Below are 223,646 nucleotides of genomic sequence, written 5' to 3'. Positions count from 1 at the left end.
CTCGGTCAGGATCATCTGGTGGAGAGCATGCTGATCGGGCTGCTCGCCAACGGCAATCTTCTGATCGAGAGCCTGCCGGGCCTTGCCAAGACCCGCGCGGTCAAGACGCTCGCCAAGCATCTCGCGGCGGATCTGTCGCGCGTGCAATTCACGCCCGACCTGCTGCCGTCGGACGTGACCGGCGCGGAGATCTATGTCCAGACCGACAAGGGCGGGCAATTCGAGTTTCAGAAGGGACCGATCTTCGCCAACCTCTTGCTCGCCGACGAAATCAACCGCGCGCCGGCAAAGGTGCAATCCGCGCTGCTCGAAGCGATGGAAGAGCGTCAGGTTACCGTCGCCGGCAAGACCTACAAGATGCCCGACCTGTTCATGGTGCTTGCGACCGAGAACCCGATCGAACAGGAGGGCACGTATTCGCTGCCGGAGGCCCAGCTCGACCGCTTCCTGATGCATGTCGTCATCACGTATCCGGACGAGGCCGTCGAAGGCGAGATCATCAAGCTCAATCGCGCGGAGAACGCGCAGAAGCCGAAGGACCGCGCCGCGGAGCTGCCGCCGATCCCGCAACAAGCAATCCTGGACGCGCGCGGCGAAATCGATGGGATATTCGTCTCCGATCTTGCCCAGAAGTATGTGGTGGATGTGATCTACGCGACGCGGTTTCCGGACCGCTACGGCGATCCGCTCGCCAAATGGATCCAGGTCGGCGCCAGTCCGCGTGGCAGCCTCGCGCTCGATCGCTGTGCCCGTGCACGGGCCTGGCTCGATGAATACGAGTTCGTGACACCCGACCACGTACGCGCGGTGGTCCATGACTGCCTGCGGCATCGCTTGATCCTCAGCTACGAGGCAGTGTCGCAGGGCGTGACGCCCGACCAGGTGATCGACAAGATCACCGAACTTGTCGCTGCAGCGTGAGGCCGTCATGACATCAGCCAACTCGCCCGGTGTCTATGTCAGTCTCGACGACCTGATCGCGCTCGAATATCGCGGACGCAAGGTCTCGTTCCTGCCGCGCCAACCGGTGCACAGCCTGTTGTCCGGTCGCTTCGCGTCGCGCATGCGCGGACGCGGGCTCAATTTTGAGGAGATCCGGGACTATCGCGCCGGCGACGACGTCCGTTCGATCGACTGGAAGGTGACGGCACGGCTCCAGAAGCCACACATCAGGGTTTTCAACGAGGAGCGCGATCGGCAGACGATCCTCGTGGTCGACCAGCGCCTGTCGATGTTCTTCGGCAGCCGGCTCGCGATGAAATCGGTGACCGCGGCACAGGCTGCGGCGATCGGCGCGTGGCGGGTGCTTGGTGTCGGGGACCGGATCGGAGCAATCATCTTCGGTGACCGCGATCTCGTGGAGGTGAACCCACGGCGCAGCCGGGCCAACGTGCTCCAGATCTTCTCAGCCATCGTTGCGCAAAACCAGGCGTTGGGCGTCGGTCGCGGTCTCGTCTCCGCGCCGGCCATGCTCAACACGGCGCTGGAGCACGCTCTGCGCCGCGCGCTGCACGATACGGTCGTGGTCATCATCAGCGATTTCGACGGCGCCGACGATGCGACGCGCAAGAAGATCGGCGCGATGGCCCTTCACAACGACGTCGTCGCCCTGCTGGTTCACGATCCCCTGCAAAGCGACCTTCCGCCCTCGGCCAGCATGACGGTGACTGACGGCGAGTTGCAGATCAGGCTCGATGTCGGACGCGACAGCGTGCGCAAGAACATCTCGCAGGCGACCGAGGAGCGCCTGAAGCGTGTCTTCGCCTGGACGCACGAGCTCGGCATTCCCGTGCTGCCGCTGAACGCCGCGGAGGATACCGCCATGCAGCTCCGTCGCCTCCTTGGCGCGATGCCGGCCAGGCACGGTCGCGGCGGTAGCCACAGGACGGAGGCGACCCTTGGCTGAACACCTGGCTGAATCCTTGGCAAAAGTTCAACCCGCCATGCCCGATCCGGTCGCCGGCCTCATCGACATCCCGTTGCCGCGCGAGGTGAGCCTGTGGCCGCAGACCTGGGAAGCGCGGATCGCAATCATCCTGGTCCTGGCGGTCGTGACCGCTGCGGCGTGGCGCCTCGTGCACCATCGGCGCGGCAATCGTTATCGGCGCGAGGCGATCGCCGAGTTGACCGCGATCAGGCGCGCGAGCCCCTCGGCACGAGGAGAACTGCTGACACGGCTGGCCCTGCTGGTCCGGCGCACGGCGCTCGCGGCCTTTCCTCGGGAGCAGGTCGCGCCACTGATCGGCCCGGCCTGGCTCTCTTTCCTCGACCGGAGCTATGGCGGAGACGAGTTCTCGCAAGGAATCGGTCGTTTGCTTGTCAGCGGCCCCTATCGCCAAATCTCGCCGGATGATGCCGACCTGAAATCGCTCGTCGAGCTCGTCCGCAGCTGGATCAGGAGGCACCATGCTTGAATTCGCCTGGCCCTGGCTGTTCCTGCTGCTGCCGCTGCCGATCCTCGTATGGTGGCTGTTGCCGCCATATCGGGCGCGGCAGGCTTCGGTCCAGGTGCCGTTCTTCGAACGGCTGGCGGCCGCGACCGGACAGACCCCGCAGCGGGGCGCCGTGGTGCTGGAGCGTCGCGCCTTGCAGATGATCGTGGCGGCGGCGATCTGGATCCTGCTGGTCATAGCGCTCGCAAGGCCGCAATGGGTCGGTGATCCCGTGACGCGAGAGGTGTCCGCGCGCGATCTGATCCTGGCGATCGACATATCGGGATCGATGGACCAGCGCGACTTCAAGACGCCGGACGGTACGACGCTGACGCGGCTCGATGGCGTCAAGCGCGTCATCAAGGATTTCATCGCCCGCCGCAAGGGCGACCGCGTTGCGCTGATCCTGTTCGGCACCAGGGCCTACGTGCAGGTGCCGTTCACCCAGGACCTCCAGACCGCGCAGCAATTGCTCGACCAGACCGCAGTCGGAATGGCCGGCCAGCAGACCGCGATCGGCGACACCATCGGGCTTGCCATCAAGACCTTTGCGACCAGCACGGCGAAACAGAAGCTCCTGATCCTGCTGACCGACGGCAACGATACGGCCAGCCGGGTGCCGCCCGAACACGCTGCCGATATCGCGCACCAGAACGATGTCGCCGTCTACACGATCGGCGTCGGCGATCCCGCAGCTTCGGGCGAAAATCGCGTCGATCTCGGCGTCCTGCAATCCGTTGCAAGCACGACCGGCGGTCACTTCTTCCGCGCCGAGGACGGTGCGCAGTTGCAGGCAATCTATGCCGACATCGACCAGCTCGCCCCGGCAAAGCTCGATACGCTGTCATGGCGCCCGAAATTGCCGCTGTTTCAATGGCCGCTCGGCGCCGCCGTCGTCCTCGGCCTGTTGCTGTGGCTCACGCTTCTGCTCGGAAGCGAATGGCATCGCATGAAGATCGTCAGCCATGCATGATGCCGCCACCATATCCTTCCATCTGCTGCGCCCGCTGTGGCTTGTCGCGCTGATCCCGGTTGCGGCCGTGTTCGCGCTGTTGCTGTGGCGGCAGAACGCGCGGGCGCAATGGGGCGGCGTCATTGCGCCGCACCTGCTTGACCATCTGATCGTGCAGCCCGGCCGGGGACGCAGCGTCAACGCGCTTTATCTCGTGGCCGCCGCAATGGTGCTCGGCACGATCGCGCTGTCCGGCCCCACCTGGCGGCGCGAATTGCCGCCCTTTGTCGAAGACAAGGCGCCGCTGATGATCGCGCTCGCGGCCGGGTCGTCGATGAGCGAGAGCGACGTCGCGCCTTCGCGCCTCGAACGCGCCAAGCAGAAGATCGGCGATCTCCTTGCGGCGCGCGCCGGCGCCAGGACCGGGCTCATCGCCTATGCCGGAACCGCGCATCTGGTCATGCCGCTGACCGACGACCGCTCCGTGATCGCGCCGTTTCTCGCCGCGCTGACGCCGGGATTGATGCCGTCGGACGGCAAGAACGTGACGAGTGCGGTTGCCCTGGCTGCACAATCCCTCGCAACGGAGCCAGTCGCCGGCACGATCCTGGTGGTCGCCGACGACCTCGGCGCTGCCGACGCCGCGCCGATCCGGCAGGCGGCCGGGCGAAACAATCTGGTGATGCTCGCCGTGACCGCGAGCGCAACGTCCGAGCCATTGGGAAGCGACGTCGTTCGGGTCAGTGTCGACGGTGAGGACATTCTGCGGCTTGAGCGCCGGATCGAGACGCGTTTCCAGGCTGCCGAGGGCGATGCGTTCGGTACGCGATGGCAGGACGAGGGCTTCTGGCTGCTGCTGCCGCTCGCGCTGCTGAGCCTGCTCTGGTTTCGGCGCGGCACGACGGTCGCGTGGGTTGTTGCCCTCCTCATCGTGGCACACGCGGGACCATCGAGGGCCGAGGAGACGTCGCGCCTTGCTAATCTCTGGCTGACTCCGGATCAGCAGGGCCGGCTCGCGTTCGACCGGGGCGACTATCGTGCCGCGGCAAATCTGTTCGCCGACCCGATGTGGCGGGGCATCTCAGCATACCGCGCCTACGACTTCATCGTGGCCGCGCAGGAATTTTCGCGGGTCGAGACGCTGGAGGGCACCTTCGCGCTCGGCAACGCGCAGGCCCAGAACCATGCCTTCGAGAAGGCGATCAAGGCCTATGACGATGTGCTGAAGGTCCAGCCGGGCCATCTCGCCGCCAAGACCAATCGCGCAATCGTGCAGGCCGCGCTGGACGCCCAGGAAGCGAAGCGTCGCAAGCAGGAGCAGGACGATAGCGCGGCGCCCGACCAAAAAGCCGACGAGATGCGCGTCGACCCCAAGCAGAAAGGCGGCAAGACGATCAAGGTCACACCGCAGGACGTCACCACCGCAGGCGCGGCCGAAGCCTGGATGCGCCAGGTCCAGACCTCGCCCGCAGACTTCCTCAAGCTGAAATTCGCGATCCAGGCGGTCGCGCCGGCCCAAGGGGGAGCGTCGCGATGAGACATTGGCTCGCTGCCATCGCGTTGCTGCCCGCGGTCGCGCTGCCGCCGCAATCCGGGCGGCCGCAACAGCCCGTCACGCCCGCGCCGAGGGTGCAGGTGACCATCGATCCGCCGCGCGTGGTGGTCGGGCAGCAAGCGACGCTTCACGTCATTGTGCTGGCGCCGAACTACATGACGTCGCCGCCCGAATTGCCCGGCTTCCAGCTGCGCAACGCCGTGACCCGGCAGCTGCAGAGCGTCAACACCAACGAGCAGCGCGACGGTGCGTTCTATGCCGGCGTGCGCTTTGAATATGCCATCTACCCGCAGGAGCCGGGCTCCTATGCTGTTTCGGACCAGAAGGTCCACGTCAAGTATGCTGCCGAGCCTCCGGCGACGCGCGAAGTCGACATCGTGCTGGCGCGCGTTTCGTTTGAGGCCTTTATTCCGGATGCCGCGGCCGAGCTTCGGCCTTTTCTGTCGGCGACCCGGCTGAACGCCGAGCAAACGATCAAGCGCTCGTCGGATCAGCTCAAGCCAGGCGATGCCGTCACGCGGACTGTGACGATCGCGGCCGAAGGGACGCCCGCGATGCTGCTGCCCCCGCAGCCGTTCGCCGACGTCGATGGTCTCAAGCTCTATCCCGCGCAACCCGCCCTCGCGGACAAGACGGAGGGTCGCACCGACGTCATGAGCTCGACCCGCGTTGATTCCGCGACCTACATGCTGGAACGCCCCGGCGACTATTCCCTGCCCGCGATCGATATCGGCTGGTGGAACACCGGCGACGGCAAGGTCCAGCAGGTTCATCTCGATGCCGTGCCGCTGAAGGTCATTGCCGATCCGGCAGGAGGTACGGTGCCCATCGACGGGTCCGACGTGGGCCGGACGTGGAGCGGCCTTGTCGGCCTCATTGCGGATCACTGGCCATCTGTGCTGGTCGCGACCCTCATTGCTGTCGCACTTGGCTGGTTCGCACCCGGCATGGCGCGGCGAGCTGCGGATTATCATCGTCGCCGGCGGGAGGCCTATCGGCAATCCGAAGCGTTTGCGTTCGACCGGCTTCGCCGCGCCGTTCGTCATCGAGACGCAAGCACCGCGTACTTCGCATTGCTTGACTGGCTGCCACGTCTTGAGGCCACCTCCTCCCGGAATACGATCAGCGCCTTCAAGTCCGTCGCATGCGATCCTGCCCTGGACGGTCAGATCGGCGCCATCGAGCACGAACTGTTCGCAAGACAGCACGATTCGCACCGCTGGTCGCCACGCCAGCTGCTGCGCCACGTCACCGTTGCCCGCCGCAGGCTGCGACTGCGAACCCACCGCCGCAAAAGCGCGCGTCTACCGCAAACCCTCAATCCAGTCGGGGCCTCGAAGGCTCCGGCCCATGGCGGCAGAAGGCCTGCCAGATGACTGAAGCCTACGGAGACTGATCAAGCAGAACGCAAGACTCGGAAGCCAGAGCGAACAACACTTGCAGACCAAAGGAGCGTCGAATGCGCAACGAGACAAATAAAGACGGCGTCGCCGGATCCCCTTGCAGCGATAACTCAGCCATGAACCGTCGGGCCATACTGCTCGGCTCGTCATCAATTGTCGCGGCGGCGACATTGACCTCGCAGGCATTCGCGCAAGCTCAGAAGGCCGCTCCCTCTGCGGCTCCGGCCGCGTCGCCTGCCCCGGGCCGCAAACCGAATATTCTCGTCATCTTCGGCGACGACATCGGCATCCCCCAGATCAGCGCCTACACGATGGGCATGATGGGATATCGCACACCCAACATCGACCGCATCGCACGCGAAGGCGCCATCTTCACCGACGCCTACGGCCAGCAAAGCTGCACCGCCGGCCGTGCCTCCTTCATTCTCGGTCAGGAGCCGTTCCGGACCGGCCTTCTCACCATCGGCATGCCCGGCGATCCCCACGGCATCCAGGACTGGATGCCGACGATCGCCGACGCCATGAAGACCCAGGGCTATGCCACCGGACAGTTCGGCAAGAACCATCTCGGCGACCGCGACGAGCATCTGCCGACCAAGCACGGCTTCGATGAGTTCTTCGGAAATCTCTACCACCTCAATGCCGAGGAGGAGCCGGAAGGCTACTTCTATCCGAAGGATCCGAACTTCCGGAAGCAGTACGGTCCGCGCGGCGTCATCAAGGCATCCGCGGACGGGAAGATCGAGGACACCGGTCCGCTGAACACGGCGCGGATGCCCACGGTCGACGAGGAATTTCTGGGAGCCGCCAAGGACTTCATTGGGCGACAAGCCAGAGCGGACAAGCCATTTTTCGTCTGGTTCAATTCCACCCGCATGCACATCTTCACGCATCTGAAGAAGGAGTCGCTCGGCAAGACCGGCAAGGGCATCCACGCCGACGGCATGCTGGAGCACGACGGCATGGTGGGAGAGTTGCTCAAGCAGCTCGACGATCTCGGCATCGCCGACAATACCATCGTCCTCTACACCACCGACAACGGCGCCGAGATCGCGCTGTGGCCCGACGGAGCCATGACACCCTTCCACGGAGAGAAGGGCACCACATGGGAAGGCGGCATGCGCATTCCGATGATGGTCCGCTGGCCGGGCGTGGTGAAGCCGGGCACCCAGTACAACGAGATCATCTCGCTGATCGACTGGTTCCCGACCCTGTGCGCAGCAGCCGGAATACCTGACGTCAAGGAGAAGATGAAGACCGGCTTTGCCGGTGCCGGCGGAAAGAATTTCAAGGTTCATCTCGACGGCTACAACTTCATGCCGTTCTTCAAGGGCGATGCCGCGCAGCCGCCGCGCGACGCGATCTACTACTTCGATCAGGGCGGCAACCTCAATGCCATCAGGTGGAACGACTGGAAGCTGAGCTTCGCATCGTCGAAGGGAAACATCGCGACCGGCACACGGGAGGTCACCGCCTGGTCGCTGATCACCAACCTTCGCATGGATCCGTACGAGAGAGGTCTGGAAGAGGGAGGAGGAGCCATGGAATTCCTTGGCCGGAATATATGGCTGCTCGTGCCGGTACAGGGAAAAATCAAGGAGTTCTTCTCCGATTTCGACCAGTTTCCGTATCAGGAAGGCGGTTCGCTGAACGCGGGCGGCATCAACTACGGACTGCTCCGGCAGCAGGCGGCGCTGAAGCGGCTCAACGAGCTTGAGTCGCTCAAACCGCAATAGCTAGGGAACAGGAGGACAAGTGCCCGTGATGGTCCGGTTCTACGCCGTGCTGCTTGCATGTCTCGCCACCGTCTCGATTGCGGTGGCGCAGCCGGCCGACCCCTTGCCGTCCTGGAACGGCGGTGCGACGAAGACGGCGATCGCCGATTTCGTCGCACGCGTCACATCGCAGGGCGGCGCGGACTTCGTGCCGTCCGCCGAGCGCATCGCCGTGTTCGACAATGACGGCACATTGTGGTGCGAGCAGCCGGTCTATTTCCAGCTCGCCTTTGCCCTCGACCAGGTCAAGGCGATGGCGCCGCAACATCCCGAATGGAAGCAGCAGCAGCCGTTCAAAGCGTTCCTGTCGCACGACAAGGAGACGCTGGCGGCGCAAGGCGAGAAAGGAATGCTGTTGCTGGCCGCCGCCGCCCATAGCGGCATGACGACGGACGTCTACGCGCAGTCGGTCGCCGATTGGCTCGCCCGCGCCCGGCACCCCAGATTCAACCGTCCCTACAACGAGCTCGTCTACCAGCCGATGGTGGAGCTGCTCGCCTATCTGCGCGCGAATGGATTCAAGACCTTCATCGTCTCCGGCGGCGGCGTTGAATTCATGCGGGTGTGGGCGGACAAAGCCTACGGCATCCCGCCGGAACAGGTGGTCGGCTCCTCCGGCGTCACGCAGTTCAGGATTGGCGCCGACGGCAAACCTGTCCTGATGAAATTGCCGAAGGTCGAGTTCATCGACGATGGCCCCGGCAAGCCGTCCGGCATCAACCGCTTCATCGGCCGCCGCCCGATCCTCGCCTTCGGCAATTCGGACGGCGACCACCAGATGCTGCAGTGGGTGGCGGCCGGCCCCGGCGCGCGCTTCCTCGGGATCGTCCATCACACCGACGCGGCCCGCGAATATGCCTACGACCGGCAGTCCAGGATCGGAAAGCTCGACAAGGCCTGGGACGACGCCGTGCAGCACGGCTGGACCGTGGTCGATATGGCGAAGGACTGGAAGACGGTGTTCGCGTTCGAGCGCGGCGGCACGGGAGCGTCGCAATGACCGGGACAATTGCGGCGGGACATTTCATCAACGAAGCAAAAACTATGGAGGCACGAACATGTCTAGACACATCCGCACTTTTCGGCTGACGGGCTGCTTGCTGGCATTGGCAACCAGCGTTTCTCTCCCGATAGGGCCGGTATCGGCGGCGCCGCTTCAGCCGGCGGCGATCCAGCAGGGCGCAACTGGACCATCCGACCTCGTCGAGGTGCGCGCTGCCGGCCGACGTGGCGGCGCGGCCGTGGGGCCGCGCGGCGGAGCCGTGGTCCATCGCGGCGGCGCGGCGGTCGGCCCGCGCGGCGCCGCCTATCGCGGCGGCACCGTCGTGCGAGGACCACGCGGCAACGTCGCGGTTCATCGCACCACGGCAGTGGCCGGACGCGGTGGATGGGCGCGGCCCGGCCGCTATTACTGGCCGCGAGGCGGTGCGATCGCCGCCAGTGCGGCGATCGGTTTCGTCTCAGCGGCCACGGCTGCTGCCTGGGCCGGCGCGGCACCCGCGCCGGGGATGTGCTGGTACTACACCGATCCGTCCCGGACCCAAGGGTTCTGGGATTACTGCCAGTGATTGCAAGCAGGACCGTGATGGTGACGAAGCATATCGCTGCCGCAGCCGTTGGCTCAGTGTTACTCCTGACGCCCGGCGCACCGGCTCAGGCCCAGACGGTCGCTCCGAGTGAGGCGCGTGCAATCGCCAGGGAGGCCACGATCTACGGCTTCCCGCTCGTGGACAATTACCGCGTCCAGTACGCCTATTTCGTCGACCGCGGCAGCCCTGAATTCAAGGCGCCGTGGAATCATATCTTCAATAACGCGCGTGTCTACACGCCAGAAGACAAGGCTATCCAGACCCCCAATTCCGATACGCCGTATTCCTATGTCGGGGTCGATCTGCGCGCGGAGCCTGTCGTCCTCACAGTGCCGGAAGTTGAGAAAGGGCGTTACTACTCTTTGCAGTTCATCGACATGTACACGTTCAATTTTGCCTACGTGGGAAGCCGAGCCACAGGCAACGGTGCCGGCAGCTATCTGCTCGCCGGACCCAAATGGAAAGGTGAGAAGCCGAAAGGCATCAAGGCGGTGATCCCGTCCGAAACGGAATTCGCGTTCGTGCTCTACCGTACACAGCTTTTCAATCCCGGCGACATCGACAACGTCAAGAACATTCAAGCCGGCTACAAGATCGAACCGCTCTCGGCGTTCCTTGGCAAGCCTGCGCCGCCGGCCGCGCCGGCGATCGATTTCTTCAAGCCGATCGGGACCGACCAGGAGCGAACCTCGCTCCAATTCTTCTCGGAACTGAACTTCATTCTCCAGTTCTGCCCAACGCATCCGTCCGAGAAGGCTCTGATGGCGCGCTTTGCCCGGATCGGCGTCGGCGCGGGTAAACTCTTCGATTCCGACGCGTTGTCTCCGGACATGCAGAAGGCGTTGCAGGACGGCATGGCCGATGCCTGGGCCGCGTTCAAGGTCCACAAGGAAACGGAGGTGGACACGGGCAAGGTTTCAAGTGCGGACAGCTTTGGAACGCGTGCCTTTCTGAAGAACAATTACATGAGCCGCATGTCCGCCGCCGTGCTCGGCATCTACGGCAATTCGAAGCAGGAGGCCTACTATCCGGCCTATTTTGTCGATGCTGACAAGCAGAAGCTGGACGGCAGCCACAGCTATACGCTGCGCTTCGCGCCAAACCAGCTGCCGCCGGTCAATGCGTTCTGGTCGCTGACGATGTACGAACTGCCGGCGAGCCTGCTGTTTGCCAATCCGCTCAACCGCTACCTGATCAATTCGTCGATGCTGCCGTCGCTCAAGCGCGACGCCGACGGCGGCATCACGCTGTACGTCCAGAACGAGTCGCCGGGCGCGGACAAGGAATCAAACTGGCTGCCCGCGCCGAAGGGACCTTTCCTCGCGGTCATGCGGCTGTATTGGCCCAAACCGGCGGCACTCGACGGGAAATGGAAGGCGCCGCCGCTGCAGCGGGTGAATTGAGGGAACGTCACATCATGAAAATGAAATCAACCCTGCCCCTGTCATTCGTCTCGTTCGCCGTGACCGGTACGGTCGCGTTCGCAGCGACGCCCACGCCGGAAACGATCCCCATCACCGTCGACAATTTTGTCCGCGCCGAAAGCGATTTGTATTTCCGCGGGATATTGAAGGACAGCGGCGGAATCGGGAAGGTTCTGCACCGCCGCGAGCCGGCGGCGATCGACAAGCAGACTGTGATCCGGCTCAACCGCGATACTCTCTATTCGTCGGCCGTTTTCGATCTCGATGCAGGGCCTGTGACGATCACGCTGCCTGACACGGGCAAACGCTTCATGTCGATGCAGGTCATCAATGAGGATCACTATGTGCCGGAGGTCGTCTACGGCAAGGGCAGCCATACGCTCTCGAAAGACAAGGTCGGCACGCGCTATGTCGCCGTCGCGATCCGGACGCTGGTCGACCCGGCCGACCCGAAAGATATCGAAACGGTTCACCGACTCCAGGACGCCATCACGGTCACCCAGAAGGCTGCCGGCGCGTTCGAGGCGCCGGACTGGGACCAGGCCAGCCAGAAGAAAGTGCGCGACGCACTCCTGGTGCTCGGCTCGACCATTCCGGACTTCAAGAAAGCGTTCGGCACCAAGGCCGAAGTCGATCCCATCCGGCACCTGATCGGATCAGCGGCGGCCTGGGGTGGCAATCCCGACAAGGATGCAATCTATCTCAACGTCACGCCGGCGAAGAACGACGGCACGACGGTCTACAAGCTCGACGTGAAGAATGTTCCGGTCGACGGGTTCTGGTCCGTCAGCCTCTACAATGCCGAGGGGTACTACGAGAAGAATTCGTACGACGCCTACTCGATCAACAGCATCACCGGCAAGAAAAGCGCCGATGGCTCGATCGCCGTTCAGTTCGGCGGCTGCGACGGCAAGGTTCAGAACTGTCTGCCTATCATGAAGGGCTGGAACTACACCGTGCGGCTCTATCGTCCGCGGACCGAAATCCTGAACGGCAAATGGAAATTCCCGGAGCCGCAGCCGGCCAGCTAGAGGATCAACCATGAGCGGCTATGATATCTTCGCCTGGATCGTGCTCGTGATCTTGCTCGTGAGCGCGATCGGCGTGGTCTGCATCGCCGGCTGGCTGCCCGGGCATATCGCGAAATCGCGCGGCCATCCCCATGCGCAGGCCGTGACGGTCGCCGGCTGGATCACGCTGTTCTTCGGCTTCGCGCTGTGGCCCCTCGCCTTCATCTGGGCCTATGTCGACGTGCCCTCGCGCAAGAGCGGAGACGCGTGATGGCCGTCGCGATCCTCAACATCTATCTCTTGCTGCTGTTCCTGCTGGTTCATTTCAAGGTGGTGCCTTTCAATCTGTTCTGGAAAGTTTCGCCGTTCATCGTTCTGGTGCTGGTGATGTTCGGGCTGCTGGTCCCGATGGGATGGGGCGCGCCGCAAGGCAGCGCACTGGTCGTGCGCAACGCGGTCTCGATCGTGCCAGACGTCGCGGGTGAAGTGACGGATGTTCCTGTGGTCGCCAACGCGCCGCTGAAGTCCGGCGACGTGTTGTTCAAGATCGACCCGACGCCCTATGCGGCGCAAGTCAAGGCAATCGACGCGCAGTTCAAGCTCGCCAAAACGCGCCTCGGCCAGATGACACAGCTTTACGAACGTGACGCTGGCCGCGGCTTCGACGTCGAGCAGCGCCAGTCGGAGGCGGACCAACTCTCGGGCCAGCTCGAGGCCGCGCAATGGAATCTCGACAAGACAATCGTGCGCGCGCCTGCCGACGGTTACGTCACCAACCTCGCGCTGCGCAAGGGCGCGCGCGTCGGCACCTTGCCGTTGTCGCCGGTGATGGCCTTCATCGATACCTCCTCGACCATCATCGGCGTCGAGATCAACCAGATCGACGCGCGCTACGTCGCGCCCGGCCAGCAGGTCGAGGCGACGTTCAAGTTCGCGCCCGGCCAGATTTTTGCCGGCAAGGTCGAGAGCGTGCTCCAGGCGATCGCGCCCGGGCAAACGCAGACCTCGGGCTCCGCCGTGATGCCGAAGGCAATCGAGGCCGCGCCCTTCGTCGTCCGCGTCAGGCTCGACGACGCCGAATTCGCCCGGCGCCTGCCGGCCGGCAGCGCCGGGACAGCGGCGATCTACACCGATCACGTCAAGCCGACTCACGTCGTCCGCCGCGTGATCCTGCGGCAGCTTGCGATCCTGAACTACGTCAATCCGTTCTGAAGGCACAACGATGAAGACGATGGGGACATGCGACATGATGAAGAATTTTCGGAAAGGCGCGCTTGCGGTCGTGCTGGCGGTAACGGTTTTCGCGGCGCAGCCCGCGCTCGCCGATGAAGGCGGCATCAGCTTCTGGCTGCCGGGTAATTTCGGCAGCCTCGCCGCCGCGCCCGGCACGCCGGGATGGTCGTGGGCGACAGTCTACTATCATACCGACGTCAGCTCCGGCGCGGGCCAGCAGTTTCCGCGTGGCGGCCGCGTCGACGTCGGCATCAGCGGCAAGGGCGATATCGCCCTTTTCGGGCCGACCTACGTGTTCGCCACACCCGTCCTGGGCGCGCAGCTCTCCGTCAGCGTGCTGGGTGTCGGTGGCAGGAATGAAGCCTCGGCGGCGCTGTCGCTGACGGGACCGCTCGGCAACACCATCGGGATCAATCGCACCCAGGATCTCGTCGCCTTCGGCGATGTCATCCCGGAGGTCGCGCTGAAGTGGAACATGGGCGTCAACAATCTCATGGTCTACGGCATGGGCGACATTCCCATCGGCGCCTACAATTCGTCCCGGCTTGCCAATCTCGGCATCGGCCACGGCGCGATCGATTTCGGCGGCGGCTACACCTACTTCAATCCCCAGACCGGCAACGAATTCTCCTGGGTCGCGGGCCTCACCTACAATTTCAAGAACACCGACACGCAATACCAGAACGGAATGGACTTCCATCTCGACTGGGGCGCTTCGCATTTCGTCACCAAGCAAGTTCAGCTCGGGCTGGTCGGTTACTACTTCCAGCAGGTGACCGACGATTTTGGGGCACCGCCGGCGCTTGGCGGTTTCCGTTCGCGTGTCGCCGGCGTCGGGCCGCAGGCCGGCTTCCTGTTTCCGGTCGGCGACATGCAGGGCTACCTCAACCTGAAGGGCTATTGGGAGTTCGCTGCGGAGAACCGCCCATCGGGCTGGAACACCTGGGTGACGTTCGCGATCTCGCCCGCGGCGCCGGAGCCGGCCTCCGCAAAGCCGATCGTGCGCAAATACTAGAGGAGGCGTTCAGGACGCTCTGATGGAAGGAGATTGGATCAGAGGCACACTTCGCATCGGCTTCCGGACATCGATCATCACGGTGTTCGTTGGCGTCGTGCTGCTCGTGGGCCTGACGCTGGTCTATCTCAGCTTCGAGCGCGTGACCTCGATCACGCGGACGGCGGCGAGCGGCTTCATCGAGAAGGTGGCACAGTTGGGTGCCGATCACGTCGACGAGCAGTTCAAGCATGTCCGCGACAATCTCGACATTCTCTCCGCCCTGCCGTCGATCCAGGAAGCCGATATCGCGGAGAATTCGCGGTTGTACAGCCTGATGGCGGCGATGCTGCGCAACAACCCGCAGCTCTTCAATCTCTATGTCGGCTACGAGGACGGCTCGTTCATCGAGATGGACGTGATCGATCGCGCCAGGCCGGAGTTCCGGACGGGCCTGAAGGTCGATCAGGATGCGGCGTTCCGGCTGGTCGTGATCTCGCGCACGACCGGCAGCGCACCGGTCACGCAATATCTGTCGGAAAACATCATCCAGGTCGCGGAGGTCGCCGGGCCCACCGGCTACGACCCGCGGCAACGGCCCTGGTATGTCGAAGCGTTCAAGAACGACAAGACGCTGCTGACGGGGCCTTACGTCTTCTACGCCACGGGCGAGCCCGGCTACACGCTGCGGACGCCGCTGAAGGAGGGCCGCCGTGGCGTCGTCGCCGGCGACATCCTGCTGAACCGGTTCGAGGACATGCTGGCGCAGCAGAAGCTCGGCCGATCCGGGCTCGCCTTCCTGTTCAACGCTGCCGAGCGCATCGTCGGCCATCCCGAGATGAGCCGCCTGATGGCGGAGATCCCGGAGCGGCAGGATGGCCTGCCGCAAATCGGTGCGCTCAAGCTGCCCGCGCTGCTCCCGATCATGCGCTCCTGGCGCGATGGCGGGCCGGCGCAACAATTCTTCGACGACGACGCCGGCCGGACCTATATCGCGGCGGTCCACCGGCTCGATACCGCCGGCTCGGCCAATGTCCGGCTCGCGATGATCGCGCCGCTCGACGAATTCTACGCCCGGATCATCAACGAGCGCCGCACGCTGTTCGCGCTGGCGCTGGCCTTCGTCGGCGCCACGCTGCCGTTCGCATTCTGGCTGGGGTCGCTGATGGCGCGGCCGCTGCGCAAGCTGGCCGAGGAAACCGACGCGATCCAGCGCTTCGATATCGCGGAACGGCCGCGCATTCATTCCGCCATCGCCGAGATCGAGGAGCTCGGCCGCTCGGTCTTCACCATGCGCAGCGTGGTCAGCAGCTTTGCAAGCTTCATTCCGCGCCCGATCGTGCGGCAGCTGATCGAGACCGGCTCGTCGCTCCGCCTCGGCGGTAGCAGGCGTGAGGTCACCGTGCTGTTCACTGACGTCGCCGACTTCACCGCCAAGACGGAGCGGGCTGACCCGTCGCAGGTGATGATTTTCACCTCGCGCTATTTCGCCGCGCTCTCGGACGAGATCATGCGGCACCAGGGCACGGTCGACAAATATATCGGCGACGCCGTGATGGCGCTCTGGAATGCGCCGGCGGACGATCCCGATCATACGGTCGACGCCTGCCGCGCCGTTCTCGCCTGCCTTGCGGCGAACGAGGCCCTCAACAAGGAGTTTCGACGGGAGGGCTGGCCGCCTTATGAGACGCGGTACGGCCTGCATGTCGGCGACGCCGTGGTTGGCAATGTCGGCTCCAGCGATCGGATGAACTACACCGCGCTCGGCGCCACCGTCAACCTGGCCTCCCGGCTGGAAGGCCTAAACAAGAACTACGGCACGCGCGTGCTGGTCAGCGCAGTGGTGCGTGCGCGAGCGGGCCATGCGTTCCTGTTCCGCAGCGTCGACAGCATCACGCCGAAGGGATTTGCCGAGCCGATCGCGGTCAGCGAGCTGCGCGGCGAATTGGCGCAGGCCAATGAGGCCGAGATCATCATGTGCCAGCGCTGGGACGAGGTTTTTGCAGCGATTGCGCAAGACGGTGCGGCCGACACCACGCTGGTCCGCCTCTCCGGCTTCCTGCTCGACTATCCCAAGGATGGCATCGCGCAGTTTCACGCCCAGCGTCTTCGCGCGGCGGCCGGGAATAAGGGAGCTGCGGCATGAGCGCTCGCCTAGTCAGCCGTCGGCAACTGCTGCGCCATGGCGCTGCGCTGACGGTGGCTGCGGCGCTCCGCGCGCCCGCCATCGCGCAGGCCCGCGCAAAAGTCCGGCTCGGTTATGTCCATGTCGTCGCCGTGGACGGGCACATCTGGACCGGCATCGATCGCGGCTCGTTCGCCAGGGAGGGCATCGATTTCGAGCTGCACGAATTCAACACCGGCCCCGAAGTGTTCGAGGCGATGATGCGGGACGAGCTCGACGTCGCCTCGGCTGGCGGCGTCATCTCCAACTACTTGGCGCTCGGCCGCGGCCGAGGCTTTCTCATCAATGACATCGAGGTCGCCACCGCGCAGCTCTGGGTCCGGCCGTCGCTGGGGGTGAACAAGCTGGCCGATCTCAGGGGCAAGCGGATCGCGACGACCATGAAGACCACGGCGCACATCTTTCTCGACCGCGCGCTGCGCGCCAACAACATCGCCCCGTCCGAGGTGAAGATCGTCAACGCCAGCATGCCGGATGCCGTCAAGGCGTTCATTGCCGGCGAGGTGCCGGCCATCGCACTGTGGGTGCCATTCAATGTCGCCGTCCGCGAGGCGCTGCCCGACGCCGTGAAGCTGGTCGATGCCTCCGCCTTTTATCCGCAATCCGCCGTGCTCGGCGGCTGGGCGGCGCGGACGGACTATTATGCCGGGAACAGGGACGTGCTGAGCCGGATCATCCGCGGCTGGATCGGTGCGAACGACCACATGGTGCGGAACCCTGCGGCGGCCGCGGAGGCGCTCCAGGCTCACTACAAGCCCTCGCGCCCTGCCGACATCGCAGAAGCCCTCAAGGCGCAAAAACTCTACTCCGCGCGCGAATGGCGGCGGCTCTATGCTGACGGCACCGTGGTAAAATGGTTGCAGGAGGTCAGCGATTTTTTCATGACGGACGCCGGCGTCACTGGCGCGCTGCACGCGTCCGATTACTTCGACACACAGCTTTACCTGGCGGCCGCCGGATAGAGGCGCGCTCAAGACAAGCCCGGCCACCACCGCCTCGACGTCGATCCATCCCTGTTGAAGCCGTCATGCTGATGCGCGGCAACGCGAATAGCGATATTCGGGCGCGGCGTACCATCATTCGTTCGAGCCAAACGGAATATTTTTCTCGGCATGCACGTTTCCTGAGCATTTTCCGGCGAGTTTGGGCCGCTACAGGGGGGAGCGTGCCCGACAACTCTGTTAGGATGCATCCCGCATCACATTCAGCAACGTGAGAGCGTGAGCATCGGCTGGATCGGTCAACTCGCGTTCCGAAATATCGAGGAGACACGTCATGAAGATTGTCGTGATCGGCGGAACCGGGCTGATCGGGTCCAAGCTCGTTGCGAAGCTCAAGCAGCAGGGCCACGAGACAGTAGCCGCCTCGCCAAGATCGGGTGTGAACGCCGTGACCGGCGAAGGCCTCGCGGCGGCGACGGCCGGCGCGGATGTTGTCGTCGACGTCGCCAATTCACCATCCTGGGAGCCTGCCGCCGTGCTCGAATTCTTCGAGCGCTCGAGCAAGAACCTCCTCGCTGCCGAGGCCAAAGCTGGCGTCAAGCATCATGTCGCGCTGTCGATCGTGGGGACCGACCGCTCGCCCGACATCGCCTATTTTCGTGCCAAGCTCGCACAGGAGACCATCGTCAAGGCCTCTTCGGTGCCCTACTCGATCGTTCGCGCCACCCAGTTCTTCGAATTCCTCGGCGCCATCGGCGAAGCGGGCGTGACTGGAGGCAAGATCGTCGTTCCATCGGCGCTGTTTCAGCCGATCGCATCCGACGATGTGGTCGATAGCCTTGCCGAGGTCGCAACGGGACGGCCGCTGAACGGCACGATCGATATCGCAGGCCCCGAGAAGGCCCCCTTCAATGAATTCGTCGCGCGACGTCTGAAGGCGTCCGGCGACAATCGTCCAGTGGTCGGAGACCCCAGCGCGCAGTATTACGGCGCCCCGATCGACGACACCTCGCTGAACCCGCTCGGCGAGGCGCGGCTCGGGAAGACGCCGCTCGCAACGTGGCTCGCAAAGCCGTGAGGACCCACAACGGAGAGTAACGCCGGATCAGCCGGCACCGCACCGGGTCGATGATCGGCTTCCACGCGACGCCGGGCTACGAGACCTATCGCGGGCTCGGCTGGTGCGGCGTAATCGTCTGCGCCGTATGACGAGCCGGCCGTCCGGCGCGCTGGGACCGGTGGGCCAGCCGGCCCCCGGTGGTTGCAGGCACAAGGTTTTTAGCCACGGTCGTTTGACACGTCGGGCAAAGCGAAGGCATCGACGATCGTCGCGCCGTTTGCGGGCGCAGTGCTCTTTGCGAGGCCGGGAAGGCCTGCTGCGCCGGACAACGGGCCGCGCGGGGCACGCGACGGCCCAGTATTGAAACCAAGCCTGCGGGCCCAGGTTATTCCCGATGGTCCGGCCGATGCCGGCGTCCGCTTTCGCCCCGTTCACCCGTCATACCGAGCTTTCGCATGACGACGAAGACCCGCTTCAATATCGCCTATGCCATTGCCGCCATCCTTGCGGTCTTTGTCCTTCAGCACCTGATTGCGACGGTCGGCCAGATCGCCGTTATCCCCTACAGCGAGTACCAGCAGCTCTTGCGCGACAACAAGGTCGAGAGCGTCGGAATCTCGGACCGCACCTTGCAGGGCACGCTCAAGGAGCCGCTGCCGGGCGGCCAGAAGCAATTCATCACGACGCGCGTCGATCAGGACATCGCCCAGGAGCTCGAGAAGCACAATGTCCGCTTCACGGGCCAGATCGAAAGCACCTTCTTCCGCGATCTGCTGTCGTGGGTCATGCCGGTGCTGCTGTTTTTCGGCCTGTGGTGGTACGTCGGCCGCCGCATCGCCGAAAGCGGCGGCCTTGGCGGCGGCTTGATGCAGATCGGCAAGAGCAAGGCGAAAATCTACGTCGAGTCCAACACTGGCGTCACCTTTGCCGACGCTGCAGGCGTCGACGAAGCCAAGGACGAGCTTCGCGAGGTCGTCGATTTTCTGAAATCTCCCGCCGACTATGGCCGGCTGGGCGGACGCATGCCGAAAGGCGTGCTGCTGGTCGGACCACCGGGGACAGGCAAGACCCTGCTGGCGAAGGCGGTAGCGGGCGAAGCGAAAGTGCCGTTCTTCTCGATTTCGGGATCCGAGTTCGTCGAGATGTTCGTTGGGGTCGGCGCCGCCCGTGTTCGTGATCTATTCCAGCAGGCACACGAGAAGGCGCCTGCCATCATCTTCATCGACGAGCTCGACGCGCTCGGACGCGCTCGCGGTATCGGCCCGTTCGCGGGCGGTCACGATGAGAAGGAGCAGACCCTGAACCAGCTCCTGGTCGAGCTTGATGGATTCGACTCGCGATCGGGCCTCGTCATCCTCGCTGCAACCAATCGGCCCGAAATCCTCGATCCCGCCCTGCTCCGAGCCGGTCGCTTCGATCGCCAGGTCCTCGTCGATCGCCCGGACAAGAAAGGCCGAGTCGACATTCTGAAGGTGCACATGACCAAGGTGCGGCTCGCCCCCGACGTTGAGGCGGAGGCGGTGGCCGCACTGACGCCGGGATTCACCGGAGCCGATCTCGCCAATCTCGTCAACGAGGCGGCGCTGCTGGCGACGCGCCGCGGGGCCAAAGCAGTCGGCATGAGCGACTTCAACAACGCAGTCGAGCGGATGGTCGCAGGACTTGAGAAGCGGAACCGCCTGCTCAACCCTCGCGAGCGCGACATCGTGGCCTACCATGAGATGGGTCACGCACTGGTCGCTCTGTCGCTAGCCGGGGTTGACCCGGTGCATAAGGTGTCGATCATCCCGCGCGGCGTTGGCGCGCTCGGCTACACCATTCAGCGGCCGATCGAGGACCGCTTCCTGATGACGAAGGAAGAGCTGGAAAACAAGATGGCGGTTCTGCTCGGCGGCCGCGCTGCCGAGTTGATTGTGTTCGGCCATCTGTCGACCGGAGCCGCCGACGATCTGCGCCGCGTTACCGATATCGCCCGCAGCATGGTGACGCGCTACGGCATGTCGGAGAAGCTCGGAAGCATCGCCTACGAGCGCGATCCCGGCAATTTCCTGGCGAGCACGGATCGTCCCTACCCGGTGCGCGAGCGCGAATATGCCGAGGAGACGGCAGCGGCCGTCGACCGGGAGGTCAGGGTGATCGTCGACAATGTGTTCCAGCGGACGCAGGGCCTGCTCACGATGCGCCGATCCATTCTCGACCGCGCCGCAAAGCAGCTGCTGGAGAAGGAGACGCTGGAGCAGAGCGATATCGACAAGCTGATCCGAGAGGTGCCCAAGGAAGGCTTGCGGGCGGTCTGAAGTCGGATGAGGTTTGGTCGAACCGATGCGAGCCGAACGGCCGAGCGAAGCATCCGTCACCGCTGCGCTCGACGCGTCAGGTCGGCCGCTTCCTGCCGGGATCCCGAACAGTATTACGGCGCTCCCATGACGACACTTCGCTGATCCCGCTCGGCGAGGCGCGGCTTGGAAGAACGCCGCTCGCAACCTGGCTTACGAGCGTCTGAGGATCCGCCCTACGGCCGTCGCGGCGGGCGCTGGCATCAACCACCGCCCTCCACGAACGCGACCGGCGTGCCTTTCGCGACGCTGGTTGCGACGCGTTCGGCGTCCCAATTGGTGAGGCGCACACAACCATGCGATTGCGCCTTGGAGATATTTTGCGGCGACGGCGTGCCATGGATGCCATAGCCGTCGGCGGACAGGTTGATCCACATCGTGCCGACCGGATTGTTCGGACCGGGCCTGATCTTGAAGGGCTTTCGGGAATGAACACCCTTGAAGTGATAGGCGGGATTGTAGCGATAGGTTGGATTGGGATCGATCTCGGTGACCTTCAGCGTGCCCGAAGGTGACGGCTTCTCCTCGCTGCCGACAGTCGCCGGATAAAAACCGATCAGCGCGTTCGACTTGTCGAACAGTTTTACGGTTTGCCGCTTCTTGTCGATCTCGACCCTGCCTGCCTTCACGGGCGCAGCGCTTCCACCGTCGCTCGTGTCGACCACAGTGATGGTCTCACCGGCGCGGTCGAAATGGCGCCCAGGGTTGAGCGCCGCCAGCAGCTGCTCGCTCATGTGAAACTTCTCGGCCAGCGCTTCGCGCGGACTGGTGTAGCCGAGCCTCGGAATGTCCTTCATGTCCTCCATCTTCGACGGAAGCTTGCGCAGGAACGGGCCGGCGACGTCCTTATCGATGATGGTGTAGGTCGCCGTCGGCGGCCGGTCGTCCGCCTGCAGCGCCTTCCAGACCTCGTCCGTCAGCTCGTCCGTACCAGGCAATTGCCGCGCTTCCGCATAGGCGCGCAGCGCCTTCCTGGCGTTCTCGCCAAATTTGCCGTCGATCTCGCCCGGCGAGAAATGGGCCCTGTCCAGCAGCACCTGCAGACGCACGCCCGCCGGGGTCGGCTTCTCCTTCGACAGGGTTTTCTTCGAGGGCTCGGCGGCACCGATCGCGGCCGCGTCCATCCCGGCGGCGAACGCCGGTGCGGCCGCCAAGACCAAGACAAAGACCAAGAGCGCGAGGGCGAAAGCAATCTTCGCTGCCGCGCGTAGTGGCGCCTCCTCGATCATGTTCCAGCTCCGAGGCGGAGACATCCGTCGGATTGGCAACTCGACTCGATCGCGGAAGTTTCCAGTTTTTCCCGAAAAGCGCGCCGGCTCGGATCAACCGACCCGTCGCCCGGCTATCTCCGCCGCAAGCAGCACTGCGGCCCGGCTGGCACCGGTCGATGCGACGCCCTGGCCGGCGATGTCGTAGGCGGTGCCGTGCGCGGGGGTGCAGATCGGAAACGGGAAGCCGCCGAGCAAGGTGACGCCGCGATCGAACCCCATCAGCTTCATCGCGATCTGGCCCTGGTCGTGATACATCGTCAGCACAGCATCGAAGGCGCCGGCCTTGGCGCGCAGGAACACGGTGTCGGCCGGAAACGGCCCCTCCACGGCAATGCCCTCGCGCTGGCCGGCTTCCACCACCGGCGCGATGATGTCGATCTCCTCGCGGCCGAAATTGCCGCCGTCGCCGGCGTGCGGGTTGAGGCCCGCGACCGCAATACGCGGGCGCGCAAAGCCGGCGTTGCGCATGCAGGCATCGGTCAGCGTGAGCGCACGCTGGATGCGTTCGGCGGAGAGCTTCGCAGCGACATCCCTGAGCGGAATGTGCGAGGTGACCCGCGCGTTCCAGAGCTCGCCCAGCACGTTGAATTCGCTGGCCGGCGTCTTGAGGCCGGCGACCTCCGCCGAGAACGCGATCTCGTCGTCATAGTCGGCGCGGGCATACCGCATCGCCTGCTTGTTGAAGGGCGTGAAGCAGACGGCATCGACGCGATTGTCGCGGGCGAGCTCGAGCGCGTAGCGGTAGTTCGCGAGGGCGAATTTTCCACCGGCCGGGGTCGCAGTCTTGGGCTCGACGTCCCTGGGATCGAGATGGCCGAGATCGACGAACAGCGCATCGCCCTTCGTGGCGCGAAAATCGCGCCCCTGCTCCACCGATGTCAGCTCCGGCGCAACGCTGCCGACGCGTGCACCTTCGTCGAAGATGCGGCGGTCGCCGATGACGACGAGGCGGGCGCAGGCCCGGATCTCGTCCAGCGCCGCGAGCTTTGCCGTCAGCTCCGGGCTGATGCCGGCGGGGTCTCCCATCGCGAGAGCAATGAGCGGCTTTGCGGTCATATGATCACCTTTTCCTGGGCTGGCGTATCGGCGTCCGGAGACGCCGTCTTGCGAAACGGCCGCGCAAGCTGCAGCACGAGCGGAAGCAGCAACAGCGCGATGCCGGCCACCACGAGGCACGTCACCAGCTTGTTGGCAAAGAAGATTCCGAGCGATCCCTTGGACATCAGCATCGACTGCCGGAACGCATCCTCGGCCTTGTCGCCGATGACGATCGCGAGCACCAGCGGCGCCAGCGGATAAAACAGCTTCTTGAAGAGATAGCCGACAATGCCGAAGCCGAGCATCATGACGACGTCGAGATAGGAGTTCGACACCGAATAGGCGCCGACGACGCAGATGATCACGATCAGCGGCGCGATGATCACGAACGGAATCCGCATCAAGGCGGCGAACACCGGCACGGTCAGCAGCACCAGCGCGACCGCGACGATGTTGCCGACATACATCGAGGCGATCAGGCCCCAGACGAAGTCTTTCTGGTCGACGAACAGCATCGGCCCGGGATTGAGGCCCCAGATCATCAGCCCGCCCATCATGACGGCCGCGGTGGCCGAACCGGGAATGCCGAGCGAGAGCATCGGCAACAACGCGCTGGTGCCGGCGGCATGGTCGGCGGTCTCGGGCGAGATGATGCCTTCGACCTCGCCCGTGCCGAAATAGCGGCCGCGCCGCGAGAAGCGCCGCGCGATGCCGTAGCTCATGAAGGACGCTGCGGTCGGGCCGCCCGGCGTGATCCCCATCCAGCAGCCGATGGCAGCACTCCGCAGCAGCGCAACGCCGTGCCGCGGCAGGCGGCCGACGGCGCGGAACACCTCGCGCCAGTCGATCCTGGAGGAGACGGCGCGGGCATGAAACTCCTCCTCGACCGCAACCAGCAGCTCGCCGATGCCAAACAAGCCCATCACCGCGACGACGAAGTTCACGCCCTTGACCAGCTCGTCGATGCCCATGGTGAGGCGGACGCTGCCGGAGACCGTGTCGATGCCGATCGCGGCGATGGCAAAGCCGATCGCGAGCGCCACCACCGTCTTGATCGGCGCCGCGCCGCCCATGCCGACGAAGCTCGCGAAGGCCAGGAAATAGACCGCAAAGTATTCCGGCGGGCCGAAGGCGAGCGCGACCTGCGCCACCCATGACGCCAGGAAGGTGATCAGGATGACACCGATCAGCGCGCCGAACGCTGCCGAGCCGAAGGCGGTGGCGAGCGCCGTGGTCGGCCGGCCGTCGCGCGCCATCGGATAGCCGTCGAAGGTGGTCGCGACCGAGGACGGCTCGCCGGGGATGTTGAACAGGATCGAGGTCACAGAGCCCCCGAACAGCGCGCCCCAATACATGCTGGAGAGCAGGATGATCGCCGAGACCGGCTGCATGCCGAAGGTCAGTGGCAGCAGCAGCGACACCCCGTTCGGCGCGCCTAGCCCCGGCAGCACGCCGACGAGGATGCCGAGCAGCACGCCGACGACCATCAGCGCCAGATGCGGCACGGTGACTGCGATGGTGAAGCCGTGAAAAAGCTCTGAGAGATTATCCATCACCCGCCCCTCAGAACCCGAACGCGGCGGCGAGCGCGCCGTGCGGCAGGCTGACCTGGAACATGCGCTCGAACACGACGTAGAGGGCGAGCGCCGTCGCTGCCGCCGCAATCGCCGAACGCAGCACGGATTGATGACGGGGGATCGCGAGCACCGCGAAGACGTAAATTGCCGACGCCAGATACATCCCGAGCAGCGGGATGGCGGCGACGAAGATCGCGGCCGGCACGAACAGGCCCGCCAGCCGCCGCAGCTCGATGGACGTGATCGCGATGGGCACGCTGGCCAGCGTCGCGCCGGGCACTACGCCGCGCGCCAGATTGTACAGGCTGCCGGCGACAATGATGACGCCGGTCAGGAACGGGAATGTGCCGGAATCCACACCCGCACTCGACCAGCCGATGCCGTTGTCCAGACTCTGGACCACCACCGCAACACCAAAACCGCCGGTGAGGATGGCCGTCGCAAGTTCGAGCGCGCGTCGTGAGATCATCGAGGGCTCCAGTCGAGCAATGGACAAGGGCATTTCACTTGCGCAAGCGCGCCCGGTCTTACTTGACCAGCCAGCCCTGCTCGCTTGCGACCTGCCTGAGGTGTTCGAGATCCTCCTTGATGAACTTGTCGAACTCGGCACCGGTGAGGAAGGTGTCGATCTGTGAGGATTTCTCGATGTAGTCCTTCCACTCCGGTGTCGCCTGCACCTTCTTCATGAGGTCGACATAGTATGCCGCCTGGTCCGGCGTGACCTTGCCGGGCAGCCAGACCGTCCGCGGCTGCTCATATTGCTTGATATCGAGGCCCTGCTCGACGCAGGTCGGCACGTCGCTCCAACCCTCGGTCGCAGTGACCTTGGCGCCCTGCGGCAGCCGCTTCGGGCTGAAGGCGCAGAGCGGACGCTGGGTGCCGCCGCGCCATTGCCCGAGGCTCTCGCTGGGATTGTTGACGTGGGAATCGATATGGCCGCCGGCGAGCTGCACGGCCGCCTCGGCACCGCTCTTGAAGGGGATGTAGGTCAGCTTCACATGACCGGCCTTCTCGATCATGCGCGTCAACACCTCGTCGGTGTCCTTGGACTGCGCGCCGCCCATCTTGAAGTCACCCGACGCTGCGGCCTTCAGATAGTCGCCCGCAGTCTTGTAGGGCGAGTCCTGCTTGACCCAGAGCAGGAACTCGTCCTGCGCCATCGCCGCGATCGGGGTCAGGTCGGTATAGTTGAATGCGACCTTAGAGACGAGCGGCTGCTGCCAGGCGTTCGAGGTGCCGAAGATCACCTTGTAGGGATCGCCAGCCGAGGCCTTGCCGTAGACATAGCCTTCGGCGCCGCTGCCGCCGGCCTTGTTGACGACGACGATCGGCTGGTCCGTCAGCTTGTACTTGGTGATGATGTTCTGCACCGCGCGGGCGATGTTGTCGGTCCCGCCGCCGGGGCCGGCGGTCGCCACGAACTCGATCGGCTTCTGCGGCTGCCAGGCAGCACACGCCGGCGCGTTGCCTGCAAGCACGGCCGCACTGACGGACAACAAAAAGAGAGACGTCCCACGCATGATTTCCTCCAACTGATTTTTTCTGTTTTGTTTGACCAGTCGTCTCGACGTCCGTTCAGGCGACGCGTTCCCTGCGCTCCCTGGATGCCGAGACGATCGCGCCTTCTTGCTCGAGCGCTTCGATCTGCTTCTCGTCGAACCCGTGCTCGGCCAGCACCTCGCGCGTATGTTCGCCATAGATGGGCGCGCCGGACAGGACCTTGCCCGGGGTTTCCGAGAACTTGACCGGCAGCCCGATCGTCTTGACCGGGCCGAGTGTGGAATGCTCGACCTCGACGACCATCTCGCGCGCCAGCGTCTGCGGATCGCTCAGCGCCTCCAGCATGTCGTGCACGGGGCCGCAGGGCACGCCCTTCTCGTCGAGTGCCGCGAGCCAATGCGCGCGCGTTTGGGTGCGGAAGCGTTCGCTCAAGACGGCCTCGAGCTCCTTCAGATTCGCCATGCGGTCGGCGCCGTTGACGAAGCGCGGATCGGAGGCGAGCTCGCTCGCGCCGAGCGCTTCCAGCATCAGCAGCCAGTGCTTCTTGTTGGCACCGCCGACCACGAGCCAGCCGTCCGAGGCCTCAAACGCCTGGTACGGCGCGTTGAGCGGATGGGCCGAGCCCATCGCGCGCGGCGCCGTGCCGGCGGCGAGCGCGATGGTCGATTGCCAATAGGTCTGCACCAGCGCCGCCTCGTAAAGCGAGGTCTCGACCCACTGCCCCTCGCCGGTCTTGAGGCGGTGCGTGTAGGCGGCGAGGATCCCCATGCTCGCGAGCAGGCCGGCGGTGATGTCCGATAGCGGCGGGCCGCATTTCACCGGCGGGCCATCGGGGCGTTCGCCGGTGAAGCTCATGATGCCGCTCATGGCCTGCGCGACCAGGTCGAAGCCGCGGCGGTGCTTGTAGGGACCGGTGCGGCCAAATCCCGACAGCGAGCAATAGATCAACGCCGGGAATTTTCCGTGCAGCTCTTCATAGCCGAACCCAAGGCGCTCCATCGCGCCCGGCGCAAAGTTCTCGACCAGCACGTCGGCGTCCGCGATCAGCCGCCGCAGCACCGCCTTGCCGCCGTCGGTCTTCAGATCCAGCACGATGCCGCGCTTGTTGCGGTTCATCATCAGGAACGAGGCGGCCTCGTCTCCGATCCTGGGCGGGACCGAATGACGGGTGTCATCGCCGTTCGGCCATTTCTCGATCTTGATGACGTCGGCCCCCATGTCGGCGAGCATCAGGGTGCAGGTCGGCCCTGCCATGACATGAGTGAGATCGATGACCTTGAGGCCGGCGAGCGGGCCGACACGGCGTGAAGTGGATTGCGATCGATCGCTTTGCATCACGGGTGCGTCCTATTGACCGCGCCACTGCGGGGCGCGCTTGTTGAGGAAAGCATCGAGCCCTTCGCGAAAATCCTGGCTCGTGTAGCACATCAGGATGAGGTCTTCGCCCTCGTCCCGCGTCAGCCGCCGTTGCAGGCGAGCCACCGCCTGCTTGGTCGCGTTGAGCGTCAGCGGTGCATGGCTGGCAACAAGGCGCGCGAGCTCGTCGGCACGCTCGTCGAGCGCTGCGAGATCGTCGACGACCTCGCCGAGCAGCCCGACGTGGGCTGCCTCCACCGCATCGACCAGGCGTGCGGTGAAGATCAAATCCTTGACCCGCGCAGCACCGATCAGCGCGGTGAGACGGCTGACATTGGACATCGACAGGCAATTGCCGAGCGTGCGGGCGATGGGAAAGCCGATCTTCGTGCTTCTCGTCCCGATGCGCAGGTCGCAGGCGGCGGCTATCCCCGCCCCGCCGCCGGTGCAGAAGCCGTTGATCGCAGCGATCGTCGGCACCCGGCATTGCTCGAGGGTGGAGAGCACCCGGTCGATCCGGTTCTCGTAGTCGATGGAGTCCTGCGGCGTCTTGAATTCGCGGAACTGGTTGATGTCGGTGCCCGAGGCAAAGGCCTTGTCGCCGGCGCCGCGCAGCACCAGCACCTTGATGGACCGATCGTCGTTGGCCTGCCCGCAAATGGCGGCGAGCCGTTCGTACATGGCGAAGGTGAAGGCGTTGCGCGCCTGCGGGCGGTTGAAGGTGATCCGCCCGATGCCGTCGTTGCATTCAAAAACGAGGTCGTCCGCCTCTACGGTCTGGTCCATTTCCGCGATCCCCGCTGTTTTTTGTCTTTTTGAATGCAAAATATCAGATTTACAAGATATAATTACCTGACTTTCGTCTATGAGATCATTTTTGCATTCAAAAATAGAGATATCCCATGCTGCATGAGGAGGTCGTCGGCCGCATCCGCGACATTCTGCTCGACGGCGAGATTCCGCCGGGCGCGCGGATCCCCGAGCGCGAGCTGTGCGAACGGCTCGAGATTTCGCGCACGCCGCTCCGCGAGGCGCTCAAGGTGCTCGCTGCCGAGGGCCTCGTGCAGCTCCTGCCCCATCGCGGCTCGCGCGCGGCAAAACTGACCGACAAGGACATGCGCGACCTCTTCGAGGTCTGCCAAGGCCTCGAAGCGCTGGCCGGCGAGCTCGCCTGCGAGCGCATCAGTGATCACGAGATCGCGGAGATCGCGGCTGCGCATGTAGCGATGGTGCAGCATTATCGTGAGGGCGATCTGATCCAGTACTATCGCGGCAACCGCGCCATCCACGAGGGAATCGTCAATGCGGCCGGCAATCCCGTGCTCACGGGGCTCTATGCGTCAGTGACCGCGCGCATCCGCCGCGCCCGCTACGTCACGCCGATGACGCCGCAGCGCTGGGCGTTTGCGGTCAGCGAGCACGAAGCCATCCTGAACGCGCTCCAGCGCCGCGACGGCGCCGGCCTCTCCCACATCTTGCGCGCCCATCTGCGCCACAAGCGGGAAGAGGTTTTGCAGGCGGGGTTTGCGGAGACGGAGGCGAATGAGCCCACGCTGAAGATCGCGTGAGACTTGTCGCTGGACCGCCCGTGCGCCCGGAATTCCTCTTCCTGGCAGCTCTTGCGCGCCCCTCCACGACAAGCAGGACGCTTGCCTCGCGCAAGCACCGGGAGCATGATCAGGCCAGTCGCGCCGGAGATCGAGACCCCTCGAGGTAAACTGTGAATCTTCCGCAGGGACCAGACCTTCTGATCGAACTCGATGCGCACCGGAACGTCCGGGAGCTGCGCCATTTGCAGACACCTGCGAACGGCGAGTCCGGCCAATCCGCCAAGCAGGCCGCCCTCGCCTATCTGCAGGATGCTGGTGTGCATCGCCATCTGTTGCCTATCAGCGATGACGACTGGCAGCACCTGAACGACACCATCAACGACGACGGACCGACGAGAGCCGGTGGTTTCAGATTTCGATGGGTGGCCCCTCGCGAACTGAAACGGAATTCGACCATCGAGACCTCGATCGTCTGGGTCCAGCAGACGGCTCCACTGGCAGCCTCCGATTTTGTCCCCGATGTCCTGGGCGGCAGCATACGGCTGGTGGTCCATCACCGCGGCGCGATCCCACTGATCACCAGCGCGCGATCGACGACGATCGAGAACGCACAATTGTCGATCGCGCCTGAGTTCGTCGAGCGAACATTTCCTGGCCGGGTCCTGGAACCGGCATGGGCAGACTTCCTACCTCGCGATCTGACCGAGAGCCTTCTGGCTCCCTTGCTTGGCCTTTCCGACGACAAGACCGGCATCGGAGACGCGCTGCTTGTCGCCTATCGCCTGCGCAAGCGCAGTGCCGTCTATGGCGGCGCGCTGGGCATCGCGGTCAGTGCAACTGCATTCCTGTCCGTGGCAGGCGAGGAGATCGCGCATCGGGTTCTGCTCGATCCTTTCGAGAACGAACTCTTGCGCAAGGCGCCAATCGCGTCGGCATGCGCCGGATACGCCTTTCTCAGCGATCCCGACAGCAAGTCCGGAACTTTCGAGCTGCGTCCCGATACCGGAGCCGACTTGCTCGATCCCGAGCGCGATCCGGTCGCACTGCTCGACCTTGATCACGCCCCGGGCGGCCGCCGCAAGCTCTCCGGTCCGCGCGTTCAAGTGCTGACGCCGGCGGCGCTGGGTGCCGACTACGATCCACCTGTGCAGCGACCGCCTTTCGCGTTCTCGGCGCGGACCAACGCGTTCGCTGCGGTCAGCGCCTATTGTCATTGCGATTCCATGATGCTGCTGGTCGAGCAGTTCGGGTTCACGAACGCCGACTATTTCGCCAAGATCAGGCGGCCTTTGGTCGTCGAGCACAGGGCCAAGATGCTGGCGGGCTCCGGCGCGCGCGACGGCCGCGGCATCAATGCCTATGTGACACCGTTCCGCGCCGATCCGGTCGGGCCGCCCTGGGACGCCCGGATGCTGTTCGGGCTCGCCGATTTCGCCGACACCTGGAGAAATCCGCTCGGACTCGTCGCCGATGTGCGCTTCGTCTGGCACGAATTCTGCCACGTGATGATCCTTGCCGCGACCGGATCGACGGAATTCGATTTCGCCCATAGCGCCGGCGATGCGCTTGCGGCGATCATGGACGATCCTTCCTCCAGGCTGGTCAAGCTCGACGACGATGCATGTCGCGGCGTGACCTTCCCCTTCATTCAACTGCCGCTCCGGCGTCATGATCGCAAGGTCGAGGACGGCTGGGGATGGAACGGAACGCTCTATGAGCGCCCCAATCCCACCTACGGATTGCGCGATCCGGCCGGATACAATGCGGAGCAGATACTCTCGAGCACCCTGTTCCGTCTCTATTGCGCGCTGGGCGGGGATGCTCGCCGCACCAACGCGGCGGGTGTTGTCGAGCCGGACGTCGAACGCCGCCGGGCAGCGGCCTATTATTGCGCGTACCTCATCGTGAGCGCGATCGGCTCGCTCGGCTGTGTCCAGACAGAACCGACCAGCGAAGCAAGCCAATTCGCCACGGCGCTCATGGAGGCCGACGTCGGCACCTCAGAAGTCGACGACGACGGAACGCCCCGGCTCGGTGGAATGGTGCACAAGGTCGTGCGCTGGGCGTTCGAACAGCAGGGCCTGTACCAGATCGCATCGAACAGCCCACGCAACGAACCGGGACGCCCGCCGGCGGTCGATATCTTTATCGACGACGGCCGCGCCGGGGGCTACGGCTACAGCAACAGCGGCTGGCACGCTCTGCCGGGGGCGGTGTGGGTCCTCCCCAATCCCGATGCCGACACCGCGGGCACACAGCCGACGCCGGGACAGCCCAACTACGTCTACGTCAGTCTGCGCAATCGAGGCGACGATGCGGCGATAGCGGCATCGGTGGATGTTTTTGCGGCCACCGGCCCTGCCGCCGATACCTGGGAGCCTGCAGCGAACTATTGGCAGAAGCTGCAGTGGAACAACGCGCCACACAACGTCCCAAGCGGGCAATCCTACACGTTCGGCCCGTTCGAGTGGACTCCACAAGTCGGCAGGAATGCGCTGCTGGTCCGCACCACCGTTGCCGGCGACCGCAGCAACATCGACGACGACTCCCCGCTGCGCTGCGCCACCGGCCCGACGCCGGTGAAAGATCTCGTCCGCAGCGACAACAACCTCGGTTATCGCGAATGGCAGCTTCCGTAGGCGTGGCTACGGCGGGGGGAAGTTCGGGAACGGCTCATTCGTAAGTTGCGCGACCGTATTTGGCGTGACCGATGCGGCCCACTCCGCCACCACAGCATCGAATAGATGACCGGTCTCTGGACATCGGGTCCGGTCCTTAATCAGGTCCACGCAAGCACGAGCAATGACTTTGCCGGCGGCGCTGTCGCTCGGATAGTGCACGCCCGCGCGCTCGCGGTTGAATGCGACCCGGCTGGCGAGCCATTCGAGCTGATCCGTCCAATGCGGCAGCACCTCGGCAAGCAGGTACGACATCAGCCAGCTCTGGAGCGAATGGCCGCTCGGGAACGAGGCATGGGCTGGCGGGCCGAACGCCGGCAGGAGACCGGGACATATGAACGAGGGCCGCGGCCGCTTGTACTTCTTCTTATAGTAGACCGCGACGACCTGACCGATGCGAACGGCAAGGTTCATGAGCACCAGCGTGTAATAGTGAGCGCGGTTGTTGACCGCCAGCATGCTCACCCAGTAGCCGGGCGCATTGTCGTGCTGAAAGACGATCTCGCCCATATACCGCTCGCGGTCGATCTGCATGAGCTGCTGGAGGTGATGAAGCTCGGCATTGATGAATGCGGTCGGGTTTGCACTTCCCTGCTGCCAGCCCAGCAAATCGGGGGTATGCCCGGCGAGATTGACCTGTTTCCAGCCGGGCCCGCAGTTCTCCATGAACTCGGTGAGGAAGAGCAAGCAGAGCACGTCGGGATCCCAGGGTCCGATCCTGCCCTGCCAGTCCCCCGATGGCAGTGTCTGCTGCGGGAAGCTTGGCGCGCAGTTCGGGCCGAGGTCGAATTGCAGGGTCAAGGGCCGGAAGCTGAGCTCGGCCGGGGTGGCTCCGAAGCCCATACCCATTCCCATTCCCATACCCATTCCCATTCCCATCCCCATACCCATTCCCATACCCATTCCCATGCCCATTCCCATGCCCATTCCCATGTCATCCTCCGGAGCTTGTTCAGCGGGAACCTGTTTGTTGACGGCTAGCAGACGTCGCGGCGCAATTCGTCTCGCTGTTAGCGAGGCAGCCCAGCTTCAATCAATCGTTCGGCAAGCAGAGCGAGACGCGCCGGCTGCTTGATCGGGTACCAGCTGCAATATTTTTCGACCGAGAATGAGGGATCAATCCGCATATGCGCGGCGCCCACCTCGCGCGCCCGCTCGAGCGAACCGGCGGCGACAAGGCTTGCCGCAAGAAGTCGCAAATTGGCGACAAACTGAGGAGCCCCCGCCATGACCTTCGTGCCCCAATGCACGGCCTCGTCGAAGGTCTCGTTGGTGTAGTGCGCGTTAGTGAGCGCCGATTGATAGAAGTAGGCATACGGATCGAGCGGCGACAACGATATCCCGTACGATGCGCGCGCCACCGCACGCGGCCCGTCACCGATATAGCAGTAGGTCGACGCACTCAACGACCAGGCGATTGCGGAATTCGGCGTTCCTCCGATCGCACGGTCAAAGGCATCGATGGCGCGGTCATACGCGGCGAAGAGAAAGGAATTGATATGGCCGAAGATGGCCAGCGCCATGGGATCCGACGGCTCGAATTCGAGCGCACGCGATGCAAGCCTGAGAGCTTCGTGGGAGTCGGCCTTGAAGTCGGTCGTATGCCCTTCGCCGATGTGCAGGATGTACCACTTTGCCATCAGCGCGTAGGCCGCCGCATAGTGGGGATCATGGTCGAGCGCTCGCTCGAACAGGGTTCGTGCCACCTGCATGTCGTCATGACCAAGACGATAGAGGCGGTACATGCCCTGCAAGACCAGGTCGTAGGCGTTCATGCTCTGCGGAATCTTGCGCTCGGCATGCTTCAGTTCGGATATGTGGATGTGCGGCAGGAGCGCATATGCGATGTTTGTCGCGATTTTCTCCTGCACGTCGAATAACTGGCTGATCGATGAATCATATTGGTTGGTCCACAGCATGGACTTCGTATCGACATCGATCAGCTGAACCCGCATCCGCAACAACTCGCCGCTGCGGGTGAGCGTCCCCGTGACAAGATATCGCACGCCCAGGTGATGGCAGACGCTGGCAGCGTCGATGGTCGGGTCGGTGAAACCCAGCGTCGACGTGCTGGATACGACGAACAGATCGCGGATTCCCGCCAGTGATGCCACGATATCGTGGACGATACCCTGCGCCAGATAGGCGTCCGCCGCTTCGAGACCGAGCATCTGCAACGGCAGGACCGCCACGGACGGCTTGAGCGCATGAGCCACCGAGATCGTCGGAGGCCGCAGCTCGTGATGCGCGATCTTGAATGCCCGGATACGCCGCTCGATATTCTTGAGCGTCAGGAAGCCCAGCTCTGCGGCCTGATAGCGCAGATGATCCTTCACCTGATCGTGGATGGCCCCCGAAATCACGATCCCGCCGGGGCCAGCGAATTCCTGAAGTCGGGCCGCAATATTGATGCCGTCCCCGTAGATATCGTCGTGCTCGGCGATGATGTCGCCGACATTGGCGGACATCCGTATCTGCAGCGGGTTGCCCCCGTCCGATGACGATTTCTCCAAATGGAGCTGGGTGCCGAGCGCGAAGCTGATCGCGTCAAGCGGGCTCTTGAATTCCAGAAGCAGCCCATCGCCGGTGCTTTTGATGACCTCGCCGCCGCTCGAAGCGACGCGTGGCTCGATCACGTCCGTGCGCATCGACATCCATCGCCGATGCGTGCCTTCCTCGTCGCCTCCCATCAAGCGGGAATATCCGACGACATCGATGAAGACAGCGGCGGCAGTACGCCTTTTCGGCCGGCTCTGATCCGAGCCGTCGTCCGGGGACCTGTTGTCGACACTGATCATCATGACAGGCACAACAACTGCTGGGCGGCCACAGTCATTGTGGCGCCGAAAGATTGTAGCAGACAGGGGCTGCCGGGCAAATGTAAGGCCTGCACACCGACTGGGCAGAAATTGCGGTCACGCCAATTGACTTGCACAATCAAAGCGTGCGTTTCTATAAATCCTCGTTCAAAAAAGCGAATAGAGGCACTGAGCGCTCTCCAGAACGCGAAGGTGTGCCCATCGAAATATCGAGAGCCGTCGCAGACTGGTACCCCGCGACCTCAGAGGGCACCGCCGGTGGAGCCCTTGATCGCGCTAGGCGCGATTGCCGAACAGATCGAGCGTGATCGACCGCAGCCAGCGGTGAGCGGGATCGCGGTGGTAACGCTCGTGCCAATATTGCGCGATCTCGATCCGCGGTAGCGCCACCGGCGTCTTGAACACGGTCATGCCGAGCGGCTCGGCGACGATCGTGGCCAGATTGGCGGGCAAGGTCGCGACACCATCGGTCTGCGAGGCCACGATCGCGCCCGCGATGAAGCTCGGCACCTGCAACAGGATGTTCGTGCGCGCGATCGCGCGCGTCAGCACGCGCTGCGTCTCGAGGTGGGCCGCATGGCCGGTCTCGGACGCCGTGATCAGGATGTGCTTCTCCTCGAGAAATCCCCGACGCGTGCGCGCCGCCGCCGGCCTTGGATGGCCTCGTCTCACGACGCTTGCGTAGCCGTCCGAGTAGAGCCGCTGGGAGCGAAGATGCCCCGCCGCACGCGGCAAGGCGCCGAGCGCAAGATCAGCCTCACCCGACTCGAGCTTGAGGGCGAAGTGCCGGGAGTCCAGCGGGATTGCGCGCACCTGAACGCGCGGTGCGAGTTCGGAAAGGCGCGCGACCAGAGGCGGCAGGAACCGCACCATGCCGACATCGGTCAACAGCAGGCTGAAGGTCTTCTCGGATTTGCGGGGATCGAACGGCAGCCGCTCCTGCCACAACCGGTCGGCCATTTCGAGCAAGGCGCGGATCTGCGCCGCCATCTCGACGGCGCGCGCCGTCGGTTGCACGCCGCTGCCACGCCGCACGAACAGGGGATCGTCGAAGCGCAGCCGCAAGCGCGCCAGGAGCTTGCTGATCGCCGGCTGCGTGGTCTCGAGGCTCACGGCCGCGCGCGTGATGCTGCCCTCGCGGATCAGCCCGTCGAGCACGCGCAGATCGCGAAAGTCGATCCCGGAAGATTCCATTTTTGACATATGAAACATTCCCTCGCGGCCATGGCCCGAGCTTCCCCCTTTGTTATCCTGCAGTCAATCGAACGGCCGAAACGGCCACGCGGACACGGAGGACGCCATGACCAAATTCGTGATCGAGTCGCATTTCCGCCTGCAGGAATGGGTGGCCGAGGAGAAGGGCTACTTCCGCGACGAAGGGCTCGACTACGAATTCCGCGAGCTGATCCGCTCGACCGAGGGCCAGCACCACAACAAGGTCAATGAAGGCGCCTTCCAGAGCATCGAGCAGGGCCGCAAGGCCGACGTCAGCTGCGCCTGCCACTGGACCGTCAACGTCGCCGCCTCGAACGGCCACGCCAAGCTCTACGCCGACGTCTATTCGGTCGCGCCTTCGGGCATTTTCGTCCCGGCGGATTCGAAGATCCGCACACCTGCCGATCTCGCCGGCGTGCCGATCTCGGTCGGATTCCAGTCAGGCAGCCATTATTCGACGATCCAGGCACTCGAGCCGTATCTGGCGCCCGGCCAGATCAACCTCACCTTCGAGGACGGCATGCTGTTCCGCCGGATGGAGCTGCTGTTCGAAGGCAAGAGCGAGGCGGCCTCGCTGTTCAACGGCCCCTATTATTTCGCCGAGCAGCTCGGCTATCGCAAGATCATCGACACCACGTTCATGATCGCGTCCATGATCAATGGCGATCCGGCGCCCGAGGACATCAAGCGCTACTTCCGGGCGCTGAAGAAGGCCCAGCGCGACATCGACCTGCGTCCGGAGCTATTCACCCGCTACTACAAGAACGAATTCCCGGACCGATTCCATGCCGCGATGGATACCAGGCGCTGGGGGCCCGGCGAGCGGATCGTGTTCGAACCCTATTCGCGCGAGATCTACGAGCAGTCGTTCGACTGGATCGAGAAGCACGGCATCTTCGAAGCCGGCACGATGGGCGACGGCGCCTACGACAAGGCCACGGTCGCGTTCGGAAGGATTTGAGGGTCGGCGAGGCCGTGCGCTAGCAGCCGAGCTGGTCGGCGACGCCGCCAAAATCCTTGGCGACGATGTCCCAGTTGCCGGTCGCCTCGAAATCGACCTTCTGCAACGGGCCGTACTCGGTCGGCCGCGCGACGAACGCGGTCTTCAGACCGTACTTCTGCGCGGCGGCGAGATCACCATTGTGGGCTGCGACCATCATCACCTGGTCCGGCTTGAGGCACAGCAGCTTTGCTGCGCCGAGATAGGTTTCGGGATCGGGCTTGTAGTGCTCGAACAGCTCGGCCGACATGATGAGGTCCCACGGCAGCTTTGCAAACTTCGCCATGTTGGTCAGCAGCGCGACGTTGCCGTTCGACAGCGGCGAGATCACGAATTTTGTCTTGAGCCGCGTCAGGCCGGCGACGCTGTCGGGCCAGGGGTGCAGGCGATGCCAGCCCTTGGTGAGATGATCGAGATCGGCTTCGGTGAGGCCTTCGATCGCGAACTGCTCGACCAGCTTCTCCAGCGAGCGGCGATGCAGATCATCGAGCATGACATAGCCGCGCTCGGGGTGCTTGCGCACGTCGTCCATCGAGGCCGAGTACACGGCGCGCCAGCCGTCGACCAAAGCGGTCCAGTCGGTGCTGACGCCGCGGCCCTTCCCCCACCAGATGAAGTCGGTGATCAGGCTGGTGCGCCAGTCCACGACAGTGCCGAACACGTCGAAGACGAGGGCTTTGACGGCGGAGAGGTCGGACATGTGCGCTTCCCTTGTTCTTATTGTTGTCGTTCCGGGGCGCGCGGAGCGCGCGCGAACCCGGATTCTGGCGCCATCATCTCTGGATTCCGGGCTCGACGCTTTCGCGTCGCCCCGGAATGACGGAGAGCATCAATCCAGGTGGAACTTCGCGAGCTCGCGGTGCTCGGCCTTGATGTAGCGCACGGTGCCGGTGACCGAGCGCATCACCACCGTCTCGGTCTCGATCACGCCGTCCTTGCGGAACTTGACGCCCGAGAGCAGCGAGCCCGTGGTGACGCCGGTCGCTGCGAACAAGCAGTCGCCGCGCGCCATGTCCTCGATGCCGTAGATCATCTTGGGATCGTTGACGCCCATCTTGGCGGCGCGTTCGCGCTTCTCGTCGGAATCGAGGATCAGGCGGCACTGCATCTGGCCGCCGATGCAACGCAGCGCCACCGCCGCGAGCACGCCTTCCGGCGCGCCGCCGGTGCCGAGATACATGTCGACGCCGGTGTTATCGGGGTCGGCGCAGTGGATCACGCCGGCGACGTCACCGTCGGTGATCAGGCGCACGGCAGCCCCGGTCGAGCGCACGCTCTCGATGATGCTGGCATGGCGCGGACGGTCGAGCACCAGAACGGTGATGCCCTCAGGCTTGACGCCCTTGGCCTTGGCGAGACGGCGGACGTTTTCGGCCGGCGTCGCGTCGAGCTCGACGACACCCTTGTCGTAACCGGGGCCGATCGCGAGCTTCTGCATGTAGACGTCGGGAGCGTGCAGCAACGTGCCGCCGTCGGCCATCGCCATGGTGGCGATCGAGCCCGGCATGTTCTTGGCGCAGAGCGTGGTGCCTTCGAGCGGGTCGACCGCGATATCGACTTCCGGCCCGGCGTTCATGCCAACTTTCTCGCCGATGAAGAGCATCGGCGCCTCGTCGCGCTCGCCCTCGCCGATCACGATGGTGCCCTGGATCGGCAGCTTGTTGAGCTCGCGGCGCATGGCGTCGACGGCGGCCTGGTCGGCGGGCTTCTCCTGCCCGTGCCCGCGCAACCGCGCCGACGACACCGCCGCCCGCTCCGTCACGCGCACGATCTCCAGCGTGAGAATGCGCTCGAGCAATGCGTGCGGCGGCACTGAAATATGGGTCGACATCGGCTAACTCCTTCGAAACAGTTTTGGACAGGACTCCCTGCCCGCATCAACTCGCAACGCCCACAGTTCGTTCGAACGAACCGCCTCAATGTTTGAGCATGACCTGCTCGGAAAACCGCTTCACACCTTTCCGGGTCATGCTCTAGTTCTTCTCGATCCGGATCACCTGCGGCCGTCCGCTGATCACCTTGTCGTGCTGCACAGCGGCGAGCGCGCGGCGCACCGCGTCCTCATGCGTGGCGTAGGTGATCAGGATGACGGGCACGGGGACCGCCTTGCCGTCGCTAGGCGCAGCGCCGCCATTGGGATGGCGCTGCACGATCGACTCGATCGAAATCTTCTGTTCTGCAAGCCGGGTCGCGATCGCAGCCGCGGTGCCCGGGAAATCGCGTGCCAAGAGGCGGATGTAATAGCCGCCCTCGTGCCGCTCCATCGGAGCCTTCTTGGTGTCGCGCAGTTGCGCAATGGGACGGCCGAACGGATTGGCTCGGATGCCCCGCGCAACGTCGGCGATATCGGCCACGACGGCGGACGCGGTCGCGGCACCGCCGGCGCCGGGACCGACCAGCGTGATCGGCGGAATGCCCTCGCCATCGATCGTGACCGCATTGGTGACACCCATCACCTGCGCGATCGAAGAGATTTTTGGAACCATGGTCGGATGCACGCGCTGCTCGATGCCCTTGGCCGTGCGAACGGCAACACCGAGCAGCTTGACGCGGTAGCCAAGATCAGCGGCAGCGCGCAGATCTTCCGGCGCGATGGAGGAGATGCCTTCGACATACACCGCGCTTTGAGCAACTTTCGTGCCGAAAGCGAGGCTGGCGAGAATGGCGAGCTTTTGCGCGGTGTCGTGGCCGTCGACATCGAAGGACGGATTGGCCTCGGCATAGCCGAGCCGCTGCGCATCCTTGAGGCACTCGGCAAACGACAGGCCTTCCTGCTCCATCCGCGTCAGGATGTAATTGCAGGTGCCGTTGAGGATGCCGTAGACCCGGTTGATGCCGGTTCCCGCAAGACCTTCGCGTAACGTCTTGATGACGGGGATAGCGGCGCCAACGGCTGCCTCGAAATTCAGCGCACCGCCGTGCTTTTCAGCGGCCTTGGCGAGCTTCAGGCCGTGCTTGGCGAGCAGCGCCTTGTTGGCGGTGACGACCGACTTGCCGGTCGTCAGCGCCGCCTCGACTGCCGACAGCGCGGGATCTCCGGCGCCGCCCATCAGCTCGACGAAGCAATCGATGCCGGGATGCGTGGCAAGCGCCACCGGATCCTTCACCCATTCGACGCCGCGCAGATCGATGCTGCGCTTCTTGGCCTTCGAGCGCGCAGTGACGGCGACGACGCGGATGCCGCGGCCGCTGCGGCCCGCTAGCACGCGGGCCTGGGTTTCAATCAAACGGATAACTTCGGCGCCCACGGTGCCGAGCCCCGCTATGCCCACTTTCAGGGGTGCAACCATGATGCTTTAGTGAACCTGCAGAAGAGAATTAGCGCCGATTGGCGAGCGGAACGACGTTGTGCAACGTTTCGATGCCGCTTTCAAGGAAGCGGCGCACGCCGCGCGCGGCCTGCCTGATCCGTTGCTCGTTTTCCACCATGGCGATACGGACATATCCTTCACCATGCTCGCCGAAGCCGACACCGGGCGAGACCGCGACGCCGGATTTCTCCACCATCAGGGTCGCAAACTGCATGCTGCCGACGCTGCGGAACGCTTCCGGCAACGGCACCCAGGCGAACATCGAGGCCTCCGGCGGCGGAATCTCCCAGCCGGCGCGGCCGAACGATTCCACCAGCGCGTCGCGGCGCTTGCGATAAGTGTCGCGCATCTCCTTGATGCAATCGTCCGGGCCGTTCAGCGCGGCGGTCGCCGCGACCTGCACCGGCGTGAACGCGCCGTAATCGAGATAGGATTTGACGCGGGCGAGCGCCGCAATCACGCGCTCATTGCCGACCGCAAAGCCCATGCGCCAGCCGGCCATCGAATAGGTCTTCGACATCGAGGTGAACTCGACGGTGACGTCGATGGCGCCGGGCACCTGGAGCACGGAAGGCGGCGGGTTGCTCTCGTCGAAATAGACCTCGGCATAGGCGAGATCGGACAGGATCAGGATCTCGTGCTTCTTCGCGAAGGCGACGAGGTCCTTGTAGAAATCGAGGCTCGCGACATAGGCGGTCGGGTTCGAGGGATAGCAGACCACGAGCGCGAGCGGCTTGGGGATCGAATGCACGATCGCCCGCTCCACCGCCTCGAAGAATTGCGGCGTCGGCTCCGACGGCACCGAGCGGATCACGCCGCCCGCCATCAAGAAGCCGAAGGCATGAATCGGGTAGCTCGGGTTCGGGCAGAGGATGACGTCGCCCGGCGCGGTGATCGCCTGAGCCACGTTGGCAAAGCCCTCCTTCGAGCCCAGCGTCGCCACCACCTGGGTATCAGGATCGAGCTTCACGCCGAAGCGGCGGGCGTAGTAGCCGGCCTGGGCCCGGCGCAGGCCCGGGATGCCGCGGGAAGCCGAATAGCGGTCGGTGCGCGGCTTGCCCAGGGTCTCCTTGAGCTTCTCCAGCACGTGTGGCGGGGCCGGCAGATCCGGGTTGCCCATGCCGAGATCGATGATGTCGGCGCCGGCATTCCGCGCGGCCGCCTTGGCCCGGTTGACCTGTTCGAACACGTAAGGCGGAAGGCGGCGGATGCGGTAAAACTCGTCCATGGCTCTCTGGGCTCCGGGCAACCGCTCAGGATAGAATCGATGGGCGATGACCACCCCTCGAGGAGATCTCGCCCTGCACACAAAAATCGCTTAAAATCAAATGCTTGGAGCGATTTTCGGTGACGAGGACTGAACTCCTTCGCCCTGACTCTCGGCTGAATTGAAGTCTTTTTAGCACGGAGTGGCAGGGGCGCCAGCGATTACCTTGTGCCCGCGATGGCGTCCCGTGCCTGATTGGGGCGGTCCTTACTTGGCGGTCTTACTTGGCGTCCTTGGCGGCGACGGCCTGGCGGTCGCGGGCGGCCGCAAGCTCGGCCTCGATCTTGGCGCGCTGGTCGGGCGGGATGATCGCCTGATCACGATCCGGCGGCAGATCGTGCACCGGCAGATAGGCACCGGGCTCCCTCGGATGAGCCGGCGTGTCGGCGGCCGACATGTCCGCGAGCTGGCTCGAACAGCCGCCCAGCGCAATCGCCGTCGTCAGCAGCGCGCAGCATGCAAGCCGCGACTTTTGCAGGTCCCAAAACGCAAACACCTGGGAATTCCCCTACTCGTCCCATGCGAGGCTGCGGGAGCTTAACCCAACAACCTGCCCAAGCCCAAACCATTGCTGCCCACAAATGGTACGAGCGAGAAATCATCCAAGGCCCACACCGCGAGAGGTGCACTGCGATTGTGACAAAAGCAAGAAGCCTTGTCGCAGTGCAGCACATCTTCGCGCGTGTTTGACGCGAAACCAGCGAGCTTCGCGGTGACGAATACGGAATGAATCGTTACTGTTGCCTTCATGAATAGTGCCACGACCGATACGCCCAAAGCTGGGACAAAATCTGAAACGAAGTTCGATGCGGAAGCCTTCGCGATGAATGTCGCGCGGGCCATGGAAAGCGGCGGCAAGGCGCTCGCCGCGTATCTCAAGCCGCGCGAAACCGGCGAGGTGCAGGACCGTCCGCCGGCCGAGATCGCCGAGGTCGTCAAGACGTTCACGTCGGTCGCGGAATACTGGCTGTCGGACCAGTCGCGTGCGTCCGACCTCCAGACCAAGCTCGCCAAGGACTATCTCGATCTCTGGGGTTCGGCGGCACGGCGGATGGCCGGCCAGGAGGCCCAACCCGCGATTGCGCCCTCGCCGCGCGACAAGCGCTTTGCCGATCCGGAATGGAAGTCGAACCAGTTCTTCGATTTCATGATGCAGCTCTATCTGCTCACGACCAAATGGGCGCAGGAGCTCGTGCGCGATGCCGAGGGGCTCGATCCGCAGACCCGGCGCAAGGCCGAGTTCTACATGCAGCAGCTCACCAACGCGATCTCGCCGTCGAACTTCGTGCTGACCAATCCGGAGGTGCTGCGCCAAACGGTTGCCAGCAGCGGCGAGAACCTCGCGCGCGGCCTGACGATGCTGGCGGAGGACATCGCCGCCGGCAAGGGCATGCTGAAGATCCGCCAGTCCGATCCCGACAACCTCGTCGTCGGCGTCAACATGGCGACGACACCGGGCAAAGTGATCTACCAGAACGAGATGATGCAGCTGATCCAGTATTCTCCGACCACGGAGAAGGTGCTGCGTACGCCGCTGCTGATCATCCCGCCCTGGATCAACAAGTTCTACATTCTCGATCTCAAGCCCGAGAAATCCTACATCAAGTGGTGCGTCGATCAGGGCATCACCGTGTTCGTGATCTCATGGGTCAATCCCGACAAGCGGCTCGGTGCCAAGAGCTGGGAAGACTACATGAAGGAAGGCCCGCTCACGGCGATGGACGTGATCGAGCGGGTCACCGGCGAGTTGAAGGTCCACACCGCCGGCTATTGCGTGGGCGGCACCATGCTCGCGACCACGCTGGCCTGGCTCGCCGAGAAGCGGCGCCAGCGCGTGACCTCGGCGACGTTCTTTGCCGCCCAGGTCGACTTCACCCATGCCGGCGATCTCCTCGTGTTTGTCGACGAGGACCAGATCGCGGCGCTCGAGCAGGACATGAAGGCCTCCGGCGTGCTCGAAGGCTCCAAGATGGCGATGGCCTTCAACATGCTGCGCTCCAACGACCTGATCTGGTCCTATGTGGTCAGCAACTATCTCAAAGGCCAGCAACCGAGCGCGTTCGACCTGCTGCACTGGAATTCCGACGCGACGCGGATGACCCAGGCGAACCATTCCTATTACTTGCGCAACTGCTATCTGGAGAACCGGCTGTCGACCGGCACCATGGTGCTCGACAACACGCTGCTCGACCTCTCCACGGTCAAGGTGCCCGTCTACAACCTCGCCACGCGCGAGGACCACATCGCGCCGGCGGAATCGGTGCTGTACGGCTCGCAGTTCTTCGGCGGCCCCGTGAAATACGTACTGTCCGGCTCCGGCCACATCGCAGGCGTCGTCAATCCGCCGGCCTCGAACAAGTATCAGTACTGGACCAACGACAACATCAAGGACGTCAACGTCGCCCAGTGGATGAAGGGGGCGGTGGAGCACAAGGGCTCGTGGTGGCCGGACTGGCGCGAATGGCTGGGCGGGCTCGATCCGGAGGAAGTGCCTGCGCGCGGCGTCGGAAGCGAAGCGCTGCCGCCGATCGAGGACGCCCCGGGCAGCTATGTCAGGGTTCGCGCATAGCGCAACGGCGCGCACTTTCGTATAAGCTCACGACATCGATTTTGAAGGGGACCGGGTTATGACGCGTGAATTGTTCTGGCTGACCTGCACGGTGATCCTGACCGGGATCCTCTGGATTCCCTATACCATCAACCGCTGCCAGATTCGCGGGCTCAGCGGCGCGATGGCCAACCCCTCGCGCGGCGACAAGCCGCAGTCGGAGTGGGCGAACCGCCTGATGTTCGCGCACGACAACGCGGTCGAGAACCTCGTGCTGTTCGCCCCGCTGGTGCTGATCCTGAACGCGGTCGACTATTCCTCGAAATGGACGGTGCTCGCCTGCGTCGTCTATTTCTGGTCGCGCGTCGCGCATCTGATCGTCTATGCGCTCGGCATTCCGGTGTTCCGCACCCTCGCCTTCACCGTCGGCTTCCTCGCGCAGGCCGTGCTGGTGCTGGCGGTCTTCAAGCTGGTTTGACACCAGCGTCCCGATCACGCGGCAACGCCAGCCGGGATTTTCTCCAAAATTTGCAATGTAGCTTCGTCCACGGCGACACTCGTGTCGGCAGGCTGCCGACAAACTGCCTACTCCCAAGGCAGCCACGTGGGAACCGCAGGTGTTGCCGAGAGACGACACTTCCAGAGAATCAGCATCGCTCCGGTTTGCACATACAAGTTGTCGCCCATCCCCATGTATATTTGCGCATCGCAATTGATAGATTCGGGGAAGACATGAATTTGAAGGTTGTATCCGCGCTCGGCGCGCTCGCGCTCGCCGCCGTCGCGACCCAGGCCAACGCCGCCGATCTCGCCGCTCGCCCCTACACCAAGGCACCGCCGATGATCGCCGCGGTCTATGATTGGAGCGGCTTCTACATCGGCGCCAACGGCGGCTATGGCACGTCGCGGAATTGCTGGGACGGGACTGCCGGTTTCCCGGCCGGCATCGCCGAAGGCTGCCATGATGCGACCGGCGCCGTCGCCGGTGGCCAGATCGGCTATCGCTGGCAGAGCAGCGCCTTGGTGTTCGGTCTTGAGGCTCAGGGCGACTGGGCCGACCTCTCGGGCCGGAATGCCAGCACGGTGTTCGGCGTCGCGAACCGCACCCATATCGACGCCTTCGGACTGTTCACCGGCCAGGTCGGCTACGCCTGGAATAATGCGCTGCTTTATGTGAAGGGCGGCGCCGCGGTCACCAGCAATCAATACCGCGGGATCGGTACGGGCGGACTGGCCGGCGCCGAGTTCGATCGCGCGAACGACACCCGCTGGGGCGGTACGGTCGGCGTCGGCTTCGAATATGGCTTTGCCCAGAACTGGTCGGTCGGCCTCGAATACGACCACCTGTTCATGGGCCGGCACGACGTCACCCTCACGGCCAATGGCGTGCTGGCGCCGGCGGTGCCTGCCGGTGCGTTCTCGCGCACTGATAGCATCCGTCAGGATGTCGACCTGATCACCGCGCGCATCAACTACCGGTTCGGTGGCCCGGTCGTCGCGAAGTACTGAGGCTTGGTGTCTCGGACGCGCGAAGCGCGAGCCGGGACGCAGAAAGCAGACCAAGCAAGAAGATGGCCCCGGCTCGGCAGCGCATCACTGAAGAAGTGCTGCGCTGCGTCCGGGGCACGGCCGTGCCTTACACGTCCGCCATGCCGAGCATCAGCCGCATGTTCTGCACGGCCGCGCCTGACGCACCCTTGCCGAGATTGTCCAGCCGCGCGACCAGCACCGCCTGATGGTACTTGTCGCTGGCGAAGACGTAGAGCTCGAGCATGTTGGTCTCGTTGAGCGCTTCCGGCTCGAGCCGGCCGCCCTTCGACGCCTCATTCTGGAGCGGCATCGCCGAGACGTGTCTTGAGCCCGCGTAGCGTTTGGCGAGCGTGGCCTGAAGGTCGGCGCCGCTCGGCTTGCCCGGCAGCGCGTCGAGCTGGAGCGGGATCGAGACCAGCATGCCCTGCCGGTAATTGCCGACCGAGGGAATGAAGATCGGCCGCCGCGTCAGGTTCGAATAGAGCTGCAGCTCCGGCAGATGCTTGTGCTCGAAGCCGAGGCCATAGAGCTCGAACGACGGCGCGCTGCCGTCTTCGAAGCTCGCGATCATCGACTTGCCGCCGCCGGAATAGCCACTCACCGCGTTGACGCTGATGGGATAATCGGGCGGCAACAGGCCGGCATCGACGATCGGCCGCAGCAGCGCAATGCCGCCGGTCGGATAGCAGCCGGGATTGGAGACCTTCTTCGCGGCCTTGATCTTGCCGGCCTGGTCCGGTGCCAGTTCCGGAAAACCGTAGGCCCAGTCCGGCGCGACGCGGTAGGCGGTCGAGGCGTCCAGCACCTTCGGCCCCGCATCGCCCATGCTGTCGATCAGCGCCACCGTCTCCTTGGCGGCATCATCAGGCAGGCAGAGGATGACGAGATCCACCTCCTCCATCAGCGCCTTCTTGGCCGCCGGATCCTTGCGCTTGTCGTCGGCGATGGTCTTCACCACGACATCGTTCTGAAGCTTGAGCCGCTCGTTGATGCCGAGGCCGGTGGTGCCGGAGCCGCCATCGACGAAGACGGTGGCGGGCCTGCTGGCGGCAGCTGACTTCGGGGCGTCCTTGGTGTCAACGAGGCTGGTTTCAGAAAGGCTCATGGCACGCTCCTTTCGAGCTTGTTCGTGTCGTCTGCAAAAGCTTGCGGCCTTGCCTGCCGCATCAACTGTGAAATCTGCTTCGCGTCGGTATCGCCCTCGCCGAGCGCAGTCGCGATCGCCGTATAATCGGCGTCGGACTTGTGCTGATTGAGCTTGAAGCTGCCTTCGACCTCTTCAACCGTCATGACCAGACCCACGATCGCCTTCTTCATCGCTTCGAACCGGGCCGCAGTCATCTTCGCCGAATTCCACGGCGTCTTCGGCAACAGCCAGCTCTCGAACTTGTCGCTCAGCGTATCGATCTGCACCACCAGCTCATCGTCCGACAACAGCCGCACCGAGCCGCTCAGATGCACCGACTGGTAGAGCCAGGTCGGCACCTGATCCGGCGAGACGTACCAGTCGGGCGATACATAGGCATCGGGGCCATTGATCGCGAGCAGCCAGGACGTTGCGCCGTCCGCAAGCTTTACCAGCGGATTGTGACGTGCAGCATGAAAGGCGGCCTGCGGCGTGCCGTCGGCGGCGTAGGTCAAATAGAACGGCAGCGGCGAGGCGACCGGCTTGTGGCCGTCGAAGGCGCACATGGTACCGAAGCCGCGGTCGCCTGCGAATTTCAGGCTTGCGGCGCGATCCGGCTTGAAAAAGGGTGGCGTGTACATCGTGGTCTCCTGCTGGGCCTCCTTGGGGGCCGCCGGATCAGATCGCGCTGACAGGAGAGAGAATGCCGCGGATCGGGTCCAGCGGCAAAGACGATGATCTCAAACGCGATCGACCGCCCAAACCGCTAAAGAGCGGCGGCGGCGACGGGCGAACAGGATGGTCGCGGCGTTGATCATGGCGCGGGGCTATAAGGCCAAACCGGCCTGGCGTCAAGGATTTGGAGCTGTCATTCCGCCCCGCCGCAGCCTTTGGGTCGCTACCACCTAGCCAGGCCGAGATGACTGAAGAGTGTCCCCCAGAAGGAACCACCGCGTGTCAGCTCATATAGATGAGCGCCTGCTTGCTCGTTTCCACGAGCCGACGCCTTGCTGTACCAATTGATTGCCTGCTGGGTGTCCTTCGGCACACCCGTGCCACTCTCATAGGCCCACCCCAAATTGTATTGGGCCCAGCCGTCGTTCTGATCGGCGGCCTTGCGCAGCAGGGAAATGCCTCTGGCAAGGTCCTGCGGCACGCTCTCACCCTTGATGTGCAACAGGCCGAGGCCCGTCTGCGCGTACGTCGAGCCCTGCTCAGCCGCCTTCGAAAACAGATCGAAAGCGAGGGCAAAGTCCTGGGGAACGCCTCGTCCGTCCCTGTACATGGCGGCAAGGCGGGTCTGGCTGTAGGCATTGCCCTGATCCGCGGCCTTGCCGTACCACTCGGCCGCCTGCTTTTCGTCGCGAGCCGTCCCTGTGGCCGTCTCGTAGAGGTAGGCAAGTTGCTCCTGACTGTAGGTATCGCCCTGTTCGGCGGAGAGACGAAACCACTTGATCGCCTCCGCGCGATTACGCTTCGTTCCATTTCCGTCCCGGTACATCGCGCCCAAATAGGACTGCGCGCGTGCATTGCCGATTTCGGCCAGCGGCCTCAACCGCTCGATCGCGCGTTGGAAATCGTGAGCAAGATATGCGTTCGCACCGTCGGTGAAATCTGCGCTGACCTCGACAACCGAGGCTGCTCCCTTCGGGGTCAGGCCGATCAGCCCGTACTTGAACTCGTCGAGCTTATCGAACCCCTTCTCGATAGCCGGACCAAACTCCGCCGGGCAGACCGGTGCGTCGAGCGTCAGGCGAAGAAGCGCATTGGAGCGGATAGTTCGGCCATCGACAGCGATGGTGCCATTCACCTCGATCCGGCCGTGGATTTCAGCGTTGCCCGTTCTGCCTTCGAACGTCGCCGAATAGGCGATCGGTGCCGGTTTCTCGTAGAAGAATGTGTTTTCGGGGACCGTGAGTGAAGCGACCTCGCGGTATTCCATCGGTCGGCAAACAAAAGGCCGTCCATTCGTCTGGCGCGCAACCAACCGCAGGAGCGATTGTCTTGGATCGGTCAGAGGCAACATCCTGATGCGCGCGGGCCGGTCGAGATCGACAGGTTTGCTGATCTGGAACGTTGATGTGATCGCGTAGTCGTCTGTCAGTTCGCGCGGATTTGGATAGGTGTAATCGCCGGTGCCGGTCAGACCGGCCTGCTCGATCAGCTTTCTGGCGGCCATACGCCGGTCTTCATCATCCAATCCCTGCGCGAGCGTGCGTCCTATTTGCGCGCCAACGCCAGTGCCAGACAGGATCGAGCGGACTTCGCGTTTCCCATCATTGCCGAGGACGTAGTCCGTTTCCGCAGCCATCCGGAAGCGCTCCGGACCAGCCATGGGAATGCGGCTCAAAGTGCCCTTGTCGATGTTGAGAACCGGCTTGCCCGCGAGGTTCGGCGGCAGGGAGCCGAAAGCGAACAGCGGCGCGGTCGGATCGAGATATTGGTCGATCTCCGGGACATAAGCGATCGCGTGGTCGAAATTCGGCGTGGCAATTTCGGTGAGCGTGTATCTTGCGTCGGCGTTCACCGCGACCAGATTGGCTTCGATGCCCTGGGCGGCAAGCAGCGCCTTGAACAACGTCGCGTGCGCCTTGCAATCGCCGTAGCGCGAGGCCAGCACAGCCGAGGCAGGCTGCGACGTCCAGCCGCCGTCCTCGAGTCCAATCCCGACGTAGCGGATGTTTCGAGCCACCCAATTGTAGAGGCGCTCGACCTTCGCGCGCGTGCCGACGGCGTCGCCGGCAATCTCCCGCGACAGTCGCGTCACCCTGTCGTCCGGTCGCGCCATCGGTGCGTTGCGTGCGTTCAGCATCGCCGCGAAAGCGGAATAGTCGGCAAACGTGCTGACCTCGAAACGCTCGGCAAATGCGAGCGTCTCGTCGTCGATCTGGCGGGGTCTGGGCGCGTCTTGCTGGAAGCGCACGTGATGGACGATCCGATCGTTCACCCTCTCTTCACGGTGCTCGACATTGCGCAACGCGACCCGCAAAGGCCTGGATGCCGGTCCATCAACGGTCACCTCGAGCAATTCGGGAGGCTGGCTCGCCGGCTCGCTCCAGGAGCGCGCAAACTCACCCGGAAATCTCGGCTGCTTCGCCTTGTAGACCAGACGCCCGCGGATGCTGTCGCCGGGAGCAACATGGGGATAGGCGATGATTCTGTTCCGAACCTCGTCGAAATAGGGCGACGAGGAATCTGTCGACGCCGGTTGATCGCGGATGGCGCGCTCGTCGACCTCGACCACGGTGCCATCGGCCTTGAGAGTGGCAAGCGCCATCGAGGACAAATCGTCAAAATAGCTGTTGTACTGAAAACTCTGCTGCGCGATCGCCTCGGCGCCCTTCTCGTCGAGCGCCTTGATTTCGAACTCAAAGACCTCCGTGCTCAGCCCCTTCTCGTCGAATGTCACGGCGTAGCGCGCCACCGTTCGCCGCCAGCCCGGATCGACCCAGCCGGGCCGATCAGCGGCGGATGATTCAGCGGCATACGATTTCATGCATGGCGACGCGAGGAGCAACGCCACCAGGAAAGCTGAACAAACGCGTACGATCATATGCTGAGCGCTCGGCCGTTAAGTCGGCAACTCAACTAGCAGGCGAAAATTACCAGCCGCACTCTCGAAAAGAACGACTTTTAAATTTCTTCCGCCCTGCGGGCGTCAACCTGTCCCGGTCTCGCTCAGATCACGCGCCAGAGCCATTCCATGATCGTCGCGATCACATCGCCGAACAGCAGGAGCGCCGCCGACCAGACCAGCGCGGAGGCGAAATTGGCGGCCTGAAAGCTCCAGTAAGGCATCTCGAAAATGCCGGCCGCGAGCGGCACGGAGGCGCGCAAAGGTCCGAAGAAGCGGCCGATGAAGATGCTGGGCACGCCCCAGCTCCGCACGAACGCCTCGCCCCTGGGCAGGATTTCCGGATAGCGCGAGAGCGGCCACATCTGCGCGACCTGCTCCTTGTAGCGGTAGCCGAACCAGTAGGAGACCCAGTCGCCGAGGGCAGCACCGATCGCGCCGGCAATCCAGATTGGATAGAAGCTGATGCCGCTCGCCCCGATCAGCGCGCCGATGGCGACCAGCGCCCCCCAGGCCGGGATCAACAGCGAGATGAAGGCCAGCGATTCCCCGAACGCCAGCAGGAACACGATCGGCGCAGCCCAAGCCTGATGGAGGCGCACGAAATCGGCCAGTGCGTGCGCGTACTGCTCCATTCCAGAATAGCCTTCCCGCCCCGCCTTGAGGTGCTGCTGGTGAAAAGCACTGGTAAGCCAGGGACTTGTGTGACATCAAGTCACAAAGCCGGCTCCGGCCGGACCGAAGCCTCAAATTGCCGGGATTTGGTTAGCTTGCGGCGTAAATTCGCCGGCATTAGCTCCCACCCACAGCGCCCGGCCGGCGCTGCGATAACCTTTCGAAGCCAGAAGTGGCATAGTCGGGCCAACCGATTCGCCGCCTTCGCGGCCATCAAAACGCATCAAGATATATGTCCAAGCAGTTGAAAACAAAAGCCAAAGACGACCTATTCGACGGCAATGAGCCGAAGGGGCGCACAGCCGCCGCGAAGGCAGCGCCGCGCGGAACCGGCGGCGAGGCCGATTACACGGCCGCCGACATCGAGGTGCTCGAAGGCCTGGAGCCGGTGCGGCGCCGGCCCGGCATGTATATCGGCGGCACCGACGAGAAGGCACTGCATCACCTCTTCGCCGAAGTCATCGACAACTCGATGGACGAGGCACTGGCCGGACACGCGACCTTCATCGGCGTCGAGCTCTCCGCGGACGGCTTCCTCACCGTCACCGACAACGGCCGCGGCATCCCGATCGATCCGCATCCGAAGTTTCCGAAGAAGTCGGCGCTTGAAGTCATCATGTGCACGCTGCATTCGGGCGGCAAGTTCGACAGCAAGGTCTACGAGACCTCCGGCGGTCTGCACGGCGTCGGCATCTCCGTGGTGAACGCCCTCTCCTCGCTGCTCGAGGTCGAGGTCGCGCGCGGCCAGAAGCTGCATCGCATGACGTTCGAGCGCGGCCATCCCAAGGGCAAGCTCGAGGATCTCGGCAAGGTCAACAACCGCCGCGGCACGCGCGTGCGGTTCAAGCCCGACGCCGACATCTTCGGCGCCAAGGCCGCGTTCAAGCCGCAGCGCCTGTTCAAGATGACGCGCTCGAAGGCCTATCTGTTCGGCGGAGTCGAGATCCGCTGGAACTGCGCGCCCGAGCTGCTCAAGGGCGTCGAGGATGTTCCGCCGGAAGCGACCTTCCACTTCCCCGGCGGCCTGAAGGACTATCTGGCGGCGGCGATCCACGCCGACACGCTGGTGCATCCCGACATCTTCTCTGGCAAGTCGGGCCGCAACGGCGCGCATGGCGCCTGCGAATGGGCCGTGGCCTGGACCGCGGATGCCGACGGCTTCCTCTCCTCCTACACCAACACCGTACCGACGCCCGATGGCGGCACGCACGAATCCGGCCTGCGCAGCGCGCTGTTGCGCGGCCTGAAGGATCACGCCGAACGCGTCGGTCAGGGCAAGCGCGCCTCGTCCATCACCTCGGAAGACGTGATGGTGGGCGCCGCCGTGATGCTGTCCGTGTTCGTGCGCGAGCCTGAATTCCAGGGCCAGACCAAGGATCGTCTCGCCACCGCCGAAGCGCAGCGCATCGTCGAGCAGGCGATGAAGGATCCGTTCGACCATTGGCTGTCGGGCAATCCGAACATGGCCAACCGGCTGCTCGATTTCGTGATCGACCGCGCCGAGGAGCGGCTGCGTCGGCGGCAAGAGAAAGAGACCGCGCGGAAAACCGCAGGCAAGAAGCTGCGCCTGCCCGGCAAGCTCGCCGACTGCAGCGATGCGGGCTTGGACGGCTCGGAACTCTTCATCGTCGAGGGCGACTCGGCCGGCGGCAGTGCCAAGCAGGCGCGCGACCGCAAGACCCAGGCCGTGCTGCCGCTGCGCGGCAAGATCCTCAACGTCGCCTCCGCCGGCAAGGACAAGCTGACGGCGAACACCCAACTCGCCGACCTGGTGCAGGCGATCGGCTGCGGCATGCTCGCGCAGTATCGTGAAGAGGATTTGCGCTATCAGCGCATCATCATCATGACCGACGCCGACGTCGACGGCGCCCACATCGCATCGCTGCTGATCACGTTCTTCTACCGGCAGATGCCGCGGCTGATCGACGAGGGGCATCTCTTCCTCGCAGTGCCGCCGCTCTACAAGCTGACGCATGGATCGAAGTCGGTCTACGCACGCGACGACGCGCACAAGGAAGCGCTGATCAAAAGCGAATTCAATGCCAACGCCAAGGTCGAGGTGAACCGCTTCAAAGGCCTCGGCGAGATGATGCCGGCGCAGCTCAAGGAGACCACCATGGATCCTGCCAAGCGGACCATGCTGAAAGTCGTCTTGCTCGCCGACGATCGCGACACCACGGCGGATTCCGTCGAACGCCTGATGGGCACCAAGGCCGAAGCGCGCTTCGCCTTCATCTCCGACAAGGCCGAGTTCGCGAGCGAAGAGCTGCTCGACGTCTGATGCGGCGATTCCCGCTGAAAAGCCCCGGCCCGAGGCCGGGGTTTTTCAATTGGGATGGCGAAAGCGCGACTCGGCCAACGACTCACAGCGGCCGGTCGGCAAGCCAAGGCTGAGGCAGGATCGCCTCCGTTTCGGACAAAGGCGAATTCCTAACAGAACCCTACCCGGGCAGGCGATGCGGAGACCGGCGTAATACATTGAAATTACGTCGCTTTTTGGGGACTTATTGACGGCACCTCAAAACCCGGATGGCGGGCGTTTTCCGGCGACTGTGCCTGCCCTGCAACAGCATTTCGGCGAGAACCGTCTATAGTCCGGGCATCAGATCACACGGACTTCAGAGCGCTCGCGCCTGCTACGGACCTAAGGTTGGGGATTTAATCATGAAGAAGATTGTACTCGCGCTGACCGCGGTTGCGGCGATGACCGGTTCGGCTTCGGCGGCTGACCTTGCGGCCCGTCCCTACGTGAAGGCTCCGATGGCGGCTCCGGTTGCCAACTGGACCGGCTTCTACATCTTCGGCGGTGGCGGCGGCGGTCTCTCGAACTCCGACCAGTCCGTCCAGTCGACCGTCGGCGCGGTTCCGCTGACCATCACCCAGCGTCAGGGTGGTTCGGGCTGGTTCGGCACCGTCGGTCTCGGCTACGACTGGCAGTTCAGCGGCACCTGGGTCGCCGGCGTGTTCGCTGACGGTCAATTCGGCAGCATCCGCTCCACCGTGCAGGATCCGATCCTCGGCTACACCGGCAACCAGAAGCTGGAAGACTCCTGGGCCGCCGGCGTCCGCCTCGGCTGGCTGGTCGCTCCGAACGTTCTCTCCTATGTCAACGGCGGTTATTCGGGCGCTCACTTCGGCAGCACGAGCTTCACCAATCTGGGTGGCGTTCCCGCCGGTGTCCATCTCGCCGGCTACAACCGCAACGGCTTCTTCGTCGGCGGCGGCGTCGAGAACAGCCTGAACATCTTCGGCATCTCCTCGCCCGGCTGGTTCATGAAGACGGAGTACCGTTCGGCCTTCTACAACGCCAAGACCCGGGATGAGCTCTCCGACGTCACCAACCTGCCGACCGGCGTCAACAGCATCCGCGCCAACAGCTGGAACCAGACGATCTCGACCTCGCTGGTCTACCGCTTCAACTGGACCGGCCCGGTCGTCGCCAAGTACTGAGCTGAAAAGTACTGATCTGATCCGAATTCAACTTCAGACGCTAAAGCCCCGGCATTGCCGGGGCTTTTTCGTGTTCGGAGGCCTGAGCGATTGATGCTCGCCTTCAACGAGCTGCTCGCGCCGGCGATGCCCGAGGTGGTCTCGGCGAACATGCGTTCTCGCGCGGCCTTGCATCCCTGCCCATTGTATCCGAACAGAAGCTACGGCTAGTCTGGCCGCAAGCTCTCGCGAAGTGCGGCCGTCCTTTTGTTCCGCAGGCCACGACAGAATCAGACCGACAGGGAGGAATGCATGCGCAGATTTCTGCTGATCGCAGGCCTGTTTGCCCTCGCTGTCGGGCTGCTCTGGATCGGACAAGGCACGGGCACCGTCGCCTGGCCGCGATCGAGCTTCATGGTCAACCAGCTGCAATGGGCCGGCTATGGCGCCGCCATGGCAGGCTTCGGGCTGGTGCTGATCTGGCAAAGCAACCAATAGAAGAAACCAGGAAGTGAAAGCATGACATCCAACCGGTTCGATCTCCGCGGCAAGGTCGCGATCGTCACAGGAGGCAATGGCGGCATCGGACTCGGCCTCGCCCATGGGCTTGCGGACGCCGGCGCCGATATTGCCGTGGTCGGACGCAACGAAACCAAGTCGGCGGCTGCCGTTGCCGATCTCAAGGCGCGCGGCGTGAAGGCGATTTCCGTCACCACCGACGTCACCGACAAGGACGCGGTCGCGGCGATGATCGACCGCGTCGTTGGGGATCTCGGCCGCATCGACATCCTGATCAACAACGCCGGCATGAGCATCCGCAAGCCGCCGCACGAGCTCGAGCTCGACGAGTGGAACAAGGTGATCGACACCAACCTCACCAGCGCCTTCCTGTGCTCGAAGCTCGCCTATCCGGCGCTGAAGGCATCGGGCAACGGCAAGGTGATCAACATCGGCTCAATGATGTCGATCTTCGGCGCGAGCTTCGCGACCGCCTATGCGGCCAGCAAGGGCGGCATCGTGCAGTACACGCGCGCCTGCGCGAATGCCTGGGCGCCCGACAACATCCAGGTCAATGCGATCCTGCCGGGCTGGATCGACACCGATCTCACCCGCGGCGCGCGGCAGCAGGTGTCGGGTCTGCACGAGCGCGTGCTGGCGCGCACGCCTGCGGGGCGTTGGGGCGACATCGACGACTTCGCCGGCATCGCGGTCTTCTTGGCCTCGCCCGCCTCGAACTTCGTCACGGGCACAGCGATCCCCGTCGACGGCGGGTTTTCAGTAATGGCGTGAGGCGCCTTTCGCGTAAAAAAAGAAGCCCCGGCGATGCCGGGGCTCTAAATTTTTGGCAGTGATCTTTTTTGCTGATTGGTCGTTTGTTGCTCAGTAGCGGCCGACGACCGGCGCATCGAACTTGTAGCTCGCGCGCACGACGGCCCACTGGATGTCGCGCGGCTTGGCATCGAACGTGTAATTGCCCGAGGTGCCGCCGAGCTGATAGGTCTGGCTGCCGAAGGCCGCGTAATTGTACTCGAGGCCGACGATCCAGTTGCGGGTGATGCCGTATTCCCAGCCGGCGCCCACGGTCCAGCCGTTGGCCCAGTGGGTCTGACCGCCGTTGCCCGTCGCCGGGCCGACCGTGTCGGTTACCGACAGGCGGTTGTTGACGCCGGCATAGCCGCCCTTGATGTAGAACAGGTTGTTCTGCACGGCAAAGCCAGCGCGACCGACGACGGTGGCAAGAACGTTCGCACGCCAGGAGAATACGTCGTCGCCCGCGCCGAACGCGCTGTTCACGACGGTACCTTTGTTGTTGAGGCCGGAGATCGTGCCTTCCATGCCGAACACGTAGTTGTTGGCCTGCCAGTTGTAGCCGATCTGGGCGCCGCCCATGATGCCGCTACCACGCTGACGATAGCCTTGGCCGGGCGTCAGATCACCGAACGGCGCCCCGATTCCATTGTTGATGAACTGCTCGTTGGTCCATGCGCCACCGATGTGGCCGCCGACATAGAAGCCGGTCCAGTTGAACAGAGGCTCGATATAGGCCGGCGCCTTGGTGTAGGGCCGCGCGCCGAGATCGGCAGCGGAAGCAGCGCCGGTCGAAACCAGAGCGGTCGTGCAGGCGAAGGCGGCAATCAATTTGTTACGCATGATACTGGTACACCCCGTGTCCTTTGATGGGTGCACGCTCACAGACAGTTCTTACTCAAATTTGAATCAAGAGAGTTAAGGCGCCGGATTGACGCATTGCGGTCTATAAATCCGCGTGCGCTGTTGCGCGAACGCAACGCAAAGCGCGCGATTTAACGCGACATTATCCCTACTGAATCCCTGACGCCGGCGCGGCCTTTGAACGCACGTGCTCGGGCCGCACACCGAGCGCAACGAAGCGCGCCGCAATCCCCTGAAGCCATGGCGATGCGGAGATCAATCGCAGGAGCAGCGGCACCTTGAGCGGGTGATCGCCGCCCTGCAGCGCGCCCCTGATGATGTTGTTCTGCACGATCACCTGCATCGCCTGGGTCATCTTCACCGGGAACTCGCGGCGGCGCCGCACGGTATCGAGCTCGTCCTCGGATGGACAGCCGCGCTGAAGCTTCTCCGCGAGCAGGTTTGCAGTCGCGACCGCGTCCTGTACGGCGAGATTGACGCCGACGCCGCCGACCGGCGACATCGCGTGTGCGGCGTCGCCGATGCAGAGCAGGCCCGGCCGTGTCCAGCGTGGCAGGCGGTTGATCGCGACCGTCAGAAGCTTGATGTCGTCAAAACTCTTCACGTCGGCAACTCCGGATCGCAGGACCGGCGCCATCCGCACGACGTCGTCGAGCAGTGCCTGCAACCCCCTCGCCTTCACCGCATCGTATTGCCCTTTGGCGATGACATAGGCGCACTGCCAGTAATCGCCACGGTCGAACGTGACCATCATCCTGCCGGGCTCGATCCGTGCAAACAGATTCTCGGTCTCGTCCGGCTTGCGGCCGGCACGGAACCAGAGCACGTCCATCGGCGCGCCGATCTCCTTGACCTCAAGGCCGGCGCGCTCGCGCACGGTCGAATGCCGGCCGTCGCAGGCGACGGTGAGATCGGCCTCGATGTCCACAGTGCCGTCTGGCGTTTCCGCGCGCACGCCGGCGATGGTCTCGCCGCGGCGGATCAGGTCGACCGCCTCCGTGCTCATCATCACCTTGAGCGAGGCGAAGCGCCCGCCTGCCTTGCGCAGGAAATTCAGGAAATCCCACTGCGGCATAAAGGCGATGAAGGGGTATTTCGTGTTGAGCCGGCTGAGATCGGCGATCCGCACCTTGGTGCCGCCGAACAGGCCATCCATCGTCTGCAAGCGCTGATGCGGCAGCTTGAGGAAGCCGTCGATCAGGCCGAGCTCGTCTATCAGCTGGAGCGTCGAGGGATGCACGGTATCACCGCGAAAATCGCGGAAGAAATCGGCGTGCTTCTCCAGCACCACGACATCGATGCCGGCGCGCCCGAGGAGATAGCCGAGCATCATTCCCGCGGGCCCACCGCCGACAATGCAACACCGGACTCTCACGGAGTGACCTACGGTGTGCTGAGGCGTATCTGTTTCAGCCATCAGATCCTCGCTTGCGACTTTAGTCCGCTGTGCGGTGCAACAAGTCCGAATTGGTTTGCCGTGAGAGCGAATGGTCCGTAGCGTTGCTGACGAGTTCGATTGATTTCAGGATGATCTTGCTGTGCGCACCCTCCTCATAGTGCTTAGCATCTGGTTGTTGATCAACGTGCTTTTTGTCGTGATCATGCTTCCGGCGCGCAAACCGCGAAGACTGGATCCGCGGGCGACGGGTGCGCTTGCACCTGTGCGGATCGATCAGCATGGCTATCCGTTTGAGGAGCAGGAGAAGCTCCTGCTCAGCCATGTCATCATCTCGATCGCCATGGGAACTTTCTTCTCGCTGGCGCCACCCCTGATCGAGGCCATCGACTCTGCCAAGCGCCTCTTCAGGAAGCGCCGGCCTTAGCGGACCAGTCCCCGCCCGCTTCGGAGCCCCCGAGACAGCTCAATTGTTGCTGCGGTTGGCCGTACGAAAACTCTTGACCTCGGAAACGCTGCCGTCGCGATAGGTCAATTCGACCGACATGAACTGCGTGGCCGGAGGCAGCTTCTCGTAGAGCAGCATGCCGGCCGTGATCGCCGAGGGATCGCGGAGGTCGCAAGGCGGCAGCTTCAGCACCTTGTCCGGCACCGCCGTGTCGATGCCGATCCGCGCCTCGCGGATCGCGCAGCGATATGACACCAGATGGGAATAATACACCAGCAGCCCGTTAAACTGACGGAACGACAGCCAGCTCGTGGCGGTCATGTCGAGGATCTTGCGCTGGTCCCGGATCAGCGCCGCTTCGGGATCGAACTTGATCGGGAACGGGCCCTGCATGTCACCGGACGCGTCGACGTAGCGGACCTCGATGGTGCCGGCCTGCGCGTCCGGGGGCAGCTCGATCGACGGGTTCGGCATCCGCTTGCGCGTGCGCGGATCGAGCGCGTCGATGAAGCCGGTCTCGCGGAAATCACCATTGCCTGCCATGCGCCAGGACACCCCGAGGGTGGGATCAGCGAAGGAGAACGTCACGCTCCAGCCGCCATTGTGGCGCGAGAAGCTCGCGATCGGCGCGTTGGTGGTCTCTTCCTTCGGCACGCGCGGCACCGAGACCGGCGGCAGCGCCGCGAGCTTCTGCGGCGGCGGGTCGGCCGGACGCGCGGCCGCGGCATCCTTCGCGGCTCCGCTGAGGAAGACGTCGTCGACCATCTGGTCGAAATAGACCGGCACCTGCTTGTGCTTGACGGTATCGGCCATCTCGCTGACCAGGCGGCGCGTGTGCTGCGCGACCTGCACGAGGTTCTCGCCGGGCTGCAGCAGCTCCTTGGCGAAGGTGCGCGTGAACACCGAATTGGGATTGGCATCATCGTTGGAGAGGCGATCGAGCGCGGTCTGGCGCGGACCTGCCGAGAACACCGAGAACACGCCTTCGGGCAGCTGCGTCATCGGCGCAAGCCCACCACCGCCGGCGACTGCGCGCGTGCCGCTGCGCTCGAACGGATTGTTGCGGCAGGCGTCGAACACCAGGATCGAGGTGCGCGCCTTCTTGTTCTGGAGGCGCTCGACGACACGATCTGCGAGAATCGAAGCGTCGCGCACCAGCTCTTCCTGGCCTTCGGCCGCCGCCGGCACGTCGGTCGGCAGCAGATAGTTCTGGCCCGCAATCTCGAACCCGTGGCCGGCATAGAAGAAGAACGCGGTGTCGCCGGGCTCGATCGCCCGGTCGAAGGCGAGCAGCGTCTCGGAGAATTGCTGACGGTTCTGGTTTTCGGCGACCATCACGGTGAAGCCGAGTTGCTTCAGCGTATCGCCCATAGTGCGGGCGTCGTTGACGGCCTTCAGGAGCTTCGGAACGTTCCTATAGTCATTGTTGCCGACGACGAGCGCGACACGCTTTTCGGCATGTGCGGCACTCGCGAAACCGCTGAGGCCCGCCGCCAGGCCAAGCGCCGCCAAAATTCTGAAAAACCGACGCGTCATCGTGATATTCCCGCTGCAGAACGGCTCCCCGTTGGCTCCATGCGGAACCTTACGCCGTTGATGTGATAGTCGGTCCAGCCGTAACGGCGGTTCAACCGGTCCGTCCCCGCGGCGCCATGATTTGGCCTATAGAAGATTCTCGTGGAATCTGCTTCTTCTTGGGCGGAATTCCGTTCGAGATGAGGGCTGCCGTGTATCGCTGGTGCACCGACGAGGTCGAGCCGCACGATCGCTTCGATTTCTGGCGCGAGGTCCGCGCCAAGGGGCTGTTCGGGGTCACCGCCGAGCTCGAGCGCGAACGGCGCGGCGACTTCTACGGCGAATTCTCGCTGAGCCAGGTCGGCAATGGCGCCCTCGTGGAGCTGAAGGCGTCTTCCTATGCGGTCGAGCGCAGCCAGGCCGACATCGGCTACGCGCCGGGTGACAGCATCTGCGTCTACCAGCAGCTCGGCGGCGGCGGTTGGTTCGGCGGCATGCGCTCGAGCGATTTCGCGATCGCCAATGGCGGCTTTGCCACCAGCCATACCGACCTGCCCTACCACACGAGGCCGTTGGGCGATTCCGGTTTCCATCTGCGGATCCTGAAGATCCCCGTCAGCGGCCTCGCGACACAGGACAAGCGCACGCGCGAGCTTGCGCCCAAGGTTTTCAACGATCCCGCTCTCGCACCTCTGCTCGACGCCTGCTTTGCCGACCTCGGCGACGCCGCCGCGAATGATGGTTCGTCCGGCGCGGTCCCGCTTGTACAGGCCTTGCTTGTACAGGCCTTGGGGCAGCTGGCGCTGATAGAGCGCGGCATCGTCAGGCCGGGCAGCCGGCGCGGACAGGCCGCGCTCCGGACCGGCCGCCTCTCGCTGGCGCGGCGTCTGATCGCGCGCCATCTGCAAGACCCCGATCTGGCGCCGACGCGTGTCGCCGACCTGCTCGGCGTCTCCGTGCGCCATTTGCACATGCTGTTCGAGGTCGCCGACCGCAGCTTCTCGCAGACCGTGACGGAAGAGCGGTTGAAGCAGAGCCGCCGCTTGATGTGCGAAGCGCCGGAGCGGCTGATCGCCGACATCGCCAGCGCCTGCGGCTTCGAGAGCCTGGCGACCTATTACCGGGTCTTCAACGCCGCCTATGGCATGGCGCCCGGCGATTTCCGGGCCCGGGCCGCAGGCGCGCGTTAACCACCGAGCTGGCTGCTGCGGCGAAAAGCCCAGCCGCGCCCGGTATTTGGGCAAAAACCTGAGGGTTTTTAGGGTCTTCCCGCGCCTGCTCCATTGACTTTGGCCGATTCCGCCCTATGTTCCGGGTCGACGCGGCTCGGTATCGAAGAGCGATTCCTGAGCTGGCGCTTTGTTCGCGTGAGTCAGCACCCCCAGCTTCTTTGAGAGCGCGCCGTTTCGGGGTGGAACGCGACAGCCTTATTACCCTCGATTCCGAACGGCGGTTTCGACCAGAGGCTCAATGTCCTTTTCCAATCTCGGACTATCCGAAAAAGTCCTCGCCGCAGTGGCGGCCACCGGTTACACCACCCCCACCCCCATTCAGGAACAGGCGATCCCCCACGTCCTCGCACGCAAGGATGTGCTCGGCATCGCCCAGACCGGCACCGGCAAGACCGCAGCCTTCGTGCTGCCGATGCTCACCATCCTCGAAAAGGGTCGCGCCCGCGCACGCATGCCGCGCACACTGATCCTGGAGCCGACCCGCGAGCTCGCAGCGCAAGTGAAGGAAAACTTCGACCGCTACGGCGCCGGCCAGAAACTCAACGTCGCCCTGCTGATAGGCGGCGTCTCCTTCGGCGACCAGGATGCCAAGCTGACCCGCGGCGTCGACGTGCTGATCGCCACCCCGGGCCGGCTGCTCGACCATACCGAGCGCGGCGGTCTGCTGCTCACCGGCGTCGAGCTGCTCGTCATCGACGAAGCCGACCGCATGCTGGACATGGGCTTCATTCCCGACATCGAGCGCGTCTGCAAGCTCGTCCCCTTCACGCGGCAGACCCTGTTCTTCACCGCGACCATGCCGCCGGAGATCCGGCGCATCACCGAAACTTTCCTGCACAATCCGCAGAAGGTCGAGGTTTCCAAGCCCGCCACTACCGCAGTCACCGTCACGCAGTGTCAGGTCCCGGCCGGGCGCGAGGCGCATGAAAAGCGCGAATTGCTTCGCCGCCTGCTGCGCGAGGCCAAGGATCTCCAGAACGCGATCATCTTCTGCAATCGCAAGCGCGAGGTCGCGGTCGTTCACAAATCGCTTCAGAAGCACGGCTTCAGCGTCGGCGCCCTGCACGGCGACATGGACCAGTCGGCCCGCACGGCGGCACTCGAACAGTTCCGCAAGGGTGAGTTGCCGCTGCTGGTCGCCTCAGACGTCGCCGCCCGCGGCCTCGACATTCCCGAGGTCAGCCACGTCTTCAATTTCGACGTCCCCCACCATCCCGACGACTACGTCCATCGTGTCGGCCGCACCGGCCGCGCAGGCCGGTCCGGCATGGCGATCTCGCTCGTTACGCCGCTCGACCAGAAGTCGATGGTCGCGATCGAGAAGCTGATCGGCCAGAGCATTCCCCGCGCGGAAGGCGATTACGAAGTACATGCGGGTTCGGGTGAGCAGGGCGACCGACCGCGCGAATCGCGCGGACGCGATCGCGAACGTTCCCGCGGCGGACGCGGCAAGCCGCAGCGCGGTCGTGACCGTGAGCGCAGCCACGAGCCGCGCGAGGCGCGACTCTCCTCGGAGGCAGCGCCTTCGACGGATGCAACGCCTGCCGCTGAAGCACGGTCTCCTCGCGAAGCGAGGCCTGTTCGCGAAGCAAGGCCTCCGCGCGAGGCAAGGCAGCCGTCCGAGCCGCGCGGAGGATCGCGCCAGCCGGCCAATCCGTCGCATGTCCCGTCGATCGGCCGTCCCGAGCCGCGCCGCCAGCGCGAAGCCGATACCGAGCCCGGCGATCACTCGCACCTCCCGGCCTTCCTGCTCCGACCGGTCCGCTCCCCCGCCGGGGCCTGAAACCACGATACACGCGTGAGTTGAGCGATCGACCGTTTACCGACCGTTCATCATCGTCCGTTAGCCTACGAACATAATTTAAGCATTGCTGCGGTCGCGAGCGCATCGACCGTTGTGGGGTATGTTCTGTGGTCAAGGTTCTCGATGAACATGAACGCACGATGGCGTTTGCCGAGGTGGCGCTCGGTCAGATCCGGTCGCTGAAGCAAACCGCAATTCCCCGCAATTACGAGATCTGGTACGTCTACGCGACCGGCTACAATGCCCCGCTCAACAAGATCATCAACGAGACGCTGGCACGTAGCGGCAAGCTGACCGAAGCCGATCTCGAGCAGATCTACGACACCTATCTCTCCCACATCAAAACGACCGACCGCATCGACAAGGTCGGTGCGCGCGTCATCGGCGAGATCGACGACGTGATGACGGTCTTGAGCGACGCGCTCGGGATGACCGGCGCCTACGACACCAGCCTGTCGCGCGCGACCGAGCAACTGTCCTCGGCCAAGAGCCGCGAGCAGATCAAGGCGATCGTCGAGACGCTGCTGCGTTCGACCGACGAGATGCGCGAGACCAACAAGGCGCTGGAAGGCCGGCTGACACTGTCGAAGAACGAGATCAGCAATCTCCAGCACAGCCTGGAAGCGATCCGCGCCGAGAGCCTGACCGATCCGTTGACCGGGCTCGGCAACCGCAAATATTTTGACCGCATGATCGGCATGGCCGTGCAGAACGCACTCGCCTCGGGCGAGCCGCTGTCACTGCTGCTGTTCGACATCGACCATTTCAAGTCGTTCAACGATTCCTACGGCCATCTCACCGGCGACCAGGTGCTGCGCCTGGTCGGCCTGTCCATGAAACAGACCATCAAGGGCCAGGACATCACTGCGCGCTATGGCGGCGAGGAGTTCGCCGTGCTGCTGCCCAACACCGCGCTGCGCCAGGCTCTCACCGTCGCCGACCATATTCGCCGCGCCGTGATGGCGAAGGAGCTGAAGAAGAAATCGACCGGCGAGATCCTCGGCCGCGTCACCATCTCGGTCGGCGTCTCCATGCTGAAGCAGGGTGACGACACCGATGCCCTGATCGAGCGTGCGGATGCCTGTCTCTACGCCGCCAAGCGCAACGGCCGCAACCGCGTGATCTGCGAAGTCGACCCGGAATACGCGGTCGAGACACACAACCGGGTGGCGTGAGGTGGGACACTGCGGGCCGAGAGACGCGGGCCGCGCTTGACATTCCAACCTGACGGACGACATCTTCCTCGCCACCTGCAACGTCTGATCGCGCGTATCGAGGACTTGTTGTCGTGCCCAATCCTCATGATTTTCACAGGCCACAACCGTCTTACACCAGGGACGAGCTGCTGAGATCGAGCGAAGGCGGCTATTTCGGTCCGGGCAATGCGCAATTGCCGGCGCCGCCGATGCTCATGATGGACCGCATCACCGAACTCAGCCTGAACGGCGGCGAGTTCGGCAAGGGCCATATCGTCGGCGAGCTCGACATTGTGCCGGACCACTGGTTCTTCGATTGTCACTATCGCGGTGACGCGATGATGCCCGGAAGTCTCGGCCTGGATGCGATGTGGCAGATGGTCGGCTACTGGCTCGGCTGGTCGGGCTCACCGGGCAAGGGCCGCGCCATCGGCGTCGGCGAGGTCGAGGTCACGGGCGCCATCACGCCGGAGACGCGATCCGTGCGCTACGAGGTCACCATGCGCATGGTCCGCCGCGGCAAGCTGGTGCTCGGGATAGCCGACGGCCGCGTGCTTGCTGACGGCACCTGTGTGTTCGTGGCGAAGGATATGCGGGTTGGTTTGACCAAGGCCGCGGAGTGACGTGCCGTAGGGTCGGCAAAGGCGCGCTTGCGCCGTGCCCACCATCTCTCCACACCGGGACTTCAACGGTGGGCACGCTTCACTTTGCCAACCCTACGAACCGACTTCTTGGCTGGCCGTTTTTTCGCAACGGGCTTCTTCGGCTCCGCCTTCTTCGCGACCTTCTTCCCCTTCGGGCGCTTCTTCACCTTGGCGCGCTGGGCGGCGGCGAGCGCCGCCCTCGCCCATTGCGCCAGCTCCTCGGAATCGTCGAACAGGCGCGCCGGCAGCTCCCAATAGGAGTTCACCAGCACGGTCTTGGCGCGGGTCGAATACTGGAAGGGCTTTGAGCCTTCCGCTTCAAAATCGGGAATGGTCACCTCGTCGGCGCGGAAGAACAGGCCGGCGCGAAGGGCGAGTGCGAAGTTGATGCCGTCGGCGGAGATGCCGTAGCCGGAGAACATCTTTCGGACGGCGACGGGGCCGAAATCGGCGAACAGGTCGATCAGGAATTCGCGGTCCATAGGCATGCTCTCTCGTGCCCCGGATGCAGCGCAGCGTGAAACGGTGCGCTGCTGAGCCGGGGCCCAGCCGTCTTTGTACTGGTGACTATAGCGTGGGTCCCGGCTCTGCGCAGCAGCACAAGCGCGCTGCAGCGCGTCCGGGACACGAGAGCAACGCGAGAAATCTACCCGTCGATCTGCGCCGGGCGCAGCTCGACCGATTCGCCGCAGCCGCAGGCGGAGATCTGGTTGGGATTGTTGAAGACGAACTGGGCCTGCATCTTGTCGGCCTTGTAGTCCATCTCGGTGCCGAGCAGGAACAGCACGGCCTTGGGGTCGACCAGGATCTTGACGCCCTTGTCCTCGACGACCTCGTCGGTCGGGCGGATATCATGGGCGTATTCGACCGTGTAGGACTGCCCGGCGCAGCCACCATTCTTCACGCCGACGCGCAGGCCAACGATCTCGGAATCGGCGCGCTGGGTCAGCTCGCTGATGCGCTGGGCAGCGGCATCGGTCAGCCGCATCACCTGCGGGCGCGGGCGCCGCGGCTTCGGGGTGGATGCTGGTGTCGAGCCGGACGATATCTGGGTCATGATATTTATGTGGTCCGTTGCGGAGCGAATTCAATATCGAGGTTACGCGTCACCACATGTTGAGGACGAGGCGCGCCTCGTCGCTCATGCGTTCCGGCGACCAGGCCGGCTCCCAGACGACCTTGACGTCGACCACGCCGATGCCGGGAACGCTGGCGACCGCGTTCTCGACCATGGTCGGCAGCTCGCCGGCGGCCGGACAGTTCGGCGTCGTCAGCGTCATCTGCACGTCGACGGAGCGATCGTCCTTGATCTCGACCTTGTAGATCAGACCCAGCTCGTAGATGTCGGCCGGGATCTCCGGATCGAACACGGTCTTGAGGCCGGCGATGATCTCGGTCGTGAGACGCTCGGTCTCCTCCGGCGGCAGCGCCGAATGGGTCTCCATCGGATTGGCTTTGATTTCGGCCGTGTCACTCATGCGAACAAATCCCGCGCCTTCAGTAGCGCCTGTGCCAGATGATCGACTTCTTCCCGCGTATTATACATGCCGAACGAGGCCCGGCATGTGGCCGTCACGTTGAACCGCTCTAAAAGCGGCATCACGCAATGGGTGCCCGCGCGCACCGCGATGCCCTGGCGGTCGATCACAGTGGCGACGTCATGGGCGTGCGCACCCCTAAGCTCAAAGGAGATCACCGGGCCCTTGCCTCGTGCGGTGCCGATCAGCCGCAGCGAGTTGATCTCGCGCAAGCGATCGTGGGCGTAGGTGACGAGATCGTGCTCGTGGGCAGCGATGCGCTCCTTGCCGATCGAATTGACGTAGTCGATGGCCGCGCCAAGGCCGACGGCCTCGACGATCGCGGGCGTGCCCGCCTCGAACTTGTGCGGGGGATCGCCATAGGTGACGACATCGCGCGAGACCTCGCGGATCATTTCGCCGCCGCCATTATACGGGCGCATCGCGACGAGGTGGTCATACCTGGCCCAGAGCACGCCGATGCCGGTAGGACCGTACACCTTGTGGCCGGTGAAGACGTAGAAGTCGCAGCCGATGTCCTGGACGTCGACGGGCAGATGCACGGCGCCCTGGCTGCCGTCGACCAGTACGGGAATGCCGCGGGCATGGGCGATCTTCACGACGTCCTTGACCGGCACGATGGTGCCGAGCGCGTTCGACATCTGCGTGATCGCGACCAGCTTGGTCTTCGACGTCAACAGCTTCTCGAACTCGTCGATGAGGAAATTGCCCTCGTCGTCGACCGGCGCCCACTTGATCACGGCACCCTGGCGCTCCCTCAGGAAATGCCAGGGCACGATGTTGGAGTGGTGCTCCATGATCGAGATGACGATTTCGTCACCCTCTTTGATGTTCGGCCCGCCCCAGGACGAAGCGACCAGATTGATCGCTTCGGTCGCGTTGCGCGTGAAAATCACTTCCTCGGTCCGCGCAGCATTGATGAACTGCGCGGCCTTGGTGCGGCCGCCCTCATAGGCTTCGGTCGCGGCGTTGGCGAGATAATGCAGGCCGCGATGGACGTTGGCGTATTCGGATGTATAGGCCTGCGTCATGCGCTCGAGCACGGCGCTGGGCTTCTGGGCGGATGCCGCATTGTCGAGATAGACCAGCGGCTTGCCGTAGACCTGCATGGCGAGCGCCGGAAAGTCCTGGCGCACGCGCGCAACGTCATAAGACCCGTTCATGACTGCGGGATGCGTGCTCATGACCGACGCTCCAGCCAGCGCTCGGCAATGCTGATCACATGCTCGCGCAAGCCGTCGTCAGCGATCTGCTCGATCGCTTCGCCCACAAAAGCCTGGATCAGCAGCGCCTGGGCCTGCTTCTCCGGCAAGCCGCGCGCCTTCAGATAGAACAGCAGGTTCTCGTCCAGCGCGCCGGCGGTGGCGCCGTGGCCGCAGGAGACGTCGTCGGCAAAGATTTCCAGCTCCGGCTTGTTGTCAGCCTCGGCTTCGTCAGAGAGCAGCAGCGCACGGGTCATCATCTTGCCGTCGGTCTTCTGCGCATCGGGGCGAACGATGATGCGGCCCTGGAACACCGAATGGGCGCGATCGTCGATCACAGCGCGAAAAACCTCGCGGCTGACGCAGTTGGGTACCGCATGATCGACGACCAGCGTGGTGTCGCCATGCTCGGTCTTCTGCAACAGGTTGACGCCGTTGATCGAGAGCTCGCTGCCCTCACCCGCCAGCGTGATGAAGCCTTGCAGGCGGCTGACGGCAGCTCCGGTGGTCATGTTGAAGAAATTCAACTTGACGTTGGCGCCGACCGTCACGAAATGCGAGGTTACGTTCAGCGCGTCGGGCGCGTCGTCCATCAGGCGGATATGCGCGACATCGGCATCGTCACCGACCGTGACGAGCACGGCGTCGTTGATCTGGTAGGCCTTGGCGCCAGCCGCCACGAAACTTTCGACGATGGTGGCGCGAGCGCCCTTCCCGATCGCGACCTGCGAACGGGTGAAGGCCGACGCGGAAGCTGCGGTCGCGATGTGGATGATCTGGATCGGTGCGGACAGCTGGGCGCCGTCGGCAATCGACAGCACCACGCCATCGGTCGCCATCGCCGCGTTGAGCGCGATCACGGCGTCGGTGGCAGCGGTCTTCAGGAGACCCGCATCCTTCTCCAGCGTCTCCCGCAACGTCTTGAAACTCGCCTCGGTGGCGAGCGCCTTGACGTCTGACAGATCGGCGGCGAACACGCCGTCGACCAGCACCAGCTTGCGGGCACCCTCGATCGCATGCGCCTTGATGGCATCCGCGGCGCGTTTCAGTGCGGCCGCATCGGGCGCGGCCGCAAGCGGCAGCACCTCGCCGACCAGCGCGCGCAGGTCGGTGTATTTCCATTCCTCGATCCGGCGGTGCGGCAAGCCGAGACGCTCATAGGTCTCGAACGCCTCGCGGCGCGCCGCGATCACGGATGGCGAACCCGGCAGCCGGCCTTCGGCGCTGGTGAAGAGATCGCTCACCGCGCGGCTCTTTCCGGTCTTTGCCACAGCAACGTTCATTGCAAGATTCCTTACGCGGCATCCTCGAACTGGGTGTAGCCGGACGCTTCCAGCTCCAGCGCCAGTTCCTTGCCGCCGCTCTTCACGACGCGGCCCTTCGACATCACGTGCACCACGTCGGGCACGATGTAGTTCAGCAGCCGCTGATAGTGGGTGATGACGACCATCGCGCGCTTGGGCGAGTGCAGCGCGTTGACGCCGTCGGCTGCGATACGCAGCGCATCGATATCCAGGCCGGAATCCATCTCGTCGAGGATGCACAGGCTCGGCTCGAACAGCGCCATCTGGAGCACCTCGTTGCGCTTCTTCTCGCCGCCGGAGAAGCCAACATTGACGCCGCGCTTGAGCATGTCCTGGGGGATGTTCAGCGACTTCGAGACCTCGCGGACCTTCTTCAGAAAGTCCGGCACCATCAATTCGCTCTCGCCGCGGGCCTTGCGCTGGGCATTCAGTGCGGTTCGCAGGAAATTCATGGTGGTAACACCGGGAATCTCGACCGGATATTGGAACGCGAGGAATACGCCCTTGGCAGCCCGCTCCTCCGGAGCCATCTCCAGGAGGTCCTCGCCTTTGAACAGGATCTGGCCGCCAGTGACCTCATAGCCGGGCTTGCCGGCAATGACATGGGACAACGTCGACTTGCCGGAGCCGTTCGGCCCCATGATCGCATGGATCTGCCCCTCGTTCACAGTCAGAGTGAGCCCATGGAGGATCTCACGCTCCTCGACACGAACCTGCAGGTCTTTCACTTCAAGCAAAGCCATCTTGGCATCCAGTTCATTCAATTGATGTTGGAGCGCCTGAGCGCACCGCGAGGGTCGGCAATTAGCCAACCGACCCTTCAAGCGAGATCGAGATCAGCTTCTGCGCTTCCACCGCGAACTCCATCGGGAGCTGCTGGAGCACGTCCTTGACGAAGCCGTTGACGACCAAGCCAACTGCTTCTTCCTGAGAGAGCCCGCGCTGGACGCAGTAGAACAGCACGTCTTCGGAGATCTTCGAGGTCGTCGCCTCGTGCTCGAACGTCGCCGAGGAGTTCTTGGCCTCGATGTAGGGCACGGTGTGCGCGCCGCATTTGTCGCCGATCAACAGCGAATCGCAGGCCGTGAAGTTACGCGCGCCGGTGGCTTTCCGGTGCGCGGTGACGAGGCCGCGATAGGTGTTCTGCGACTTGCCGGCGGCGATGCCCTTGGAGATGATGCGGCTCGACGTATTCTTGCCGAGGTGGATCATCTTGGTGCCCGAATCGACCTGCTGGTAACCGTTCGAGATCGCGATCGAGTAGAACTCGCCACGGGAATTATCACCGCGCAAGATGCAGCTCGGATACTTCCAGGTGATCGCCGAACCGGTCTCGACCTGGGTCCAGGAGATCTTGGAATGGTTGCCGCGACAGTCGCCACGCTTGGTGACGAAATTGTAGATGCCGCCCTTACCTTCCGAATTGCCCGGGTACCAGTTCTGCACCGTCGAATATTTGATCTCGGCGTCGTCATGCGCGACGAGCTCGACCACGGCGGCATGCAGCTGGTTCTCGTCGCGCTGCGGCGCGGTGCAGCCTTCGAGATAGGAGACGTACGAGCCCTTGTCCGCGATGATCAGCGTGCGCTCGAACTGGCCGGTGTTGCGCTCGTTGATGCGGAAATAGGTCGACAGCTCCATCGGGCAGCGCACGCCTGGCGGCACGTAGACGAACGAGCCGTCGGAGAACACCGCCGAGTTCAGCGTCGCGTAGAAATTGTCCGAGGTCGGAACCACCGAGCCGAGATATTTCTGCACCAGCTCGGGGTGCTCGCGGATCGCCTCCGAGATCGGCATGAAGATCACGCCGGCCTTCTTCAGCTCGGCCTTGAACGTGGTCGCCACCGAAACCGAATCGAACACGGCATCGACCGCGATCTTGCGGCGGGCCGGATCTTCCTCGCCCACCTTGGGCTCGACGCCCTCGAGCATGGCCACTTCCCGCAAGGGGATGCCGAGCTTCTCGTAGGTCTTCAGGATCTCCGGATCGATCTCGTCGAGCGAGGTGATCGTCTTCTTCGGCTTCGGCGCCGAATAGTAATAGAGGTCCTGGAAGTCGATCTTGGGATAGTCGACGCGTGCCCAGGTCGGCTCGGTCATGGTCAGCCAGCGCCGATAGGCCTCAAGCCGCCACTGGAGCATCCAGGCGGGTTCGTTCTTCTTCTCGGAGATGAACTTGACGGTCTCTTCCGACAGCCCCTTGGGGGCCTTGTCGGACTCGATCAGGGTCTCAAACCCATAACGATACTGGTCGACGTCGATGCGCTTGACGCGCTCGACCGTCTCTTGGACGGCTGGCATTCTATCCTCCGCTCGCGGTTTCAAGGACCGCGGTGGATCAAACTCGGACGAGTATTACGATGTTTCTCTGCGGAAAGCACGGGCTTAGAACCGTTCAAGCCGTGTTTCGTCGCTTAGCCTCTAAGTAGGGTATTACCGAGCTTTCGCCAAGCCTCCAGGCACCGATTGATGTCCCCCGGCTGCGTGGACCAGCCCAGACTGAGGCGCACCGCTCCCTGGGCCACGCTGGCGTCGTACCCCATCGCCGAGAGCACGTGGGACGGCTGGACCTTGCCGGAGGAACAGGCCGAACCGGAGGAGACGGCGATGCCTTCGAGGTCGAAGCCGATCACGGCAGTCTCGGCCTTGAGCCCCGACGCGGTGAACAGGACGGTATTTGGCAACCTCTTCACGTTTTCCGCGAAGATGCTCGCCCCGGCAATGCCCCGAATACCATTTTCCAAGCTATCTCTTAGACTTGTCATGCGCTCCGCATCTTCCGGCAGAGCCTCAAGGGCGGCTCTCACCGCTGCCCCAAAGCCAGCGATACCGGCGACATTCTCGGTTCCCGCCCGCCGGCCGAGCTCCTGTCCGCCGCCACGCAGCACCGGCTCCAACCCGGCAAGCCCCTCGGCAACGACCAGCGCGCCGACGCCTTTGGGGCCGCCGATCTTGTGCCCAGAAAAGCTCGCAAGATCCGCGCCTACCGCGTTAATATTGAAACCAATTTTGCCGAGCGCCTGGATCGCGTCGACATGCAGGAGGCCGCCCGCCTCGTGGACGATCCGCGCTGCTTCAGCCACCGGCTGGAGCGCGCCGGTCTCGTTGTTGGCGGCCATGATCGAGACCAGCGCCGGCGGGCCGGCGGCGACGAGCGCGCGGAGGTCATCGAGATCGACCGCACCGGAGCTTGTGACCCGGATCTGGCCGATGTCGTTGGCCGGGAATCGGCCGCCCGCCAGCACCGAGGCGTGCTCGACCGCGGAAACCAGGAGCCGCCGCACCGGCTCACCCGATCGGCTGCGCAAGCCGGGCGACAGCGCCAAGGCATTGGCCTCGGTTCCGGCGGAGGTGAACACCACGTTCCGCGGCAGCGCGCCGATGGCTGCCGCAAGCGAGCTACGTGCGTCCTCGACCAGCCGCCGCGCCTCCCGTCCCTCGGCGTGGACCGAGGACGGATTGCCGATCAGCTCGTAAGCGGCCAGCACCGCTGCACGCGCCTCGGCGCGCAGCGGCGTGGTCGCATTCCAGTCGAGATAGACGCGGCTTGGCATGCGTCCTCTTAGCACCTTTTCTCCTTGCGCCAATCAGCCGCCGCCGCACATCAGGCCGGCTGTTGCTGCGCAATTCCGCCAACGCCCCCAGGATACGCAGAGCATGCCGACGTGGTAGAAGATCAAGAGCCCGAAGGCTAAAATCCGCACCCAATCCAGATCGATGCGTCGTTCCGAAATCGAAACTTGCTGCGGTGTTGACATGGTTCTCTGCTCCTTGACGGGACGGCAAACGCGGTTTTCGGGCCATGACTGACAGCCAAGATGCCCCCGAAACGGAGCGCGTCGAAACGGTTTGGGATCAGGACCGGGCGCTAGGGGACGAGGCGCCGGCGTCCGGGACGAGCGGTTGGCGCGGCGGGATCAGTGGCGAATGGACGATGTTTGCTGCGATCGCAGCCGTCGCGCTCGCCATCGGTGTCGTCAATGCGCTCTCGGGCGCGCAGGACGCCGCCTGGCGCGGCGACAGCTATGACATTGGCCGGCGGCTGTTCTGGGAGCTGTCGAGCATCATCGTCATCCTGCTGCTGGTGCCGATCCTGACGCTGGCCGTGCGGCGCATGCGCCAGGCACATGGGCTGGCGATACGGATCGGAATCGCTGCGGTCGCCCTGCTCGGCTTCTCGGCCTTCCACATCACCGGCATGGTGGGCTTGCGGAAACTCCTGCTTTGGCTGGCGGGGGGCGGCTACGACTTCCACTTCTCGCCGGCGACGGTCCTGTACGAGTTCCGCAAGGATGCCGTGACCGCCTTGCTGCTGGGAGCAACGCTCTGGCTGATCGAAAGCCGGCGTGAGCTGAGGAAGGCCGCCCGCGTGGCCGCGTCCATGCCGGCCGCTGCGCAGGAGCAACCATCATCCGATCTGATCTGGCTCCGGGATGGCACCAACCGCGTCCGCGTCGCGCCGCGTGACATCCTCTGGGTCGCCTCCGCCGGCAACTACATCGAATACATCCTCGCCAACGGCACCCAGCACCTGATCCGCGGCACGTTGGCCGCAACCGAAAGCGAGCTCGCCCGCTTCGCCATCGTGCGCGTGCACCGGACCAGGCTCGCCAATCTCGACCGCGTGAGCGGCGTCGACTTCAAGCCCTCAGGGGACTTCGAGCTCACGTTCGACAACGGGCAGACGCTCGGGGGCAGTCGCCGCTACCGGCCCGCGGTCGCCTCGCTTGGAGGGCGTACCGCGCCTGTGTGAATCGCCACCGTCGGTCGCCCGACGGTCGATAAACGATCGTGATTCCAATTAGTTGCCGCCACAGATGCGAACCGGGCCATGCCCCCGCTCCACCCCGGCTGCCATTGGCATGACACCGCGATGATGAGCCTAAGTTCTTGAGCACATTGGCAGATGTCGAAGATGCTTGCTTTTAGCCCCGCAGCCTATGTTAGAACGCGGCCGTCAAGTCACCGCGCGCCATTTGCGCATCACCGCGAGGCGCACGCCTTCTCGTCCTTCCATTCGCGCTCTCGCCGGCGTCGCTGCCGATGAGGCCACAATCGGTTGATTGCGGAGAACCGCCTCTCCAGGACATCAATCAAGAGATCACCCATGCCTGAAGTTATTTTCACTGGCCCCGCCGGCCGCCTCGAAGGCCGCTATCACCCGGCCAAGCAGAAGAACGCGCCGATTGCGATGGTCCTGCATCCGCATCCGCAGTTTCACGGCACGATGAATCATCAGATCATCTACCAGTGCTACTACGCCTTCGCGCATCGCGGCTTCTCGGTGCTGCGCTTCAATTTCCGCGGCGTCGGCCGCAGCCAGGGCTCGTTCGACCACGGCACCGGCGAATTGTCGGATGCCGCAGCAGCCCTCGACTGGGCGCAGACGATCAATCCCGAGGCGCGCGCCTGCTGGGTCGCCGGATTCTCGTTCGGCGCCTGGATCGGCATGCAGCTTTTGATGCGCCGTCCCGAGGTCGAAGGCTTCATCTCCATCGCGCCGCCGGCCAACCTCTACGACTTCTCGTTCCTCGCGCCCTGCCCGTCGTCGGGCCTGATCGTGCACGGCGAGAAGGATGCGGTGGTGCCGCCGAAGGACGTCAACACGCTGGTCGAGAAGCTGAAGACCCAGAAGGGCATCGTGATCGACCAGCAGGTCATCCCCGGCGCCAACCACTTCTTCGACGCCAAGCTCGAGCCGCTGATGGAAACCATCACAGCCTACCTCGACATGCGCCTCGCCAACGTGCGCTGAAGCTTTCCGTGGGCGCGTTCGTGGCATTGCTGCGGGCCGTCAATGTCGGCGGCACCGGCAAGCTGCCGATGACCGAGCTCAAGGCGATGTGCGAGGAGCTCGGTTTCACCACCGTGCGCACCTACATTGCCAGCGGCAACGTCGTCTTCGCCAGCCGCAAGTCGGAAGCCGCGATCAAGACCGCACTCGAAAAGCGCCTGCATGCCTATGCCGGCGCACCGGTGGGCGCGCTCGTGCGCAGCGCAACCGAAATGGCACAAGTCCTGGCCGATAATCCTTTTCCAAAGGCTGCGCCCAACCGCACCGTTGCAATCTTCCTCGACGGTGCGCCGCCTGCAGACGCGCTCGCCGGCATCCGCGGCCAGAACAACGAGGAGGTTCGCCTCGGCCGCCGCGAGATCTACGTGCACTACGGCGACGGCATGGGGACGTCGAAACTGGTGATTCCCGCCGCCAAGGCCGGCACCGCGCGAAACATGAATACGATCGCGACGCTTGCGAAGATGGCCGCTGAGCTCTAGGCCAGCTTCAGCGCGACGATCCCCATCAGCACCAGCGCGATGCCCGCAAGCTTCATCGCGCTCAAGGCCTCGCCGAACAGCACGACGCCCATGGCGAAGGTTCCGGCGGCGCCTATTCCGGTCCATACCGAATAGGCGACGCCGACCTCGAGCACCTTCAACGCACGCCCGAGCAGGAAGACAAAGGCGGCGAGCAGCACCAGCGAAACGATGCTCCAGCCGATGCGCGTGTAGCCTTCGGCATATTTCATCGAGATTGCCCAGCCGACATCGAGTGCGCCGGCGATCACCAGCATCAGCCAGGCCAGAGACTGCGACATAGCTCAGGCCGCAAGCTTCAAGAGATGCGCGTCGTGGCGCACCAGGAAGGCGCGCAGCAATTGCGGATAGTCGGCGTCGACCGCAGTGCGCACGCTCGGACGTTTTGCGAGCTCGCTCCGCCACGCGCGCACCTTGGGGACATCGCTGAAGATGCCATGCTCGGTCAGTTCATCGAACAGGTCGAAATAGCGGAAGACCGGCGCGAACACCGCATCGACCATGCTGAACGCTTCGCCGGCGAAGAACGGGCCTGCGCCCAGCGCCGTCTCGACGCGCGCGAACTTCGTCACCAGCGCCTGACGCTTGCTTTCGAACGTCGCGGGATCGGTCGTGGTCTCCAGGCCCCAGAGATCGCCGAGGATCGCCGAGCCGAACTCCATCCAGGCGCGGTGCTCGGCACGCTTGAGGGCATCGGCCGGATGCAGCTTTGCGCCGGCTTGCGTCTCCTCGATGTACTCGCAGATCACGTTGCTCTCGAACAGCGCGACCTCGCCCTTGTCGGTCGTCACCACCAGCACCGGCACCTTGCCGAGCGGCGACAATTTCAGAAACCAGTCAGGCTTGTTGGCGAGATCGATATCGATCCGCTCGAACGGAACGCCCTTCTCCTTCAGCGCGATCACGGCGCGTTGAACGTAAGGGCAAAGCTTGTGGCTGATCAGTTTGAGCGAAGCGGTCATGACTAATCCCGACAGTTGGATGCAGTTGCATCAATATAGATGCATCTGCATTCATCCGTCAAGGTCGACCACCTCACTCAGGGCCGCGCGATCACCCCGCCCGTCATCGGCATCGGCACGCCTGTCGTGCTCGGATAGGACAGAGGCAGGCCCTTCAGGCCGCGCGCTGCGAGGAAGCCGAAGGCCTGCGCCTCGATCGCGTCGGAGGCCCAGCCGAGCGTCTCAGCTGCCTCGACGGTCGCCGTGCCGACCCGCTCCCGCAGCCTGCGCAGCATGGTCAGATTACGTGCGCCGCCACCGCAGACGATCCAGCTTCGCGGCCGCCGCGGCAGCAACGGAATGACGCGCGCGATCGCAGCCGCAGTGAAAGCGGTGAGCGTCGCGGCGCCATCGGCCGGCTGGACATCGCCGAGCTTCAGCGCGGCGAAGTCGTTGCGGTCGAGCGATTTCGGCGGCGGGCTTGCGAAGAACGGCAATTCCAGCGCGCGGGCGATCCAGGCCTCGTCGGCCTTGCCGAGCGCCGCAAACTTTCCTTCCGTATCGAACGCCTGGTTCATGGTGCGGTACATGAAATCGTCGAGCAGCGCGTTGCCGGGCCCGGTGTCGCAGGCGATCAGCGTGTCGATGCCGTCGATATAGGTGATGTTGGAGACGCCGCCGATATTGACCACGACGATCGGCCCTTCGCGCGCCAGCGAATTGGCGAGCGCCCGGTGGTAGACCGGCACGAACGGCGCGCCCTGCCCGCCGGCCTCGACGTCCGCGGCGCGGAAGTCGTGCATCACGGGGATATGGATGGCTTTGGCCAGCGCCAGCGCATCGCCGATCTGCACCGTCAGCCGCCGCTCGGGCCGGTGCAGCACGGTCTGGCCGTGGAAGCCGACGATGTCGATGTCTTCGGGCTTCATCCGGTTCTGGGCGACGAAGGCGGCCACCGCCTCGGCATGCGCCAGCGTCACCGCGCGCTCGGCCTCGGCCAGGATTCCCGGCCGGGCATCGCGTTGCAGCAGGTGCACAGCTTCTGAGAGGGCCTGGCGCAGCAGATTGCGCTCGGCTGGGTTATAGGGCCGGTAGCCGGACGGCCCGAACGCTTTCACCTGTTTTCCATCGGTTTCGATCAGCGCGACGTCCACCCCGTCCAGCGAGGTGCCGCTCATCAAACCGAGTGCCGTCAACATCATGGATCAGCGTCCTCAAAACCCTTCCTCCGGCATGCCGATCTTGTGCCAGAGGGACACATCTTATAATGCCACAGCGCCAAGTGGCGGGCAGCAATCCAGTTCCGGCGGAGGACCCTTAAATTGCTCCCAAAACAGTAAACCAAGAATTGTCAGGCATGCCGACAGATGACTGCATTTAAATCGGATTTCCTCAACACCCTGCAGGAACGTGGTTTCATCCACCAGTGCTCCGATTTCGAGGGGCTGGACGCGCTCGCCGCCAAGGGCGAGGCGATCGCCTATGTCGGCTACGATTGCACCGCTCCATCGCTGCACATCGGCAACTATCTGACCATGATGCTGCTGCACTGGTTTCAGCAGTCCGGCAACAAGCCGATCACGCTGATGGGCGGCGGCACCACCATGGTCGGCGACCCCTCCGGAAAGGACGAGACGCGCGCGATCCGCACCGTCGCCGAGATCGAGGCCAACAAGGCTTCGATCCGGGGCGTGTTCGCAAAAGTGCTGCGCTACGGCGACGGCAAGAGCGACGCCATCATGCTCGACAATGCCGAGTGGCTGACCAAGCTCAACTACATCGACATGCTGCGCGACGTCGGCCGGCATTTCTCGGTCAACCGCATGCTGACGATGGATTCGGTGCGCCTGCGCCTCGAGCGCGAGCAGGAGATGAGCTTCATCGAGTTCAACTACATGATCTGCCAGGCCTACGACTTCGTCGAACTGGCCAAGCGGACCGGTTGCCATTTGCAGATGGGCGGCTCCGACCAATGGGGCAACATCATTATGGGCGTCGATCTCGGCCGCCGCATGGGTACGCATCAGCTGTACGCGCTGACCACGCCGCTGCTGACGACCGCATCGGGCGCCAAGATGGGCAAGACCGCGCAAGGCGCGGTGTGGCTCAACGCCGACCAGTTTTCGCCGTATGATTTCTGGCAGTACTGGCGCAACACCGAGGACGCCGACGTCGCCAAGTTCCTGAAGCTGTTCACGACGCTGCCGATGAGCGAGATCAAGAAGCTCGAAGCGCTCGGCGGCTCGGAGATCAACGAGGCCAAGAAGGTGCTCGCCACGGAAGCGACCGCGCTGCTGCATGGCCGCGACGCAGCGAACGAAGCGGCCGAGACCGCACGCCGCACCTTTGAGGAAGGCGCACTCGCCGAGAGCCTGCCGACGGTGGAAATTCCGCGCGGCGAGCTGGAGGCCGGACTCGGCGTGCTCAACGCCTTCGTCAAGGCGGGCCTCGTCGCCTCCAATGGCGAGGCACGGCGCCAGATCAAAGGCGGCGGCCTGCGCGTCAACGACGGCCCCGTCACCGACGAGAAGATGGCGCTGTCGGCTGCCAATCTGACACCGGAAGGCGTGATCAAGTTGTCCTTCGGCAAGAAGAAGCACATCCTGCTCAAGCCTGCATAGGCGTATGAGCTTTTGATGCTTGTCAGGGCGCGTCGATGCGCGCTCCCTGACGGCAATGGATCAGAACACGCCCCGGGAAACGTCGACGGAACAAGGAAGCACGCAGCAGGACGCGGTGCGCACCGCGCTTGTCGTGCTCGCGCTGTGCTTCACGCTGGCCGTGCTCGGGCGGGGCTTAAGCGAAAGCTTCACCGTCTTCCTCAAGCCGATCTCCGAAAATTTCGGCTGGGATCGCGCGCAGGTGGTTTCGATCTACTCGCTGACCTGGCTCATCAGCGGACTGACTGCGCCGCTGGTTGGCCGCCTGTTCGATCATTCCGGACCGCGCATCGTCTACGCGCTCGGCCTGCTGCTGCTCGGCTCGGCCTTCCTGATCGCAGGCCATGCGCAGGCGCTCTGGCAATTTCAGCTCTCGATCGGATTGTGCGTCGGCATTGGCGTCGCCTTTATCGGCAACGTGCCGAACTCGATCCTGCTCGGCCGCTGGTTCGGGCCAAAGCTGCCGACCGCGATGGCGGTGGTGTACTCGGCGATGGGCGGCGGCGTGCTGGCGCTGCTGCCGGCCTCGCAGCTGCTGATCGATCATCTCGGTTGGCGCGAGACCTATCAGGTCTACGGCTTCGCCGCGCTTGGTCTGCTGGTGCCGCTCATGCTGCTGCCGTGGCGCCTGTTCGCGTTGGGCTCGCCTCATGTCGTCAAGAAGACCGATCCGGATTTCATCGACGACGGCTGGACGCTTCTGAGCGCGATGCGTCACCATGCCTTCTGGGCGCTGTTCTCGACCTTCTTCTTCACCGCCGTCGGCATGTATGCGATCGCGGCCCAGATCGTGGCCTATCTGATCGATGCGGGCTTTCCCCCGCTCCAGGCCGCAACCGCCTGGGGTTTTTCCGGCGTGGTGCTGGTGTTCGGCATGATCGGGGTGTCCGCGCTCGACGGGCTGATCGGGCGCCGGCCGTCCGTGCTGCTGAGCTACGCGATCTCGATCCTCGGCATCGCCCTGCTCTGGCTGTTGCAATATTCGCCGAACCTCATCCTGCTGACCGGCTTCGTCGTCTGCTTCGGCAGCATGATGGGCTCGCGCGGACCGCTGATCACCGCAACTGCGATGAAGATTTTTCGGGGCAAGCGGGTCGGCACCATCTACGGCACGATCTCGATCGGCAGCGGTTCGGGCTCGGCCTTCGGCTCCTGGAGCGGCGGCCTGATCCATGACGCCACCCACGGCTATAACGCGCTGCTCGTGTTCGCACTTGCGAGCGTGGTGCTCGGAATGATCCCATTCCTGATCGTGCCCGCCTTGCGGCGCTAGGTTTCCCGGAGGTAACCTGAACTCATTCGCGTCACCGGGGAACTACGGGCGGGCACGACGCGTAGATGCTCAGAAAATGCGGATGGCGCGCGGCTAAAATCACAGCCTGCGGTGTTTTGACCGATATGACAAAAATGTCAGCGCAAATTGACCTGGCGCAGCTTGCAGGGCGGAACCGAATGCGGTCCTAGTCGCAGCATTGGATGGAGGGCACAAACCAATGAACTTTCCTTATCTCACTCGCTTTCAGCCGGTTCTCTTGAGCCTGTTTCGCTTCATCACTGGACTGCTGCTGTTCCAGTACGGCGTTGCCAAGCTGTTCAAGTTTCCTGCGCTGCCCTACTTCGCCGACATCCCGCCGCTGATCTATGCGGCCGGCACGCTCGAGCTGGTGCTCGGTGCGGCCCTGATGCTCGGCCTGTTCACCCGGCTATCAGCTTTCATCCTGTCGGGCGAAATGGCGTTCGCTTACTTCATGGGCCACATGCTCAAGACAGGCACGCCGGTGCTCCTGCCGCTGCTCAACGGCGGCACCGCCGCGATCCTGTTCTGCTTCGCCTGCCTCTACGTCTCGGGAGCGGGCGGTGGTCCGGTCAGCGTCGATGCGCTGATCGGCAAGGAGAGTGACGCACCGGGCGGCGCCTTCGCGCGGCGCTGAGGCGCGCGCAACCGATCCGCAGACCCGGCACTGGCATTTCGCCGGTGCCGGTTCAGCGCGAGCCCAGCACGTTCCAAATGAGAACGAGGGCCGCCACAAGAAGCACGGACATGACGATGCGGTGAACGAATCGGTTCATTGCCCGTCCAGCCAGGCTCGATCACAATCAAAGTCTGAAATCTTTCTGTTCCCGCAAAAATACCGGCGCACGGCATCGCGTCGCGATTTGCCTGCACGATTGCGCATAGGGCTGCGAAGGATCACCCGCGCGGCGGCCGCGCGCACGCCTGTCTTCATGATTGGTAAGAACTTCATGTTAGCCATGAGAGCAATAACAAACATGTCGTAGGGGCTGTGATGAAGCTGCTGAGCCATCTGAAGATCCGCACCAAGCTTGCCAGCATGGTGTGCCTCGCAGCCCTCACAGTCACGGCCATCATCGCGGGATCGACCGTGCTCAGCAAGAGCCGCATGATGGACGACCGGGTCCAGCAGATGAAGGCCGCGGTCGACCTGCTCCACGGCCTCGCGCAGAGTTTCCAGGATGACGCCGCCGCCGGCAAGATGACGGCGGACGAGGCCAAGCTGCAGTTTCGCCAGCGTGCCCGCAACATGAAGTTCGGCGGCGGCCAGGGCTATCCTGTCGTCTACAATCCCGACACGTCGATCCTGGTCAACGGCGCCAATCCGCAGCTCGAAGGCAAGATCACAGGCGCCAAGGATTCCAATGGCGTCCTGATTGCCGATGCTCAGCTCAACGCCGCCAGGCAGGCGCCGCAGGGCGGCGTCACATCCTATCTCTACCCGCGTCCCGGCCAGACCGAGCCCGTCCGCAAGACCGTGTTCGTCCGCCAGTTCACGCCCTGGAACGCCACGATCAGTTACGGCCTCTATGTCGACGATATCGACGCCGACGTGCGCGCGCTCACGCTCGAGCTCGCCGCGATCGGCGGCGGCCTGATGCTGCTGATGGCAGCGCTGTCCTGGCTGATCGCCCGCGACGTGCTCAGCGCACTCGACCGCCAGAAGACCCGCATGCAGGACATCGCCGACGGCGCCATCGACAAGCCGGTCGAGGAGACCGATCGCGGCGACGAGATCGGCCGCATGGCCGAGACGCTCGAAGTGCTCAGGCAGACCGCCTTGACGGCGCGCACGCTGGAAGCCGAACAGGTCGCGGCCAAGGCCCGCGGCGAGCAGGAAAAGCGCGACGCTTTGATTTCCCTCGCCGACCGCTTCGATGCGTCGGTCGGTCAGCTCGTCGGCCTGATGGCCTCGGGCTCCGGCGAGCTGGAGACCACGGCCAAGTCGATGTCGTCGACCGCCGAGGGCACCAACCGCCGCGCCGCCGTGGTCGGCTCGGCCGCGACCGAAGCCAGCCAGCGCGTCCAGACGGTGGCGGCCGCCGCCGAAGAGCTCTCCTCCTCCATCACTGAAATCAGCCGTCAGGTCGCGCAATCGGCCGAAGTCACCGGCCGCGCGGTCGAGAGCGCACGCCACACCGACACCATCGTGCGCGCGCTGTCCGACGGCGCCCAACAGATCGAGCACGTCGCCGAGCTGATCTCTAGCATCGCCGCGCAGACCAATCTGCTCGCGCTCAATGCCACCATCGAGGCCGCGCGCGCCGGAGAGGCCGGCCGCGGCTTCGCCGTCGTCGCCTCCGAAGTGAAATCGCTGGCGAGCCAGACCGCGGAAGCCACCCGCGAGATCGGCGACAAGATCGCCCAGATCCAGGGAGCGACCAAGGAGGCCGTGGACGCCATCGGCGGCATCACCGCGACCATCGAGGAGGTCAGCCGCATCGCCACCTCGATCGGCGCCGCGATCGAGGAGCAAGGCGCGGCCACCGCCGAGATCGCCCGCAGCGTCTCGCAGACCGCCGAGGCGACCAAGGAAGTCACTACCAACATCACTGGCGTCAGCACGGCAGCCAACGAGACGGGCAATGCCGCGGGCATGGTCCTCACTGCCGCGTCAAACCTCTCCAAGCAGGCCGAGCAGCTCTCGGGCGAAGTTGGCACGTTCCTGGCGGGCGTGCGCGCGGCGTAAACGGCGCGGTCTCGATTGGTCCGGACCGTACCGTGCGACCGCATTCGTGGCCTATCCTTCGAGACGATCGCTTCGCGATCTCCTCAGGATGAGGTCGTGCTTATGGTGGGATTCGATATCTGGCAGCAAGACCTGACCTCATCCTGAGGGCTCGCCGGAGGCGGGCGTCTCGAAGGATGGCCACAGATGATTTGAGCCGCGACGAAGCGGCCTTCTGCGCTTAACGCTGCGAGAGCTTGCAACCGCTCGACAGCGGCCTTGCCGTGGTCGTCGGGCTGTCGCCAGACTGCGACGACGGCAGCTCGTCGAACGGCGTGTTCTGTTTGCCGGTGTTGAACTCGAAGATCTTGCGGAACACGCCGGGCACCATCGCGGAGATCGGATTGACGCGCATCACGGGAGCCGCAGGCGTGCCGACGACCTCGTAGGTGACGCCGATCAGCCCCTCCTTGTCGCCGCCGCCGAGGAAGAGGCCAAATAACGGGATCTGGCCGAAGATGTTGTTCACGCCATACATCGGCACGAAGGTGCCGCTCATGCACACCTGGTTGCCGGGATAATCGATCGACCCCTCGATGGTGGCGCCGATCATCGGCCCCTTGACCAGGCCATCGCGGACCGTGAGCGCGCCGTTCTGCCGGGTGAACTCGGCGCGCAAGGCGCTGAAGGAAACGCCGCTGCCCCCCGGAGTGCCGTTCGGCGCGCCCGCGGCGACGCGCTCCAGCTGCGCCTCGCCCTTCACCGTGAAGTCGCGCACGTTGATGAGACCTTCGCGCGCCGTGGTCGGCTCGGATGTCGGCGGCTCCATCGCCACCACCATCTGGCCGCCGATCGCCTTGGTATAGGTGTCGGTGAACTTCAGCAGCGATCCGGCATCATTGGTCTGGAGATAGATTACCTCGCGGCTGCCCTGCGCACGCCCGCCGCGCAAGTCCGCCGCTACCGGCGTGTTCTGGCCGATCCGGCCGCTCAGCGAGAACGCCTTGATCGCCCCGCTGCGTTTCGACACCTTGGCATCGACGCTGCGCATCGCCTCGCCGTTGAAGCCCGCGACCGTACCGAGTTTCACGTCGATGTCGAAATCGACGTTCTTCAGCTTGCTCTTGCCGTCGTCCTTGGAATTGCCTGAGATCGCCGACTTCAGGAAGCCGCGGCCGTCGAAGACGTCGCCGCGCATCGTGCCACGGACCACGCCGTCCTGACCGCGCTCCACCTTCAGCGACGTCTTGTCGCCATCGGACGGCGCGTAGATCGGGAAGTTCGCATTCATGAGGTCGCCGTTCGGGTCGACTTCCAGCGAGCCCTTGATCGAGGCGCCGCCGCCTTCGATGACGATGTCATCGAGCCGGGTCGACTGTGCCGTCGGCACCACCTTGAACGTCGCCTTGCTCGACTTGCCCGGCAGCTTGACCCAGCCGGGCAGGATGTTGTCGAGCTTGACCGAGGTGAGGTCAGCCTCGATGCCGAGCTTCGTGGTCTGGTCAGGGCCACCGGCAATCCTGCCCGACACCTTGACCGGCACCGACCCGCTGACGGCAGGACTGAGGTCGAAGCCAAGGCGCGCACGGCCGGCGTCGTCCAGCGTCGTCTGCAGCTTGACGTCCGCATCGCCATCGGTCGCCTTGCGGTAGTCGAGCGAGGCCGCCTGCCCGTTGATCTTGACGTCGCCCTTGACCTGGTAGCCCTGGTTGTTGGCGACGATCTTGAGATTGTTGGCCTCGAGCTTCTGGTTCATCACCAGCTTGTCGGCAGCAAAGCCGTTGAGATCGGCAGTGACGGCGTAGACGGTGTCCGCCCTGGTCAGCTCGCCCTTGACCGGCAGGCCGAGCTGGATATTGGCCGTGAAGGTGCCCTTGGCCGTGTTGGGATCGACGACGGTCGACGACAGATCGCTCAGGCGATCGTTGGACAACATTTCGGCCGCCGCCGGCACCGGACCATCGACACGGAATCGGGTCCGCGACGGCGAGGGTTTCGGCGCCATGTCCGGCACCTCGAAGGTGAAGTCGGAGATGGTGATCTTGCGGCCCGCGGGCGTGTCGGCAATGCCCTGAGCGATATTCACGGTGGCGGTGCGTCCGGTCACGTGGGCCTTCAGATCGGCGTCGTGCACAATCGGCATGCCGTCAACGGGACGAACCGCGACGCCGCTTGCCACGATGTTGACCGACAGGCCGTCATCGGGAATGGGCGGTCCCTTGCGCGGAAGGTTCCGCGTCGGCGAGTTGATGCCGACCTCGATGCGTTGAAGCGTGCCGCGCTCGATCCGCTCGATCACCCATTGGCGCAACTCGGGCACCACCAGTGTCGGCCACATCCGCTTCAGCGCGGAGGCCGACATCGGCGTTCCCGCAAAGCCGAGCGTCAGGCGCGGCTCGCCGGAATAATCGATCGCGCCGGTGCCGGCGACGCCGATCTCGCCGTTGGAGATATCAGCCTGCGTCAGCAGCATGCGCTTGTGATCGGTGTCGAAGCGGAAGCCGATCGCGATACGGTTGAAGACGAGCGGCGGCTCGTTGTCGATGCCACCGAGCAGGATCGAACCGCCGCTGAAGCCGAGCTGCCAGTCGTTGGTGGTGCCGTTGGGCGGCTCGAGGTGGGCGAGCAGAGTCATGCGATTGGCGCCGGAGATGATCTTGAACGGTGCGACCAGCACCCGCCGTCCCGCATCCCACTCGACGTTGATCTCGGCCGAGTCGATCGCCATCGGATAATCGGGCGTGTCGGTGTCGATGATATTGCCCGCGCCGATCATGACCTTGCCGCGGAAGAACGTCGGCACGCCGTCGCGGCCGAGCTCACCCTTGAGCTCGCCGGTCAGAGGCAGGTCGGCCGTATAGGTGAGGTCCTTGACGCGCAGCGCGAGCAGGATGTTGGCGGTCGAGACCTTGTCGGCGCGGATATCGATCGAGCGTACGCCATTCTCGCTCGGTCCGATCGTGGCGCGCAGCGACCACGGGCGCGCGCCCTCTTCGCCGAAGCTGAGCGCGACGCCGCCATGGGTCGGTCGGCGCAGGCTGAGCGTGATGTTCTCAAACGTCCATTTGCTGCCGCGCTGCTGATCGTCGACGATCAGATTGCCGTTCTTGAGACCGATCTCGTTGAGGTTCTGGCCGTCGAGGCCGGTCAAGCTCAGGCTGTCGAGCCAGTCGAGGCCCTGAAGAATTCCACTCTGCGCGACCGGCTGAGGTGCGGCCAGGGACGCGTCGGGGGTCGCAGGCGCCATCCCGAAGGGCGGCGGCGGAACGCCATTGCGCGGGAATGTCGGCGGCAGGCCCGCTTCCTTCTTGGACGCGACGCCGGTTGCGAGCGGCTTCGCCGTGTCGCCGGCTGACACCGTGACGGTCCCGTCAGGTGCGATCCGGATCGCAAGCTCGGCATCGACGAGGTTGAGGCTTTCGGCGCGCAGATGTCCGGTGAGAAGTGCTGCCCCCGACAGCCGCACCTCGGCCTTCGGTGCGCTGGCGACGATGGCATGGTCGTGATCGCGGACGATGATGTCGCGGATACGCACAGCAATCCGGACCCGCCCGGCGCGCTCGATCTGGGTGCCGCCGACCTCCACGGTGTTACCGTGGCCAATATTGTCCTCGATGGCAGCGGCGAGCCAGGGCGTCGCCAGGTCGAGATTGATCGGACCGGCACCAAGGCGCCACCACAGCGCTCCAAAGCAGCCGACGAAGATGACGATCAGGGCGCCGAGGACGAGAGCCATCCAGCGCAGCCAGCGTCCGCTCGGCAGCACCCGCCGAAACGCTGAGAAACCGTCACCGACGGGGATGCGCGAACTGGAACGCGACAACAGGCGGCGTGCGCGATGACCCGCCTCCTCTTCCTGGTCTTGATCCCAGTCGGCCTCGTCCCATTCCGGCAGCGTGTGATGACCGCCGCGCCGATCGACGTCCCGATTGTGATCCTGGGGCGACGTATTCCTAGCCATTGCCTCTCGATACAGGCGCCCGTCATAGGATCGAGCGCCGCCGGGACCGCAGCCGTCGACGGGAATCGACGCTTCCCGCCCCGGCATTGGCGCCATACCTCGAATGTTCCTGCTGTTCGTCATTTCGCCCCGGGAGCGCGTTCAACGAGCAGTGGGGTGGTGCGTGGAATTCCTTGTAACCATACTCCGTCGCCGCCAAAATTGCCCAGCCGAGGGCGCGAATCCGGCATACCGGACGAGAGCTGCAATACCGCTTTGGTTGACCCGTCGAAAGCGACGAAAGGAAGGCGTATGTCCAAGAAATCCCGAAAGAAATCGCCCAAAACGCCCTCCGGCAGTCCGACCGCTAAAAAGAAGACCCAGAAAACACGGGCGTCGACGCAAACACGTGGCGCGAAAACACATCCGACATCGGCAAGCAAATCAAGCAAAGCAGGCGCCAAGGCAGCATCGCATAAGGCCGCATCGAAACGGTTAAAATCTTCTGAAAAAACCTCTAAGCTCGCCGCGTCGGCGTCGGCCGCTTCAGCAAAGTCGTTGTCAGCAAGGTCCCTGTCAGCAAAGTCCTTGTCAGCAAAGTCCTTGGCCGAGGGCCAGAAAGCGCCGGCCTTCCGCCTGCCCCGCGACGGCGGCAACGTCGTCACCCTGTCGGACTATGCCGGCCAGAAGCTCGTCCTGTTCTTCTACCCTCGCGCCGACACACCGGGCTGCACCCGCGAGGCGATCGACTTCACCCGGCTCAAGGATGCCTTTACCGCTGCCGGCACCGCCGTTCTCGGCATTTCGGCCGATCCGTTAAAGGCCCAGGAGAAGTTCCGCGACAAGCACAGCCTCGGCATCCCCCTGATCTCGGACGAGCAGCATGAGATGCTGGAGGCGTATGGCGCGTGGGGCGAAAAATCCATGTACGGCAAGAGCTTCCTCGGGATTCTTCGCACCACGGTGCTGATTGGATCCGACGGCAAGGTGGCCAGGATCTGGCGCAATGTCCGGGTCGACGGACATGCGGACGAGGTGCTGCTAGCTGCAAGAAGTCTTTAACCAGCCCGTTAAAATCGAGCGTTCCCGTTTCCGAAAAATTAACCATGACTGGCCCAGATTGCTGCGGCAATTGAGCCGCAAGGAACCGTTCCGATCGGCGCGGGAGTGCCGATGTCGAAAAGTTCTGCCCAATATTCGCAGTACCCTCATCATCACCCCCACGACCACGGACGCGCCTTCCATCGCCGTGCTGCCCCGGCGGCCGCTGCGATTCCCCTGCCCGATGCCGACGACGCCTACACGATCCTGCATCACGGCAAGCAGGTTCGCCTCGGACCTGTCGTGTTCTGGATCGTGGTCGGCACCGTCGTGCTGCTGGGGCTGTGGTCAGCGGCGACCGCCACCTATTTCGCCTTCCGCGACGACGTCCTGACCCGGCTGATCGCCCGTCAGGCCGAGATGCAATACGCCTATGAGGACCGCATCGCCGAGCTGCGCGCCAAGGTCGACCGTACCACCAGTCGGCAATTGCTCGACCAGGAGCAGTTCGACCAGAAGCTCGACCAGATCATGAAGCGCCAGACGGCGCTGGAGTCCAGGGCCACGGCGCTGGGCGCCATGCCTGATGTCACCGGGTCAATCCCGCGCGCGGCGTCGCAGCGTGGCGACGCGAACCAGACGACGACGCAAGGCACACCCAAACCGTCGCCAATCAGCGACACCGTGATCTTCGTAGCGCCGCCTGACCGCGAAGCCCGGCTCGAATCGCGTGCGCCGGCCGTGATCGCCCCGCCGATCAATCAATTCGCCAAGAATCAGGGCTTCGACAATGTCCTGGTCCGGCTGACGAACTCGCTCGATCAGGTCGAGCGCCGCCAGGTTGCGGCGCTCAGCGCCGTCGAGGAAGGCATGGATTCGCGGATGCGGCGGATGCGCGGCGTGGTCAGCGACCTCGGCCTGAACCTCGCCAATCTCGAGGCCGCCGTGCCGCGCGCCGCGATGGGCGGTCCGTTCGTGCCGGTGAAGCTCACCGCGAACGCAGGTCCCTTCGAGAAGCAGCTCTATCGCATCAACGTCACCCGCGCCGACATGGACCGGCTCAATCGCACCCTGGCGCAGGTGCCCTATCGCAAGCCGGTCGTCGGCGAGGTCGAATTCACCTCCGGCTTCGGCGTGCGCAGCGATCCCTTCCTCGGCCGGCCCGCAATGCATACCGGCCTCGATTTCCGTGCCGCGACCGGCGATCCGGCGCGCGTCACGGCCAACGGCAAGGTGGTCTCGGCCGGCTGGTCCGGCGGTTATGGCCGCATGGTCGAGGTCGATCACGGCAACGGGCTGTCGACCCGCTACGGCCATCTCTCCGAGATCAACGTCAAGGTCGGTGAGATCGTGAAGATCGGCCAGGTCATCGGCCTCGTCGGCTCGACGGGACGTTCCACCGGCCCGCATCTACACTACGAAACCCGCATCGATGGCGAAGCTGTCGATCCGCAGAAGTTTTTGCGCGCCGGCGTGCGTCTCAGCGCGGGCTAGGCCCCTCGGACACGCCGCGCCGACAAGCCTCGAAGCGAGAAGTCGCAGCATTCACGCGCAATCCGCGCGATCTGCCCGGCCAGCGGATCGACGGCGTCCGCACGCGTCACGGCAAAATATCTGATCTGCGGGATGGCCGGCGACGTCCTGATCGTGCGCAAGAGACCGATCTCGATCTCATGCCGGAAATACTGCTCGGTGAGAAAGGTGATGCCGAGCCCGGCCACGGCAAGCGCCGAGAGGACACTCAGGCTGTTGCACTTGACGACGCGATTGAGCTTGATGCCGCTCACGCCCAGCCAATCCAGAACGAGCTTCTGCAAGCCTGATCCTTCCCCCTGGGTGAGGATCGGGTAGCGGGCGATCTCCTCCAGCGCCGCCTCATCGGCCTTGGGGCCGACGCCGGGCGCCGACATCCATTGCAGCGTAACGCTGTCGAGCGGCAGTGCGTTGAAGTCGGCACTGGCCGGCGGATCAAGACCAATCACGAGATCCAGGCGACGATCGGCGAGCTTGTCGAGCAGCACAACGCTGGACTCCACTTCGGGCTCTGGAATGACCGCCGGATAGGCTTCCTTCATGGCCACAATCAGCTTGGGGAGCCAGGTCAGCGCCACGAGTTCGGTGACGCCGAATCGGAAAGCACCACTGAAAGCCAGCGGGCCTGCCGCGACCTGGCGCATTCGCGCCTCGAGCTCCAACAGCTCAGCGGCGAGCTCGATCAGATTTTCGCCGCTGCGCGTCAGGCTGATCTTTCGACTGTTGCGATCGAACAGCGCGCTCCCGACCGTTGCTTCCAATTCGGCGATGCGCTTGGAGATAGTCGATTGCGCCAGGTTCAGCCGCTCCGCGGCGCCAACCACCCCGCCCAATTCGGCGATCCAGTAGAACGCTTCGACCTGCTTCAGCGTCAGACCCACCATGGCATCAATGCCCATCAATCGAAAAAAGCGATCCCAGACATAGAAAAATATTCACTTTTCTTCAAGCCCACCACAGGGCAGGCTTCAAGCGAAATCTGCGCTCCAGCGCACAGCCCATCGGTTTTGCCCATATGCTCCTGCCCGGTCATCGACTGCTTCCCTCACCGCCCTCGGTCCCGCCTGCAATCATCGCCGACTTTGCGGCGGCGCAGGTCGCGATCGTATCTGACAACATGAACCGGCTGCACGGCACCCGAACGCTCCGCCCGTTCCATGGCAACGGCCACCTGATCGGCACCGCGATCACCGTCAAGACTCGTGCCGGCGACAATTTCATGCTGCACAAGGCTTATGAGCTGCTCCGGCCAGGCGACGTGCTCGTGGTCGATGGCGGCGGCGATCTCAACCAGGCCCTGGTCGGTGAGATCATGATGACACGCGCGAAGGCGATGGGAGTCGCCGGCTTCGTCATCGACGGCGCCGTTCGCGATGTCGCCGCGTTCGCCGAAGCTGGCTTTCCCTGCTTCGCGCGCGGTGTCACACATCGCGGTCCCTACAAATCAGGCCCCGGAGAGATCAACGTGCCGGTCTCGATCGACGGCATGGTGGTGATGCCGGGCGATGTCATTCTCGGCGACGAGGATGGTGTCGTGGCCTTCGACCGATCCGTTGCCCCGGAGCTACTCGACCGAGTCAGACAGCAGGAAGTGCGCGAGGCCGGCGCACTGGCGGCCATCAGAGAAGGCCGCGTCGACAATTCCTATATCGGCACCGGCAACGCTCCTGCCCAAGGGGCAACGTCATGAGCCGTGCTGGTGCCATCGCCCTTGCCCCGAGGGTTCAACGGATCAAACCATCGCCAAGCATGGTCGCGCGGGATCGGGTCCGCCAGCTCCAGGCCGAGGGACGCGACGTCATCGATCTCACGGCCGGCGAGCCTGATCTCGATACGCCGAAGCATATCCGCGAAGCGGCTGCGGCCGCGCTCGAAGCGGGAGAGACGCGCTACACGCCAGTCAACGGAACGCCGACACTGCGCAAGGCGATCATCGAAAAGCTCGCCCGCGAGAACGGCGTTCGCTATGCCATGAACGAGATCTCCGTCGGCGGCGGCGCCAAGCAAGTCATCTACAACGCACTCGCCGCCACCCTCGGAGCTGGAGATGAGGTGATCATCCCCGCACCCTATTGGGTCTCGTACCCCGACATGGTCGAGGCCTGCGACGGCACGCCGGTGACCGTGAGCTGCGGCGAGAACGCGGGCTTCAAGCTATCGGCCGAGGCTCTGGAAACAGCGATCACGCCCAAAACGCGCTGGCTCATTCTGAACTCTCCGTGCAATCCCACGGGCGCGTTCTATTCCGCCGCCGAGATCGGCGCGCTCGCCGATGTGCTGCTGCGGCATCCCCATGTCGCGGTCATGACCGACGACATTTACGAGCACATCCGCTTCGACGGCGGGGCAACTCCATGCATCGTTGCCGCCGAGCCTCGGCTGAGGGTACGGACTCTGCTGGTCAACGGCGTCTCCAAGACCTATGCCATGACTGGCTTCCGGCTTGGCTACGGCGCGGGGCCCGCAGAGCTCATCGCCGCCATGAACACGATCCAGTCGCAGTCGACGTCCTGCACGTCCGCGATCAGCCAGGCGGCGGCGACCGCAGCGCTCGAAGGCGATCAGGGTTTTGTCACTGAGGCCCGCGAGATGTATCGCCTTCGCCGCGATCGTGCGGTCGCCTTGCTGAACGGCATTCCCGGCCTTTCTTGCCTTCCGCCCGACGGCGCCTTTTATGTGTTTCCGTCTTGCGCCGGCCTGATCGGGAAGACCACGCCCGAAGGCAAGACCCTGAAGACCGATCTGGACGTCGTCATGCACTTCCTCGATGCCGCCGGCGTCGCAGTGATCGATGGCACGGCTTATGGCATGTCATCCTATCTGCGCATGTCCATCGCGACCTCATTGCCGAAGATCGAGGAAGCCTGCACACGGCTGGCGCGAACCTGTGCGGCCTTGCGCTAGTTGCAGAAGGATGAAGGAAACAGCCATGAGATTGTTCCAGATCGCCGCCGCCGGACTCCTGTTGATCACCGGGGTCGTCGGCGTGGCAAAGGCCGACGAGCTTGCCGATGTGAAGGCCCGCAGCAAGCTGGTCTGTGGAACGCTCGGCACGGCCGAGCCGTTCAGCTTCCAGGATCCGAAGACGCGTGAAATCGTCGGTTACGACATCGACATCTGCCGCAAGGTCGCGGAGTCGCTCGGTGTCGCGCTCGAGATCAAGCCGATGGCCGTTGAGGCACGTATCCCCGAGCTGATACAGGGCCGGGTCGACATCCTCGCGGCCAATCTCGGCTGGTCGAAGGAACGCGCGCAACAGATCGACTACAGCTATTCGTACTTTGTCAGCGAGCAGAAGGTGCTGGTGTCTGCCGATTCCGGCATCGCGACGCTCGATCAGCTCTCCGGCAAGCGGGTTAGCGCCCTCAAGGGATCGTCCTCGGAACAGGGCGTCAGGCGTGTCATACCAACGGCAGAAACTGTGACTTTTCAGGATTCATCCTCGGCCTTTCTTGCGGTCGTTCAGGGAAAGGTCGATGGCTTTTGCGCCTCGGAGCTGATCCTGGTGAAGCTCCGCAAACAGGCGCAGGCGTCCTCGCCGATGTCGATCGTCGAGAAATCGGTCTTCCTCGAACCTTGGGGGCTCGGCGTCCGCAAGGGCGAAGCGGCTTTCAAGGATCAGGTCAACAAGGTGCTGGCCGATCTGGATGCATCGGGAGAAGCCGGCAAGATTTTTGCTAAGTGGTTCGGGCCGGGAACCGTCTATGACATGAAGCGGGATTTCAAAATCGAGGAGATCAAGGGCTGATCCCCTCACATCGAGCGCGAAACTGAACATCCGGAGTGCATGACTTACGATGGGCTATGTCTTCGACCCGGCCGCAGTCCTGACCGGCCAATATCTGGACTGGTTCATCTGGGGACTGGCGACGACGATCGCGCTGACCGTGGCGGCCTGGCTGCTCGGAATGACGATCGGGATCATCCTGACGCTGGTCCGCATGCTTCCGTTCAGGCCGCTCGAATGGCTGGTCGCGGGTTACGTCGAATATCATCGCAACGTTCCGCTGCTGGTTCAGATCCTGGTCTGGTATTTCGGCGTCCCGCAACTGTTGCCTCGCGCCATCCGCATGTGGGTCAACAGCCACCACAGCGAGTTTCTTCTCGCGATGGTGGCGCTGGGCCTCGCCAGCGCGGCCTATATCACCGAGGATTTGCGCAGTGGAATTCGCTCGATCCCGAAGACGCAATACGAGGCCGCGCGCTCGATCGGGTTCAACTACCTCCAGGCGATGAGCTACGTGATCCTGCCGCAGGCGCTGCGCATCGTGATCCCGCCGCTGATCAACCAGACCCTGCTTCTGTTCAAGAACACCAGCCTCGCCATGGCGATCGGCGTCGGCGAGCTGACCTATCGCACGCGTGAGGTCGACAGCTACACGTTCAAGACGTTCGAGGCGTTTGCCGTCGCAACCATCCTTTATCTAGCGATCTCCTTCGCGATCATGGCGCTCGGCAGCTTCGCTGACCGGCGGCTGAAACTCGAGATCCGCTGATGCTGGAGATCCTCGAGGACAACTGGCTTCTGTTTCTGATCGGGCAATATCCGCACGGCCCCGTCGGTGGCCTCGCCATGACGCTGCTCCTCGCCGTGGCTGGTTTATCTCTCAGCTTTCCCGTCGCGATTGCGCTCGCGCTGGCGCGTCTCAGTGCGCGTCGCTGGCTTCGCGGACCGGCCACCGCCGTGGTTTACATCGTGCGCGGCCTGCCGCTGATCATGTTCATCTTCTGGACCTATTTCGCGCTGCCGCTGTTGATTGGACACACGGTCGGAGGCGTCGAGACGCTGCTCTTTGCACTTATCGTCTACGAGGCGAGCTATCTGTCGGAAATTATCCGGGCCGGGATCGAAGGCCTGCCGAAAGGCCAGGCTGAGGCGGCAAGGGCCCTGGGCCTCGGCTACTTTCCGACCACCTTCAAGATCATTCTGCCGCAAGTCCTGCACAACATGATGCCAAGCTTGGTCAGCCAGTTCGTCTCCACGATCAAGGAGACCTCGCTTGGCTACGTCATCAGCGCCAACGAGGTGACCTTTGCGGCAAGCCAGGTCAACAACCAGCTCATGACGCAACCGTTCGAGGTGTATGGCTTGCTTGCGCTGACCTATTTCACGCTTTGCTTCACCCTGACATCGGCGGCGCGCTGGCTGGAACGACGGCTGACCGCCGAACGCGGTGGGCTCGGCGCCCAGCCGGCATGAGGGCAGCCATGATCCGCTTCGAGTCCGTCGAAAAATGGTTTGGCCAGCACCAGGTCCTGGCCGGCGTGACGGGCGAGGTGAAACGCGGCGAGGTCGTCACACTGCTCGGTTCATCGGGCTCGGGCAAATCGACGCTCATTCGTGCGGTGACGCGCCTGGAAGCCATTCAAGGCGGACAAGTGCTGTTCGAGGGAGCGGACGTCGCCGGGCGTGGTGTCGATATCAACCGTTTGCGTCAGCGCGTCGGCTTCGTATTCCAGGCGTTCAACCTGTTTCCGCATCTCACTGTCCTCGGCAACATCACGCTGGGGCTGGAACGTCTCCGAAAGATGGGCAAGGCTGCGGCCAGAGACCGCGCCATGAGCGAGCTCGACCGCGTCGGCCTGGCAGACAAGGCCGACGCCTTGCCGTCGCGCCTGTCCGGCGGACAGCGGCAACGCGTCGCGATCGCGCGCGCGCTCGCGATGGATCCGGACGTCATGCTTTTCGACGAGCCGACCAGCGCGCTCGACCCGGAAATGGTCAACGAGGTGCTGCGGGTGATGAGGACGCTGGCGCAGGATGGCATGACGATGGTTGTCGTCACGCACGAGATCGGTTTTGCGCGCGAAGTCGCGGACACAGTCTGGTTTCTGGACAAGGGCCGGATCGTCGAAAGCGGTGCACCGGCCGAGGTCCTTGATGATCCGCGTCACGACCGTCTGCGCTCCTTTCTATCGAGGGCGCGTTAGGGCCCTCTTATTTTCATCCCTAGCGCCGGCCGCCGCCCATCCCGCCGCCGGGACCGCCTAAGCCGCCACCACCCATTCCGCCACCGGGGCCCATCGGCCCACCGGGCGCGCCCATACCGCCGGGGCCTGACGGGCCGCTCGGTCCTGTTGGCGCGGGGCCTGGGTTTGCACCAGGATTAGATCCGGGCGCAGCCGGTCCGCCCGGCCGGCTGTTACCCGGGTTCGGCGTGCCGCGGTCCGGATGCATGATCGAGCCGCCGGGTGACCGGCCGGGACTGCCGCCGCCAGGCTGAGGCGTGCCCGGTCCCGGGCCGATCGCTTGCGTCGATTCGACCTGCAAGCCGCGCGAGCGATCGAACACGCCATTGACGACCATGCGCGCTTCACCGGCGGCCGGCCCGAAGCGTGAGCTGTCGCGGGCCACCAAGCCGGAGCCGAGCTGCAGGCTGGAGCCCGCACGCTGCACATAGGCCTCGATCGAGAGCCGGCTTGCGCCGACGAGATCCGAGAAATCGTCGATGCGCATGCGCGCAGCCTGCATCGCGCCCTGGCTCGCGCTGCCCTCGATCTGGACGCGCTGGCCGACCAGCAAGGGATCGACGCCGCTCAGCTTCAACCCGCCAATATGCAGCCCGTCGGGCCCGCGCTCGACCAGGCCCGTGACGCGTTCGGCTGCGTCCTTCCGAGGCTCGACCAGGCTTGCAACGATCACGCCGTCGGTCCGGCGCAGGCCGTAGACGGCGACCTGCGTGCCGGCGCGGAGCTTGCTCTCCTTGCTGCCCGCGACGACCTTCTGGCCCAACACCGTCAGCTCATTGCCCTTGACCTGCTCGATCGGCCCGGAGACCTCGCTTGCGATCGCGATGTTGCGCGTGACGAGGGTGCCGTCGGCCTGCCGCGTCGCCACCACGCGGGCGAGCTGGCCGATGCGCAGCGCCTTCGGGCTCGCCGCCTCGCCGTCGATGCGCACCGGCACGTCGCTCGCATAGGTGACCCGCTCGCCATTGACGTAGATGCTGCCGAAACGCTGGATCACGCCGACGATGCCGGTGCCGCCGATGCCATGATCGTCACCGCGCGTGAATCCGGTGCCGCCGATGCCTTGATCCGTGCCGCGCTTGACCTGCGCACGCGCGATCGCCGTTCCGGCGAGCCAGAATCCGGTCAGCAGCAGTCGGCGCGAGATCAGCGGCGGCCGGCTCATCAGGAGCTGCCCTCTTTGCCATCATCCTTGCCGTTTTCCTTGCTGACGTCCTTGGCCTCGCCCTCATCGGCGTCTTCGCTGTAGATGTAGATTCCGAAATTCCAGCGCGCGTCGCCGCCCTTGTCCTTGGCAAGCGCGCGATTGGCCTCGCGGTTGGCGGTTTTCAGCGCATCCATCGCGAGCTCGCGCGAGCGTGCCTCGAGGCGCCTCGCAAGCTTCGGCGAGATGTTGTTGTAATGCACCGCGCGTTCGAGGAAGCGCGGCGCCGGCCCCGATACGTTTTCGGCGGCGGCCGCAATATGGTCGTGCAGATTGCGGCCGAGATAGTGCCACTTGCTGTCGTCCGCGCCACTCGGGACGAAAGCCGCCTCCACAAGCTCGATCTCGTCGGCCGCATTGATGGTGACGAGCTGGCGGTCGACCCATTCGTCGAGCACTGCGCGCGGGCGCACGTCCTTGGTGACGGAGGCGACGAGCTGCTCGAATGACGGCGCATCGCCCTCGGCCGTGCGCGGCAAGGCCAGCGGCTCGCCTCTCGCATCGGTGAACTCAGGCGCGGCGAGCCAGCGCGCGATCACCGCGCTCGTCAACGACAGCGCCGCCGGCGTCTCGTGCACCGGTGCGCCGGCGCCGCGCAGCCGCGCCACCTCCTTGCGGTGGACGCCGGTGAGCAGGCTGACGCGGCTGTCGGTCTGCTCCTTGCCCTCGAGCGCGAAATCATGCTCGGCGACGTTGACGAAGAGCTCGCGGAGCAGCTGCGCCAGTGCCGGAAAGGTCATGCCAGTGCGGATACAGAGCCGCACGAGCGGGCGCAGCAGCCGCGCCAGCGGCGCGTGCAGCTTTGCTGCGGCATTCGGCTCTGGAGCCGCCGCTTTGGGCCCGGACCTGGCATTCATGTCTGAATTGTACCCGCGCCATACGTGGGACACAATCCCACATTTTCCAGTTTTGCAATTGACGTGGTAAATTTTCCCACATATACGGAGCCTCACTGAGGGCGCGACGTAAAGGGACAACACCATGGCTGACCGCTTGGTCCGCAATTCCAGTTCACTGCGTGCTGTGCCGTTTCCCGACCGGAGCCCGGCCGGCGCAATCGAGCCGATGCTGCCGGCGCTGCTGCGCGGCGTGATCTTCATCTCGGTGCTGGCCGCACCGTTCGTCGCAGCACTGCTCGCGGGCTGACGCCATCATGCATCACACAAGCGACACCCCGCGCCGTCCGTCGGTGCTGCACATCTTCAAGATCTACTATCCCGACCTGTTCGGCGGCACGCTCACGGTGATCCGTGACATCTGCGCCAGCCTGAAGGACACCTTCGCCTCCGCCGTGCTGACCTGCTCGAAATCGGCCGACCGGCGCGAGATCATCGTCAATGACGTGCCGGTCGAGCGCGTCCGCTCGTACGGCAACGTGATGTCGCTGCCGGCCGCGCCCGCCTATCCCTGGCGGCTGTGGCAGAAGATCGCCGAGCACGATCTGCTGGCGCTGCATGCGCCCTTTCCGCTCGCCGACCTCGTCTTCGCCCTCGGCTTCGGGCGCAACCGGCCGCTGGTCGTGCACTGGCATGCCGACATCGTCACCCATTCGGGTCTGCGCTGGCTCATCGAGCCCCTGATGCGGCGGACGCTGCGCCGCGCCAAGGCGATCATCGTCTCCGACCGCGTCCTGGTCGACGAGACGCCGCTGCTGCGGGAATTCGAAGACAAATGCCATGTCGTGCCGTTCGGCATCGACACCAGTGTTTATGACTGGCCGAAGATCGAGCCACACCACGTCAACGATCGCGGCCGCCTCGTGCTCGCCTGTGGCCGGCTCGTGCCCTACAAGGGCTATGACGTGCTGATCCGCGCAGCCGTCGACCGTAAGTTCGAGGCCTGGATCATCGGCGAAGGTGCCGAGCGGCCCCGGCTCGAGCAGCTGATCGCCGAGCTTGGCCTCGGCGACCGCGTTCGCCTGCTCGGCTCCGTCAGTGACTGCGAGCGCATCAAGCTGATGTGCCTGGCCGACGTCTTCGTGATGCCGTCCGTCACCAATGCCGAGACCTTCGGACTCTCCCAGCTCGAAGCCATGGCCGCCGGCCGCCCCGTTGTGAACACCGCGCTCGAGACGGCGGTGCCGCGTGTTGCCCGTCACGGCATGGAGGCGATCACCGTGCCGCCGGGCGACACCGAGAAACTCGGTGAAGCCATCGACGCACTGATCAGCGATCCCGAGCGCCGCCGCCGCATGGGGCTTTCGGCCCGGACCCGCGCCGTGAGCCGCTATTCCGCCACCGCCTTCAGGGAAGGCATGGAATCCGTCTACCGCGCGGCCGTCACCGCCCCCTGCGGCGATGCCGCGCCCGTCGCCGAGGCGCCGCAGCCAACGGGCTGGCTCGACAGCTTGCGGATCGCTGCAGCGCTGGCCTGGTCCGACATGCGCCACCGCTATGTGCGCTCGCTGCTCGGTCCGTTCTGGATGTCGCTGCAGATGGCGATCGTGGTCGCGGTGCTCGGCTCGGTGATCGGCCAGATGTCGAACGCCGACATGCTGGCGCGGCTGCCGATGCTGGCCCTGTCGATGACGGCCTGGACCTTTCTCAACAGCGTCGTGCTCGATGCGACCACGGCGCTGCAGAACTCCGCGAGCCTGATCCGCGACCGGGCGCTGCCGCCGGTGATCTTCCTTCTGCAATGCACGTTCCGCCAGGGGCTGTTCGCCCTGCACAATGCCTGCGTCCCGCTCCTGCTGTGGCTGCTGCTGACGCCGCACGATCTCTCCGGCGCGCTCGCAGCGCTCCCGGGCCTGTCGCTGTTCGTGATCTGCACCTTCGGCCTGAGCCTCGTCCTCGGCGCGCTGGCGACGCGGTATCGCGACCTCAAGCCGATCATCGAATCGACGTTGATGCTCGCCTTCCTCGCCTCGCCCGTGATCTGGTCCGCCGACATGATCAATCACCGCTCCACCGTGATGCGGCTCAATCCGCTGACCCATCTGTTCGCGGTGTGGCGCGAGCCGCTGGCCGGCGGCCATGTCGATGCGACCAGCATCATCTATGTCCTGGTGGCGCTGGCGCTGCTGCTCGGTGCGAGCGTGCTGACGCTGGTCCATCTGCGCAAAGCCGCGTTCTGGATCTGACCGATGGCCTCGATCAACCTGCACAATGTCTGTCTCGATTATCCCCTCTACGGTGCCTACGACTTCTCGCTGAAGCGGCGCCTGCTCGGCCACCTCATCCGCGAGAAGGGCGAGACGCGGATCATCCGCGCGGTCGACAATGTCACGATCGAAGCCGAGGCCGGCACGCGCATCGGGCTTGCCGGCCCCAACGGCTCCGGCAAGTCGACGCTGCTGCGGCTGATCGCCGGGGTTTATCCGCCGAGCAGCGGCCGCGTCGCGGTCAGTGGCAATGTCGTGCCCCTGCTCGGCCTCAATGCCGGCGTGAACCTAGACTTCATCGCCGAGGACAACATCGCCCTGTTGCTGCGGATCAGCGGCCGCAAGCCGACACGCGCCGTGCTCGATGAGATCTGGGCCTTCACCGAGCTCGAAGAGCGCATGCAGCGGCTGCCGTTGCGGATGTTCTCCTCGGGCATGCTGATGCGCGTGCTGTTCGCGACCGCGACCGCCTTTCCGGCCGACATCCTCCTGCTCGACGAATGGCTGAGCGTGGTCGACGAGCATTTTGCCGGGAAGGCCGAGCGGCGGCTGCAGAACCTGGTCTCGCAGGCCGCGATCGTGATCATCGCCTCGCACGACCAGCCGCTGCTGCGCCGCACCTGCACCAGCATCATCAATCTCGACCACGGCCGCATCGCCTCGACCGTCGCGGTCGAGCCACCGTCGCCCTTTTCCTTCGAGCTCCGCGAGCAACGCGCATGAAACAGAACATCCTTGTCGTGTCCGAGGCGCTCGGCGAGCCCAACCACAAGCGCGGCATCTTCCATTTCACCCGCGAATTGATGCGCTCGCTCGCAGCCGAAGGCCATGAGCTTACGCTGCTGGTCGAGACCACGCGGCGGTACCGCAAGCTGCGCCGGCGCGAGCGGCGCACAAAGCTGTTCCCGACGCAGTCGCGCAATATCGAGCTCCTGGCGCTCTATCGATTCCTCGACGAGATCAACATGAGCGAGCCGGCGACGCGCAGCGGCTTGCGGCGCACGCTCGACTGGGTCCGCCACAAGGCCACCATGTCGGTGTCGTTGGACTATATCGCCTGCTTCCTGCGTGCGATCGGCCTGCGCGGCCTGCACGCGCGGCTGATCGAGAACAGCACCGCGGCACTCGAATACATCCCGCCGGATCTGCGCCACCTCGAGCTGTTCCGCGACTTCCAGCTCGAGCCCGGATTCTACAGCTATCAGGACTCCTCGGCCTTCTTCCTGCTGCCGCCGCCACGGATCGACGCGCGCGACTATGACGTCATCGTTATCGACACGCCGACACGGGTGTCGGTGAAACGCAGACCGGATGCCAAGGTGATCTGCGTCGTGCACGATCTGCTGCCGCTCACCGATCTCAAGCTCAGCGACGTCGCAACGCGGCTGTTCCTGTCACGGCTGCTCACCAGCCTGCGTCAGGCCGACGAGCTCGCCTTCGTTTCAAACTATAGCATGATGCGGTTCAGGAATCTGTTACCGCAATTTGCGCACCTGCCGGCGCGGGTCGTGTATCCCCGCACCCGGTTCGACGCCCCGGATGTCCTGCACCTCCCAGCCCCGTCGGGGCGTCCGGGGCGGCCGAGCTTTGTCGTCATCGTCTCGAACGAGCCGCGCAAGAACGTCGCCACCGTCATTCGCGCGTTCCGCAACATCCCCCAGGCCGATCTGGTGGTGATCGGCCTGGCCGGCCAGATCAGCCGGATGCGCAACCTTCCGCCAAACATTCGTTTCGCCGGCTATGTCGACGAGCACGAGAAGGCCGCTTTGATCGCGGACGCGCATGGCCTGATCATGCCGAGTTTCGCCGAAGGTTTTGGCGTGCCGATCATCGAGGCGCTGGCTGCAAACACGCCGGTGCTCTGCTCCGACATCGCCGTGTTCCGCGAGGTCGCGGGCGAGCTCGCCGATTATTTCGATCCGTTCGCGACCGAGTCGATCGTGGCCTCCGTCACCCGCGTGCTGGCGCGGCAGGAGGAATGTCGTGGCCGAATCCGCGCGCGCCGCTCCGAGCTTGCCGAGCGTTTCGGCTACCAGACCCAGGCCCGCGATTTCCTCGGGCAACATTTGGCCCCGGAACGCCTCGTCGCGGCGCAATCGGCATGACCGTCGCCACGCTTCGACCGCGCAACGCCCGACCCTGACTACTGGCTGCGTTCGTGACCGACCTCGCCGGTGATGACGTCGCCGAACAGCTCCCAGGCTTGCCCATTGAAGCGCATCAGCTGCATCTGCTCGATCGGGAAATAATCGTCCGGCGAGGTATTCACCATGATGCCGGGCAGCATCAGGTCGGTGTGGAAGTTCTTCAGGTTGGCCGCCTGCTTCATGACGTTGTCGCGCGTGAGCGTGTCGCCGCACTGTTTCAGGACCTGCGCCATCGCCTCGGCCTGCACGTATCCGTAGATGTTGTTGGAATTGGCCTTGTCGCCGTCAGGGTAATATTTGTCCATGAATTCGCGCCATTTGATCACGGCCGGATCCTTGTCCCAGGTCGGATCGGTCGGATCCTTCAGATAGACGGTCGAGATGATGTCCTTGGCATAGTCGAGGCCGGCAGGCTTCAGGACCGAGGCGACCGAGGTCGCGGTGTTGGCCAGGAAGAACTTTGGCTTCCAGCCGAGCTCGCCGACCTTCCGGATCGCCTGCGCCGAGCCCTTTGGCGCTGCCCATGAGAAGAAGATGTCGGCACCGGAATCATGCAAGGCGACGATCTGCGAGTCGATCGAGGGATCGCTGACCTCATAGGACTTGTCGGCGATGATCATGCTGGCCTTGTCGCCGAGCCCGTCCTTCAGGCCCTTGAACTGGTCCTTGCCGGCGTCGTCGTTCTGCCAGAACACCGCGATCTTACCGTTCGGGAAATTGTCGCGAATGTACTTTGCGTAAATCCGCCCCTCGCTCTGGTAGTTCGGCTGAAAGCCCATGGTCCACGGAAAGTTCTTCGGGTCCCCGAACTTGGTGCCGCCGGAGGCGACGAAGAGCTGCGGCACCTTCTTGGCGTTCATGTATTTCATGATCGCGGAATTCGAGGGCGTGCCGAGTGCCTGGAAGATCAGCAGCACCTCGTCGCTCTCGACCAGCTTGCGCGCCTGCTCGATCGCCTTCGGCGGCGAGTAGGCATCGTCATAGCTGACGAAGTTGATCTTGCGGCCGTTGATGCCACCCTGATCGTTGATCATCCGAAAGAACGCGGCCTCGGTCTTGCCGATCACGCCATAGGACGACGCCGGTCCGCTATAGGGCATGATGTTGCCGATCTTGATTTCGGTGTCGCTGGCGCCGGGATCGTATGTCTTCTCTGCCACGGCCGGTGTCGTGACGAGCACTCCGGCAGTAAGCATGGCAAGGGCAGCAAGGCTTTTGCGACGACCCGGCATCGTTCTCTCCCCTATGTAGTCTTGTTTTGAGGGGAGTGTCGCAAGGCGGCCGGCGACTGGCAAGCGGCAGGATTTTCCGCGGAGTGAAACGCTGGCTCAGGAACTTAACCCACGCGCTGCAGCATTCTCACAGCCCGTCCGTCGATCACGATCAACGCGCTGCCGATGACGACCGCACCAGCGATCTCTCGCATGGAGATCGGCTCGCCCAGCACCAGCCATCCCAGAAGAATGGCGGTCACGGGAATGAGCAGCGTCACTAGCATCACATTGCTCGCGCCTGAGCGTCGTATGATCTGAAAGAAGACGATGTAGGCGAGCGCCGTCGAGAGCGCCGCGAGGCCCAGCACGGCAAGCCAGGTCGCCAGACCCGGAACAGGAAGACGCCACGGCTGCTCCACTGCACCGGCGACGATCGCCATCATCACAGTCGACGCCATCAGCTGAAACGTGGCCGTTCCCAGTGGCGGTGAGTCCTTCAGCAGCCTCCGCGCGGCGAGCGCCGCAAAACCATAACTGAGCGCGCCGCCAAGGCAGAGTAGGATGCCGAACCCCTGCCCGGCGCGCGACTCGACACCCCACCCACGCAGGATGACCACGCCGGCGAGGCCCAGCGCCACGCCGGCCACCCGCCGCGCCTGCAACGCCTCTTCACCCGCCGCCGCCATCACCAGCACAGTGAACAGCGGCGTGGTCGCGTTCAGGATCGACGCCAGTCCGCTCGGAATGAAAGTCTGGCCGGCCACGATCAGCGAGAACGGAATGACGTTGTTGAGCAGCCCGATCACGACAAAGGCTCGCCAGCCCCTCGCGCCCTTGGGAAAGCTGATCCCCTGCACACGCAGCAACGGCAGCAGGATGACCGCGCCAAGCGCAACGCGCAAAAACACCAAGGTTAGCGGCGGCAGCTCCCGCAGCGCCGCGCCATTGAAGAAGAACGACCCGCCCCAGAGGATCGAGAGCACAGCAAGCAGCGACCAGTCTCGCGCGTCGATCCGATTGTCGTTCGGCGGCATCCATTTCACCTCGGCGGACGGACTAGTTCAGGCTGACGGATGGCGCCACCCGATTTCCGACCAGATGTGGACTCGGAACCAAGGCTCGGCTCAATCGGTGCACAATTTGCGGATCAGAGCATTGTCCGGTGCAGGTTCGAAGGCCCATTCGGCGGCGATGCACTCAAATGTCTCATCGCGAAAATAGAAGAGGAAGTGACGGGACGAAGTTGAAGCTCCACCCGTCATCCTCCAATCCGTCGGGTCCATCGAATGCGGATCAGGACCTACGATCTCGTAGAATTCGCCCCAGCTTGGCGCCAACTTACTGTAGCGGCACCGCCCGCGAGACCACCCCTCATCGTTCGTTGCTCCCAAGCGATAACGGGCGCAATTCACGAAACGAAGGACGCCTTCATCTCCCTCCGCAAAGGAGGTGAACTGAAACGGATTCAGCACGAAGCGTAGAAGCACATCATGACCTGATACGGCCACGTGAGGATACGGGGCGTTTGGCTCCGCATTCCACCCTTCGTTCAGTTTTCGAAATGACAACCGCATCAACATGCCGCCTCAGACGGTGGCGAGTGAGACATCATTCATCGGGTCTGTAATCAAGCCGAAGACGGGCTAAAACGGCTTCTTCGGCCGCGACACCAGCTCGATCATCCTGCCTTCGTCGTCGTCGGGCATCGCGGCCTTGGCCTGCGCGTAGGACTCGACGGCGGCGCGCGAGACCAGCGGCTTGTCGGCCAGCAGGCTCTCGGCGAGCTTGACGGCGTAGGCGGCATCCTTGTGCCGGAGCGCGGCCGTGAACGTGGCACCGCTGAAGTCGCGGGCGACCATGCGCTTGGAATGGCGCTGCACCTGCGGGCTGGCGGCGACGCCCGCCTGGATCGACTCCAGCACCAGCTTCATGTCGAGCCCGGCCTGCTCGGCGATCGCGAGGCCCTCGGCGAGGCCCGCGATCTGGATCGCGCCCAGGAGATTGTTGATGAGCTTGTAGACCGTGCCGGATCCGACCGCGCCGAAATGGCGGATGGTCGAGCCGATCGGTTCGAGGAACGGGCGCGCCCGCTCGAGGTCGGCCGCGTCAGCGCCGGCAAGCAACGTCAGCTTTCCGGCCGCGGCCGCATCCGGCAATCCCGTCACGGGGCAGTCGATGTAGATCAGCCCGCGCGCATTGAGCTCGCGGCCCATCTCGCGCGCATGATCATAGGAAACGGTGGAGCACTCGATCGCAATGGTGCCGGCCTTGGCCGTCTTGGCCGCGCCGTTGAGCCCGAGCCAGACGGCGCGCGAGGCCTCGTCATCGGCGACCATGGTCACGACCGCGTCGGCATCGATCGCGGCATCCTCGGGCGAAGTCGCCCAATGCGCGCCGCGCGCGATCAGGTCTTCTGCTTTTGCCCTGCTGCGATTCCACAGCGTCACCGTAAAACCGGCATCGAGATAGCGGCCGGCCATGCCATGGCCCATCCGCCCCAATCCGATGAAGGCAACGCGGGGCATGATCAGTCCACGTCCTCGATGTCGGCGCCGGTGGTGCCGAAGGCGCGCTGCGCCAGGGTCGCGGCCATGAAGTCGTCGAGCTCGCCGTTGAGCACGCCCGAGGTGTCGGAGGTCTGCACGCCGGTGCGCAGGTCCTTCACCATCTGATAGGGCTGCAGCACGTAGGAGCGGATCTGGTGGCCCCAGCCGATTTCGGTCCTGGCGGCCTGGTCGGCGGCGGCCTTCTCCTCGCGCTTCTTCAGCTCGATCTCGTAAAGCCGCGCGCGCAGCATATCCCAGGCCTGCGCCCGGTTCTTGTGCTGGGAGCGGCCGGCCTGGCAGACCACCGCGACGCCGGTCGGGATATGCGTCAGGCGCACCGCGGATTCGGTCTTGTTGACGTGCTGACCGCCGGCGCCGCCCGACCGCATGGTGTCGACGCGGACGTCGGCTTCCTTGATGTCGATCTTGATGCTGTCGTCAATGACGGGGAATACCTGCACGCTGGAGAAAGACGTATGCCGCCGCGCGTTGGAATCGAACGGCGAGATGCGCACCAACCGGTGCACGCCGGCCTCGGTCTTCAGCCAGCCATAGGCATTGTGGCCGGAGACCTGGATGGTCGCGGACTTGATGCCGGCTTCTTCGCCCTCGGACTCTTCGAGGAATTCGACCTTGAAGCCGTGCGTCTCGGCCCAGCGCGTGTACATGCGCAACAGCATCTGCGCCCAGTCCTGGCTCTCGGTGCCGCCGGCGCCGGCATGGACTTCGAGATAGGAGTCGAAGCGATCGGCCTCGCCCGACAGCAGCGCCTCAAGCTCGCGCCGGGCGACTTCCTTCTTGAGGCTCTTGAGTGCGGCTTCAGCTTCGGCCACGACACCGGCGTCGCCCTCGGCCTCGCCGAGCTCGATCATCCCGATATCGTCCTCGAGCTCCTGCTCGACCTTGCCGATGCCCGAGAGCGAATCCTCCAGCGAGGTTCGCTCCTGCATCAGCTTTTGGGCTTTCTGGGGATCGTTCCAGAGATTGGGATCTTCTGCGAGCTTGTTCAGCTCAGCGAGGCGCGCCGTCGATTTCTCGACGTCAAAGATGCCTCCTCAGCAGCCCGACCGACTGCTTGATCTCTTCTACCAACCGTTCGATTTCGGCGCGCATGTCGTTCTCTGGTCTCGCGGAATCCCGCGTGCAATTGAAAAGGGGATGTAACGGCGGCGGCTGCAAAGCGCAACCGCCGGCCTCGTCTGTCTGCCCCGTTATCCGCTAGTACAGCCCGCCGGTGCCCGGCCGCATGAAGAAGCCGGAATCCGGCTGCTGCTGCGGCGCCCCCGGCGCGCCGCGGCCGTCAGCATCAGCGACGCCAATGACGGAGTAGTTATCCGGCGGCGCCGTACCCGGCTTGAAGGCTTCCAGAATGGTTCCGCCGGTCTCGCCGGGGCCGGCGCGCATGCCGGTCTTGGAGACGACGCGAACCAGCTTAATGCCGGCCGGCACCTTGAACGGGACCGCGGGCTTGTCGGCAAGCGCAAGCTTGAGGAAATCGCGCGCGATCGGGGCAGAGAGATGGCCGCCGGTTGCGGCATTGCCTCTGCCGAGCGAGCGCGGCTTGTCGTAGCCCATGTAGATGGCAACTGCGATGTCCGGCGAGAAGCCGACGAACCACGCGTCCTTGGCCTCGTTGGTGGTGCCGGTCTTGCCGGCGATCGGCTTGCCGACTTCCTTCACGACGGTCGCGGTACCGGCCTGGACCACGCCCTCCAGCAGCTCGGTGATCTGATAGGCGGTCATCGAGTCCAGCACCTGCTCGCGACGATCGATCAGCTGCGGCTCGGCCTGGTTCTTCCAGCCGCCGGGCGCGTCGCAGCCGCGGCATTCGCGCTGGTCATGCTTGAAGATGGTGCGGCCGTAGCGATCCTGGATACGGTCGATCAAGGTCGGCTTCACGCGGCGGCCGCCATTGGCGAGCATCGAATAGGCCGTGACCATGCGCATTGCCGTGGTTTCGCCGGCGCCGAGTGCATAGGAGAGATAGTTCGGCAGCTCATCGTAGACACCGAAGCGGCGCGCATATTCGCCGATCAGGGGCATGCCGATGTCTTGCGCAAGCCGCACCGTCACCGTGTTGCGCGACAGCCGCAGCGCATTGCGCAAGGTCATCGGACCCATATACTTGCCGGCATCAAAGTTTTCCGGCCGCCACACACCGGCGCCCTGGCCCTGATCGATTTCGATCGGCGCGTCGAGCACGACGGTCGAGGGCGTGTAGCCGTTGTCGAGTGCGGCCGAATAGACGATCGGCTTGAACGACGATCCCGGCTGCCGGTAGGCCTGGGTGGCGCGATTGAATTGGCTCTGGTCGAACGAGAAGCCGCCGACCATTGCGAGCACGCGACCGGTCCAGGGGTCCATCACTACCATCGCGCCCGATACTTCGGGTATCTGGCGCAGGCGGTATTGGCCTTCGACCGGTTGTCCTTCCTTGGTGTAGAGCGGATCGGCATAGATCACGTCGCCGGGTTGGAGCACCTGCGACACACCCGTGGCAGCCCTGCCCTTCCCGGCTCCCGAAGCCGCCTTCGCCCATTTGACGCCGTCAAGCGTGATCAGGCCGGTCTCGCGCTGCTTGCTGACGGCGCCGCCTAGCTCGCGGTTCGGCTGGAAGCCGATCCGCGCCGACTGGTCGCTGGTTTCCAGCACCACCGCCATGCGCCACGGCGAGATGTCGGAGAGCGACTTGATCTCGGCGAGCTTCACGCCCCAGTCGCCCGAAATATCGAGCTTGCTCATGGCGCCGCGATAACCCTGCTGCTCATCATAGTTGACGAGGCCGGCAACCATGGTCTTGCGCGCCATGACCTGGATCTTCGGATCGAGCGTGGTGCGCACCGAGAGGCCACCCTCATACAGCTTCTTCTCGCCATAGCGCTCGAAGATGTCGCGGCGGACCTCTTCGGCGAAATATTCGCCGGCGAATGTGTGGGCACCGTTGGAGCGGTTGGTGACGGCCAGCGGCTCCTTGCGCGCCTTGTCGGCGTCGGCCTGCTTGATCCAGCCGTTCTCCTGGAGGCGGTCGATCACGTAATTGCGGCGCTCGATGGCGCGGTCGCGGTTACGCACCGGATGCAGCGTCGCCGGCATCTTCGGCAGCGCCGCGAGGTATGAGGCTTCCGCCACGGTGAGCTCGTTCACCGACTTGTCGAAATAGACCAGCGAGGCGGCTGCGATGCCGTAGGCGCCGAGGCCGAGATAAATTTCGTTGAGATACAGCTCGAGAATCTTGTCCTTCGAATAGGTCTTCTCGATCCGCATCGCGAGCAAGGCTTCCTTGATCTTGCGCGCGAACGAGACCTCGTTGGTCAGAAGGAAGTTCTTGGCGACCTGCTGGGTGATCGTGGAAGCGCCCTGCGGACGGCGGTTTGAGCCGTAGTTCTGCAGATAGACCAGGCCGGCGCGGGCCATGCCGGTGTAGTCGATGCCGCCATGCTCGTAGAAATTCTTGTCTTCGGCGGCGAGGAACGCGTTGATCACGAGTTTCGGCACCGCCTGGATCGGGAGGTACAGCCGCCGCTCCTTGGCGTATTCGCCGAGCAGCGAGCCGTCGACCGCGTGCACGCGGGTCATCACCGGCGGCTCGTAATCCTGAAGCTGAGAGTAGTCGGGCAAATCCTTGGAGAAATGCCAGATCAGGCCTGCCACGGCACCGACACCGACAAGGAACACCACCGTTCCCGCGGCGAACAGGAAGCCCATGAACCGCACAAGCAAGCGCATTATGTGTTTATCCGTTTAATCCCTGGATCGGCCCAAGAGCAGACCAAGATCAGCCTCAAGGCGCCCCAAACGGACGCCATCCTCACGTCGCGAACTCCCCGGCCTACTCAATACCATCGATGCCGGACCGAAAGACGCTTGCCGAAACGGGATTCTCGTCGATTCCGGAACCCCCTGCGCCGGTTTTATAAAGCGTCCGCTGTGGCCAAACTAGGGCTTAACATCGGAACCGGCGTTTCCTGTTTAATTGCTGGCCCCCGCCGTCGCCATCCGCTTGGCCAGGAACGTGTCGATCGCCTGGGCCATCGAACCCACCGCGCGCGACCGCCAGCCCTCGGACACGAGGTGCTCGAGGTCGCCCTTGTTGGAGACGTAGCCGATCTCGACCAGCACCGAGGGCACGTCGGGGGCTTTCAGCACCCGGAAACCGGCCGACTTCAGTGGATGCTTGTGCATCCGCACGGTCGACTTCATTTCGCCCATCAGCAAATGCGCAAAACGGTTTGAAAAGGTGCGGGTTTCCCGCTGCGTTAGATCGATCAGGATGTCGGCGACGTCGGTCGGCTCTTCCGCGAGATTGAAGCCGGCAATCGCGTCCGCGCGATTTTCGGCATCGGCCAGGCGCTGGGCCTCGGCGTCGGAGGCCTTGTCCGAGAGCGTGTAGATGGTGGCGCCCTGCGCGTCGCCCTCGGCTTTCGGCAGCGCATCGGCGTGGATCGAGACGAACAGCGCGGCGTTCAGATTGCGGGCGACTTTGGACCGGTCATTGAGCGGAATGAAGGTGTCGTCGTCCCGCGTCATCACCACCCGGTATTTGCCGGCCTTTTCCAGCCGGTCGCGCAGCGCCAGGCCAAAGGCGAGCACCAGATTCTTCTCGCTCTCGCCGTTCGACTGGGTGCCGTTGTCGATGCCGCCATGGCCGGGGTCAATCACAACGACCGGACGGCCGTCGGACGGTGCCCCTGGCTTTTGCGGCGCCGATTCGGGCGCGACAGCAATCGTTGCCGGAGGCGCGGCGGCAATCGCTGGCCGCAGTTCGGGTCGATTCTCCGGGGCGGGCGTCTGCACGAAAGCCGCGCGGTCGACCTCCTCCAGCTCGAGCACGAGCCGGGCCGGCTGGCCGTTGGCCGCCTCGAGCACATAGGAATTGGCGATCTTGGCGGGCCCGGTCAGGTCGAACACGATTCGGGAGCCACCGGGCATCACGAGCCCGTAGCGGAAGGCCTTGACCAGCCCTCGCCCGGACCCAGTGCCCGGGCCCAGCTGAAAATTGACCTGGGGAACGTCGACCACGACCCGGTAGGGATCGGCGAGCGTCGTGGCGCGGAAGCTGACGGTCTGGTCGAGGTCGAGAATGAAGCGGGTCTGCTTGCCGTCACCGGCCAGGCGCGCGGCGGTGGCAATCGGAAAATTCGTCGTCGCAACAGAGGGTTGCGATGGGGTTTCGGCCGCGTTCAGACGCGAGGAATCGGCGCACGGCGACGCCGCGGCACACAGCAGCGCAACCCCCAGCAAAACCCTTTGATTTGTGCGGCTCGCCACCGAATCCGTGCCTCCGAGCGGCCCTCTTTAACGCAATAGAACCACAGGGTTAAACGATCCTTAATGACGGAAACACGAAACTGTCCGACTGTGACCGGCGTGCGACGCTCCCTTGCACGGATGGCCCATTCCTCGTATGTACGGATTGCTGACGGCCAATAATTTCCGGTTGTGTCGCATTCAGCCTCCCGGTGCAGCGCCGGAACTCCCAAGGTTTGGGAATTCCAGCGTTTTTCTGTTCCCCTCTAAGACCAGCGCGGTGCGCGGCAGCGAGGTGGAGCGGGGCAAGCCCCGGCGGCGGACGGTTTCCGGTTACCAACTGTTTCCGGAGCAGTTTTGACAGCGACGCGGCCAGTTACCCGATCCCTTAATCCCAAGGGGGCGGTTCTTGATCCAAGGCGAGCGCGCACGCGCCATGCCCGGCCAGCAGCAACTGATTAGGGGCGGCCCCGCCGCCCGATGTTTCATACGGGCCGACGCTTGATGCGCCAGACTGTGCCGACGAATTCTGAAGGACCTTTCGCGACGCTGCGGAGTGACGCTCCCGCGCGCCGTTTCGGTCCTGAAGCTTCCGGTTCGGCAAGGCGCGAGAGACGGCGTTTCGGCCTTCCCCTCACCCCCGAATCAGGTGGACCGTCGCGTCACCCGGCAGCGCTCTTCGCGCCCACGGTCGATCGCGCCCGCCGCCGCCAAGAGTTAAGACATGCCCAACAAGATGTTGATCGATGCCACCCACCCGGAAGAGACCCGGGTCGTCGTGGTCCGCGGCAATCGCGTCGAGGAGTTTGACTTCGAGACCGCGCAACGCAAGCAACTGCGCGGGAATATCTACCTCGCCAAGGTCACAAGGGTCGAACCCTCGCTCCAGGCCGCTTTCGTTGAATATGGCGGCAACCGCCACGGCTTCCTCGCCTTCAGCGAAATCCATCCCGACTACTACCAGATCCCGGTCGCCGACCGGCAGGCGCTGATCGAGGCCGAAGAGCAGGCCCATCGCGAAGCCGAGGAAGAGAGCGAGAACCGCTCCCACGGCCGCCGCCGCTCGCGCCACCGCAACGCCCGCCGCCGCGGTCAAGGCGAACGTGTCCGCAGCGAGATCGTCGAGGGTCTCGCCGATCCGGCCGGCCAGCCGGTCGAGGGCCAGGCCCTGCCGGAGCTCGCCGAGGGCGCTCTGCATGGGGGCGAGCATCTGCACGCCGATGCCGAGCATCACGGCGAGCATGAAGGTCACGACCACGATCATCATGACCATGATCACGACGATCACGAGCATGACGATCATGAGCACGATGATCACCATCACGCTCACGATCATGACGACCATGGCCATGACGACGCGCACGATCATCACGACCATGATCATGCCGACGAGACGCCCGCGCCTGTCGCGGCGATCGGCGCCGAGCCCGCCGTCGTTGCCGAGCCTCAGGAAGCTCCCGCCTTCGAAACGCATGACGAGGAAACGCATGGCGAGGCTTTTGCCGAAGCCGTGACCTCCGTCACCGAGCCGGCCGATGCCGTCTACGCCGCCGGCGAGAGCACTGAAGCGCCGCATCAGGACGCCGAAGCGAGGGCCGACGAAGACGACGAGGACGATGACGACGGTGAGGAAGCCGAGGAGGAGCACGTCGAATCCGTCGGCGGTGACGACGTGCTCGAGGAAGTGCCGGAGCGCACGTTCCGCCCGCGCCGCCAGTACAAGATCCAGGAAGTCATCAAGCGCCGCCAGGTGATGCTGGTGCAGGTGGTCAAGGAAGAGCGCGGCAACAAGGGCGCGGCGCTGACGACCTACCTCTCGCTCGCCGGCCGCTATGCCGTTCTGATGCCGAACACCGCCCGTGGCGGCGGCATCAGCCGCAAGATCACCTCGGCCCAGGACCGTTCGCGCCTGAAGGAAGTGGTGCAGGATCTCGACGTGCCCGAGGGCATGGGCATCATCCTGCGCACCGCGGGTGCCGCCCGCACCAAGCCCGAGATCAAGCGCGACTTCGAGTACCTGATCCGGATGTGGGAGACGGTACGCGACCTGACGCTGAAGTCGCAGGCCCCGACGCTGGTCTACGAGGAAGGCTCGCTGATCAAGCGCTCGCTGCGCGACCTCTACAACAAGGAGATCGACGAGATCTCGGTGGCCGGTGAATCCGGCTACCGCGAAGCCCGCGACTTCATGAAGATGCTGATGCCCGCCAATGTCAGCGCGGTGAAGCAGTATCGCGACGGCCAGCCGCTGTTCTCGCGCATGGGCGTCGAGAGCCAGCTCGATGCGATGTTCTCGCCGACCGTACAGTTGCGCTCTGGCGGTTACATCGTCATCAACCAGACCGAGGCGCTGGTCTCGATCGACGTCAACTCCGGACGATCGACGCGCGAGCACCATATCGAGGACACCGCGCTCAAGACCAATCTGGAGGCGTCCGAAGAGGTCGCCCGCCAGCTCCGCCTGCGCGATCTCGCCGGCCTGATCGTCATCGACTTCATCGATATGGACGAGAAGCGCAACAACCGTGCGGTCGAGCGCAAGCTGTCCGACTGCCTGCGGCAGGATCGTGCACGCATCCAGGTCGGGCGCATCTCGCATTTCGGCCTGCTCGAGATGTCGCGCCAGCGCATCCGCGCCAGCGTGCTGGAATCCTCGACCGATCCCTGCCCGCATTGCGGCGGCACCGGCCATGTCCGCTCGGTGTCCTCGGTGGCGCTGCAGCTGCTGCGCGGCCTCGAAGAGATCCTGATGAAGGGCGCGACCCACAACCTCGTGGTCCGCACCCGCACCGACGTCGCGCTCTATGTGCTGAACCACAAGCGTGGTCATCTGCGCGATCTCGAAAACGGCTTCAAGGTCTCGCTGTCTGTCATCGCCGACCCCAGCGTCAGCGGACCGCAGGCCTATGTCATCGACCGCGGCGAGCAGGTGCATACGCTCGAAGCCGCCAAGGCGCTGCTGGCGGCACAGGCGGCCGCAAGCCCGCCGCCGCTGGCCGAAGAGGCCTATGACGACGAGGAGCTCGATACGGAGCTGGAATCCGAGGTCGAGACCGAGGAAACCGAAGGTCTCTCCGAAGAGCAGGCCGCAGGCGATGCTTCGCCCGAGCAGGACGGCCAGCGCCGCAAGCGCCGCCGCCGCCGGCGTGGCCGCGGCGGTCAGCGCGACGGCGAGGCGCGCGAGGATGGTGCTCCCGCTTCTCCTGAAGGGGCCGTAGCGGTCGCAGGCGAAGGTGAAGAGGACGCCGAGGCCGAACAGGACGGCGAGGAAGGCGAAGAACAGGCCGCCCGTGGCGAGCAGCAGGGTAGCGGCGACCGCCGTCGCCGGCGTGGTCGCAGGGGTGGACGTCGTCGGCGCGGTACCGGCGAGGAGGGTCTCGCCGGCTCCATCGGCGACGAGCTCACGGGCAATCCGCCGTCGGAAGCAACCGAAGCGGTCGCTGATTTCGATAGCTCCGGCAGCGAGACAGCTCCCTCGATTGCGCATTCGGAGCATATCGCGCCGGTCGAAACGTCCCAGCCCGAGTTTCGGTTGCAGGCGCCGGTTGAAACGCCGGTGCAGCCCGCGCCCTCTGAGGAAGAGCCCGCATCCGACGACAAGGCGGCACGACGCCGCTCCACCGTCCGGGAGAAGGTGAGCTTCCTGTCGAGCAACTCGAGCGAGCCGGCAACCCCGGTTGCAGCAGCGCCGGAGCCGGTTGCTCCGCCCGCGCCTGAGCCTGCGCCGGAAGCGGCAAGCGAGACGCCGGCCGCGCCGCGTCGCGCCGGCTGGTGGTCGCGCCGTTTCGGCGGCGGCGAATAGAGCCCGCGTCCGAATAAAAAACGCCCGGCCTGGCCGGGCGTTTTTCATTTCACGCCTCGCCTGAAGGTTACGGCGGCGGCAGTTCGTCGTCACCGAGCGGCGCCACCTCGCGCGAAGCGATCTGGCGAAGCTGGTCGTAGAGATCAGGCGCCTCGCTGGTGCAGAGACAGACGCCCTTGGCGGACGGTGCCTCGCCGGCGTTGAGATAGGCGTGGCCCATGGTGCTATCGAGATAGATGCCGTCGCCCTCGCCAAGGATCTCCGGCGCGTAGAACTCGGTGTGAACCGCGACGCGTCCGCTCGTCACCAGAAAATACTCTTCGCCGGCATGGCGCAGCAGCGGACCGAATTCGTCCAGCGAGCGCGCGCGGACCTCGGCCACGATCGGCACCATGCGCTTGCCGATCAGGTCGGTGCATTGATAGGTGTAGGTGTAGAATTTCGTGGCGATCAGCTGCCCCTGCCCGGCCCGGCTGATGCTCCGCCGCGCGGTGACCGGCCTGCCTTGCGTAGGCGCTGCGACCGCCGGATTGAACAGCTCCGCGATCTCCATCTTCAAGCCGGAGGTAAGCTGGAGCAGCTTGTCGTAGGTCAGCGACATCAGGCCATTCTCGACCTTCGACAGGGTCGACAGCGCCATGCCCGTTCGCTCCGCCACCTGCTTGAGCGTCAGGCCGCGCGCCTGGCGCGCCGCCTTGAGGCATTGGCCGAGCTGGGAGTTGGCACCTTCGGGCGTCGTGATCTCGCTCATGCGGTATGTCTATCACGCTGCGGGGAAAAAATATTGGCCGATCGGCCTAATCTTTTCGGCGTGATCCGCCGCACAATACCTCTCCAGGGTGCCTCCCGGGCACACACGCCAAGATTTGTGCATGAATTGCCCCGATTTGGCGAATATTGGTGCGCTGAACGCGGTTTCCGATATGCTAAATCGTTTTCACAATTTGAAAGGGCCTGGCGTTGTCCGAACTTTGCGACACGAGTGCCGTCGAGCTGCGCCGTCTGCTGACCGCACGGGCGATCTCGCCCGTCGAGCTGCTCGACGCCTGCCTGTCCCGCATCGGCGCCATCAATGCCGCCGTCAATGCGGTCGTGACGCTCGACGAGCCGGGTGCACGTGCCGCCGCGAAGAAGGCTGAGGCCGCGATCCTGCGCGGCGAGGATCATGGCGCGCTGCACGGGCTCCCCGTCCTGATCAAGGATACGCAAGACACCGCCGGAATGCGCTCGACCTACGGCAGTCCCCTGTTGCGCGACAATGTCCCTGCCGCCGACCAGGGCTCGATCGCGCGGCTGCGTGCGGCGGGCGCCATCATCTTCGGCAAGACCAATACGCCGGAATGGGCGGCGGGCGGCAACACCCGCAATCCCGTCTTCGGTGCGACCGGCAATCCCTTCGATCCCATGCGCTCGGCGGCCGGCTCCTCCGGCGGATCGGCGGTCGCGCTCGCCTGCGGCATGGCACCGCTTGCCTCGGGCTCCGACACCGGCGGATCCCTGCGCAATCCCGCGGGCTATGCCGGTATCGTCGGCATGCGTCCCTCCTACGGCCTGGTGGCGAGCGAAAAGCGCGCCTTCGGCTGGTCCAATCTGTCGACCGACGGACCGATGGCCCGCAGCGTCGCCGATACCGCGCTGATGCTATCGGCGATGGCGAGCGACGATGCCCGCGATCCACTCGCCTACACGCTTCCCGGCGAGCCCCTGCGCGGGCGCGCCGAGCGCTGGTCCGCGCCGCGCCCGGCCGAGCTTGGCAAGCTGCGCCTTGCCTTCACCGAAGACTTCGGATTCGCACCGACCGAGCAAGCCATCCGCCGCGTGTTCCGCGATCGCGTGAAGAGGCTTGCGCCGCTGTTCGCCGAAAGCCGAGAGGCGACGCCGGACTGCACCGGCGCAGACGACGCCTTCGCCGTGCTGCGCGCCGGCCTGTTCCTGGCGATGCACGGCAAGAACTACAAAGAGCGGCCCGAGATGCTCGGCCCCAATGTCCGCGCCAATGTCGAGGAAGGCCTGAGCTACACGCTCGAAGATCACGGTCGTGCCGCGACGACGCAAACTCGGATCTATCGTGCCTATCAAAGCTTCTTCGAGACCTGCGACGTACTGATCAGCCCGACGATCACACTCAGTCCGCGGCCGTGGTCGGAGCTTTATCCCGCCGAGATCGACGGGGCGCCTACGAAATCCTACTTCCACTGGCTCGCGCTCGCCTATGCCGTCACGCTTCCCGGCCATCCCGCGATCAGCATTCCGCTCGGCGTCGATGAAGCCGGCTTGCCCTTCGGCCTGCAGATCGTTGGCCCGCGCGGTGGCGATGCCATCGTGCTCGCCATTGCCGCAAGCCTGGAGGCCGCGTTCGCGGGCGATGCGCAATTGTGCCGGCCGGTGCCTGACCTGGCGCGACTTGCGACGGCGCCGCCGCTGGCGTCCGCGCCCGGCTTCCTCACCTGGGAATAGACCAAGCAAACAGGCAAGCCCGCCGGGTCGCCGGCAAAGCGGAGATCAGCATGGCCGAATTGTCGAACCGAAAGACCGGCATCATCGCCTTCGTCCTGCTCTATATCGCCTACTGCATCTCCTACATCGACCGCGCCGCGATCTCGCTGGCGCTGGCGCAGATCGGCAAGGACTTCAATCTCCAGGCTGCCGATCTCGGCATCGTCATCAGCGCGTTCTTCTTAGGGTACGCCGCGATGCAGGTGCCGGGCGGATGGCTCTCCGACCGCTTCGGCTCGAAATATGTGGTGATCGTCACCATCGTGATGTGGTCGCTGTTCACGGCCTTCACCAGTCTCGCCTGGTCGCTGACCTCGCTGATCGCGATCCGCTTCGTCTTCGGCATCGCCGAGGGCGGCTTTCCGCCGGCAAGCATTCGCGCCATCGCCGAGGTATTCAAGAGGGACAGCCGGCCCAAAATGTCGGCGCTGCTGCTGTCGTCGAACTATGCCGGCAGCATGGTCGCACCGCTGATCATGGCGCCGTTGATCGTCTGGCTCGGCTGGCGCCACGCCTTCAACGCGATCGGCATCGCCGGCATCGTCTTCGCGGTGATCTATTTCGTCTTCGTCCCGTATCTCGGACGCCCGGACAAGGCGCCTGCGGGCCCATCGGCAAAGGCCGTAGAGCGCGCGCCGATGCGCGAGCTCATGAAGAATCCGCTGCTGTGGCAGCTGATGGTGGTGTGGTTTGGTCTTAGCTGCGTCAACAAGGGCCTGGATTCCTGGATGCCGCTCTATCTGCTGCAGCAACGCGGACTCGACCTCAAGACCGTCGGCGTGGTGGCTCCGATCCCGTTCGTGATGGCGACGTTCGCGACGGCGATCGGCGGCTGGGTCATGACCACGTTCTTCGCCGAGCGGGAAAAATATCTGCTGATCGGCAGCTCCGCGTTGACCGGCATCTTCCTCTACGCCATGTACAAGGCGGAGACGATCACGGTGCTGATCGCCTATCAGTCGCTGGTCTACTTCTTCAAATCCTTCGTGCTGGCCGCTGTGATTGCGCTCCCGACCAAATTGCTGCGCGACGACCAGATCGGATCGGGCGTCGGCATGGTCAATCTCGGCGGCCAGAGTGCAGGCTTCGTCGCACCGGCGGCGATAGGCTTCATCGTGACCGGAACCGGATCGTTCGATGCCGCCTTCGGCTTCCTGGTGGCGATGACGGCGCTGTCGGTCGTCGTCGCCACGACCATCAACACGGCGCAGCCCAAGCTTGCGCCGAAGCCGGCCTGACAGGAGAGTTCTGCCGATGCAAAGCGCAATCATTCTCGGCGGCGGCATGGTGGGCGTCGGCGCCGCCTTGCATCTGAGGCAACGCGGTTGGACCGTCACGCTGGTCGACCGCAGGGAGCCCGGCCGCGAGACCAGCTACGGCAATGCCGGGATGATCCAGGCGGAAGCGGTACGGCCCTATCCGATGCCGCGCGATCTCGCCTCGCTCGTGAAGATCGCGACCGGCCGCACCAACGACGTGCGCTACAGCTTGTCCTCGCTGCATCGCCACGTCGAGCCCCTGCTCCGCTATTGGTGGCATTCGGCTCCGAAGCGGCATCGCGAAGCGATCGCGGCCTGGGCGCAGCTGATCGCCTATGCGACGCCCGAGCACGACATCCTCATCCGCGAGGCCCATGCCGACAATCTGATCCGCCGCGCCGGTTATCGCGCGCTGTTTCGCGACGCCGCCGAGCTCGACCATTCAATCAAGGCCGCGGAAGAAGACCGCCGCGAGTTCGGCGTCAATTTTCATGTGCTCTCGGGCAGCGAATTGACCAAGGCCGAGCCGATCTTGCGCGACGATCTCCCCGGCGCGATCCATTGGCTCGACACCTGGACCGTGTCCGACCCCGGCGCCCTGGTCACCGCCTATGCCGATCTGTTCGAGCGCCTCGGTGGCACCATCGTGCTCGGCAATGCGCAGTCGCTGCAGCAGACCGCGATCGGATGGTCGGTCGACACCGACAATGGCCGCATCGATGCCGCCAACGCCGTCGTGACGCTGGGGCCGTGGTCGCCGGATCTCCTGCACAAGTTCGGCTACCGGATTCCGCTGGTGCGCAAGCGCGGCTACCACATGCATTACAGCGGCGGCGCCTCGCTCGATCTGCCGCTGGTCGACAAGGGCAGCGGCTATGCCATGGGGCCGATGGCCAAGGGCATCCGCATCACCACCGGTGCTGAGTTGACCGGCCCGGATGCACTGGCAACGCCGGTGCAGCTCGCCAGCGCCGAAGCCTCGGCGCGCGAGCTGATCGATCTCGGCAAGCGCGCCGAACCGGAGCCGTGGTTCGGCACCCGCCCCTGCACACCGGACATGGTGCCGGTGCTCGGTCGCGCCCCGCGCCACCCCGGCCTCTGGATGAATTTCGGCCACGGCCACCAGGGCTTTACGCTCGGCCCCGCCACCGGACGCCTGCTCGCGGAGATGATGAACGGCGAGACGCCCTCGATCGATCCGACGCCGTATCGGCCGGAGCGGTTCTAGCTCTCGGCTTTCGCGGCGAGGACTGAGAGCGCGGCCGTCAGACGCATTAGCGGACCACCCCATTCGCGCGGCTTGCGCTGACGGAACAGCCGCATGGTTGGATACCACGGGCTGTCCTCGCGATCGCGCAGCCAACGCCAGTCGAGCGCGTATGGCGTGAGCATCCAGACCGGGCGGCCGAGCGCGCCGGCCAGATGCGCAACCGAGGTGTCGACGGCGATGACGAGATCGAGCGCTGCCACGGCCGCCGCCGTGTCGGCGAAATCCCCGAGCGCAGGCGCGAGATCGATCACGTCGTCGCCGAGCGCCGCCAGCACCGCACCGTCTTCCGCGCGCGGCTCCTTTTGCAGGCTGTAGAGCTGCACGCCCGGCATCACGAGCCGCGGCAACACCGCCGCGGCCGACAGCGAGCGCTGCCCGTCGCCCTTGTGCCTGGGATTGCCGGCCCAGACCACGCCGACCTTCAGACGCGTCTCGCGATCAAGCACGGCTCGCCAGCGCGAGAGCTTGCCGGGGTCGGGGTGCAGATACGGAACGTCCGCAGGCAGATTGTCGAGCGTGGTGCCGAACAGGCGCGGCAGGTTCATCAGCGGCAATTGCAGATCGAATGGCGGCAGCGCCTCGCCGCGCGGAATCACGGTGACATCAGGCAACTGCCGCAACAGCGAAGCGAGCGCGGGCTGCACCTGCAGGATGATCTTGCCGCCCTTCCCCGCCACCATCGGCAGATAGCGTACGAAATGCAGGGCATCGCCGAGGCCGTATTCGGCGAATACCAGCAAGGTGCAGCCTGCGAGCGGCTCGCCCCGCCATTCCGGCTCATTGAAAGTCGGATCGCCGTCCGACAGCGTCTTGCATTTGCGGCGCCACCGATAGGCCTCGAACCCCTCGGCAAAATGGCCGTTCATCAGCAGGAAATGCGCGTGGTTGTATTGCGCGAGCGGCTGCTCCGGATCGAGCGCGACCGCGCGGGCCGACGCCGTGAGCGCCTCGTCGATCTCGCCGGCGTTGCGCAGCGCGACCGCGAGGTTGGCGTGGCCCTTGGCATAGGACGGATCGGCCGCAACCGCGCAACGATGCGCGGCGACCGCATCGGTGACGCGCTGCTGCTTCTCGAAGATGATGCCGAGATTGGTATGGGCCGGCGCATGATCGAACTTGAGCAGCAGCGCGTGCTCGCAGGCCGCAACGGCGTCGTCGAGCGCACCGAGATCGGAGAGGCAGGCGCCGAGATTGGTGGCGATGGTGTGATCGGCGGGATCGCGCGCGAATGTTTGCCGGTAGATCTCGGCGGCCTCCTGCAAATGGCGGGCTTCATGCAGGATAAGGCCAAGCAGGCGCAGCGCCGCGACATTGTCGGGCGCGAGCGCGATGGCACGGCGATACTGGACGATGGCCTCTTCGCGCAATCCTTGCCGATAGAGCGCCGCGCCGATATTACAGATCAAGCCGACATCGTTGGGATCAAGCTGGAGCGCGCGGCGATAGGCGGCCACGGCATCGCCCGACCTGTTCTGGTCCGCAAGGACGTTGCCGAGATTGAGCCAGACGCCGCGAAAAGCAGGCTCGCGCGCGATCACGGCGCGATAGGCGTCCTCCGCCTCGATCAATCGCCCCTGCTCGGCGAGCGCGACGGCGAGATTGAAGCACGCGCGCGTCAGATGCGCATCGAGCGCGATTGCGCGGCGATAGGAGGTCTCGGCTTCGCCGAAGCGCGAGAGTTCGCCAAGCGCCACGCCGAGCTTGTTGTGGAGACCGGCATCGTCCGGCTTCCGGCGCAGCGCGCGCTGGAACGCGGCCACGGCGCCGGCGTGCTCGCCTTTCACCGCGAGCGCATCGCCGAGCGTGGCCAGCGCCGGCGCATGGTCGGGATCGATATTGAAGACCCGGTTGAGCAGCGCGGCGCCGTCGGCGGCGCGGTCGGTGACGAAGGCGGCAACGGCGGCCAGGTGCAGCGCCGGCACATGATCCGGCTCAACCTTGAGCACCTCCGCGCAGAGCACGTCCGCCTGATCCGGCCGCCCGGCCGCAAAATGCTCTGCCGCCTCCAGCATAATCCGATTCACAGCCACGTTGCCCACGATACCGCCCACCCCTTCGGCGTCAGAGATGCCAGTTAAACGGGCGAGATCGCGAAATCCGTCAGTCGGATTGCTTGGCGAGGACAGCCTTGATGCGCGCGGCATCGTCCGGCGTTGCCGGATTGTAGACGACCATGCCGAGATCGGGCCGGCCGTCGACGGCGAAGGCCGAATATTCGAACGAGATCGGGCCGAGCACGGGATGGCGCAGATGCTTGACGCCCTCGCCATAGCTGCGGACGTCGTTGTCGCGCCACAGCCTCGCGAAGTCGGGGCTGAGACCGCACATTTCGTCGACGAAGTCGGCGACATGCGAGACCGCGCCGGCGCGCGCCGCGTCCGCCCGGAACGCTGCGACCACGAAACGGGCCACGCTCTCCCAGTCGTACTGCGCGGCGCGCACGCGAGGCACGGAGAAGATCAGCCGCAGGATGTTGCGTTGCTCCGGCGGAAGCTTGGCGTAATCGGTCAGCACCAATGTTGCCGCGCGATTCCAGGCAACGACATCCCAGATCAAGGTCCTGATAATCGCCGGGCTGGTCTCGAGCGCATCGAGCACCCGTTGAAGCCGCGGCGAGACGCCTTCAGATGCCTGGTAGCGGATCTCGGGCGGGCGGCCGAGCCCGATCAGGAACAGATGCTCGCGCTCGACGTCGGTGAGCATCAGGGCCCGGGCGATCCGGTCGAGCACATCGGCCGACGGCGCGCCGCCGCGGCCCTGCTCCAGCCAGGTGTACCAGGTCGGGCTGATATTGGCCCGCTGCGCCACTTCCTCGCGCCGCAGCCCCGGCGTGCGCCTGCGGCCGCCGCCAAACCCGAAGGCGGTCGCGTCGAGCCGGGTGCGACGGTCCTTCAAATAGGTCCCGAGCAGGTTCTCGCTGGAGGTCTCGCTCATCCTGTTAGCTATTATACCCTGATAATGTCCCTACTTTACCCGGATAATCCTAGCGCAGATGCTGCCTCCTACCAACCTTTTTGCCGATCTTTGGAGAACTGCTCATGCGTGTATTCGTCACTGGCGCCACCGGCTTCGTCGGCTCCGCCGTCGTTGCCGACCTGATCGCTGCCGGCCATAGCGTCACCGGCCTCGCCCGCTCCGATGCGGGGGCCGCATCGCTCGCCGCGATGGGAGCAAAGGTCCACCGCGGCTCGCTGGAGGACCATGCCTCCCTGCGCAGCGGCGCGGCCGCGTCAGACGGCGTGCTGCACCTCGGCTTCAATCATGACTTCTCGAAATTTTTGGACAATTGCGAGCTCGACCGCCGCGCCATCCTCGCGCTCGGCGAGGAGCTCAAGGGCTCTGACCGTCCGCTCATCGTCACTTCCGGCGTGGCGCTGCTGGCGCCCGGACGGCTTGCGACCGAGGACGATGAGACGGCACACCGCTTTCCACGCGTGTCGGAATCAACGGCGCTGTCGCTGGCCGGCGTCCGCACCGCCGTGGTCCGGCTGCCGCCGACCACCCATGGCGCAGGCGACCACGGTTTCGTGCCGATCCTGATCAACCTCGCACGCCAGAATGGCGTGGCGGCCTATATCGGCGACGGGATGAATCGCTGGCCGGCCGGCCATCGCTTCGACGCCGCGCGCGTCTATCGGCTTGCACTCGAGCAAGGCGCAACCGCACCACGCTATCACGCTATCGCCGAGGAAGGCATCCCGTTCAAGGCGATTGCGGACGTGATCGGCAAAAGGCTTGGCGTGCCCGTGGTCTCGAAATCGCCGGACGAAGCGGCCGAGCATTTCGGATGGTTCGCGCAATTCGCAGGCGTCGACGTGCCGACATCGAGCGCGAAGACCCGCGCGTTGCTCGGCTGGGCACCAAAAGAAATAGGGCTGATCGAGGATCTCGACCAGCCCTACTACTTCAAGGTCTGACGGCGCGCCGCCGCCGGATGCAGCTTGCAGATCAGTCCGTCGTGACGGCGGTTTCCATGTCCGTCGGATCGATCTGCTGGTTCAGCCGCGCGTTGAGCTTGTCGCGATCGAGCTCGCCCTCCCACCAGGCGACGATCACGCAGGCGACGCCGTTGCCGCAGAGATTGGTCAGCGCGCGGCACTCGCTCATGAACTTGTCGATGCCGAGCACGATCGCCATGCCCGGCACGAGCCGCGGATCGACCACCGCGAGCGTCGCGGCCAGCGTGATGAAGCCCGCACCGGTGATGCCGGAGGCGCCCTTCGAGGTCAGCATCGCCACCACCAGGATCGTGAGCTGCTGGCCGAAGGTGAGATCGAAGCCGAGCGCCTGCGCGATGAACAGGGTCGCCAGCGTCATGTAGATGTTGGTGCCGTCGAGGTTGAACGAATAACCGGTGGGCACCACGAGGCCAACCACCGACTTCGAGCAGCCGAGCCGTTCCAGCTTCTCCATCAAGGACGGCAGCGCGCTTTCCGACGACGAGGTGCCGAGCACGATCAGCAGCTCGTCCTTGATGTAGGCCAGGAACTTGAAGATCGAGAAGCCCGCAAAGCGCGCGATGGTGCCGAGCACCACGATCACGAACAGTGCCGCGGTCAAATAGAACGTCGCGATCAGGCCCATCAGATTGAGGATCGCGCCGGTGCCGAACTTGCCGATGGTGTAGGCCATCGCACCGAACGCACCGAGCGGCGCCGCGCGCATCACGATGGAGATGACGCCGAACACCGCATGCGCGGCATCGTCGATGAAGCTGCGGATGGTGTGGCCGCGCTCGCCGAGCCCCATGATGGCGAAGCCGAATAGCACCGAGAACAACAGGACCTGGAGGATCTCGCCTTGCGCGAAGGCGCCGACCACGGTGTCGGGAATGATGTGCAGGATGAAGTCGACCGACCTCTGGCCCTCGGCCTGCTTGGCGTAATTGGCGACGGCTTGCGCGTTGGCCGCCGCGTTGCCGAAGCCTGCGCCCGGCTTCACGATGTTGCCGATGATGAGGCCGATGACGAGCGCGAAGGTGGAGACGATCTCGAAATAGACCAGCGCCTTGACGCCGATGCGTCCGACCTTCTTGGCATCCTGGATGTGGGCGATGCCGGAGACCACGGTGCAGAAGATGATCGGGGCGATCACCATCTTGATCAGCTTGATGAAGCCGTCGCCGAGCGCCTTGATCCAGTCGTTGGTGGCAATCGTCGGCCAGAGCCAGCCGACGATTGCGCCGAGCACGATCGCGATCAGCACCTGGACGTAGAGGATTTTATACCACGGCTTGGCCGCGCTCGGTGCGGCCGGCGCGCCGGCCATCGTTGTCGTTGTCATTGTTCGCTCCCCCCTCAAAATTTAGAGCCAGCCAAGATCAACTTGGCCGGCTCTGTCAATTGGAACCATTCCGTATGGTGAGTTCTAGACGCGGCTGTCGACGATCCGGCGTACCGCCGGCATCAGCGCGGCGCCCAGCGCGTTCTTGACCACCGAGGCCGCAATGAACGGCGCGACGCCGACCGCCCAGGCCTTGGTTGCACCAAGGCCGATGCCGTAGGCCAGCCAGCCGAAACCGGCGATGAAAATGACGACATGGCCGACCGCCATTGCCGCAAACAGCAGCACGACGTTGCGATCCCAGCCCCGTTCGGCGAACCAGCCGATGACGAAGGCAGCCAGCACGAAGCCGTAGAGATAACCGGCAGTCGGGCCGAGCAGCGGTGCAATTCCACCGACCGGACCTGCGAACACCGGCAGCCCCATCGCGCCTTCGGCGAGGTAAGCGATCATGGTTGCGCTGCCAAGGCGCCAGCCATAGGCCGCGCCAATCATCAGCACGACCAGGGTCTGCAACGTCATCGGCACATAAGGCAGCGGCAGGTTCACCTTGGCCGACAACGCCATCAGTGCGGAGCCGAGCGCGACCAAGACGACGGCGCGCAAGGCGCCGACGGTCTCACCCGGTCGGGTCGGCCACATCACTGCGGCAAGAGGAGAATGCGACGTGGCGGCGGACTGTACGGTTCGGTCAGACAAGATGCACTCCGGAAGGCTGTTTGAAACTGGCGGCTATTTAAGCCAGTGAGCGATCCGGTCAACTGCCTCCCGCATCTCCGCGGCCGAACGTGCATAAGAGAATCGGATGAACGAGCGGCCATGGATCGGATCGAAATCGACGCCCGGCGTTGCGGCAACCTGGGCCTTCTCCAGCATCTGCTTGGCGAAGTCGAGACTGTCGGAGGTGAAATCCGAGACGTCGGCATAAAGGTAGAACGCGCCGTCCGCAGGCAGGAATTTGCTGAGGCCCGCCTTGGGCAATCCCTCGATCAGGATGCGCCGGTTTTCCTGATAGCCGTGCTTGATCTCCTCCATCTCGGCCGCGCCGTCGAAGGCGGCCTCTGCCGCAATCTGCGACAGCGACGGCACCGAGATCGAGAGGTTCTGCTGCAGCCGTTCGATCGGGCGCACCAGGATCTCGGGCACGACCATCCAGCCGACGCGCCAGCCCGTCATGCAAAAATACTTCGAGAACGAGTTGATCACGAGTGCGTGCGGCGACAGCTCTGCCGCCGTCACCGCCGGAAAGGCATAGTCGAGCCCGTGATAGATCTCGTCGGAGATGAAGCGGATGCCGGCATCCTCGGACGCCGCGATCAGCCCGGCGAGCGCCTCGCGGGACATCATCGTTCCCGTCGGATTTGCGGGGCTGCCGACCAGCACGCCTTTCAGCGGCGCCTTGCGATGAGCGGCGAGCAGCGCCTCGCCGGTCAGCGCGTGACGCGTCTCATTGGTGGTCTCGATCAGCACCGGCTCGCAGCCGAGCGCAGTGAGGATGTGCCGGTACGGCGGATAGCCGGGCACTGTCACCGCGACACGATCGCCGGGCTCGAACATCGACAGGAAGGCCAGGATGAACCCGCCGGAGGAGCCCGTGGTCACCACGATTCGCTCCGGGCTGACGTTGCAGCCATAGGCATCGCGGTAATGCCGCGAGATACGCTCGCGCAACGAGGGGATGCCGAGTGCTGACGTATAGTCGATCCGCCCCGCCTCAAGTGCGGCCTGTGCGGCCGCGATCGCGGTCTTCGGCGCGCCGGCCGCGGGCTGGCCGACCTCCATGTGAATGACATGGCCGCCAGCCGCCTCGATCCTGGCCGCCGCGGCCATCACGTCCATCACCATGAACGGGGGAACATCACTGCGGCGGGAGGGCTCGAGCCACTGCGCCACCCGGTTCCTCAATGTCGCATCGTGCATCGATTTCTGCTATTTCGCTGGCGGAACGGTCCGTTCGGTCCGGAAAACAGGGCGCTTGCGCCCCAGACTAGCCGCATTATACGGCTCATAAGGGCATATCGCGTATCCGGTCCGCCGCCAATCGCCAAAACCAATCACAAGAACCGCATTCCAGGTCCGCTTGCCAGGTCCGCTTGCAAAGCCCGTTTGACCCAGATCGTTTGATGTTGCTCCAGATCGCATTGCGCAAGAAGGCCTCCGCCCTCACCGCCCTCGTCACGGCTGCTGCGATCGCGCTGCTGCCGGTCCCGGCGACGCAGGCGCAGGAAGGCCGCGGACCGCCGGTCCTGCGCGACACCGAAACCGAGCAGCTGTTGCGCGAATATACGCGCCCGATCTTGCGGGTTGCCGGTCTGGAGAAGCAGAACATCCAGATGGTGATCATCAACGACAACTCGTTCAACGCGTTCGTCGCCGATGGTCGCCGCATCTTCGTCAATTTCGGCGCGATCCTGCAGTCGGAGACGCCGAACCAGCTGATCGGCGTGCTCGCGCACGAGACCGGGCATCTGGCCGGCGGCCATCTATCGAAGCTGCGCGAGCAGCTCGCCAATGCCCAGACCCAGATGATCATCGCCATGCTGCTCGGCGCGGGCGCGCTGGTCGCGGGCGCCAGCCGCGGCTCGGGCAGCTCCGGCAATAACGGGCTCGCCAATGCCGGCGCGGCTGCGATCGCCGGACCGCAGGAGATGATCCGCCGCTCGCTGCTGTCCTACCAGCGCCAGCAGGAAGAGAACGCCGACCGCGCCGGCGTGAAATTCCTGACCGCGACCCAGCAGTCGCCGAAGGGCATGTACGAGACGTTCAAGCGCTTCACCAGCGAGAGCCTGTTCGCGGCACGCGGCGCCGACCCCTATCTGCAGTCGCATCCGATGCCCGCCGAGCGCGTCGCGGCGCTCCAGGAATTCGCGAGCACCAGCCCTTATTGGGACAAGAAGGACGATCCCGCGCTCCAGCTCCGCCATGACATGGTGCGCGCCAAAATCTCCGCCTTCATGGAGCGGCCGGAACTGGTGTACCGCCGCTATCCCCTGACCAATGACAGCATGCCGGCGCGCTATGCCCGCGCCATCAGCACCTATCTGCACGGCGATTTGCGCAGCGCGCTGACCCAGATCGACGCGCTGATCGCGGTGCAGCCGAACAACCCGTACTTCTACGAGGTCCGCGGCCAGGCCCTGCTGGAAAGCGGCAAGCCGGCCGACGCGATCGCCCCCCTGCGCAAGGCTGTCGCACTCTCGAACAATGCGCCCCTCATCGAGATGTTACTTGGGCAGGCTCTGGTTGGAACCGATAATAAGGCCTACACGGACGACGCCGTTCGGATTCTCCGTGCCGCAGTGGCGCGGGAGCCCGAGGCCCCTCTCGGCTACATGCAGCTCGCGATGGCCTATGGCCGGAAGGGAGACTATGCCGAGGCTGATCTCGCCTCCGCCCAGGCCGCCTACCTGCGCGGCGACAACAAGACCGCTCGCGAGCTCGCCACGCGTGCGAAAACCCGTTTCGCCGTCGGCACGCCCGGATGGGTCAAGGCCGACGACATCGTGGCGTCGAAACCGCCGCGCAACTAGCCTGATCACGACATCCGCCACCTTGACGTCACGACACTCCGATTAAGTCCGCCGGGACGTTTATTCGAAACCTGCTCTGGATAAGAGGATTTGCCAATGCCTTCGTTGCGCCTGCTTGCTTCCGCGCTGTTTGCGCTCGCCATCTTCGGCGCAACGGGACCGGCTTCGGCCGAAAGCTTCTCGGATTCCCAGCGCACCGACATCGAGGCGATCATCAAGAGCTACCTCGTCAGCCATCCCGAGGTGCTCGAGGAGGCCATGACCGAGCTCAGCAAGCGCCAGGCTGATGCCGAAACGAAGAAGCACGAAGCCAGCATCGCGCAGAACTCGAATGCGATCTTCAATTCGCCGCGCCAGGTCGTGCTCGGCAACAAGGACGGCGACGTCACCTTCGTCGAGTTCTTCGATTACAATTGCGGCTACTGCAAGCGCGCGATGAGCGACATGCTCGACCTGATGAAGGCCGATCCCAAGCTGAAGGTGGTGCTGAAGGAGTTTCCGGTGCTGAGCCAGGGCTCGGTCGAAGCCGCGCAGGTTGCGGTCGCCGTGCGCATGCAGGATCCCTCCGGCAAGAAATATCTCGACTTCCACCAGAAACTGCTCGGCGGCCGCGGCGCCGCCGACAAAGCGCGCGCGCTCCAGGCGGCCAAGGAAGCCGGCCTCGACACCGCGAAGATCGAGAAGGACATCGCGAGCCCCGAGGTGCGCGCCACCATCGAGGAGAACTTCAAGCTCGCCGAAGCGATGGGCATGAACGGCACGCCGAGCTACGTGATCGGCAAGCAGATCGTGGTCGGCGCCGTCGGCCTCGACGGCCTCAAGGAAAAGATCGGCGTCGCCCGCTGCGGCAAGGCGACCTGCTGACAAGGCGACTTGCTGGTCAAGCGTGTCTGGCCAAGCGTCTTACAACTTCACGCATGTAACCAGGCCGGCTGAAAAGCCGGCCTTTTTCGTTGGCCAAAGCCCTACACAAATCCTGGCGTGGATCCGGCACGGACGTTCATCCCGTGTTTAGGAAACAAATGCCGCGGAACAGCAGATGTTCCGGAACAACTCAAATCTCCTTTCGTTGGTGGCGCGGGCAATGACGCAAGGAAACACGTGAGGAGAATACGATGTTGAACCGCTTTATGATCTCGGTTGCCGCACTCGCGCTCATCGCAGGCACCGGTCTGGCGAACGCACAGGGCACGATGAAGAACGACAGCGGCGGCGCCGGCGCACAGCCGATGCAGCACTCGCAGTCTTCGGGCGGCGCAGCCGAACATGGCGCGACTGGCAAGGAATCCGCGAGTCCGCAGAAGGGCACAGTCGGCCAGGCCGGCGGCTCCATGAAGCCGGGCGAAGAGAAGTCCTCTGGCGCGATGGAGAAATCCGGCGGAGCGGAGAAGTCCGGCGGGATGGAAAAGTCCGGCGCGATGAACAAGAACGCGGCTGACGAGAAGGCCGGCGCGGCGAAGGGTGAGCACGCCCAGAGTGCGCAGGACAAGGGCGCCCAGGACAAGTCGAAGAGCATGAGCACGGATTCGACGACCAAGTCCGGCGGCAAGGACATGAAGGCCGAGGACAACAAGTCCGGCGGCGCCGCCAAGAGCAATAATGCCGAGAACCGTCCGGCTGCGACCGACAGCAAGTCGCAGACCACGACCGGCAATGCCGCGACCTCGGCGACCGCTGCTCCGCCGCCGGAGAAGCGGACCCAGATCGTGTCGGCGATCAAGTCCGAGAAGATCGAGGAAACGACCAACGTCAACTTCAACATTTCGGTTGGCACGGCCGTCCCGGCAAATGTCCGTTTCCATCCGCTCCCGGCACGGATTGTCGAAATCTACCCGGAATGGCGCGGCTATGACGTGATCTTCGTGCACGGCCAGTACATCATCGTCCGTCCCCAGACGCGCGAGATTGTCTACATCATCGAAGGCTAAGTCGCTTCGCTGATGCCCGAATGAGCCCTTGCCGAGCGATCGGCAGGGGCTTTTGGCCTATTGGACGGCCTCCCCGCCGGTCCGGGCCGGCAGCCACGCTTTGGACTGGTTAACAAGCAATTTCCGTAGTTTCCGCACAGGTTTTTGCACACCGGATGAGGTGCCTGAAGCGGTCCTGGAGGCCCTTCAAGGCTTCCCCTGGCTCATTTTGTTACCTATAACCCCCGCCACGCCGAAACACGCGCCGGGACAGGAATGGCCGAACCAGCAACCGACACGATCCTCGTTCTCAACGGGCCGAACCTCAACATGCTGGGGACGCGTGAGCCTGAGAAGTATGGTCATGCGACGCTGGCCGACGTCGAGGCGCTGTGCCGGGAGACTGCGGCGACGTTCGGCCTCAAGGCCGACTGCCGGCAGTCCAATCGCGAAGGCGAGCTGATCGACTTCATCCACGAGGCGCATGCCCGCGGGATGAAGGGCATCATCATCAACGCCGGCGGCTATTCGCACACCTCGATCGCGCTGCACGACGCGCTGCTTGCGGTGCAGATTCCGACGGTCGAAGTGCACGTGACCAACATCCACGCCCGCGAGAGCTTCCGTCACCATTCCTACACCGCGCGCGCAGCCTTCGCCTCGCTCTGCGGCTTCGGCATCGAGGGCTACCGCCTCGCCATCCAGGGCCTTGCCGCCAAGGTCGGCATCAAGCCCAAAGCCTGACGCTCCCTCATCACTCAGAACATTCGGATCAAAGGACATGGCGCGCCAGCCAGACGACAAAGCAGCCGCAAAGTTTTCCAGCGAGGATTCCGCACTCGTCCGCGAGCTCGCTCTGCTGCTCGATGAGACCAGCCTCACCGAGATCGAGATCGAGCGCGCGGGCCTGCGCCTGCGCGTCGCCCGCAATATCAGCGTCGCCGCGACCATGCCCGTTCCGGTGGCGCATACGGCCCCCCTGCCGGTTGCGGCTGCCGCACCCGCGGCCGCTGCGGCCGACATGTCGAAGCATCCGGGCGCCGTGTCCTCGCCGATGGTCGGCACCGCCTATTGGGCGCCCGAGCCCGGCGCCAAGCCGTTCGTCGAGGTCGGCTCGAAAGTCTCGGTCGGCCAGACCCTGCTGATCATCGAAGCGATGAAGACCATGAACCAGATCCCCTCGACGCGCGCCGGTACGGTGACCCAGATCCTCGTCGAGGACGGCCAGCCGGTCGAGTTCGGCGAACCGCTGGTGATCATTGAATGAGCGAGTGGCGAATGGCGAATAGCGAATGGTCGCCGCATCGCCATTCGCTATTCGCTACTCCCTATTCGCCAGTTGAGGCACCATGTTCGACAAGATCCTCATAGCCAATCGCGGCGAGATCGCCCTTCGCATCCTGCGGGCCTGCAAGGAGCTCGGGATTGCGACCGTCGCCGTGCACTCCACCGCCGACGCCGACGCCATGCATGTGCGCCTGTCGGACGAAAGCGTCTGCATCGGGCCGCCGCCGTCGAAGGACAGCTACCTCAACGTGCCAGCGCTGCTCGCGGCCTGCGAGATCACCGGCGCCGACGCCGTGCATCCCGGCTACGGCTTCCTCTCGGAGAATGCGCGCTTCGCCGAGATCCTCGGCGAGCACAATCTGCAATTCATCGGCCCCAAGGCCGAGCACATCCGCCTGATGGGCGACAAGATCGAGGCCAAGAAAACCGCCAGGAAGCTCGGCATCCCCGTGGTGCCCGGCTCCGACGGTGCGGTTGGCCCCAACGACGATGCGATAGCGATCGCCAGGAAGATCGGTTTTCCCGTGCTGGTGAAGGCGGCTGCCGGCGGCGGTGGCCGCGGCATGAAGGTCGCGCAGACCGAGGCGGATCTCCAGGTGGCGCTGTCGACGGCGGCCAACGAGGCCAAGTCCGCCTTCGGCGACGCCTCCGTCTATCTGGAGAAATATCTCCAGAAGCCGCGCCACATCGAGATCCAGATTCTCGGCGACGGCCGTGGCGGCGCGATCCATCTCGGCGAGCGCGACTGCTCGCTGCAGCGCCGCCACCAGAAGGTCTGGGAAGAAGGCCCCTCGCCCGTGCTGGCCGCGGCTGCGCGCGCCAAAATCGGCGAGACCTGCGCGAAGGCGATGCGCGAGATGAAATATCTCGGCGTCGGCACCATCGAGTTCCTGTTCGAGGACGGCGAGTTCTACTTCATCGAGATGAACACGCGCATCCAGGTCGAGCATCCCGTCACTGAGAGCATCACCGACATCGATCTCGTGCTGGAGCAGATCCGCATTGCCGCAGGCGGCGAGCTGCCGGCCAAGCAGAGCGAGATTCAGATCATCGGCCATGCGATCGAGTGCCGCATCAACGCAGAGAACCCGCAGACTTTCCGCCCCTCGCCGGGCCGCATCACGCAATATCATCCGCCGGGCGGGCTCGGCGTCCGCATCGATTCCGCGGTCTATCAGGGCTATACGATCCCGCCCTATTACGATTCCCTCGTCGGCAAGCTGATCGTTCACGGCAAGACCCGCGCCGAATGCCTGATGCGGCTACGCCGGGCACTGGACGAGATGGTGGTGGAAGGCATCGAGACCACCCTACCGCTGTTCCGTGACCTCGTGCGCCAGGACGACATCATTAACGGCGATTACCACATCCACTGGCTCGAGCAGTACCTCGCCGGCAAGCCGGAACCGGCCGCGCAGTAATCCGTCCGTGGAACCCTTTGGCCCCAATCGCATTATGGACGGTTGGGGGCAGTTCCAAGGGGGCGTTTTGAACTCCGCTACACCTAACAAGGCGAGACCGTCGTGACGGCTGGGGGACAGCGGCGGCGTGCATTTTGGCAGATCCTGCTGTTCGCTGCAGGACTTCTGGTGCTGACCGTGATCAGCGCCGGCTCCGTCTATCTCGTCAATCAGGCCCGAGACGACAGCAAATGGTTGGTTCATACCCTCGAGGCAGAGAACCAGATCAATGCTCTGCTGCTCGAAGTCCGGCGCGCGGAGAGCGCCCTGCGCGGCTATGTCCTGACGTTGGGACCGGAATTCCAGGACGACCACGAGAAGGCCGTCGCCGCAATCATTCCTGCGCTTGACCGGGTCACACGCCTCACGGGCGACAATCCCGCGCAGCGCGACAGCATCGAGAAACTGAGTGCGGCGATCGAGACCCGCCTCGGCCAATTCGCGCGCGAGATCAAACTGATCGGGCAGGGCCAGCAAGCCCAGGCCGCAGCGCTGGCTCGCGAGGCGGCCGCCGGCAACACCACCGCCACGATCGGCAGTGTCGCGGGCGCAATGATGGCCGAGGAGGAGCGACTGTACCGGCTCCGCTCGGCGAATGCCGACCGCAGCCAGACGCTCGCTGCCTCGATGACCGGCATCGGCTCGGGCCTCGTTGTGCTGCTGGCCCTGATCGCGGTCTGGCTGGTGCGGCGCTCTGCCCGCGCCCGCGACGACGCCGAGACACGCCTGCGCGACGCCAACCTCAATCTGGAGGCCACCGTCGATGAGCGCACGGCGGACCTGCGCGAAGCCAACGACGAGATCCAGCGCTTTGCCTATATCGTCAGCCATGACCTACGATCACCGCTGGTCAACATCATGGGCTTCACCAGCGAGCTCGACGAATTGGGCAAGGACATCTTTCGACGGATCGGAGCGCTTACGGGCGTGCCGGCAGGCGGGCCGTCTGTCGACGTTGCGGAGATCGCGCTCGACGGCCCCGATAAGCAGCTTTCTGCGGATTTTTCCGAAGCGCTCGGCTTCATCAAATCCTCGATCGCCCGGATGGACCGGCTGATCACGGCGATCCTCGACCTCACCCGCGAGGGCCGGCGCGAGTTCCAGCCTGAGAGGATCGATGCGCGCGCGTTTATCGAGACCATCGTCTCGTCGCTGGCGCATCAGGCGGTCGAGGCGCAGGCCGAGTTCCACATCGAGCCGCTGCCGAATATCGTTAGCGACCGCCTTGCGCTGGAGCAGATCTTCTCCAATCTGATCGACAACGCGATCAAGTATCTGAAGAGCGGGGTGCCCGGCGAGATCAGAATTCGCGGGCGCACCAAGCTCGGCTACGCTATTTTCGAAATCAGCGATAACGGCCGCGGTATCGATCCGAAGGATCACCAGCGGATTTTCGACCTGTTCCGCCGGGCGGGAACCCAGGACAAGCCCGGCCAGGGCATCGGTCTCGCCCATGTGCGTGCACTTGTGCGCCGCCTCGGCGGCACGATGTCGGTATCGTCGGAACTGAACGCGGGCAGCACTTTCACAATCACGCTGCCCATCTCGTGGAAGGCCAGCAACCGGAACGCTGACAAATGACATTGCCCGTCACCATCATCATGATCGAGGACGACGAGGGCCACGCCCGGCTGATCGAGCGCAACATCCGCCGCTCCGGGGTCAACAACGAGATCGTGTCGTTCGCCAACGGCACTGCGGCGATGAAGCATCTGTTCGGCGCCGACGGCACCGGGCTGAACCAGAAGGGCAACGCGCTTCTGATCCTGCTCGACCTCAACCTGCCCGACATGAGCGGGATCGATATCCTGAAGCAGATCAAGGAAAACAAATATCTCAAGGCTTCGCCCGTAGTGGTGCTGACCACGACCGACGACAGCCAGGAGATCAAGCGCTGCTACGAGCTCGGCTGCAACGTCTACATCACAAAACCCGTCAATTACGAGAATTTCGCCAATGCCATCCGGCAGCTCGGCCTGTTCTTCTCGGTTATCCAGGTCCCGCCCGCCGCCTCATGACCCAGCGCATGCCAACCCTGCTTTACATCGATGACGACGGCGCGCTGGCGCGCCTGGTCGATCGCGGCCTGACGCGGCGCGGCTACAAGGTCATCCACGCCGCGAGCGGCGAGGAAGGCCTTGAGCGCATCCGCCGTGCGGGAGCCCAGGAAAGCATCGAGGACTGCATCGATGTCGTGGCGCTCGACCAGTACATGCCGGGTCTCGACGGGCTCGATACGCTCGAGCAGATCATGGCGATCCCGGACGCCCCGCCGGTGGTGTTCGTCACGGCCTCGCAGGATTCCAGCATCGCCGTCACCGCGCTGAAGGCGGGCGCGGCCGATTATCTGGTCAAAGACGTCAAAGGCGACTTCATCCCGCTGCTGCATGTCGCGGCCGAGGGCGCCCTGCGCCAGGCCGAGTTGCAGCGCGCGCGCGAGGAAGCCGAGGCCGAGATCCATGCCTCGCGCGACCGCTACGCAGCGCTTGCCGCCGAGCGCGAGCTGTTGCTGCGCGAGGTCAATCACCGCGTCGGCAATTCGCTCCAGATCATTGCCTCGCTGCTGCATCTGCAGGCGAGCTCCGCAGCACAGGAGGAGGTCAAGGCCGCGCTGACCAACGCGATGGGCCGCGTCGCCGCCGTCGCCCAGGTGCACCGCCGGCTCTACACCTCGCAGGATCTGAAGAGCGTCGTGCTCAATCAGTATCTGGATTCCCTGCTCGAGGATCTCCGCCGCTCCGCCGAAGGCGACCGGATGTCGCGTCTGACGCTGAAGGCCGAACCGATCGAGATCGACCCGGACCGCGCGGTCGCCGTCGGCATCATCGTCAACGAGCTGGTGATGAACGCGGTGAAATACGCCTATCCCGACGGCGCAGGCCCGATTCACGTCGAGCTGACTTCACAGGGCGACGATCTCCTGCTGTCGATCACCGACGACGGCGTCGGCGACAACGTCAGGGCCGATCCGCGCTCCACCGGCATGGGCCAGCGCATTGTCGCGGCGATGGCGACCAAGCTCGATGCCACCGTCGAGCGCGATCCCGCACATTCCGGAACCCGCATCATCCTCAGGTTCCGCCGCACCCCCGCGGCACCCGGCAACGCGAACAGCGCTGCGACAGGTTGATCCTCGCATCCGGTATCGCCCCCATCGCACGCGCAGCGCGATCCTGCTATGATCAGGTGCTATGACTTCGCGCGACTCCGCCTCGTCTGAAATCACGCCGGCCGTGCTGCTGCGCGCCTATGCCTGCGGCATCTTTCCGATGGCCGAGAGCGCCGACGACCCGACCCTGTTCTGGGTCGAGCCGGAAATGCGCGGCGTGATCCCGCTCGGCGGCTTTCGCGTTGCCTCGCGCCTTGCGCGCACCGTGCGCTCGGATGCGTTTCGCGTCACCGTCAACACCGCGTTCAAGGCGACTATCGCCGGCTGCGCCGCGCCGCAAGCCGGACGCGAGGACACCTGGATCAACAAGCGCATCCGCGACCTCTACGGCGGCCTCCACGAGCTCGGCCATTGCCACAGCGTCGAGGCCTGGCAGGGCGACGACCTCGTCGGCGGCCTGTACGGCGTGAGCCTGGGGCGCGCCTTCTTCGGCGAGAGCATGTTTCACGCCGCGCGCGACGCATCGAAGGTTGCGCTGGTGCATCTGGTCGCGCGGCTGATCCATGGCGGCTTCGAGCTGCTCGACACGCAATATGTCACCGAGCATCTCAAGAGCTTTGGCGCGGCCGAGATCTCGCGGCGGCGCTACACCGCGCTGCTCGACAAGGCGCTCGCCGGCGAGCCCGGTGATTTCCTGCGATTGTCTTCGGGGGATGCGATCCCGGGCACCCGCGCGCTCGAGATCATCGCCTCGCGGCAATAAATCAGATTACCGGCCGAACCCGGGGATACCGAACAGGCCCGGCCGCTGCTCCGGCGGCGGCGGTGGTGGCGCCGGCTGCTGCGGCTGGATCGGCGGCAGAGGCTGCGGCGGACGCTGCTGCACCTGCTTGGGTGCGGCTTTCTTCTGCGCGGCAGGCGGCGGTGGCGGCGCAGGCTTGGTCGCGGGATCGGGCGCGGCGGTCGCAATGGTCTGCTGCGGCTCTTTGCAGTCGGTGAGCCAGATGTCGTAGATCGGGTGCTCGACGCCGTGCAAGCCGGGGCTTGCGGCATACATCCAGCCGGAGAAGATCCGCTTCACCTCGCCCTGCAAGGTGATCTCGTCGACCTCGACGAAGGCGTCGGTGTTGGTCGCTTCCGTGGCGGGCCGCGTGTAGCAGGCGTCGGTCTTCACCCGCAGCGCGCCGAACTGCACGGTCTCGCCGATATCCTCGTCGAAATTGATGATGCGCCCGGTGATCTTGTCGAGGCCGGAGAAGGTCGCCTTCTTGTTCACGATCTTCTGGGCCGGCGGCTCGGTGACGACCTCGTCGCCCGGCTGGAGGGTCGCAGGCGCCTGCGGCACGGCGCCCTGCTGGGTTCCGCCCTTCTGCGGCGGCTGACGCTGGCCGGGAGTTCCGCCCGGCTGAGCAGGCGCGCCCGGCGGCGCCACGGCGACGGGGGGCGGCTGGTTCGGCGGCGCGATGGTGGTGCCCGGCGGCGGCGCCAGCGGCTGGCTCTCGACCGGGCCGGGCATGGCATTGCCCTGTCGGCTCGACGGCGGCATCGGGCGCGACGGCAGCACGCGACCCTGCGGCGGCAGCTCGGGCACCTCTTCGTCGTCCTCGGGGGTCGGCTGCGGTTGCGGCTGCCCGCCACGGGGAATGCTCCCCGGCGGCCGCAACGGCGGCGGATCGGAGAAGATCGTGCCGATCTGCGCCTGCGCGGGCGTCGCCACCGTCAAAGCGGTAGCGGCCAAAAGCGCCGCAAGACCTGTCAGGGTAAGGGTTCGAAACATAATCTCGCGCGGCTTCAACAGCGAATCGGGCTTGCTGGACATTCTACAGGGGATACCGCCGCTCGCAGGCCATCCGGTTAACACGCCGAATACGGCGGGGAAAGGGCGGCATCCCTGCCCGCCCCGCCTCCGGCGTGACAGGCCGGCGCCCGGATGGGATAGTTGTAGGCCCCGTACCGGGGCCGAAGCGGGCATCGCCTCCCGAAAATGACGTCCAACGATAACCAGGACCTCTGGGGTACCTGCTCATGCCCGTGAAGGCACTGGACTGAGAACGCCATCATCCGAATGTCGTCTGCGCTCAAACCTGTCTTCGCGCTTCCCATCCGCGGCCTGACCTGGCTTGGCGGCCAGGGTACGCGTGCGGTGGCGGCCGTGGTGTTCATCGCCGCCGCAGTGCCGCCGCTCGGCGCGCTGCTGCGTCCCTACGTCACCGAAGCGATCCTCGTTCTGCTCTGCATCTCCTTCTTGCGGGTGGACCTGGCGGCGCTGTACGGACATCTGCGCCGGCCGGCGCTGGTGGCGACCGCCACGGCCTGGACCACGATCGGCGTGCCGCTGATCGTCGGACTGATCGCGCATGCGACCGGGCTCACCGACCGCGCGCCCGGCCTGTCGCTGGCGCTGATGCTCCAGAGCATGGCCTCGCCGATGATGGCCTCTCCGGCGCTCGCAGCCCTGATGGGCCTCGATGCGACGCTGGTGCTGGTCACGCTGGTGACCGCGACCGCAATCGTGCCGTTCACCGCGTCGCTGTTTGCGAGGCTCTTCCTCGGCGGCATGCTGAGCATTTCGCCGCTCACGCTCGGCCTGAAGCTGCTCGGCATCCTCGCAGCGTCGCTGCTTGCGGCAACCGCCATCCGCTGGATTTTCGGCGCCGATGCGATCCGGCGCCACAAGCAGCCGATCGACGGCTTCAACATCATCATCCTCGTGATCTTCGCGTCCGCGGTCATGGGCGATGTCGTGAGCGATCTGGTGGCGCAGCCGGTCTTCACGATCAGCCTCGCAGCTCTGTCCTTCGCGATCTATTTCACGCTGCTCGCCGTCACGACCTTGCTGTTCCGCCGCATCGGCTATGAGCGCGCGCTGGCGCTCGGGCTGATGGTCTCACAACGCAATCTCGGCCTGATGCTGGCCGCCACCGCCGGCGCGCTGCCGCCAACGACCTGGCTCTATTTCGCGATGACGCAGTTTCCGATCCACCTCGCGCCCTACATGCTGATGCCGATCGCGCGGCGGTTGGCGGCAAGGGCGGATACATCCAGCACGGCGGCTGCAGGCGAGACGGCCGCATCGAGCTGACAGGCCCCCGCAAGGCCCGAGAACGTCAACAAGGTTAGCTTCAACTCAGATGGCAGCTCCGGCCAGCAAGGACGCGGCGCCAAGCGCGACCAGTGAAAGTCCAGGCCAATTCGATTTGATCCCAAAGCCCGTAGCCGGTCTTTCAGGTTCAAGGCTGTCACTGGGTCGCCCGGAGCGAAGCCGCCTTCCGCCACTTAGGCGGCCTCGCCAGATCGGCTGATAGGCCATCTGGAGCACGCCGCCGAAAACCAGGAGCACACCGAGCCAAATAAGTGTCATGTTCGCCTCCCGCACCAACGAATGCCCGAGAAGTTGTCTTCCACGGAAGACCCTCGTCCATTTCGATTGACTGTTTTTCAACGTCTGACCCGTGCTTTCGGTCCATTCGTGTCATCTGCTTGGATCCCACTTGGCCTGGCGGGCAGGCCTTTTGGCGGAGGATGATCGGCTGGTCGTCAAAGCGAACCCTCCCCAGATTGATGAGTCCGCTTTAACCGGCGCGCGCCGCGCGGCGCAGCGCCTGCGGCGGCTGGCCGAAGGCGCGGATGAAGGCGCGGCGCATGCGCTCGGGATCGCGGAAGCCGGTCGCTTCCGCGACGAGCTCGATGGCCTCGCGCGAGGACTGCACACGCTCGCGGGCGACCTCGATCCGCAACCGCTCGATCGCTTTCGATGGCGTCGTGCCGGTCTCGGCGGCAAAGGCGCGGGCGAAGTGCCGCGCGCTCATGCCGGCGCGATCGGCGAGGTTCTCCACCGTCAGCGGCGCGTCGAGATTTTCCCGCGCCCATGACAACAGCGCGCCGAAGCGTCCGTTCGGTGTCTTCAATTCCAGCAGCGATGAGAACTGCGACTGGCCGCCGCTGCGGCGATGGTAGAGCACAAGCTGGCGCGCGGTCGCCTGCGCGATCTCCTCGCCATGGTCCTCGGTGACCATCGCGAGCGCGAGGTCGATCCCGGCGCTGATGCCGGCCGACGTCCAGACATTGCCATCGCGGGTAAAAATCTGGTCCGGCTCGAACTTCACCTGCGGATAACGCGCGACGAAATCGCGGGTGCGGCCCCAATGCGTGGTGGCGCGGCGGCCGTCGAGCAGGCCGGCCTCCGCGAGCACATAGGCGCCCGAGCAGACGCTGGCGACACGCACGCCGCGTTTGGCCAGCCGCTGCACGAAGGCGAGCGTCGCCGGACAGCGCGCCGCCGCCGAGACGCCCGCACCACCCGCAACGACCAGCGTCGTGATCGCGTTCGCCGATTTGAAATCGCGCGCCATCATCTCGACGCCGGAGGACGAGCGCACCGCGCCGGCGTTCACCGCCAGCACGCGGAGCGCGAGCGGCTTGCCGCTGGCGCGTGCCGCGATCTCGAACACCGAGATCGGGCCGGCCGCATCGAGCAGCTGAAAATCCGGGAAGATCAGGATGCCGATCATGCTCATGTCCGAAAGTGAGGGAAATATGCCATTTTGGACAGGATGGCATCATGCCAATCTGCGGGCGTCAAGCACTTCATTGGAGGCTCTCATGTCGGCACCGCTCCAGATCGGACTTCTGGTGTTCCCGCGCGTCACGCAGCTCGACTTCACCGGTCCGTTGCAGGTGTTTTCATCTGTGCCCGGCGCGAAGCTGCACCTGGTCTGGAAGCGCATCGAGCCGGTGCCGAGCGATTCCGTTCTCACGCTGACGCCAACCACGACGTTTGCCGACTGCCCGCAGCTCGACGTGATCTGCGTACCCGGCGGCGGCGGCACCGACGACCTGCTCAACGACGAGGAGGTCCTCGATTTCCTGCGCCGGCAGGCCGAGGGCGCAAAGTACGTCACCTCAGTCTGCACGGGATCGCTGGCGCTCGGCGCCGCGGGCCTGTTGAAGGGCTATCGGGCCGCGACCCATTGGAGTGCGATGGAGATGCTCGGCCAGTTCGGGGCGACGCCGACCAAGACACGCGTCTGCGTCGACCGCAACCGCATCACCGGCGGCGGCGTCACCGCAGGCATCGGTTTCGCGCTGACGCTGGTCTCGATCCTGGTCGACCGCACCACGGCGGAAGCGATCCAGCTTCAGCTCGAATACAATCCGGCGCCGCCGTTCAATTCAGGCTCGCCCGACACGGCATCCGCAGAGGTGCTCGCCTTGCTCCGGGAGCGCGGCGCGCCAAGGCAGGCCCGCCGCCTCGAAGCGGTCGCGCGTGCGTCAGCGCGGGTGATGTAGCGCGCCCCACAACAGAAAAAGGCCGCCCGGTTTCCCAAGCGGCCTTTCCTGTCTTACGACGGCGCACATTCTCATCGGGCGATTTCGGAACTTGCAGACCGGGGGCCTATCTCCCGATCGAGTCCTGGTCGGCGGCCGCTGCATTTCGGGACAGTCGCGAACTGTTGCCCGAACCGAACGCGATGGTTTCCCATCTCCGTAAGATGGGTTGATTGAGCCGCATCGCACGCGCAGGCGCAATGGCCACGCAGCCAACATCCCCGCTGTTCCCATTGTCCACAGCGATGTGAGGCGGATGCGTGTGCATCCAATCCAGTGATGGAAGAGCGCGCGGCCTAGCCGGGCGTCCAGGGCTGGTAGTCGCCGGTCGCCTTGGGGCGCTTGCCGCTGGCCAAGGTCGAGCCCGAGGGCCGATAGGCCTTCGCCGTGCCGGTGAGATTCGGCAAATGCGGCTTCTCCCACTCGCGCGGCTGGTAGTTCTCCTCGGTCGGCGGCACGTCAACGGTGTGATGCATCCAGCCATGCCAGGACGGCGGAATACGGCTCGCTTCGGCATAGCCGTTATAGATCACCCAACGCCGCTCGAAGCCGAGCGTGGGGTCGATCTTGCCGCCGGTCGTGCGGTAGTAGCGGTTGCCCTGCTCGTCCTGGCCGACCAGCTCCCCGAACCGACGGGTCCAGAGTTGGGTGCCAAAGGTCTGGCCGTTCCACCAGGTGAAGAGCTTCAGGAAGAATTGTTTCATGCGGCAAGGGCCCTGCTTCGTGGAGTCCTGATGCCATCCGGACGGCCAAATGTCCAGTTCGCCCCGTGCGGCCGTGCCCCACGCCAAGGGGACGCCAAGGGGACGTCAAGCGCGGTGCCTCGGCCCGAGCGCCGCCGCAAAGCGAGCATGGTCCGTTCATGCCGGGTACAGCTGCCGCATGGAAATCTGCCCCTTCACGCGCACACCGGCGTGAACCCAGGAACAACGGCCGTTTCGGTGGGTTTGATCCCGGGAAAAAGGAGTTTGACCATGAACAGTCTGAGAGTTTTGAGTGCCGCCGCGGCGCTGGCACTGGTGCTTCCGATGGCCACCCCAAGCTTCGCCCAAGGCCCTGGCGGTCGTGGCGGGGGCGGTCATTTCGGCGGCGGTGGCGGTGCTCACATCGGTGGGGGCGGCGGTGGTGCTCACTTCGGCGGCGGCGGCTTTAGTGGTGGCGCCCGGATGGGTGGTGGCGGCGGCAATTTCGCGGCCGGCGCGGCGGCGCGCCCGAGCGCCGGACCTGCCGCCGGACCTGCCTTTAACGGCGGTGGTCGCAACTTCGCAGCGGCCGGAGGCCACTGGAATGGTGGCGGAGGGAACTGGCACGGCGGCGGCTGGCATCGCCGCGGTGGCGGCTTCTGGCCCGGCGTTGCAGCCGGTGCCGCAATCGGCGCGATAGGCTCGTCCTACGCCTATTACGGCGGCGGCCCGTATTACGGCGATTCCTATTACGACGATAGCTATTATGACGACGGCGCATCCGTCGCCGTGGTGCCCGACACAGGCGGCGACTCGTCTGGCTATTGCGCTCAGCGCTATCGGTCCTACGACCCGGCGTCCGGCACCTATCTCGGCTATGACGGGCTGCGCCATCCCTGCCCGTAATACGGCCTGAAGGGAATCATCTGTGAGCGGCGCCGAGCAACGGCGCCGCTCATTTATGTAGGCCGCCGCGCTGAGCTCTTGCACGCCTCGTCGCGAACGCAGTCCATAACGCGCGGCGCAGCAGCTTTCGTTGGATCGCACGGATTTGTCTCAACCTGTCATAGAAATCCGAGGGAATTCACCTGCCACCGGAACCTGCAGAGGCGCTATGCATTCCGCCGTGCATATGCAGTTCGGTCCGATCCAAAATTGACCCGGCGCACGATTCGCCTATATCACCAATCACTGTGGGGACTTCGATCTACTAGGGAAGGTCATGCCGCGTATTCTCGTGGTCGATGACGATCCGATGGTCGGCGCGACCATCGAGGTCCTCCTCCTGCGCCAGGGCTTCGACGTCACGCTCACCGACGGCGGCGAAACGGGGTTGGCTGCGCTGGAGGCGCAGACGTTTGATGTCATGCTGGTTGATATCTTCATGCCGCATATGCGCGGCTTCGAATCCATCCGCATCTTTCACGAGCGTGCGCCGGCGATTCCGTTGATCGCCATGTCGGGCTATGCCTTCGCCTCATCCGCCTCGCCCTCCCCGGACTTCCTTCGCATGGCGCTGGAGCTCGGCGCCTCGCGCTGCCTGCGCAAGCCGTTCACGCCCGAGACGCTGTTAGTGACAATCCGGGAATGCCTTGGCGAGAGCGCGCCGCCGAAGGACCAGAAAGAGGCCCCTTGATTCCCTCGCAGCGCGTCATTCTCGGTGCCGGACTCGCCATCCTCCTGCTCATCACAGCCGCCTCGATCGGGCTCGACGTCAAGTCGCGCTCGGACGCGGCCTGGGTCAATCACACCGTCCAGGTCCTGAAGAAGATCTCCGATCTGCAGGTTCTGATCCGGCGCGCCGAGAGCGCCGCGCGCGGTTACGAGATCTACCGAAATCCCAGCTTCAGCGACGAGTTCCAGGAGGTGCACGCCCGGATCGCGCCGGCCCTCGCCGACCTCAAGCGCAGCGTGAACGACAATCCCGACCAGATCGCGCTGCTCGAGGGCATGGAGCCGCTGGCGCTCCGCCGGCTCGATATTGCCGCCGAGGCGATGCGCCTGCGCGCCACCAACGACGGGGCCGGCATTGCCGCGCTCCAGGGCAAGGGCGAGGGTCGCGGCCTGATGGACACGGTGATGGGCAATCTCGACCATCTGAGCGCAGAAGAGGAACGGTTGCTCACCGCGCGCTCCCAGGATTCGCGCCGCACCGGCATCGTGCTGCTCGGTATCGACGTCGCCGGCGCGCTGGTGATCCTGCTGCTGGTCGTGATGGTGATGCGCGAGAGCCAGCGCACCACGGTCGCGCTGAAGAGCACGCTGCTGGAGACCACGGCAGCCAACCAGCAACTCGAGGCGGCCGTGGCCGAGCGCACCGAGCATCTCGTCAACGCCCATGACGAGCTTCGCGTGTCGATCAACGTGCTCCAGAGCACGTTCCACAGCATGGCGGAGGCCGTGCTGGTCATCGACGCCGAGGGCAATGTCCTTTTGTCCAATCCGGCCGCGGAGCGCATGCTCCTGCATCGCGCCGGCATGAACCTGCGCAATCTGCGCGCCCTGTCTGACGTCTTCCACGGCGACGGCGTCACGCCGCTCAAGTCCGACGAGCTGCCGTCCGTGCGCGTGCTACGTGGCGACGAGTTCGAAGATCTGGAGATGATCGTCCGCCCGCACAGCGGCAACAGCGCGCGCCATCTGATGATCAGCGGCCGGCCGATGCGCGACGGGCATGGCAACATCTCGGGCGGCGTGCTGGTCTATCACGACGCGACATCGTCGCGCGAAACCGAGCGGCAGTTGCACCAGTCGCAGAAGCTCGACGCCATCGGCAAGCTGACCGGCGGCGTCGCGCACGATTTCAACAACATGCTGACCGTGATCTCGGGCAACACCGAGACGCTGGTGGCGAGCCTGAAGGAGCAGCCCGAGCTGCAGCGCGCCGCGCGCCTGATCGACGATGCCGCCGGGCGCTGCGCCGAGCTGATCCAGCACCTTCTCTCGTTTGCGCGCAGGCAGCCGCTGCAGCCGCGCAATGTCGACATCAACGCAGCGATCGCCGATATCGCAAAACTGTTGCGCCCCACCCTCGGCGAGCAGATCCAGATCGAGACCGTGCTGGAACAGGAACCGATGACGGCGCATATCGACCCGTCCCGCCTCACCAACGCCGTGCTCAACATGGCCATCAACGCCCGCGACGCCATGGCCAACGGCGGCAAGCTGCTGCTCGAGACCCACCGTGTCGTGCTGGACGAGGCCTATGCGAAGGCCAATGCCGACGTGCGGCCCGGCCCTTACGTAATGCTCGCGGTCAGCGACACCGGCACCGGCATGCCGCTAGATGTCCAGGAGAAGGCGTTCGAGCCCTTCTTCACCACCAAGGAGGTCGGCAAAGGCTCAGGTCTCGGCCTCTCTATGGTCTACGGCTTCGTCAAGCAATCCGGCGGCCACATCAAGATCTACAGCGAGCAAGACCACGGCACCACGATCAAGCTCTATCTGCCGCCGGGCGAAGGCACGGCGGAAGCCACGGCCGCGATCGCACCACAGGCCGAAGGCGGCGCCGAGACCATTTTCGTGGTCGAGGACGACACGCTGGTGCGCAACTTCGTCACCGCGCAGCTGCAGAGCCTCGGCTACAAGACGATCGCCGCCGGCGACAGCCGGGCCGCGCTGCAATTGATAGAGGCCGGCCAGGCCTTCGACCTGCTTTTCACCGACGTCGTCATCCCCGGCGGCATGAGCGGCCGCGAGCTCGCCGACGAGGTGGCGAAGCGCCGGCCGGGGCTCAAAGTGCTCTACACCTCCGGCTACACCGACAACGCCATCGTCCACCACGGCAAGCTCGACGACGGCGTGATGCTGCTGACAAAACCCTATCGAAGGAACCAGCTCGCGGAGATGATCCGGAAGGCGCTGAATGGCGGGGGAATGGCGGCGTCTTAAACAGGAGCGTGCCCGTGCGGACTCAATCCGGCACGAGAACCCGGCCGTGATCGACGAGGATCCTGTCGCCCTCGGACGGGGCAGCGGATATTGAGGGCACGTTGACGGACTGAAGCATGAGAGCCTTCCCAGGCTCGCCTCCGCGTGGCGTTGTCCGAACGACCTGGCTCGGAGGCAGCGGCGTCTTTCGGGTCAAGTGGGCCCACATCAGGTCGAGGGCACGCAGATGATAGAGGACGAGCGGAATCATTCTCGTGTCGAAGCCTGGCAGGTCGGTACCGAAATGCTCCGCATTCGTGACCTCGATATAGTGCAGGTTCGCACTTTCCCCATCAACGATATTGTTCAAGCCCAGATACGGGCGCGACGAGAAGCTGACGGGAACACGGTCGTCATTGCGGCCATGCACGATAATCGTCGGCAACCCGTGCAATTGACCTGATGCCAAAAATTCGTCGATACCGGTCTTCACGCGCTCCGATCCGGAGGAATTTCCGGTCACGAGCTCACGAATACAGACGGCTCCATCCAGGTTGAAATCCTGCCGCCCCGTGCTGGGCGATACCGAGAGCCAGCTTCGCCGTGCCCCCGTCGGATCGTTGTCGTTGACCACATCGATCGTTCCGGCCGGAGCACCTCCAGGCGCAACGGAGAAGATCGTCGCAGCCAGATCGGGAGGAACCGCAACCGGCCTTCCATCAGCATCCGTTGCAGCGTAGCTGTAACCGCAAACACGGTCGCGAACGTCGAAGCGGCCGTGATCATTGACGTACTTGGTCGCGGTTGCGTCCGGTGCGACGAAATATCCGAATGCGTGACCGACGTCGGTCTCGTCGTCCCAACCGTAAGCATGCATGCGATCGAGCGCTTCGCGTGCCTGGGCGTCCAGGGTCGCAGACGTCAACAAGCCCTTGTCGTGAAGGGACTGGCATCGGTTCGCCGCGAATGGCACACGGTCCCGCAATGGAATATCAGTCACCGCGAGCACCGCGCATGGCTGATAAAGGTTCCCGAAGCTGAAATAATCGAGCAAGCTACGGCCTGTGCCTCGCCGCTCAAGAGTCCCCCGCTTCACGACCACCCTGTCGTCGGGCTTGAGCTGGACTTGCGGCTCGCGCGCGACGACACCGTCCAACAGGTGCGCTGCGTCTTTTTCCGCGCCGTAGAGGACGGCCCCTCCGCCATTCGAGCTTCCCGTTGCAATAACGATCGTATTCTCACGGGTGAAGCCCGGGTCCCGCTTCGCCAACTCGACGAATGCGAATTGCACCGACCGGAGCAGATCGGTGCCCCAATCCTTCTCGGGGTTCTGCTTCGAATGTGCAGCCTTGAATGCAACGCGATGAGGCCATGCAGCGAGGAACGAGGTCCGCGCCGCTTCGTCAAGATCGGCGCGGAAGTGAGCTTTCGATCCCGCCGCTTGTGCCGGCACTTGTGGGCCGTCGATCAGATTGACCGTATCGTTCTCGAGAAGATGGAAGCCGTTGCCATGTCCTTTATCGTTGTAGACGACGGCGCAACGATGACGCAGTCCCCAATAGCCGAAATCGACGATGTCGCGAAACAAGCTCGCTGAGCCCGCGACCGGAATTGCGATAAGGCATCGCCGCTCCGTCGAGAGGTCTGACGGAATCTGCAAGAGCATCGCGATGTTCTGCCTGCCGTCCCCATCGTCCGCATAGGCAAGAATTTCGTCGCCGGCAATCCTGCCCGCATCGTCAAATGATTGACCCGTCTCCTGATCGACATGGGGGCCAAATAGCCGGCCATAACCCTGCCCTTTGCTCGCGCGGTAGAATACCGAAGCGCGGCGCAGCTCTTGTGCTGTGGGATGCAAGGGATCCGCGAAACGCGGAGCAGCCCCGGTCATTGCCTCGGCACCCATTCCCGCGGTGACAAGGTCGTCTGACGTGCCGTTATAGTGGGTTACTTGTTCTTCGTGCAGCCAAACCGGAAGCTCGCCCGCGCGAGCCACTCCGATCGACATCAGCACGAGAGAAACGGCGCAGAAGGTTTTCATCATGGCTTACTCGTACGAACCGGAGCGGAGGTCATCGGGAAGGTCCATGTTCAGCAGCGCCGAGCTGAGTGACTTTCCATGCGCATCGATGGCCAGGGATCGCGTCACGCCGCCGCCAAGCGCCTCGGTCATGACGAAGTTCAGGGCTCCGATGCCGGGCAATTCGTATCGCGTCACCTCGCCATTGACGATGCCATCGAACAATTGCTTGACCCGATCGGTTGTCACGTACGTGCAGAGCACGTCGTAATCGCTCGGGTCGTACGCGATCACGGAGACGTTTGACGTATTGCCCTTGTCCCCTGTGCGCGAGTGCGCGATGTCCCGTAGTTTCATGGAGTCATTCTCCCCTGTGGCAGGCGTGCGGCGTTCCCGGGCGTCTTCTGCTTGGGCTCACGCTTCGAAGTATTGGACGGCCGTCCTCACGTCAGCCTCTGGAATCAGCGTGGATGCCACTGCGACGACCTCGCGGGCCGACTTCCAGGCTCCGCCGCCTCCGGCTGGGCCATTGGTGTAGAGGGTCTCCACCTCCTCACCGATGCGTCTGGCTTCGGCCAGCGTTTCGGTGCGTCCAATCACACGAACCCGCACTTCATAGGGTTGACATCCTAGCGATAGATTTTCGCCGTGGAGCGCGTTCGATCCGATGAGATCGCTCCTTAACTCGCTCGTCTCCACGCCTGAGAGCGCAAGCCGTTCCCGAACGATCTCGATCGCCAGCCGTCCACGCTCATGGGCGCCCGGCCCGGCATAGGAAATCTGGCCTTCGCCAACATAGCTGTCGATGTAGCCGACCGAGACTTTCAGTTCGCCTGTCTTCGGCGTGCCGCTCGCGCCGATGACGCGGACGCGATCCTCACCGATTTCTTCCACCTGGACACGAGAGAAGTCAGCGACCACATCCGGTTGGAAATAGCGGGCAGGATCGTGGATCTCATAGAGCAATTGCTCCTTGACCGTCGCGGCCGTCACCCGCCCCCCGGAGCCCGCCACCTTGGTGACGATCAAATCCCCGTCTTCCCGAACTTCGCCGATCGGAAAGCCGAGACGGGCAAGGTCTTTGACGTCCTTGTATCCGGGATCGGCGAAATATCCGCCGGTGACCTGACCCGCGCACTCCAGAAGATGGCCGACCAGAATGCCTCTTCCCAGCAACGGCCAATCGTCCATCGCCCAGTCGAACTCGTGGATCAACGGACCGAGGAAAAGCGAGGGATCGGAGGCCCGCCCGGTGATGACGACATCGGCCCCATCGCGCAAGGCTTGGGCGATCGAAGCGCCACCGAGATACGCGTTGGCGGAAGCTATTCGATTGCCGAGACCCTCGACGGTACAGCCGATATCGAGGTGGCGATCGGAGTTTTTCAGATCGCCGAGGACATCATCGCCCGTGACGGCAGCGATTTTGAGCCCACGAAGTCCCAACTGCTGCGCAATCGCCGTAGTAGCCCGCGCGGCGGATACCGGATTGGCGGCTCCCATATTCGTGACGATGCGGACACCGTTCGCACGACAGGCCGGCAGCACAGCCTTCATCCGGGCCTCCAGCAACGGATCGAACCCCGCGCTCGGATCCTTCAGCCTTGCGGCTTGCGCAAGCGCGATCGTGCGCTCGGCAAGACATTCGAACACCAGGTAGTCGAGCTTGCCTTTCTCCGCGAGCTCGACGGCCGGTTCGATCCGGTCACCCGAATATCCGGCGCCTGCTCCTATTCTGATCGTGCGCATTCGTCACCTCGCTACAGCGGGAAAATGCCGAGACAAACGCAGGCTATGGTCATCACCACCGAGGCCGCAAAGAGGAACGGTATCGTGAACCTCTGATGATCGGCCAGATCGATGCCGGTCAAGCCGACGACGAGAAACGTCGCAGGCGTCAATGGGCTCACGGGAAAACCGGTGGTCATCTGTCCCAGCAAGGCGGCCTGCGCGAGCTGAACTTTGGGAACGCCAAGCTGCCCCCCAACTTCGGCCAGGACCGGAAGAACCCCGAAATAGAACGAGTCCGGATCGAACAAAAGGCTTAGTGGCATTGCAACGATACCAAGCGCGATCGGCATGAATTTCGCCGCGCCCGGCGGCACGAATCCGACGGCATCCTGCGCCATCGCCTTCAACATCCCCGACCCCTGCATGATGCCGGTGAACACGCCCGCCGCGAGCAGGATCGAGGCCATCAACAGTGCGGCCCTCGCGTGCGCGTCCACACGCTGCCGTTGATCGTCGACATTGGGATAGTTGATGAGCAGCGCCAGACAAGTGCCGATCATGAACACGATGGCAGGCGTCAGCCTGTCGCCCAGAGCGACCATGGTCCCGAGCACGATCACTGTCAGAACGATGTTGATCCAGAAGTTCCGCGGCCGCCGCAGCTTGAGCTCGGCTTCGCTCAAGGTTCGCTGAGCCTCGACATCGACGGATGCCCCGGCTTCCAGGCCGAGCCGTTTCTCTTCCCTGCGACCCAGCCAATAGGAGACGGCAAAGATGAAGACGATGCCGGCCAACTGAACCGGCACCAGCGGGTTGAATATCTCCGGAATCGGCAGCTTGAGCGAAGCGGCGGCCCGTATCATGGGGCCGGTCCAAGGCAGGAAATTCACACCGGCAGCCAGGGACGCCGCGCAGGCGAGAATGCGGCGATCGATGCCGAGGCGATCGTACAAGGGAAGCATCGCCGGAATCGTGATGAGAAAGGTGACAGCGCCCGATCCATCGAGGTGGATGAGCAGAGCCAATAGGGTGGTGCCCATGACGATCCGCGTAGGCCGTGTACCGACGGTGCGCAGGATGCGGTCGATGATCGGGTCCAGCATGCCCGCATCCGTCACCACGCCAAAGAAGAGGATCGCGAACACGAACATGCCGACGACGGGTGCGAGGCTCTGGAGCCCGCTGACGATGAACTTGCTCGTATCCCAGCCGAAACCGCCGATCAGACAGGCGATCAGCGGTATAAGAATGAGGGCGATCAGCGGCGACATCCGCTTCGTCATGATGACCAGAAGCAGCACCGCAATGGTGGCAACGCCAAGCAACGCCAGATTGTGCATTTCCCCGCCTGATTGTTCTTTTCGGGGATCTCTCCCGAACACTTGTCGCAAATTGAACGCGGCCCGCGCCATTAGGCAATTGAAATGATTCAATGGCAGCGATAGAGAAACTCTATGGATATAAACGTGAGGCAACTCCGCTCCTTCGTCGCGGTCGCGAAGTTGGGCAGCTTCACCCAGGCGGCGGCGGCGCTGCATGTGTCGCAGCCGACCCTTTCGGTCCAGATCCGGCGGCTGGAGGAATCGCTCGGGCTTCGGCTGTTCGATCGCAACCCGCGTTCGGTCGCGTTGACCCGCATGGGACGTGAGCTGCTGCCCGCGCTGGAACGGACCTTGCAGGATCTCGAATCCCTTCTCAGCGATGCCCGGGATGTCGCGAGTGAGCGACGAGGCGTCGTCCGCATCGCGGCCCTGCCGTCCTTCGCTGCTGGAATACTCCCCGACGTGATCGGCGGATTCCGGGGGCAAAACCCCGGAGCTTCCTTCGCATTGAAGGACGTCATTGCCAGCCGCGTGCTGGCGCTTGTTCGCTCGGAAGAGGTGGATCTCGGTCTGACGGGCGGAGACGTGTCGTTCCCCGATATCGAGACCATCTTCGCGGCGCGCGACGAGATGAGCGTGGTCTACCCCGAATCCCATCCGATCGGAACTCAGCGTCGCATCACGGCGTGCCTGCTGGCCAAGTATCCGCTGGTCATGATGGACCAGGGCACCAGCGTGAGGGCAGTCACCGATCTCGCCTTCAACCGCGCGGGGCTGCTGCCGGCGCCGGCGTCGGAAGCCACCTATATGATGACGGCGATCGGCATGGTGCGCGCCGGCATCGGCCTCACCATCCTGCCGACGTCAGCGCGGGAAATCTTTGCCGAACCTTCGCTGCGAAGCCGCAAAATCAGCGACAACAACTTCGCGCGGCCCGTCGCGCTGATCAAGAAGGCGCATCGAACCCTTCCGCCACTCAGTCGATTGTTCGCGGAGTTCCTGCAAGCCAACAGGCGCGGCCTTTTCGCGGGAAACCGACCCTGACGCCATGGCAGGAATTCGATGCGGGCCGAACGCTTGATCGGCGCACTAACGCGTCGCCAGCACCACCGCCGCCAGCGTAAAGATCAGCCCGGCGATCTGCCCCGGCCCGAGCGGCTCTCCCAGCGCAAGTGCGGATGCGACGACGCCGATCACCGGCACCGCCATCGTCCCGATCGCGGCGACCGAGGCCGGCAGGCGCGAAAGCGCCGCGAACCAGCTGACATAGGCGATGCAGAACTGCACCACGGTCGAATAGAGCAGCAGCCACCAGCCGACCGGCGTCACCCTGTCCAGGTGCGAGGTCTCGATCAGGAGGCCTACGATGGAGACCGGCAGGCAGCCGATCCCGATCTGCCAGGCGGCGGCCGTGATCGGCGGCAGATGGATCGGGTACTTCTTCGAGAACACCGTGCCGACGGCAAAGCCGATCGCGCCGCACAGCGCCATGATGATGCCCGGCAGCTTCTCCGCGCTGGCGGCAATGCCGTTGCCGCCCATGATCGAGGCGAGGCCGGCAAAGGCCATCACCAGGCCGAGCGTGCGCAGCACCGTCGGCCGCTCGCCTAACGCGGGCCAGGCGATCAGCGAGGCCCAGACCGGCATGGTGTAGGCAATCAGCGCCGCCTCGCTCGCCGGCAGCCAGAGCAGCGCCAGCCCCATCAGCACCATCCAGCCGGTGACGTTGAGGACGGCGGCGGTCGCCAGCCGCGGCCAGATCCCGGGCGCGACCTTCAGGCTGTGGCCACGGACCAGCGCGAGCGCGGCCAGCAGCACCGCGCCAAGCACGCCGGTCACCCCGCGCAGCGTCAGCGGCGGCAGCTCACCGAGCAGGAATTTGGTGACCGGCCAATTGAAGCCCCAGCCGATCGACGTGATCGCGAGGAACATCAGGCCGGCCGGGGCGATGCGCGGTCGCGCATCCCGGCGGGTCGAATCAAGCATGTGGGCAATCCGGCAAGATCGAGCCTCAGCTTGGCGCGGATTCGCGCACCTTTCCACCACCCCGGCGGGCATGCCTGCCCTCAGCTTCCGTACCGCTACGTGAGTCCCAACGGTGCAACCCCGGACCTCAAAAATATACCTGCCCTGTGAACAGCGGGATGAAGGGTCCGTATCGGCACCGAATGCAAATTTTTTCGGTTGGGAATCCCTGAGGACTCACTGATACTTGGCTCAACAACAGGTGAGGCCTCGCCCCCTGTTATCCCCGGCAATCCACCATATTTAGTATTTGATTCAGGAACTCGCACTAGTTCTTGACGGGCGCAACGGAGAGTCCTAGCTTTCGGTCCGTTCGGCGCGAGTGTGTTTGCGTCCCGCCGGCACTCCCCCAAAGGGTCCGCAAAACTGCACTCCGCCAGGCCAGACGAAGGCAGCGGGATGAGGGCTTGTCTGCCCGCGGACAGTGGACTTTTCGGGCGCCAGAACGGGCCGGCAACAGGCTCGGATGGCATCGGTAGACGTTGTGACGGTGTGGGGCGTTTGAACGCATGTCGGGCTCATCGCTTTGGGGCGGATGGGCCTGGACATGCCGGCGGATGATCGGTGCGCGCATCGACCAATCGCGTCGGGAGAAACTGGGCCGGATCCACCGGCTGAACTGCGGTGCCCAAGGGCCGATCGGGCCCGGGTGGAAACGCGAAACGTAATGTCGACCCGGATGCCTGAACGGAGGCAGTCCGGTCAAAGAATAGGACGGGGCAAGACCATGCGGATTGAGCGGCGCCACACCACTTCGGGACAGTCACCTTACGCCGGGATCGATTTCCGGCTGACCACGTCGGAAATCAGGAATCCCGACGGCTCGGTCGTGTTTAAAATGGACGGCGTCGAGGTCCCGGCCGAATGGTCGCAGGTCGCCTCCGACGTGCTGGCGCAAAAGTATTTCCGCAAGGCCGGCGTCGCCGCGTGCCTGAAGAAGGTCGAGGAAGAATCCGTCCCCTCGTTCCTGTGGCGCTCCGTGCCCGACACTGATGCGCTCGCCGCGTTGCCCGAGAAAGAGCGTTTCGTCAGCGAGCTCTCGGCAAAGCAGGTGTTCGACCGCCTCGCCGGCTGCTGGACCTATTGGGGCTGGAAGGGCAACTATTTCTCCTCCGACGAGGACGCCCAGACCTTCTACGACGAGCTCCGCTACATGCTCGCCATGCAGATGGTCGCGCCGAACTCGCCGCAATGGTTCAACACCGGTTTGCACTGGGCCTATGGCATCGACGGTCCCGGCCAGGGCCACTATTACGTCGACCCCTTCACCGGCAAGCTGACCAAGTCCAGGTCGGCCTACGAGCATCCGCAGCCGCACGCCTGCTTCATCCAGGGCGTCGGTGACGACCTCGTCAACGAGGGCGGCATCATGGACCTCTGGGTCCGCGAAGCCCGCCTGTTCAAGTACGGCTCCGGCACCGGCTCCAACTTCTCGCGCCTGCGCGGTGAGGGTGAAAAACTGTCCGGCGGCGGTCGCTCGTCCGGCCTGATGAGCTTCCTCAAGATCGGCGACCGCGCCGCCGGCGCGATCAAGTCGGGCGGCACCACGCGCCGCGCCGCCAAGATGGTCGTCGTCGACGTCGATCACCCCGATATCGAGACCTATATCGACTGGAAGGTGAAGGAGGAGCAGAAGGTCGCCGCTCTCGTCACAGGATCGAAGATCAACCAGAAGCATCTCAAGCTGGTGCTCAAGGCCTGCGTGAACTGCGAAGGCTCGGGCGACGATTGTTTCGACCCGGAGAAGAACCCGGCGCTGCGTCGCGAGATCAAGCTCGCGCGCCGCAGCCTCGTGCCTGACAATTACATCAAGCGCGTCATCCAGTTTGCCAAGCAGGGCTACAAGGACATCCAGTTCGACGTCTACGACACCGACTGGGATTCGGAAGCCTACCTCACGGTCTCCGGCCAGAACTCCAACAACTCGGTCTCGCTGCGGGACGACTTCCTCCGCGCCGTCGAGACCGACGGCGACTGGAATCTGAACGCCCGCACCTCCAAGAAGGTGACGAAGACGCTGAAGGCGCGCGACCTCTGGGAAAAAATCGGCTACGCCGCCTGGGCGTCGGCCGACCCGGGCCTGCACTTCAACACCACCATGAACGACTGGCACACGTGCAAGGCGTCCGGCGACATCCGCGCGTCCAATCCGTGCTCGGAATACATGTTCCTGGACGACACCGCGTGCAATCTCGCCTCGGCGAACCTGCTGACGTTCTACGACACCACGACGAAGCAGTTCGACGTCGCCGGCTACGAGCACCTCTGCCGGCTCTGGACCATCGTGCTCGAAATCTCGGTGATGATGGCGCAGTTCCCGTCCCGCGCGATCGCCGAGCTCTCCTACGAGTTCCGCACGCTCGGCCTCGGCTACGCCAATATCGGCGGCCTGCTGATGACCATGGGTCTGTCCTATGACAGCAAGGAAGGCCGTGCGCTCTGCGGCGCGCTGACCGCTGTGATGACCGGCATCACCTACAAGACCTCGGCGGAGATGGCGGCCGAGCTCGGCACCTTCCCGGGCTACAAGAAGAACGCCGCGCACATGCTGCGCGTCATCCGCAACCACCGCCGCGCCGCCCACGGCCAGTCCAATGGCTACGAGGCGCTCAGCGTCAACCCGGTGCCGCTCGACCTCGTCTCCTGCCCGCAAGGCGACCTGGTCGCGCGTGCGCAGGCGGCCTGGGATGGGGCGCTCGAGCTCGGCGAGAAGCACGGCTATCGCAACGCCCAGACCACTGTCATCGCGCCCACGGGCACGATCGGCCTGGTGATGGACTGCGATACGACGGGCATCGAGCCGGACTTCGCGCTGGTCAAGTTCAAGAAGCTCGCCGGCGGCGGCTACTTCAAGATCATCAACCGCGCGGTCCCCGCAGCGCTGCGCGCGCTCGGCTATCGCGAGAGCGAGATCGCGGAGATCGAGGCCTACGCCGTCGGCCACGGCTCGCTCTCCAACGCCCCCGGCATCAACGCCTCGACGCTGAAGGCCAAGGGCTTCACCGATGAGGCCATCGCCAAGGTCGAAAAGGCGCTGCCGACCGCCTTCGATATCAAGTTCGCCTTCAACAAGTGGACCTTTGGCGAGGACTTCATTCGCGACCAGCTCGGCATCGGCGCGGAAGCCATTGCGGCTCCCGGCTTCGACCTGCTGCAGGCCGTGGGCTTCACCAAGCGCGAGATCGAGGCGGCCAACGTCCACATCTGCGGCGCGATGACGGTGGAAGGTGCTCCGCACCTCAAGGCCGAGCACTATGCGGTGTTCGACTGCGCCAACCCCTGCGGCAAGGTCGGCAAGCGCTATCTGTCGGTCGAGAGCCACATCCGCATGATGGCGGCGGCCCAGCCCTTCATCTCGGGCGCGATCTCCAAGACCATCAACATGCCGAACGACGCAACTGTAGAGGACTGCAAGTCCGCCTACATGCTGTCGTGGAAGCTGGCATTGAAAGCCAACGCGCTCTATCGCGACGGCTCCAAGCTCAGTCAGCCGCTCAACTCGCAGCTCATCAGCGATGACGAGGACGAGGATGATGCGGTCGAGAGCCTCTACGAGAAGCCAATGGCGGCGCGCGCCACGCAGGTCTCGGAGAAGATCGTCGAGAAGCTGGTCGAGCGCATCATCGTGATGCGCGAGCGCGAGAAGATGCCGGACCGACGCAAGGGCTACACCCAGAAGGCGGTCGTCGGCGGCCACAAGGTTTACTTGCGGACCGGCGAGTATGACGACGGCCGTCTCGGCGAGATCTTCATCGACATGCACAAGGAAGGCGCCGCACTCCGCTCCTTCATCAACAATTTTGCGATCGCGGTGTCCCTCGGTCTGCAATACGGCGTGCCGCTCGACGAATATGTCGACGCCTTCACCTTCACCCGCTTCGAGCCGGCGGGCCCCGTGCAGGGCAACGACAGCATCAAGTACGCGACCTCGATCCTCGACTACGTCTTCCGCGAGCTCGCGGTGAGCTACATGTCGCGCTTTGATCTCGCCCATGTCGATCCGACCGAGTCGAATTTTGACGCGCTCGGCAAAGGCGTGGAAGAAGGCAAGGAGCCGGACGCCCACCAAGCGACCAAGCTGGTCTCGCGCGGCCTCACCCGCTCCCGCACCGACAATCTGGTGGTGATGCGCGGCGGCTCCGCCGCGGTCGTCTCCGGCAGCGACAACGCGCCCGCCGGCGGCAGCAAGGTCACCTCGCTCGCCTCCCACGCCGCCACCGCTCGCGGCGCGGGCGATGCCCTGGAAGGCGCGGTCGCGCTGAAGCAGGAAGCCAGCCACGACCTCTCGCCCACCGAGAAGCTCGAAGCCCTCCAGTGGAGCAAGGCCGGCAGCGCCGCAACCGTCGCCGCCCCCAGCAAGGCCGAGCGCCGCGCGGAAGCGAAAGCAAAAGGCTACGAAGGCGAGATGTGCAGCGAGTGCGGCAACTTCACGCTGGTGCGGAATGGGACTTGTATGAAGTGCGATACGTGTGGTTCGACGACGGGGTGTTCGTGAAATCTGAAAGCCCGGGCTTGCCCGGGCTTTTTCTTTCTAAAGCGAGATAACGTTATGAAAGAAGAACTCCGACGCGCAATAGCGGTGAATGCGGCCGCCAAGATCAACAACCGCAAGCCGTCAGGCGTTTACAGCTATGACCGAGAACAGCACTCCAGTATGACTCCCAACTATGACTATGAGACGGGAGCTCACATTAGCGGTTCTGGCTCTGGCTTGTATCACTACGGCGTCGGCAACCACGTTTCGTTAAAGGTAAACGGCAACAGTTTCTCTGGCTATGACTACGATGGCGGGCACCACTTCAGCGGTCGCGTCAACGGCAATTCGGTTCAGATATACGACTACGGCGAAGCAAGTTATTTCAACTATTCTGTCTGACAACTCAGCTCGTAGGGTGGGTTAGCGAAGCGTAACCCACCTCTTTCGTTTGCTCCGAGGCAGGCAGTGGTGGGGTACGCCTTCGGCTAACCCACCCTACGAGTTCTGCGACAGCGGGGGGACTGAATACGATAAAGAATATTCAGCGCATTATCCTCCACCCTGACGGGACGAAAACGGAAATGGCTTCGCGCATCATCCTCGACCCGACAACTGTCGCGCGAGAGATGGCGCTGCGCAAGGTTGAAGTCCAAGGCTGGAAGCGCTTGATCCAGATCGACCTTGATGCAGCGATAATGTTGCTTGCAAACCTTATCTGTGAGGGCAGCCCGCGCACGAGAGGGCTGCTCGAGGTGTTTCACGAACGGGCACAGTCCAAGGCTGCCTTTGAATATCTCTCTACTCAGGAGTTTGACGACAGCGCCCGCCAAGCATTTCTGTTTATCTGGGCCGCGGTCGCTCATGATATTCGCCGTGGAGTCGCTGATGACGATATTCTCTTGGATGCCCTATGGAATCTATTGCCCCGATATTCGGGACCGTCACTTCGACTGTATCGTGGCGAGCCGTGCATCGACTTTGATGCTGGCCGACGTGGTATCTGCTGGTCGAGTGATCGTAAGGCAGCACTAATATTTGCACAGGGCAGGAACGCGATTGCGGGAGGCGGAGTACTTGTGGAAACCGACGCACCGCCTGACGCGATTATCGCCTAAGTCTCCACTGAGAGCACAACCGGGTGGGAGTTCGAGCATATCGTAGACCACCGCAAACTAGGCGAAATTCGACAACTCGAATCGTTTCCAGAGATTACGTAAGGGAATTACGATGCCAGTGCACTAAATTCACTCGCTCCGTCCTACGGATCTGCGGCTTCGGCTCTAGTTTGGCGGACGACGTCAATCTAGTGGACTCTCACCGTAATCGTACCACCGCATCGCAGTTTGGTTCCAAGCTTCGATGGTCATCAATACGTTGCCGGCGAAATTGCCTTTGCGATCGAGCCCGTCCCCCCTAAACTCCCAACCCCACCCGCATGCGTTCCGACGGGCCCGGTAGAAGCGGAGTCGAGTTATGCCCAAACCGGAAAGCTTCCCGATCGAGAAGATCTTCGTTCCCACGAAGCAGAAGAAAGCCATCAAGCCCGAGATCGTCGGGGAGATCGCGGAAAGCATTCTGGACATCGGACAACAGGACCCCATTTCCGTTCGGCACGACGGAGACCGCCTCGTTCTGGTCGAGGGACTGCATCGGCTCGAAGCCTGCAAGGCGCTCGGCGAGACAACCATCATCGGCGTCCTGGTCCCGGCCGAGCTTGCTCAACACAAGCCGCTGCTGTCCGAAAGCCCCGAAGTCGAGGCAGAGCGCATCAAGATGGCGCGATTGAAAAAGCTGCGCCTCGAAAAGGAAGCCGCGGAAGCATCGACGGCTGCCATGAAGAGCGTCAACGCGACGGAAGCGCCGCTCACCCGTCCGACGAAAGGTGTCCGCAACAATCCGAAGGCATCACTGGGCCGGACTGCAAAATCGACACCGAAAACATTGTCGGACTGGATCACGCAGCAAAAGCACAACGGCGGCCGCTATTGATCGCAGGCTCCGGAATTACGGAATTGCAGTGACAGTGCTGGACTGCACCCCTCAAGCCAGAGAACCGCCCCTGATCTATCCCTTGCGCTATGCGCCCTCGTGCAGCCCTGAGAAGATTGGCTCGCGAGTTCTCTGCCCTTCAATTGCGCGCCACATTCGGGTACTCTTCAAGCCATCCGCCCGATCCGCGATCTGCTTGCAAAGGCACGGCATGACCACTGCGCCCACCAACGTAAGCTTCGATGACGCCACCATGTGGGTCGAACTGTCCGATGGTCGGACACTGGGTATTCCGCTCGCGTGGTTTCCGCGCCTGCTGCATGCAACGCCTACCGAACGCGAGCAAGTCGAACTCAGCCGGGTTGGACTGCACTGGGAGGCGCTGGACGAGGATATCTCCATTGCCGGCCTCCTCGCAGGACGCGGCGACGTCGCGCGATCGACGGAACACACCGCCTAGCGCCCCGCGGACGCTCTGCCCACACACGCTCGAGCATTCCAATGACACGTCGATTCCGGCATAGTGGTTCATGGTCGTCTCTCCTCGATGCTTGGAGCGAGGTCCATCCTCGACTCCGTCACACCATCAGTGTGAGGGACGACCGCCTCCCAAGCCAACCGCGCGACGCGCGCCATCACGCGCCGTAGCTAGCGCGGTTGGCTTGGGAGGCCTCGGGGCCCGTTACCCCATCTACGAGCTTGGGGACGAACAGTCGTAGGATACCCCACCTCATTCCATCCCACCCACTCCCACATGACCACGCCAAGGAAAAGAAAGAGCCTCCTCCTTCGCCTTCGTAGCGTCCGGCGGGGCGTTCACCGGATCACGACGGTTCTTTTAGGATTGGTGCACCCAGCTCGTCGAAACGAAAGAGCTGAAAGATGCGCTGGCCGTCGAAGTCGAGGACTCTCAAATCATCGGTCTCCTGCAGATTGCTTTCGACCGCTTGAAAGTGCCCGCCGTAGCGCGCCTTGGCGAGCGACAAGGGAACCTCGAACGCGACGAACTTGCCGATCCCCTTGTGCCTGAGCACGTCAAGGAGCTTCTGGTCGTGCAGGGACTCGTGGGATGTGAGAATGAGCAACGGACCGCTCGCCGTGAGCAGCAAAAGCGATTTCATCGGATCCTCCTTTGCAGGAAGCGTAGCCCACAACCCACCTCCTTCATTTCCTCCTAGGCAAGCAGTGGTGGGTTGCGCCTTCGGCTAACCCACCTACGGGCCGCGTAGACGACTTTGCCCGCCGCAGGTTCAACGCGCGAAGGTGAAAGCAATACCCATCAATCCGGCAGAGCCGGAATTAGCCGCGGGCGTAACCCGCCAATCGGGTCTCGCGAATGGCGGGTTACTGTTGTGGCCGTCAGTACTTCGGCGATGTGCTCGTGCCCGACTTTGGCATCGTGCTCGTGCCCGTGGTTTGAGACCTGGTGCTCGCGCCGGTGGTTTGGCCGGGCGCGGAATTGGACGCGCCGGCGCTGGTCTTGTTCGAGGCCTTGGCGTGGTGCGTCGCATGGTGCATCGCATGGTGCTTCTTGTGTCCCGGAGCGTAGCTGGAAGCGCCCGGCTCACCCGTCTTGGAGCCCATCTGCTGCGTCTCCTGGCCCGGCGTCTGGCTCGATACGCCCTGAGCAAACACGGCTGGTGCCGTTGCCATGAGAATAGCAGCAGAGAGCGCGATGATCTTCGATTTCATGTCGTCCTCCTCCCGATAAGCCCCTCAATGCAACGAAATGAGACCGGCCCTGTTCCCCTGAACGAATGTTCATAATGGGCCGGGCGACTGATGGGGCGAAGCCCGTAGGATGGGTGGATTGGAGCGAAGCGATGCCCCATCATCAGCCGATCGGCAAGGCGATGGGCTCAACCCGTCCTACGAACTCGATCCGCCCCGCCCCCGAGCCCGCCATAATTTCTCCCTCGCACGCGCGTTGTGTTGGACAGCGGCGAGACCTATCCTTCCAGCGATCGGATTGCCGCACGCCCAGTGACGCCCGACTGGATGGAGAGCGCATCGGTGCCTGAAGCGGACGACCCCAAGGCTGATACCCAAAAGACCGATACCCAAAAGGCTGATTCCCAAAAGGCTGATTCCCAAAAGCCTGGTATCCAAATGCCTGATACCCAAAAGCCGGACGAGATGCGTGCCGATGGCGGGCTGGCGCGGGCCTTTGACCAGATCAAGAGCGCAGAGGACGACCTTGCGCGGCTGGACCGGCTGGTTTCCGCAATGGAACGCGGCAGCGAAGGCCCGCGGGCTTCGCAAGCAAGCGCCGCTGCGGCGGCAGCCGAGGACAAGGCGCCGGATAGCAAGCTTCGCGATCAAGGCCTGAAGGGAGATCGGCCCATGCTGCGCGCTTTGGTTGGCCTCGTGCTGGCGATCGGCATTCTCGGTGCTGCCTTCGCTTCGCAATATCGCGATGAGGCCAAGTCGATCAGCAAGTCGATCAGCAAGTCGATCATGGCGCGCTGGGCCCCGCCGGCCACGAATGAGCCCCCGCAAGCGTCCGCGGTTGCAAGTCCGGCGCAGCCGCCGGCACTGCAATTGTCTGCTGTGGATCAGCCTGGTCCGCTGCCCCCGCCGCCGGTCGGCAAGGAAACGGAAGGCGCTCCAAAACCTGACGTTTCAAGACCGGACGCTCCAAGCACTGGCACCACAGCGCCTGACCAGCCCTCGTCTGATCTCGCGCAATCGCTCAAGACCATCACCAACGAGCTTGCGAGCATCAACGGAAAGCTCGAGCAACTGAAGAGCCGCAACGAGCAGACGCTGCGCGAGCAGGCCGACACCATTCAACAGCTCAAGGCGGTGCAGGAGAAGGATGCGGCGGACAATGCGCGCCTCGCCGCGCAGGTCCAGGCGCTGCAAACGCAACTGACGGCTTCATCAGCATCTGCATCCGCGAAACCCGCCGTGCGGAGCGTGCTCAACAACGATACGGCTGCGCCTGCACGGCCGCACGTCCAAGCGGCCGCACCCCGGCGACCCAGGCCACCACGAGGACCGTGGATGCCCCCGCCCTATATGGTCGACCCCTACGGCGATCCGGATTGGTAGGCGCGCAAGGGCGGATGAGCCGACGGGGTGGAACGCCGCTCGTGCGCTTGACAGGATGCGGATCTATCGTGTCGGCCCATCCGCCCCACACTCCTACCCTCGCGCCCGACGAACCGCCTCCTCCAGCTTGACCCTCTGCTTGTGCCAACGCGTGTCCTCCGCCCCGGCACGCGCGTCCAGCCCAGCCCGCTCCGCGTCGATCTCATCCACCCGCGCCTGGTGGTCGCGCTTCGCCTTGTCCAGCGCCGCCTGGGCGGCCGCGACCGCCTTGTCACGGCGCGCGCGCTCGCGGGCGCGGGCGGCCTCTTCCTTGCGGCGCGCGCTGTCGCGGCGCTGCTCTTCCCGGGCGAAGGCGGCGGCGGCCTTGCGCGCGTCCTGATCGTCGATCTTGCGGGATTTCTTCGCCGCACGCCTGGCGGGACGCTTCTTTGGCCTGGACCTGGCTTTTGTCTTGCCCTCATCGCCGGCGAGATCGGTCGGCAGCTCGGCGTGCTCGGTGAACGGGCCGTCCGATCCGACCGGGCGCCTGAGCACCACGCCCGGGCTCGCCATGGTCGCGGCGACGATATCGGGGTCGTCGGTCTCCTTCGCGATGCCCTGATGGAACAGGTTGGACCTGGCGCCCCAGGCGTCCAGCGCCGCCTTCATCGAGGGAGCGGCGACCGCCTGATCGTAAAAGCCGAGCGAGGTCTGATACGTCTTCAGTTTTCTTTTCAGTGTCCTTGGCATGACGCCTCTCGGCTTGGTATTCCCGGTGCGGAGGGGCCGCGGATCGTCGCGCAGCCCCGAAGCGATATAGATCAACCCGTCGGACCACGGCTTCCGCAACGGCTCGGCCCATCCTACCGGCTCCCACAAGCCCCATGCCAAGGAAAAGCAAGCGCCTGCTCACTCGCCTTCGCAGCATCCGCCAGGGCGCTCGGTGTTTACGAAAAAAGTTCGTGCGCGCACCGCGGCTGGTTCGGATCGCGGCCGGCTTGGCGATGCTGCTTGCGCTCGCGGCGCTTGCAAACATCCTCTATCAAATGGTCCGCAAGCCGACCGAGCTGTTCGTCTTTCTCGGCAATTCCCTCGACAAGGAGCCTGCCGAGAACTGGCGGCAATACGGCCCGCTCTTCCGCACCTACTCCACTGCGACGATCTCGCCCGAATTGCTGGCAGCACTTGCGCAGGTCGAGAGCTCGGGCAATCCGGTGGCGCGCACCTACTGGCGCTGGCGATGGAGCTTTAATCCGCTGGCGATCTACCGGCCCGCCTCGTCTGCCGTCGGGCTCTACCAGATGACCGATCCGGCCCTCAGCGAGGCCGCGCGGTTCTGTATCCGCGGCAACGTCGTGACTGATACCGGCTGCGGTTCGACCTTCCTCTACACCCGCGCGATCCCGAGCCACGCCATCGAGCTGGCATCGGTATATCTCGACCGCAATGTCGCCGACGTTCTCGCCCGCGCCGGCGACGTGAAGGCCAATGCGCAGCAAAAGCAGGATCTCGCCGCCTTCATCCATCTCTGCGGCGGAGGTCCGGCCACCGCCTATGCGCGGCGGCACTTTCAGATGGTGGCCACCGAACGCTGCGGCGATCACCTCGTCGCGAGCTATGTCGCCAGGGTCAACGCGATGAAGCGGCAGTTTCAGCGCCTTGGGGCGGGTGACGGCAATTAGCGGCTACTTCGCCACGCCGACCATCGCCGTCGCCATCTTCTTGTTGCCCTCGACGCTCAGATGACGCCCGTCGGGACCGACGCTGCCCGGTTGCCGCCAAACTGACATGTAGGTCCCCCAGACGTCGACGACCCGGATGCCCCGCGCCTTCAACTGGCTCTTGATGGCCGCGATGTTCTCCATGGCTTTGACCGGGCTCATATTGTGCCTGACGTCATTGGCCGGATTGTCGCAGAGAATGACGAGCTTCGTCCCAGCCGGAACGACGCTCGGCGTACGTGCAAGCGTCGCATCGGTGGTCTCACCCCACACGCCGGCATTGGCGACATGGACCTGAGACCCCTTGGCGCGCAGCAATCCCTCCAGCACGGCCGGCCACATCTCGGATTCCGCGACGTTGCCGTGGACCGCGCTATGGCCGAGCGCCACGATCTGCGCGGACGAAGGATTGACCGAGGCAACAACCACGGCCGCAACAGCAAGGAGAAGAATTCGGAAATTCGAACAATCCATGGCGCCCTCCAAAATATTTTCAAAATCGACTCAGACGGGGCCGAATGAATGCCCCGTCGAGATCCGCAGCCAATGTTCGCTATTCCGTCTGCGTTTGGCAACTCTCCATCCGGATATCCGTAGTCCGTAGGATGGGTAGAGCTCTTGCGAAACCCATCATTCCGCGAGGGATTCTTTGATGGGTTTCGCTTTCGCTCTACCCATCCTACGGCTTCAGACCGTCGCTTCGGTATCCGGCATTGAACTCTTGCCGCCGTCCGAACCTCGCTGCCGGCTTCCGGCCGAGAAAATGTCGTGCACGAGCCCAAGTTTGCCAAGCCCCAGAATAATCAGGCCGTTGATGTCGATCTCGTACCAGGCGTGCGACAGATAGGCGTCGCGCGGAAACCGGTGATGGTTGTTGTGCAGGCCTTCGCCGAAGGTGAGGATCGTGGTCACCAGCTCGTTGGTGGTGCCGTCGTTGAGCTCATAGCGGCGGTAGCCGTAGCGACCGTCGCTATGGCAGACCGAATTGACCAGCGAGGTGGCCATGGTCATGAGGTAGCTGCGGAACAGGCCGGAGAACAGCACGCAGCCGATCATCGTGTGCACGCCGCCGAACGCATAGCCGATAGCGCCCGGAATGACGATCGCGGACAGCGCGTACCAGTACCAGCGCGTCCTGGTGAAGAACATCGCGATCGGGTCGGCCAGAATATCCCTGGCGTAATATTCGGAATCGGTGGTCGCGAGGTCCCACACCCAGTTGCCTTGCGCGTGCCCCATCCCCTTGGCGAAGGAGGCAATGCGGTTTCCGAAGCCGTCATAATAGGGGCTGTGGACGTCGCCGGGCTTGTCGGAGTGAAGATGGTGCCGGCGATGGTTGCTCACCCATTTCAGGATCGAGCCCTGCACCGCCATCGTGGCGATGGCGGCGAGTATCGTCCGCATCACCGGACCGCAGCGGTAGCTGCGGTGCACGAAGTAGCGGTGCATGAAGCCGATCCCGATCGTGGTCATCGCAAACAGGCCGACGAAGACCGAGATCTCGACACGCCCGATGCCTTGCGTGAAGGCCCAGACCAGCGCCCCGATCGAGCCCAAGATCATCATGGCGAACGAGATGTAGGAATCGCGAAATTTTGCGTCGACCACCGGGCCTTCGACCAGCACGCCCGGCGGCATTTTTGGCGGCAGTTCCCGATCGGAATCCTGCTCCGGAAGCACGCCCTCGATTGCAGTCATTTCAGTCCGTCCGTTGATGGAAAGCCAACCCTTCTGCAACGCAGGGTACAGACGCCGGTTATGTTGAGCAAGCCATGCAAAGCACGGGGGTTAACGCGACCAAGCAGTGGTTTTAATTCCGCATGCCTCCGGCGGCCTTCACCACCAATACGGCCAGCGCCATCCCTCATAACGAACGTATGACGGCACTAGCGGCGGACCGTACGGATCGACCCGGTCGTCTTCAGGGCGATAGCGATAACGCGGAACTACATTGTAATCCCACGGCGTTGGCCTCAGCACAGGCGCCGTGACGATGAGCCTCTCTTGTGGTGCGCGAACGACGACGGCTCTCCGCGCCCTAGCCTCGGCACCCGAAATCCCGAGGCTGCACAGCACCACGGCCGCTCCGAGCGCACACGCGACAGTCTTGATCTTCATGCAATGGTCTCCTTCCCGACGAAGAGTGCAAAAGGACGCAAAGCAAGGCAAGCCCATTTCGATCACGACTTGCATGAATGACGGACGTCGGCTCCGGCGACTTGGCCCTGGGCGCAGGGCTATCGCATGTGGGAGCGATTCCCATGTGGCCATCCTTCGAGACGCCCGCCGTTGGCGGGCCCTCAGGATGAGGACCGAGTGTGCGTCCGTCGTTTTTGACGAGCACCGGTGCCGCTTAGCCTCATCCTGAGGAGACCGCGAAGCGGTCGTCTCGAAGGACGAGGCGCGCAATCGAGCAGTCAGCCTAGGCCGCGTGTGTTTGCGGGCCCGCGCTCTGGGATACGTTGATATCCTTCAAGCACACATCGCTCTGATGGATGGCGAGAATGTTGATGCCGAGACCCATCAGCCGGTAGCCGTTGTCGACGAGCCATTGCTCGAGCTGCCGGAGATCTGTCTTGATCTTCTCGATCAGCAGGATCGGACGGTATGTCCTAATCGTCTCGCGGGCGCCGCTGAGAGCCTCCATCTCCATGCCCTCGATGTCGATCTTGATGAAATCGGCACGCGGCAGATTGAGCTCGTCCAGCGTCATCTTGCGCACGACGACGGTGTTGTCGGTGTAGTCGATCGGCTGACCGATGAATTCGTTGCTCGGGCGCGGCCGCAATTCCAGGCTGCCGAAGCTGGACGGCATGAAATAGTTCGGATTCGGGATTTGCAGCGTGCCGGATTCGGAGGACACGGCCGCATGCACCGCCAGCGCATTGAAGCAGTTATTGATGGCGATGTTGCCGGCCAGCGCATAGTAGATCCGTTCCTGCGCCTCGATCGCGATCACCGAGCCCCAGCCAGTCATCGCCGAGGCCCATTCGATGGTGTGCACGCCGATATTCGCGCCGCAGTCGATCGCGATGACGCCGTCACCGTGGTGCTTGCGCCGCAAGGCCAGCAGCTCGAGCGCGATCTTGACTTCGCCGGGATCGAATGCGGCGGCCTCGAGGATCTGATGCCCCACGCCATAGCCGCGGTCGGGGGCGACCATACGATAGTCGAAGCGATTGACGATCATGGTTCCATGGCTGGATGAGGCCATGACAAAGGCCAGCTTTTGCCCCGCGATCGGCATTGCAGAATCTCCTCGAACCCAGAGTAGAGGCCACTATCCCCATGCCGGCTTATGCGAGGCTTGTCCCGATCCCGTAGGATGGCTAGAGCCCTTGCGAAACCCATCATTCCACAACAGCTATTTGATGGGTTCGCTTGGGCCCATCCGGGCTGCTTGCGGCAAACAGGATCACCGCCGCGAGGACTCTGGATTCCCCCGCCCTATATGGTCGATCCCTACGGCGATCCGGATTGGCGAGCCCTTAGGGCGAAAGCGATACCATCACCTTGGCTCCGCCAAGGTGATGGATATCACAAAGGGGTAAACCCATCCTGCGGATTATCGCTCCGTGGCCGGTATCTCGTACACCGACACCTTGGCGGCGATCCCGGTCAGCTGGCGCTCTTGCGTCGCAAGCTCCTCATTGGAGGACTCGCCGACCGAGACGTCCTTCATTCTGCGCTTGACCTCTTCGCATGTCTTGCGGACGTCTTCGGTGAAGAGCGCACATTCTTCGATGCGCTTGAAGATCTTCCGTCCCTCGTCACGATACCCCGCGGCCGTTTCGCGCATGAAGGCAATCGCATCATGGACCTGGACTGTCAGCGCTTCGCACTTTTGCGCGGCGTCGATCAACTCGGTGCCCATGGCCTCGATCTCTTTTGCCGCGGACTCATAGTCGCGAATGACCGCCTCTGCACTGAGCGCACCGACGCGCGTGACGCCCTCGGTGTGCTCGACGTAATCAGGCAGAGAAATTGAAGCGATCGAACTTCCCGTGCGAACCGATGCAATATCCGCCTCGAGTTGAACCAGGTTCACGCCTTCCCGCCTGCGCAATTGCTCAACACTTGCCATGATTGATCCTCCCAATACGCACCCCGAACCCCAAAGGACATTCAGTGTATTACGGGGATAAGCGGCAGTCCTAACCCGATCTTCTATTGACAGCCTCAGCTTTGCCATTTTGTCCCAGCTGCCAACGCGGCACGCAGCGATGATGGATGCCATAAGCGCTCAACCTCTCATAATTGCGGCTCGTGAAGATGATAGGTTTCGCATGAGCGCAACCCATCCTGCGGCAAATGAGATCGATCCCATGACACCAGTGCTTCGTATCGCGGCATTTTCAGACGGCGGCCGAGGCGGCAATCCCGCCGGGGTCTGGATCGGCGACGTATTGCCGGATGCCGCGACGATGCAGGTGATCGCAGCCGAGGTCGGCTTCTCGGAGACCGCCTTTGCCGCGCCCGAGCGTGACGGATGGCGGGTGCGTTATTTTTCGCCGGCGATGGAGGTGCCGTTCTGTGGCCACGCCACCATCGCGCTCGGTGCCGCGCTCGCGCATCGCTTCGGCGATCGCAGTTTCGGGCTGCAGTTGAACGATGCGGTCATTTCCGTTTCGGGGCAGCGCCAGGGCAACACCATTGCGGCCGCGCTGCAGTCGCCGCCGACGCGCAGCGCGCCGCTGGATGCGTCGCTGCGGGATGCGCTGCTGGACCTGCTCGGCTATGCGAGCGGCGATCTCGACCCGAAGCTGCCGCCCGCAAAAATTCACGGCGGCGCCGATCATGCCCTGCTGGTTTTGCGATCGCGCGACGCGCTCGCGCGCATGACGTACCAGTTCGAACGGGGCCGCTCCCTGATGGAGCAAGCGGGCTTGGTCACCATCGCGCTGGCGACGGTGGAGACGCCGCGCCTGTTCCATGTCCGCAATGCCTTCGCCGCCGGCGGCGTGGTCGAGGACCCCGCGACGGGCGCTGCCGCCGCCGCGTTCGCGGGTTACTTGCGTGACATCGACTGGCCGCATGGCGGTGCGATCGACATCGTCCAGGGCGAAGACATGGGCGCGCGCTCGCTGATCCGCGCCGAGATCGGCGCGGCCAAGGGCAGCTCGATCCGGGTCTCGGGGACGGCGCGGTTCATGGACGGCTGACGCGTTTTCGGCACCCTGGCATCATGCGCCTGTTTTGCCCGACGGGTCAAACATTATTCTGATTCGCCGAAACCAGAAATTCCGTAGGCATTTCTACTGTGCATGGGGTTGTTTTCGCGATCTTGATTATGGGAGCGAGCGACTTTCCCTTGCATTTGCCTGCCTCGACCCTACGGTGCGCCGCGCACGCAAGCCGGAGACCAGACTTCATGACCGACGCCACCAAATGCCCGAACTGCCAGTCGGAGCATGCCTATCAGGACCGGGATCTCTGGATGTGCCCGGAATGCGGCCATGAATGGAGCGCTGCGGCTGGAGCCGCCGCAGATGCGCCAGTGGAGGCGGGCGTGCGCGATGCCCATGGCAACGTGCTCACCGACGGCGACAGCGTCATCGTGATGAAGGATCTCAAGGTCAAGGGATCGTCGTCGGTCGTCAAGGGCGGCACCAAGGTCCGCAACATCCGTCTCCAGGATGCCAGCGACGGGCACAACATCGCCTGCAAGATCGACGGCATCGGCGCGATGAATTTGAAGTCGGAGTTCGTGAAGAAGGCGTAGCTGCATCGGGTGGATTGCGTTGCGCTCATCCGTCCTGCGAGCCCAGCAACGCGTCATACCCCTTCGCGCTGAACGCCAGCAGACAAAACCCGTGCCCGAACGGATCGGCCAGCATGGCAATCCGCCCATACGGCGCATCGCGCGCCGGGGCTTCGAGCACGGCGCCGGCGCGCAGCGCGCGCTCGACTGCGGCATCGACATCGTCGACGACGACGTCGACATGCAGCGGCGTCCAGTGCCGGTCGTAGCGACGGCGGTCGCTGCCGGCGCCTAACGACCCGGCCGGCTTGGTCAGCAGGTACACCGGCGCCGGCCAGCCCACGAGCTCGACGAAGTCGCTGCCGAAGCGGCGGCCGACGGTGAGCCCAAACGCGACGGTGTAGAAAGTCGTGGCGGCTTCGATGTCGGGGACGTCGATGTTGAGCAGGACGGTCATGGCTTCATCAGCTCCCTGATCGCGCGGGTCGGCCTCAACTACCACTTCGGCAACTCCTCGTCGCGAGGTCCCTGCGCGGTGGATCGCAGCACTGGCGTCGCCCTGCTGCCGGCGCCGTTCTCTGCCGCGGGATTTGGTGCTATGCTCTCGTGGAACGGCCGTTGGTCTCGCATCAGGAGGTTCGCACATCGGCCGACGTAGGAGCGCATGATGAGGCACCGACTTCCGCTGGTCTTTGCACCTATGATGCTGCTGGGCGCGGTCAGCGCCGCCAACGCCGACGGCCTCTGCGGCCCCGGTTGCCACCCGACCGTGACAGGCGCCTGCGTGGTCGACGGCTGGGGCACCGGCGCGCGGGTCTGGAACGAATGCCCGGCCACCACGCGTCCACGGCCGCCCTGCGGCGGATCGGACTACGTCTGGAGCGCGCGCAAGCGCGCCTGTTTCCCGAGAGTGAAGGACTGGATCTAAAGCGTGCTGCCGAGGGGGCAGCCCGCCGGCGAAGAGCGGTTAGCCGCGGCGCGCCCTACCTCTGCCTTTGCGGCAGTACGTCGGCGGACGTTAAGGCTCAACCCACGTCCCTGCCAGGCAGGCGCGCGGGAGAACGCGGATTGAGGTCCGCTCAGAAGAAGCCGGGGCTGAGATCGAGCCCATAGGTCAGGCTCAGCACGAACACGAACAACGCGGCGGCTGCGAACATTGCGAGATGCCGGACGATGAATTCGCGCGGCGAATTGGCGACAACAACGGCTTTCTGCGCAACAGGCATGACAGTCTCCATTATGAAAACGATTCTTGGCCGCCAATATGCGGCGCCCGCATCAAGCGCCGCGATCTGCAAAACAACTATTAAAGAGATCACACTCGTTTTGAACGCCGGTACACAAGTCGCGCGTTGCGAGGAGTTTTTCTGCCGAAGCATTCTCAGTCAGCGCATCAACACGCGACATGAGGTGGAACACACTCACGGTGTGATCGATCAATTCGTCGCGATGACATGACGGCCGCGGATAAAAAAATGGCCGGGACAAGCCCGGCCATGACGTCGTGACGGCTTTGGTCTCAGCGGGCGGAGCCCGTGGTCACGGTCGCGGTTTTCAGCTTGCGCGGCGTCAGCACGGCGGCCTGGAGCGCCGTCACGCTGGTGGCGGGCGCCGTCACCTGCTGCTCGACATGGGCGGCGCCGAGCACGCGAACCTGCACGGGCGAGGCCGGAATGCCGTTGGCCTCATAGGCCGGCAGCTCGGCGGCGAAGGCGGCAGTCGTGCCCGCAAGAGTGAGGACAGCGGCCGCGATCGACAAAGTCTTCTTGTTCATGGTGATGCTCCAAAGAGAAAGGTCGGAGCACATGTAAGTCCGATTTGCTGCATTGCGACATGCATTGCTGCAACGCAATATCGCGCGCCGTGCATAACAGTATGTTTAACGCGCCGCGCCCTTTCGTACTGCTCGCAAAGAGGAGGCGACAACGCCCTATTTCAAAGCGGTCGCCAATGATTGCAGCTTTGCGACAAGATTGGTGCCGAGCGCATAAATGACTTCAATAATCGCGAGCGCAATGCCCGCTGCGATCAGGCCATATTCGATCGCTGTGGCACCGGATTCATCGGACGCGAACTCAACCAACAAGCACTTCAATCTCACAAGCATATCCTTCCCAGATCTACCGGACGTTGCCGGCACAGCACGCGAGCAATGCACCTCCACAATCCAAGATTGAGTAAATCCGGATAGTTCAATTTTATGAGCATCCGAAGGCGATTTTGCCTGGCTTTTCCTGTCCACGGACCGCCGGCCCCTGCGGGAACCAAAGTTGCATTCAGGCAACACCTGGCGCGAAAAGCCCTTTTCAGGGGATTTACGCCATTGCACCGCCACATCGTCCTCCGAACAATTGACGCGCCGCGTGCTTGGCTGTGCAATCTGGTTCGCTTACGAACCTTGGAGGCAGGGATCATGAATGATCGGCGGTCTCTTCTTGTGGCGGTCTCGTGCCCCTCGGCCGTGATGGTCGGCTGGCTGGCGCTCTCCCTCTCCGCCTATGCCCCTGCTTTGATCGAGAACAGCGGCGCCAATGCAGCCGCCGTCTCCCGCGCCAAAGATCTCACCCACCTTGAGCTTGCCGATATCCCGCGCGCTGCGACGATCGACGATGGCATCGCCCTGACCGCCGACATCGCCGCCGCCGCGGCTGCGACACCAAGCGCAGCACTGGTCGAAGCACCACCGCCCGGGGCACCCGCCCCCGCTGTCCAGCTCGCCTCGGCCGATCCAACTGACATGGTTGCAGCGGCCTCACCCCCGCTCCAGATCGCACCTGAACCGGCTCCGGTCGCAAGCGAGGCTGCCGCCGTCACCAACGAAGCTGCTCCCGTCGCAAGCGAAGCTGCACCCGCACCCGAGCCGACCGTCAAGCTCGCGTCCGCCGATCCCGGCGACGTCGTGCCGTCGGAGGCTCTGTCGCCCTCGGCGATCGCGAGCGGGCCCGTGGCCGAGAGCAAGGCGTCGCCGCCCGCCGACACCGTGGCCGTGCTCGATGAATGCTTCGTCATGGATGCCTGTATCGACCGCTATCTCTGGGCGCTCTATCAGCGCACGCCGAAGGAAGATTCCATCAAGGTCGAGGACCGCCGCGCCGTCACCGTCAAGCGCAAGGGCAAGATGGTCACGGTGATGCGGAGCTTCACGAAACTCGTCGACGAGGATTTTGCCTGGAAGGATCCGAAGGCGGCCGACCACGCCAAGATGACGCTGATGGATTACGTCATCGGCGGCATGGACAAGAGCTTCAAGCAGAAGCTGTTTCGCATGCTGCTCACGGCAGAAGCTGCCGGTCTCTCGCCGGGAATCACCAGCGCGTTCCGTGACGACTATCGCCAGGAGATTGCGAGCGGCCTGAAGGCAGCCTCCAACCGCTCCTATCACGGCGGCAGCCTTCGCGGCGGCTACGGCCACGGCATGGCGGCCGACATCGTCAGCACCAAGGGCGACAACCGCGCGCAGCGCTGGGTCTCGACCGAGGCGTTATGGAAGTGGGTGGATGCCAACGGCAAGGCGCTCGGCATCGGCCGGCCCTATCTCGACCGCGATCCTCCGCATGTCGGCCCGATCGACGGTCAGGAATATATCTCGAAGCGCGGCGTTGCGAACGACCGCAAGGAAGCTGCCAACACCAAGCCGAAGAAGGCGCGCGCGGTGGCCAGCGCCAGGCCGCCGAGGGCCCAGGCGGCGCGGGAGAGGAGCCCGGCAAAGCCGCAGAAGGCGGCGCAATCGGCCGCGAAGCGAACGACCTGAGCCGTCGCTCAGTTTCCTGAGGCCGGCAACGGCACGAGACGCATCTCGGCCGATCCTGCCTGCTGGGTGCGAACGAGCACGGCAAAGATGGTCTCGACCGCAAGCCGCACCGCCGCCTCGACTGCCGTACCTTTGGCAAGGTGCGCCGCGATCAGGCCAGTGAGGAGATCGCCGGTGCCGTAGGGGCGGATCGGCAGGCGCGGCGTCGCAAAGCGCGACAATTGCCCGTCAGCACACAGGATCGTCTCCACCTGCCCCGCCGGCGTGTCGACGAGGGTGCAGCCGGTGGCGACGGCGTCGATCCGGTGTTGCGCCGCAATCGCAGCCGCTGCAGCACGCAGGCCGTCCGTGTCTGCGATCTTGACGCCGGAGAGCAGCTCGAGCTCGAACTGGTTCGGCGTGATCAGGTGTGCCGCAGGCAACAAGCGGTGCCGCACCACATCCAAAATACCGTCGGCGACATAGACGCGGCCGTCGTCGCCGATGACGGGATCGCAGAGATAGACGAGCTTCGAATTGCGCGACAGCGCGCGCTCGACAAAATCGGCGATGACGACGGCGTTGTCGGGCGAGCCGAGATAGCCGGTGACGAGCACGGCCGCCTCGTCGACAAGGTCCCGCTCCTCGACACCTCGCAGCAGATCGGCGACCAGCTCAGCGTCGAGCACCCGCCCACGCAAGGTCGGATAGCGCGGATGGTTCGACAGCAGCGTCGTCGGCACCGCAGCGACATTGACGCCCTCCGCCTGCATCGCGTGGACCGCCGCGCTGTTGCCGACATGGCCGTGGACCACCTGGCTTTGAATCGAGATGATGAGCATGCAGAGGTCCGTAGGGTCAAAAGCTGGATGTGGCAAGCATAGCCCGGATCACGAAGCGTCGTACCCGAGCCCTGGCCGCAGCGCTTGCATCTTCCGCGCCAGCCTTCGGTGCCCGGTCACCTCTGACCGCCCGCTAACCCATGATCCCCAGTGGTCCGAAACGATATTGGGCTGCAAACGCAGATGTCAGGAATGACTTCCGCGTCGCGCAAGCTCACCGAGGTAGGCGCAGAACATGTCAGCCAGCCCGTCGGCGTGGCGCGCGATCTCCGCCTCGCTGTGCGGCGTCTCCGAGAACCGCTTTCCGACCTCGGCCAGCGTCGTCTTGACCAGCTCCCCGGCGAGCTCGCGCGTCGCCTCCGAGGCCTTTGGCAGCACCTCGCGCATGAAGGCTGCGACAATGCCCTCGCCGGCCGCGCGCGCCTCCCGTGCCTCGGGCGCATCACGATACAGTGGTGCAGCATCGCTGAGCGCGCCACGGATCGCAGCCTCCTCGCATTCGGAGCGTATGAAGGCGTGGACCAGCGCGCGCAGGCGCACCGGAGGCGACATCGCACGCTCCGCGAGAATGCCGCGGAGGAGCTCGCTCGTGCTTCGCCACTCGTCGCTCTGCAGGCGGAACAGGATCGCCGCCTTGTTCGGAAAATACTGGTAGAGTGAGCCGACGCTGACCCCGGCCCGCTCCGCCACCCGCGCGGTGGTAAAACGCTGCGCCCCCTCCTTCGCTAGGACCTGAACAGCGGCATCCAGAATGGCCGCCACCAACTCGTTGGAGCGGACCTGTTGCGGCAATTTTCGTGAGGAAACTGAACGGCTTCGACGATCGGCCATAGTGCGCCCGGGGGAATGCGAATAGGAAATGCGATGAATTAGTCGTATTTCATTTCGCACGCAAGCCCACGCTTTGCCGCGAACTCTGGAGACACGAAATGACCATCCCAACCATCGCCTCGCTTGCGCCGCTGCTGGATCGCCTGTTCGACGAGGACGCAGCAGCACGCGGCGTAACGCGAGCCGCCTTCGCCGACGTGACCGACGCCGACCGCACACGGATGATGCAGAGCAAGACCGATTACCGCGACCTCTACGCACGCCTGAAGGACGCACCGCTCGCCGTCTCACGCGAGACCGGTCACCTGCTCTACATGCTGGCGCGCAGCTCACGTGCCAGAACGATCGTCGAGTTCGGCACCTCCTTCGGCATCTCGACGCTGTACCTTGCGGCAGGCTTGCGAGACAATGGCGGCGGCCGTCTCATCACCAGCGAGTTCGAGCCATCCAAGGCGGCGCGGGCGCGCGAAAACCTCTCGGCCGGCGGGCTGATCGATCTCGTCGAAATCCGTGAAGGCGATGCGCTGAAGACGCTGAGCAGGGACCTGCCCGATCAGATCGATCTCGTGCTGCTCGACGGCGCCAAGGCGCTCTACCCGGATATCCTCGATCTGATCGAAGACCGTCTGAAGCCGGGCGCGATCATCGTCGCCGACAACGCCGACTTCAGCCCCGACTATCTCGCGCGCGTCCGTAAGCCCGGAAACGGCTACATGTCCACGCCCTTCGCCGAGGACGTCGAACTCACCGTACGGATCAGCTAGGGCCGCATCGAACGCTTCACGACGGCTCGGAGCTGCCGCGCGATCCCTCGCGCGGCGGCTATGTGTGATCGGCCCCCTGAGGTGGTCAGACCCGCTGTCGCAGCCTCGTCACTCACACGTGATATTTGCTCCCGACAAAAGCCATGTTGCGCGTGCTAAACATACCTACCGCGCGGTATCTTTCGCGCGCCACGACCGAGACCGCCATGACGCCCGCTTTCACCTCCTATGTCGCACTTGCCCTCGCCATCATGCTCGAGGTGACGGCGTCCGCCTTCCTGCAGCAGTCCGCGCAGTTCACCCGGCCCTGGCCGACGCTGGCAATGGTGTTGTTCTATGTCGCCTCGTTCTACGCGCTTTCCGTCGCGATCCGGGTCATCCCCTTGAGCATCGCCTATGCGATCTGGGGCGGGGTCGGCATCATCCTGACCGCCACCGTCTCCTTCGTGCTGTTCCGCCAGATGCTGGACGCCGCCGCTTTCGTCGGTATCGCCCTGATCGTTTCCGGGGTCGTGGTCATCAACCTGTTCTCGCAGACCACGGCGCATTGATGCCGGCGAGTGCCTATACCCGCGCCAAGCAGCCCGAGCAGGTGCGGCGCGCCCTGCTCGACCACGCCGCGGCGATCGCCATGGACCACGGCGTCTCCGGCGTCACCGTGCAAGCGGTGGCAGCGGCGGCCGGCGTCACCAAGGGCGGGCTGTTTCATCATTTCGGGAGCAAGCAGGCGCTGATCGAGGGCCTGTTCGCCGATCTGCTCGCCCGCGTTGACACCGAGATCGACGCGGCCATCGAGGCGGATCCCAGGCCGCTCGGCAGCTTTACGCGCGCTTATGTGAATGCGGTGTTCACCGGCAAGGCGTTCGGCTTTGCCACGCCTTGGGCGGCGCTGAGCATGGTGGTCGTCACCGATCCGTCGCTGCGCAAGCTCTGGAACGACTGGATGAAAGCGCGCCTGAAACGCCACCGTGCAACCGATGCGGCGCCAGAGTTCCAGATCGTGCGTCTGGCCGCCGACGGCGCCTGGCTGTCTTTCGTCACGACGGGACAGACCCGCATGAACGCAGATTGGCGCGCCGTGCACGACCGCCTGATCGCGCAAACTTATCGGCGCGGGTAGCCGGCGACGACTACTGGCTCTGCACCGGCTTGGGCGGACGCGGCTTGGATCGGCCTGACTTTGCGCCAGATTTCGCCGAAGCACTTGCGGGCGGCGTATCGACCGACACCAGATAGGCCGCGAGCGCCTTGGCGCTGTCGGAGCTGGCCGAATAATGGTCCTGCAGGAACCAGGACAGCGTCAGGGTGTAGCGCCCTTTCGCAAGCCCCCGCGGGCTGCGATGGCAGGCTGTGCAACCGTCGGCGAAGAGCTTTTCGGGCGATTTGCCGGCGTCGAGATTTTGCGCGGACGCAAGCGGTGTCGTCAGCACGATCGCGGCTGCGGCCATGGTCCCAAGAATCACCAGAGGCGCGACGAATGCGCGCCCCGGTCGAATTTGCGATCTCAATGTCGTCCCCTAGCCCGCGCCTCGCGATCACGCCGCCAGCAACTGATCAAACTCCGGCGGCGCATAGGCCTTGCCGTCCTGATCGGTGATGACGACCCGCCACCCTTCGCTCGCCCAAACCTTTGCCTTCGCCACGATGAGCAACCGGCTCTCGCGGGCAAAACTGTACTTCTCATTGTCGCGTTCTGCGATCATTTTATAGGCCAATGCTTGTCCCCTTGCGTTGCCCTGCACCCGTTCTCCCTCGTGGCAGCGGGCTTTGGCGGCAATTCGCCGGGAGCGTGGCAATTTGGTGCCCTCCGCGGCAGCATTGTGCGCCGGCACCGGTTCCGCCGAGCGACGGATGTCAACCATGCGCAGCGTCATGAGCGCGATTCTGCTTGCCGGGAGCTTGTTCGCCGCCATGCCCGCAACCGCGCAGACCTGAATCCGCGACGGCCGAGTGCCGTGCTAACCCTTATGCGGTGCAGAGCCGCCAGCCTGGCGCCGGCCCATCGCCGCCGCGACGGAACCGATAATGCCGAGCCGATCCGCTCAGTGGACGCGGATGATGTGTGGACGGCCGAGATCAATCAGACCCTGCACAGCCGACAGACGATCGTCCAGGGCAGCAATGGTGAGCAACAAATTGTTGCGGCGCTCGTCGAGCAGCCCCATCTCGGCGCCGGAAAGCTTTGTGCTAGTCCGCTCCTTGTGGATGCCGTCGAGGGATTTGCGCAAGCCGGCAATCAGGCCGGCCAGTTGCTTTGCCTCTTTGGTCATCGACCGCTTCGCGACATTTTGGCGACGCGACTCCGCCTGACTTTGTCTCATCTTCATCCTCCCGTGCCCCGCTGCCCCGAGTGGATGCTTACAGCTTTGAATACACATATTACGATCGATGAAATCTGCCCGCGAAGAACTTTCTTAAATTGTACGCGCACGGAACCGGGTTAACCCAAGCAAAAGCCCGGCGCGAAGGCCGGGCTTTCATTGCTCAATGCTCGTGCTTCTGCGGGCCGCTGGGCGCGCCGCCGCCATGCGGAGCCGCATTGACGTGCGGAGCGCCGCCGCCTCCACCGGGATGCGGCATCGCAGGCGCGGCCGCACGCGGCGCCGGCATCTGCGCATGAGCGTTCATCGGCGCAGCGTGGCTGACATTCGGCTGAGCCATATGCGGCGTCACGGGCCGGGCCGCCGGCGCAGCCGACATGCGCGGCGCTTCATGTGCACGCGCCACAGGCTGCGCGTGGACTGCGGCGCGGCTTGCCGCCTGTTCGTGCATCATACGCGCCTGCGCATCACGGGGATTGCGACCCTGCACCGCGGTCCGCTCGTTGACGAAACGCTGGCTCCGTTCGGCACGATTGCGATCGACGCCAACCGCAGCGTCGCGCTTTGCGATGGCCGCATCATGCCGCGCCGTCGCGGCATCACGGCCGGAGACCGCGACATTACCCTTAACGTTATCGGTGGCATGCGCGTCGCGGCCCAGCGCGACCGCAGCGTCACGCGTCGCCGCGCGTCCGATGCGAGCGGCGCGCGGATCGATCGTCATCCGCGTCGCAAAGCGCTCATGCGAGGTCCAGTAGTTGTTCCAGTAGGCGTGACGGCGATACCAGGGACGCCCCTCATAGTAGCTCGACCAGTACGAGCTCAGCACGAAGGGGACGACGGGCACGCCGACCTCATCGGCATAGTCGGGAAGATAGACGTAGTGATTGCGGTAGAGGTATTCGAGATATTGCGACGACACCCAGCCGCGATCGTCGGAAAAGCTCACGTCGCACCAGGCATTGCCACGCAGGCAACCATGGATGTTGACGGGGGCGCCCTCGGGGACGCGGTCGACCAGCGGAAAGCCCTCCCCCGGGCCGGCGCGCAGGCCGGTCGAGACGGTGACGATGCCCGGCGCGGCCAATGCGGCCGTCGGCGCGAGCAGCAATGCGGCAACTAAAGCGGTTTTCAATCTCATGGCGAAGTCCTCCTCTGAGAGGCGGAACGCACGAACGGAACGAAGCGTTCCGCGCGCAAAGGTCGTATCAGCCAAAAAGATTGAGAAGCACGCCGCGCACGCAGTTCAATATTCATCCGCCATTCATCCGCGGAGCACGCTTCAGTTCACCTGCAACATGAAGGCGTCGAAATACCCGGCGAGCGCCGCAAAATCATCGAGCGGCAGCACCTGTGCAACGTATTGATCGGGACGCACCACGACCATGCAGCCGGCCTTCCGATCGATGCCGCGCATCTCGAAAACGTCGTGACCACTCTTGAGGTCCGGACAAAACATCTTTTCGTAGTCGAGCAAGCCGTAGCGCCCTTTGCGCGGCAGCAGCAGCGTTGGCATCGCCTCGATCGCGAGCGCGCGATGGTCCTGCTGAAACACCGCACGCAGATCGATCACGGCGTCGATGTCGGCACCGGCTGGCGTGTATCGCCTGAGCGGCGATTCCCTGGCCTCGGCGAGGAAATTGCACAGCGCGCGAATGGCGGAGCCGGCAGCGGCGGGGTCTTCGGCGCCGGAGAACGCGTAGATGCGGAAACGGCCATCGGCGTCCGCCGCGTGGCCGAGATGAACAGGCTTCGCATCCCCGAGCCGGATCACTGGCGCCGAGTGGAAGCGCGAGCCGACGACGAGGCCTTGCGCGAGATGCTGATGGGAGGCCGCGCCGGTGAGGATCGACGGCGTGTAATGCGTCGCCGTGCCCGCGGTGTAGCGGCCGTGCCTGACGAAATAATCCTGCGTCTTGGCGGCATCGGCGCCGCCTGCCTTGGCCGCGGAAGCGAGAATGCCCGCCCATTCGCGATCGAATTCGATCAGCTCCTTGGCCACCGCCTGCCGCTCGGCCGAGTAGGAATGCAGCAGGCTCGGCGTGCTCTGCTTGCGAAGGACGGAGGCGAGCTTCCAGCCCAGATTGAAGGCGTCCTGCATCGAGACGTTCATGCCCTGCCCCGCCTTCGGGCTGTGGGTGTGACAGGCATCGCCGGCGATGAAGATGCGCGGCTGACGCGTGTTGATCTCGGTTTCCGGCACGTCGTCGAACTTGTCGGTCAGGCGCTGGCCGATCTCGTAGACCGACCACCAGGCGATCTCCTTCACCTCGAGCGTATGCGGCTTCAGGATCCGCTGTGCTTTCGCAATCACGTCGTCGGCCGTGATGTCACGGTTGGCGACGCGCTCGCCGACGTCGAGCTTTGCCAGCTCGACATAGAGGCGGACCAAGTAGCCGCCTTCGCGCGGAATGATAAGAAGGCTGCCGTCCTTCGCCGACTGGATCAGGGCCTTGAAGCGGATATCAGGAAAATCGGTCACCGCCAGCACGTCCATCACGCCCCAGGCCTGGTTGGCCGAATCGCCATGCAGCTCGCGGCCGATCGACTTGCGCACCGTGCTGCGCGCGCCGTCGCAACCGACGACGTAGCGCGCCCTGATGGTTTCGACCTTGCCCTCGTTCGCAGCATCGACGCGTTCGAGGCCCACCGTCACGGCATGGTCGGCGGGCCCCGCGACCGCATCGACCTGGAGGTCGAGCAGACGCCTGTCGTAATAGGGCTCGAGCTTGGCCGGCGACCTTCGCATGACGTCGAGAAAGCCGTCATGGATGCGCGCCTGGTTGAGGATGACGTGCGGAAATTCCGACAGCCCGTCTTCGACATCCTGCACCCGGCCGCTGCGGACGATCTTCTCCGGCGCCTGCCCGTCCGGCTTCCAGAACGTCGTCTCATTGACCCAATAGGCCTCCTTCAGCACGCGCTCGCTAAAACCGTAGGCGTGGAACATCTCCATGGTGCGGCAGGCGACGCCGTCGGCCTGGCCGACCGTGAGCCGGCCCGGCTTCTGCTCGACGATGCAGGTCTTGATGTCTGGGAATTGCGCGAGCTGGGCCGCGAGCGTCAGGCCCGCGGGGCCACAACCGACGATGAGGACATCGACCTTGTCAGGCACGGCGCCCGCAGCGCCCGAGGCCTGAACGCGTTCGGCGGGATCGGCAATCTCGGGGTCGCCCGGCTGGAATCCATTGAGATGGAATTGCATGAGCACCTCTCCCGTTGACGTCTTGTCCGATATTGCTCAGTATGCTGACTATCAGTATACTTGTCAATAATGGCCGTCGTCCCGGCTCGCGGAGAATTCGGTGAAAGACAACAACGATATGCCCGGCCATCTGGCGCGGCGGTTCCAGCAGATCGCGGTCGCCGTGTTTCTGGCAGAGGTCGGCGAAGCCGGGTTCGATCTCACCCCGGTGCAGTACGCGGCCCTTGCGACCATCAAGGCCAATCCGGGGCTCGATCAGGTCACGCTCGCAGGACTGATCGCCTATGACCGTACCACCATCACCGGCGTGGTCGATCGCCTCGTGCAGAAAGGCCTCGCTGAGCGTCGCGCCAGTAGCCGCGACCGCCGCGCCCGCGAGCTCGAGATCACCGACGAGGGCCGCCGCACGCTGCGCAGGATCACGCCCGCGGTCGAATCCGCGCAGCAGAAAATGCTGCGCGGTCTCAGCGCGAAGGAAGGCGAGGATTTGATGCGGCTCTTGCGCAAGGCCATCGCCGCCGGCAACGAGCTCAGCCGCGCTCCCCTGCGCGAGGCCTAAAGCGCTTTCGCGCGAAGCGGGTACCGGTTCGCGTCAAGAAAACGCGACAGACAAAAAGCCATAACCCCGTAGTTTTGCCCGCATTTGTCGCAGTGCTGCGAAACGTGGAACTAACCTTCAGTTGCTACCGTCGTCTCCAATTCTGCGCTTAACGCGCGATTAACTTTGCCGGTTTGGAGCTTCGGATGTTCAGGTTCGTCATTGCCGCCGCGGTCATCGCCCTGTCTACCGGTCATGCGCTCGCGAATGGGCATGGCGGCGGCGGCGAAGCCCCTGCTGCGCCGAAGGCCGAGGCGGTGCCCGTCCCCGCGCGCTACGTTCTGACCAAGCAGGGCCCCAAGCTCGTCGATCTCAAGGGCATGACGCTCTACTTCTATGAGCGTGACACCAGCGGCAAGACGTCGAGCTGTGACGGCAAATGCGCTGAGGCCTGGATTCCGCTTGCTGCGCCCGCGAATGCCCAAGCGACCGGCGATTTCACGCCGATTACCCGCAACGACGGCAGCAAGATGTGGGCCTTCCGCTACCGTCCCCTCTACACGTCAGTGGCCGACAAGGCGCCGGGCGAAGCCAATGGCATAGCCACAACGTTGCAATGGCGCGTCGCTCGGCCAGAGGATTAGGGCCGGAACGGCGCGCGTCCGTCGCCGCCCGCGGCGGAAGCGACAGGTCAGATCGGCCGCCTCACCCGCGCCAGCTCGGCCCTGCCTCGACCCGCGCGTTCTGCCCGGGTGGCAGCACCACGACGGTCGCGTTGAGCTTCACCCGGTCGAACAGATCGATCACGTCCTCGTTGCGCATCCGGATGCAGCCCGAGGAGATCGCTTGCCCGATATATTCCGGCTGGTTGGTGCCGTGAATGCGGTAGAGCGTGTCCTTGTTGCCGACATAGAGATAGATGCCCCGCGCGCCCAGCGGATTGGCGGGACCACCGGCCACGCGCGCCGGATACGGCCCCAACCGCGCCTGGATCTCTGGCGTCGGCACCCAGTCCGGCCATTCCGCCAGACGACCGACACGCGCGACGCCCGAGAACGCCATCGCCTCTTCGCCGACCGCGACGCCGTAGCGGATCGCCTTGCCGTCGGGCAGCACGTAGTAAAGGTAGCGCGCATCGGTATCGACCAGGATCGTGCCCGGCTGCTCCTTGCGCGGATAATCGACGATGTGGCGGAGATATTGCTCAGGCACATTCGCCTGGGCGTAAGGCGTGTGCGCCAGCAACTGGCGGTCGCGCACCGTCATGCTCGCATCCGTCGATGGCGAGAGCGTCGTCTGCATGCAGCCGCCGAGCGGCAGCAAGGCAAGCACGAACAAAGCGAGTAGAGATTTTGGCACCGCCGGCCCCCGATAGCGGATAGCAGCGCCCCCAGCCCCCGTAGATGCTGCCCAAATCGTGCTGAAAACATGGCAGCACGGAACACGTGGCCGTGTTCGGCTGCCCGGGTTCCGTCACCACAAACGGCGGAAGACCGTCGCGATGTCTCCATCGCCTCGCCTTGCTTTGGTCAAACCCGGCTGGACTCGTGCCACATCGGGCCAACCTGATTAGATTTGGGGTGAGCTCATGCAACAGATCGGCTCGCGCCAATGCGGACGACCAATCTTCAGAGGAGCTGCGATGCTCGCGACGTTGAACAGCCGGCAGATTGTCGATGAGATCGTGAAGGACACAGTCAGCAACAACGATCCGCACGACGCCGTCCAGATTTCACCCGAAATGGTGCGGGGTTCGCGCGTGAGCAGCGAGGCGGCCACGCTTGCACCCGCGTTCACGGCCCGTCCTGAGCCGAAGTTCGTGCCGGAACCCAAGATTAGTCCGAAGATTAATCCGGAGCCGAAATTCATTCCCGTCTCGAAGCCGCAAGCGGCAGCGCCCTCGGTCGACACCGCCGTGCGCGTGACGGCCAGCGATGGTCGCAGCCGGCCGAAGCGATCGACTGCTGGTAAGTGGTTGCGCGGCGCGTTCGTCACGTTCCTGTTTGCAGGTGGCAGCGCCGCTGCCACGATCGCCTGGGAGAAGCACGGCGACACCGCGACGCAGATGCTCGCGGAATGGACACCGGCTCTGGCGTCGCTGTTGTCTTCGACGTCGCTACTGCCTCCGACGCCGCAGACAGCGCCGGTCGCAGCCGCGCAGGCAGTCCCGCCCGTCGCACAGGATCAGGCCGCCGACCAGACTGCGGCAACGCCCGCAGCACCGATTGTCACGGCCGCTGCCGCGCCCGCCGCGACACAAGCCGATGCCACGCAAGCAGTGGAGTCGCAAACAGTGGAGTCAATGACGCGCGACATCGCCGCGATGGCGCAGCAGATCGAGCAGCTCAAGGCGAACATCGCCGAGTTGAAGGCCGGTCAGGAGCAGATGGTGCGCGAGATGGCGAAGCCATCAGCGCCAAAGCCGATCGCCGAAGCGAAACCGCCGCTCGATCCACGCGCGCGCGTGTCTGCGCTGCCACCGCGCGCTCCGGGGTCGATGCCGCCGCCTGTCCGCAAGCCGAAGCCGGTCGTGTCGCATACCTACATGCCGGCTTATTCGCCGCCGCTCGCACCTCCGCCGTCGCAAGCTGCCGCCGTCCCGCCGCCGGTGGCACCACCGGTCGCGACGACGCAAGCCGTTGCCGATGATGACGGACCTGTCGTGCGTCCACCGATGCCGGTGCACTAGGCCTGCATCGAACGACAACGCAAGCTGTCAGACTCGATGTGACGATGTGAGTCCGTGCAACTACGGTGATACGCAGCTCGGCGCGATGAGAAAAGGCCGTCGGGATTTATGCCGCCGGCCTTCTCTTGCAGCTGCCGGTTCCCGGAGCCCGGTTCTGCTGCAATTCGATGCCTTATGATCAGGCCGACATATTTAATAAAATCTTAAAGCACTCGGATGTTGCACATCATTTCTGCGCCATAAGCACAGAGATTGCGCGCTCCGTTCATCGGATAGATATCGACTCAGTGGTATGATCGCTCTCGTTTTGAAGACTTCCGTTGAAGGCTTCGTCTGAGGATTTGGGTCGTCACACCGGGGAAATTCGGATGCCGTACTACTCCTTCGATCTCGTGGTTGGTGAAGAGTTCAAGAACCAGGGCGGAATCATCCTCGAGGACATCGAGGTCGCCTCCGATCGCGCCGTTCAATTGGCCAGCGAGCTGTCGCAGGTGAAGCCTGAGCTGCAGCGCAAGGGTTGCGCGGTGCGCGTCACCGATCGCGATCACAACGAGGTCTATCGCACGCCGCTCGATCCCGTGCCGGCCTGGCGCCGCTAGCCCGGCCGTAGCGTTTTTGAGCGAAGTGAACGTGCCGGTTCGCGTAAAGAAAACGCGTCGAAAAAGAGTGTCCAGCACCGGCGCTTCGAACCAGTTCGTCAGCGGCAATCCGCCGGCGACCATTGCGCTGCGGCGCGCCGGACGCTAGCCTCCCAAAAAAACGCGGAGGACCCTAGGATGCGCGCCCCTTTCCTGATAGCAGGCCTGTTGCTGATCGCGGCTCCAGCCCAAGCGGCTGACGAGCATCCGCGCTCGACCTACGTGACACTGGTCCTGCAGGCCTTTGCCGCCAAGGTCCAGTGTCCGGGTACCGACGTCGTCTATCAGGATCTGGTGCAGAAAGCGCAGCAGATGCAGCTGCCCGACGGCACCACCGAGCAGGTGCGCAAGGCGATCGCCTTCATGCATACCGGCGGCAAGATGGGCGAGAAGCAGGCCGACGACGTCATGGCCGAGGTCGCGGTGGCGACGCAAGCGACCGATCTCGACCAGCGCCGGCTGGGCATGAGCAATTGGTGCGAAAAGCAGAAGACGAGCCTTGCCGGCCTGATCCGCAGCAAGGGCGGCTAGGCACTCCCTCGCCGTTAAGCACGCCGCGACGGAACCGCCGTCGCGGCCAATAATCGTCACAATCCTCGCCAGCATGCGGCTTCTTCGAACAGGAGACCCCCATGCGAATTGCCCATCTCGTTTTCGCCGGTGCTCTCGCGACCGGCGCCGTGCTGACCGCCCCGGCCGTCGCGAAGAATTCCGATGCCCAGAAGGGTGAGGACAAGGCGATCTCATCGTCATCGTCCTGCAGCGCCTATCAGCAGGCGGCGGACGGCTCTTGGGAGCAGCTCCCCTGCAAGGAGACCGGCGAGCGCGCGCAGCCGCAGACGCAACATAAGCCGATGACGCAAGGCGCCGACCAGGGCGAACACTAGGCTCCCGAGCGGGAACCGGCAGGCTTTAACCTGCTTGATCGCGGATCAGCTGTGGGCAGGACCGCGCATGATCTTCATGGCGTCGGCGATATGACGCCATTCCCTGGCCTCGTCGGCTTCGCCGCGGCCCTCGCAAGCCTGCGCCTGCTCCGCGGCCTTCGCGATCGCAGCAAAGCCATGCCGTTCCAGCATCTGCCGCGCGACGGTGTGGACCTGGACCTCGGACATCATGAGCGCTCTCCCGTTTGACGTAGCCCCGGTGCATCGCTCCCGCGCGCCCCCCGGAGTGCTGACAACGACCGAGCCGCGTGTCGCGTTCCGCTCACGCGGCCCGCAAAAACAAAGGCGGTCCGCCATGCCCGGCGGACCGCCTTCTCACCCACCCCAGATCATCCACTCAGTTTCAGTCGCGTCCCCTACGCGACCGCCACGCGCTTGCGCTCGAAATCGTTGGGCACTTCGATATCGACCTCGAGGGTCGAGACCTCGTCGCCGCGTTCGAGCCGCACGATCACCTTGGTCGGATCCAGCGTGACGTGCCTGGAGACGACGGCGAGAATTTCCTCGCGCAGCACGCCGAGCAGATCGGGCTGGCCGCGCTGGCCGCGTTCATGGGCAAGCAGGATCTGCAACCGTTCGCGAGCGACGGGTGCGGACGCCTTGTTGCCACGGAGAAGCCGGAGCAGACCCATGCTCATGCAGCCCTCCGTCGCAGCAGACGATCCATAAAGCCTTTGCGCTCGGTCGGCACCTGCATCGGCACAGTGTCGCCGCACAGCCGCCGCGCCGCGTCGATATAGGCCCGCGCAGGCGCGCCTTCGGCGTTCGATAGCGTCACCGGCGTGCCGACATTGGAGGCCTTCAGCACGTCCTGGCTCTCCGGAATGATGCCGAGCAAGGGCGTTGCGAGGATTTCCAGAATGTCGTCGATGGTCAGCATCTCACCGCGTGCGGCGCGCGAGGGATCGTAGCGGGTGATGAGAATGTGCTTCTCGACCCGCTCGCCCTTCTCGGCCCGCACCGTCTTGGAATCGAGCATGCCGATGATGCGGTCGGAATCGCGCACCGAGGAGACTTCCGGATTGGTGACGATCACGGCTTCGTCTGCAAAGCGCATCGCCATCGAGGCGCCGCGCTCGATGCCGGCCGGGCTGTCGCAGATCACCCAGTCGAAGCGGCTGCGCAGGTCGTCGATGACCTTGCCGACGCCTTCCTCGGTCAGCGCGTCCTTGTCGCGGGTTTGCGAGGCCGGCAGCAGCCAGAGGTTCTCAAGCCGCTTGTCCTTGATCAGCGCCTGCGGGAGTTTCGCCACACCCTGCACCACGTTGATGAGGTCGAACACCACGCGGCGCTCGGCGCCCATCACGAGGTCGAGGTTGCGCAAGCCGACGTCGAAATCGACGACGACGACCTTGTCGCCGCGTTGCGCCAGTGCGGCGCCCAGCGCGGCGGTCGTCGTGGTCTTGCCGACCCCGCCCTTGCCTGATGTCACGACCAGTACCTTACTCATCTGAAATGTCTCCTTTGCTGGTCAGTTCAGTGCTGTAATTCGCATGGTATTCCCCTGCAGCCAGGCCTGCGCCGGCTTGCCGCGCAACGCGGCGTCGATGTCGTCCGCAGTCTGATAAAATCCATCAATCGCAAGCAGTTCAGCCTCGATCTTCTGGCAATAGATGCGCGCGCTGGTGTGGCCGTTCACGCCCGCCATGGCGCGGCCACGGAGCGCGCCGTAGATGTGGATGGAACCGCCGGCGACGACCTCGGCGCCGGAGCCGACCGAGCCCAGAATGGTGACGTCGCCTTCGGGGAAGATCACGGTCTGGCCGGAGCGCACGGGGCTATCGAGCAGCAGCGAGGTCGGCTTGGTCTCGACCTTTGCCTCGGGCTTCTTGGGCGCGCTCGGCTCGATCACGCAACTGCGCCCGCCCGAAAGCAGCGGCGGCATCGACGGCGTCAGCCGCGCCTCCTCCACGCCCTCGATGCCGAGCACGCGGATATTGCGGTCCTGCAAGCTGGTGAGGAGATGACCAATGCCGGACTGGCTGAGATCGACCGAGGACAGGTCGATCACCACGGGCCGGCCGGCGAAGAAGCCCGGCGAGCGCGCGATGGTGGTGTCGATCTCCAGCAGCCAGTCCTGGATCGGAACCGTCGGCACGAACACGAAGGCCACATAGGAGCGCCCGCGCAGGCGCACCATTTGGCGTTGGACTTTTGCTACAGCCTCCATAGCGACCGACTCGTTCCCTTATTGAATAGTTAACGATGCCGCCGATATGGTTAATGGCTAGTTAATTTCTCCGTGCGGTTACGTGGGCGGGATGGGCTGGGCGGGCGCTCTCGCCGAACAGCATTTAGACGATGTGTGGCACAACTGCCCCAACGCCGTCATTGCGAGCGAAGCGAAGCAATCCAGACTGCCGCCGCTGAGAGACTCTGGATTGCTTCGCTTCGCTCGCAATGACGAGGAGAGAGCCTAGCCCCCCTACTTCTTCACCTTGCTCGCATCCATCTTGATCGCGGAATCCAGCATCTTCGTCGAAAACGCCGTCGTCACGTCGAACGGCTTCTCCATGCCCAGATACGTCTGGACCAGCTCATAGTCCTTCTTCATCCGCTCGCCGTCGATCCAGCCGAGACCCTTGGTGGTCGTGAACTCGTCGGTCATCAGGTACTTGATGCGCTCCCACTGGCGCTCCTGGTTCTCCTTGTCGAGACCGGAGACCTGGTCGAGCAGCGCTTTCAGGCACGGCGTGACGTCGGCGACGCAGGCCGCAAAGGCCTTCTGCGAGATGCGCACGAACTCCTCGACCAGCTTCGGATTCTTCTGGAGATAGGCACCGTTGACGATCAGCGAGTTGCCGTAAGGGTTGAGGCCGATATCCTTCCAGTTGACGTAGCCGAGGTCCTGTCCGAACTCGATCACCTTCAGGTCGTGCTCGTTGTAGAAGTCGCTGATGATATCGACGGTGTGGCTCTTCAGCGCCGCGATCTTCGCGGTCGGCCCGATATTGACGAAGCTGACGGAGTCGGGCGCGAGACCGGCGGCCTTGGCAAAGGCCGGCCACATCACGCGCGAGGCGTCGCCCGGCGGATTGCCGATCTTGTGGCCGGCAAAATCCTTCGCGCCGTTCACGCCGTAGCTCTTCAGCCAATAGAACGTCTGGCCGGTATTGGCGTAGATGCTCATCAGCGCGACGTCGTCGGCGCCCTTGCTCTTGGCGACCAGCATGGTGGCGAGATCGGCGATGCCAAACGGCGAGCCGCCGGAGCCAACCTTGGCGGCGGACACGCCGGAGCCCTTGCCGACCTCGATGGTCAAGTCGATGCCGGCCTTCTCGTACCAGCCCTGCGCCTTGGCATAATAGAACGGCGAATGGTCGGCCGTCGGCGTCCAGTTCAGGATCAGATTGACCGCCTCGCTTGCGCTCGCCGGCATTGCCGGCAAACCCAGCGTCAGAGCCACAATCGCCGCCTGCAAACGCTTCATCGCCTGTCTCCCCATTGCCGCGACCCGGCTTGTCGCTCTCCCGATGTGAGGCTACCAATGCAACAAGCCCGTCCTCAACTTGTCAACTGTTCGGTTGGAAATGCCCGCAAAACGATCCGGCGACACCGTGCCGCAGCGCCGCGACCCCGTCGCCACCCGCAAGAAACTGCTCACCGCGGCGCGGCTGGAGTTCGCCCGGCACGGTTTTGCGGGCGCCCGCGTCGACGAGATCGCGGAGCGCGCCGGGGTCAACAAGCAGCTGGTCTACCACTACTTCGGCGACAAGGACGCGCTCTACCTCGCCGTGCTCGAATGGGTCTATGAGGACATCCGCGAGCAGGAGCGCAAGCTCAATCTCGAGGGTCTGCCACCGGACAAGGCGATCCGCCGGCTGACCGAGGCCTCGTTCGATCATCTCGCGGAAAACCCCGATTTTATCGTGCTCTTGAACGACGAGAACCGCGGCGGCGCCCGCCACGTCCGCGGCTCGACACGGCTGGAGGCGATGCATTCGCCGCTGGTGAAGAGCGTCTCCCACATCCTCCACGAAGGCGTGCGCGCCGGGATGTTCCGCAAGGGGATCGACCCGCTCCAGCTCTACATCTCCATCGCGGGCCTCAGCTATTTCTTCTTCTCCAACACGCCGACCCTGTCGGCGATCTTCGGCAAGGACCTGTCGAGCCGCACCGCCCGCCGCGCCCGGCGCCGGCATGTCGCCGATCTGGTGCTGCAGTCGCTCCGGCCGTAATCAACCAACTGGTTGAAACTTGCACCAAGGCCGGTTAGGCTCGGCGTTGCGGCAGTGAGGCCCAGGCAACAGGGAGCAGACGGTGGCAGGTGACGGAGCCAGCAGTCCGGCGCGCAACTTTGCGATCATCCTGATCGTGCATCTGGCCGTGCTCGTGCTCTGGCAGGTCCTGGTCGATGCCTTCCACGTGCCGAAATTCATCCTCCCCTCGCCGCTTGCGACGGTGCAGACGCTGGGAACCGCGAGCTATGCCTGGGGCGCCAACACGCTGGTGACCGCGGTCGAGATCCTCGGCGGGTTCGCGCTCGGCGCCTTCGTCGGCGTCGCACTCGCGGTGATCTTCAGCTGGGCGCCGCTCGTGAGCCTCGTGCTGCTGCCGCTGTTCGTGACGCTGAACATGATCCCGAAGGTCGCGCTCGGGCCGCTCTTCATCGTCTGGTTCTCCTACGGCATCCTGCCGAACATCCTGATCGCCTTCAGCATCTGCTTCTTCCCGATCCTGCTCACGACCGCGCGCGGCCTGCGGGAGGTCGAGCCGGATTTGCTCGATCTCGTCAAATCGCTGCGCGGCTCGCGCTGGACGCTGTTCCGCAAGATCCAGCTGCCGGGATCGCTGCCTTACGTGTTCTCAGGCATGAAGGTAGGCGCCATCCTTGCGGTCGCTGGCGCCATCGTCGGCGAGTTCATCGCCTCCGAGCGCGGGCTCGGCTACCTCATGATCCAGGTGCAGTCGTCGCTCGACACGCCTGCGATGGTGATGGCCGTCGTGCTGCTGACCCTGCTCGGCGTCACACTCTACGGCCTGGTGCTCGCCCTCGAACGCATGTTCGTCGTCGGCGATGCCAGGCAGACCTGAAGACCAAGGACGAAATTCATGCTGCTCACCCGCCAGACGCTGCCGAAGACCATTCCTGATATCGCAGCCCTCGACGATCTCCTCTGCCGTCCGACCCAGGCGCTGATCGACGACCTCAAGAAGGTCGAGGGCGACATCATGATCCTCGGCGTCGCCGGCAAGATGGGGCCGACGCTGGCGGGGCTTGCCAAAGCCGCCGCCCCCGAACGCCGCGTCATCGGCGTCGCCCGCTTCAGCGATCCTGATGTCAAGGACTGGCTGCACGCGCGCGGCGTCGAGACGATCAATTGCGACCTGCTTGATGAAGCCGCGATCAAGGCGCTGCCGAAGGCGCCGAATATCGTGTTCATGGCCGGCCGCAAGTTCGGCGCCGAGGGCGATCTGTCGCTGACCTGGGCGATGAATGCGCATGTGCCGGCGCTGGTGGCACAGGCCTTCCCGTCGTCGCGCATCGTGGCGTTCTCGACCGGCTGCGTCTATCCCTTCGTGCCCGTCGACGGCAAGGGCTCGACCGAGGACATGGCGCCGAACCCGCCTGGCGAATACGCCCAGTCCTGCGTCGGCCGCGAGCGCATGTTCGAGTATTTTTCGCACAGATTTTCAACGCCGGGCCGCCTGTTCCGGCTCAATTACGCGATCGACATGCGCTACGGCGTGCTGCACGACATTGCGATCAAGGTGCTCAGCGGCACGCCGATCGACGTCAGCCTCGGTCACGTCAATTTCATCTGGCAGGGCGATGCGTCGGCGCAGGCGCTGCGCTGCCTGGCGCATTGCACGGCGCCGACCTCGCCGATCAATATCAGCGGCCACGAGATTCTGGCGGTGCGCGACCTCGCGCAAAAATTCGGCGCCCGCTTCGGCCGCGCGCCGGTGCTGACAGGCACGGAAGAGCCGACGGCGTGGCTGACCGACACGTCGAAAGCCGTCGAGCTGTTCGGCCTGCCCGTCGTCGACACCGAGCAGTTGATCGCCTGGACCGCCGACTGGGTCTCCCGCGCGATGCCGAGCCTCGGCAAGCCGACCAAATACGAGGTGCGCGATGGCCGCTACTGACGGGCCTCCCGTCCTCAAGCTCGGCCTGGATGATGCCATGGCCGGGCTCGTGCTCTCGACGGAAGCCCACTGGAACCAGACCGAGGAGGACTGGCGCATTTTCCTCCGCGACGGCGTTGTGTTCGGCATCCGCACCGGCGTGCTGCTGGTCGCAACGGCGGCGCTGCTGCCCTACTCCGGCAACAACGCCTGGATCAGCATGGTGCTGGTGACGGCCAGCCACCGCCGGCGCGGCCTCGCCACGCGCCTCGTCGATGCCTGTCTGGAAACCGCGCGCAAGAACGGCTTGACCAGCTGGCTTGACGCCACGCCGGACGGGGTCGCGGTGTACGGGCCGCTCGGCTTCACGCCGACGCTGCAATTGCGGCGGTTGAAGCTCGCGAAGCAGACGCGGGCCGAAGCGCCACCACCTTCATCCGCGAGCATCGATGCGCTTCGCGCGCGCGACCGGCGAGCCACCGGGTTCGATCGCACCGCCCTGCTGTCCGCCTTCGCACAGCGCTCCGGCTCGCGTATCGTCTCCGCGAACGGAGCCATCGCGCTGGTTCGCGACGGGCGGACCGCCCGCCACATCGGCCCGCTATTCGCCGACAATGCCGCGGCAGCGCTGGCCCTGGTGCAAACGATCGTACGCTCCGAGACCGGCCCTCTCCTGCTCGACGCCGTCGCCCCGCAGGCCGCGTTCCTCGAAGGATTGACGGCCTCGGGCTGGACCATCGAGCGGCCGTTCCAGCGCATGCGGCTCGGCCCCGCCACCGCCATGGCCGAGGAAATGCCATTCGCCGTCGCCGGCCCCGAATTCGGATAGGACATCATGCACCACAGCCAGATCAACAGCGAGATCCGCAAGCTGATTGCCGAGGGCACCGTGCTGCCGGCGCATCCGCTCGCGCTCACCGCCGAGCGCCAGCTCGACAAACAGCATCAGCGCGCGCTGACGCGCTACTACATCGACGCCGGCTCCGGCGGCCTTGCGGTCGGCGTGCACACGACGCAGTTCGCGATCCGCGACGTCGGCCTCTACCGCCCCGTGCTGGAGCTTGCCGCCGAGACCGCAGCGAGCTGGACCAAGCGTCCGCTGGCGATGGTCGCGGGGCTCGCAGGTCCGACGAAGCAGGCAACTGCCGAGGCGCGCACCGCGCGCGACATCGGCTATCACGCCGGCCTGCTCAGCCTCGCCGCGATGAAGAGCGCTTCCGAGGACGAGATCATCGCGCACTGCACCGCCGTCGCGGCCGAGATTCCGCTGGTCGGGTTCTACCTTCAGCCGGCGGTCGGCGGCGTCATCCTGTCGAGCCGGTTCTGGCAGCGCTTTGCCTCGATCGACAATGTGATCGCGATCAAGATCGCGCCGTTCAACCGCTACCGGACGCTCGACGTGCTGCGCGGCGTCGCAGCCGCCGGCGCGCTCGACCGCGTCGCGCTCTACACCGGCAACGACGATCACATCCTGCTCGACCTGATGCTGCCGTTCGATTTGCGCGACAGGGGCGTCACCACGCGCACTTATTTTAGGGGCGGCCTGCTCGGCCACTGGTCGGTGTGGACGGCGAGCGCCATCCAACAGTTCGAACGCTGCAAGGCGGCGCGGCACAAGGACAGCGTGCCGGCTGATCTGCTCGCGCTCGATGCCCGCGTCACCGACTGCAACAGCGCCTTCTTCGACGTCGCCAACAATTTTCACGGCTGCATCGCCGGCTGCCACGAGGTGCTGCGGCGCCAGGGCCTGATGCAGGGCCTGTGGTGCCTCGATCCGAACGAGGGCCTGAGCCCGGGCCAGAAGGACGAGATCGACCGCGTCACGCGCGAGCACGCCGACCTCAGTGACGATGCCTTCGTCGCAGCCAATGTGGATAAATGGCTGGCATGAGCTCAAAACCCTTCATCAGCCTGCAAGGCGTCCGAAAGGTCTATCGCAGCGGCGGCACGGAGTTTCTCGCGGTGTCCGACGTCACTATGGACGTGCAGGAAGGTGAGCTGGTGTCGCTGGTCGGCCCGTCGGGCTGCGGCAAGACCACGGTGATGAAGATTCTTGCGGGCCTGCATGGCGCCGACGGCGGCACAGTGACAATCGGCAACGCCAAAAGTCTGTTCGACCCGACCCGCGACATCGGCATGGTGTTCCAGCAAGCGTTGCTCCTGAAATGGCGCACCATCCTGGACAACGTGCTGCTGCCGGCCGAGATCGTCGGCCTGCCGATGAAGGCTGCGCGCGAGCGGGCACGCGACCTGCTCAAGCTGGTCGGGCTTGCCGGCTATGAGCAAAAATATCCGCGAGAGCTGTCCGGCGGCATGCAGCAGCGCACCGCGATCGCGCGCGCCTTCATCCACGATCCAAAGCTGATCCTGATGGACGAGCCGTTCGGCGCGCTGGATGCGCTGACACGTGAGCAGATGAATCTGGAGATGCTGCGGATCTGGCGGGAGAGCGGCAAGACCATCATCTTCGTCACGCACTCGATCCAGGAAGCCGTGTTCCTGTCCTCGCACTGCGCCGTGCTGACCGCGGGCCCGGCGAAGATGGCCGACTACTTTCCGATCGACCTGCCCTTCCCGCGCGACCTGACGCTCAAGACCACGGATGCGTTCGGCGCGTATGCGAGGCGTATCTATGCGAAGCTGGGATTGGGCGCGGCGTGATATTCGGTAGCCCCTCGGCCGTCATTCCGGGGCGCGACGAAGTCGCGAGCCCGGAATCCATCGGGCGGCAAGACACGCGGTGAAATGGATTCCGGGTTCGCGACTTCGTCGCGCCCCGGAATGACGGCGTCCTCAGCCCTTGCGCATCTTCCTGAGCAGATAGTTGTCGGCGCCGCGGATCGCTCAGGCATCGCCGACAAAGACCGATAGCGCCCGCTGCAATTCCTTGTAGGCGCGCGGTCCGATCTTGGCTGCGAGTGCCTTGTCGCTTTCGGCGGCCGCCGGCCTCAGCCGGCCCAGCAGCGCCGTTCCGGCCTCGGTCAAATAGAGCACGTAATAGCGACGGTTGATCGCCGACGCCGTGCGCCGCACCAGGCCACGAGCCTCCAGATGATCCACCAGCCTTCCGAGCCCGGCCCGCTCGATCGACAGAAGCTGCGCGACCGCGAGCTGGTTGACGCCGGGATTGGCGTCGATCACGCAGAGCACGGAAAATTGGGCGGGACTGATCTCGAACGCCGCCAACTGCCGGCTGAATTCCTTGAAGATCCAGAGCTGCGCCCGGCGAATGCTGTAGCCCAGCAGCTGCGAAAGGTCCCCGAGCGCAAGCGGTTTCACCTTAGCCGTCTTGGTGCCGGGTACCACGCGCGGTGCCGGTCGCGATGGTTTTGTCACGCGTGCCGCCCGCCGCGGTCGCGCGATCCGTTTGCCGACCCGTGCCTTGCCTGGCTGCATCGCCGCGCATCTTTCGCAAAGCCGGCATAGGCGCATCCGGCGGTATCCTCAGGGATTCGGACAGCGAGTCTAACGCAACGCAGCCGGATCGAGAAGCCGAGCGCGATCCCACGCTCGCGCCCTACACCTTCTATGACAGGTTGCACGGCAATATCGCGCAATGCGTCATGTTGACACGGCAACATGGCTCGCCTAAGGATCGTGAAAGCCTGCCGTTTCGCGAGCAGGTTCAAGGGGAGCGAACGTCCGTGCCGTCATCAGGGGTGGGCGACGATCCGCGTGCCACAGCGCATCGCGGAAGAATGGTTTTGCGCGCAACCGCAACTGCGTCATGGCTCATTGCCGGCGCATGCGCATGTCTCCCGACAGCAATTCAGAAAACGTCTCTGACCACGCGACGCCTCGTCAGCTCGCGGCGCGTCGGGTGCTTTCGTTCAATCATCAACGTTGAAACTGGGAGGGCATGACATGAAACGATTTTTCCTCGCCTCGACGATCGTCGCCACATGGGCCTCTCTCGGGCCGCAAGCGGCCGCACACGGGCTGCCGCCGGGCGGCGTGGCCCCGCGCTCGTCCTGCACCGCCCTCACCGGGCTCACTCTGCCGAACACGCAGATCCTGAGCGCGACGCAGAAGTCGGGCTATTGCAACGTGATCGGCATCATCAACAAGCGCGTTTCCACGCAGGATCCCGATCACTTCACCTACGGCATCGGCTTCGCGCTCAACCTGCCCAACACCTGGCATGGCCGCTTCGAGATGATGGGCGGCGGCGGCACCGACGGCAGCCTGCAAAGCGATCCGCAAGGTGCTGCCGGCGTCGAGCTCGGCCAGGGCTGGGCGGTGGCGGCCGATGACGGCGGCCACGAGGACAGCGCGACCAATGTCCTCGGCGGCTATCAGGACGACGACGCCAATGCCGGCGGCTCCGCGCATTTCGCGATCGATGCGCAGGCACGCCGCGACTACGGCTATAACGGCATCGAGAAGACCGCGACGACGACCAAGCAGATCATCTCCTATTTCTACGGCCTCGACACCGTCTATTCCTACATCATGGGCTGCTCGAACGGCGGCCGCGACGCGATGGTCGCCTCGCAACGATCGCCCTGGCTGTTCGACGGCGTGATCTCGCAAAACCCCGGCTTCAACCTGCCGCAGGCGGGCCTCGCGGAGGCCTGGAACGAGCAGGTGCTCAGCACGCTTTCGACCAGCAAGGACATCAACGGCCAACCGTATATTCCCGACACGTTCCCACAGCAGGACCTTCAGGTGGCCTCGGCTGCGATCCTGAGCGCCTGCGACGCGCTCGATGGCCTCGTCGACGGCATCGTCGACAATTACCACGCCTGCACGGCCAGGAAGGTGTATCCGGCACTCGCGAGCTACACTTGCGGCACCGGCTCGCACGGCAGCACGCCGCATGGCGGCACCTGCCTCACCAGCGCCCAGGTCGATGCGCTCAAGAAGATATACGCCGGACCGGTCAATTCAAAGGGCGAGCGACTCTATTCGAACTGGTTCTGGGATGCCGGCATCTGGACGCCGCCGACCGCGCCGGGCGCAGGCTGGCAATTCTGGAACGTCGTCACCGCGCCGGTACCGGGTGTCAACACCGCGATCAACCTGACGCTCGGCGCCGGCGCAATCCCGATGATCTTCCAGACGCCGCCCGTCGTCACGCCCGTCAACGGACCGACCGGCCAGGAAGCCTTCGTGTTCAAATTCAACTTCGACACCGACGCGCCGAAGATCTTCACGAAGACCGCGGCCTATCCGGAAAGCGCGATGGATTTCATGGCGGCGGTCGCAACCGATTTGCGTCCGTTCAGGGCGCGCGGCGGCATGCTGATCATCTCGTCCTCGGCCAATGACGGCATCTTCTCGGGCGCCGCAATCGCCCGCTGGTACCGCAAGATGAACCAGCGCATGGACAATCACGCCACCGATTTCGCGCGGCTGTTCATGGTGCCCAACATGGCCCATTGCGGCGGCGGCGCAGCGACCACGAGCTTCGCCACGAACGAGCTCAAGGCGATCACGGACTGGGTCGAACACGGCGTCGCGCCGGAACGCATCGTCGCGGCCAATACCAACACCACCTCGCCCTACCCGGCCGGCGGCGTGTTCGATCCGCGCATTGCCCAGAACTTCCCGACCGGAGGCACGCGGCCGCTCTGCGTCTATCCCAGCATTCCCGCGTACAAGGGCAGCGGCCTGACCAGCGATGCCGCGAGCTTTGCGTGCGTCGACCCCGGCTTCAGCCGAGGCGGCGACCACGACTTCCACGACGATGACGACGGCCACGGCAACGACAGGCACTGAGCGTAGCGGCTCAGTCTCGTGTCCCGGACGCGCTGCAACGCCCCATAGCGCGTCGAAGACGCGCGTAAACGCGCTTATGGCGTTGCCGCGCAGAGCCGGGACCCAGGGGCGACGAATTCCTATGCAGCATGGGCCCCGGCTCGGCAGCGCACTGTCGAAGAGACGCTGCGCTGCGTCCGGGGCACGAGAGGAGAGTGAGCGAGCTCGAAGAGAACAACGTTTGCTTCAGAGCAGCTTCGCGCTCACGAACAACGCGCGTATCGCGTTCGTCGCCTGCACCACGAGCATGGCATTGTCGGCGGCACCCTCCAGCGCGTGGACGGCATCCTCATGCAGCGAGCGGAATTCCATCCACTCGACCGATTTGAAGTTGGTGAGGAATTGATAGGCCTGGCCGACGGTCGCAATCGCCAGCGTGTCACCGTTCAGCTTGATCTTGAACGTCGTGCGCAGCGGGGTCTCGGAGCTTGCTGGATCACTCATCGGCTGGTTCTGGACGACAACGGCTTAATGAAGGGAAAACGGCAGCCCCGCCGTCCGACGAATATCAGGAATCGGTGCTGGCGCGTTGCGCGACAGTTGCCGGGCTGCTCAGGCTCGGCACCACGACCAGGCGGTTGAACTCGCCATTGTCGTAGGCCTTGAGGAAGCGATCATAGTCCTTGATCGAGACGCAACCGTTGGAATCGCCGCGCGGCCCGAGCATGTAGGTGTGGGTGAGCAGGCCGACACGGCCGAGTGCGCTGGTGCCATCCGCCGGCGTCATGCGCAGCGCGCGAACGCCGTGGAACAGCTTTTCGCGCGGCTTGAGGTCGTAAGTCGCAGGCGGGGTGGCACCGACCATGCGCTGGTCGACATGATCGGGGTCGTCCATCAGCGCGCCCATGCCCGAATGGGCCTCGATCGTGGCGCCGTTCGGCAGATACAGCGCCTTGGCTTTGATGTCATAGACCGCCGTCCGCGAATCGTAGCCGAGCGCGGCCAAATCCGGCGCCTTGCCGAACAGGCCGCTGTCGGGCGTCAGCGAGGCCAGCTTGATCTTGTCGGTGAACTTTTCGAAGAAATTGCGGTTGTCGGCCCTGGGCGTGGTGTCGGCATAAGCCTGGCTGGACGCGATCTGGGCGCTGAAGTCCGCCTGGACCGGCCGCGAGCGCGGCACCGGCACGGCGTCGGCACGTTCCGCGGGCCGCCTCTCGTCAACCGCGGTCCGGTCGTCATCGGTCAAGGTCGAGCGCCAGTCATCGCCCTGGAGCTTTTGGGCGAGCATCGCCTTGGCATCGCGAAGCTTGAGCTGGACTGCACTCAGGGCGGAGCGCTCCATCGCCCGCAGGCCGAGGTCACGGGCGGGCGGGCTGCCGGACAACGAGGCGAAACGGTCGTCGAACGAGGGAGAATTGGCCGGCGGCAGCGCGGCGGTGACCAGCGGGGTGGAATCGCCGATATCCGCGACCCAAGCGGCGGCGCCCAGCGCCAGCGCGATGGCAGCCATAGACAGCAATATTGTCTCGGCTCGCCCAATTCGGCGGCGCGGCAAAAGCCCCTCGGCGCTTGCGCGGTCGGAAACCATCAGATCCCCAAGTCGACACCTCCGGGGGACCCAACCCCCACCCGGAGACTCTCTACCAGCTACCACATTGGGAGCCAAAAGTTAGGCATAATCGCGGCCGGCAAGCCCTCCTGAGGGTATCCAATGACCGATCCTTTCGATCTAGAGCGCTTCCTCAGGGCCCAGGACCCTGTTTTTCGCGACGTTCTGGCGGAGCTGGCCTGCGGCCGGAAGCAATCTCACTGGATGTGGTTCGTCTTCCCCCAGATCGCCGGCCTCGGCTTTAGCGCCATGTCTCAGCGTTACGCCATTGGCTCGCGGACGGAGGCCGATGCCTACCTCGCCCACCCCGTGCTCGGCCCGCGCCTGATCGAATGCACCAGTCTCGTGCTTGCTCTTGAAGGACGCACCATCAACTCGATCCTCGGCGCGCCTGACGATGCCAAATTCCGCTCGTCGATGACGCTGTTCGGCGCGGTCTCCGACGAGGCCGTTTTCGACGGGGCGCTCGCCCGGTATTTCGCCGGCGAGCCTGATTCGGCGACGCTGGAGATCCTCGCTGTGCTTGACCGAAAGGCTAGCTAGGTGACCACGGCGGCCGGCCGCCACCAACGTAAACCCGGGATTAACATCGCCTGCCTATCTTCCGTGCAATTAATTCTCCCGCGCCAATTGCCGGATAGATCATGAAAATCGGTACGCTGCTGACCACCGCCATCGTCTCGCTCTCGACCGTCGGCGGCGGCCTCGCCGTCTACGTCGCCGTGACGAAGTACCAGACGATGGAGCGGATCACCGAAGCGCAAGGGCGGCTCGCAATCGTCCGCGCCGTCAGCGACATCCCGCGCTATCTCAACCCCGAGCGCGGCTTTTCCACCAACATTCTCTATGGTCCTGCCACTGTCGACCCGGCGCTGCTCGCCGAGCAGGACAGGCTGCGCAAGCAGACCGACGGCGCCCGTGACAGGATGAATGCGCTGCGCAAGGAGCTGCCCGGCCCGTTCGACGACGGCAACATCATCGGCGGCAGCATCGACGGCATCAATTCGAAATTCACCGGCTTGCGCGACGCCATCGACAAGGCGTTGGCGGGACCGGCGGAGGCGCGCAAGGACGCCGCCAAGAAGATCGTCGCCGACAATGCCGTGCTCAACGCCGGCGTCACCGCGCTGCTCAACGAGCAGGTCCGCCGCATGGCGATTCTCAACGGTGACGCCTATCGGCAGGCCAGCTACGCCAACATCGCGATGACGCTGCGAGACGTGGGCGGCTTCAATTCCAGCCTGCACAAGAATCTCGTCGGAGGCAAGAAACCGGCGACGGACGCCGAGAAGGCCGAGATCAGCCGCTCACAGGGCCGCAACGACCAGATCGTGATGGCGCTGCAGGAGTTGCGCGGCAATCCGGCAACTCCGGCGAACGTCGCCGCTGCGCTGGAGAAGTTCAACTCGGTCTATATCGAGGAGTTCGGCCGCGAGCTCAAGCTGGTGAGGGACGGTGCGATCAGCGGCAAGTACGAACACGACATGGATACCTATTACGCCGCCACGCAGCGCGGCCTCGGCACCATCATCGAGGTCCGCGATGCGTTCTACGACAATGCCGAGCAGATCCTTTCCGGCGCGTCCGCTGCCGCGCGCACCAGCTTCACGATCGCGCTCACCGGCCTCCTCGCGATGCTGGTCGCCAGCGGCGGCCTCATCGTGATGGTCCGCCGCCGCGTCTGCGCTCCGATCGTCAGCCTGACGACCCGGATGTCGCGGCTCGCCGACGGCGATGTTGCGGAACAAATCCCCGGCGCCGAGCGCTCCGACGAGATCGGGGCGATGGCCGCGGCGGTGCAAGTGTTCAAGGACAACATGATCCGGGCCGACCGGCTCGCAGCCGAGAAGCAAGCCGAGAACGACGGCAAGATGCGCCGCGCCCAGGCGCTCGACGAGCTGACCCGCGCCTTCGAGGCCAAGGTCACCGAGCTCGTCGGCGGCCTGTCGCAGGCCTCCTCCACCATGGAGACGACGGCGCAGTCGATGACCTCGACGGCCGCCCAGACCAACAGCCAGGCCGCGGTGGTGGCCGCCGCCTCCGAGCAGACCTCGACCAACGTGCAGACGGTCGCAAGCGCGACCGAAGAGCTGACGTCGTCGATCGCGGAGATCGGCCGTCAGGTCGCCCAATCGACCGAGATCGCGGCCCGCGCCGTCGACAACGCCCGCCGCACCGGCGACACTGCCCGTGCGCTCGCCGAGGGCGCGCAGAAGATCGGCGACGTCGTCACGCTGATCCAGAGCATCGCCGAACAGACCAACCTGCTGGCGCTCAACGCCACCATCGAGGCCGCCCGCGCCGGCGACGCCGGCCGCGGCTTTGCCGTCGTCGCGTCCGAAGTGAAGTCGCTGGCCGGCCAGACCGCCAAGGCGACCACCGAGATCTCCGAGCAGATCACGGCGATCCAGTCCGCCAGCGACGAGACCGTCACTGCGATCCGCAACGTCGCCGACGTCATCGCCGAGATCGACCAGATCGGCACCGCGATTGCAGCCGCGATCGAGCAACAGGGTTCGGCCACCCGGGAGATATCCCGCAGCGTCCAGGAAGCCGCCCGCGGCACCCAGGAGGTCAACACCAACATATCTGGCGTGCAGCGCGCCGCCGACGACACCGGTGCGGCCGCTCAGGAGGTTCTGGGCGCGGCCGAGCAGCTCTCGACGCAGTCACGCGATCTCGCCGGCCAGTTCGACCGCTTCCTCGGCGAAGTCAGGGCGGCGTAAGGGGCGCGCGCCTAATAAGGCGGCGCCTTGCGCGCGCGCTGCGCCTTGGCCGCCTCGATCCACCAATTGAGATCATCGGCGAAGCGCGGAAACGAGCGTTCCAGCGCCTTGCCGCCCTCGCCGATCGGCTCGCTCTCGGCTGACAGCGTCTGCGCGATCGGCCCGACGCCGATGGTGCTCGAGATCACCACCATGCCCATCTCCGACAGCGTGCCGTGCCACGCGGTCGAGGCCCGCGCGCCGGACAGGCGCCCGGCGGAATAGCTCACGATCGCGGCCGGCCGCCAGAACCACTCTTCCAGGAAGTGGTCGGTGAGGTTCTTCAGGCCGGGTTGAATGCCCCAATTATATTCGCCGGTGACGAAGACGAAGCCGTCGGCGCCGCGGATCTGGCCGGCCAACTTCTCCAGCGCCTCGGGCGCGGTGCCCGCAGGGTGTTCCTTGTACATGCGGTCGAGCATCGGCAGGCCGATCGCCTTGGCGTCGATGAACTCGACCTCCTCGCCGCGACTGCGCAGGCGATCGATGACGAAATTCGCAAGGCGAATGCCCATGCGGTCGGACCGGTAGGAACCGTAGAGGACGAGGATGCGATTGCTCATGGCCGGCAGGCTAGCACGAAACGGCGGGACGGCCCCAACCGATTTGCCGCACTATCGTTTTCGCCCGAATTCCAGCGTCTGCGACGGCGTCTCGCCGAACTGATCGCGATAGCTGCGCGAGAAATCGCTGAGATGCCAGAAGCCGAACGCGAGCGCGACGGCCTTGACGCTGTCGGCGCCGGCAAGCAGCCGCTGCCGCACCAGCCACAGGCGGCGTAGGCGCAAATAGCGGTGCAGGCTCATGCCGCGATAGCGGCGCACGACATCGTGCAAGGTGCGGACGGACAGGCCGAGCTTGCGCGCAATCTCCTCGCTGTAGATCGGCTGCGAGAGGTCGTCGGACAACAGTGCGCGGATGTCCTGGAACAGCTTGAACTGCCGCTCGTCGTTCGGACGCCGGGTCCAGCGCGCGGGCACGACATCGGCGAATACGGCATCGACCGCACCGAGCAGGGACTCCTTCATCGCTGCCGCCTTCAGCGGCACCTCGGCTGCATCGATCGGCTCGGGCGCAGCCGCCAGCACTTCCCTGACCAGCTTCCGCAACCTATGCAGCGCCAATGGACTGGTCTCGAATATCTTGAAGCTGGAGTTCGTCTCGGGCCAGCCGCGATCCCTCACCTCGGGGTGGAACACGACCGAGGCGATTTGCCGCTGCACCTCCTCGATCGTGTTGTAGGCCGCGCCGCTGCTGCCGATGACGATGACGGCGCGGTCGCGCTGCGCGCCATTGAAGCGGATCGGGATTTCGAGGTCGTCCATCGCGAAGCCCACCGCCGTGCAATCGGCAACGAGCTGCGCGTCCACGACGCGCGGAAATGCCCGCGTCATATTCACGTCGCAGCCGGGCAATTGCAGAATGGTCTGCTCGGCCGCAATCCTTCGCACAAGCGGCGTGAACTCGAAATTCAGGCCGCGGATCGCGTTGCGAAACTCGTCGACGTCTGCAAAACGAAATATCTTGGGCGCCAGCGCTGGCGCAGCATCACTGTTGTTCATGACAAATGAAAAACCGCGCCAGGAAACGACGCGTGTCCGGCACTACGCCGGTCTGAATTCCCCCTTTCGGTTTCCCCTGAGACCGAGAGACTCATGCGAGCCTCCCTCGATCAGTTGGCGAGCGTCCAATGCAAAGGACAAGAAGGGTGTTCGCCTCCTGCCAAATTTCGATAGCGTTTCCAGTCAAGCAGGCGGTGCGCTGATACCCGGAGGGGCGGGGTCTAAATTTCAAATTAACGCCTGTGGTGCGGAATGAAGGGCATTGCTTAGTCGAATTTTATTTGAGTACAGGCCCCTGCCATGATGGCAAATTTGCCTGCTGATATTTTGGTCGAATTGGAAGAGGCGGTCGCAAGCTGCCCGCTGGACCGCTGCGCTCGCATTCTCTCCGGCCTTGTGCAGTTGCTCACCGGCAGCCGCGACCGCTCTCAGGAACTGCTGTCCGGTGTGGTCGATGGCGTTCTGCTGCGACTAACGGAACGGGTTGAGGCCAGTGCGCTAATTCAGCTCAGCACGACGCTTGCCGACCTGAAGGTGGCTCCGCCGGAAACATTGCGGCGCCTTGCCTCCCATGACAACGCCGACGTGGCGTGTCCTGTGCTGCTCAGATCGCAGGCACTCTCCACGGCCGATCTTGCGGCAGTCGCGGCCTCGTGCGGCGAGCGGCACCAACGCGCGATCGCGGCGCGCGACTGCATCGAGCCTGCGGTGACCGAGGCGCTCATCAAGCGAGGCGAGCAGATCTGCCTTGTGCTGATAAATAACCCGGGAACAAAATTCTCCGAGGCAGCTTACGCCACTCTTGGTGGGGCCGACCAGGACGGCGAGATTGCGAAGGCGCTCGTGCTGCGGCCTGGCACCCCAGACTTGATCGTACGGAAGCTGCTCTCCGCCCGCCCTGCCAAGTCAGCACCCGCCAAGCCCAACCCCTCCGCCGCTCCGCCCGCGCAAGCAGCCGCGCCGATTCCGCCAAAGCCGCCCACCCTCGCCGACTATGCGAGCGCCAGACCGGAGATCGTGGCGCTCAGCCGCGTCGGCAAGCTCAACGATTCCACCGTGAACCGCTTCGCCATCCGCGGCGAGACCGCCAATCTGTTCACCGCCCTGTCGGTGCTGTCGGGGGCTCCGATCGAGATCGTCGAGCATGTCATGAGCGATGACGATTGCGAGGGCCTGGTGATGGCCTGCCGGGCTTCGCGCCTGAACTGGACGACCACGCTCGCGATCCTCAGCAATCGAGGTGGTACGCGCCTCTCCTTCGCCCAGCGCGAACGCGCGCAACTGATTTTCGAAACGCTTCTTTTGTCGACCAGCCAATGGACAGTGCGCTGGGGGGAAATTGCAGCCAGCGCCAGCACAGGCGATCCGGGAAATCGCGGCGCGAAAATGGGGGTTAGCTGATGAAGTTCGACGGTCGCAAGGCGCTTCGCGTACGGATGGACCACAAGCAGTCCGTCAACCTGATGGGCTCGGACGGCACCTGGCGGCGCAGCTGCGTGCTGCTCGACGTGTCCCAGACTGGCGCCAAGATCGAGGTCGAAGGTACCCTCGACGTGCTGCAAGCCAAGGAGTTCTTCATGCTGCTGTCCTCGACCGGGCTCGCGTACCGGCGCTGCGAGCTGGTCTGGATCGATGGCACCATGGCCGGTGTTCATTTCGTGAACGCAGACAGCAAGAAGAAACCGGCGAAGGCTCAGAATACCGCCCGGAGCAAGTAGGCTCGAAACTCCATCAACCGATTACCGCGATCGCATCGATGTTCACGGCCGTCACACTTGGCCAGCCCCTTGCGAGAGCATCAACGACATCGTGCGCATTCTCACGATCTCGGATATCTTCGCCGCGCTGATCGAGCACCGGCCCTACAAGCCGACGATGCCGCGCACGGAGGCCAATCATATTCTCTGCGAGATAACCGGAAGGCTGGAGAAGGCGCTGGTCAGATCCTTCAAGGAGGTCGCACTCTCACGCTGAGCGCGCGCCAAACCAGCGGGCGGGCAACGACGTCACGGGTGCGCCTAGTGCGTCGCCCGGTATTTGATGCGGCGCGGGATCGAGCGACAAGCCAGTCCTTCGGCGAGCAGCTTCATGTCCTCGTGCCGGCCGCTGCGGACCAGCCTGCTGAACTCTTCAGGCGTAAAAGGAAGGCTGGGATCATCATCGATCGGACGCCGCATCCGCGGACCGAAGAACCATCGAACCAGGCTAGCCAGCCGCCGCATGTCAATTCCCTCGCGCCAGCAACAAACCTTGAGTCCGCGTATTGTTCCTCCTGCACGGTAGAGATTGCAAGGGGACGTAACGAGTCCGCACGAAAAATTTCGTGAGGGAATAATCTCCTCCGGCCTTTCCGCGTCAGTCGGCGAAGCCGACGTAGCGTACGAACTCTGTGTTGCCCTCGCGATCGGAACGAACGGCATTCGCGGCAAAGTTGTCGTCGGGATAGCCCATCGCAACGCAAGTCATGATGACCTCGTCCTCGGGATTCTTTGCGACCTCGCGCATGATGTCGGAGCGCATGATGCCACATCTGCAACACCTGGCCGGTTGCCGATGCGGCGCGCGAAATCTATGCTAACCACCAAGAACCCCCGTAAGGACCCGATCATGGCCGCACCGCTCGATCCCGTCATCGCCCAGATCATTCCGCTGCTGCCGCTGCGCGATCCCGCGACGATGACGCCACAGAGCACCCGCGATTCCTTGCGCGCACTGGCTGCCTCGCGCGCCGCCGTGCCGCCGCCGCCCGTCGATACCGTGCAGGATATCAAGGTGAAGGGCGGCGCCGACCCCCTGAATGCACGCGTTTATCGCGTCGGCAGCGCGCCCGCGCCGACCGTGGTGTTCTTCCACGGCGGCGGCTGGGTCGCGGGCGACCTCGAGACCCACGACCGGCAGGCGCGCAATCTCGCGATCGAGACCGGCGCGGTCGTGGTCTCCGTCGACTATCGCCGCCCGCCGGAAACGCGCTTTCCCGGCGCCTTCGAGGATGCCTTCACCGCGACCAGCGACGTGTTCAACCGCGTCGCGGAATTTGGCGACGACGCAAAGCGTCTTGGCGTTGCCGGTGACAGCGCCGGCGGCAATCTCGCAGCCGTCACCGCGATCGCCTGCCGCGATGCCGGCATCAAGCTCGCCGCTCAGCTGCTGGTCTATCCCGTCACCGACGTCGTGGGCGGCTATGCCGACGCGCGCGAGAACGCGCGCTTTCCGTCGCGCGCCGAGAATGCCGAAGGCTACTTCCTCTCGCGAGCCGTCATGGAATGGTTCGCCGGCCACTATCTCGCTGATGCCAGTCAGGCCGCCGACTGGCGGGTCTCGCCGCTGCGTGCCGCCTCGCTCGCAGGCCTCGCGCCCGCCATCGTGACCACCGCCTGGTTCGATCCGCTGCGCGACGAGGGTGCCGCCTATGCGCGGGCGCTGGAGACCGCCGGCGTGAAGGTGAAGCATCACGAGGGCGCCGGCCTGATCCATGGCTATTTCGGCCTCGGCGACGCCTCCGAGGTCGCCCGCGCCGAAGCGCAGCGTGCACGCGCCGACTTCAAGGCGTTGCTGGAGCGGGCTGTCTGAACCACGGATGAATGGAAGAAGCTGCGATCGACCTCCCGGCGCGCGATCCTGCTTGATTGCGCCACGATTTCGGGCTCCAATTCGCGCGCCATCTTTTGGTTTAGGGAGACACCCATGATGAAGCGAATTTTCCTGGCTGCGATCGTTGCCACCTTTGCAGCAGGCTCGGCGCTTGCAGACGACACCTGCGAGAGCAAGGCGGTCGGCAAGGACGGCAAGGCGCTCGCCGGCGCGGCCAAGACCTCGTTCATGAAGAAGTGCAAGGAAGACGCCTGCGCGCCCAAGGCGGTCGGCTCCGACGGCAAGCCGCTCGCCGGTGCCGCCAAGAACAGCTTCATGAAGAAGTGCGAGATGGGCGCGTAAGGCGCGCTGCGAATTCGCTGCTTCTTTAGCGAGCAATCAGCGACCGAACTCCGTCATGGCCGGGCAGAAGCGCGAAGCGCGTCTTCGCGCTAGATGTCCCGGCCATCCACGTTCTTGCGCGCGCCGAGCGCCCAAGCCATATCATCCGATGACGTCACAACCCTAGACAGAAGCCGTCGGCTGACGGATCATGCAATGCTGAGCGAATTGGGGCGCGTCGAGAAGGCTTTCCAGCAAGAGGACGTCAAGATGTGGCAACTTCGAGTGCGTCATCGGATATTGGCAACATTGAGCTTGCTGTTCGCGCTGCTCATCAGTTTTGACGTCGCGAACGCGAGGGGCGTCGGTCTGCCTAACGTCATGGTTCTGGCAACCGGCGGCACCATCGCCGGCTCCGGAGCGAGCAGCACCACCGTGGTCGGTTACACCGCAGCCACGGTGGGCATCGAGACTCTCCTGAACGCCGTCCCCGAGCTGAAGACGGTGGCCAGCGTCAAGGGCGAGCAGGTCTTCCAGATCGCCAGCGAGAACATGAACAATGACTACTGGCTCAAGCTCGCCAAGCGCGTCAACACGCTCCTCGCGCAGGACGACGTCGACGGGATCGTGATCACGCACGGCACCGATACGATCGAGGAAACCAGCTATTTCCTGAACCTGACCGTCAAGAGCAAAAAGCCTGTCGTCGTCGTGGGCGCGATGCGGCCGTCGACAGCGATCAGCGCGGACGGGCCGATCAACCTGTTCAATGCGGTGATCCTCGCAGGCAGTGAGGAGGCGGTCGGCAAGGGCGTGCTCGTCTCTCTCAACGATCAGATCAACGCGGCTCGCGACGTCACCAAGAACAACACCTCGACGGCAGACACCTTCCGCACACCTGAGCTCGGCTTTCTCGGCTATATGCAGGGCAACAAGCCGTATTTCTATCGCCAATCGACCCGCCGGCACACGGCGGATTCCGAGTTTGACGTCTCCAACCTCGATACGCTGCCGCAGGTCGATATCGTCTACGGCTACGCCAACATGAACCGGGTCGCGATCGATGCTTTTGTCGCCGCCGGCGCCAAGGGGATCGTGCATGCCGGCACGGGTGACGGCAGCTTGGCCCGGCCCGCGGTCGAGCCGGCTCTCGACGAGGCCCACAAGAAGGGTGTCGCGATCGTTCGCAGCAGCCGTGTCGGCAACGGCATCGTCGCGCGCAATGGCGAAGCCAAGGACGACGAGCACGACTTCATCGTCTCGGATACGCTCAATCCGCAGAAGGCGCGCATTCTGCTGATGCTGGCGCTGACCAAGACGACCGACAGCAAGGAAATCCAGCGGATGTTCTACACCTATTAGAGCATCCGCTCTATTCGCGCCCGAAGCGGTAATCAAAGGCCGCGCCGAGCGGCTTGATCAGGCCGACGGTCGGCGCCGGAAAATGGATCGGCAGGATCAGCGTGTCGGTGTCTGCGACGGAAGCGAAGAACTTCCGCCGCGACACCGCCGACTGCTTTGCATCCCAATCCGGCTTCGCCGACCAGTCCGGCTCGCGGCACTGGATCTGGTGATGCATGAGGTCGCCGGTGACCACCGCGCGTTGTCCCCCGGAGAAAATGTTCACGCAGCAATGGCAGGGCGAATGCCCCGGCGTCGGCGTCAGCGTCACGGTATCGTCCAGCGCATAGTGGTCGTCGACAAGCAGCGCCTGCCCCGCCTCGACGATCGGCAGGCAATTGTCACGAAAGACCGTGCCGGGCGGATTGTTGCCTTTGGCGTTCTCGGCTTCCCAGGCCGTGTACTCGCCCTTGTGGAAGACGTATTTCGCGTTCGGAAACGTCGGCACCCAGCGGCCGTCGCGCAACGTCGTGTTCCAGCCGGTATGGTCGATGTGCAGATGCGTGCAGAAGACGTAGTCGATCTGCTCGAAGCCGATGCCGAGTGCGAACAGCTCGTTCCGCCAGCGCTCCTTGCCGGGAAAGTCGAACGGCGGCGGATGCCCCTTGTCCTCGCCGGTACAGGTATCGACCAGGATGGTGTAGCGCGGCGTGCGCACCACGAAGGTCTGGTAGGTGATGACTATCATGCCGCGCGCGGCGTCGAACACTTCCGGCTCCATCGTCGGTAGATGGTGCTTGAACACGTCGTCGTCGTAAGCCGGGAAAAAGTCCTGCGGCCGCCGCCACGGCCCTTCCCGCTCGATCACCGCATCGATGGTGATGTCGCCGATCCGGAGTTGTTTCATGGCTGTTAGCTCCTTTTTTCAGGGAAGCGTAACGGGCAGCATTGGACGGTTCAAGCCGTGAAGCGCGTCCACCTCCCATGCAGGGCGATTGCCGCAAATCGACCCAAAACGCCGACAAAGGTGTCCGTGAAATGGGAAGGAATCGGTGGGCAGGAAACTGAGATTCGCGACGACAGCTGTGCTTGTCGTTGCTGCGGGCATCTACATCAACAACACGAATCTGCTGGCGCCGCATCGCGACGGCAAGCCGGTGCTGCTGGCCCATCGCGGCATGGCGCAGCGCTTCGATGAGCGCGATCTGAAGAACGACACCTGCACTGCCGCGCGGATGTTGCCGCCGTCGCACGACTATCTGGAGAACACCGTGCGCTCGATGCGCGCGAGCTTTGAGGCCGGCGCCGATGTGGTCGAGTTCGACGTGCACCCGACGACCGACGGCGAGTTCGCCGTATTCCATGACTGGACGCTCGACTGCCGCACCGACGGCCAGGGCGTCACGCGCGAGCAGAGCATGGCGAAGCTGAAGATGCTCGATATCGGCTATGGCTACACCGCCGACGGCGGCAAGACCTTTCCGTTTCGCGGCAAGGGCATCGGGATGATGCCGACACTGTCGGAGGTGTTCGCTGCGTTTCCCGACAAGAAACTCCTCATCAATGTAAAGAGCCGGGACGCTGGCGAAGGCGAGAAACTCGCTGCCGTGCTGAACGCGCTCACGGCCGATCGCCGCCGGACGATCATGGTCTATGGCGGCGATGAGCCGATCGAGGTGATCCGCCGCCTCGCCCCGGAAGTCCGCACGATTTCACGCGCGGCCATCCGAAGCTGCCTGATCCGCTATATCGGCTATGGCTGGACCGGCCTGGTCCCAGCCGCCTGCCGAAACGCGATGGTGCTGGTCCCGATCAACGTTGCACCCTGGCTTTGGGGCTGGCCCGATCGCTTCCTCAATCGCATGAACGGCGCCAACAGCGCGGTCTTCGTGCTCGGCCCCTACAGCGGCGGAGAGTTCTCAACCGGCATCGATACGCCGGAATTCTTCGCCCGGCTCCCGCAAGGCTATTCCGGTGGGATCTGGACCAACGAGATCGAGACGATCGCCACGATCTCCGGCAAAAGCAAAGATTAGCTCCGCAACCCCGGCGCTTCCTGGCCGGTGCGCGCGACATACTCCGTGTAGCCGCCGCCGAACTGGTGGATGCCGTCCGGCGTCAGCTCCAGCACGCGGTTCGACAGGACGCTGAGAAAATGCCGATCATGCGAGACGAACAGCATGGTGCCTTCGAAATCCGACAGCGCCGTGATCAGCATCTCCTTGGTGGCGAGGTCGAGATGGTTGGTCGGCTCGTCCAGCACCAGAAAGTTCGGTGGGTCGAACAGCATCTTCGCCATCACGAGCCGCGCCTTCTCGCCGCCTGAGAGCACGCGGCAGCGCTTCTCGACGTCGTCGCCGGAGAAGCCGAAGCAGCCGGCGAGCGCGCGCAAGGAGCCCTGCCCCGCGGTTGGAAACTGGTCTTCCAGCGACTGGAATACGGTGCGCTCGCCATCGAGCAGATCCATCGCGTGCTGGGCGAAATAGCCCATCTTGACGCTGCCACCCAAGGCGACCGTGCCCTCGTCCGGCTCGCTCGCGCCTGCGACGAGCTTGAGCAGCGTCGACTTGCCGGCGCCGTTGACGCCCATCACGCACCAGCGCTCCCTGCGGCGGATCATGAAATCCAGCCCGTCATAGATCCGCTTGGCTCCATAGCCCTTGAACACCTTCTTCAAGGCGACGACATCCTCGCCCGAGCGCGGCGCCGGCAGGAAGTCGAAGGCCACCGTCTGGCGGCGGCGCGGCGGCTCGACCCGCTCGATCTTGTCGAGCTTCTTCACGCGACTTTGCACTTGAGCGGCATGCGAGGCGCGCGCCTTGAAACGCTCGATGAACTTGATCTCCTTGGCGAGCATTGCCTGCTGGCGCTCGAACTGCGCCTGTTGCTGCTTCTCGTTCAGCGCACGCTGCTGTTCGTAGAACTCGTAATCGCCGGTGTAGGTCGTCAGCGAGCCGGAATCGATCTCCACCACCTTGGAGATGACGCGGTTGATGAACTCGCGGTCATGCGAGGTCATCAACAGCGTGCCTTCGTAATCGTGCAAGAACTTCTCGAGCCAGATCAGGCTTTCGAGATCGAGATGGTTGCTCGGCTCGTCGAGCAGCATGACGTCGGGACGCATCAGCAGAATGCGGGCCAGCGCCACGCGCATCTTCCAGCCGCCGGAGAGCTTGCCGACATCACCGTCCATCATCTCCTGGCTGAAGCCGAGGCCGGACAGCGCCTCGCGCGCACGACCATCCAGCGCGTAGCCGTCGAGCTCCTCGAACGCGTGCTGCACCTCGCCATAGCGCGCGATGATCTCGTCCATCTGGTCGGCCTTGTCGGGGTCGGCCATGTCGGCCTCGAGCTGGCGCAACTCGGCCGCGACCTCGCTGACGGGACCCGCGCCATTCATCACCTCGGCCACGGCGCTGCGGCCAGACATCTCGCCGACGTCCTGGTTGAAATAGCCGATGGTGATGCCGCGATCGGTCGAGACCTGCCCTTCGTCGGGCAGCTCCTCGCCGGCGATCATCCGGAACAGGGTCGTCTTGCCGGCGCCGTTCGGGCCGACGAGGCCGATCTTCTCGCCCTTGTTGAGGGCGGCGGAGGCTTCGATGAACAGGATCTGGTGGCCGGCTTGCTTGCTGACGTTGTCGAGGCGGATCATGAGGTCTTTTTGGGGGAATTGTTGCGTTGCGGCGTAATAGGCCATGCCGGCGGCCAAAGGAAGCCCGGCGGGGTACGGGTTTTGTCCTTTCCTGACAAATCCTTAGCAATTTTCAGCCAGAAACGCGGTGGCGCCGTCCGGCGAATCTGACGGACGTCCTTAGAGCTGACGCTTGCTGAGAATGCACTTGGGGGAAAACCGATGAAAACTCGCTTTGGCCTGGCCATGGCCGCCGCACTGATGCTCGGCGGCGGCGCCGCAATCGCCCAGACCCTGCCCGACTACATGGCGCCGATCTCCGGCAAGACCAATGCCGCGCCAGGCGATATCGCCACCAGGGACGTGCTTGCGCTGAACACCGCGATGTTCGAGCTCTATGGCGACGCTGCAAAGGTGTTCCAGAAGAACATCCTCGACAAGCACCCCGTAATCCTCGGCCTGTTCTCCGGCGCCGGCGGTCGCCTGATCCTGTATCGGCCGGGCCAGCCGCCGCTCGATGCGCCGCAGGTGCCGGTTGTGTACCAGCTGCTGAAATCGGTCGGCCACAGCACCATGGCGCTGGCCGAGGTGGTCGGCCCCTATGTCGACAATCCCGACAACAAATCCTGGCGCGGCGCAATGCTGGCGTTCCGCAGCCGGATGCAGTCGGCGCTGGACAGTCTCGACGCCACCCCGATGCAGGCCGATTGGCGCGACAACAACCGCACCATCCTGAAGAACAACATCGCCTTCATGGACGAATGCCTTGCGAGCGGCGTCATTCCGTTCGCGAAGTTAGAGGCTTTCGGCAAGCAGCAGGCCCCGTTCCTCGCCAGGAACGTCGCGTGGGCGGCGCAGACCCAGGTCGCGCACTGGATGGGCGTGCTGGCCGACTGGAAGGCGCAGCTCGGTCCGGACTGGGAGAAGACCTATGCCGCGAGCAACACGATCTACGTGACGCGGCAGAACAACGTGATCTTCAGCGTGCTTGCGCAATTCTTCGGCCCCGATGCCGTCAACTCGCGCCTGCTGCTGATCGAAACCGTCTCCTTTACGACGACACCGGCCGACATGCTGGAGTCGCTGACGCGGATCATCGCCGATCGTTCGGTTGGTGCGCTGTTCTTCGGCAATTATCATTTGATGGACTACGAACTGATGGGAGGCGACGGGCGGGCCGCGATCGTCGCGGAGACGGCAAAGCGCGGCATGACGCCGTTCCTGCCGCCGCTGGTTCCGTTCGGCTCCAGGCAGTGGCCGACCCTGGTCACGCCGGGTCCCGGCCCCGCGACGATCGCGGATCTCAAATAGCGCACGAAACATCGGGACACGCGGCGGCAATGCGGCCGCGTCTTCACGAGGTGGTAAGGCGCTGCGCTGTTCTATTCCCGCATGACGAATCATGACAGCTTCAGGCCAGCGTTGGCGCGTACCCGTTTCGTAGCTTTGGCAACGATGCCGTCAGCATCGCGAGCTCCTGAAAACCTTGTACAAGGATGAGACCATGCGGCCTTCGCGACGCGAGTTCGTGAAGTGGTTATCGGCGGGCGGCATCTCGGTCAGCCTATCGCATCTTGCGGGGGCGGCCAACGCGCCCTTCGCGGCGCACGAGACGCTGCCCGGACGCGGCAATTTCAATCCGGCAACCAAAGGCGCCGGCCGCGTCGACGGCGTCGCCAAGGTCACCGGTGCAAAGCTCTACGCCTCCGACTTCCGCGCCAACGATCTGCCGGGCTGGCCGCGGACCACCTCGCACGCGATCCTGGTGCGCGCCAATGACGCCACGCATGTCTACACCGGCATGGACCTCGCCCGGCTCAAAGGCGCGCTGAAGCCTTCGGTCGTCGTCACCGCCGCCGATCTCGACCGTGTCGGCACGCAGGCGCCGGAGTTCTATGCCGGCGACCTGTTCTGCCCGCCCGGCAAGACGCCGCTTTATCTCGGACAGCCGGTCGCGCTGCTGATCTTCGAGACGTTCGATAGCTTCGACCAGGCCCGCCTTGCCTTGCGTGACGGCACCTTCGTCAGATTCGGCGAAGAAACCGGACCGGTGATGGCGCCCGATTACGGCTCCTATCGCTTCACGCGCGTGGCAGATCCCTCCCCTGAGAAGCCGGACGTCTATTCGCCGCTCCAGGCCGGCTGGGTCTCGCCCAGGAAGCTGCAGACCACGGCACTTCCGGTGTGGTCGTCGCTCGCCAAGGAAATGCCGGCCGACTATGCCAAGGCGGCGAAATATGGCGAGCAGATCCGCGCCGAGCTCGCCGCGGACGACGCCTCGCTGCTGGTTCTCGACCGCGAGTTCGAGACGCAGTCGGTCGACCCGATGTTCCTGGAGCCGGAATGCGGGCTCGCCTGGTACTCCGGCAAGGGCGGCAATCTGGAGCTGGTGCTCGGCGTGCAATCGCCCTATGAGGCGGCGGATTCGCTCGCGTTTCTGCTGGCCAAGGCCCGCACGCCTTACAAGCCGACCCATATCAACGCGCAATTTGCCCATGTCGGCGGCGGCTTCGGCGGCCGCGACCACACGCCGTTCATCCTTTACGTCGCGCTGGCGGCGATTCTCTTCCCCGGAAAGCCGGTGCGGCTCGCCCATGACCGCTATCAGCAGTTCCAGGGCGGCATCAAGCGTCACCCGATCAAGATGCGCTCGCGCATCGGCATCGACCGCGCGACCGGCATCATCAAGGCCTTCGCTGCCGACCACGTGCTCGACGGCGGCGGCCAGGCCAATTTCTCCGCCAACGTTGCGACCGTCGCCGCAACCGCCGCGATCGGCATCTACGATATCCCGAAGGTCGACGTCACCACGGTCGCGCTGCATTCGCGCGGCGTGACTGCAGGCTCGATGCGCGGCTACGGCGCGCTGCAGACCATGACCGCGCTCGAAGCGCTGATCGACGAAGCCGCCGGCGAGCTCCAGCTCGACCCGATCGAATTCCGCCGCCGCAATGCGCTGAAGCAGAACGGCCGGACCATGACCGGCAATCCCTACATCGTCTCGGTGCGCACGCCCGAGATCCTCGACAAGCTCGAAAAGCATCCGATCTGGCAGCAGCGTGCGCAATTCAGGCAAGCCTCCGGAGACCGCCTGGTCGGCACCGGGGTTGCCTGCGTGACCAAGGACTACGGCGCCGGCGCCGACTGCTCGCTCGGCCGCGTCGAGCTCGGACCCGACGGCAGGATCGCGATCTTCTGCGATCACGTCGAGATGGGCAACGGCATCGGCACGGCGCTCGCCAACCGCGTCGCCAGCCATCTCGGCGCCATCGCCGACGAGGTGTCGATTGCCCGGGTCGATGGCTATGACGTCCTTGGCCTCGTCACCTCAGGCGATCCCTACACGATGGATCAAAAGACCCAGGACGCGGCGCAGCGAAATCCGCGCTGGGTGCCCAGGATCAGCTCGGCGACATCAGCTTCGGTCGGCGCCCATGTCGGCACCCACTCCTCCGCGGAAGCCGCCCGCATCATCTTCCGCTTCGGCCTGTGGCCCGCCGCGCTGGAGCTGTGGCGCATTCCGAAGACGGACACGCGCGCACGGCAATGGGCGAACGCAAGCTGGCAGGACGGCCAGCTCACGATGCCGGGTCTCGCGCCGCTGGCGCTGCCGGCGCTCGCCGCGACCGCTCATGCCCGCGGCTTCGTCACCGGTGCCATCGCCCACAGCTTTTCGCGCTGGGCCTGGCCGCGCGCACGCTTTGCCCTGTTCGGCGAGCCATATCGTGCCGAGATCGACGCGCTCGCAATCCGCCGTGGCAGCGGCAGGTTCGAACGTATCAACCGGAGCAGCGTCAAGTTTCCGCCGACCGACAACAACCGCATCGGCACGGCCTACACCTCGATGTGCGGCGCCCTCGTCCGCGTCGAGATCGAACGCGCGACGGGCGCGTTGCGCATCGCCAAGGCCTACAGCGTGCTCGAATGCGGCACCGCGCTGGTGCCGGAGGTGGTGATAGGCCAGTCCCAGGGCGGCTTCGCCATGGGTGTCGGCTACGCGCTTCTGGAGACGCTGCCGCCGTTCGAGGGCGGCCCTGGCAACGGCGAATGGAATCTCGGGCGCTATCTGGTCGCCCGTGGTTCGGATCTGCCCTTGCGCGATCTCGAGATCGAGATGCTGAAGCCGCTGACGCCGGACGAGCCGCCCAAGGGCATGGCTGAAGTCGTGATGGTCCCGATCGTCCCGGCGCTGATCAACGCCATTCACGATGCCACCGGCCATCGCTTCCGCGCGCTGCCGGTTACTTCAAGCCTCTTGAAGGGAGTTTTGGCGTGACGACCCTCAGCCTCACCATCAACGGCCGGAAGCACGGTCCGATCGACGTCCGCGACGATCTCTCGATGAACGATTTCCTGCGCGAGATGCTCGGCATGACCGGCACCAAGTTCGGCTGCGGCGCCGCGCAATGCCTGAGCTGCGCTATCATCGTCGACGCGCCCGACGGCACCAGCTACACTAGCCCGACCTGCGTCGCGCCCGCGGTGAATTTCGACGGCAAGTCGATCCGCACCGTCGAGGGCCACGCCAAAGACGGCCAGCTCTCGGTGCTGCAAAAGGCCTTCATCGAGCACTTCGCCTTCCAGTGCGGCTACTGCACCGCCGGCTTCCTTGGCGAGGGCCAGGTGCTGCTCGAACGCCTGTCGCGCGCCCCCGTCGCCCGCGAGGCGCTGGAGCAGACCATTGCGGACGCGCTCGACGGGCATCTCTGTCGTTGCACTGGCTACATCAAATATCACGAGGCGGTGCGCGACGTGATCCTCGCCGATTCCAGCCGCTATCTCGTCGCCACCAAATGAGTGCGCCAGCGATGATCAACGCGCGCTTCAGGATCATGGCCGTGATGGCGGCGCTGACGAGCAGTCTTTGCGCGGGCTATGCAGCCTCGGACACGACCAGCCACGGCCTCGCCTCGCCCGACAGTTTTGCCAACATCGCCGACACCGAAAAACGCTCGGCCGCGATCTTCACCGAACTTGGAAGAGTGCTGACGCATCCGCGCTGCACCAACTGCCATCCGGCCGGCGACAGCCCGCGCCAGGGCGACACTCCCCGCATCCACCAGCCGCCGGTGACGCGCGGCGCCGACGGCCATGGGCTGGAGGCGATGCGCTGCCACACCTGCCACCAGAAGGCCAATTTCGAGCCCGGCCGCATTCCCGGCCATCCCGAATGGCATCTGGCGCCGCGCGAAATGGCCTGGGAAGGTAAGACGATCGGCGAGATCTGCGAGCAGATCAGAGACCCCGCGCGCAACGGCGGCCGCAAGGTCGAAGCCCTGATCGACCACATCGGCAAGGACACCCTCGTCGGCTGGGCCTGGCATCCCGGCTTCGGCCGCGCGCCCGCGCCGGGCACGCAGGAGCAAGCCGGCGCGCTCGTGGAGGCGTGGGTGAAGACGGGAGCGGCGTGTCCGGCGCCGTGAGCTCGTGCCGCATGACATCCGACACGTAGTATCCGCGCTTCTCCGCTGCCTCGGGATTAAGACCGGTCAGGATCCGAAAGCCGCAAGACCCGCCGACGCGACCCGCGCGTCCTGGGTTGATTGCATGCCCGATACGCCGATCGCACCAATCACCCTGCCCTCGCGCACGATCGGAAGGCCACCTTCCAGGGGCGTCAGATTGGTCATGCCCAGAAGCCGTAGATGAAGGCCGCCCTCGGCAAGCGCGGATTCAAACGCTCCTGTCGACCGCCTGAAATCGACCGCCGTCTTCGCCTTTTGCTGAGCGACGAGCACGCTGCCGTGCTGAGCCTGATCGAGACGGTATAGCAGAACGAGATGCCCGCCGCTGTCGGTGACGGCGATCACCATAGGCCATCCATGACGTTGCGCTTCGGCGCGCGCCGCACCGGCGACGAGCACAGCCTCGTCGAGCGTGATCGGGGCACCATAGAGAGGCGTCAGGGCCGCCAGAGGTGCCTCTGCCGTAGAGGGGTCAATTTTCATCATTGAGAGCTCCAGATTGGTGAGAGCTCATCAACAGCATACCGCGCATCTGATGATAATACATGATACTGAGGATACATTATCTCACTTTACGAGAGAATAGCTCTGACCTCGCTTGGGGACTACACGACGTTTCTCGCTATTGTCGATGAAGGTAGCCTGACGTCGGCAGCTGTTCGTCTGGGCAGATCGCTTCAGGCGGTGAGCCGGTCGCTGGCGCGGCTCGAGCAGGACCTTGGGGTGGAGCTCGTGTCGCGGACGACCCGGCGCCTGCGTCCCACGACGGCAGGGCTCGATTTTGCCGGCCGCATCCGTCTGGCACTCACGACCATTGACGGTGCGCGGGAAGATCTGATTGCCAGAGACCGGCGCCTCGCCGGCACCATCCGCATCGGCACATCGAGCCTGTTCGGCCCCGAATATGTGAGCCCTGCCCTGAGCCAATTTCTAACGCGGAATCCGGAAGTTGACATCGAACTTGTCTTGTCTGACGAGCACGTCGACCTGGTCGCCGAGAAGCTGGATTTCGTCGTCCGCATCGGCAACCTGCCGGACTCGAACTTACGGGTTCGCCACCTCGGCGGATTGAATTGGGCGGTCTTCACTTCACCGGCTTACCTCGCCGCACACGGTCGTCCTGAGCATCCGCGAGAGCTATCCCATCATGCGTGCGTGTTGCGGGCCGGCGACGATGACAGATGGATATTTGGCGACGACAAGAGGCGCATCGAAGTGCATGGCCGCTTTCGATCGGAAAATGCCGCTGCGCGCAATGCGGCCGTAGCGTCAGGCCTTGGCATCGGACTCGCGCCGCTCTGGCAGGTGCGAAGGCTCATCGAGCAAGGGATCGTGGAGCAAATCCTTGTCGGCCACGAGCCGCCGCCAATTCCACTCCAGATCGTTTGGGTCAGGCGGGGCGCCGGCGTCTTGCCGCGGCGTGTCCGTGCCGCGATGGAATTCCTCGTGGCGCAGCTCGCTGCCCTGCGGATATGAGCCCCGTACCGGGCACGCAGGAGCAGGCCGGCACGTTGGTGGAGGCTTGGGTGAAGACGGGACCGGCGTGCCCTGCGCCGTGATGAGGCGACAGGCAGAACGCTCATCAACGTCGGTTTACAAGGGCAAAGCGGAACTCGCCTGCGTGGCCGCTATCTGCGGTCTTTGACTCGCAGCCGGCTATGGAGCCGAACACCGCCGTAGCCAATCCAGTCGCAACGAGACAGAATGACCCTCCTATCGGATGATGGACGAGACAGTGATGGATTCGCCGCAAGCAGGACCCTTTGCACCGTTCGAGTGGATGCTCTCGGCGCGGTATCTGCGAGCCCGACGTAAAGAAGGGTTTGTCTCGGTCATCGCGGGGTTTTCATTTCTGGGCATCATGCTCGGGGTCGCCACGCTGATCATCGTCATGGCGGTGCTGAACGGCTTTCGTACAGAGCTTCTCAGCAAGATCCTCGGTTTCAACGGGCATATTGTGGCGCAGCCGCTGGAAAGCCCTTTGACTGACTGGAAGGATGTCACTGAGCGCATCAGTCAGGTGCAGGGCGTTCGATTGGCGGTACCGGTCGTTGACGGCCCGGCACTGGCGTCGTCGGCCAACGCCTCCGGCGTCCTGGTGCGCGGCATTCGGGCCGCTGATCTCGATCAGTTTCCCTCGATCTCTGCCGGCATCAAGCAAGGCTCACTCGAACATTTTGACGGGGGCCAGGGTGTCGCCATCGGCCAGGGCCTTGCCGATCAACTCGCGGTCCATGCCGGTGACAGTATCACGCTCGTTGCACAGCGCGGCGCAGTCACGCCGGTGGGCATGATGCCGCGCGTCAAGAAGTATCTGGTCGCCGCCGTGTTCGAGATCGGGATGTCCGAATACGACGCGGGGGTCATCTTCATGCCGATCGCGGAGGCGCAGGCTTTCTTCAATCGTAATCAGGACGTCACCGCGATCGAGGTGTTCACGACCAACCCCGATCGGATCGACCTGTTTCGGAAGACCATTGCAGAAGCGGCTGGCCAGCCGATCTTCCTGGTCGACTGGCGGGAGCGCAATGCGACCTTCTTTGGCGCGCTCGCGGTCGAGCGCAATGTGATGTTTCTGATCTTGAGCCTGATTGTCCTGGTGGCCGCGCTGAATATCGTGTCCGGCCTGATCATGCTGGTGAAGGACAAGGGCAGCGACATCGCGATCCTCAGGACGATGGGAGCATCGCGGGGCGCGATCATGCGAACGTTCATGATCACCGGCGCATCGATCGGCGTGGCGGGGACCCTGGTCGGCTTCGTCGTCGGGCTCTTCGTCTGCGTCAATATCGAAACAATCCGGCAAGTCATGTCCTGGCTGACGCGCACCGACCTATTCCCGCCGAAGCTTTATTTTCTATCGAAGCTGCCGGCGGAAATCGATCTCGTCGAGACTGCAGCGGTCGTGACCATGGCGCTGACCCTGTCGTTCCTCGCGACGCTCTACCCATCATGGCGCGCCGCGCGCCTCGACCCCGTCGAGGCTCTGCGACAGGGAGGATAGCAGCGGCAGCAGAGCACTCAACTTCGCACCTGCCAAGTTAGGTGCACCGCAATTCTCGTCTTCTCCCAAGAACGCATCATATCCGCCGCCAGGCCACAAGAGCCATTCAACAAACCTTCTGGTTTCTCTTTTTCATGTGGCGGTGAGGAATTCCCGCGTCCATGAATTCTTCGCCGCAGGCCTCGTATCCCAAATCAGCATAGAATTGCAGCGCATGCGCCTGGGCGTCCAGGAGGAAATTGCGGACGTGTTTTAGATCTGGGGTTTCTTCAATAGCGGCGATCAGCATCTTGCCAATACCAAAACCCCGGTTCGAACGGCGCACGGCCACACGACCAATTTTGGCCGACGCGCCGTTATCCCTCAACACAACACGCGCTGTTCCTACAGACTGGCCGTCAGCCAGTGCAACAAAATGAAGAGCTCCGCTGTCGTGTTCATCGCGCTCCAGATCGACCGGAACCTTCTGTTCGACTACAAAGACCTCATGTCGAATCTGAAAACATGCTTCAAGTTCCTGCGTCGTATTTGCAGCTCTAATTATGACCATCCCGGCCCCTCGAGCTGACCTGGTGACGCCTCATATCGAATGGTTCGCATTGCGTCAGTCCTGATCTCTGTACTGGTCGGCGCGTGCCTAATGCCTGATAGGGCCGATGGCGCCTCGGCGTTTGCCCATGCCAAATGGTAATTACGGTGCACTCAACTTCGCTCCTGGATTTGCTCACGTTGAGTTCTTCACATTCAGACCCAACTCCGACTTCGCCGGGATTTTCTGTGAACCTCTGCGGTCGCTCCCAGACTTAACCATGGGACCACCGTGCTCTTGGAAGCATTAGGTCATTGCCACTGCCACGAAGACGTCCGAACAGCATTGCCTCGGTGACGACTTCAGTTTTGAGCGCGGCGAGGTTCGCAGATACCAGGACGCCTTGCCTCGTCGTCGCGCAGGCCCGTTTGCTAACGGGGTTTTTGAAAGTACGACCGATTTTTCAGATTTTGCGCGGGCACGATGGGGCCGCGCTTTCCTGATCAACCACCCATCGCACCACAGGAGCAGCACAATGAACGTCAAGCGACGAACTCTTTTCTGTTCGATCAGCGCTCTCGTTACCATGGTGACCCTCCCGGCCTTTGCGGATTGCGCCGCTCTGCCTGATTTTTCGCAACTTCGTGCGGCACTTGTCGGCGCCATCACGCCCGCTTCCGGTGCCAATGGCGGCCTCGGCTTCCACATGTGGGGCACACTGGTTGCCAACGACGGCACCGTCTGCGCCGTCGCCTTCTCGGGCAGCCAAGGCACCTCGCAATGGCTGGGCAGCCGCGTCATCTCCGCCCAGAAGGCGAACACTGCAAACGACTTCAGCTTGGGTAAGAACGCGACACCCGCCGGCAGCCTGTTTCCGACCGGGCTTGCCTTGTCGACCGCCAACCTGTTCACCGCCGTGCAGCCGGGTGGCAGCCTCTATGGGCTGCAGCACAGCAATCCGGTCGATACGGCAGCTGCCTACGGCAACCATCCGCCGTTCTCGGGCACCGGCATCAGCACGGCAAACTTCAATCCGGGCCCAGCCAGCGGCTCGTCGTTCGGCACGCCGAATGACCCGATGGTTGGCCAGCGCATTGGCGGCGTGAACGTGTTCGGCGGCGGCCTCGCGCTGTATCGCAACGGAGCCAAGGTCGGCGGCGTCGGCGTCAGCGGCGACACCTCCTGCACCGATCACATGGTGGCGTGGCGGCTGCGAAATGCGCTCGGGCTCGATCAATTGCAGGGCGTCAAGGGCGTGTCGGGAGATGCGAGCCACCCCGACAACATCGTCTTCGACATCACGGCAAACACCGATGGGACCGGCGGTACGGGCCAGGCGCCCAACGGACAAGGCGGCGTCGGCCATAGCGCTGGCGGCTTCGGCCATCCGAAGTGCCTGAACAATCCTGCCGACGCTGCCGTGGCCGGTCTTCCGCCCGTGAAGTGACAGTCGTGGACTGCACCCTCAAGCGAGACACGATAATCTCGGTGACAGGGCACCAAACTTCGCTCCTGCCTAGTTAAGTGCACTGAAGATCATCTAGCCGGCCTTCGCGACCAAGAAGGCGGTGGAGCTAAAGTGAGTTCGAAGTGATCGAATCACTTTTGGGCCACGAGGAGG

At 64.3% G+C, this 223,646-nt stretch carries 213 protein-coding genes and 2 pseudogenes (1 of these 215 running past the window's edge); 117 read left to right on the top strand and 98 right to left on the bottom strand.

Going from position 1 to position 223,646, the window contains the following annotated elements; genetic code table 11:
- From ABID58_RS17535 to ftsH, 18 genes are all read left to right on the top strand, one after another.
- Positions 1 to 921, top strand: partial view of an AAA family ATPase gene (locus tag ABID58_RS17535; protein ID WP_246230153.1) — the 3' portion only. It extends 75 nt beyond the left edge of the window; only the last 921 of its 996 coding nucleotides appear in the window; its start codon lies off the left edge, out of view; the stop codon is at positions 919 to 921.
- A gap of 7 nt (positions 922 to 928) precedes the next feature.
- Positions 929 to 1,906, top strand: coding sequence for a DUF58 domain-containing protein (locus tag ABID58_RS17530; protein ID WP_354033535.1), 978 nt, complete (start codon positions 929 to 931; stop codon positions 1,904 to 1,906).
- Positions 1,907 to 1,943: 37 nt separating this feature from the next.
- The gene (locus tag ABID58_RS17525; RefSeq protein WP_354033534.1) at positions 1,944 to 2,414 is read left to right on the top strand and encodes a DUF4381 domain-containing protein; all 471 of its coding nucleotides are present in this window, start codon (positions 1,944 to 1,946) and stop codon (positions 2,412 to 2,414) included.
- Positions 2,407 to 3,405 carry a VWA domain-containing protein gene (locus ABID58_RS17520; protein ID WP_354033533.1) on the top strand — a complete coding sequence of 333 codons (999 nt, stop codon included), beginning with the start codon at positions 2,407 to 2,409 and terminating at the stop codon, positions 3,403 to 3,405. Before ABID58_RS17525 ends, ABID58_RS17520 begins: the two co-directional genes overlap by 8 nt.
- Complete coding sequence (locus ABID58_RS17515; protein ID WP_354033532.1) at positions 3,398 to 4,921, top strand: VWA domain-containing protein; 1,524 nt, start codon at positions 3,398 to 3,400, stop codon at positions 4,919 to 4,921. The genes ABID58_RS17520 and ABID58_RS17515 overlap by 8 nt, the downstream gene beginning before the upstream one ends.
- On the top strand, positions 4,918 to 6,315 hold the full coding sequence (locus tag ABID58_RS17510) for a BatD family protein (RefSeq protein ID WP_354033531.1): 1,398 nt from the start codon (positions 4,918 to 4,920) through the stop codon (positions 6,313 to 6,315). The genes ABID58_RS17515 and ABID58_RS17510 overlap by 4 nt, the downstream gene beginning before the upstream one ends.
- Positions 6,316 to 6,458: 143 nt before the next feature.
- Complete coding sequence (locus ABID58_RS17505) at positions 6,459 to 8,078, top strand: arylsulfatase (RefSeq protein WP_502916413.1); 1,620 nt, start codon at positions 6,459 to 6,461, stop codon at positions 8,076 to 8,078.
- A gap of 28 nt (positions 8,079 to 8,106) precedes the next feature.
- On the top strand, positions 8,107 to 9,117 hold the full coding sequence (locus ABID58_RS17500; protein ID WP_354033575.1) for an HAD family hydrolase: 1,011 nt from the start codon (positions 8,107 to 8,109) through the stop codon (positions 9,115 to 9,117).
- A 58-nt stretch (positions 9,118 to 9,175) separates the two neighbouring features.
- Complete coding sequence (locus ABID58_RS17495; RefSeq protein ID WP_354033529.1) at positions 9,176 to 9,685, top strand: hypothetical protein; 510 nt, start codon at positions 9,176 to 9,178, stop codon at positions 9,683 to 9,685.
- A 17-nt stretch (positions 9,686 to 9,702) separates the two neighbouring features.
- On the top strand, positions 9,703 to 11,109 hold the full coding sequence (locus ABID58_RS17490; RefSeq protein WP_354033574.1) for a DUF1254 domain-containing protein: 1,407 nt from the start codon (positions 9,703 to 9,705) through the stop codon (positions 11,107 to 11,109).
- A 14-nt stretch (positions 11,110 to 11,123) separates the two neighbouring features.
- Complete coding sequence (locus ABID58_RS17485) at positions 11,124 to 12,161, top strand: DUF1254 domain-containing protein (RefSeq protein WP_354033528.1); 1,038 nt, start codon at positions 11,124 to 11,126, stop codon at positions 12,159 to 12,161.
- 10 nt (positions 12,162 to 12,171) lie between these two features.
- Positions 12,172 to 12,411 (top strand): DUF3302 domain-containing protein, encoded by a 240-nt coding sequence (locus tag ABID58_RS17480; RefSeq protein WP_148748847.1) that lies wholly within the window; start codon positions 12,172 to 12,174, stop codon positions 12,409 to 12,411.
- Positions 12,411 to 13,352, top strand: a complete 942-nt coding sequence (locus tag ABID58_RS17475; protein ID WP_148748846.1) for an HlyD family secretion protein — start codon at positions 12,411 to 12,413, stop codon at positions 13,350 to 13,352. Before ABID58_RS17480 ends, ABID58_RS17475 begins: the two co-directional genes overlap by 1 nt.
- A 37-nt stretch (positions 13,353 to 13,389) precedes the next feature.
- A complete protein-coding gene (locus tag ABID58_RS17470) occupies positions 13,390 to 14,388 on the top strand; it encodes a SphA family protein (protein WP_502916417.1) in 999 nt (332 codons plus the stop codon).
- A gap of 22 nt (positions 14,389 to 14,410) precedes the next feature.
- Positions 14,411 to 16,513, top strand: coding sequence for an adenylate/guanylate cyclase domain-containing protein (locus ABID58_RS17465; RefSeq protein ID WP_354033526.1), 2,103 nt, complete (start codon positions 14,411 to 14,413; stop codon positions 16,511 to 16,513).
- Positions 16,510 to 17,514, top strand: a complete 1,005-nt coding sequence (locus ABID58_RS17460) for an ABC transporter substrate-binding protein (RefSeq protein ID WP_354033525.1) — start codon at positions 16,510 to 16,512, stop codon at positions 17,512 to 17,514. The genes ABID58_RS17465 and ABID58_RS17460 overlap by 4 nt, the downstream gene beginning before the upstream one ends.
- Before the next feature lie 313 nt (positions 17,515 to 17,827).
- Positions 17,828 to 18,571: an SDR family oxidoreductase gene (locus tag ABID58_RS17455; RefSeq protein WP_354033524.1), complete on the top strand. Its 744-nt coding sequence runs from the start codon at positions 17,828 to 17,830 to the stop codon at positions 18,569 to 18,571.
- Positions 18,572 to 19,008: 437 nt separating this feature from the next.
- On the top strand, positions 19,009 to 20,850 hold the full coding sequence (gene ftsH / locus ABID58_RS17450) for an ATP-dependent zinc metalloprotease FtsH (RefSeq protein WP_354033523.1): 1,842 nt from the start codon (positions 19,009 to 19,011) through the stop codon (positions 20,848 to 20,850).
- Between the two features lie 242 nt (positions 20,851 to 21,092).
- On the opposite strand, the gene ABID58_RS17445 is transcribed toward ftsH, so the two are convergent.
- The 7 genes from ABID58_RS17445 to ABID58_RS17415 form a co-directional block, all read right to left on the bottom strand.
- On the bottom strand, positions 21,093 to 22,013 hold the full coding sequence (locus ABID58_RS17445) for a L,D-transpeptidase family protein (RefSeq protein ID WP_502916416.1): 921 nt from the start codon (positions 22,011 to 22,013) through the stop codon (positions 21,093 to 21,095).
- 198 nt (positions 22,014 to 22,211) lie between these two features.
- Positions 22,212 to 23,216, bottom strand: a complete 1,005-nt coding sequence (locus tag ABID58_RS17440; protein WP_354033521.1) for a 4-hydroxythreonine-4-phosphate dehydrogenase PdxA — start codon at positions 23,214 to 23,216, stop codon at positions 22,212 to 22,214.
- Positions 23,213 to 24,751, bottom strand: coding sequence for a tripartite tricarboxylate transporter permease (locus ABID58_RS17435; protein WP_148748840.1), 1,539 nt, complete (start codon positions 24,749 to 24,751; stop codon positions 23,213 to 23,215). The genes ABID58_RS17440 and ABID58_RS17435 overlap by 4 nt, the downstream gene beginning before the upstream one ends.
- Positions 24,752 to 24,761: 10 nt before the next feature.
- Entirely contained in the window at positions 24,762 to 25,244 is a 483-nt protein-coding gene (locus ABID58_RS17430) for a tripartite tricarboxylate transporter TctB family protein (RefSeq protein WP_354033520.1), read from the bottom strand.
- A gap of 58 nt (positions 25,245 to 25,302) precedes the next feature.
- The gene (locus tag ABID58_RS17425; RefSeq protein ID WP_354033519.1) at positions 25,303 to 26,295 is read right to left on the bottom strand and encodes a Bug family tripartite tricarboxylate transporter substrate binding protein; all 993 of its coding nucleotides are present in this window, start codon (positions 26,293 to 26,295) and stop codon (positions 25,303 to 25,305) included.
- Between the two features lie 55 nt (positions 26,296 to 26,350).
- Positions 26,351 to 27,610 carry a CaiB/BaiF CoA transferase family protein gene (locus tag ABID58_RS17420; RefSeq protein ID WP_354033518.1) on the bottom strand — a complete coding sequence of 420 codons (1,260 nt, stop codon included), beginning with the start codon at positions 27,608 to 27,610 and terminating at the stop codon, positions 26,351 to 26,353.
- A gap of 12 nt (positions 27,611 to 27,622) precedes the next feature.
- Entirely contained in the window at positions 27,623 to 28,417 is a 795-nt protein-coding gene (locus tag ABID58_RS17415) for an enoyl-CoA hydratase/isomerase family protein (protein ID WP_354033517.1), read from the bottom strand.
- A 116-nt stretch (positions 28,418 to 28,533) separates the two neighbouring features.
- On the opposite strand from ABID58_RS17415, the gene ABID58_RS17410 reads away from it, so the two are divergent.
- Positions 28,534 to 29,199: a GntR family transcriptional regulator gene (locus ABID58_RS17410; protein ID WP_148748835.1), complete on the top strand. Its 666-nt coding sequence runs from the start codon at positions 28,534 to 28,536 to the stop codon at positions 29,197 to 29,199.
- A gap of 224 nt (positions 29,200 to 29,423) precedes the next feature.
- On the top strand, positions 29,424 to 31,820 hold the full coding sequence (locus ABID58_RS17405; protein WP_354033516.1) for a hypothetical protein: 2,397 nt from the start codon (positions 29,424 to 29,426) through the stop codon (positions 31,818 to 31,820).
- Between the two features lie 6 nt (positions 31,821 to 31,826).
- Here ABID58_RS17405 and ABID58_RS17400 read toward each other — a convergent pair whose 3' ends face one another.
- The 3 genes from ABID58_RS17400 to ABID58_RS17390 all read right to left on the bottom strand — a co-directional run bounded on the left by ABID58_RS17400 (position 31,827) and on the right by ABID58_RS17390 (position 35,881).
- A complete protein-coding gene (locus ABID58_RS17400) occupies positions 31,827 to 32,792 on the bottom strand; it encodes a phosphatase PAP2 family protein (RefSeq protein ID WP_354033515.1) in 966 nt (321 codons plus the stop codon).
- A gap of 77 nt (positions 32,793 to 32,869) precedes the next feature.
- Entirely contained in the window at positions 32,870 to 34,660 is a 1,791-nt protein-coding gene (locus tag ABID58_RS17395) for an adenylate/guanylate cyclase domain-containing protein (protein ID WP_354033514.1), read from the bottom strand.
- A 294-nt stretch (positions 34,661 to 34,954) separates the two neighbouring features.
- On the bottom strand, positions 34,955 to 35,881 hold the full coding sequence (locus tag ABID58_RS17390) for a LysR family transcriptional regulator (protein ID WP_354033513.1): 927 nt from the start codon (positions 35,879 to 35,881) through the stop codon (positions 34,955 to 34,957).
- Between the two features lie 97 nt (positions 35,882 to 35,978).
- Here ABID58_RS17390 and ABID58_RS17385 point away from each other — a divergent pair, with 97 nt between their 5' ends.
- The gene (locus tag ABID58_RS17385) at positions 35,979 to 36,854 is read left to right on the top strand and encodes an ABC transporter substrate-binding protein (RefSeq protein ID WP_148748830.1); all 876 of its coding nucleotides are present in this window, start codon (positions 35,979 to 35,981) and stop codon (positions 36,852 to 36,854) included.
- A 19-nt stretch (positions 36,855 to 36,873) separates the two neighbouring features.
- Here the strand turns inward: ABID58_RS17385 and ABID58_RS17380 are convergent, their stop codons facing one another.
- The 5 genes from ABID58_RS17380 to ABID58_RS17360 form a co-directional block, all read right to left on the bottom strand.
- Entirely contained in the window at positions 36,874 to 37,593 is a 720-nt protein-coding gene (locus ABID58_RS17380) for a haloacid dehalogenase type II (protein WP_354033512.1), read from the bottom strand.
- Positions 37,594 to 37,722: 129 nt separating this feature from the next.
- The gene (glpX, locus tag ABID58_RS17375) at positions 37,723 to 38,724 is read right to left on the bottom strand and encodes a class II fructose-bisphosphatase (protein WP_148748828.1); all 1,002 of its coding nucleotides are present in this window, start codon (positions 38,722 to 38,724) and stop codon (positions 37,723 to 37,725) included.
- Between the two features lie 142 nt (positions 38,725 to 38,866).
- Positions 38,867 to 40,183, bottom strand: a complete 1,317-nt coding sequence (locus ABID58_RS17370; RefSeq protein ID WP_148748827.1) for a homoserine dehydrogenase — start codon at positions 40,181 to 40,183, stop codon at positions 38,867 to 38,869.
- Between the two features lie 28 nt (positions 40,184 to 40,211).
- The gene (locus ABID58_RS17365) at positions 40,212 to 41,432 is read right to left on the bottom strand and encodes an LL-diaminopimelate aminotransferase (RefSeq protein WP_148748826.1); all 1,221 of its coding nucleotides are present in this window, start codon (positions 41,430 to 41,432) and stop codon (positions 40,212 to 40,214) included.
- A gap of 259 nt (positions 41,433 to 41,691) precedes the next feature.
- Positions 41,692 to 41,967 carry a hypothetical protein gene (locus ABID58_RS17360; protein WP_148748825.1) on the bottom strand — a complete coding sequence of 92 codons (276 nt, stop codon included), beginning with the start codon at positions 41,965 to 41,967 and terminating at the stop codon, positions 41,692 to 41,694.
- A gap of 252 nt (positions 41,968 to 42,219) precedes the next feature.
- On the opposite strand from ABID58_RS17360, the gene ABID58_RS17355 reads away from it, so the two are divergent.
- From ABID58_RS17355 to ABID58_RS17345, 3 genes are all read left to right on the top strand, one after another.
- Positions 42,220 to 44,040, top strand: a complete 1,821-nt coding sequence (locus ABID58_RS17355; RefSeq protein ID WP_354033511.1) for a PHA/PHB synthase family protein — start codon at positions 42,220 to 42,222, stop codon at positions 44,038 to 44,040.
- Between the two features lie 58 nt (positions 44,041 to 44,098).
- Positions 44,099 to 44,497: an MAPEG family protein gene (locus ABID58_RS17350; protein ID WP_148748823.1), complete on the top strand. Its 399-nt coding sequence runs from the start codon at positions 44,099 to 44,101 to the stop codon at positions 44,495 to 44,497.
- Positions 44,498 to 44,751: 254 nt separating this feature from the next.
- Positions 44,752 to 45,528: an outer membrane protein gene (locus ABID58_RS17345; protein ID WP_148748822.1), complete on the top strand. Its 777-nt coding sequence runs from the start codon at positions 44,752 to 44,754 to the stop codon at positions 45,526 to 45,528.
- Between the two features lie 127 nt (positions 45,529 to 45,655).
- On the opposite strand, the gene argC is transcribed toward ABID58_RS17345, so the two are convergent.
- The 5 genes from argC to ABID58_RS17320 form a co-directional block, all read right to left on the bottom strand.
- A complete protein-coding gene (gene argC / locus ABID58_RS17340) occupies positions 45,656 to 46,654 on the bottom strand; it encodes an N-acetyl-gamma-glutamyl-phosphate reductase (RefSeq protein WP_148748821.1) in 999 nt (332 codons plus the stop codon).
- On the bottom strand, positions 46,651 to 47,316 hold the full coding sequence (locus ABID58_RS17335) for an FMN-binding negative transcriptional regulator (RefSeq protein ID WP_354033510.1): 666 nt from the start codon (positions 47,314 to 47,316) through the stop codon (positions 46,651 to 46,653). The genes argC and ABID58_RS17335 overlap by 4 nt, the downstream gene beginning before the upstream one ends.
- 257 nt (positions 47,317 to 47,573) lie before the next feature.
- Positions 47,574 to 50,171 (bottom strand): DUF3857 domain-containing protein, encoded by a 2,598-nt coding sequence (locus ABID58_RS17330; protein ID WP_354033509.1) that lies wholly within the window; start codon positions 50,169 to 50,171, stop codon positions 47,574 to 47,576.
- Positions 50,172 to 50,353: 182 nt separating this feature from the next.
- Positions 50,354 to 50,884, bottom strand: coding sequence for a DedA family protein (locus ABID58_RS17325; protein WP_148748819.1), 531 nt, complete (start codon positions 50,882 to 50,884; stop codon positions 50,354 to 50,356).
- Positions 50,885 to 50,995: 111 nt separating this feature from the next.
- On the bottom strand, positions 50,996 to 51,151 hold the full coding sequence (locus ABID58_RS17320) for a hypothetical protein (RefSeq protein WP_354033508.1): 156 nt from the start codon (positions 51,149 to 51,151) through the stop codon (positions 50,996 to 50,998).
- Positions 51,152 to 51,156: 5 nt separating this feature from the next.
- On the opposite strand from ABID58_RS17320, the gene parE reads away from it, so the two are divergent.
- From parE to ABID58_RS17300, 4 genes are all read left to right on the top strand, one after another.
- Positions 51,157 to 53,205: a DNA topoisomerase IV subunit B gene (gene parE, locus ABID58_RS17315; RefSeq protein WP_354033507.1), complete on the top strand. Its 2,049-nt coding sequence runs from the start codon at positions 51,157 to 51,159 to the stop codon at positions 53,203 to 53,205.
- A 383-nt stretch (positions 53,206 to 53,588) separates the two neighbouring features.
- A complete protein-coding gene (locus ABID58_RS17310) occupies positions 53,589 to 54,374 on the top strand; it encodes an outer membrane protein (RefSeq protein WP_148748817.1) in 786 nt (261 codons plus the stop codon).
- A 291-nt stretch (positions 54,375 to 54,665) separates the two neighbouring features.
- Entirely contained in the window at positions 54,666 to 54,851 is a 186-nt protein-coding gene (locus tag ABID58_RS17305) for a hypothetical protein (RefSeq protein ID WP_007609848.1), read from the top strand.
- 21 nt (positions 54,852 to 54,872) lie between these two features.
- Positions 54,873 to 55,643 carry an SDR family NAD(P)-dependent oxidoreductase gene (locus ABID58_RS17300; protein WP_148748816.1) on the top strand — a complete coding sequence of 257 codons (771 nt, stop codon included), beginning with the start codon at positions 54,873 to 54,875 and terminating at the stop codon, positions 55,641 to 55,643.
- A 90-nt stretch (positions 55,644 to 55,733) separates the two neighbouring features.
- Here ABID58_RS17300 and ABID58_RS17295 read toward each other — a convergent pair whose 3' ends face one another.
- Both ABID58_RS17295 and ABID58_RS17290 read right to left on the bottom strand, forming a co-directional pair.
- Complete coding sequence (locus ABID58_RS17295) at positions 55,734 to 56,504, bottom strand: outer membrane protein (protein WP_354033506.1); 771 nt, start codon at positions 56,502 to 56,504, stop codon at positions 55,734 to 55,736.
- A 169-nt stretch (positions 56,505 to 56,673) separates the two neighbouring features.
- On the bottom strand, positions 56,674 to 57,942 hold the full coding sequence (locus tag ABID58_RS17290; RefSeq protein WP_354033505.1) for an FAD-dependent oxidoreductase: 1,269 nt from the start codon (positions 57,940 to 57,942) through the stop codon (positions 56,674 to 56,676).
- Between the two features lie 121 nt (positions 57,943 to 58,063).
- On the opposite strand from ABID58_RS17290, the gene ABID58_RS17285 reads away from it, so the two are divergent.
- Positions 58,064 to 58,348, top strand: coding sequence for a hypothetical protein (locus ABID58_RS17285; protein ID WP_148748813.1), 285 nt, complete (start codon positions 58,064 to 58,066; stop codon positions 58,346 to 58,348).
- Between the two features lie 39 nt (positions 58,349 to 58,387).
- On the opposite strand, the gene ABID58_RS17280 is transcribed toward ABID58_RS17285, so the two are convergent.
- The gene (locus ABID58_RS17280) at positions 58,388 to 59,905 is read right to left on the bottom strand and encodes a caspase family protein (RefSeq protein WP_148748812.1); all 1,518 of its coding nucleotides are present in this window, start codon (positions 59,903 to 59,905) and stop codon (positions 58,388 to 58,390) included.
- A gap of 191 nt (positions 59,906 to 60,096) precedes the next feature.
- On the opposite strand from ABID58_RS17280, the gene ABID58_RS17275 reads away from it, so the two are divergent.
- From ABID58_RS17275 to fabA, 4 genes are all read left to right on the top strand, one after another.
- On the top strand, positions 60,097 to 61,074 hold the full coding sequence (locus tag ABID58_RS17275; RefSeq protein WP_148748811.1) for a helix-turn-helix transcriptional regulator: 978 nt from the start codon (positions 60,097 to 60,099) through the stop codon (positions 61,072 to 61,074).
- A 280-nt stretch (positions 61,075 to 61,354) separates the two neighbouring features.
- Positions 61,355 to 62,899, top strand: coding sequence for a DEAD/DEAH box helicase (locus tag ABID58_RS17270; protein ID WP_354033504.1), 1,545 nt, complete (start codon positions 61,355 to 61,357; stop codon positions 62,897 to 62,899).
- Positions 62,900 to 63,027: 128 nt separating this feature from the next.
- The gene (locus tag ABID58_RS17265) at positions 63,028 to 64,095 is read left to right on the top strand and encodes a GGDEF domain-containing protein (protein ID WP_354033503.1); all 1,068 of its coding nucleotides are present in this window, start codon (positions 63,028 to 63,030) and stop codon (positions 64,093 to 64,095) included.
- A gap of 113 nt (positions 64,096 to 64,208) precedes the next feature.
- On the top strand, positions 64,209 to 64,739 hold the full coding sequence (fabA, locus tag ABID58_RS17260) for a bifunctional 3-hydroxydecanoyl-ACP dehydratase/trans-2-decenoyl-ACP isomerase (RefSeq protein WP_354033502.1): 531 nt from the start codon (positions 64,209 to 64,211) through the stop codon (positions 64,737 to 64,739).
- Between the two features lie 62 nt (positions 64,740 to 64,801).
- Here fabA and ABID58_RS17255 read toward each other — a convergent pair whose 3' ends face one another.
- The 9 genes and pseudogenes from ABID58_RS17255 to ABID58_RS17215 all read right to left on the bottom strand — a co-directional run.
- The gene (locus tag ABID58_RS17255; protein ID WP_354033572.1) at positions 64,802 to 65,242 is read right to left on the bottom strand and encodes a TfoX/Sxy family protein; all 441 of its coding nucleotides are present in this window, start codon (positions 65,240 to 65,242) and stop codon (positions 64,802 to 64,804) included.
- A 164-nt stretch (positions 65,243 to 65,406) separates the two neighbouring features.
- Positions 65,407 to 65,817, bottom strand: coding sequence for a HesB/IscA family protein (locus tag ABID58_RS17250; protein ID WP_148748807.1), 411 nt, complete (start codon positions 65,815 to 65,817; stop codon positions 65,407 to 65,409).
- A gap of 49 nt (positions 65,818 to 65,866) precedes the next feature.
- Positions 65,867 to 66,238 carry an SUF system Fe-S cluster assembly protein gene (locus tag ABID58_RS17245; RefSeq protein WP_354033501.1) on the bottom strand — a complete coding sequence of 124 codons (372 nt, stop codon included), beginning with the start codon at positions 66,236 to 66,238 and terminating at the stop codon, positions 65,867 to 65,869.
- The gene (locus tag ABID58_RS17240; RefSeq protein ID WP_354033500.1) at positions 66,235 to 67,482 is read right to left on the bottom strand and encodes a cysteine desulfurase; all 1,248 of its coding nucleotides are present in this window, start codon (positions 67,480 to 67,482) and stop codon (positions 66,235 to 66,237) included. The genes ABID58_RS17245 and ABID58_RS17240 overlap by 4 nt, the downstream gene beginning before the upstream one ends.
- Positions 67,479 to 68,783 (bottom strand): Fe-S cluster assembly protein SufD, encoded by a 1,305-nt coding sequence (sufD, locus tag ABID58_RS17235; protein ID WP_354033499.1) that lies wholly within the window; start codon positions 68,781 to 68,783, stop codon positions 67,479 to 67,481. The genes ABID58_RS17240 and sufD overlap by 4 nt, the downstream gene beginning before the upstream one ends.
- A gap of 11 nt (positions 68,784 to 68,794) precedes the next feature.
- Positions 68,795 to 69,547 carry a Fe-S cluster assembly ATPase SufC gene (gene sufC / locus ABID58_RS17230; protein WP_354033498.1) on the bottom strand — a complete coding sequence of 251 codons (753 nt, stop codon included), beginning with the start codon at positions 69,545 to 69,547 and terminating at the stop codon, positions 68,795 to 68,797.
- Between the two features lie 61 nt (positions 69,548 to 69,608).
- Positions 69,609 to 71,105 carry a Fe-S cluster assembly protein SufB gene (gene sufB / locus ABID58_RS17225; protein WP_148748802.1) on the bottom strand — a complete coding sequence of 499 codons (1,497 nt, stop codon included), beginning with the start codon at positions 71,103 to 71,105 and terminating at the stop codon, positions 69,609 to 69,611.
- Positions 71,106 to 71,218: 113 nt separating this feature from the next.
- Positions 71,219 to 72,358, bottom strand: a complete 1,140-nt coding sequence (locus ABID58_RS17220) for a cysteine desulfurase family protein (protein WP_354033497.1) — start codon at positions 72,356 to 72,358, stop codon at positions 71,219 to 71,221.
- An 84-nt stretch (positions 72,359 to 72,442) separates the two neighbouring features.
- A pseudogene (locus ABID58_RS17215) lies at positions 72,443 to 72,562 on the bottom strand (acyltransferase family protein); the annotation flags it as partial.
- A 44-nt stretch (positions 72,563 to 72,606) separates the two neighbouring features.
- On the opposite strand from ABID58_RS17215, the gene ABID58_RS17210 reads away from it, so the two are divergent.
- The 3 genes from ABID58_RS17210 to ABID58_RS17200 all read left to right on the top strand — a co-directional run bounded on the left by ABID58_RS17210 (position 72,607) and on the right by ABID58_RS17200 (position 75,080).
- On the top strand, positions 72,607 to 73,557 hold the full coding sequence (locus tag ABID58_RS17210) for a LytTR family DNA-binding domain-containing protein (protein ID WP_354033496.1): 951 nt from the start codon (positions 72,607 to 72,609) through the stop codon (positions 73,555 to 73,557).
- A 354-nt stretch (positions 73,558 to 73,911) separates the two neighbouring features.
- Positions 73,912 to 74,559: an alpha/beta hydrolase gene (locus tag ABID58_RS17205; RefSeq protein WP_007591562.1), complete on the top strand. Its 648-nt coding sequence runs from the start codon at positions 73,912 to 73,914 to the stop codon at positions 74,557 to 74,559.
- Between the two features lie 8 nt (positions 74,560 to 74,567).
- Positions 74,568 to 75,080, top strand: a complete 513-nt coding sequence (locus ABID58_RS17200) for a DUF1697 domain-containing protein (protein WP_354033495.1) — start codon at positions 74,568 to 74,570, stop codon at positions 75,078 to 75,080.
- Here ABID58_RS17200 and ABID58_RS17195 read toward each other — a convergent pair.
- The 3 genes from ABID58_RS17195 to ABID58_RS17185 form a co-directional block, all read right to left on the bottom strand.
- The gene (locus tag ABID58_RS17195; RefSeq protein ID WP_148748797.1) at positions 75,077 to 75,400 is read right to left on the bottom strand and encodes a DMT family transporter; all 324 of its coding nucleotides are present in this window, start codon (positions 75,398 to 75,400) and stop codon (positions 75,077 to 75,079) included. The two genes, ABID58_RS17200 and ABID58_RS17195, sit on opposite strands and share 4 nt — an antisense overlap.
- A 3-nt stretch (positions 75,401 to 75,403) precedes the next feature.
- Positions 75,404 to 76,081 carry a glutathione S-transferase family protein gene (locus ABID58_RS17190; protein ID WP_354033494.1) on the bottom strand — a complete coding sequence of 226 codons (678 nt, stop codon included), beginning with the start codon at positions 76,079 to 76,081 and terminating at the stop codon, positions 75,404 to 75,406.
- Positions 76,082 to 76,158: 77 nt separating this feature from the next.
- Positions 76,159 to 77,262 carry an anhydro-N-acetylmuramic acid kinase gene (locus ABID58_RS17185; RefSeq protein WP_354033493.1) on the bottom strand — a complete coding sequence of 368 codons (1,104 nt, stop codon included), beginning with the start codon at positions 77,260 to 77,262 and terminating at the stop codon, positions 76,159 to 76,161.
- Positions 77,263 to 77,427: 165 nt separating this feature from the next.
- Here ABID58_RS17185 and tyrS point away from each other — a divergent pair, with 165 nt between their 5' ends.
- The 3 genes from tyrS (at position 77,428) to ABID58_RS17170 (ending at position 80,651) form a co-directional block, all read left to right on the top strand.
- Positions 77,428 to 78,681 (top strand): tyrosine--tRNA ligase, encoded by a 1,254-nt coding sequence (tyrS, locus tag ABID58_RS17180; protein WP_148748794.1) that lies wholly within the window; start codon positions 77,428 to 77,430, stop codon positions 78,679 to 78,681.
- A 55-nt stretch (positions 78,682 to 78,736) separates the two neighbouring features.
- A complete protein-coding gene (locus ABID58_RS17175; RefSeq protein WP_148748793.1) occupies positions 78,737 to 79,993 on the top strand; it encodes an MFS transporter in 1,257 nt (418 codons plus the stop codon).
- A gap of 220 nt (positions 79,994 to 80,213) precedes the next feature.
- Positions 80,214 to 80,651, top strand: a complete 438-nt coding sequence (locus tag ABID58_RS17170) for a DoxX family protein (protein ID WP_354033492.1) — start codon at positions 80,214 to 80,216, stop codon at positions 80,649 to 80,651.
- Positions 80,652 to 80,786: 135 nt separating this feature from the next.
- Here ABID58_RS17170 and ABID58_RS17165 read toward each other — a convergent pair whose 3' ends face one another.
- On the bottom strand, positions 80,787 to 81,026 hold the full coding sequence (locus ABID58_RS17165; protein WP_148748791.1) for a hypothetical protein: 240 nt from the start codon (positions 81,024 to 81,026) through the stop codon (positions 80,787 to 80,789).
- Between ABID58_RS17165 and ABID58_RS17160 the strand changes: the two genes are divergently transcribed.
- Positions 81,009 to 82,703: a methyl-accepting chemotaxis protein gene (locus ABID58_RS17160; protein WP_354033491.1), complete on the top strand. Its 1,695-nt coding sequence runs from the start codon at positions 81,009 to 81,011 to the stop codon at positions 82,701 to 82,703. The genes ABID58_RS17165 and ABID58_RS17160 overlap by 18 nt on opposite strands.
- Before the next feature lie 220 nt (positions 82,704 to 82,923).
- Here the strand turns inward: ABID58_RS17160 and ABID58_RS17155 are convergent, their stop codons facing one another.
- On the bottom strand, positions 82,924 to 86,730 hold the full coding sequence (locus ABID58_RS17155) for a YhdP family protein (RefSeq protein WP_354033570.1): 3,807 nt from the start codon (positions 86,728 to 86,730) through the stop codon (positions 82,924 to 82,926).
- Between the two features lie 204 nt (positions 86,731 to 86,934).
- On the opposite strand from ABID58_RS17155, the gene ABID58_RS17150 reads away from it, so the two are divergent.
- Both ABID58_RS17150 and ABID58_RS17145 read left to right on the top strand, forming a co-directional pair.
- Complete coding sequence (locus ABID58_RS17150) at positions 86,935 to 87,684, top strand: peroxiredoxin (protein ID WP_148748788.1); 750 nt, start codon at positions 86,935 to 86,937, stop codon at positions 87,682 to 87,684.
- 111 nt (positions 87,685 to 87,795) lie between these two features.
- Positions 87,796 to 89,157 carry a M23 family metallopeptidase gene (locus tag ABID58_RS17145; protein WP_187434579.1) on the top strand — a complete coding sequence of 454 codons (1,362 nt, stop codon included), beginning with the start codon at positions 87,796 to 87,798 and terminating at the stop codon, positions 89,155 to 89,157.
- Here the strand turns inward: ABID58_RS17145 and ABID58_RS17140 are convergent.
- Positions 89,154 to 90,095 (bottom strand): LysR family transcriptional regulator, encoded by a 942-nt coding sequence (locus ABID58_RS17140; RefSeq protein ID WP_354033490.1) that lies wholly within the window; start codon positions 90,093 to 90,095, stop codon positions 89,154 to 89,156. The genes ABID58_RS17145 and ABID58_RS17140 overlap by 4 nt on opposite strands.
- The gene (locus tag ABID58_RS17135) at positions 90,095 to 90,229 is read right to left on the bottom strand and encodes a hypothetical protein (RefSeq protein WP_354033489.1); all 135 of its coding nucleotides are present in this window, start codon (positions 90,227 to 90,229) and stop codon (positions 90,095 to 90,097) included. Before ABID58_RS17135 ends, ABID58_RS17140 begins: the two co-directional genes overlap by 1 nt.
- On the opposite strand from ABID58_RS17135, the gene ABID58_RS17130 reads away from it, so the two are divergent.
- The 6 genes from ABID58_RS17130 to ABID58_RS17105 are packed head-to-tail and all read left to right on the top strand — an operon-like array spanning position 90,212 to position 95,127.
- A complete protein-coding gene (locus tag ABID58_RS17130; protein ID WP_354033488.1) occupies positions 90,212 to 90,886 on the top strand; it encodes an RraA family protein in 675 nt (224 codons plus the stop codon). The two genes, ABID58_RS17135 and ABID58_RS17130, sit on opposite strands and share 18 nt — an antisense overlap.
- Positions 90,883 to 92,100, top strand: coding sequence for an aspartate transaminase (locus ABID58_RS17125; RefSeq protein ID WP_354033487.1), 1,218 nt, complete (start codon positions 90,883 to 90,885; stop codon positions 92,098 to 92,100). The genes ABID58_RS17130 and ABID58_RS17125 overlap by 4 nt, the downstream gene beginning before the upstream one ends.
- Before the next feature lie 25 nt (positions 92,101 to 92,125).
- On the top strand, positions 92,126 to 92,944 hold the full coding sequence (locus ABID58_RS17120) for an ABC transporter substrate-binding protein (protein ID WP_354033486.1): 819 nt from the start codon (positions 92,126 to 92,128) through the stop codon (positions 92,942 to 92,944).
- A gap of 49 nt (positions 92,945 to 92,993) precedes the next feature.
- The gene (locus ABID58_RS17115) at positions 92,994 to 93,692 is read left to right on the top strand and encodes an amino acid ABC transporter permease (RefSeq protein ID WP_148748853.1); all 699 of its coding nucleotides are present in this window, start codon (positions 92,994 to 92,996) and stop codon (positions 93,690 to 93,692) included.
- Positions 93,692 to 94,396, top strand: a complete 705-nt coding sequence (locus ABID58_RS17110) for an amino acid ABC transporter permease (RefSeq protein WP_354033485.1) — start codon at positions 93,692 to 93,694, stop codon at positions 94,394 to 94,396. The genes ABID58_RS17115 and ABID58_RS17110 overlap by 1 nt, the downstream gene beginning before the upstream one ends.
- Positions 94,397 to 94,404: 8 nt before the next feature.
- The gene (locus ABID58_RS17105) at positions 94,405 to 95,127 is read left to right on the top strand and encodes an amino acid ABC transporter ATP-binding protein (protein ID WP_354033484.1); all 723 of its coding nucleotides are present in this window, start codon (positions 94,405 to 94,407) and stop codon (positions 95,125 to 95,127) included.
- Positions 95,128 to 95,146: 19 nt separating this feature from the next.
- Here ABID58_RS17105 and ABID58_RS17100 read toward each other — a convergent pair whose 3' ends face one another.
- Together ABID58_RS17100 and ABID58_RS17095 are read right to left on the bottom strand one after the other, a co-directional pair.
- A complete protein-coding gene (locus ABID58_RS17100) occupies positions 95,147 to 96,331 on the bottom strand; it encodes a DUF5666 domain-containing protein (protein ID WP_354033483.1) in 1,185 nt (394 codons plus the stop codon).
- Complete coding sequence (locus ABID58_RS17095; protein WP_354033482.1) at positions 96,331 to 97,227, bottom strand: DUF6502 family protein; 897 nt, start codon at positions 97,225 to 97,227, stop codon at positions 96,331 to 96,333. The genes ABID58_RS17100 and ABID58_RS17095 overlap by 1 nt, the downstream gene beginning before the upstream one ends.
- A gap of 124 nt (positions 97,228 to 97,351) precedes the next feature.
- Between ABID58_RS17095 and ABID58_RS17090 the strand changes: the two genes are divergently transcribed.
- The 4 genes from ABID58_RS17090 to ABID58_RS17075 are packed head-to-tail and all read left to right on the top strand — an operon-like array spanning position 97,352 to position 101,578.
- Complete coding sequence (locus tag ABID58_RS17090; protein WP_354033481.1) at positions 97,352 to 97,516, top strand: hypothetical protein; 165 nt, start codon at positions 97,352 to 97,354, stop codon at positions 97,514 to 97,516.
- Between the two features lie 7 nt (positions 97,517 to 97,523).
- Positions 97,524 to 99,452: a glycosyltransferase gene (locus ABID58_RS17085; RefSeq protein WP_354033480.1), complete on the top strand. Its 1,929-nt coding sequence runs from the start codon at positions 97,524 to 97,526 to the stop codon at positions 99,450 to 99,452.
- A 3-nt stretch (positions 99,453 to 99,455) separates the two neighbouring features.
- The gene (locus tag ABID58_RS17080) at positions 99,456 to 100,196 is read left to right on the top strand and encodes an ABC transporter ATP-binding protein (RefSeq protein ID WP_354033479.1); all 741 of its coding nucleotides are present in this window, start codon (positions 99,456 to 99,458) and stop codon (positions 100,194 to 100,196) included.
- Complete coding sequence (locus ABID58_RS17075) at positions 100,193 to 101,578, top strand: glycosyltransferase family 4 protein (protein ID WP_354033478.1); 1,386 nt, start codon at positions 100,193 to 100,195, stop codon at positions 101,576 to 101,578. Before ABID58_RS17080 ends, ABID58_RS17075 begins: the two co-directional genes overlap by 4 nt.
- Before the next feature lie 38 nt (positions 101,579 to 101,616).
- Here ABID58_RS17075 and ABID58_RS17070 read toward each other — a convergent pair whose 3' ends face one another.
- The 8 genes from ABID58_RS17070 to ABID58_RS17035 all read right to left on the bottom strand — a co-directional run bounded on the left by ABID58_RS17070 (position 101,617) and on the right by ABID58_RS17035 (position 112,116).
- The gene (locus tag ABID58_RS17070; RefSeq protein ID WP_354033477.1) at positions 101,617 to 102,852 is read right to left on the bottom strand and encodes an ABC transporter substrate-binding protein; all 1,236 of its coding nucleotides are present in this window, start codon (positions 102,850 to 102,852) and stop codon (positions 101,617 to 101,619) included.
- Positions 102,853 to 102,956: 104 nt separating this feature from the next.
- Positions 102,957 to 103,868, bottom strand: coding sequence for a DMT family transporter (locus tag ABID58_RS17065; RefSeq protein WP_354033476.1), 912 nt, complete (start codon positions 103,866 to 103,868; stop codon positions 102,957 to 102,959).
- Positions 103,869 to 103,958: 90 nt separating this feature from the next.
- Positions 103,959 to 104,414: a hypothetical protein gene (locus tag ABID58_RS17060; RefSeq protein WP_354033475.1), complete on the bottom strand. Its 456-nt coding sequence runs from the start codon at positions 104,412 to 104,414 to the stop codon at positions 103,959 to 103,961.
- Between the two features lie 63 nt (positions 104,415 to 104,477).
- Positions 104,478 to 105,359: an NAD(P)-dependent oxidoreductase gene (locus ABID58_RS17055; RefSeq protein WP_354033474.1), complete on the bottom strand. Its 882-nt coding sequence runs from the start codon at positions 105,357 to 105,359 to the stop codon at positions 104,478 to 104,480.
- Between the two features lie 2 nt (positions 105,360 to 105,361).
- A protein-coding gene (gene prfB, locus ABID58_RS17050) for a peptide chain release factor 2 (RefSeq protein ID WP_148748772.1) occupies positions 105,362 to 106,493 on the bottom strand; the annotation gives its coding sequence in 2 pieces (ribosomal slippage) (positions 105,362 to 106,423 and positions 106,425 to 106,493; 1,131 coding nt in all).
- A 105-nt stretch (positions 106,494 to 106,598) separates the two neighbouring features.
- Positions 106,599 to 109,106: a penicillin-binding protein 1A gene (locus tag ABID58_RS17045; RefSeq protein ID WP_148748771.1), complete on the bottom strand. Its 2,508-nt coding sequence runs from the start codon at positions 109,104 to 109,106 to the stop codon at positions 106,599 to 106,601.
- A gap of 243 nt (positions 109,107 to 109,349) precedes the next feature.
- Positions 109,350 to 110,648 (bottom strand): N-acetylmuramoyl-L-alanine amidase, encoded by a 1,299-nt coding sequence (locus ABID58_RS17040; protein WP_148748770.1) that lies wholly within the window; start codon positions 110,646 to 110,648, stop codon positions 109,350 to 109,352.
- A 613-nt stretch (positions 110,649 to 111,261) separates the two neighbouring features.
- On the bottom strand, positions 111,262 to 112,116 hold the full coding sequence (locus tag ABID58_RS17035; protein WP_354033473.1) for a hypothetical protein: 855 nt from the start codon (positions 112,114 to 112,116) through the stop codon (positions 111,262 to 111,264).
- 21 nt (positions 112,117 to 112,137) lie between these two features.
- Here ABID58_RS17035 and ABID58_RS17030 point away from each other — a divergent pair, with 21 nt between their 5' ends.
- Positions 112,138 to 114,429 (top strand): Rne/Rng family ribonuclease, encoded by a 2,292-nt coding sequence (locus tag ABID58_RS17030; protein ID WP_354033472.1) that lies wholly within the window; start codon positions 112,138 to 112,140, stop codon positions 114,427 to 114,429.
- A 67-nt stretch (positions 114,430 to 114,496) separates the two neighbouring features.
- Here ABID58_RS17030 and ABID58_RS17025 read toward each other — a convergent pair whose 3' ends face one another.
- Positions 114,497 to 115,180, bottom strand: coding sequence for a helix-turn-helix domain-containing protein (locus ABID58_RS17025; RefSeq protein WP_148748768.1), 684 nt, complete (start codon positions 115,178 to 115,180; stop codon positions 114,497 to 114,499).
- A gap of 209 nt (positions 115,181 to 115,389) precedes the next feature.
- Here ABID58_RS17025 and ABID58_RS17020 point away from each other — a divergent pair, with 209 nt between their 5' ends.
- The 3 genes from ABID58_RS17020 to ABID58_RS17010 are packed head-to-tail and all read left to right on the top strand — an operon-like array spanning position 115,390 to position 119,412.
- Positions 115,390 to 116,886 carry an amidase gene (locus ABID58_RS17020; protein ID WP_354033471.1) on the top strand — a complete coding sequence of 499 codons (1,497 nt, stop codon included), beginning with the start codon at positions 115,390 to 115,392 and terminating at the stop codon, positions 116,884 to 116,886.
- 50 nt (positions 116,887 to 116,936) lie between these two features.
- Entirely contained in the window at positions 116,937 to 118,163 is a 1,227-nt protein-coding gene (locus ABID58_RS17015) for an MFS transporter (protein WP_354033470.1), read from the top strand.
- A 16-nt stretch (positions 118,164 to 118,179) separates the two neighbouring features.
- Positions 118,180 to 119,412 carry an NAD(P)/FAD-dependent oxidoreductase gene (locus ABID58_RS17010; RefSeq protein ID WP_354033469.1) on the top strand — a complete coding sequence of 411 codons (1,233 nt, stop codon included), beginning with the start codon at positions 118,180 to 118,182 and terminating at the stop codon, positions 119,410 to 119,412.
- Here ABID58_RS17010 and ABID58_RS17005 read toward each other — a convergent pair.
- Positions 119,409 to 121,466: a tetratricopeptide repeat protein gene (locus ABID58_RS17005; protein ID WP_354033468.1), complete on the bottom strand. Its 2,058-nt coding sequence runs from the start codon at positions 121,464 to 121,466 to the stop codon at positions 119,409 to 119,411. The two genes, ABID58_RS17010 and ABID58_RS17005, sit on opposite strands and share 4 nt — an antisense overlap.
- An 88-nt stretch (positions 121,467 to 121,554) precedes the next feature.
- Complete coding sequence (locus tag ABID58_RS17000; protein ID WP_354033467.1) at positions 121,555 to 122,388, bottom strand: helix-turn-helix transcriptional regulator; 834 nt, start codon at positions 122,386 to 122,388, stop codon at positions 121,555 to 121,557.
- A gap of 104 nt (positions 122,389 to 122,492) precedes the next feature.
- On the opposite strand from ABID58_RS17000, the gene ABID58_RS16995 reads away from it, so the two are divergent.
- Positions 122,493 to 123,371: an SDR family oxidoreductase gene (locus tag ABID58_RS16995; RefSeq protein WP_354033466.1), complete on the top strand. Its 879-nt coding sequence runs from the start codon at positions 122,493 to 122,495 to the stop codon at positions 123,369 to 123,371.
- Positions 123,372 to 123,402: 31 nt separating this feature from the next.
- Here the strand turns inward: ABID58_RS16995 and ABID58_RS16990 are convergent, their stop codons facing one another.
- From ABID58_RS16990 to ABID58_RS16980, 3 genes are all read right to left on the bottom strand, one after another.
- Positions 123,403 to 124,737, bottom strand: a complete 1,335-nt coding sequence (locus ABID58_RS16990; RefSeq protein ID WP_148748762.1) for a dicarboxylate/amino acid:cation symporter — start codon at positions 124,735 to 124,737, stop codon at positions 123,403 to 123,405.
- 84 nt (positions 124,738 to 124,821) lie between these two features.
- Entirely contained in the window at positions 124,822 to 125,379 is a 558-nt protein-coding gene (locus tag ABID58_RS16985) for a biotin transporter BioY (RefSeq protein WP_354033569.1), read from the bottom strand.
- A gap of 90 nt (positions 125,380 to 125,469) precedes the next feature.
- Positions 125,470 to 126,657, bottom strand: a complete 1,188-nt coding sequence (locus ABID58_RS16980) for a pyridoxal phosphate-dependent aminotransferase (protein ID WP_354033465.1) — start codon at positions 126,655 to 126,657, stop codon at positions 125,470 to 125,472.
- A 203-nt stretch (positions 126,658 to 126,860) separates the two neighbouring features.
- Between ABID58_RS16980 and ABID58_RS16975 the strand changes: the two genes are divergently transcribed.
- The 10 genes from ABID58_RS16975 (at position 126,861) to aat (ending at position 136,793) form a co-directional block, all read left to right on the top strand.
- Positions 126,861 to 128,267, top strand: coding sequence for a M48 family metalloprotease (locus ABID58_RS16975; protein WP_354033464.1), 1,407 nt, complete (start codon positions 126,861 to 126,863; stop codon positions 128,265 to 128,267).
- A 96-nt stretch (positions 128,268 to 128,363) separates the two neighbouring features.
- A complete protein-coding gene (locus ABID58_RS16970; protein ID WP_148748759.1) occupies positions 128,364 to 129,131 on the top strand; it encodes a DsbA family protein in 768 nt (255 codons plus the stop codon).
- A 251-nt stretch (positions 129,132 to 129,382) separates the two neighbouring features.
- Positions 129,383 to 130,195, top strand: coding sequence for a DUF1236 domain-containing protein (locus ABID58_RS16965; RefSeq protein ID WP_354033463.1), 813 nt, complete (start codon positions 129,383 to 129,385; stop codon positions 130,193 to 130,195).
- A 255-nt stretch (positions 130,196 to 130,450) separates the two neighbouring features.
- Positions 130,451 to 130,918: a type II 3-dehydroquinate dehydratase gene (gene aroQ, locus ABID58_RS16960; RefSeq protein ID WP_148748757.1), complete on the top strand. Its 468-nt coding sequence runs from the start codon at positions 130,451 to 130,453 to the stop codon at positions 130,916 to 130,918.
- A gap of 37 nt (positions 130,919 to 130,955) precedes the next feature.
- Positions 130,956 to 131,441: an acetyl-CoA carboxylase biotin carboxyl carrier protein gene (accB, locus tag ABID58_RS16955; protein ID WP_148748756.1), complete on the top strand. Its 486-nt coding sequence runs from the start codon at positions 130,956 to 130,958 to the stop codon at positions 131,439 to 131,441.
- An 82-nt stretch (positions 131,442 to 131,523) separates the two neighbouring features.
- Positions 131,524 to 132,882, top strand: a complete 1,359-nt coding sequence (gene accC / locus ABID58_RS16950) for an acetyl-CoA carboxylase biotin carboxylase subunit (RefSeq protein ID WP_354033462.1) — start codon at positions 131,524 to 131,526, stop codon at positions 132,880 to 132,882.
- A 102-nt stretch (positions 132,883 to 132,984) separates the two neighbouring features.
- The gene (locus ABID58_RS16945) at positions 132,985 to 134,502 is read left to right on the top strand and encodes a sensor histidine kinase (RefSeq protein ID WP_354033461.1); all 1,518 of its coding nucleotides are present in this window, start codon (positions 132,985 to 132,987) and stop codon (positions 134,500 to 134,502) included.
- Entirely contained in the window at positions 134,499 to 134,939 is a 441-nt protein-coding gene (locus ABID58_RS16940; protein ID WP_148748753.1) for a response regulator, read from the top strand. Before ABID58_RS16945 ends, ABID58_RS16940 begins: the two co-directional genes overlap by 4 nt.
- A complete protein-coding gene (locus ABID58_RS16935; protein ID WP_354033460.1) occupies positions 134,936 to 136,051 on the top strand; it encodes a sensor histidine kinase in 1,116 nt (371 codons plus the stop codon). The genes ABID58_RS16940 and ABID58_RS16935 overlap by 4 nt, the downstream gene beginning before the upstream one ends.
- Before the next feature lie 61 nt (positions 136,052 to 136,112).
- On the top strand, positions 136,113 to 136,793 hold the full coding sequence (aat, locus tag ABID58_RS16930; RefSeq protein ID WP_354033459.1) for a leucyl/phenylalanyl-tRNA--protein transferase: 681 nt from the start codon (positions 136,113 to 136,115) through the stop codon (positions 136,791 to 136,793).
- Positions 136,794 to 136,799: 6 nt separating this feature from the next.
- On the opposite strand, the gene ABID58_RS16925 is transcribed toward aat, so the two are convergent.
- Positions 136,800 to 137,849: a DUF2155 domain-containing protein gene (locus tag ABID58_RS16925; protein ID WP_354033458.1), complete on the bottom strand. Its 1,050-nt coding sequence runs from the start codon at positions 137,847 to 137,849 to the stop codon at positions 136,800 to 136,802.
- Positions 137,850 to 138,095: 246 nt separating this feature from the next.
- On the opposite strand from ABID58_RS16925, the gene ABID58_RS16920 reads away from it, so the two are divergent.
- Positions 138,096 to 139,112, top strand: a complete 1,017-nt coding sequence (locus tag ABID58_RS16920; RefSeq protein WP_354033457.1) for a Na+-dependent transporter — start codon at positions 138,096 to 138,098, stop codon at positions 139,110 to 139,112.
- 490 nt (positions 139,113 to 139,602) lie between these two features.
- Here ABID58_RS16920 and ABID58_RS16915 read toward each other — a convergent pair whose 3' ends face one another.
- Positions 139,603 to 140,541, bottom strand: coding sequence for a GlxA family transcriptional regulator (locus ABID58_RS16915; protein WP_354033456.1), 939 nt, complete (start codon positions 140,539 to 140,541; stop codon positions 139,603 to 139,605).
- A 91-nt stretch (positions 140,542 to 140,632) separates the two neighbouring features.
- Here ABID58_RS16915 and ABID58_RS16910 point away from each other — a divergent pair, with 91 nt between their 5' ends.
- Positions 140,633 to 141,319, top strand: a complete 687-nt coding sequence (locus ABID58_RS16910) for a DJ-1/PfpI family protein (protein ID WP_354033455.1) — start codon at positions 140,633 to 140,635, stop codon at positions 141,317 to 141,319.
- Between the two features lie 335 nt (positions 141,320 to 141,654).
- Here ABID58_RS16910 and ABID58_RS16905 read toward each other — a convergent pair whose 3' ends face one another.
- Positions 141,655 to 142,062 (bottom strand): NADH:ubiquinone oxidoreductase subunit NDUFA12, encoded by a 408-nt coding sequence (locus ABID58_RS16905; protein ID WP_354033454.1) that lies wholly within the window; start codon positions 142,060 to 142,062, stop codon positions 141,655 to 141,657.
- Between the two features lie 270 nt (positions 142,063 to 142,332).
- Between ABID58_RS16905 and ABID58_RS16900 the strand changes: the two genes are divergently transcribed.
- From ABID58_RS16900 to ABID58_RS16890, 3 genes are all read left to right on the top strand, one after another.
- Positions 142,333 to 142,947 (top strand): BA14K family protein, encoded by a 615-nt coding sequence (locus ABID58_RS16900; protein WP_354033453.1) that lies wholly within the window; start codon positions 142,333 to 142,335, stop codon positions 142,945 to 142,947.
- A gap of 316 nt (positions 142,948 to 143,263) precedes the next feature.
- Complete coding sequence (locus ABID58_RS16895) at positions 143,264 to 143,677, top strand: response regulator (RefSeq protein WP_148748743.1); 414 nt, start codon at positions 143,264 to 143,266, stop codon at positions 143,675 to 143,677.
- A complete protein-coding gene (locus tag ABID58_RS16890) occupies positions 143,674 to 145,932 on the top strand; it encodes a CHASE3 domain-containing protein (protein ID WP_354033452.1) in 2,259 nt (752 codons plus the stop codon). Before ABID58_RS16895 ends, ABID58_RS16890 begins: the two co-directional genes overlap by 4 nt.
- 22 nt (positions 145,933 to 145,954) lie before the next feature.
- Here ABID58_RS16890 and ABID58_RS16885 read toward each other — a convergent pair whose 3' ends face one another.
- The 4 genes from ABID58_RS16885 to ABID58_RS16870 are packed head-to-tail and all read right to left on the bottom strand — an operon-like array spanning position 145,955 to position 151,002.
- Entirely contained in the window at positions 145,955 to 147,955 is a 2,001-nt protein-coding gene (locus ABID58_RS16885; protein ID WP_354033451.1) for a 3-hydroxybutyrate oligomer hydrolase family protein, read from the bottom strand.
- Between the two features lie 3 nt (positions 147,956 to 147,958).
- Positions 147,959 to 148,288: an AtuA-related protein gene (locus ABID58_RS16880; RefSeq protein WP_354033450.1), complete on the bottom strand. Its 330-nt coding sequence runs from the start codon at positions 148,286 to 148,288 to the stop codon at positions 147,959 to 147,961.
- A gap of 57 nt (positions 148,289 to 148,345) precedes the next feature.
- The gene (locus ABID58_RS16875) at positions 148,346 to 149,680 is read right to left on the bottom strand and encodes an acyclic terpene utilization AtuA family protein (protein WP_354033449.1); all 1,335 of its coding nucleotides are present in this window, start codon (positions 149,678 to 149,680) and stop codon (positions 148,346 to 148,348) included.
- 11 nt (positions 149,681 to 149,691) lie between these two features.
- Entirely contained in the window at positions 149,692 to 151,002 is a 1,311-nt protein-coding gene (locus ABID58_RS16870) for a CitMHS family transporter (protein WP_354033567.1), read from the bottom strand.
- 162 nt (positions 151,003 to 151,164) lie between these two features.
- Between ABID58_RS16870 and ABID58_RS16865 the strand changes: the two genes are divergently transcribed.
- Complete coding sequence (locus ABID58_RS16865) at positions 151,165 to 152,028, top strand: LysR family transcriptional regulator (protein ID WP_354033448.1); 864 nt, start codon at positions 151,165 to 151,167, stop codon at positions 152,026 to 152,028.
- 45 nt (positions 152,029 to 152,073) lie between these two features.
- Here ABID58_RS16865 and ABID58_RS16860 read toward each other — a convergent pair whose 3' ends face one another.
- Positions 152,074 to 152,970 (bottom strand): DMT family transporter, encoded by an 897-nt coding sequence (locus tag ABID58_RS16860; RefSeq protein ID WP_354033447.1) that lies wholly within the window; start codon positions 152,968 to 152,970, stop codon positions 152,074 to 152,076.
- Between the two features lie 766 nt (positions 152,971 to 153,736).
- On the opposite strand from ABID58_RS16860, the gene ABID58_RS16855 reads away from it, so the two are divergent.
- The 5 genes from ABID58_RS16855 to ABID58_RS16835 all read left to right on the top strand — a co-directional run bounded on the left by ABID58_RS16855 (position 153,737) and on the right by ABID58_RS16835 (position 159,935).
- Positions 153,737 to 157,504 carry a vitamin B12-dependent ribonucleotide reductase gene (locus ABID58_RS16855; RefSeq protein WP_354033446.1) on the top strand — a complete coding sequence of 1,256 codons (3,768 nt, stop codon included), beginning with the start codon at positions 153,737 to 153,739 and terminating at the stop codon, positions 157,502 to 157,504.
- 54 nt (positions 157,505 to 157,558) lie between these two features.
- A complete protein-coding gene (locus ABID58_RS16850) occupies positions 157,559 to 157,885 on the top strand; it encodes a hypothetical protein (RefSeq protein ID WP_148748735.1) in 327 nt (108 codons plus the stop codon).
- Between the two features lie 182 nt (positions 157,886 to 158,067).
- Positions 158,068 to 158,601 (top strand): hypothetical protein, encoded by a 534-nt coding sequence (locus ABID58_RS16845; RefSeq protein ID WP_354033445.1) that lies wholly within the window; start codon positions 158,068 to 158,070, stop codon positions 158,599 to 158,601.
- A gap of 358 nt (positions 158,602 to 158,959) precedes the next feature.
- The gene (locus ABID58_RS16840) at positions 158,960 to 159,475 is read left to right on the top strand and encodes a ParB N-terminal domain-containing protein (RefSeq protein ID WP_354033444.1); all 516 of its coding nucleotides are present in this window, start codon (positions 158,960 to 158,962) and stop codon (positions 159,473 to 159,475) included.
- A 211-nt stretch (positions 159,476 to 159,686) separates the two neighbouring features.
- Positions 159,687 to 159,935, top strand: a complete 249-nt coding sequence (locus ABID58_RS16835; protein WP_148755965.1) for a DUF2442 domain-containing protein — start codon at positions 159,687 to 159,689, stop codon at positions 159,933 to 159,935.
- 364 nt (positions 159,936 to 160,299) lie between these two features.
- Here the strand turns inward: ABID58_RS16835 and ABID58_RS16830 are convergent, their stop codons facing one another.
- Both ABID58_RS16830 and ABID58_RS16825 read right to left on the bottom strand, forming a co-directional pair.
- Entirely contained in the window at positions 160,300 to 160,596 is a 297-nt protein-coding gene (locus ABID58_RS16830) for a cytosolic protein (protein WP_148755964.1), read from the bottom strand.
- A gap of 238 nt (positions 160,597 to 160,834) precedes the next feature.
- Positions 160,835 to 161,167 carry a hypothetical protein gene (locus ABID58_RS16825; protein ID WP_354033443.1) on the bottom strand — a complete coding sequence of 111 codons (333 nt, stop codon included), beginning with the start codon at positions 161,165 to 161,167 and terminating at the stop codon, positions 160,835 to 160,837.
- 306 nt (positions 161,168 to 161,473) lie between these two features.
- On the opposite strand from ABID58_RS16825, the gene ABID58_RS16820 reads away from it, so the two are divergent.
- A complete protein-coding gene (locus tag ABID58_RS16820; RefSeq protein ID WP_354033442.1) occupies positions 161,474 to 162,529 on the top strand; it encodes a hypothetical protein in 1,056 nt (351 codons plus the stop codon).
- Positions 162,530 to 162,622: 93 nt separating this feature from the next.
- On the opposite strand, the gene ABID58_RS16815 is transcribed toward ABID58_RS16820, so the two are convergent.
- Positions 162,623 to 163,258, bottom strand: a complete 636-nt coding sequence (locus tag ABID58_RS16815) for a cell envelope biogenesis protein TolA (RefSeq protein WP_354033441.1) — start codon at positions 163,256 to 163,258, stop codon at positions 162,623 to 162,625.
- Between the two features lie 134 nt (positions 163,259 to 163,392).
- Between ABID58_RS16815 and ABID58_RS16810 the strand changes: the two genes are divergently transcribed.
- Positions 163,393 to 164,190: a transglycosylase SLT domain-containing protein gene (locus ABID58_RS16810; RefSeq protein ID WP_354033440.1), complete on the top strand. Its 798-nt coding sequence runs from the start codon at positions 163,393 to 163,395 to the stop codon at positions 164,188 to 164,190.
- A gap of 3 nt (positions 164,191 to 164,193) precedes the next feature.
- Here ABID58_RS16810 and ABID58_RS16805 read toward each other — a convergent pair whose 3' ends face one another.
- The 4 genes from ABID58_RS16805 to ABID58_RS16790 form a co-directional block, all read right to left on the bottom strand.
- Positions 164,194 to 164,703: a GDSL-type esterase/lipase family protein gene (locus ABID58_RS16805; RefSeq protein ID WP_187435423.1), complete on the bottom strand. Its 510-nt coding sequence runs from the start codon at positions 164,701 to 164,703 to the stop codon at positions 164,194 to 164,196.
- Between the two features lie 213 nt (positions 164,704 to 164,916).
- Positions 164,917 to 165,927, bottom strand: coding sequence for an acyl-CoA desaturase (locus ABID58_RS16800; protein WP_354033439.1), 1,011 nt, complete (start codon positions 165,925 to 165,927; stop codon positions 164,917 to 164,919).
- A 724-nt stretch (positions 165,928 to 166,651) separates the two neighbouring features.
- Positions 166,652 to 167,476, bottom strand: coding sequence for an FkbM family methyltransferase (locus tag ABID58_RS16795; protein ID WP_354033438.1), 825 nt, complete (start codon positions 167,474 to 167,476; stop codon positions 166,652 to 166,654).
- 318 nt (positions 167,477 to 167,794) lie between these two features.
- Positions 167,795 to 168,313, bottom strand: coding sequence for a hypothetical protein (locus ABID58_RS16790; protein ID WP_148755971.1), 519 nt, complete (start codon positions 168,311 to 168,313; stop codon positions 167,795 to 167,797).
- A 241-nt stretch (positions 168,314 to 168,554) separates the two neighbouring features.
- On the opposite strand from ABID58_RS16790, the gene ABID58_RS16785 reads away from it, so the two are divergent.
- A complete protein-coding gene (locus tag ABID58_RS16785) occupies positions 168,555 to 169,391 on the top strand; it encodes a PhzF family phenazine biosynthesis protein (RefSeq protein WP_354033437.1) in 837 nt (278 codons plus the stop codon).
- Positions 169,392 to 169,600: 209 nt separating this feature from the next.
- Positions 169,601 to 169,951, top strand: coding sequence for a zinc ribbon domain-containing protein YjdM (locus ABID58_RS16780; RefSeq protein ID WP_354033436.1), 351 nt, complete (start codon positions 169,601 to 169,603; stop codon positions 169,949 to 169,951).
- Positions 169,952 to 169,976: 25 nt separating this feature from the next.
- Here ABID58_RS16780 and ABID58_RS16775 read toward each other — a convergent pair whose 3' ends face one another.
- Positions 169,977 to 170,387 carry a VOC family protein gene (locus tag ABID58_RS16775; protein WP_148755956.1) on the bottom strand — a complete coding sequence of 137 codons (411 nt, stop codon included), beginning with the start codon at positions 170,385 to 170,387 and terminating at the stop codon, positions 169,977 to 169,979.
- A 210-nt stretch (positions 170,388 to 170,597) separates the two neighbouring features.
- Between ABID58_RS16775 and ABID58_RS16770 the strand changes: the two genes are divergently transcribed.
- On the top strand, positions 170,598 to 170,858 hold the full coding sequence (locus ABID58_RS16770; RefSeq protein WP_502916415.1) for a hypothetical protein: 261 nt from the start codon (positions 170,598 to 170,600) through the stop codon (positions 170,856 to 170,858).
- A 151-nt stretch (positions 170,859 to 171,009) separates the two neighbouring features.
- On the opposite strand, the gene ABID58_RS16765 is transcribed toward ABID58_RS16770, so the two are convergent.
- Entirely contained in the window at positions 171,010 to 171,156 is a 147-nt protein-coding gene (locus ABID58_RS16765; RefSeq protein WP_187435422.1) for a hypothetical protein, read from the bottom strand.
- On the opposite strand from ABID58_RS16765, the gene ABID58_RS16760 reads away from it, so the two are divergent.
- A complete protein-coding gene (locus ABID58_RS16760; RefSeq protein ID WP_354033434.1) occupies positions 171,155 to 171,388 on the top strand; it encodes a hypothetical protein in 234 nt (77 codons plus the stop codon). The genes ABID58_RS16765 and ABID58_RS16760 overlap by 2 nt on opposite strands.
- Before the next feature lie 61 nt (positions 171,389 to 171,449).
- On the opposite strand, the gene ABID58_RS16755 is transcribed toward ABID58_RS16760, so the two are convergent.
- Together ABID58_RS16755 and ABID58_RS16750 are read right to left on the bottom strand one after the other, a co-directional pair.
- Positions 171,450 to 171,704, bottom strand: a complete 255-nt coding sequence (locus ABID58_RS16755; RefSeq protein ID WP_148755954.1) for a hypothetical protein — start codon at positions 171,702 to 171,704, stop codon at positions 171,450 to 171,452.
- 156 nt (positions 171,705 to 171,860) lie between these two features.
- Positions 171,861 to 172,025 carry a Flp family type IVb pilin gene (locus ABID58_RS16750; RefSeq protein ID WP_187435426.1) on the bottom strand — a complete coding sequence of 55 codons (165 nt, stop codon included), beginning with the start codon at positions 172,023 to 172,025 and terminating at the stop codon, positions 171,861 to 171,863.
- Positions 172,026 to 172,343: 318 nt separating this feature from the next.
- Here ABID58_RS16750 and ABID58_RS16745 point away from each other — a divergent pair, with 318 nt between their 5' ends.
- Positions 172,344 to 173,681, top strand: coding sequence for a M15 family metallopeptidase domain-containing protein (locus ABID58_RS16745; RefSeq protein ID WP_354033433.1), 1,338 nt, complete (start codon positions 172,344 to 172,346; stop codon positions 173,679 to 173,681).
- A gap of 8 nt (positions 173,682 to 173,689) precedes the next feature.
- Here ABID58_RS16745 and pdxY read toward each other — a convergent pair whose 3' ends face one another.
- Positions 173,690 to 174,502: a pyridoxal kinase gene (gene pdxY / locus ABID58_RS16740; RefSeq protein ID WP_354033432.1), complete on the bottom strand. Its 813-nt coding sequence runs from the start codon at positions 174,500 to 174,502 to the stop codon at positions 173,690 to 173,692.
- Positions 174,503 to 174,688: 186 nt separating this feature from the next.
- Positions 174,689 to 175,333 (bottom strand): TetR/AcrR family transcriptional regulator, encoded by a 645-nt coding sequence (locus ABID58_RS16730; protein WP_354033431.1) that lies wholly within the window; start codon positions 175,331 to 175,333, stop codon positions 174,689 to 174,691.
- Positions 175,334 to 175,431: 98 nt separating this feature from the next.
- Here ABID58_RS16730 and ABID58_RS16725 point away from each other — a divergent pair, with 98 nt between their 5' ends.
- The 3 genes from ABID58_RS16725 (at position 175,432) to ABID58_RS16715 (ending at position 177,217) form a co-directional block, all read left to right on the top strand.
- Positions 175,432 to 176,097 carry an O-methyltransferase gene (locus ABID58_RS16725; RefSeq protein ID WP_354033430.1) on the top strand — a complete coding sequence of 222 codons (666 nt, stop codon included), beginning with the start codon at positions 175,432 to 175,434 and terminating at the stop codon, positions 176,095 to 176,097.
- Positions 176,098 to 176,303: 206 nt separating this feature from the next.
- On the top strand, positions 176,304 to 176,648 hold the full coding sequence (locus ABID58_RS16720) for a DMT family transporter (RefSeq protein ID WP_354033429.1): 345 nt from the start codon (positions 176,304 to 176,306) through the stop codon (positions 176,646 to 176,648).
- Positions 176,648 to 177,217: a TetR/AcrR family transcriptional regulator gene (locus ABID58_RS16715; RefSeq protein WP_354033428.1), complete on the top strand. Its 570-nt coding sequence runs from the start codon at positions 176,648 to 176,650 to the stop codon at positions 177,215 to 177,217. Before ABID58_RS16720 ends, ABID58_RS16715 begins: the two co-directional genes overlap by 1 nt.
- Before the next feature lie 10 nt (positions 177,218 to 177,227).
- On the opposite strand, the gene ABID58_RS16710 is transcribed toward ABID58_RS16715, so the two are convergent.
- The 5 genes from ABID58_RS16710 to ABID58_RS16690 form a co-directional block, all read right to left on the bottom strand.
- On the bottom strand, positions 177,228 to 177,545 hold the full coding sequence (locus ABID58_RS16710; RefSeq protein WP_354033427.1) for a hypothetical protein: 318 nt from the start codon (positions 177,543 to 177,545) through the stop codon (positions 177,228 to 177,230).
- An 87-nt stretch (positions 177,546 to 177,632) separates the two neighbouring features.
- Positions 177,633 to 178,010: a hypothetical protein gene (locus ABID58_RS16705; protein ID WP_354033426.1), complete on the bottom strand. Its 378-nt coding sequence runs from the start codon at positions 178,008 to 178,010 to the stop codon at positions 177,633 to 177,635.
- A gap of 129 nt (positions 178,011 to 178,139) precedes the next feature.
- On the bottom strand, positions 178,140 to 178,418 hold the full coding sequence (locus ABID58_RS16700; RefSeq protein WP_354033565.1) for a hypothetical protein: 279 nt from the start codon (positions 178,416 to 178,418) through the stop codon (positions 178,140 to 178,142).
- Between the two features lie 163 nt (positions 178,419 to 178,581).
- A complete protein-coding gene (locus ABID58_RS16695; RefSeq protein ID WP_354033425.1) occupies positions 178,582 to 179,559 on the bottom strand; it encodes an SH3 domain-containing protein in 978 nt (325 codons plus the stop codon).
- A gap of 141 nt (positions 179,560 to 179,700) precedes the next feature.
- Positions 179,701 to 181,623: an FAD-binding monooxygenase gene (locus tag ABID58_RS16690; RefSeq protein WP_354033424.1), complete on the bottom strand. Its 1,923-nt coding sequence runs from the start codon at positions 181,621 to 181,623 to the stop codon at positions 179,701 to 179,703.
- 100 nt (positions 181,624 to 181,723) lie between these two features.
- On the opposite strand from ABID58_RS16690, the gene ABID58_RS16685 reads away from it, so the two are divergent.
- On the top strand, positions 181,724 to 182,182 hold the full coding sequence (locus ABID58_RS16685) for a MarR family winged helix-turn-helix transcriptional regulator (protein ID WP_354033423.1): 459 nt from the start codon (positions 181,724 to 181,726) through the stop codon (positions 182,180 to 182,182).
- 185 nt (positions 182,183 to 182,367) lie between these two features.
- Positions 182,368 to 182,805 carry a COG4315 family predicted lipoprotein gene (locus tag ABID58_RS16680; RefSeq protein WP_354033422.1) on the top strand — a complete coding sequence of 146 codons (438 nt, stop codon included), beginning with the start codon at positions 182,368 to 182,370 and terminating at the stop codon, positions 182,803 to 182,805.
- A 61-nt stretch (positions 182,806 to 182,866) separates the two neighbouring features.
- On the opposite strand, the gene ABID58_RS16675 is transcribed toward ABID58_RS16680, so the two are convergent.
- A complete protein-coding gene (locus ABID58_RS16675; RefSeq protein WP_502916414.1) occupies positions 182,867 to 183,463 on the bottom strand; it encodes a L,D-transpeptidase in 597 nt (198 codons plus the stop codon).
- 340 nt (positions 183,464 to 183,803) lie between these two features.
- Between ABID58_RS16675 and ABID58_RS16670 the strand changes: the two genes are divergently transcribed.
- The 4 genes from ABID58_RS16670 (at position 183,804) to ABID58_RS16655 (ending at position 186,375) form a co-directional block, all read left to right on the top strand.
- On the top strand, positions 183,804 to 184,850 hold the full coding sequence (locus ABID58_RS16670; protein ID WP_354033420.1) for a hypothetical protein: 1,047 nt from the start codon (positions 183,804 to 183,806) through the stop codon (positions 184,848 to 184,850).
- 368 nt (positions 184,851 to 185,218) lie between these two features.
- Entirely contained in the window at positions 185,219 to 185,449 is a 231-nt protein-coding gene (locus ABID58_RS16665) for a DUF6894 family protein (RefSeq protein WP_280706853.1), read from the top strand.
- Between the two features lie 177 nt (positions 185,450 to 185,626).
- A complete protein-coding gene (locus ABID58_RS16660) occupies positions 185,627 to 186,019 on the top strand; it encodes a hypothetical protein (RefSeq protein ID WP_354033419.1) in 393 nt (130 codons plus the stop codon).
- Between the two features lie 101 nt (positions 186,020 to 186,120).
- Entirely contained in the window at positions 186,121 to 186,375 is a 255-nt protein-coding gene (locus tag ABID58_RS16655) for a hypothetical protein (protein ID WP_354033418.1), read from the top strand.
- 45 nt (positions 186,376 to 186,420) lie between these two features.
- Here the strand turns inward: ABID58_RS16655 and ABID58_RS16650 are convergent, their stop codons facing one another.
- The 5 genes from ABID58_RS16650 to ABID58_RS16630 all read right to left on the bottom strand — a co-directional run bounded on the left by ABID58_RS16650 (position 186,421) and on the right by ABID58_RS16630 (position 189,865).
- Positions 186,421 to 186,606 (bottom strand): hypothetical protein, encoded by a 186-nt coding sequence (locus ABID58_RS16650; protein WP_148755938.1) that lies wholly within the window; start codon positions 186,604 to 186,606, stop codon positions 186,421 to 186,423.
- 185 nt (positions 186,607 to 186,791) lie between these two features.
- Positions 186,792 to 187,073, bottom strand: coding sequence for a cell division topological specificity factor MinE (gene minE / locus ABID58_RS16645; protein WP_148755937.1), 282 nt, complete (start codon positions 187,071 to 187,073; stop codon positions 186,792 to 186,794).
- Positions 187,070 to 187,885, bottom strand: coding sequence for a septum site-determining protein MinD (gene minD / locus ABID58_RS16640; RefSeq protein WP_148755936.1), 816 nt, complete (start codon positions 187,883 to 187,885; stop codon positions 187,070 to 187,072). Before minD ends, minE begins: the two co-directional genes overlap by 4 nt.
- A 21-nt stretch (positions 187,886 to 187,906) precedes the next feature.
- Positions 187,907 to 188,605, bottom strand: coding sequence for a septum site-determining protein MinC (gene minC / locus ABID58_RS16635; RefSeq protein ID WP_148755935.1), 699 nt, complete (start codon positions 188,603 to 188,605; stop codon positions 187,907 to 187,909).
- A gap of 255 nt (positions 188,606 to 188,860) precedes the next feature.
- Positions 188,861 to 189,865, bottom strand: coding sequence for an ABC transporter substrate-binding protein (locus tag ABID58_RS16630; RefSeq protein ID WP_354033417.1), 1,005 nt, complete (start codon positions 189,863 to 189,865; stop codon positions 188,861 to 188,863).
- Between the two features lie 100 nt (positions 189,866 to 189,965).
- Here ABID58_RS16630 and ABID58_RS16625 point away from each other — a divergent pair, with 100 nt between their 5' ends.
- The 6 genes from ABID58_RS16625 (at position 189,966) to ABID58_RS16600 (ending at position 195,165) form a co-directional block, all read left to right on the top strand.
- Entirely contained in the window at positions 189,966 to 190,613 is a 648-nt protein-coding gene (locus ABID58_RS16625; RefSeq protein WP_148755933.1) for a TetR/AcrR family transcriptional regulator, read from the top strand.
- A gap of 82 nt (positions 190,614 to 190,695) precedes the next feature.
- On the top strand, positions 190,696 to 191,469 hold the full coding sequence (locus ABID58_RS16620; protein WP_148755932.1) for an ABC transporter permease: 774 nt from the start codon (positions 190,696 to 190,698) through the stop codon (positions 191,467 to 191,469).
- An 18-nt stretch (positions 191,470 to 191,487) separates the two neighbouring features.
- Positions 191,488 to 192,525, top strand: a complete 1,038-nt coding sequence (locus ABID58_RS16615) for an NAD-dependent epimerase/dehydratase family protein (RefSeq protein WP_148755931.1) — start codon at positions 191,488 to 191,490, stop codon at positions 192,523 to 192,525.
- Positions 192,512 to 193,333: a GNAT family N-acetyltransferase gene (locus ABID58_RS16610; RefSeq protein WP_354033416.1), complete on the top strand. Its 822-nt coding sequence runs from the start codon at positions 192,512 to 192,514 to the stop codon at positions 193,331 to 193,333. Before ABID58_RS16615 ends, ABID58_RS16610 begins: the two co-directional genes overlap by 14 nt.
- Positions 193,334 to 193,339: 6 nt before the next feature.
- On the top strand, positions 193,340 to 194,395 hold the full coding sequence (locus tag ABID58_RS16605; RefSeq protein ID WP_354033415.1) for a dihydrodipicolinate synthase family protein: 1,056 nt from the start codon (positions 193,340 to 193,342) through the stop codon (positions 194,393 to 194,395).
- Entirely contained in the window at positions 194,383 to 195,165 is a 783-nt protein-coding gene (locus tag ABID58_RS16600) for an ABC transporter ATP-binding protein (protein WP_354033414.1), read from the top strand. The genes ABID58_RS16605 and ABID58_RS16600 overlap by 13 nt, the downstream gene beginning before the upstream one ends.
- Positions 195,166 to 195,348: 183 nt before the next feature.
- On the opposite strand, the gene ABID58_RS16595 is transcribed toward ABID58_RS16600, so the two are convergent.
- Positions 195,349 to 195,840 carry a MarR family winged helix-turn-helix transcriptional regulator gene (locus ABID58_RS16595; RefSeq protein WP_354033413.1) on the bottom strand — a complete coding sequence of 164 codons (492 nt, stop codon included), beginning with the start codon at positions 195,838 to 195,840 and terminating at the stop codon, positions 195,349 to 195,351.
- 528 nt (positions 195,841 to 196,368) lie between these two features.
- On the opposite strand from ABID58_RS16595, the gene ABID58_RS16590 reads away from it, so the two are divergent.
- Positions 196,369 to 198,225 (top strand): tannase/feruloyl esterase family alpha/beta hydrolase, encoded by a 1,857-nt coding sequence (locus ABID58_RS16590; RefSeq protein ID WP_354033412.1) that lies wholly within the window; start codon positions 196,369 to 196,371, stop codon positions 198,223 to 198,225.
- 225 nt (positions 198,226 to 198,450) lie between these two features.
- Here ABID58_RS16590 and ABID58_RS16585 read toward each other — a convergent pair whose 3' ends face one another.
- The gene (locus ABID58_RS16585; RefSeq protein WP_148753038.1) at positions 198,451 to 198,708 is read right to left on the bottom strand and encodes a hypothetical protein; all 258 of its coding nucleotides are present in this window, start codon (positions 198,706 to 198,708) and stop codon (positions 198,451 to 198,453) included.
- Positions 198,709 to 198,772: 64 nt separating this feature from the next.
- The gene (locus ABID58_RS16580; protein WP_430640182.1) at positions 198,773 to 199,714 is read right to left on the bottom strand and encodes a DUF2778 domain-containing protein; all 942 of its coding nucleotides are present in this window, start codon (positions 199,712 to 199,714) and stop codon (positions 198,773 to 198,775) included.
- A 201-nt stretch (positions 199,715 to 199,915) separates the two neighbouring features.
- Here ABID58_RS16580 and ABID58_RS16575 point away from each other — a divergent pair, with 201 nt between their 5' ends.
- Together ABID58_RS16575 and ABID58_RS16570 are read left to right on the top strand one after the other, a co-directional pair.
- Complete coding sequence (locus ABID58_RS16575; RefSeq protein WP_354033411.1) at positions 199,916 to 200,356, top strand: DUF1810 domain-containing protein; 441 nt, start codon at positions 199,916 to 199,918, stop codon at positions 200,354 to 200,356.
- Positions 200,357 to 200,457: 101 nt separating this feature from the next.
- Positions 200,458 to 202,539, top strand: a complete 2,082-nt coding sequence (locus ABID58_RS16570; protein ID WP_354033410.1) for a methyl-accepting chemotaxis protein — start codon at positions 200,458 to 200,460, stop codon at positions 202,537 to 202,539.
- Positions 202,540 to 202,550: 11 nt separating this feature from the next.
- On the opposite strand, the gene ABID58_RS16565 is transcribed toward ABID58_RS16570, so the two are convergent.
- Together ABID58_RS16565 and ABID58_RS16560 are read right to left on the bottom strand one after the other, a co-directional pair.
- Positions 202,551 to 203,141, bottom strand: coding sequence for an NADPH-dependent FMN reductase (locus tag ABID58_RS16565; RefSeq protein ID WP_148753035.1), 591 nt, complete (start codon positions 203,139 to 203,141; stop codon positions 202,551 to 202,553).
- A 51-nt stretch (positions 203,142 to 203,192) separates the two neighbouring features.
- On the bottom strand, positions 203,193 to 204,140 hold the full coding sequence (locus ABID58_RS16560; RefSeq protein ID WP_148753034.1) for an AraC family transcriptional regulator: 948 nt from the start codon (positions 204,138 to 204,140) through the stop codon (positions 203,193 to 203,195).
- A 300-nt stretch (positions 204,141 to 204,440) separates the two neighbouring features.
- On the opposite strand from ABID58_RS16560, the gene ABID58_RS16555 reads away from it, so the two are divergent.
- The 3 genes and pseudogenes from ABID58_RS16555 to ABID58_RS16545 form a co-directional block, all read left to right on the top strand.
- A complete protein-coding gene (locus ABID58_RS16555) occupies positions 204,441 to 205,541 on the top strand; it encodes a DUF2336 domain-containing protein (protein ID WP_354033409.1) in 1,101 nt (366 codons plus the stop codon).
- The gene (locus ABID58_RS16550; protein WP_354033408.1) at positions 205,541 to 205,858 is read left to right on the top strand and encodes a PilZ domain-containing protein; all 318 of its coding nucleotides are present in this window, start codon (positions 205,541 to 205,543) and stop codon (positions 205,856 to 205,858) included. Before ABID58_RS16555 ends, ABID58_RS16550 begins: the two co-directional genes overlap by 1 nt.
- Before the next feature lie 73 nt (positions 205,859 to 205,931).
- A pseudogene (locus tag ABID58_RS16545) lies at positions 205,932 to 206,114 on the top strand (hypothetical protein); the annotation flags it as partial.
- Positions 206,115 to 206,158: 44 nt separating this feature from the next.
- Here the strand turns inward: ABID58_RS16545 and ABID58_RS16540 are convergent.
- Together ABID58_RS16540 and ABID58_RS16535 are read right to left on the bottom strand one after the other, a co-directional pair.
- Positions 206,159 to 206,362 (bottom strand): hypothetical protein, encoded by a 204-nt coding sequence (locus tag ABID58_RS16540; protein WP_148753031.1) that lies wholly within the window; start codon positions 206,360 to 206,362, stop codon positions 206,159 to 206,161.
- 133 nt (positions 206,363 to 206,495) lie between these two features.
- The gene (locus tag ABID58_RS16535; protein WP_246230024.1) at positions 206,496 to 206,660 is read right to left on the bottom strand and encodes a nitroreductase family protein; all 165 of its coding nucleotides are present in this window, start codon (positions 206,658 to 206,660) and stop codon (positions 206,496 to 206,498) included.
- 87 nt (positions 206,661 to 206,747) lie between these two features.
- On the opposite strand from ABID58_RS16535, the gene ABID58_RS16530 reads away from it, so the two are divergent.
- The 3 genes from ABID58_RS16530 to ABID58_RS16520 all read left to right on the top strand — a co-directional run bounded on the left by ABID58_RS16530 (position 206,748) and on the right by ABID58_RS16520 (position 209,414).
- Positions 206,748 to 207,710, top strand: a complete 963-nt coding sequence (locus ABID58_RS16530; RefSeq protein WP_354033407.1) for an alpha/beta hydrolase — start codon at positions 206,748 to 206,750, stop codon at positions 207,708 to 207,710.
- A 114-nt stretch (positions 207,711 to 207,824) separates the two neighbouring features.
- On the top strand, positions 207,825 to 208,073 hold the full coding sequence (locus ABID58_RS16525; protein WP_148753029.1) for a hypothetical protein: 249 nt from the start codon (positions 207,825 to 207,827) through the stop codon (positions 208,071 to 208,073).
- 195 nt (positions 208,074 to 208,268) lie between these two features.
- A complete protein-coding gene (locus ABID58_RS16520; RefSeq protein WP_354033406.1) occupies positions 208,269 to 209,414 on the top strand; it encodes a type II asparaginase in 1,146 nt (381 codons plus the stop codon).
- A 10-nt stretch (positions 209,415 to 209,424) separates the two neighbouring features.
- Here ABID58_RS16520 and ABID58_RS16515 read toward each other — a convergent pair whose 3' ends face one another.
- On the bottom strand, positions 209,425 to 210,300 hold the full coding sequence (locus ABID58_RS16515; RefSeq protein ID WP_354033405.1) for an MBL fold metallo-hydrolase: 876 nt from the start codon (positions 210,298 to 210,300) through the stop codon (positions 209,425 to 209,427).
- A 145-nt stretch (positions 210,301 to 210,445) separates the two neighbouring features.
- Here ABID58_RS16515 and ABID58_RS16510 point away from each other — a divergent pair, with 145 nt between their 5' ends.
- Complete coding sequence (locus tag ABID58_RS16510) at positions 210,446 to 211,429, top strand: glycerophosphodiester phosphodiesterase family protein (protein ID WP_354033404.1); 984 nt, start codon at positions 210,446 to 210,448, stop codon at positions 211,427 to 211,429.
- On the opposite strand, the gene ABID58_RS16505 is transcribed toward ABID58_RS16510, so the two are convergent.
- Positions 211,426 to 213,048: an ABC-F family ATP-binding cassette domain-containing protein gene (locus ABID58_RS16505; RefSeq protein WP_354033403.1), complete on the bottom strand. Its 1,623-nt coding sequence runs from the start codon at positions 213,046 to 213,048 to the stop codon at positions 211,426 to 211,428. The two genes, ABID58_RS16510 and ABID58_RS16505, sit on opposite strands and share 4 nt — an antisense overlap.
- A 201-nt stretch (positions 213,049 to 213,249) precedes the next feature.
- Here ABID58_RS16505 and ABID58_RS16500 point away from each other — a divergent pair, with 201 nt between their 5' ends.
- From ABID58_RS16500 to ABID58_RS16485, 4 genes are all read left to right on the top strand, one after another.
- On the top strand, positions 213,250 to 214,338 hold the full coding sequence (locus ABID58_RS16500; RefSeq protein ID WP_354033402.1) for a hypothetical protein: 1,089 nt from the start codon (positions 213,250 to 213,252) through the stop codon (positions 214,336 to 214,338).
- Between the two features lie 193 nt (positions 214,339 to 214,531).
- Entirely contained in the window at positions 214,532 to 217,303 is a 2,772-nt protein-coding gene (locus ABID58_RS16495) for a xanthine dehydrogenase family protein molybdopterin-binding subunit (RefSeq protein WP_354033401.1), read from the top strand.
- Complete coding sequence (locus ABID58_RS16490) at positions 217,300 to 217,824, top strand: (2Fe-2S)-binding protein (RefSeq protein ID WP_354033400.1); 525 nt, start codon at positions 217,300 to 217,302, stop codon at positions 217,822 to 217,824. The genes ABID58_RS16495 and ABID58_RS16490 overlap by 4 nt, the downstream gene beginning before the upstream one ends.
- Before the next feature lie 11 nt (positions 217,825 to 217,835).
- A complete protein-coding gene (locus tag ABID58_RS16485) occupies positions 217,836 to 218,450 on the top strand; it encodes an Isoquinoline 1-oxidoreductase subunit (protein WP_148753022.1) in 615 nt (204 codons plus the stop codon).
- 66 nt (positions 218,451 to 218,516) lie between these two features.
- Here the strand turns inward: ABID58_RS16485 and ABID58_RS16480 are convergent, their stop codons facing one another.
- Complete coding sequence (locus tag ABID58_RS16480; RefSeq protein WP_354033399.1) at positions 218,517 to 218,978, bottom strand: GlcG/HbpS family heme-binding protein; 462 nt, start codon at positions 218,976 to 218,978, stop codon at positions 218,517 to 218,519.
- 75 nt (positions 218,979 to 219,053) lie between these two features.
- Here ABID58_RS16480 and ABID58_RS16475 point away from each other — a divergent pair, with 75 nt between their 5' ends.
- Positions 219,054 to 219,968 (top strand): LysR family transcriptional regulator, encoded by a 915-nt coding sequence (locus ABID58_RS16475; protein WP_354033563.1) that lies wholly within the window; start codon positions 219,054 to 219,056, stop codon positions 219,966 to 219,968.
- Positions 219,969 to 220,215: 247 nt separating this feature from the next.
- The gene (locus tag ABID58_RS16470) at positions 220,216 to 221,496 is read left to right on the top strand and encodes a lipoprotein-releasing ABC transporter permease subunit (RefSeq protein ID WP_354033561.1); all 1,281 of its coding nucleotides are present in this window, start codon (positions 220,216 to 220,218) and stop codon (positions 221,494 to 221,496) included.
- Positions 221,497 to 221,602: 106 nt separating this feature from the next.
- Here the strand turns inward: ABID58_RS16470 and ABID58_RS16465 are convergent, their stop codons facing one another.
- The gene (locus ABID58_RS16465; protein WP_354033398.1) at positions 221,603 to 222,046 is read right to left on the bottom strand and encodes a GNAT family N-acetyltransferase; all 444 of its coding nucleotides are present in this window, start codon (positions 222,044 to 222,046) and stop codon (positions 221,603 to 221,605) included.
- A gap of 514 nt (positions 222,047 to 222,560) precedes the next feature.
- On the opposite strand from ABID58_RS16465, the gene ABID58_RS16460 reads away from it, so the two are divergent.
- Positions 222,561 to 223,472, top strand: coding sequence for a hypothetical protein (locus ABID58_RS16460; RefSeq protein ID WP_354033397.1), 912 nt, complete (start codon positions 222,561 to 222,563; stop codon positions 223,470 to 223,472).
- Positions 223,473 to 223,646: the final 174 nt, after the last annotated feature.

The sequence above is a fragment of the Bradyrhizobium sp. S3.2.6 genome, assembly GCF_040546885.1.
GTDB lineage: Bacteria > Pseudomonadota > Alphaproteobacteria > Rhizobiales > Xanthobacteraceae > Bradyrhizobium > Bradyrhizobium cytisi.
Note: the sequence above shows the minus strand (reverse complement) of the source record. Positions and strands in the feature narration are given on the sequence as shown.

What these genes read in the sequence shown, in the direction of transcription:
- ABID58_RS16795 (WP_354033438.1), bottom strand. Translation starts at nt 167,476, where the DNA reads ATGCCGATCGCGGGGCAAAAGCTGGCCTTTGTCATGGCCTCATCCAGC.
- ABID58_RS17045 (WP_148748771.1), bottom strand. Translation starts at nt 109,106, where the DNA reads ATGCGCTTGCTTGTGCGGTTCATGGGCTTCCTGTTCGCCGCGGGAACG.
- ABID58_RS16705 (WP_354033426.1), bottom strand. Translation starts at nt 178,010, where the DNA reads ATGGCGGCGAACAAGCTCCCGGCAAGCAGAATCGCGCTCATGACGCTG.
- ABID58_RS17240 (WP_354033500.1), bottom strand. Translation starts at nt 67,482, where the DNA reads ATGAGCACGCATCCCGCAGTCATGAACGGGTCTTATGACGTTGCGCGC.
- ABID58_RS16585 (WP_148753038.1), bottom strand. Translation starts at nt 198,708, where the DNA reads ATGAGTGATCCAGCAAGCTCCGAGACCCCGCTGCGCACGACGTTCAAG.
- ABID58_RS16615 (WP_148755931.1), top strand. Translation starts at nt 191,488, where the DNA reads ATGCTGCTCACCCGCCAGACGCTGCCGAAGACCATTCCTGATATCGCA.
- ABID58_RS16700 (WP_354033565.1), bottom strand. Translation starts at nt 178,418, where the DNA reads ATGAGACAAAGTCAGGCGGAGTCGCGTCGCCAAAATGTCGCGAAGCGG.
- ABID58_RS17515 (WP_354033532.1), top strand. Translation starts at nt 3,398, where the DNA reads ATGCATGATGCCGCCACCATATCCTTCCATCTGCTGCGCCCGCTGTGG.
- ABID58_RS16715 (WP_354033428.1), top strand. Translation starts at nt 176,648, where the DNA reads ATGCCGGCGAGTGCCTATACCCGCGCCAAGCAGCCCGAGCAGGTGCGG.
- ABID58_RS17430 (WP_354033520.1), bottom strand. Translation starts at nt 25,244, where the DNA reads ATGATCTCACGACGCGCGCTCGAACTTGCGACGGCCATCCTCACCGGC.
- ABID58_RS17035 (WP_354033473.1), bottom strand. Translation starts at nt 112,116, where the DNA reads ATGCGTTTCCTCGTCATGCGTTTCGAAGGCGGGAGCTTCCTGAGGCTC.
- ABID58_RS17295 (WP_354033506.1), bottom strand. Translation starts at nt 56,504, where the DNA reads ATGCGTAACAAATTGATTGCCGCCTTCGCCTGCACGACCGCTCTGGTT.
- ABID58_RS17530 (WP_354033535.1), top strand. Translation starts at nt 929, where the DNA reads ATGACATCAGCCAACTCGCCCGGTGTCTATGTCAGTCTCGACGACCTG.
- ABID58_RS16760 (WP_354033434.1), top strand. Translation starts at nt 171,155, where the DNA reads ATGACAGTCTCCATTATGAAAACGATTCTTGGCCGCCAATATGCGGCG.
- ABID58_RS17310 (WP_148748817.1), top strand. Translation starts at nt 53,589, where the DNA reads ATGAAGAAGATTGTACTCGCGCTGACCGCGGTTGCGGCGATGACCGGT.
- ABID58_RS17100 (WP_354033483.1), bottom strand. Translation starts at nt 96,331, where the DNA reads ATGAGCCGGCCGCCGCTGATCTCGCGCCGACTGCTGCTGACCGGATTC.
- ABID58_RS17205 (WP_007591562.1), top strand. Translation starts at nt 73,912, where the DNA reads ATGCCTGAAGTTATTTTCACTGGCCCCGCCGGCCGCCTCGAAGGCCGC.
- ABID58_RS17025 (WP_148748768.1), bottom strand. Translation starts at nt 115,180, where the DNA reads ATGAGCGAGATCACGACGCCCGAAGGTGCCAACTCCCAGCTCGGCCAA.
- minE (WP_148755937.1), bottom strand. Translation starts at nt 187,073, where the DNA reads ATGAGCATGGGTCTGCTCCGGCTTCTCCGTGGCAACAAGGCGTCCGCA.
- ABID58_RS16720 (WP_354033429.1), top strand. Translation starts at nt 176,304, where the DNA reads ATGACGCCCGCTTTCACCTCCTATGTCGCACTTGCCCTCGCCATCATG.
- ABID58_RS16755 (WP_148755954.1), bottom strand. Translation starts at nt 171,704, where the DNA reads ATGAACAAGAAGACTTTGTCGATCGCGGCCGCTGTCCTCACTCTTGCG.
- ABID58_RS16550 (WP_354033408.1), top strand. Translation starts at nt 205,541, where the DNA reads ATGAAGTTCGACGGTCGCAAGGCGCTTCGCGTACGGATGGACCACAAG.
- accC (WP_354033462.1), top strand. Translation starts at nt 131,524, where the DNA reads ATGTTCGACAAGATCCTCATAGCCAATCGCGGCGAGATCGCCCTTCGC.
- ABID58_RS17345 (WP_148748822.1), top strand. Translation starts at nt 44,752, where the DNA reads ATGAATTTGAAGGTTGTATCCGCGCTCGGCGCGCTCGCGCTCGCCGCC.
- ABID58_RS16765 (WP_187435422.1), bottom strand. Translation starts at nt 171,156, where the DNA reads ATGCCTGTTGCGCAGAAAGCCGTTGTTGTCGCCAATTCGCCGCGCGAA.
- ABID58_RS16770 (WP_502916415.1), top strand. Translation starts at nt 170,598, where the DNA reads ATGAGGCACCGACTTCCGCTGGTCTTTGCACCTATGATGCTGCTGGGC.
- ABID58_RS17130 (WP_354033488.1), top strand. Translation starts at nt 90,212, where the DNA reads ATGCTCCTGCCCGGTCATCGACTGCTTCCCTCACCGCCCTCGGTCCCG.
- tyrS (WP_148748794.1), top strand. Translation starts at nt 77,428, where the DNA reads ATGACTGCATTTAAATCGGATTTCCTCAACACCCTGCAGGAACGTGGT.
- ABID58_RS17170 (WP_354033492.1), top strand. Translation starts at nt 80,214, where the DNA reads ATGAACTTTCCTTATCTCACTCGCTTTCAGCCGGTTCTCTTGAGCCTG.
- ABID58_RS16730 (WP_354033431.1), bottom strand. Translation starts at nt 175,333, where the DNA reads ATGGCCGATCGTCGAAGCCGTTCAGTTTCCTCACGAAAATTGCCGCAA.
- ABID58_RS16920 (WP_354033457.1), top strand. Translation starts at nt 138,096, where the DNA reads ATGTCGTCTGCGCTCAAACCTGTCTTCGCGCTTCCCATCCGCGGCCTG.
- ABID58_RS16555 (WP_354033409.1), top strand. Translation starts at nt 204,441, where the DNA reads ATGATGGCAAATTTGCCTGCTGATATTTTGGTCGAATTGGAAGAGGCG.
- ABID58_RS17220 (WP_354033497.1), bottom strand. Translation starts at nt 72,358, where the DNA reads ATGCCAAGCCGCGTCTATCTCGACTGGAATGCGACCACGCCGCTGCGC.
- ABID58_RS16655 (WP_354033418.1), top strand. Translation starts at nt 186,121, where the DNA reads ATGCGAATTGCCCATCTCGTTTTCGCCGGTGCTCTCGCGACCGGCGCC.
- ABID58_RS16630 (WP_354033417.1), bottom strand. Translation starts at nt 189,865, where the DNA reads ATGAAGCGTTTGCAGGCGGCGATTGTGGCTCTGACGCTGGGTTTGCCG.
- ABID58_RS17070 (WP_354033477.1), bottom strand. Translation starts at nt 102,852, where the DNA reads ATGCCGGGTCGTCGCAAAAGCCTTGCTGCCCTTGCCATGCTTACTGCC.
- ABID58_RS17395 (WP_354033514.1), bottom strand. Translation starts at nt 34,660, where the DNA reads ATGATGATCAGTGTCGACAACAGGTCCCCGGACGACGGCTCGGATCAG.
- ABID58_RS17165 (WP_148748791.1), bottom strand. Translation starts at nt 81,026, where the DNA reads ATGGCTCAGCAGCTTCATCACAGCCCCTACGACATGTTTGTTATTGCT.
- ABID58_RS17120 (WP_354033486.1), top strand. Translation starts at nt 92,126, where the DNA reads ATGAGATTGTTCCAGATCGCCGCCGCCGGACTCCTGTTGATCACCGGG.
- ABID58_RS16610 (WP_354033416.1), top strand. Translation starts at nt 192,512, where the DNA reads ATGGCCGCTACTGACGGGCCTCCCGTCCTCAAGCTCGGCCTGGATGAT.
- ABID58_RS17155 (WP_354033570.1), bottom strand. Translation starts at nt 86,730, where the DNA reads ATGCCGGGGCGGGAAGCGTCGATTCCCGTCGACGGCTGCGGTCCCGGC.
- ABID58_RS17065 (WP_354033476.1), bottom strand. Translation starts at nt 103,868, where the DNA reads ATGCCGCCGAACGACAATCGGATCGACGCGCGAGACTGGTCGCTGCTT.
- ABID58_RS16990 (WP_148748762.1), bottom strand. Translation starts at nt 124,737, where the DNA reads ATGACAACGACAACGATGGCCGGCGCGCCGGCCGCACCGAGCGCGGCC.
- ABID58_RS17140 (WP_354033490.1), bottom strand. Translation starts at nt 90,095, where the DNA reads ATGGGCATTGATGCCATGGTGGGTCTGACGCTGAAGCAGGTCGAAGCG.
- ABID58_RS17490 (WP_354033574.1), top strand. Translation starts at nt 9,703, where the DNA reads ATGGTGACGAAGCATATCGCTGCCGCAGCCGTTGGCTCAGTGTTACTC.
- ABID58_RS16895 (WP_148748743.1), top strand. Translation starts at nt 143,264, where the DNA reads ATGCCGCGTATTCTCGTGGTCGATGACGATCCGATGGTCGGCGCGACC.
- ABID58_RS17280 (WP_148748812.1), bottom strand. Translation starts at nt 59,905, where the DNA reads ATGACGCGTCGGTTTTTCAGAATTTTGGCGGCGCTTGGCCTGGCGGCG.
- ABID58_RS16810 (WP_354033440.1), top strand. Translation starts at nt 163,393, where the DNA reads ATGCCAAGGAAAAGCAAGCGCCTGCTCACTCGCCTTCGCAGCATCCGC.
- ABID58_RS16485 (WP_148753022.1), top strand. Translation starts at nt 217,836, where the DNA reads ATGATCAACGCGCGCTTCAGGATCATGGCCGTGATGGCGGCGCTGACG.
- ABID58_RS17455 (WP_354033524.1), top strand. Translation starts at nt 17,828, where the DNA reads ATGAAGATTGTCGTGATCGGCGGAACCGGGCTGATCGGGTCCAAGCTC.
- ABID58_RS17510 (WP_354033531.1), top strand. Translation starts at nt 4,918, where the DNA reads ATGAGACATTGGCTCGCTGCCATCGCGTTGCTGCCCGCGGTCGCGCTG.
- ABID58_RS17505 (WP_502916413.1), top strand. Translation starts at nt 6,459, where the DNA reads ATGAACCGTCGGGCCATACTGCTCGGCTCGTCATCAATTGTCGCGGCG.
- ABID58_RS16970 (WP_148748759.1), top strand. Translation starts at nt 128,364, where the DNA reads ATGCCTTCGTTGCGCCTGCTTGCTTCCGCGCTGTTTGCGCTCGCCATC.
- ABID58_RS17085 (WP_354033480.1), top strand. Translation starts at nt 97,524, where the DNA reads ATGCATCACACAAGCGACACCCCGCGCCGTCCGTCGGTGCTGCACATC.
- ABID58_RS16590 (WP_354033412.1), top strand. Translation starts at nt 196,369, where the DNA reads ATGAAACGATTTTTCCTCGCCTCGACGATCGTCGCCACATGGGCCTCT.
- ABID58_RS16470 (WP_354033561.1), top strand. Translation starts at nt 220,216, where the DNA reads ATGGACGAGACAGTGATGGATTCGCCGCAAGCAGGACCCTTTGCACCG.
- ABID58_RS17465 (WP_354033526.1), top strand. Translation starts at nt 14,411, where the DNA reads ATGGAAGGAGATTGGATCAGAGGCACACTTCGCATCGGCTTCCGGACA.
- accB (WP_148748756.1), top strand. Translation starts at nt 130,956, where the DNA reads ATGGCGCGCCAGCCAGACGACAAAGCAGCCGCAAAGTTTTCCAGCGAG.
- ABID58_RS17090 (WP_354033481.1), top strand. Translation starts at nt 97,352, where the DNA reads ATGGCTGACCGCTTGGTCCGCAATTCCAGTTCACTGCGTGCTGTGCCG.
- ABID58_RS17080 (WP_354033479.1), top strand. Translation starts at nt 99,456, where the DNA reads ATGGCCTCGATCAACCTGCACAATGTCTGTCTCGATTATCCCCTCTAC.
- ABID58_RS16975 (WP_354033464.1), top strand. Translation starts at nt 126,861, where the DNA reads ATGTTGCTCCAGATCGCATTGCGCAAGAAGGCCTCCGCCCTCACCGCC.
- ABID58_RS16875 (WP_354033449.1), bottom strand. Translation starts at nt 149,680, where the DNA reads ATGCGCACGATCAGAATAGGAGCAGGCGCCGGATATTCGGGTGACCGG.
- ABID58_RS16460 (WP_354033397.1), top strand. Translation starts at nt 222,561, where the DNA reads ATGAACGTCAAGCGACGAACTCTTTTCTGTTCGATCAGCGCTCTCGTT.
- sufD (WP_354033499.1), bottom strand. Translation starts at nt 68,783, where the DNA reads ATGAACGTTGCTGTGGCAAAGACCGGAAAGAGCCGCGCGGTGAGCGAT.
- aat (WP_354033459.1), top strand. Translation starts at nt 136,113, where the DNA reads ATGACTTCGCGCGACTCCGCCTCGTCTGAAATCACGCCGGCCGTGCTG.
- ABID58_RS17400 (WP_354033515.1), bottom strand. Translation starts at nt 32,792, where the DNA reads ATGGGAATGGGCATGGGAATGGGCATGGGAATGGGTATGGGAATGGGT.
- ABID58_RS16775 (WP_148755956.1), bottom strand. Translation starts at nt 170,387, where the DNA reads ATGACCGTCCTGCTCAACATCGACGTCCCCGACATCGAAGCCGCCACG.
- ABID58_RS17175 (WP_148748793.1), top strand. Translation starts at nt 78,737, where the DNA reads ATGGATCAGAACACGCCCCGGGAAACGTCGACGGAACAAGGAAGCACG.
- ABID58_RS16830 (WP_148755964.1), bottom strand. Translation starts at nt 160,596, where the DNA reads ATGAAATCGCTTTTGCTGCTCACGGCGAGCGGTCCGTTGCTCATTCTC.
- ABID58_RS17495 (WP_354033529.1), top strand. Translation starts at nt 9,176, where the DNA reads ATGTCTAGACACATCCGCACTTTTCGGCTGACGGGCTGCTTGCTGGCA.
- ABID58_RS16625 (WP_148755933.1), top strand. Translation starts at nt 189,966, where the DNA reads ATGCCCGCAAAACGATCCGGCGACACCGTGCCGCAGCGCCGCGACCCC.
- ABID58_RS16560 (WP_148753034.1), bottom strand. Translation starts at nt 204,140, where the DNA reads ATGAACAACAGTGATGCTGCGCCAGCGCTGGCGCCCAAGATATTTCGT.
- ABID58_RS17440 (WP_354033521.1), bottom strand. Translation starts at nt 23,216, where the DNA reads ATGACCGCAAAGCCGCTCATTGCTCTCGCGATGGGAGACCCCGCCGGC.
- parE (WP_354033507.1), top strand. Translation starts at nt 51,157, where the DNA reads ATGTCCAAGCAGTTGAAAACAAAAGCCAAAGACGACCTATTCGACGGC.
- ABID58_RS17195 (WP_148748797.1), bottom strand. Translation starts at nt 75,400, where the DNA reads ATGTCGCAGTCTCTGGCCTGGCTGATGCTGGTGATCGCCGGCGCACTC.
- ABID58_RS17105 (WP_354033484.1), top strand. Translation starts at nt 94,405, where the DNA reads ATGATCCGCTTCGAGTCCGTCGAAAAATGGTTTGGCCAGCACCAGGTC.
- ABID58_RS17255 (WP_354033572.1), bottom strand. Translation starts at nt 65,242, where the DNA reads ATGGACCGCGAATTCCTGATCGACCTGTTCGCCGATTTCGGCCCCGTC.
- ftsH (WP_354033523.1), top strand. Translation starts at nt 19,009, where the DNA reads ATGACGACGAAGACCCGCTTCAATATCGCCTATGCCATTGCCGCCATC.
- ABID58_RS17095 (WP_354033482.1), bottom strand. Translation starts at nt 97,227, where the DNA reads ATGAATGCCAGGTCCGGGCCCAAAGCGGCGGCTCCAGAGCCGAATGCC.
- ABID58_RS16500 (WP_354033402.1), top strand. Translation starts at nt 213,250, where the DNA reads ATGAAAACTCGCTTTGGCCTGGCCATGGCCGCCGCACTGATGCTCGGC.
- ABID58_RS17005 (WP_354033468.1), bottom strand. Translation starts at nt 121,466, where the DNA reads ATGCTGGAGGCGGCAGAGCATTTTGCGGCCGGGCGGCCGGATCAGGCG.
- ABID58_RS16800 (WP_354033439.1), bottom strand. Translation starts at nt 165,927, where the DNA reads ATGACTGCAATCGAGGGCGTGCTTCCGGAGCAGGATTCCGATCGGGAA.
- ABID58_RS16530 (WP_354033407.1), top strand. Translation starts at nt 206,748, where the DNA reads ATGGCCGCACCGCTCGATCCCGTCATCGCCCAGATCATTCCGCTGCTG.
- ABID58_RS17075 (WP_354033478.1), top strand. Translation starts at nt 100,193, where the DNA reads ATGAAACAGAACATCCTTGTCGTGTCCGAGGCGCTCGGCGAGCCCAAC.
- ABID58_RS16600 (WP_354033414.1), top strand. Translation starts at nt 194,383, where the DNA reads ATGGCTGGCATGAGCTCAAAACCCTTCATCAGCCTGCAAGGCGTCCGA.
- minC (WP_148755935.1), bottom strand. Translation starts at nt 188,605, where the DNA reads ATGGAGGCTGTAGCAAAAGTCCAACGCCAAATGGTGCGCCTGCGCGGG.
- ABID58_RS16745 (WP_354033433.1), top strand. Translation starts at nt 172,344, where the DNA reads ATGAATGATCGGCGGTCTCTTCTTGTGGCGGTCTCGTGCCCCTCGGCC.
- ABID58_RS17125 (WP_354033487.1), top strand. Translation starts at nt 90,883, where the DNA reads ATGAGCCGTGCTGGTGCCATCGCCCTTGCCCCGAGGGTTCAACGGATC.
- ABID58_RS17150 (WP_148748788.1), top strand. Translation starts at nt 86,935, where the DNA reads ATGTCCAAGAAATCCCGAAAGAAATCGCCCAAAACGCCCTCCGGCAGT.
- ABID58_RS16900 (WP_354033453.1), top strand. Translation starts at nt 142,333, where the DNA reads ATGAACAGTCTGAGAGTTTTGAGTGCCGCCGCGGCGCTGGCACTGGTG.
- ABID58_RS16780 (WP_354033436.1), top strand. Translation starts at nt 169,601, where the DNA reads ATGACCGACGCCACCAAATGCCCGAACTGCCAGTCGGAGCATGCCTAT.
- ABID58_RS16565 (WP_148753035.1), bottom strand. Translation starts at nt 203,141, where the DNA reads ATGAGCAATCGCATCCTCGTCCTCTACGGTTCCTACCGGTCCGACCGC.
- ABID58_RS16710 (WP_354033427.1), bottom strand. Translation starts at nt 177,545, where the DNA reads ATGGCCGCAGCCGCGATCGTGCTGACGACACCGCTTGCGTCCGCGCAA.
- ABID58_RS17470 (WP_502916417.1), top strand. Translation starts at nt 13,390, where the DNA reads ATGAAGAATTTTCGGAAAGGCGCGCTTGCGGTCGTGCTGGCGGTAACG.
- ABID58_RS17525 (WP_354033534.1), top strand. Translation starts at nt 1,944, where the DNA reads ATGCCCGATCCGGTCGCCGGCCTCATCGACATCCCGTTGCCGCGCGAG.
- ABID58_RS16815 (WP_354033441.1), bottom strand. Translation starts at nt 163,258, where the DNA reads ATGCCAAGGACACTGAAAAGAAAACTGAAGACGTATCAGACCTCGCTC.
- ABID58_RS17385 (WP_148748830.1), top strand. Translation starts at nt 35,979, where the DNA reads ATGACCAAATTCGTGATCGAGTCGCATTTCCGCCTGCAGGAATGGGTG.
- ABID58_RS16820 (WP_354033442.1), top strand. Translation starts at nt 161,474, where the DNA reads ATGGAGAGCGCATCGGTGCCTGAAGCGGACGACCCCAAGGCTGATACC.
- ABID58_RS17305 (WP_007609848.1), top strand. Translation starts at nt 54,666, where the DNA reads ATGCGCAGATTTCTGCTGATCGCAGGCCTGTTTGCCCTCGCTGTCGGG.
- ABID58_RS17300 (WP_148748816.1), top strand. Translation starts at nt 54,873, where the DNA reads ATGACATCCAACCGGTTCGATCTCCGCGGCAAGGTCGCGATCGTCACA.
- minD (WP_148755936.1), bottom strand. Translation starts at nt 187,885, where the DNA reads ATGAGTAAGGTACTGGTCGTGACATCAGGCAAGGGCGGGGTCGGCAAG.
- ABID58_RS17190 (WP_354033494.1), bottom strand. Translation starts at nt 76,081, where the DNA reads ATGACCGCTTCGCTCAAACTGATCAGCCACAAGCTTTGCCCTTACGTT.
- ABID58_RS16850 (WP_148748735.1), top strand. Translation starts at nt 157,559, where the DNA reads ATGAAAGAAGAACTCCGACGCGCAATAGCGGTGAATGCGGCCGCCAAG.
- ABID58_RS16940 (WP_148748753.1), top strand. Translation starts at nt 134,499, where the DNA reads ATGACATTGCCCGTCACCATCATCATGATCGAGGACGACGAGGGCCAC.
- ABID58_RS17485 (WP_354033528.1), top strand. Translation starts at nt 11,124, where the DNA reads ATGAAAATGAAATCAACCCTGCCCCTGTCATTCGTCTCGTTCGCCGTG.
- ABID58_RS17460 (WP_354033525.1), top strand. Translation starts at nt 16,510, where the DNA reads ATGAGCGCTCGCCTAGTCAGCCGTCGGCAACTGCTGCGCCATGGCGCT.
- ABID58_RS16860 (WP_354033447.1), bottom strand. Translation starts at nt 152,970, where the DNA reads ATGCTTGATTCGACCCGCCGGGATGCGCGACCGCGCATCGCCCCGGCC.
- ABID58_RS17355 (WP_354033511.1), top strand. Translation starts at nt 42,220, where the DNA reads ATGAATAGTGCCACGACCGATACGCCCAAAGCTGGGACAAAATCTGAA.
- ABID58_RS16670 (WP_354033420.1), top strand. Translation starts at nt 183,804, where the DNA reads ATGCTCGCGACGTTGAACAGCCGGCAGATTGTCGATGAGATCGTGAAG.
- ABID58_RS17480 (WP_148748847.1), top strand. Translation starts at nt 12,172, where the DNA reads ATGAGCGGCTATGATATCTTCGCCTGGATCGTGCTCGTGATCTTGCTC.
- ABID58_RS16675 (WP_502916414.1), bottom strand. Translation starts at nt 183,463, where the DNA reads ATGCAGACGACGCTCTCGCCATCGACGGATGCGAGCATGACGGTGCGC.
- ABID58_RS16540 (WP_148753031.1), bottom strand. Translation starts at nt 206,362, where the DNA reads ATGCGGCGGCTGGCTAGCCTGGTTCGATGGTTCTTCGGTCCGCGGATG.
- ABID58_RS17115 (WP_148748853.1), top strand. Translation starts at nt 92,994, where the DNA reads ATGGGCTATGTCTTCGACCCGGCCGCAGTCCTGACCGGCCAATATCTG.
- ABID58_RS16915 (WP_354033456.1), bottom strand. Translation starts at nt 140,541, where the DNA reads ATGATCGGCATCCTGATCTTCCCGGATTTTCAGCTGCTCGATGCGGCC.
- sufB (WP_148748802.1), bottom strand. Translation starts at nt 71,105, where the DNA reads ATGCCAGCCGTCCAAGAGACGGTCGAGCGCGTCAAGCGCATCGACGTC.
- ABID58_RS16520 (WP_354033406.1), top strand. Translation starts at nt 208,269, where the DNA reads ATGCTGAGCGAATTGGGGCGCGTCGAGAAGGCTTTCCAGCAAGAGGAC.
- ABID58_RS17415 (WP_354033517.1), bottom strand. Translation starts at nt 28,417, where the DNA reads ATGGACCAGACCGTAGAGGCGGACGACCTCGTTTTTGAATGCAACGAC.
- ABID58_RS16925 (WP_354033458.1), bottom strand. Translation starts at nt 137,849, where the DNA reads ATGTCCAGCAAGCCCGATTCGCTGTTGAAGCCGCGCGAGATTATGTTT.
- ABID58_RS17365 (WP_148748826.1), bottom strand. Translation starts at nt 41,432, where the DNA reads ATGGACGAGTTTTACCGCATCCGCCGCCTTCCGCCTTACGTGTTCGAA.
- ABID58_RS16840 (WP_354033444.1), top strand. Translation starts at nt 158,960, where the DNA reads ATGCCCAAACCGGAAAGCTTCCCGATCGAGAAGATCTTCGTTCCCACG.
- ABID58_RS16825 (WP_354033443.1), bottom strand. Translation starts at nt 161,167, where the DNA reads ATGAAATCGAAGATCATCGCGCTCTCTGCTGCTATTCTCATGGCAACG.
- argC (WP_148748821.1), bottom strand. Translation starts at nt 46,654, where the DNA reads ATGAGCCTTTCTGAAACCAGCCTCGTTGACACCAAGGACGCCCCGAAG.
- ABID58_RS17270 (WP_354033504.1), top strand. Translation starts at nt 61,355, where the DNA reads ATGTCCTTTTCCAATCTCGGACTATCCGAAAAAGTCCTCGCCGCAGTG.
- ABID58_RS16870 (WP_354033567.1), bottom strand. Translation starts at nt 151,002, where the DNA reads ATGCACAATCTGGCGTTGCTTGGCGTTGCCACCATTGCGGTGCTGCTT.
- ABID58_RS17015 (WP_354033470.1), top strand. Translation starts at nt 116,937, where the DNA reads ATGGCCGAATTGTCGAACCGAAAGACCGGCATCATCGCCTTCGTCCTG.
- ABID58_RS17290 (WP_354033505.1), bottom strand. Translation starts at nt 57,942, where the DNA reads ATGGCTGAAACAGATACGCCTCAGCACACCGTAGGTCACTCCGTGAGA.
- ABID58_RS16790 (WP_148755971.1), bottom strand. Translation starts at nt 168,313, where the DNA reads ATGGCAAGTGTTGAGCAATTGCGCAGGCGGGAAGGCGTGAACCTGGTT.
- ABID58_RS17055 (WP_354033474.1), bottom strand. Translation starts at nt 105,359, where the DNA reads ATGCCCCGCGTTGCCTTCATCGGATTGGGGCGGATGGGCCATGGCATG.
- ABID58_RS16580 (WP_430640182.1), bottom strand. Translation starts at nt 199,714, where the DNA reads ATGGCTGCCATCGCGCTGGCGCTGGGCGCCGCCGCTTGGGTCGCGGAT.
- ABID58_RS16660 (WP_354033419.1), top strand. Translation starts at nt 185,627, where the DNA reads ATGCGCGCCCCTTTCCTGATAGCAGGCCTGTTGCTGATCGCGGCTCCA.
- ABID58_RS16995 (WP_354033466.1), top strand. Translation starts at nt 122,493, where the DNA reads ATGCGTGTATTCGTCACTGGCGCCACCGGCTTCGTCGGCTCCGCCGTC.
- ABID58_RS16805 (WP_187435423.1), bottom strand. Translation starts at nt 164,703, where the DNA reads ATGGATTGTTCGAATTTCCGAATTCTTCTCCTTGCTGTTGCGGCCGTG.
- ABID58_RS16480 (WP_354033399.1), bottom strand. Translation starts at nt 218,978, where the DNA reads ATGATGAAAATTGACCCCTCTACGGCAGAGGCACCTCTGGCGGCCCTG.
- ABID58_RS17370 (WP_148748827.1), bottom strand. Translation starts at nt 40,183, where the DNA reads ATGGTTGCACCCCTGAAAGTGGGCATAGCGGGGCTCGGCACCGTGGGC.
- ABID58_RS17210 (WP_354033496.1), top strand. Translation starts at nt 72,607, where the DNA reads ATGACTGACAGCCAAGATGCCCCCGAAACGGAGCGCGTCGAAACGGTT.
- ABID58_RS17330 (WP_354033509.1), bottom strand. Translation starts at nt 50,171, where the DNA reads ATGAAATCGTATGCCGCTGAATCATCCGCCGCTGATCGGCCCGGCTGG.
- ABID58_RS16845 (WP_354033445.1), top strand. Translation starts at nt 158,068, where the DNA reads ATGGCTTCGCGCATCATCCTCGACCCGACAACTGTCGCGCGAGAGATG.
- ABID58_RS17245 (WP_354033501.1), bottom strand. Translation starts at nt 66,238, where the DNA reads ATGAGTGACACGGCCGAAATCAAAGCCAATCCGATGGAGACCCATTCG.
- ABID58_RS16935 (WP_354033460.1), top strand. Translation starts at nt 134,936, where the DNA reads ATGACCCAGCGCATGCCAACCCTGCTTTACATCGATGACGACGGCGCG.
- ABID58_RS17335 (WP_354033510.1), bottom strand. Translation starts at nt 47,316, where the DNA reads ATGTACACGCCACCCTTTTTCAAGCCGGATCGCGCCGCAAGCCTGAAA.
- ABID58_RS16505 (WP_354033403.1), bottom strand. Translation starts at nt 213,048, where the DNA reads ATGATCCGCCTCGACAACGTCAGCAAGCAAGCCGGCCACCAGATCCTG.
- ABID58_RS16465 (WP_354033398.1), bottom strand. Translation starts at nt 222,046, where the DNA reads ATGGTCATAATTAGAGCTGCAAATACGACGCAGGAACTTGAAGCATGT.
- ABID58_RS16650 (WP_148755938.1), bottom strand. Translation starts at nt 186,606, where the DNA reads ATGATGTCCGAGGTCCAGGTCCACACCGTCGCGCGGCAGATGCTGGAA.
- ABID58_RS16680 (WP_354033422.1), top strand. Translation starts at nt 182,368, where the DNA reads ATGTTCAGGTTCGTCATTGCCGCCGCGGTCATCGCCCTGTCTACCGGT.
- ABID58_RS17520 (WP_354033533.1), top strand. Translation starts at nt 2,407, where the DNA reads ATGCTTGAATTCGCCTGGCCCTGGCTGTTCCTGCTGCTGCCGCTGCCG.
- ABID58_RS16985 (WP_354033569.1), bottom strand. Translation starts at nt 125,379, where the DNA reads ATGTGGCCGACCCGACCGGGTGAGACCGTCGGCGCCTTGCGCGCCGTC.
- ABID58_RS17500 (WP_354033575.1), top strand. Translation starts at nt 8,107, where the DNA reads ATGGTCCGGTTCTACGCCGTGCTGCTTGCATGTCTCGCCACCGTCTCG.
- sufC (WP_354033498.1), bottom strand. Translation starts at nt 69,547, where the DNA reads ATGGCTTTGCTTGAAGTGAAAGACCTGCAGGTTCGTGTCGAGGAGCGT.
- ABID58_RS16725 (WP_354033430.1), top strand. Translation starts at nt 175,432, where the DNA reads ATGACCATCCCAACCATCGCCTCGCTTGCGCCGCTGCTGGATCGCCTG.
- ABID58_RS17325 (WP_148748819.1), bottom strand. Translation starts at nt 50,884, where the DNA reads ATGGAGCAGTACGCGCACGCACTGGCCGATTTCGTGCGCCTCCATCAG.
- ABID58_RS16785 (WP_354033437.1), top strand. Translation starts at nt 168,555, where the DNA reads ATGACACCAGTGCTTCGTATCGCGGCATTTTCAGACGGCGGCCGAGGC.
- ABID58_RS16690 (WP_354033424.1), bottom strand. Translation starts at nt 181,623, where the DNA reads ATGCAATTCCATCTCAATGGATTCCAGCCGGGCGACCCCGAGATTGCC.
- pdxY (WP_354033432.1), bottom strand. Translation starts at nt 174,502, where the DNA reads ATGCTCATCATCTCGATTCAAAGCCAGGTGGTCCACGGCCATGTCGGC.
- ABID58_RS17350 (WP_148748823.1), top strand. Translation starts at nt 44,099, where the DNA reads ATGACGCGTGAATTGTTCTGGCTGACCTGCACGGTGATCCTGACCGGG.
- ABID58_RS17145 (WP_187434579.1), top strand. Translation starts at nt 87,796, where the DNA reads ATGTCGAAAAGTTCTGCCCAATATTCGCAGTACCCTCATCATCACCCC.
- ABID58_RS17425 (WP_354033519.1), bottom strand. Translation starts at nt 26,295, where the DNA reads ATGCGTGGGACGTCTCTCTTTTTGTTGTCCGTCAGTGCGGCCGTGCTT.
- ABID58_RS17110 (WP_354033485.1), top strand. Translation starts at nt 93,692, where the DNA reads ATGCTGGAGATCCTCGAGGACAACTGGCTTCTGTTTCTGATCGGGCAA.
- ABID58_RS16575 (WP_354033411.1), top strand. Translation starts at nt 199,916, where the DNA reads ATGACCGATCCTTTCGATCTAGAGCGCTTCCTCAGGGCCCAGGACCCT.
- ABID58_RS17250 (WP_148748807.1), bottom strand. Translation starts at nt 65,817, where the DNA reads ATGACCCAGATATCGTCCGGCTCGACACCAGCATCCACCCCGAAGCCG.
- ABID58_RS17420 (WP_354033518.1), bottom strand. Translation starts at nt 27,610, where the DNA reads ATGCAAAGCGATCGATCGCAATCCACTTCACGCCGTGTCGGCCCGCTC.
- ABID58_RS16885 (WP_354033451.1), bottom strand. Translation starts at nt 147,955, where the DNA reads ATGATGAAAACCTTCTGCGCCGTTTCTCTCGTGCTGATGTCGATCGGA.
- ABID58_RS17000 (WP_354033467.1), bottom strand. Translation starts at nt 122,388, where the DNA reads ATGAGCGAGACCTCCAGCGAGAACCTGCTCGGGACCTATTTGAAGGAC.
- ABID58_RS16855 (WP_354033446.1), top strand. Translation starts at nt 153,737, where the DNA reads ATGCGGATTGAGCGGCGCCACACCACTTCGGGACAGTCACCTTACGCC.
- ABID58_RS16535 (WP_246230024.1), bottom strand. Translation starts at nt 206,660, where the DNA reads ATGCGCTCCGACATCATGCGCGAGGTCGCAAAGAATCCCGAGGACGAG.
- ABID58_RS16605 (WP_354033415.1), top strand. Translation starts at nt 193,340, where the DNA reads ATGCACCACAGCCAGATCAACAGCGAGATCCGCAAGCTGATTGCCGAG.
- ABID58_RS16880 (WP_354033450.1), bottom strand. Translation starts at nt 148,288, where the DNA reads ATGAAACTACGGGACATCGCGCACTCGCGCACAGGGGACAAGGGCAAT.
- ABID58_RS17160 (WP_354033491.1), top strand. Translation starts at nt 81,009, where the DNA reads ATGAAGCTGCTGAGCCATCTGAAGATCCGCACCAAGCTTGCCAGCATG.
- ABID58_RS17060 (WP_354033475.1), bottom strand. Translation starts at nt 104,414, where the DNA reads ATGTTGATGCGGTTGTCATTTCGAAAACTGAACGAAGGGTGGAATGCG.
- ABID58_RS17135 (WP_354033489.1), bottom strand. Translation starts at nt 90,229, where the DNA reads ATGACCGGGCAGGAGCATATGGGCAAAACCGATGGGCTGTGCGCTGGA.
- ABID58_RS16910 (WP_354033455.1), top strand. Translation starts at nt 140,633, where the DNA reads ATGTCGGCACCGCTCCAGATCGGACTTCTGGTGTTCCCGCGCGTCACG.
- ABID58_RS16515 (WP_354033405.1), bottom strand. Translation starts at nt 210,300, where the DNA reads ATGAAACAACTCCGGATCGGCGACATCACCATCGATGCGGTGATCGAG.
- ABID58_RS17010 (WP_354033469.1), top strand. Translation starts at nt 118,180, where the DNA reads ATGCAAAGCGCAATCATTCTCGGCGGCGGCATGGTGGGCGTCGGCGCC.
- ABID58_RS16495 (WP_354033401.1), top strand. Translation starts at nt 214,532, where the DNA reads ATGCGGCCTTCGCGACGCGAGTTCGTGAAGTGGTTATCGGCGGGCGGC.
- glpX (WP_148748828.1), bottom strand. Translation starts at nt 38,724, where the DNA reads ATGTCGACCCATATTTCAGTGCCGCCGCACGCATTGCTCGAGCGCATT.
- ABID58_RS17390 (WP_354033513.1), bottom strand. Translation starts at nt 35,881, where the DNA reads ATGTCAAAAATGGAATCTTCCGGGATCGACTTTCGCGATCTGCGCGTG.
- ABID58_RS16570 (WP_354033410.1), top strand. Translation starts at nt 200,458, where the DNA reads ATGAAAATCGGTACGCTGCTGACCACCGCCATCGTCTCGCTCTCGACC.
- ABID58_RS16980 (WP_354033465.1), bottom strand. Translation starts at nt 126,657, where the DNA reads ATGCACGATGCGACATTGAGGAACCGGGTGGCGCAGTGGCTCGAGCCC.
- ABID58_RS16695 (WP_354033425.1), bottom strand. Translation starts at nt 179,559, where the DNA reads ATGAGATTGAAAACCGCTTTAGTTGCCGCATTGCTGCTCGCGCCGACG.
- ABID58_RS16835 (WP_148755965.1), top strand. Translation starts at nt 159,687, where the DNA reads ATGACCACTGCGCCCACCAACGTAAGCTTCGATGACGCCACCATGTGG.
- ABID58_RS16965 (WP_354033463.1), top strand. Translation starts at nt 129,383, where the DNA reads ATGTTGAACCGCTTTATGATCTCGGTTGCCGCACTCGCGCTCATCGCA.
- ABID58_RS17475 (WP_148748846.1), top strand. Translation starts at nt 12,411, where the DNA reads ATGGCCGTCGCGATCCTCAACATCTATCTCTTGCTGCTGTTCCTGCTG.
- ABID58_RS17445 (WP_502916416.1), bottom strand. Translation starts at nt 22,013, where the DNA reads ATGGACGCGGCCGCGATCGGTGCCGCCGAGCCCTCGAAGAAAACCCTG.
- aroQ (WP_148748757.1), top strand. Translation starts at nt 130,451, where the DNA reads ATGGCCGAACCAGCAACCGACACGATCCTCGTTCTCAACGGGCCGAAC.
- ABID58_RS16665 (WP_280706853.1), top strand. Translation starts at nt 185,219, where the DNA reads ATGCCGTACTACTCCTTCGATCTCGTGGTTGGTGAAGAGTTCAAGAAC.
- ABID58_RS16905 (WP_354033454.1), bottom strand. Translation starts at nt 142,062, where the DNA reads ATGAAACAATTCTTCCTGAAGCTCTTCACCTGGTGGAACGGCCAGACC.
- ABID58_RS16525 (WP_148753029.1), top strand. Translation starts at nt 207,825, where the DNA reads ATGATGAAGCGAATTTTCCTGGCTGCGATCGTTGCCACCTTTGCAGCA.
- ABID58_RS17185 (WP_354033493.1), bottom strand. Translation starts at nt 77,262, where the DNA reads ATGATGTTGACGGCACTCGGTTTGATGAGCGGCACCTCGCTGGACGGG.
- ABID58_RS17380 (WP_354033512.1), bottom strand. Translation starts at nt 37,593, where the DNA reads ATGTCCGACCTCTCCGCCGTCAAAGCCCTCGTCTTCGACGTGTTCGGC.
- ABID58_RS17435 (WP_148748840.1), bottom strand. Translation starts at nt 24,751, where the DNA reads ATGGATAATCTCTCAGAGCTTTTTCACGGCTTCACCATCGCAGTCACC.
- ABID58_RS17410 (WP_148748835.1), top strand. Translation starts at nt 28,534, where the DNA reads ATGCTGCATGAGGAGGTCGTCGGCCGCATCCGCGACATTCTGCTCGAC.